This window comes from Kitasatospora sp. NPDC048540, assembly GCF_040651175.1.
Classification (GTDB): Bacteria; Actinomycetota; Actinomycetes; order Streptomycetales; family Streptomycetaceae; genus Kitasatospora.
Window position 1 is genome coordinate 1 of sequence record NZ_JBEZIR010000002.1, and the last position, 178,715, is coordinate 178,715.

Annotated in this window: 168 protein-coding genes and 4 pseudogenes; 98 read left to right on the forward strand and 74 right to left on the reverse strand. The window is 74.0% G+C overall.

Translation table 11 applies throughout. From position 1 onward, the window contains the following. Window positions 1-65: 65 nt before the first annotated feature. Window positions 66-1,601: an amino acid permease gene (locus tag AB0D08_RS01745; RefSeq protein ID WP_033823262.1), complete on the reverse strand. Its 1,536-nt coding sequence runs from the start codon at window positions 1,599-1,601 to the stop codon at window positions 66-68. A gap of 228 nt (window positions 1,602-1,829) precedes the next feature. Here AB0D08_RS01745 and AB0D08_RS01750 point away from each other — a divergent pair, with 228 nt between their 5' ends. Continuing rightward, on the forward strand, window positions 1,830-2,489 hold the full coding sequence (locus tag AB0D08_RS01750) for an RICIN domain-containing protein (protein WP_051813649.1): 660 nt from the start codon (window positions 1,830-1,832) through the stop codon (window positions 2,487-2,489). Between the two features lie 243 nt (window positions 2,490-2,732). Here the strand turns inward: AB0D08_RS01750 and AB0D08_RS01755 are convergent, their stop codons facing one another. Then, entirely contained in the window at window positions 2,733-2,933 is a 201-nt protein-coding gene (locus AB0D08_RS01755; protein ID WP_033823261.1) for a hypothetical protein, read from the reverse strand. A 280-nt stretch (window positions 2,934-3,213) separates the two neighbouring features. On the opposite strand from AB0D08_RS01755, the gene AB0D08_RS01760 reads away from it, so the two are divergent. Beyond that, entirely contained in the window at window positions 3,214-4,293 is a 1,080-nt protein-coding gene (locus AB0D08_RS01760; protein ID WP_033823260.1) for a M4 family metallopeptidase, read from the forward strand. Further along, window positions 4,290-4,664 carry a protealysin inhibitor emfourin gene (locus tag AB0D08_RS01765; protein WP_359885929.1) on the forward strand — a complete coding sequence of 125 codons (375 nt, stop codon included), beginning with the start codon at window positions 4,290-4,292 and terminating at the stop codon, window positions 4,662-4,664. Before AB0D08_RS01760 ends, AB0D08_RS01765 begins: the two co-directional genes overlap by 4 nt. A gap of 18 nt (window positions 4,665-4,682) precedes the next feature. Here the strand turns inward: AB0D08_RS01765 and AB0D08_RS01770 are convergent, their stop codons facing one another. Together AB0D08_RS01770 and AB0D08_RS01775 are read right to left on the reverse strand one after the other, a co-directional pair. Next, window positions 4,683-5,333, reverse strand: a complete 651-nt coding sequence (locus tag AB0D08_RS01770) for a hypothetical protein (protein WP_359885930.1) — start codon at window positions 5,331-5,333, stop codon at window positions 4,683-4,685. Between the two features lie 197 nt (window positions 5,334-5,530). After that, on the reverse strand, window positions 5,531-7,081 hold the full coding sequence (locus AB0D08_RS01775) for a hypothetical protein (RefSeq protein ID WP_359885931.1): 1,551 nt from the start codon (window positions 7,079-7,081) through the stop codon (window positions 5,531-5,533). Between the two features lie 239 nt (window positions 7,082-7,320). Between AB0D08_RS01775 and AB0D08_RS01780 the strand changes: the two genes are divergently transcribed. The 4 genes from AB0D08_RS01780 (at window position 7,321) to AB0D08_RS01795 (ending at window position 9,865) form a co-directional block, all read left to right on the forward strand. After that, window positions 7,321-7,911, forward strand: a complete 591-nt coding sequence (locus AB0D08_RS01780; RefSeq protein ID WP_233289239.1) for a hypothetical protein — start codon at window positions 7,321-7,323, stop codon at window positions 7,909-7,911. Between the two features lie 138 nt (window positions 7,912-8,049). Next, the gene (locus AB0D08_RS01785; protein WP_359885932.1) at window positions 8,050-8,586 is read left to right on the forward strand and encodes a hypothetical protein; all 537 of its coding nucleotides are present in this window, start codon (window positions 8,050-8,052) and stop codon (window positions 8,584-8,586) included. Between the two features lie 81 nt (window positions 8,587-8,667). Next, a complete protein-coding gene (locus AB0D08_RS01790) occupies window positions 8,668-9,411 on the forward strand; it encodes an SOS response-associated peptidase (RefSeq protein WP_033823256.1) in 744 nt (247 codons plus the stop codon). Between the two features lie 79 nt (window positions 9,412-9,490). After that, window positions 9,491-9,865: a hypothetical protein gene (locus AB0D08_RS01795; protein WP_359885933.1), complete on the forward strand. Its 375-nt coding sequence runs from the start codon at window positions 9,491-9,493 to the stop codon at window positions 9,863-9,865. Here the strand turns inward: AB0D08_RS01795 and AB0D08_RS01800 are convergent. Next, a complete protein-coding gene (locus tag AB0D08_RS01800) occupies window positions 9,841-10,593 on the reverse strand; it encodes a TetR/AcrR family transcriptional regulator (protein WP_359885934.1) in 753 nt (250 codons plus the stop codon). The two genes, AB0D08_RS01795 and AB0D08_RS01800, sit on opposite strands and share 25 nt — an antisense overlap. A 157-nt stretch (window positions 10,594-10,750) precedes the next feature. Here AB0D08_RS01800 and AB0D08_RS01805 point away from each other — a divergent pair, with 157 nt between their 5' ends. Together AB0D08_RS01805 and AB0D08_RS01810 are read left to right on the forward strand one after the other, a co-directional pair. After that, the gene (locus AB0D08_RS01805) at window positions 10,751-11,971 is read left to right on the forward strand and encodes a saccharopine dehydrogenase C-terminal domain-containing protein (RefSeq protein WP_033823253.1); all 1,221 of its coding nucleotides are present in this window, start codon (window positions 10,751-10,753) and stop codon (window positions 11,969-11,971) included. 134 nt (window positions 11,972-12,105) lie between these two features. After that, window positions 12,106-12,942, forward strand: a complete 837-nt coding sequence (locus tag AB0D08_RS01810; RefSeq protein WP_033823252.1) for an undecaprenyl-diphosphate phosphatase — start codon at window positions 12,106-12,108, stop codon at window positions 12,940-12,942. A 122-nt stretch (window positions 12,943-13,064) separates the two neighbouring features. Here the strand turns inward: AB0D08_RS01810 and AB0D08_RS01815 are convergent, their stop codons facing one another. Next, on the reverse strand, window positions 13,065-13,910 hold the full coding sequence (locus AB0D08_RS01815) for a GNAT family N-acetyltransferase (protein WP_051813646.1): 846 nt from the start codon (window positions 13,908-13,910) through the stop codon (window positions 13,065-13,067). Window positions 13,911-14,036: 126 nt separating this feature from the next. Here AB0D08_RS01815 and AB0D08_RS01820 point away from each other — a divergent pair, with 126 nt between their 5' ends. The 3 genes from AB0D08_RS01820 to AB0D08_RS01830 all read left to right on the forward strand — a co-directional run bounded on the left by AB0D08_RS01820 (window position 14,037) and on the right by AB0D08_RS01830 (window position 15,693). After that, window positions 14,037-14,483, forward strand: a complete 447-nt coding sequence (locus AB0D08_RS01820) for a nitroreductase family deazaflavin-dependent oxidoreductase (protein ID WP_033823271.1) — start codon at window positions 14,037-14,039, stop codon at window positions 14,481-14,483. Window positions 14,484-14,581: 98 nt separating this feature from the next. Next, complete coding sequence (locus AB0D08_RS01825) at window positions 14,582-14,932, forward strand: hypothetical protein (protein ID WP_033823251.1); 351 nt, start codon at window positions 14,582-14,584, stop codon at window positions 14,930-14,932. A gap of 104 nt (window positions 14,933-15,036) precedes the next feature. After that, window positions 15,037-15,693 carry a response regulator transcription factor gene (locus AB0D08_RS01830; RefSeq protein ID WP_033823250.1) on the forward strand — a complete coding sequence of 219 codons (657 nt, stop codon included), beginning with the start codon at window positions 15,037-15,039 and terminating at the stop codon, window positions 15,691-15,693. 42 nt (window positions 15,694-15,735) lie between these two features. Here AB0D08_RS01830 and AB0D08_RS01835 read toward each other — a convergent pair whose 3' ends face one another. Continuing rightward, the gene (locus AB0D08_RS01835; protein WP_359885935.1) at window positions 15,736-16,947 is read right to left on the reverse strand and encodes a HAMP domain-containing sensor histidine kinase; all 1,212 of its coding nucleotides are present in this window, start codon (window positions 16,945-16,947) and stop codon (window positions 15,736-15,738) included. 344 nt (window positions 16,948-17,291) lie between these two features. Between AB0D08_RS01835 and alr the strand changes: the two genes are divergently transcribed. Together alr and AB0D08_RS01845 are read left to right on the forward strand one after the other, a co-directional pair. Then, complete coding sequence (gene alr / locus AB0D08_RS01840) at window positions 17,292-18,617, forward strand: alanine racemase (protein WP_359885936.1); 1,326 nt, start codon at window positions 17,292-17,294, stop codon at window positions 18,615-18,617. Continuing rightward, on the forward strand, window positions 18,610-19,773 hold the full coding sequence (locus AB0D08_RS01845) for a D-alanine--D-alanine ligase family protein (RefSeq protein ID WP_359885937.1): 1,164 nt from the start codon (window positions 18,610-18,612) through the stop codon (window positions 19,771-19,773). Before alr ends, AB0D08_RS01845 begins: the two co-directional genes overlap by 8 nt. 289 nt (window positions 19,774-20,062) lie before the next feature. Here the strand turns inward: AB0D08_RS01845 and AB0D08_RS01850 are convergent, their stop codons facing one another. Continuing rightward, window positions 20,063-20,470 (reverse strand): DUF3224 domain-containing protein, encoded by a 408-nt coding sequence (locus AB0D08_RS01850; RefSeq protein WP_359885938.1) that lies wholly within the window; start codon window positions 20,468-20,470, stop codon window positions 20,063-20,065. A gap of 220 nt (window positions 20,471-20,690) precedes the next feature. Between AB0D08_RS01850 and AB0D08_RS01855 the strand changes: the two genes are divergently transcribed. Further along, a complete protein-coding gene (locus AB0D08_RS01855; RefSeq protein ID WP_359885939.1) occupies window positions 20,691-21,515 on the forward strand; it encodes a polysaccharide deacetylase family protein in 825 nt (274 codons plus the stop codon). Between the two features lie 149 nt (window positions 21,516-21,664). Further along, window positions 21,665-23,029 (forward strand): hypothetical protein, encoded by a 1,365-nt coding sequence (locus AB0D08_RS01860; protein WP_359885940.1) that lies wholly within the window; start codon window positions 21,665-21,667, stop codon window positions 23,027-23,029. Between the two features lie 368 nt (window positions 23,030-23,397). Here the strand turns inward: AB0D08_RS01860 and AB0D08_RS01865 are convergent, their stop codons facing one another. Together AB0D08_RS01865 and AB0D08_RS01870 are read right to left on the reverse strand one after the other, a co-directional pair. Continuing rightward, complete coding sequence (locus AB0D08_RS01865; protein ID WP_033818987.1) at window positions 23,398-24,027, reverse strand: DUF899 family protein; 630 nt, start codon at window positions 24,025-24,027, stop codon at window positions 23,398-23,400. Between the two features lie 139 nt (window positions 24,028-24,166). After that, complete coding sequence (locus tag AB0D08_RS01870; protein WP_359885941.1) at window positions 24,167-25,546, reverse strand: PLP-dependent aminotransferase family protein; 1,380 nt, start codon at window positions 25,544-25,546, stop codon at window positions 24,167-24,169. Window positions 25,547-25,640: 94 nt separating this feature from the next. Here AB0D08_RS01870 and AB0D08_RS01875 point away from each other — a divergent pair, with 94 nt between their 5' ends. Further along, on the forward strand, window positions 25,641-26,948 hold the full coding sequence (locus tag AB0D08_RS01875; RefSeq protein WP_199520279.1) for an MFS transporter: 1,308 nt from the start codon (window positions 25,641-25,643) through the stop codon (window positions 26,946-26,948). Window positions 26,949-27,359: 411 nt separating this feature from the next. After that, window positions 27,360-29,075 carry a GAF domain-containing protein gene (locus tag AB0D08_RS01880; RefSeq protein WP_359885942.1) on the forward strand — a complete coding sequence of 572 codons (1,716 nt, stop codon included), beginning with the start codon at window positions 27,360-27,362 and terminating at the stop codon, window positions 29,073-29,075. A gap of 35 nt (window positions 29,076-29,110) precedes the next feature. On the opposite strand, the gene AB0D08_RS01885 is transcribed toward AB0D08_RS01880, so the two are convergent. From AB0D08_RS01885 to AB0D08_RS01900, 4 genes are all read right to left on the reverse strand, one after another. After that, window positions 29,111-29,527, reverse strand: a complete 417-nt coding sequence (locus tag AB0D08_RS01885) for a pyridoxamine 5'-phosphate oxidase family protein (RefSeq protein ID WP_051811971.1) — start codon at window positions 29,525-29,527, stop codon at window positions 29,111-29,113. A gap of 118 nt (window positions 29,528-29,645) precedes the next feature. Further along, window positions 29,646-30,347: a response regulator transcription factor gene (locus tag AB0D08_RS01890; protein ID WP_033818990.1), complete on the reverse strand. Its 702-nt coding sequence runs from the start codon at window positions 30,345-30,347 to the stop codon at window positions 29,646-29,648. Between the two features lie 456 nt (window positions 30,348-30,803). Further along, window positions 30,804-31,454, reverse strand: coding sequence for a hypothetical protein (locus tag AB0D08_RS01895; protein WP_359885943.1), 651 nt, complete (start codon window positions 31,452-31,454; stop codon window positions 30,804-30,806). A gap of 64 nt (window positions 31,455-31,518) precedes the next feature. Next, a complete protein-coding gene (locus AB0D08_RS01900; RefSeq protein WP_359885944.1) occupies window positions 31,519-32,403 on the reverse strand; it encodes a universal stress protein in 885 nt (294 codons plus the stop codon). A gap of 339 nt (window positions 32,404-32,742) precedes the next feature. Between AB0D08_RS01900 and AB0D08_RS01905 the strand changes: the two genes are divergently transcribed. The 7 genes and pseudogenes from AB0D08_RS01905 to AB0D08_RS01935 form a co-directional block, all read left to right on the forward strand. After that, window positions 32,743-34,242: an amino acid permease gene (locus AB0D08_RS01905; protein ID WP_359885945.1), complete on the forward strand. Its 1,500-nt coding sequence runs from the start codon at window positions 32,743-32,745 to the stop codon at window positions 34,240-34,242. Window positions 34,243-34,265: 23 nt separating this feature from the next. Then, a complete protein-coding gene (locus AB0D08_RS01910) occupies window positions 34,266-35,489 on the forward strand; it encodes an arginine deiminase (RefSeq protein WP_033823945.1) in 1,224 nt (407 codons plus the stop codon). Window positions 35,490-35,512: 23 nt separating this feature from the next. Further along, window positions 35,513-36,517: an ornithine carbamoyltransferase gene (gene argF, locus AB0D08_RS01915; protein ID WP_359885946.1), complete on the forward strand. Its 1,005-nt coding sequence runs from the start codon at window positions 35,513-35,515 to the stop codon at window positions 36,515-36,517. Window positions 36,518-36,519: 2 nt separating this feature from the next. Further along, a complete protein-coding gene (locus AB0D08_RS01920) occupies window positions 36,520-37,515 on the forward strand; it encodes a carbamate kinase (RefSeq protein WP_063794482.1) in 996 nt (331 codons plus the stop codon). Window positions 37,516-38,062: 547 nt separating this feature from the next. Next, a complete protein-coding gene (locus AB0D08_RS01925; RefSeq protein ID WP_359885947.1) occupies window positions 38,063-39,010 on the forward strand; it encodes an ABC transporter ATP-binding protein in 948 nt (315 codons plus the stop codon). Next, entirely contained in the window at window positions 39,007-39,819 is an 813-nt protein-coding gene (locus tag AB0D08_RS01930) for an ABC transporter permease subunit (RefSeq protein WP_359885948.1), read from the forward strand. Before AB0D08_RS01925 ends, AB0D08_RS01930 begins: the two co-directional genes overlap by 4 nt. 388 nt (window positions 39,820-40,207) lie before the next feature. Beyond that, window positions 40,208-40,585: pseudogene (locus tag AB0D08_RS01935) on the forward strand (SDR family NAD(P)-dependent oxidoreductase); the annotation flags it as partial. 126 nt (window positions 40,586-40,711) lie between these two features. Here the strand turns inward: AB0D08_RS01935 and AB0D08_RS01940 are convergent. Then, window positions 40,712-41,587, reverse strand: coding sequence for a universal stress protein (locus AB0D08_RS01940; protein WP_359885949.1), 876 nt, complete (start codon window positions 41,585-41,587; stop codon window positions 40,712-40,714). 149 nt (window positions 41,588-41,736) lie between these two features. Then, window positions 41,737-43,326, reverse strand: a complete 1,590-nt coding sequence (locus AB0D08_RS01945; RefSeq protein WP_359885950.1) for an oleate hydratase — start codon at window positions 43,324-43,326, stop codon at window positions 41,737-41,739. 306 nt (window positions 43,327-43,632) lie between these two features. Here AB0D08_RS01945 and AB0D08_RS01950 point away from each other — a divergent pair, with 306 nt between their 5' ends. From AB0D08_RS01950 to pflA, 6 genes are all read left to right on the forward strand, one after another. Further along, window positions 43,633-46,014, forward strand: a complete 2,382-nt coding sequence (locus AB0D08_RS01950; protein ID WP_359885951.1) for a phosphoketolase family protein — start codon at window positions 43,633-43,635, stop codon at window positions 46,012-46,014. Between the two features lie 40 nt (window positions 46,015-46,054). Beyond that, window positions 46,055-46,864 (forward strand): universal stress protein, encoded by an 810-nt coding sequence (locus AB0D08_RS01955; RefSeq protein ID WP_359885952.1) that lies wholly within the window; start codon window positions 46,055-46,057, stop codon window positions 46,862-46,864. 144 nt (window positions 46,865-47,008) lie between these two features. Then, window positions 47,009-47,866: a universal stress protein gene (locus AB0D08_RS01960; RefSeq protein WP_359885953.1), complete on the forward strand. Its 858-nt coding sequence runs from the start codon at window positions 47,009-47,011 to the stop codon at window positions 47,864-47,866. A gap of 238 nt (window positions 47,867-48,104) precedes the next feature. Beyond that, on the forward strand, window positions 48,105-50,750 hold the full coding sequence (gene adhE, locus AB0D08_RS01965) for a bifunctional acetaldehyde-CoA/alcohol dehydrogenase (RefSeq protein ID WP_359885954.1): 2,646 nt from the start codon (window positions 48,105-48,107) through the stop codon (window positions 50,748-50,750). Window positions 50,751-50,781: 31 nt separating this feature from the next. Beyond that, on the forward strand, window positions 50,782-53,043 hold the full coding sequence (gene pflB / locus AB0D08_RS01970) for a formate C-acetyltransferase (protein WP_033823937.1): 2,262 nt from the start codon (window positions 50,782-50,784) through the stop codon (window positions 53,041-53,043). Window positions 53,044-53,189: 146 nt separating this feature from the next. After that, window positions 53,190-53,909 (forward strand): pyruvate formate-lyase-activating protein, encoded by a 720-nt coding sequence (gene pflA / locus AB0D08_RS01975; RefSeq protein ID WP_033823965.1) that lies wholly within the window; start codon window positions 53,190-53,192, stop codon window positions 53,907-53,909. A gap of 571 nt (window positions 53,910-54,480) precedes the next feature. On the opposite strand, the gene AB0D08_RS01980 is transcribed toward pflA, so the two are convergent. Next, window positions 54,481-55,302, reverse strand: coding sequence for an ABC transporter permease subunit (locus AB0D08_RS01980; protein ID WP_359885955.1), 822 nt, complete (start codon window positions 55,300-55,302; stop codon window positions 54,481-54,483). Next, a complete protein-coding gene (locus AB0D08_RS01985; RefSeq protein ID WP_033823935.1) occupies window positions 55,299-56,228 on the reverse strand; it encodes an ABC transporter ATP-binding protein in 930 nt (309 codons plus the stop codon). Before AB0D08_RS01985 ends, AB0D08_RS01980 begins: the two co-directional genes overlap by 4 nt. 241 nt (window positions 56,229-56,469) lie before the next feature. Between AB0D08_RS01985 and AB0D08_RS01990 the strand changes: the two genes are divergently transcribed. From AB0D08_RS01990 to AB0D08_RS02000, 3 genes are all read left to right on the forward strand, one after another. Beyond that, window positions 56,470-56,916: a universal stress protein gene (locus AB0D08_RS01990; RefSeq protein ID WP_051813893.1), complete on the forward strand. Its 447-nt coding sequence runs from the start codon at window positions 56,470-56,472 to the stop codon at window positions 56,914-56,916. Between the two features lie 55 nt (window positions 56,917-56,971). Next, window positions 56,972-57,646, forward strand: a complete 675-nt coding sequence (locus AB0D08_RS01995; protein ID WP_359885956.1) for a CBS domain-containing protein — start codon at window positions 56,972-56,974, stop codon at window positions 57,644-57,646. A 204-nt stretch (window positions 57,647-57,850) separates the two neighbouring features. Continuing rightward, on the forward strand, window positions 57,851-58,039 hold the full coding sequence (locus tag AB0D08_RS02000) for a hypothetical protein (RefSeq protein ID WP_359885957.1): 189 nt from the start codon (window positions 57,851-57,853) through the stop codon (window positions 58,037-58,039). Between the two features lie 140 nt (window positions 58,040-58,179). Here AB0D08_RS02000 and AB0D08_RS02005 read toward each other — a convergent pair whose 3' ends face one another. From AB0D08_RS02005 to AB0D08_RS02040, 8 genes are all read right to left on the reverse strand, one after another. Next, window positions 58,180-58,575 (reverse strand): ATP-binding protein, encoded by a 396-nt coding sequence (locus AB0D08_RS02005; RefSeq protein WP_051813892.1) that lies wholly within the window; start codon window positions 58,573-58,575, stop codon window positions 58,180-58,182. A 27-nt stretch (window positions 58,576-58,602) separates the two neighbouring features. Next, window positions 58,603-59,292 (reverse strand): LysR substrate-binding domain-containing protein, encoded by a 690-nt coding sequence (locus tag AB0D08_RS02010; protein ID WP_359885958.1) that lies wholly within the window; start codon window positions 59,290-59,292, stop codon window positions 58,603-58,605. Window positions 59,293-59,294: 2 nt separating this feature from the next. Further along, a complete protein-coding gene (locus AB0D08_RS02015; RefSeq protein ID WP_359885959.1) occupies window positions 59,295-60,263 on the reverse strand; it encodes a universal stress protein in 969 nt (322 codons plus the stop codon). A gap of 14 nt (window positions 60,264-60,277) precedes the next feature. After that, window positions 60,278-60,730, reverse strand: coding sequence for a universal stress protein (locus tag AB0D08_RS02020; RefSeq protein ID WP_033823932.1), 453 nt, complete (start codon window positions 60,728-60,730; stop codon window positions 60,278-60,280). 103 nt (window positions 60,731-60,833) lie between these two features. Continuing rightward, the gene (locus AB0D08_RS02025) at window positions 60,834-61,850 is read right to left on the reverse strand and encodes a hypothetical protein (RefSeq protein WP_051813889.1); all 1,017 of its coding nucleotides are present in this window, start codon (window positions 61,848-61,850) and stop codon (window positions 60,834-60,836) included. Between the two features lie 46 nt (window positions 61,851-61,896). Then, window positions 61,897-62,187 (reverse strand): DUF1876 domain-containing protein, encoded by a 291-nt coding sequence (locus AB0D08_RS02030; RefSeq protein ID WP_051813888.1) that lies wholly within the window; start codon window positions 62,185-62,187, stop codon window positions 61,897-61,899. Between the two features lie 366 nt (window positions 62,188-62,553). After that, window positions 62,554-63,258: a CBS domain-containing protein gene (locus AB0D08_RS02035; protein ID WP_359885960.1), complete on the reverse strand. Its 705-nt coding sequence runs from the start codon at window positions 63,256-63,258 to the stop codon at window positions 62,554-62,556. Between the two features lie 111 nt (window positions 63,259-63,369). After that, entirely contained in the window at window positions 63,370-63,873 is a 504-nt protein-coding gene (locus AB0D08_RS02040) for a hydrogenase maturation protease (protein ID WP_359885961.1), read from the reverse strand. A gap of 170 nt (window positions 63,874-64,043) precedes the next feature. On the opposite strand from AB0D08_RS02040, the gene AB0D08_RS02045 reads away from it, so the two are divergent. From AB0D08_RS02045 to AB0D08_RS02065, 5 genes are read left to right on the forward strand one after another with little or no spacing between them, the layout of a single operon-like run. Then, complete coding sequence (locus AB0D08_RS02045) at window positions 64,044-65,201, forward strand: 4Fe-4S dicluster domain-containing protein (RefSeq protein WP_033823930.1); 1,158 nt, start codon at window positions 64,044-64,046, stop codon at window positions 65,199-65,201. Further along, window positions 65,198-65,668 (forward strand): cyclic nucleotide-binding domain-containing protein, encoded by a 471-nt coding sequence (locus AB0D08_RS02050; protein WP_359885962.1) that lies wholly within the window; start codon window positions 65,198-65,200, stop codon window positions 65,666-65,668. The genes AB0D08_RS02045 and AB0D08_RS02050 overlap by 4 nt, the downstream gene beginning before the upstream one ends. Next, window positions 65,665-66,483, forward strand: a complete 819-nt coding sequence (locus AB0D08_RS02055) for an FAD/NAD(P)-binding protein (RefSeq protein WP_359885963.1) — start codon at window positions 65,665-65,667, stop codon at window positions 66,481-66,483. The genes AB0D08_RS02050 and AB0D08_RS02055 overlap by 4 nt, the downstream gene beginning before the upstream one ends. A gap of 1 nt (window position 66,484) precedes the next feature. Further along, window positions 66,485-67,273, forward strand: coding sequence for an oxidoreductase (locus tag AB0D08_RS02060; RefSeq protein WP_033823927.1), 789 nt, complete (start codon window positions 66,485-66,487; stop codon window positions 67,271-67,273). Then, complete coding sequence (locus tag AB0D08_RS02065) at window positions 67,270-68,649, forward strand: nickel-dependent hydrogenase large subunit (RefSeq protein ID WP_033823926.1); 1,380 nt, start codon at window positions 67,270-67,272, stop codon at window positions 68,647-68,649. Before AB0D08_RS02060 ends, AB0D08_RS02065 begins: the two co-directional genes overlap by 4 nt. A gap of 127 nt (window positions 68,650-68,776) precedes the next feature. On the opposite strand, the gene AB0D08_RS02070 is transcribed toward AB0D08_RS02065, so the two are convergent. Next, on the reverse strand, window positions 68,777-69,655 hold the full coding sequence (locus AB0D08_RS02070; protein WP_033823925.1) for a universal stress protein: 879 nt from the start codon (window positions 69,653-69,655) through the stop codon (window positions 68,777-68,779). A gap of 190 nt (window positions 69,656-69,845) precedes the next feature. Here AB0D08_RS02070 and AB0D08_RS02075 point away from each other — a divergent pair, with 190 nt between their 5' ends. Together AB0D08_RS02075 and AB0D08_RS02080 are read left to right on the forward strand one after the other, a co-directional pair. Further along, entirely contained in the window at window positions 69,846-70,319 is a 474-nt protein-coding gene (locus AB0D08_RS02075; protein WP_359885964.1) for a universal stress protein, read from the forward strand. A 238-nt stretch (window positions 70,320-70,557) separates the two neighbouring features. After that, window positions 70,558-71,067: a flavodoxin domain-containing protein gene (locus AB0D08_RS02080; protein ID WP_033823923.1), complete on the forward strand. Its 510-nt coding sequence runs from the start codon at window positions 70,558-70,560 to the stop codon at window positions 71,065-71,067. Between the two features lie 113 nt (window positions 71,068-71,180). On the opposite strand, the gene AB0D08_RS02085 is transcribed toward AB0D08_RS02080, so the two are convergent. After that, window positions 71,181-73,595: a glycosyl hydrolase family 65 protein gene (locus AB0D08_RS02085; protein ID WP_359885965.1), complete on the reverse strand. Its 2,415-nt coding sequence runs from the start codon at window positions 73,593-73,595 to the stop codon at window positions 71,181-71,183. Then, window positions 73,592-74,296: a pyridoxamine 5'-phosphate oxidase family protein gene (locus tag AB0D08_RS02090; RefSeq protein WP_051813899.1), complete on the reverse strand. Its 705-nt coding sequence runs from the start codon at window positions 74,294-74,296 to the stop codon at window positions 73,592-73,594. The genes AB0D08_RS02085 and AB0D08_RS02090 overlap by 4 nt, the downstream gene beginning before the upstream one ends. A gap of 253 nt (window positions 74,297-74,549) precedes the next feature. Between AB0D08_RS02090 and AB0D08_RS02095 the strand changes: the two genes are divergently transcribed. Together AB0D08_RS02095 and AB0D08_RS02100 are read left to right on the forward strand one after the other, a co-directional pair. Further along, window positions 74,550-77,294 carry a GNAT family N-acetyltransferase gene (locus AB0D08_RS02095; protein ID WP_051813885.1) on the forward strand — a complete coding sequence of 915 codons (2,745 nt, stop codon included), beginning with the start codon at window positions 74,550-74,552 and terminating at the stop codon, window positions 77,292-77,294. Continuing rightward, a complete protein-coding gene (locus AB0D08_RS02100) occupies window positions 77,291-77,986 on the forward strand; it encodes a CBS domain-containing protein (protein WP_051813884.1) in 696 nt (231 codons plus the stop codon). Before AB0D08_RS02095 ends, AB0D08_RS02100 begins: the two co-directional genes overlap by 4 nt. A gap of 21 nt (window positions 77,987-78,007) precedes the next feature. On the opposite strand, the gene AB0D08_RS02105 is transcribed toward AB0D08_RS02100, so the two are convergent. Then, window positions 78,008-78,514, reverse strand: a complete 507-nt coding sequence (locus tag AB0D08_RS02105; protein ID WP_359885966.1) for an MBL fold metallo-hydrolase RNA specificity domain-containing protein — start codon at window positions 78,512-78,514, stop codon at window positions 78,008-78,010. 60 nt (window positions 78,515-78,574) lie between these two features. Continuing rightward, a complete protein-coding gene (locus AB0D08_RS02110; protein WP_233289292.1) occupies window positions 78,575-78,751 on the reverse strand; it encodes a hypothetical protein in 177 nt (58 codons plus the stop codon). A 301-nt stretch (window positions 78,752-79,052) separates the two neighbouring features. Here AB0D08_RS02110 and AB0D08_RS02115 point away from each other — a divergent pair, with 301 nt between their 5' ends. Then, on the forward strand, window positions 79,053-79,748 hold the full coding sequence (locus AB0D08_RS02115; protein ID WP_033823922.1) for a CBS domain-containing protein: 696 nt from the start codon (window positions 79,053-79,055) through the stop codon (window positions 79,746-79,748). 175 nt (window positions 79,749-79,923) lie between these two features. Here AB0D08_RS02115 and ppsA read toward each other — a convergent pair whose 3' ends face one another. Then, window positions 79,924-82,290 carry a phosphoenolpyruvate synthase gene (ppsA, locus tag AB0D08_RS02120; RefSeq protein WP_359885967.1) on the reverse strand — a complete coding sequence of 789 codons (2,367 nt, stop codon included), beginning with the start codon at window positions 82,288-82,290 and terminating at the stop codon, window positions 79,924-79,926. 322 nt (window positions 82,291-82,612) lie between these two features. Between ppsA and AB0D08_RS02125 the strand changes: the two genes are divergently transcribed. Beyond that, on the forward strand, window positions 82,613-83,083 hold the full coding sequence (locus tag AB0D08_RS02125; protein ID WP_359885968.1) for a CBS domain-containing protein: 471 nt from the start codon (window positions 82,613-82,615) through the stop codon (window positions 83,081-83,083). Continuing rightward, a complete protein-coding gene (locus tag AB0D08_RS02130) occupies window positions 83,080-83,682 on the forward strand; it encodes a CBS domain-containing protein (protein ID WP_359885969.1) in 603 nt (200 codons plus the stop codon). The genes AB0D08_RS02125 and AB0D08_RS02130 overlap by 4 nt, the downstream gene beginning before the upstream one ends. A 73-nt stretch (window positions 83,683-83,755) precedes the next feature. Here the strand turns inward: AB0D08_RS02130 and AB0D08_RS02135 are convergent, their stop codons facing one another. Further along, entirely contained in the window at window positions 83,756-84,427 is a 672-nt protein-coding gene (locus AB0D08_RS02135; RefSeq protein ID WP_359885970.1) for a hypothetical protein, read from the reverse strand. Window positions 84,428-84,717: 290 nt separating this feature from the next. Between AB0D08_RS02135 and AB0D08_RS02140 the strand changes: the two genes are divergently transcribed. The 7 genes and pseudogenes from AB0D08_RS02140 to AB0D08_RS02170 all read left to right on the forward strand — a co-directional run bounded on the left by AB0D08_RS02140 (window position 84,718) and on the right by AB0D08_RS02170 (window position 90,207). Next, window positions 84,718-85,410: a response regulator transcription factor gene (locus AB0D08_RS02140; protein ID WP_033823917.1), complete on the forward strand. Its 693-nt coding sequence runs from the start codon at window positions 84,718-84,720 to the stop codon at window positions 85,408-85,410. 109 nt (window positions 85,411-85,519) lie between these two features. Continuing rightward, entirely contained in the window at window positions 85,520-85,801 is a 282-nt protein-coding gene (locus AB0D08_RS02145) for an SHOCT domain-containing protein (protein WP_359885971.1), read from the forward strand. A 24-nt stretch (window positions 85,802-85,825) separates the two neighbouring features. Beyond that, window positions 85,826-86,827, forward strand: coding sequence for a hypothetical protein (locus tag AB0D08_RS02150; RefSeq protein WP_033823915.1), 1,002 nt, complete (start codon window positions 85,826-85,828; stop codon window positions 86,825-86,827). Window positions 86,828-87,009: 182 nt separating this feature from the next. Further along, window positions 87,010-87,678: a DUF4389 domain-containing protein gene (locus tag AB0D08_RS02155; protein ID WP_033823914.1), complete on the forward strand. Its 669-nt coding sequence runs from the start codon at window positions 87,010-87,012 to the stop codon at window positions 87,676-87,678. Between the two features lie 111 nt (window positions 87,679-87,789). Then, a pseudogene (locus AB0D08_RS02160) lies at window positions 87,790-87,903 on the forward strand (cation-transporting P-type ATPase); the annotation flags it as partial. Next, window positions 87,889-88,350 carry an HAD-IC family P-type ATPase gene (locus AB0D08_RS02165; protein ID WP_359886040.1) on the forward strand — a complete coding sequence of 154 codons (462 nt, stop codon included), beginning with the start codon at window positions 87,889-87,891 and terminating at the stop codon, window positions 88,348-88,350. The pseudogene AB0D08_RS02160 and the gene AB0D08_RS02165, both read left to right, overlap by 15 nt. A gap of 126 nt (window positions 88,351-88,476) precedes the next feature. Beyond that, window positions 88,477-90,207 (forward strand): GAF domain-containing sensor histidine kinase, encoded by a 1,731-nt coding sequence (locus tag AB0D08_RS02170; RefSeq protein WP_359885972.1) that lies wholly within the window; start codon window positions 88,477-88,479, stop codon window positions 90,205-90,207. Window positions 90,208-90,268: 61 nt separating this feature from the next. Here AB0D08_RS02170 and AB0D08_RS02175 read toward each other — a convergent pair whose 3' ends face one another. Further along, window positions 90,269-91,300 carry a zinc-dependent alcohol dehydrogenase family protein gene (locus tag AB0D08_RS02175; protein WP_033823912.1) on the reverse strand — a complete coding sequence of 344 codons (1,032 nt, stop codon included), beginning with the start codon at window positions 91,298-91,300 and terminating at the stop codon, window positions 90,269-90,271. A 219-nt stretch (window positions 91,301-91,519) separates the two neighbouring features. Here AB0D08_RS02175 and AB0D08_RS02180 point away from each other — a divergent pair. The 6 genes and pseudogenes from AB0D08_RS02180 to AB0D08_RS02205 form a co-directional block, all read left to right on the forward strand. Then, a pseudogene (locus AB0D08_RS02180) lies at window positions 91,520-91,699 on the forward strand (DUF1918 domain-containing protein); the annotation flags it as partial. A 195-nt stretch (window positions 91,700-91,894) separates the two neighbouring features. Further along, complete coding sequence (locus tag AB0D08_RS02185; RefSeq protein WP_359885973.1) at window positions 91,895-92,794, forward strand: universal stress protein; 900 nt, start codon at window positions 91,895-91,897, stop codon at window positions 92,792-92,794. 129 nt (window positions 92,795-92,923) lie between these two features. Further along, entirely contained in the window at window positions 92,924-93,967 is a 1,044-nt protein-coding gene (locus AB0D08_RS02190; protein ID WP_033823910.1) for an alcohol dehydrogenase catalytic domain-containing protein, read from the forward strand. A 227-nt stretch (window positions 93,968-94,194) separates the two neighbouring features. After that, entirely contained in the window at window positions 94,195-94,647 is a 453-nt protein-coding gene (locus AB0D08_RS02195; RefSeq protein ID WP_051813881.1) for a pyridoxamine 5'-phosphate oxidase family protein, read from the forward strand. A 46-nt stretch (window positions 94,648-94,693) separates the two neighbouring features. Continuing rightward, window positions 94,694-95,347, forward strand: a complete 654-nt coding sequence (locus AB0D08_RS02200; RefSeq protein ID WP_359885974.1) for a hypothetical protein — start codon at window positions 94,694-94,696, stop codon at window positions 95,345-95,347. 91 nt (window positions 95,348-95,438) lie between these two features. Then, window positions 95,439-96,119, forward strand: a complete 681-nt coding sequence (locus AB0D08_RS02205; protein WP_359885975.1) for a pyridoxamine 5'-phosphate oxidase family protein — start codon at window positions 95,439-95,441, stop codon at window positions 96,117-96,119. A 129-nt stretch (window positions 96,120-96,248) separates the two neighbouring features. Here AB0D08_RS02205 and AB0D08_RS02210 read toward each other — a convergent pair whose 3' ends face one another. Continuing rightward, complete coding sequence (locus AB0D08_RS02210; protein ID WP_359885976.1) at window positions 96,249-97,775, reverse strand: HAMP domain-containing sensor histidine kinase; 1,527 nt, start codon at window positions 97,773-97,775, stop codon at window positions 96,249-96,251. Further along, on the reverse strand, window positions 97,772-98,497 hold the full coding sequence (locus AB0D08_RS02215) for a response regulator transcription factor (RefSeq protein WP_033823907.1): 726 nt from the start codon (window positions 98,495-98,497) through the stop codon (window positions 97,772-97,774). The genes AB0D08_RS02210 and AB0D08_RS02215 overlap by 4 nt, the downstream gene beginning before the upstream one ends. 375 nt (window positions 98,498-98,872) lie before the next feature. Here AB0D08_RS02215 and AB0D08_RS02220 point away from each other — a divergent pair, with 375 nt between their 5' ends. From AB0D08_RS02220 to AB0D08_RS02230, 3 genes are read left to right on the forward strand one after another with little or no spacing between them, the layout of a single operon-like run. Beyond that, entirely contained in the window at window positions 98,873-100,078 is a 1,206-nt protein-coding gene (locus AB0D08_RS02220) for a ferredoxin reductase family protein (RefSeq protein ID WP_359885977.1), read from the forward strand. A 44-nt stretch (window positions 100,079-100,122) separates the two neighbouring features. Continuing rightward, window positions 100,123-100,599: an FMN-binding protein gene (locus tag AB0D08_RS02225; protein WP_359885978.1), complete on the forward strand. Its 477-nt coding sequence runs from the start codon at window positions 100,123-100,125 to the stop codon at window positions 100,597-100,599. Window positions 100,600-100,655: 56 nt separating this feature from the next. Further along, window positions 100,656-101,417 carry an FAD:protein FMN transferase gene (locus AB0D08_RS02230; protein WP_359885979.1) on the forward strand — a complete coding sequence of 254 codons (762 nt, stop codon included), beginning with the start codon at window positions 100,656-100,658 and terminating at the stop codon, window positions 101,415-101,417. A 230-nt stretch (window positions 101,418-101,647) separates the two neighbouring features. Here AB0D08_RS02230 and AB0D08_RS02235 read toward each other — a convergent pair whose 3' ends face one another. Continuing rightward, window positions 101,648-101,986, reverse strand: a complete 339-nt coding sequence (locus AB0D08_RS02235; RefSeq protein ID WP_033823904.1) for a hypothetical protein — start codon at window positions 101,984-101,986, stop codon at window positions 101,648-101,650. A gap of 164 nt (window positions 101,987-102,150) precedes the next feature. On the opposite strand from AB0D08_RS02235, the gene AB0D08_RS02240 reads away from it, so the two are divergent. From AB0D08_RS02240 to AB0D08_RS02255, 4 genes are all read left to right on the forward strand, one after another. Then, window positions 102,151-103,005 (forward strand): hypothetical protein, encoded by an 855-nt coding sequence (locus tag AB0D08_RS02240; protein WP_033823903.1) that lies wholly within the window; start codon window positions 102,151-102,153, stop codon window positions 103,003-103,005. Window positions 103,006-103,042: 37 nt separating this feature from the next. Then, window positions 103,043-103,606 (forward strand): DUF1877 family protein, encoded by a 564-nt coding sequence (locus AB0D08_RS02245; protein ID WP_359885980.1) that lies wholly within the window; start codon window positions 103,043-103,045, stop codon window positions 103,604-103,606. 195 nt (window positions 103,607-103,801) lie between these two features. Continuing rightward, entirely contained in the window at window positions 103,802-104,821 is a 1,020-nt protein-coding gene (locus tag AB0D08_RS02250) for a hypothetical protein (protein WP_359885981.1), read from the forward strand. Window positions 104,822-104,906: 85 nt separating this feature from the next. Continuing rightward, the gene (locus tag AB0D08_RS02255; protein ID WP_359885982.1) at window positions 104,907-106,766 is read left to right on the forward strand and encodes an HSP90 family protein; all 1,860 of its coding nucleotides are present in this window, start codon (window positions 104,907-104,909) and stop codon (window positions 106,764-106,766) included. A gap of 2,827 nt (window positions 106,767-109,593) precedes the next feature. On the opposite strand, the gene AB0D08_RS02260 is transcribed toward AB0D08_RS02255, so the two are convergent. Both AB0D08_RS02260 and AB0D08_RS02265 read right to left on the reverse strand, forming a co-directional pair. After that, window positions 109,594-110,397: an SDR family NAD(P)-dependent oxidoreductase gene (locus AB0D08_RS02260; RefSeq protein ID WP_359885983.1), complete on the reverse strand. Its 804-nt coding sequence runs from the start codon at window positions 110,395-110,397 to the stop codon at window positions 109,594-109,596. Between the two features lie 130 nt (window positions 110,398-110,527). Further along, window positions 110,528-111,475, reverse strand: a complete 948-nt coding sequence (locus AB0D08_RS02265) for a DUF5937 family protein (RefSeq protein ID WP_359886041.1) — start codon at window positions 111,473-111,475, stop codon at window positions 110,528-110,530. Window positions 111,476-111,599: 124 nt separating this feature from the next. Between AB0D08_RS02265 and AB0D08_RS02270 the strand changes: the two genes are divergently transcribed. After that, window positions 111,600-112,508: an aldo/keto reductase gene (locus AB0D08_RS02270; RefSeq protein WP_359885984.1), complete on the forward strand. Its 909-nt coding sequence runs from the start codon at window positions 111,600-111,602 to the stop codon at window positions 112,506-112,508. A gap of 46 nt (window positions 112,509-112,554) precedes the next feature. Here the strand turns inward: AB0D08_RS02270 and AB0D08_RS02275 are convergent, their stop codons facing one another. The 5 genes from AB0D08_RS02275 to AB0D08_RS02295 all read right to left on the reverse strand — a co-directional run bounded on the left by AB0D08_RS02275 (window position 112,555) and on the right by AB0D08_RS02295 (window position 118,831). Beyond that, window positions 112,555-114,045, reverse strand: coding sequence for an MFS transporter (locus tag AB0D08_RS02275; protein WP_051813877.1), 1,491 nt, complete (start codon window positions 114,043-114,045; stop codon window positions 112,555-112,557). Window positions 114,046-114,163: 118 nt separating this feature from the next. Then, complete coding sequence (locus AB0D08_RS02280; protein ID WP_033823901.1) at window positions 114,164-114,661, reverse strand: hypothetical protein; 498 nt, start codon at window positions 114,659-114,661, stop codon at window positions 114,164-114,166. 116 nt (window positions 114,662-114,777) lie between these two features. Then, window positions 114,778-115,947, reverse strand: a complete 1,170-nt coding sequence (locus tag AB0D08_RS02285) for a beta-propeller fold lactonase family protein (protein ID WP_359885985.1) — start codon at window positions 115,945-115,947, stop codon at window positions 114,778-114,780. 215 nt (window positions 115,948-116,162) lie between these two features. Next, on the reverse strand, window positions 116,163-117,695 hold the full coding sequence (locus AB0D08_RS02290) for a hypothetical protein (RefSeq protein WP_359885986.1): 1,533 nt from the start codon (window positions 117,693-117,695) through the stop codon (window positions 116,163-116,165). Between the two features lie 197 nt (window positions 117,696-117,892). Further along, complete coding sequence (locus AB0D08_RS02295; protein ID WP_359885987.1) at window positions 117,893-118,831, reverse strand: AraC family transcriptional regulator; 939 nt, start codon at window positions 118,829-118,831, stop codon at window positions 117,893-117,895. Window positions 118,832-119,112: 281 nt separating this feature from the next. On the opposite strand from AB0D08_RS02295, the gene AB0D08_RS02300 reads away from it, so the two are divergent. The 3 genes from AB0D08_RS02300 (at window position 119,113) to AB0D08_RS02310 (ending at window position 121,581) form a co-directional block, all read left to right on the forward strand. After that, the gene (locus AB0D08_RS02300; RefSeq protein WP_359885988.1) at window positions 119,113-120,309 is read left to right on the forward strand and encodes a permease; all 1,197 of its coding nucleotides are present in this window, start codon (window positions 119,113-119,115) and stop codon (window positions 120,307-120,309) included. Between the two features lie 187 nt (window positions 120,310-120,496). After that, on the forward strand, window positions 120,497-121,420 hold the full coding sequence (locus tag AB0D08_RS02305) for an aminoglycoside phosphotransferase family protein (RefSeq protein WP_359885989.1): 924 nt from the start codon (window positions 120,497-120,499) through the stop codon (window positions 121,418-121,420). Continuing rightward, window positions 121,417-121,581, forward strand: coding sequence for a hypothetical protein (locus AB0D08_RS02310; RefSeq protein ID WP_359885990.1), 165 nt, complete (start codon window positions 121,417-121,419; stop codon window positions 121,579-121,581). The genes AB0D08_RS02305 and AB0D08_RS02310 overlap by 4 nt, the downstream gene beginning before the upstream one ends. 142 nt (window positions 121,582-121,723) lie before the next feature. Here the strand turns inward: AB0D08_RS02310 and AB0D08_RS02315 are convergent, their stop codons facing one another. Further along, a complete protein-coding gene (locus AB0D08_RS02315; protein WP_359885991.1) occupies window positions 121,724-122,689 on the reverse strand; it encodes a chlorophyllase in 966 nt (321 codons plus the stop codon). 168 nt (window positions 122,690-122,857) lie between these two features. Here AB0D08_RS02315 and AB0D08_RS02320 point away from each other — a divergent pair, with 168 nt between their 5' ends. The 4 genes from AB0D08_RS02320 (at window position 122,858) to AB0D08_RS02335 (ending at window position 125,798) form a co-directional block, all read left to right on the forward strand. After that, complete coding sequence (locus AB0D08_RS02320) at window positions 122,858-123,451, forward strand: TetR/AcrR family transcriptional regulator (protein WP_033817755.1); 594 nt, start codon at window positions 122,858-122,860, stop codon at window positions 123,449-123,451. An 88-nt stretch (window positions 123,452-123,539) separates the two neighbouring features. Further along, window positions 123,540-124,091 carry a hypothetical protein gene (locus AB0D08_RS02325; RefSeq protein ID WP_359885992.1) on the forward strand — a complete coding sequence of 184 codons (552 nt, stop codon included), beginning with the start codon at window positions 123,540-123,542 and terminating at the stop codon, window positions 124,089-124,091. Next, a complete protein-coding gene (locus AB0D08_RS02330) occupies window positions 124,088-124,345 on the forward strand; it encodes a hypothetical protein (RefSeq protein WP_359885993.1) in 258 nt (85 codons plus the stop codon). The genes AB0D08_RS02325 and AB0D08_RS02330 overlap by 4 nt, the downstream gene beginning before the upstream one ends. 202 nt (window positions 124,346-124,547) lie before the next feature. Further along, window positions 124,548-125,798, forward strand: a complete 1,251-nt coding sequence (locus AB0D08_RS02335) for a family 16 glycosylhydrolase (protein WP_359885994.1) — start codon at window positions 124,548-124,550, stop codon at window positions 125,796-125,798. A gap of 48 nt (window positions 125,799-125,846) precedes the next feature. Here AB0D08_RS02335 and iolD read toward each other — a convergent pair whose 3' ends face one another. The 10 genes from iolD to AB0D08_RS02385 form a co-directional block, all read right to left on the reverse strand. Further along, a complete protein-coding gene (gene iolD, locus AB0D08_RS02340; protein ID WP_359885995.1) occupies window positions 125,847-127,775 on the reverse strand; it encodes a 3D-(3,5/4)-trihydroxycyclohexane-1,2-dione acylhydrolase (decyclizing) in 1,929 nt (642 codons plus the stop codon). Further along, window positions 127,772-128,680 carry a 5-deoxy-glucuronate isomerase gene (gene iolB / locus AB0D08_RS02345; protein ID WP_359886042.1) on the reverse strand — a complete coding sequence of 303 codons (909 nt, stop codon included), beginning with the start codon at window positions 128,678-128,680 and terminating at the stop codon, window positions 127,772-127,774. The genes iolD and iolB overlap by 4 nt, the downstream gene beginning before the upstream one ends. Window positions 128,681-128,774: 94 nt before the next feature. Further along, window positions 128,775-129,689: a deoxyribose-phosphate aldolase gene (locus AB0D08_RS02350; protein ID WP_359885996.1), complete on the reverse strand. Its 915-nt coding sequence runs from the start codon at window positions 129,687-129,689 to the stop codon at window positions 128,775-128,777. Continuing rightward, on the reverse strand, window positions 129,686-130,717 hold the full coding sequence (gene iolC / locus AB0D08_RS02355; protein ID WP_082526157.1) for a 5-dehydro-2-deoxygluconokinase: 1,032 nt from the start codon (window positions 130,715-130,717) through the stop codon (window positions 129,686-129,688). The genes AB0D08_RS02350 and iolC overlap by 4 nt, the downstream gene beginning before the upstream one ends. Further along, window positions 130,714-131,673, reverse strand: coding sequence for a TIM barrel protein (locus AB0D08_RS02360; RefSeq protein ID WP_359885997.1), 960 nt, complete (start codon window positions 131,671-131,673; stop codon window positions 130,714-130,716). Before AB0D08_RS02360 ends, iolC begins: the two co-directional genes overlap by 4 nt. After that, a complete protein-coding gene (locus AB0D08_RS02365; protein WP_359885998.1) occupies window positions 131,670-132,743 on the reverse strand; it encodes a Gfo/Idh/MocA family oxidoreductase in 1,074 nt (357 codons plus the stop codon). The genes AB0D08_RS02360 and AB0D08_RS02365 overlap by 4 nt, the downstream gene beginning before the upstream one ends. Before the next feature lie 73 nt (window positions 132,744-132,816). Then, window positions 132,817-133,650, reverse strand: a complete 834-nt coding sequence (locus AB0D08_RS02370; protein ID WP_051811522.1) for an ATP-binding cassette domain-containing protein — start codon at window positions 133,648-133,650, stop codon at window positions 132,817-132,819. A 32-nt stretch (window positions 133,651-133,682) separates the two neighbouring features. Beyond that, window positions 133,683-134,774: an ABC transporter permease gene (locus AB0D08_RS02375; RefSeq protein WP_359885999.1), complete on the reverse strand. Its 1,092-nt coding sequence runs from the start codon at window positions 134,772-134,774 to the stop codon at window positions 133,683-133,685. Then, window positions 134,771-135,820 (reverse strand): sugar ABC transporter substrate-binding protein, encoded by a 1,050-nt coding sequence (locus tag AB0D08_RS02380; RefSeq protein WP_359886000.1) that lies wholly within the window; start codon window positions 135,818-135,820, stop codon window positions 134,771-134,773. Before AB0D08_RS02380 ends, AB0D08_RS02375 begins: the two co-directional genes overlap by 4 nt. A 388-nt stretch (window positions 135,821-136,208) precedes the next feature. Further along, the gene (locus AB0D08_RS02385; RefSeq protein WP_033826139.1) at window positions 136,209-136,952 is read right to left on the reverse strand and encodes a GntR family transcriptional regulator; all 744 of its coding nucleotides are present in this window, start codon (window positions 136,950-136,952) and stop codon (window positions 136,209-136,211) included. A 263-nt stretch (window positions 136,953-137,215) separates the two neighbouring features. On the opposite strand from AB0D08_RS02385, the gene AB0D08_RS02390 reads away from it, so the two are divergent. Beyond that, entirely contained in the window at window positions 137,216-140,341 is a 3,126-nt protein-coding gene (locus AB0D08_RS02390; protein WP_359886001.1) for an AAA family ATPase, read from the forward strand. Between the two features lie 112 nt (window positions 140,342-140,453). On the opposite strand, the gene AB0D08_RS02395 is transcribed toward AB0D08_RS02390, so the two are convergent. Both AB0D08_RS02395 and AB0D08_RS02400 read right to left on the reverse strand, forming a co-directional pair. Continuing rightward, window positions 140,454-140,987, reverse strand: a complete 534-nt coding sequence (locus tag AB0D08_RS02395) for a gamma carbonic anhydrase family protein (protein ID WP_033825125.1) — start codon at window positions 140,985-140,987, stop codon at window positions 140,454-140,456. A 181-nt stretch (window positions 140,988-141,168) separates the two neighbouring features. Further along, entirely contained in the window at window positions 141,169-142,095 is a 927-nt protein-coding gene (locus tag AB0D08_RS02400; protein WP_359886002.1) for an ADP-ribosylglycohydrolase family protein, read from the reverse strand. Between the two features lie 186 nt (window positions 142,096-142,281). Between AB0D08_RS02400 and AB0D08_RS02405 the strand changes: the two genes are divergently transcribed. From AB0D08_RS02405 to AB0D08_RS02440, 8 genes are all read left to right on the forward strand, one after another. Next, window positions 142,282-142,503 carry a hypothetical protein gene (locus AB0D08_RS02405; RefSeq protein ID WP_359886003.1) on the forward strand — a complete coding sequence of 74 codons (222 nt, stop codon included), beginning with the start codon at window positions 142,282-142,284 and terminating at the stop codon, window positions 142,501-142,503. Window positions 142,504-142,681: 178 nt separating this feature from the next. Then, on the forward strand, window positions 142,682-142,972 hold the full coding sequence (locus tag AB0D08_RS02410) for a DUF3040 domain-containing protein (protein WP_359886004.1): 291 nt from the start codon (window positions 142,682-142,684) through the stop codon (window positions 142,970-142,972). Window positions 142,973-143,065: 93 nt separating this feature from the next. Next, window positions 143,066-143,284, forward strand: a complete 219-nt coding sequence (locus tag AB0D08_RS02415; protein WP_033825121.1) for a hypothetical protein — start codon at window positions 143,066-143,068, stop codon at window positions 143,282-143,284. A 55-nt stretch (window positions 143,285-143,339) separates the two neighbouring features. Further along, complete coding sequence (locus AB0D08_RS02420; RefSeq protein WP_033825120.1) at window positions 143,340-144,341, forward strand: MerR family transcriptional regulator; 1,002 nt, start codon at window positions 143,340-143,342, stop codon at window positions 144,339-144,341. A gap of 131 nt (window positions 144,342-144,472) precedes the next feature. Continuing rightward, the gene (locus tag AB0D08_RS02425; RefSeq protein WP_033825119.1) at window positions 144,473-144,907 is read left to right on the forward strand and encodes an SRPBCC family protein; all 435 of its coding nucleotides are present in this window, start codon (window positions 144,473-144,475) and stop codon (window positions 144,905-144,907) included. Window positions 144,908-145,083: 176 nt separating this feature from the next. Continuing rightward, window positions 145,084-145,944, forward strand: coding sequence for a hypothetical protein (locus AB0D08_RS02430; RefSeq protein WP_359886005.1), 861 nt, complete (start codon window positions 145,084-145,086; stop codon window positions 145,942-145,944). Beyond that, complete coding sequence (locus AB0D08_RS02435) at window positions 145,941-147,287, forward strand: nucleotidyl transferase AbiEii/AbiGii toxin family protein (protein WP_359886006.1); 1,347 nt, start codon at window positions 145,941-145,943, stop codon at window positions 147,285-147,287. Before AB0D08_RS02430 ends, AB0D08_RS02435 begins: the two co-directional genes overlap by 4 nt. 150 nt (window positions 147,288-147,437) lie before the next feature. Continuing rightward, window positions 147,438-148,412, forward strand: coding sequence for a hypothetical protein (locus AB0D08_RS02440; protein WP_051814149.1), 975 nt, complete (start codon window positions 147,438-147,440; stop codon window positions 148,410-148,412). An 83-nt stretch (window positions 148,413-148,495) separates the two neighbouring features. Here the strand turns inward: AB0D08_RS02440 and AB0D08_RS02445 are convergent, their stop codons facing one another. Continuing rightward, window positions 148,496-149,092 (reverse strand): choice-of-anchor C family protein, encoded by a 597-nt coding sequence (locus AB0D08_RS02445; protein WP_033825118.1) that lies wholly within the window; start codon window positions 149,090-149,092, stop codon window positions 148,496-148,498. A 299-nt stretch (window positions 149,093-149,391) separates the two neighbouring features. Further along, window positions 149,392-150,381, reverse strand: coding sequence for an aldo/keto reductase (locus AB0D08_RS02450; RefSeq protein ID WP_033825117.1), 990 nt, complete (start codon window positions 150,379-150,381; stop codon window positions 149,392-149,394). A gap of 358 nt (window positions 150,382-150,739) precedes the next feature. Between AB0D08_RS02450 and AB0D08_RS02455 the strand changes: the two genes are divergently transcribed. From AB0D08_RS02455 to AB0D08_RS02470, 4 genes are all read left to right on the forward strand, one after another. Continuing rightward, a complete protein-coding gene (locus AB0D08_RS02455) occupies window positions 150,740-151,240 on the forward strand; it encodes a VOC family protein (RefSeq protein WP_359886007.1) in 501 nt (166 codons plus the stop codon). 30 nt (window positions 151,241-151,270) lie between these two features. After that, on the forward strand, window positions 151,271-151,441 hold the full coding sequence (locus tag AB0D08_RS02460; RefSeq protein WP_051814147.1) for a hypothetical protein: 171 nt from the start codon (window positions 151,271-151,273) through the stop codon (window positions 151,439-151,441). Window positions 151,442-151,475: 34 nt separating this feature from the next. Further along, window positions 151,476-152,237, forward strand: coding sequence for an SDR family oxidoreductase (locus AB0D08_RS02465; RefSeq protein WP_359886008.1), 762 nt, complete (start codon window positions 151,476-151,478; stop codon window positions 152,235-152,237). A gap of 99 nt (window positions 152,238-152,336) precedes the next feature. Beyond that, window positions 152,337-152,942 carry a GPP34 family phosphoprotein gene (locus tag AB0D08_RS02470; protein WP_359886009.1) on the forward strand — a complete coding sequence of 202 codons (606 nt, stop codon included), beginning with the start codon at window positions 152,337-152,339 and terminating at the stop codon, window positions 152,940-152,942. 34 nt (window positions 152,943-152,976) lie between these two features. On the opposite strand, the gene AB0D08_RS02475 is transcribed toward AB0D08_RS02470, so the two are convergent. Further along, window positions 152,977-154,449 carry a hypothetical protein gene (locus AB0D08_RS02475; protein ID WP_033825141.1) on the reverse strand — a complete coding sequence of 491 codons (1,473 nt, stop codon included), beginning with the start codon at window positions 154,447-154,449 and terminating at the stop codon, window positions 152,977-152,979. An 87-nt stretch (window positions 154,450-154,536) separates the two neighbouring features. Between AB0D08_RS02475 and AB0D08_RS02480 the strand changes: the two genes are divergently transcribed. Continuing rightward, window positions 154,537-154,863 (forward strand): hypothetical protein, encoded by a 327-nt coding sequence (locus AB0D08_RS02480; protein WP_359886010.1) that lies wholly within the window; start codon window positions 154,537-154,539, stop codon window positions 154,861-154,863. On the opposite strand, the gene AB0D08_RS02485 is transcribed toward AB0D08_RS02480, so the two are convergent. The 5 genes from AB0D08_RS02485 to AB0D08_RS02505 all read right to left on the reverse strand — a co-directional run bounded on the left by AB0D08_RS02485 (window position 154,860) and on the right by AB0D08_RS02505 (window position 160,067). Beyond that, complete coding sequence (locus tag AB0D08_RS02485; protein WP_033825112.1) at window positions 154,860-155,144, reverse strand: three-helix bundle dimerization domain-containing protein; 285 nt, start codon at window positions 155,142-155,144, stop codon at window positions 154,860-154,862. The two genes, AB0D08_RS02480 and AB0D08_RS02485, sit on opposite strands and share 4 nt — an antisense overlap. Then, window positions 155,141-155,467 (reverse strand): hypothetical protein, encoded by a 327-nt coding sequence (locus AB0D08_RS02490; protein WP_033825111.1) that lies wholly within the window; start codon window positions 155,465-155,467, stop codon window positions 155,141-155,143. Before AB0D08_RS02490 ends, AB0D08_RS02485 begins: the two co-directional genes overlap by 4 nt. A 252-nt stretch (window positions 155,468-155,719) precedes the next feature. Further along, window positions 155,720-158,848, reverse strand: a complete 3,129-nt coding sequence (locus tag AB0D08_RS02495; protein WP_359886011.1) for a phosphocholine-specific phospholipase C — start codon at window positions 158,846-158,848, stop codon at window positions 155,720-155,722. Between the two features lie 275 nt (window positions 158,849-159,123). Beyond that, a complete protein-coding gene (locus AB0D08_RS02500; RefSeq protein WP_033825110.1) occupies window positions 159,124-159,525 on the reverse strand; it encodes a VOC family protein in 402 nt (133 codons plus the stop codon). After that, window positions 159,522-160,067 (reverse strand): cupin domain-containing protein, encoded by a 546-nt coding sequence (locus AB0D08_RS02505; protein WP_033825109.1) that lies wholly within the window; start codon window positions 160,065-160,067, stop codon window positions 159,522-159,524. The genes AB0D08_RS02500 and AB0D08_RS02505 overlap by 4 nt, the downstream gene beginning before the upstream one ends. 192 nt (window positions 160,068-160,259) lie before the next feature. Here AB0D08_RS02505 and AB0D08_RS02510 point away from each other — a divergent pair, with 192 nt between their 5' ends. Further along, window positions 160,260-160,628 carry a PRC-barrel domain-containing protein gene (locus AB0D08_RS02510; RefSeq protein ID WP_359886012.1) on the forward strand — a complete coding sequence of 123 codons (369 nt, stop codon included), beginning with the start codon at window positions 160,260-160,262 and terminating at the stop codon, window positions 160,626-160,628. Between the two features lie 52 nt (window positions 160,629-160,680). Here the strand turns inward: AB0D08_RS02510 and AB0D08_RS02515 are convergent, their stop codons facing one another. The 4 genes and pseudogenes from AB0D08_RS02515 to AB0D08_RS02530 form a co-directional block, all read right to left on the reverse strand. After that, complete coding sequence (locus AB0D08_RS02515) at window positions 160,681-161,385, reverse strand: SDR family oxidoreductase (RefSeq protein ID WP_359886013.1); 705 nt, start codon at window positions 161,383-161,385, stop codon at window positions 160,681-160,683. Between the two features lie 203 nt (window positions 161,386-161,588). Further along, window positions 161,589-162,374, reverse strand: coding sequence for a maleylpyruvate isomerase family mycothiol-dependent enzyme (locus tag AB0D08_RS02520; RefSeq protein WP_359886014.1), 786 nt, complete (start codon window positions 162,372-162,374; stop codon window positions 161,589-161,591). A gap of 121 nt (window positions 162,375-162,495) precedes the next feature. Further along, window positions 162,496-163,803 carry an aldehyde dehydrogenase family protein gene (locus AB0D08_RS02525; RefSeq protein WP_304441515.1) on the reverse strand — a complete coding sequence of 436 codons (1,308 nt, stop codon included), beginning with the start codon at window positions 163,801-163,803 and terminating at the stop codon, window positions 162,496-162,498. Then, a pseudogene (locus tag AB0D08_RS02530) lies at window positions 163,801-164,493 on the reverse strand (type 1 glutamine amidotransferase domain-containing protein); the annotation flags it as partial. The pseudogene AB0D08_RS02530 and the gene AB0D08_RS02525, both read right to left, overlap by 3 nt. A 149-nt stretch (window positions 164,494-164,642) precedes the next feature. Here AB0D08_RS02530 and AB0D08_RS02535 point away from each other — a divergent pair. Further along, the gene (locus AB0D08_RS02535) at window positions 164,643-165,107 is read left to right on the forward strand and encodes a MarR family transcriptional regulator (RefSeq protein WP_359886015.1); all 465 of its coding nucleotides are present in this window, start codon (window positions 164,643-164,645) and stop codon (window positions 165,105-165,107) included. Here AB0D08_RS02535 and AB0D08_RS02540 read toward each other — a convergent pair. Both AB0D08_RS02540 and AB0D08_RS02545 read right to left on the reverse strand, forming a co-directional pair. Continuing rightward, a complete protein-coding gene (locus tag AB0D08_RS02540) occupies window positions 165,042-165,386 on the reverse strand; it encodes a hypothetical protein (protein WP_359886016.1) in 345 nt (114 codons plus the stop codon). The genes AB0D08_RS02535 and AB0D08_RS02540 overlap by 66 nt on opposite strands. Continuing rightward, entirely contained in the window at window positions 165,383-166,417 is a 1,035-nt protein-coding gene (locus AB0D08_RS02545) for a cyclase family protein (RefSeq protein WP_359886017.1), read from the reverse strand. The genes AB0D08_RS02540 and AB0D08_RS02545 overlap by 4 nt, the downstream gene beginning before the upstream one ends. Window positions 166,418-166,505: 88 nt before the next feature. Between AB0D08_RS02545 and AB0D08_RS02550 the strand changes: the two genes are divergently transcribed. Next, entirely contained in the window at window positions 166,506-167,468 is a 963-nt protein-coding gene (locus tag AB0D08_RS02550) for a LysR family transcriptional regulator (protein WP_359886018.1), read from the forward strand. Between the two features lie 29 nt (window positions 167,469-167,497). On the opposite strand, the gene AB0D08_RS02555 is transcribed toward AB0D08_RS02550, so the two are convergent. Then, entirely contained in the window at window positions 167,498-167,761 is a 264-nt protein-coding gene (locus AB0D08_RS02555; RefSeq protein WP_033825104.1) for a co-chaperone GroES, read from the reverse strand. Between the two features lie 207 nt (window positions 167,762-167,968). Here AB0D08_RS02555 and AB0D08_RS02560 point away from each other — a divergent pair, with 207 nt between their 5' ends. Continuing rightward, window positions 167,969-169,030: a hypothetical protein gene (locus AB0D08_RS02560; RefSeq protein ID WP_033825103.1), complete on the forward strand. Its 1,062-nt coding sequence runs from the start codon at window positions 167,969-167,971 to the stop codon at window positions 169,028-169,030. A 37-nt stretch (window positions 169,031-169,067) separates the two neighbouring features. Here the strand turns inward: AB0D08_RS02560 and AB0D08_RS02565 are convergent, their stop codons facing one another. After that, a complete protein-coding gene (locus AB0D08_RS02565; protein WP_033825102.1) occupies window positions 169,068-170,432 on the reverse strand; it encodes a M64 family metallopeptidase in 1,365 nt (454 codons plus the stop codon). Window positions 170,433-170,564: 132 nt separating this feature from the next. On the opposite strand from AB0D08_RS02565, the gene AB0D08_RS02570 reads away from it, so the two are divergent. Then, the gene (locus AB0D08_RS02570) at window positions 170,565-171,926 is read left to right on the forward strand and encodes a helix-turn-helix transcriptional regulator (RefSeq protein ID WP_033825101.1); all 1,362 of its coding nucleotides are present in this window, start codon (window positions 170,565-170,567) and stop codon (window positions 171,924-171,926) included. Window positions 171,927-171,961: 35 nt separating this feature from the next. Here AB0D08_RS02570 and AB0D08_RS02575 read toward each other — a convergent pair whose 3' ends face one another. After that, complete coding sequence (locus AB0D08_RS02575) at window positions 171,962-172,627, reverse strand: hypothetical protein (RefSeq protein WP_359886019.1); 666 nt, start codon at window positions 172,625-172,627, stop codon at window positions 171,962-171,964. Between the two features lie 875 nt (window positions 172,628-173,502). Between AB0D08_RS02575 and AB0D08_RS02580 the strand changes: the two genes are divergently transcribed. The 5 genes from AB0D08_RS02580 (at window position 173,503) to AB0D08_RS02600 (ending at window position 178,559) form a co-directional block, all read left to right on the forward strand. After that, window positions 173,503-173,973, forward strand: a complete 471-nt coding sequence (locus AB0D08_RS02580; RefSeq protein WP_033825100.1) for a DUF5709 domain-containing protein — start codon at window positions 173,503-173,505, stop codon at window positions 173,971-173,973. Window positions 173,974-174,089: 116 nt separating this feature from the next. Then, a complete protein-coding gene (locus AB0D08_RS02585) occupies window positions 174,090-174,395 on the forward strand; it encodes a DUF6247 family protein (protein ID WP_033825099.1) in 306 nt (101 codons plus the stop codon). A 239-nt stretch (window positions 174,396-174,634) separates the two neighbouring features. Next, window positions 174,635-175,135 (forward strand): tyrosine protein phosphatase, encoded by a 501-nt coding sequence (locus AB0D08_RS02590; protein ID WP_359886020.1) that lies wholly within the window; start codon window positions 174,635-174,637, stop codon window positions 175,133-175,135. A gap of 586 nt (window positions 175,136-175,721) precedes the next feature. Beyond that, on the forward strand, window positions 175,722-178,319 hold the full coding sequence (lanKC, locus tag AB0D08_RS02595) for a class III lanthionine synthetase LanKC (protein WP_359886021.1): 2,598 nt from the start codon (window positions 175,722-175,724) through the stop codon (window positions 178,317-178,319). 102 nt (window positions 178,320-178,421) lie between these two features. Further along, window positions 178,422-178,559, forward strand: a complete 138-nt coding sequence (locus AB0D08_RS02600; protein ID WP_107452462.1) for a SapB/AmfS family lanthipeptide — start codon at window positions 178,422-178,424, stop codon at window positions 178,557-178,559. Window positions 178,560-178,715 lie beyond the last annotated feature (156 nt).

Below are 178,715 nucleotides of genomic sequence, written 5' to 3' on the forward strand. Positions count from 1 at the left end.
GCATCGTGCTGGACCTGCTGTCGCCCGAGGAGTCGGTGGAACTGCTCCGCCGCCCGTCGGCGGGACTACCGGGGGCCGTCGGGCCCGGCCGGCGCCTGCGAGCGGGCCGCCAGGCCGAGCCGGCTGTGGCCGCGCCCGTAGAGGAAGAACACCACCATGCCGATCACCATCCAGATCACGAACCGCAGCCAGGTGTCGACCGGCAGGTTGAGCATCAGCCACAGGCTGGCCAGCACCGAGAGCACCGGCAGCACCGGCACCCCCGGGCAGCGGAAGGAGCGGGGCAGGTCGGGGCGGGTGCGGCGGAGCACGATCACGCCGATCGAGACCACGATGAAGGCGAACAGGGTGCCGATGTTGACCAGCTCGGAGAGCTCCTCCAGCGGGATCAGACCGGCCAGTACGGCGACCACCAGACCGAGCATCAGGACCGCCTTCGCCGGGGTCCCGAAGCGCGGGTGCACGGTGGAGAAGGTGCGCGGCAGCAGGCCGTCGCGGCTCATCGCGAAGAACACCCGGCTCTGCCCGAGCAGCAGGATCATCGTCACCGAGGTGAGACCGGCCACCGCGCCGACGTTGATGATGTCGGCGAAGACGTGCTGGCCGACCGCCTTGAACGCGTCCGACAGCGGCGCGTCGCTGGAGAGCTCGGTGTACTTCTGCATGCCGGTCACCACCAGCGACACCGCCATGTACAGCACGGTGCAGATCAGCAGCGAACCGAGGATGCCGCGGGGCACGTCGCGCTGCGGGTTGCGGGTCTCCTCGGCGGCGGTCGCCACCACGTCGAAGCCGATGAAGGCGAAGAACACCACGGCGGCGGCGGTGAAGATGCCCATCACGCCGAAGTCGGTCGGCGTGTAGCCGAACAGCGCCTGCACCATCGGCGACTGCCCGCCGGACTTGCCCTCGACGGTCTGCGCGGGCGGGATGAACGGCGAGTAGTTGTCGCTCTTGATGAAGAACAGGCCGGCCACGATCACCACCAGCACCACGGTCACCTTGATCGCGACGATCACCCGGGTCACCTCGGCCGAGATCTTCATCCCGAGCACGATCACCCCGGTGAGCAGCAGGACCAGCGCGGTGGCCAGCAGGTTGAAGCTCCAGCCGCCGGTGGTGGAGCCGGAGATGGCGTGCGGCAGGGTGATCCCGCCGCTCTCCAGCAGTGACTGCACGTAGCCCGACCAGCCGACCGCGACCACCGCCGCGCCGAGCGCCAGTTCCAGGATCAGGTCCCAGCCGATGATCCAGGCCGGCAGTTCGCCGATGGTCGAGTACGCGAAGATGTACGCCGATCCGGCCACCGGGACGGTGGAGGCGAGTTCGGCGTAGCAGAGTGCCGCCAGCCCGCAGACGATGCCGGCCGCGGCGAACGAGAGGGCGACCGCCGGTCCGGCGTGGTTCTTGGCGGCGGTGCCGGTGAGGACGAAGATGCCGGTGCCGATGATCACGCCGACCCCGAAGACCGTGAGGTCCAGCGCGGAGAGGGAACGGCGCAGCGCGTGCTCGGGCTCCTGGGTGTCGGCGATCGACTGCTCGACCGGTTTGGTCCGGACGAGTTCGCGCAGCAAGGGGGTGGACTCGGGCGTACTGCTCATTCGGGCCTCCGAAGGGTCGTCCGGGTCACGGCTACCCAGTCGGAGCCGGTGTACGACCTCGGTCGGCCGGTGTTCAGCCGTAAGGCCCTGTGGTCCGTGGGGCCGGAGGGGTCCGGGTGGCCGGGTGTGGTGGGGCGTGCACGGTCGGTGGCCGCGCGCGGGGGCGGTTTGCGGGCGGAGTGGCCCGTTCGGCTGCCGGGCGCACAGGAGCGGACTATCGTCGCGTCCATGACAAAGTCGTTCCGGAGCGGGGCCCTGGGCTCCGTCCTCACCGCGATCGTCCTGTCCCTCGGCGCCCTCGGCGTCATCCCCGCGCAGGCCGCGGCCCCCGGCCCGCCGGGCGCGCCACCCGGACCCGGCGGCCGGGCACCGCTACGGATCGAGTCCACCGTCCGGGCCGGTGTCACCGCGTACGGCCCGTTCCTGATCCGCAACGCCGCCACCGGCTGGTGCGTCAACCTCCCCGGCCAGGGCGCCGGCCGGCCCGGCGGCATCGTCAACCTGTTCACCTGCGACGGCACCGCCGCCGACAACCAGCTCTACTGGTGGGACCACCAGGGCGACGGGCTCTTCACCCTCCGCAACGCCAAGGACAACCTCTGCCTCGACGCGCCGGGCACCGCCGCGGTCGAGGCCGGCACCCGGGTCGGCGAGTCCTACTGCGACAACATCGCCGCCGACAACCAGCTCTACCGCCTGGTCCCGCGCCCGGACCGCACCCTGTGGATCGTCAACGACGCCGCCGGCCTGTGCCTGGGCACCGAGACCACCCGCACCGGCCGCGACGGCGCCCGGATCGCCCTCGTCCCGTGCGGGGACACCGCGGACCGCCGCTGGCAGCTCACCGGATCCGGCGCACCCGCCGTACCCGCCGCTCCCGCTGTCTGACCTCCGTGCCCGGGGGTGCGGCGCACCCTGGGCCGGGGTCCCGGGCGGACGGGACCCCGGCCTGGGGAGGCGTCGGCCGCGCACGGCCGACCTGCGCGGCAGCCCGTCTCTCGGGGGGTGGTGGGACTGCCGTGACCAGGGATGCCAGACCCGTGGCGAGCCGCTCAGAACCCCTCTGACCAGCAGAGTTTCCGGCCGCGGACATGCCAGGGCGGTCGGGGTCGGGACCCCGCCGACGCGCCGTCAGCTGCCGAGCAGACGGGCGAAGTCGTACCCGAGGTTCCCCACAATCAGCAGATCGCCGAGATCGGTGATCGCACCGACCGGGATCGGCTCGTGGTGGTCCCGCAGTGCCGGGCCGTGCGCCTGGGCCGCGGGCGCGGCGGCCAGTGCGAGGACGGCGAACAGGGCGCCGGTGGCGGCGAATCGGATGGCGGTACGCATCAGGGCCTCCGTACGTCAGGGGCGTGCCGCCCTGTTAACCGCCGACACGCGCCCAGGTCACGGGCGGACGGCGGACGACAGCCGGCGGGCGGCGGGCACCCGGGGCAGTTCTACCCCGCCGCCGCTGTCCTTCTGCCCCTTGGAAGCCCGGGGGACGAGGAGAAGAATGTGCCGCGCGAGGGGTGAGAAATGAGCCGGGGGACTCAACCACGAGCGGCCGGGCGCGTGACGCGCACGACCGCGCCCGAACCACGGTGAGTGCCAGACCGAGGAATCCGCCATGACGCACCGCTACCACTCGTTCGTGCCGCCGCACGTGCTAGACCACATCGCCCGGGTCCAGGGCCGCGAGAGCCTGGAACCGTCCGCCGCCCAACGCTCGACGGTCCTGTCCGCACAGTTCCGCCGCGCCCGCCGCAACCAGACCCCCGACGTCCCGGGGACCGCCCCGCTGCTGGCCGCGCAGGCGGCCGTCGGCCTCAAGGGACTCACCGTCCCGCCGACCGCGACCGCCGGCCGGCTGATCTACGACGACGAGACCCAGTCCAGCTACAACATCAAGCTGCTCCGCGGCGAGGGCGACCCCGCCGTGGCCGGGCAGAACGCCGACCAGGCGTACGACAGCCTGGGCGCGGTCCGCGAGTACTACAAGCAGCAGCTGGGCCGGAACTCGATCGACAACGCCGGCCTCAACCTGGTCGCCAACGTCAACTTCGGCGAGAACTTCGACAACGCCTTCTGGGACCCGGACGCGCAGGTCATGGTGTTCGGCAACGGCGACAACCAGATCTTCAAGGACCTGACCGGCGACCTCGACGTCGCCGCGCACGAGCTGACCCACGGGGTCACCCAGTACACCGCGGGCCTCAACTACACCAACGACCAGACCGGCGCGCTCAACGAGTCCTTCAGCGACATGCTGGGCTCCGCCATCGACGCCTTCGTCCACCACCGCGACGCCGACACCCACAACTGGCTGATCGGCGACGAGATCATGGCCGACGACCTGGCCGGCGAGGCACTGCGCTCGATGTCCGAGCCCGGCTCGGCGTTCGACAACCAGATCATGGGCCGCGACCCGCAGCCCCGGGACATGAGCGGCTACTTCGAACCCGCCGACCCGCACCTGATGTCCGGGATCACCAACCGGTGGTTCTACCTGATCTGCAAGGAGATCGGCATCGAGGCGGGCACCCTGATCATGTACCAGACCCTGCAGAACCTCTGGCCGACCGCCGTCTTCACCGACGCCGCCGTGGTGGCCGCCGCACAGGCGCGGATCCTGGCCGAGGGCAAGCAGGTGCCCGCCGAGGCCGCCCAGGTGGTCCGTGCCGCCGCCCGGCAGCAGGGCTTCTGGTGACCGATCGGACGGCTCGGATCGTCGCCGGCCCAGGGGCCGTCGGCCGGGAGAACGGGAGGCCCGACGTGGTGCGGGTGTCGATGGAACGCAGCGGCGGCTTCACCGGCCTGCGGTCGGCCGCCACGCTCGATACCGACGCTCTGCCGTCGGCGCAGGCGGCCGGGGCGCTGGACGGGCTCACCGCCCTCGAGCGCCTGGCCGCCACCACCCCGGCGGCGGCCGGCCGCCCCGGCACCGCGCTCCCGGGCTACCGCCTCACCGTCCACTGGCCGGCCGGCGACCAGCTGGTCCAGCTGACGGAACCGCACATCCCGCCGGAGGTCCGCCCGCTGCTCACCGAGCTGCTGAAACGGGCCCGGCCGCCGGGGTAGCCGGCCCCGGCGCGGGCCTCAGCCCTCGTCCTCCGCCGAGACCGGGTCGGCGGCCGCGCGGTCCCGGCCCTCGGTGAAGAAGGCCAGGACCTCCGCGGCGTCGTCCGGCCGGCGGATCGGACGGGTGGCGCCGAACGAGGCGTTCCAGAACCCGCCGACGCGCCGGGTCCACGGACCGACGTACGCGTAGGGCTCGGGCGAGAAGCCGTCCCCGGGGGAGACCCCGTAGTTCACGGAATCGACCGAGATCCCGAGGTCGAAGTGTTCCGGCCACAGCACCGGCTGCTGGTCGGGGGCGAAGCGGCGCAGCGCCGCGTCGCCCGAGGCGAAGGCACCGACCAGGCGCGCGGCCGCGGTGGGGTCGACGGACAGTTCCTCGTCCATCCCGACCCCCGACCCGTCCTGGTACAGCCCGGCCGGCCCGCCGCCCTCGATGCCGAGCTCCGCGGCGAGCGCCGCACAGGTGGTGCCGTCCAGCGGCAGCCGCCGCCCGCCCGCGACCAGATGGGTGCCCTGGGCCAGGAGTTCGGGCGCGGCGAGGGTGGCGAAACCGTCCGCGTGCACCCGCAGCCGGATGGTGCCGCTCTGCCGGTACTGCGGGCCGGCCAGCAGCAGTTCGGCGACGGCGTGCAGCGAACGGCGGGTGGTCTCGAGTGCGGTGGTGTCCACGGCTCCTCCAAGCGTGGTCGGCGTCGTCGGTGGCCGTCGGCACCGGTGCCGGCCCGCCCGCCGGGGCCCAGCGTACGTCGACGCCCGCACCGGGTCCGCATTTGCCACCGGCGTGGCCGACCTGACGGCCCGAAGGGCCGCACACAGGCCCGTGGCCCCTGCCCGCCGGGGGACGGCGGGCAGGGGCCACGTCGGCGTCAGCGGGCGGCGGGTGCCGAGGGCACCACCGGCGCGGTCGGCGCGGCGGAGGTACCGGCGGACGCCAGCGGCCACTCGCGGTGGAAGACCGGCAGCGGCAGCCGCTTCTCCGCCACCGGGGTGCCGAAGATCTTCAGGTGGGCCAGCAGCGCACCGGTCAGGTCGACGCCGCCGTACAGCGCCCAGTTGCCCTGCACCTTCGGCGCGGCGCCCCCGGTCTCCAGCACGGCCGAGCCGTTCACCTCGCTGCGCAGGTACGGCTCCACGGTCGCCTCCACGCCCACCGCGTCGTACAGGCCCACGGACACGTCGGCGCCGAGACCGGCGCGGACCGAGGCCTGGCCGGCGAAGTGCGCCCGTACCGCGGAGACCTTGGTGTCGGCCGCGTCGGTGACCGGCTTCCAGCCCTTGCCGCCCGCGTAGTCGGCGTGCACGCTCCAGGCGCCGGTGAACTCCTGCTCGGCGTCGACGGTCACCTTGCCGTCGGCGCCGACCTCCAGGAAGCAGGTCAGCCCGAGGTTGACCACGACCGGCAGCCCGGCGACGGTGAGCACCGGGTTGGCGTGCAGCTCCGCGACCGGGATCCGCAGGGGCGTCCCGGTCCCCTTGGCGAGCTCGCCGCTCAGCTTCCACTGGCCCTGGGCGCCGAGGTCGAAGCCGATCGAGGCGGTCCTGGGCTCCCCGGCGCGGGCGCCGTGGTACGCGAAGTGCACGGCCGGGTGCAGCCGGAGCGAGGCCGACGCGGCCGCGGTCGCACCGGCGGGCAGCGGCAGCGGTGCGTTCAGGTCCAGCCCGAGGGTGCCGGAGGCGTCCGCCTTCGCACCGTTGCCGTCCTGGCCGAAGGACAGCTTGAAGTCCTTGACCAGCGGGGTGACGGTGATCGCGTGCGGGTCCACGGCGACCTGGCCGTCGGCCTCGGCGCCGCCGAGCAGTTCGGGCAGGGTCGCCGGACGGGTGGCGACCTCGACCGTCCCCGGGGTGGCGCTCGGGTGGACCTCGGTGACGGCGAGCAGCGCGCCCTTGGGCGCGGCCGGGGTCGGCGGGCTGGCGATCAGCCGGCCCACCTGGACCTGGCCGAGCGAGGCCGCTGCCGACGGCGTCGGCGAGGCCTGCGGGGAGGCGCTCTGCGATGTGGCCGGTGCGGCCGGTGTGGCCGGCGGGGCTGCGGGCGGGGCGCTCTTCGGCGCGGGGCTGCCGGTGGGGGCCGGGGCGGGAGTGGTGGGTGCGGCGGCCGTACCGCTGAGCACGGCCCGGCCGGTGCCGGGGTCGTAGGAGGCGAGCCGGAGGTCCGCCGCGACGGGCGCCACCTCGGGTGCGCCCGCCCCCGGCTTGCCTATCGCCACCTGCTGCGCGCCGGGCTGAGCCGCCGTCACCACCAGGGATCCCGCCGCGGCGCGGGCGGCGGAGGTGGGGGGTGCGAGGGCGGCGGCGTCGCCGCCGGGTGCCTGCGGCGAGGACGGCGGAGTTGCCGGAGCCGCGCAGGAGCAGGCGCCGATCAGCACCGCCGCGGCGAGCGCGGGCAGGCCGAACGTACGTGTGGAGCTGTTCAAAGAGTCCCCTTCGGAGCGGCGGACGAGGACACGACCGCCCGAGATCAGTAGGCGGCAGGACTCCGCATCGGGCCTGCCGTCGGCGCCATGTTACTGACGAGTTGTCATCTTGTCGAAGACATGTCGAACGGCCTCGCGGCCCGCCGGGCTCCACCGATATCCGGCGACTTGCGAGGCAACCACCGATGGGAGGGTTTCGTCCCTGTATATGGGGGTCATATGCGGAGGAGACGGTGGTCATGAGACGTTGGACGGTGATCCCGATGGTGCTCGCTCTCGCCGGGGCCGGTGCGACGGTCGCACCCGTCACGGCTGCGGCCGCACCGCCCCCGGCGGCGGTCGGCACACCGCAGTGCCCGACCGGCTGGGGCAGCCTGCCCAAGGACACCACGGCGTCCGGTACCCGGCCGCTGGTGAACGTCAGGACCGGCGCCCACCCCTGCTACGACCGGCTGGTGCTCGACGTCCCCGGCACCTCGGCCGCGCGGCCGGCCGGCTACCACGTGCACTACGTCGACACCCTGGTCCAGGACGCGTCCGGCAAGCCGGTCCCGGTCCGCGGCGGGGCGATCCTGGAGATCGTGGTGGAGGCCCCCGCCTTCGACCCCGCGACCGGCCGCACCAGCTACCCGGCGCACCCCGGACAGCCCCTGCCCGGCGTCGACCTGGCCGGCTACCGGACCTTCACCGACACCCGCTTCGCGTCCAGCTTCGAGGGCCGGACCCAGATCGGTGTCGGCGTCCGCGCCCGCCTGCCGTTCCGGGTCTTCCAGCTCGACGGCCGCCTCGTCGTCGACGTCGCCCACACCTGGGGCCCGGCGCCGCGCTGAGGCTTGCGGGCGGTCGCCCACGGCTGCCCCGGGCCGCGGCATCGGCCTTCCGGCCGGTCACGGGTCCGACCGTGTTGATCAACATGCGGGCCGCGGATACAGTCGCCGGGTTCTGCACCGACGGCTCGAAGGAAACGGATGCGTCGCATCATCACCGCAACCTGCCTGCTCGTGACCACCGCTGCCCTCGCGGGCTGCACGAGCACCGGCAGCCGGGACGCCGGGGCGGCGGCCAGCGGCGCGGCGGCCACTCCGACGGCCGTCCCCGCGACGCGGGTGGCCACACCGACGGCCGTCCCCGCGACGGGGGCGGCCACCGGGACCACCGGCGCGAGCCCAACGGCAGGTGGCGGCGCGGTGCGGGTCTGGGCCACCAACTCCACGCAGTTCACTGTGGTGACCAGTGCCTTCATCGCGCTGGCCTCGACCATCATGAAGGCACCCGGCGATGACCAGGCCATCGGCAAGGCGTGCACGGCCATGGCTGCCCACGTCGGCGGAGTGCAGCCGGAAGCGGGCGCGCCGGCGGAGTGGGAGCAGGCGCTCGCCGATCTGCAGCGGATCTCGAAGAGCTGTGATGCGGTGACCTCCGGCAATCCCGGCGCACGTGCGCAGCTGGACGCGGACTTCACCAGCGCCACGGTTCACCTGAAGGCGGTCACCGACCACCTCTGACCGGGACCCGCCCCGAGCCGACCGCCACCCGCCTTGGGCGGCCTGCCCCGGGAGGGTGGGGCGGCGTGGGAGGGTGGAGGCATGTGCGGCCGATTCGTCTCCACCGTTGCCCCGGTCGATCTCGTCGACCTCCTGGGCGAAATCCGCTGGGACCCCGACGAGACCCTGGCGCCGAGCTGGAACGTGGCCCCGACCGATCCGGTCCCGGCGGTCATGGAACGCCTCGACAAGGCCACCGGCGAGCTGGTCCGCCGGCTCCGTCCGGTGCGCTGGGGCCTGGTCCCGTCCTGGGCGAAGGACGCGTCCGGCGGCGCGCGGCTGATCAACGCGAGGTCGGAGACGGCCGACCAGAAGCCGTCGTTCCGGAAGGCGTTCGTGTCGAGGCGGTGCGTGATCCCCGCGGACGGCTACTTCGAGTGGCGCCAGGTCCCGGCGGAGAACGGCCGGAAGGCGTTCAAGCAGCCGTACTACCTCACCACCGGCACGACCATGCTGATGGCCGGCCTGTACGAGTTCTGGCGGGACCGGACACTGCCGGACGACGACCCCGCGGCCTGGCTGACCACGGCCTGCATCCTCACCCGCGACGCCACCGACAGCGCCGGCCTGGTGCACGACCGGATGCCGGTCGTCGTCACACCGCAGGACGTCGGCCACTGGCTCGACCCGGAGGTCTCCGACCGCGCCGAACTCCAGCACCTGCTGCACATCCCGGCCGACGGCGACGTGACGGTCAAGGCCGTGTCGACGGCCGTCAACAGCGTGCGCTCGAACGGGGCGCTCCTGCTGGACGAGGTCCCGGACCCGCTCGGGATCGTCGGCTGACGAGGGCACTCCCGCCCGCTGCCGCTGCACCGGACCACCCGCCCGAGGCAGGCGGCGGGCCCGGGTGCATGATTCACCCATGCGATGGACGGGTGGGGCGAACATTCCGGCGCCGATCGGACGGCTGCGCGCGGCGAGGCTCAACGCCACCTGGCCGCTGGCCGAACTGACGGTCGATGAGGGCCGGGTGCGGCTGCGGATCCGGCTGGTCGGCGCGCTCTGGCGCCGGTTCGGCACCGGGCCGCTCGACTGGTCCGCGGCCGAGGTGGCGGAGGTCTTCCCGTGCCGGGGACGGTTCGGCACCGGCGGCGTCGGGATCCGGACCGTCGCGGCGGGCACCAGCTACTTCTGGACCGGTGAGGGCGCCGGCGTGCTGGAGGACTGCCGGCGCGCGGGCTTCACCGTCACCCACCAGGTACGCCCGGCCGACTACAGCGCCCCGCCCGCTGCCTGATCCGGCGGCGCGGACGGCGGACCGGCGTCCTGGCGGGCCCGCTGCAGCGCCGCGCTGTCGAGCAGCATCTCCAGCGCGAGCGGGTACGCGCTGTCGTTCATCCGGGCGGCCAACAGGTCCGCGGTGGCGGCGATGTGAGGGTGCGTCCGGGCGGGCAGCCGGGCGTAGGTGGACGCCCACATCTCCTCGTCGGCGCTGCGGGCCGCGGCCGGCAGGGCGAGCGACGCCGCGTCCAGGGCGGCGAAGGCGAGGCTCTGGTCGATGAAGGCGTGGTAGATCCGGACGGCGGCCGGGTCGGCGAAGCCCGCGGTGCGCAGGATGCCGAGCACCGCCTCGTCGGCGACGATCTCCCGGGCCCGGCCGCTGACCCGGCTCGCGGTGAGGACGGCGGCCTGCGGGTGGGCCAGGTAGGCGCGGTGGATCCGCAGTCCCAGGCCGCGCAGGTCGGCGCGCCAGTCGCCGGTCGGGGCCCAGCCGTCCAGGGCACGGCCGATCAGTTCGTCCCCGATGGCCAGGGTGAGGTCGTCCATCCCCCGGAAGTACCGGTACAGCGTGCTCGGGTCGGCGCCCAGCGCCAGGCCGAGGCGCCGTGCGGTCAGCCCCTCGCCACCGTGCTCGCGCAGCATCCGCAGGGCCGTCTCGACGATCACCTGCTCGGACAGCACCGCGCCCTGCTTGGTCCGCCGCCGCCGCCGTCGGGCGGACTCCGGGACCACCTGCTTGGGCATCGTCCGCTCCTCCGCTCCGGCCGCAGCGACCCTCGGCGGTGACGCCGGCGGCCCTTATGCCAACGCCATTGACCCTACCGGAGGGCCAGGAGTTTCATCACATCCCAGGAGCTCAGAGCCCTGGACGCTCCGAAACCTGCGAGAGAGAGGTCCCCTCATGCGCATCCTGCTCGTGGGCGCCGGCGGTGTCGGTACCGCCGTCACCCGGATCGCGGCCCGCCGCCCGTTCTTCGACCACCTGGCGGTGGCCGACTACGACCTGGCCCGCGCCGAGGCCGCCGTCGACGCACTGGGGGAGGCGGGGACCAGGTTCAGCGCCCACCGGGTCGACGCCTCCGACGAGGCGGCGGTCGCCGCCCTGCTCGCCGAGCAGCGCTGCGACGTGCTGCTGAACGCCACCGACCCGCGGTTCGTGCTGCCGCTGTTCCAGGCCGCCCTGGCGGCCGGCACGCACTACCTCGACATGGCGATGTCGCTGTCCCTGCCGCACCCCGAGCGCCCGTACGAGCTGTGCGGCGTCAAGCTGGGCGACGCGCAGTTCGAGCGTGCCGCGGACTGGGAGAAGGCGGGCCGGCTGGCGCTGGTCGGGATGGGCGTCGAGCCCGGCCTCTCGGACGTCTTCGCCCGGTACGCGGCGGACGAGCTGTTCGACGAGATCGAGGAGATCGGCATCCGCGACGGCGCGGACCTGACCGTGGAGGGCTACGACTTCGCGCCCTCCTTCAACATCTGGACCACCATCGAGGAGTGCCTGAACCCGCCCGTGGTCTACCAGGCCGACCGCGGCTGGTACACCACCGAGCCGTTCAGCGAGCCCGAGGTGTTCGACTTCCCCGAGGGCATCGGCCCGGTCGAGTGCGTCAACGTGGAGCACGAGGAGGTGCTGCTGGTGCCGCGCTGGGTGGACGCCCGACGGGTCACCTTCAAGTACGGCCTCGGCGACGACTTCATCGGCAAGCTCAAGACCCTGCACGCGCTCGGCCTCGACAGCACCACCCCGCTCACCGTCCCGACCGACCTCGGGCCCGCCCGGGTGTCCCCGCGCGACGTGGTCGCGGCCGCCCTGCCGGACCCGGCCACGCTCGGCGACCGGATGACCGGCAAGACCTGCGCCGGCACCTGGGTCAAGGGCAGCAAGGACGGCCGGCCGCGCGAGGTGTACCTGTACCACGTGGTCGACAACCAGTGGTCGATGGGCGAGTACGGTTCCCAGGCCGTGGTCTGGCAGACCGCGATCAACCCGGTCGTCGCCCTCGAGCTGCTCGCCACCGGGGCCTGGAGCGGCGCCGGAGTGCTGGGCCCCGAGGCCTTCCCGCCGCGGCCCTTCCTCGACCTGCTCACCGAGTACGGCAGCCCCTGGGGCCTGCGCGAGCAGTAGCCTGCAACGGGCCCGCGGGACGGGCCGGACGGGCCCGGGGAAGGGGCGAGTGGACTCCGCCATGCGCCGCCGCCTACATTCGCGTAGTCGTATGCGGGCGGGCCCGTCCGCAGAGCAGAACCGGGAAGGTCCACGTGAGCGCCATCAGCATCGGGCAGGCCGTCATCCTCGGAGTCGTGGAAGGAGTGACAGAGTTCCTCCCGATCTCCTCCACCGGCCATCTGAAGATCACCGAAGGGCTGATGGGAATCCAGGTCGACGACAAGTCCGTCGTCGGGTTCACGGCGGTGATCCAGGTGGGGGCCATCGCCGCGGTGCTGCTCTACTTCTTCAAGGACATCGTCCGGATCGTCTCGGCCTGGGGCCGCGGTCTGGCGAACAAGGAGGAGCGCTACCACCACGACTACAAGTTCGCCTGGTGGGTGATCTACGCCACGATCCCGATCGTCGTCGTCGGTCTGGCCGCGAAGCCGCTGATCGAGGGCCCGCTGGCGTCGCTGTGGGTGGTCGCGGGCTCGCTGATCGTCGGCAGCGCCGTGATGTGGGCCGCCGACCAGATGGGCCGGCACAAGCGCGGCGAGGACGACACGGGCCTCAAGGACACCATGATCGTCGGCGCCGCCCAGATCCTCGCCCTGCTCTTCCCCGGCTTCTCCCGCTCCGGCGCCACCATGTCCGCCGGCCTGATCCTCGACCTCGACCGGGTCGCGGCCACCCGCCTGTCCTTCTTCCTCGGCATCCCGGCCCTCACCGGCGCCGGCATCTACGAGCTCAAGGACGCACTCGGCGCCGGCGTGGACCCGGCGCCGCTGCTGGTCGGCACCGCCGTCTCCTTCGTGGTGGCCTACGCCTCGATCGCCTGGCTGCTGAAGTACGTCGCCAAGCACTCCTTCAACGCCTTCGTGGTGTACCGGATCATCGTCGGCGTCCTGCTCTTCGGCCTGCTCGGCACCGGCGTCCTCGCCGCCTGACGGCCACAGCAGCACCACCGCACAACGGGCGGCGTACCGGGCGGGCCAACGGCCTGCCGGGTACGCCGCCCGCCCGCATCCCGGGCCGGCCGCGCGGCGCCGAGGACGGCCTGCGGCCCCCGCTACCGCTGTGCCGAGGAGTGGGCGGGCGCGTCGGGTGCCGGGGTGGCCGGGGCGGCCGTGCTGAAGACGGACTCGGTGAACTCGGTGACGGCGGTGAAGCCGAGGCGGCGGTACAGCTCGACGGCGGTGGTGTTGTCCGTCCGGACGTTCAGACCGATGGTGTCGACGCTCCGGGCCAGCCGCCGGCACAGGGCGGCCACGCACGCGCCGGCCGCCCCCCGGCCGCGCACGGAGGGATGCGTGGTGACGTTGCCGATCGCCGCCACCCCTTGGTCCGGCGCGTACACGTGCACGCCGGCGACGGCGACCAGGCGGCCGTCGAGGCGCGCACCGACGTACTGGCCGGTGTCCAGCATCCGCTCGTCGAACCAGTTGCCCGGGTAGCCCGCCTCGAACAGCGCGAGCAGGTCCGCCAGGTCGCCGCGGTCCAGCGGCTCGGGCCGCCACGGGCCGTCCGGGTGCCGCTCGGTGCGCGCGGGATCGGAGCGGACCATCCGGAGCAGGGTCTGCCGGTGCTCCGGCCGGTAGTGCGGTGCGAGGCACCGGTCCGCGGCGCCGGACAGGTGCGCGAAGAACCGGCGCGGGAGGACCGGGAGCATCGCCCGTACCAGCGACTCCAGCGAGGCCGCGCCGGCCGGCCCGGCCGGGTCCGCGAAGCCGAGCAGGGTCGGGATCTCGCCGACCGTGTACAGCAGCGCGACGGGACCTCCGTCGCCCAGCGTGTACCAGGAGGTGTACGGCCAGAGCAGGTCGTCGAGGTCGCCGAGTTCGAACAGGTGCAGCGCCGGGTCGCGCCGGAAGTGCTCGGACAGGGCGGCGCGGTCGTGCAGGCTGAGCAGAGACATCCGATCAGCCTACGGCGCGCCGCCGCGGCCGGTGCGGTGGGTGACGTCGGACGCCGCGGATGGTAAGCGTGGTCGGGCGGGCGGCCGCAGCCGGCCGCCCACGACCTCCGACGGAACGGGATGACCATGCCTCTTGCGGGTGAGTACCAGCCGAGCCCCGAGCAGTGGGTACGTGACCAGGTCGCGCTGTACGAGGGATCGGGCGGGGTCCAGGGCACCACGATGCGGGGCATGCCGGTCGTGCTGCTCACCTCCCGCGGCGCGAAGAGCGGCCGGCTCCGCAAGACCCCGCTGATGCGGGTCGAGCACGACGGGCAGTACGCGGTGGTGGCCTCCAAGGGCGGCGCACCCGAGCACCCGGTCTGGTACCACAACCTGGTGGCCGACCCGCGGGTCGAGCTCCAGGACGGGCCGGTGCGCCAGGACATGGCGGCCCGTGAGGTGTCCGGCGCGGAGCGGGACCTGTGGTGGGAGCGTGCCGTCGCGGCCTACCCCGACTACGCCGAGTACCAGACCAACACCGACCGGCAGATCCCCGTCTTCGTCCTGACCGCGGTCCCCGGCGGGCACTGAGGCGGCGGCCCGCGCTGCCCGGCCGCCGGGTGCTCCGAACGGCGGACCTTGCGGCCGTGCTGCCCCGCCGCGGCGGCCCGGCGGGGCAGGCTGGGACGATGAGCGAGCAGCCCGGCGAGGAGAACTTCGAACGAGCCTTCGCGCGCGCACGCGCGGCGGCCGACGCCACCGACCCCCGTACCACCGGACCGGACCGGTCCGCCCTCCGCCCGGACGAGCTGCCGTCCCGGCAGGTCACCCGGTGGAACCTGGTCCTGCAGCCCGGTGACGCCCCGTTCGCCCGCTGGGCCGACCGCGAGGGGTACCTGCGCGGCGACGACAGCCTGCGGTTCCTCTCCTACGAGGGCGCCGAGGTGCAGGCGCAGGTCCTCGAGCAGCTGCTGCTCGACATCCCGGGCGGCGGTCTGACCGGCGTCCGGGCGCAGGCCGGGGACGCCCCGCCGGTCTGAGCCCGCGCCGAAGCCGCTCCGGGCCCGCGCCGCGGCGCGCGCAACCGTTCCGGGTGCCCGGTACGTCCGTCCGGTCGAGGGACAGGAACGAGAGCGGGGGCCCGATGCGCGTACTGGTGGTCGAGGACGAGGAGATGCTGGCCCAGGCCATCGCCGAGGGGCTGCGCCAGGAGGCGTTCGCGGTGGACCTGGTGCACGACGGCGAGGCGGCGATGGAGCGGCTGGCCGTCAACAGCTACGACGTCATGGTCCTCGACCGGGACCTGCCCGGCCTGCACGGCGACGAGGTGTGCCGCCGCACCGTGGCCGCGGGCGCCGAGGTCAGGGTGCTGATGCTCACCGTCTCCACCACGCTGGCCGAGCGGGTGGCCGGGCTGAACCTGGGCGCCGACGACTACCTGTCCAAACCGTTCGCCTTCGCCGAACTGACCGCCCGGATCAGGGCGCTGGGCCGCCGATCGAGGCCCGCCACCCCGCCGGTGCTGGAACGGGCGGGCCTCCGGCTCGACCCGCACCACCGCGCGGCCGGCCGCGACGGCCGGCCGCTCGCGCTCTCCCGCAAGGAGTTCGCCGTGCTGGAGGAACTGCTGCGCGCGCAGGGCGCCCCGGTCTCCGCCGAGGAACTGCTGGAGCGGGTCTGGGACGAGAACATCGACCCGTTCACCACCATCGTCCGGGTGACCATCCGCAGCCTGCGCCGCAAGCTCGCCGAGCCGCCGCTGATCGAGACCATCACCGGCACCGGCTACCGGATCGCCTGAGCTGCCCGCCGGGCCCGACGGGCCCGGGCCACCCGGCTCCGTTCAGCGGCCCCGGCAGCCCGGCCCGTCCAGGGGCAGCAGCACCCGGACCGTCAGCCCGCCGCCCCGGCGCGGCAGCGCCGTCGCCTCCCCGCCGTGGGCCTGCGCCACCGCCCGCACGATGGACAGACCGAGGCCGCTGCCGCGGGCCGAGCCCACCCGGTCGGTCAGCCGCCGGAAAGGCGCGAACAGCACCGGCACCTCGTGCGGCGAGATCACCGGACCGGTGTTGGCGACCACGATCTCCGCGTCGGTGCGCCCCATCGAGGTGCGCACGGTCACCGAGCCGCCCCGGACGTTGTACCGGACCGCGTTGTCGACCAGATTGCGCACCACCTGCTCCAGCAGCACCGGATCACCGGTCACCAGCGCCGGTTCGACCCGGTCGTCCAGGGTCACCTCGCGGCGGGCGGCGCCCTCGGCGGCCGAGTCCAGCACCGACTCGGCGAGCTCCGCGAGGTCCAGCGGCACCAGTTCGGTGAGCGAGTCCTCGGCCCGGGCCAGCGTCAGCAGGGCGTCGATCAGCCGCTCGTGGCGGGCGCTGACGGCGAGCAGGTTCTCCCCGAGCTGCCGGATCTCCGGCGGGGCGTCGGGCCGGCTCATCGCGACCTCCACCAGGGTGCGGTTGACCGCGATCGGGGTCTTCAGTTCGTGCGCCGCGTTGGCGATGAACCGCGACTGCCCGGCGAACGCCTGGTCGAGGCGGTCGAGCATGCTGTCGAAGGAGTCCGCCAGGGACTTGACCTCGCCCGGTGGCGCCTCCAGGTCGATCCGGCGGTGCAGGGTCCGTCCGGCGATCCGCTCCGCGGTCGAACTGATCATGCTGAGCGGACGGACCAGCCGCCCGGCCACCAGCCACCCCGCCGTGGTGGTCACCACCCCGACGGCGACCACCGTCAACCCGCCCTTGAACAGCAGGTTGTCCTGCATCGAGTCCAGCATGATCCGCTTGGTCGCCGGTTCGGCCGACTGCTGCTGCGCCAGGTACCGCTGCACCTCCTTGGACATCCCCGGATCCACGCTGTAGCTGCCCGGGAAGGCCAGGTCCAGGCCGTAGCGCATGGAGTTGTCGACCAGCACCACCGTCACCGCGAGCACCGCAGCGGCCGCAACGAAGAACATCACCCCGAACACCACGGTGAGCCGCAGCCGAAGGCTCCCGCCCCAGGTGTGCCGGGCACCGGCGGCCCCCGGGGAGCCGGCCGCCGTCACCACGGCCGCCCGCCGCGCCCGGCGGCGCTGCCCGCCCCGGTCCCGACCCCGGTCATGGGCATCCCCGCACGTCCCGTACGCCCCACTGGTCCCCCTGGTCCACCCGGTACCGGCCACGAGCAGCCCAGTATGCGGGATCCGGTGTGAGTCCCGCGTGAGTGATCGACTCACCGCCCGTTCACCGCCCGCCCGCTGGACTGGGCGTCAGCCGGGGCCGTACCCGGCCGACGCCGCCCAGCAGGTGTCCGGACACCCGAGGCACCTGAACTCCGGGATCCCGAACCCCGGGTGCCCGTACCCCCGGGTGTCCGCATCCCGGCGTCACCTACCAGGAGAGGTGCCCACCCATGCGGAGCACGACGAGCGGACGGCCGGGCGCGATCCGCGACCGCTGCGGGCCGCCCCACCCCGGGCCCGTCCACGCCGGGCCCGTCCACGCCGGGCCCGCCACCGGCCCCGACCGCACGGCAGGTCAGGCCCGGGCCGCCGGTGGCCGGTACGCCGAGGCCGTGGTCGACCTCGCCGCGGTGGCGCACAACACCGCGCTGCTCGCCGCGCACACCCGCGGCGCGCTGATGGCCGTGGTCAAGGCCGACGGATTCGGCCACGGCGCCGTGCCCGTCGCCCGCACCGCGCTCGCCCACGGCGCGAGCTGGCTCGGCGTCACCTCGACCACCGAGGCGCTCGCCCTGCGGGCCGCGGGCATCACCGCCCCCGTGCTGTCCTGGATGCACCTGCCGGACGAGGACTTCACCCCGGCCCTGCTGGCCGGTATCGACCTCGCGGTCTCCTCACCGCTCCACCTGGCCGGCATCGCCGCCTGCGCGGCCCGGGCCGGTACCCCCGCCCGGGTCCACCTCAAGGTCGACACCGGACTGCGCCGCAACGGTGCCGCCCCCGGCGACTGGCCCGCGCTGACCGCGCACGCCCGGGCGCTGGAACTGCGCGGTCTGCTGACGGTCCGGGGCGTCTGGTCGCACCTGGCCGACCCGGACGGCCCGGGACGGGTCACCGACCGGCAGGTGGCGGAGTTCGAACAGGCCGTCGCCGTGGCCAGGGCGGCCGGCCTGCGGCCCGCCCTGCTGCACCTCGCCAACTCGGCGGCCGGCCTGACCGATCCGCGTACCCACTTCGACCTGGTCCGCGCGGGCCTCGGGCTGTACGGCGTCGAGCCGGTGCCCGGCCGGGCCTTCGGCCTGCGGCCCGCGATGACCCTGCGGGCCCGCGCGATCATGGCCCGCCCGGTCGTGGCCGGCCAGGGCGTGTCCTACGGCCACGAGTACACCGCCGAGCGGGCCGGCACCCTGCTGCTGGTCCCGCTCGGGTACGCCGACGGGGTGCCGCGGGCCGCCGCCGGCCGGGCCCGGATGTGGGTCGCCGGCGCCCGGCGGCCGGTGGCCGGGCGGATCGCGATGGACCAGTGCGTCGTGGACGCCGGTTCGCTGCCCGTCCGGATCGGCGAGGACGTGCTGGTGTTCGGGCCCGGGGACCGCGGCGAACCGACCGTCGCCGACTGGGCCCGCTGGGCGGGGACCAACCCGCACGAGGTGCTGACCGGGATCGGCGCCCGGGTGCCCCGCCGCTACCTCCCGGCCCCAGGCCGCGCCGTCCCCGCAGGCGCCGCGCCCCATCCGCAGACCCCGACCGACCCGGAGGACCACCCCCGTGACTGACACCGACACCCTGCCCGTACCGGCTCCCGTGCCCGTACCCGCACCCGCCGCCGGCGGGCGGAGCGACGTGGTCGTGCTGTTCGGCGGCCGCAGCGGTGAGCACGCGGTCTCCTGCGGCTCGGCCGCGGGCATCCTCACCCACCTCGACCGCGCCCGCTACCGGGTCCGGCCGGTCCGGATCACCACCGACGGCGAGTGGATCCCCGGCCCGGCCGACCTGCCCGCCGCCTCCTACGACGCGGCCGCCCTCGCCCGGCTCACCCCCGCCCGCGGCACGTCCGCCTGGGAGAGCCTGCTGGCCGCCGGTCCCGTGCTCGGCGCGGCCGACCTGGTGTTCCCCGCCCTGCACGGCCCGTACGGGGAGGACGGCACGGTGCAGGGGCTGCTGGAACTGCTCGGCGTCCCGTACGTCGGCAACCGGGTGACGGCGAGTGCGGTCGGCATGGACAAGGACGTCACCAAGCGTCTGCTCGCCTCCGCCGGACTGCCCGTGGCCGCCTCCGCGCTGCTGTGCGCACCGGGCTGCGACGGCCTGCCGGAGGGCGAGCGCGAACGGCTGGGGCTGCCGGTGTTCGTCAAGCCCGCCCGGGCCGGGTCCAGCCTCGGGGTGACCAGGGTCGACACCTGGGACGCCCTGGCCGAGGCGGTGGCCGTCGCCCGCCGTTCGGACAGCAAGGTCCTGGTCGAGGAGGCCGTGCTCGGGCGGGAGGTGGACGTGGCGGTCGTCGAGCACCCGGACGGCACGCTGCAGGCCGGACCGCCGCTCGAGATCAGGGTGGGCGGGGGCCGGGTCTTCTTCGACCACGACGCCAAGTACCTGGACCGGGCCACCCGGTTCGAGGTGCCGGCCCGGCTGCCCGAGGAACTCGGCGCCCGGCTGCAGGAGATGGCCCTGGAGGTGTTCGAGGCGCTGGACTGCTCGGGCCTGCTGCGGGTCGACTTCCTGCTGCGCGACGGCCGGCAGCCCGTGGTCAACGAGGTGAACACCTTCCCGGGCTTCACCGCGGCCTCCCAGTACCCGCGGATCTGGGCCGCGGCCGGCCTGCCGTACCGGGAACTGCTGGACCTGCTGATCGCCACCGCCCTCGCCCGTGCCGGGCGCGGCCCGGCGCCGGCCACGGCACAGCCGGGCCGGGTGCCCGCCGCCGCCCGGTGAGCGGCCCCGGACGGGGACGCGGACGGCTGCTCGGGGTGGCCAGCGTGCTGCTCGGGGTGGCCGTCTGCCTCGCGGCCGCCGGCGCGGGTACGGCCGGGACCGGGACCGTGCCCCGACCGCCGGCCTCCGCCGGGCCGGGCGCAGGGGCAGACGGTGCCGAGGCCCCCGCCACCGGGGGCCCGGACCGCTGCCACCGGGCCGGCGGCCGGGCCGCCGGCCAGCGCGCCCACTGCCGGCGGCGCTGACGGACGCAGCCGCCGACGGAAGCAGCCGGGGCCCGGCCGGCCGGTCAGTCGATCCGGTAGTCGAACCAGATCCGGTGGGTGCCGTCCTCCTCCACCGCGATGCCGCCGGTGCCCGAGATCCCCGCCAGCTCGCCGGTGCCGCTGGCCGGGACGATCACGAAGAACTGCGCGCTGCGGTCCGTCCCGGTGGTCGACGCCGAGTGGGCGAAGTTGAAGGCGCCGGACCGGCCGCCCAGCGAGCCCTCGAAGGACTCCATGGCCACGTACGTCCCGGTGCCCGTGGTCTGGTCGAAGGCGGCCGTGAACAGGGTCGCGGACCGGCCCGCCACCTCGCCCTCGAAGCTCTTCTCCATCGTGGCCACGCCCACCGGCAGCCCGGTGGCGACGGCCGGGTCCGGCACCAGCCCGGTGGGGACGAAGGACTTCACGGCGAACGTTCCGTCAGCTCTCATGCGGGCGATGGTAGCGGCGGGCACCGACAGCGGGCCGCCCCGGACACCCGGGCGCCCCCCCGGGCACCGGCCGCCGCGCCGCGGCGGGCCACACCAACGGAGGAGCGCGGGGGCCCGGATGCTGGGCCGGCCGGGTGATGCGCGGGTGGGTACGGGCCCCCGGTGGGAGGGAGGCGGGCTGCGCGGGGAGGGATCAATCATGTTGTCGCATCGTCAGATCATGACCCGTCGGCTCCTACTGGTAGAGGCCGGGTTCACACTGCTCTCCCCGCAGTCCTGGAGCCGCCTGTCGCCGGTCGCCGGCGGCACCGACCGGACGGCGGACACCACGGCCGGCGGCGCACCCGCCGGGCCCGCGCCGCAGGCGCCGTCCGGGTCCCCGCCCGAGGCCGCCGCCGCGCCACCGGTCGCCGCGGCCGCCCCCCAGGCGGCCGGACCGCCCGCGCCGGTCCGGGTCAGGGACCCGCTGTTCTCGCTCTCCACCGACGACCGGCTGATCGCCCTGACCATCGACGACGGACCGGACCCGACCTACACGCCCGCCGTGCTGAAACTCCTCGCGGAGCAGAAGATCTCGGCGACCTTCTTCCTGGTCGGCGAGAACGCCGCGGCCCATCCCGCGCTGGTCCGGGAGATCGCCGCCCAGGGCCACCACATCGCCAACCACACCTGGACCCACCCCGAACTGCGCCAGCTGTCGGACACCAAGGTCGGCGACGAGCTGCGCCGCACCAGCGACTTCCTGCACACCACGACCGGCCGGGCGCCCACCTGGTTCCGGGCCCCCGGCGGCGACTTCACCAAGTCGTCGCTGGCAGCCGGCGCCGAACTGGGGATGCGGCCGATGTCGTGGTCGGTCGACCCGCGGGACTGGAGCCGCCCCGGCACACCCGCCATCACCAGCCGGGTGCTGGAGGGGGTCCGTCCCGGCGCGATCGTGCTCAACCACGACGGCGGCGGCGACCGGTCGCAGACCGTCGCCGCCCTGCGTACGTACCTGCCGATGCTGACCGGCGAGGGGTACCGGTTCACCACACCGCCCTGAGGCTCCGGCCTCACAAGCTGCTCCGTATCCGGACAAAGCGGCGCCCGCGGCGGAATCGGCCCCGGACGAGCCTTGAGACGGCGGCCCGGATGGGTGAGGATCTTGCTGTTCCACCAAGATCAGCAATGTCCTCACGAGGGGAGCACAAGGTGTCCACACGGACATACCGGCAGGGTGACGGCGGATCAGCAGAGCGGACGGCGGACGGGCGCGGGCCGGGGCGGCGCGCGCTGCTCGCCGGCGTCACGGGGATGGGGGCGCTCGCGGGCAGCCTCGCGCTGGGCGGGTCCAGCGCCTCGGCCGCGACGGCCGGCGGCGACCCGTACGTGGTCGACGTCGTCGCCAAGGGCGCCGACCCGACCGGCCAGACGGCGAGCGACGCGGCGTTCCGGGCCGCCGCGGCGGAGCTGCTCGGCTCCTTCCAGCCCGGCCCGATCTCCGGCGCGATACCGAAGAAGACCCTGCTCATCCCGCCCGGCACCTACCTGCTGACGCAGCCGGACTCACTGCTGCCCGGCGAGGACGGCATAGGTCACGGCGGCATCGTCGACGGCATCGCGATCCGCGGGTACGGCAAGCGGCTCTCCCGGATCACCTACGCGCCGACCGCCCGGGACACCACGCTGTGGACCAACCGGCAGCGGTACAAGAACATCCGGATCAGCGGCCTGACCTTCGAGAGCAAGGACGCCACCGCGACCTTCAACTACGCCTACTCCTCCGACGCCGCCGGGGTCCAGGACACCTGGTACGAGGACGTCGAGTGGCGCGGCAGCTGGAAGGTCGGCATCGGCCTCGACGGCCCGGCCGGCACCTCCGACCTGAACAGCGAGATGGGCTGGGACCACTGCCAGATCGGCGGCTCCTACACCGACGCGTTCCTGGTCATCGGGATGACGCCGGCCGAGTCCCAGCAGGACCAGTTCCTCAACTACTGGTTCCGGGACTGCAAGGTCGAGTACAAGTCCGGCTCGTTCGTGCGCAACGAGCGCGGCGGCTCGATGAACTTCACCGGAGGCTCGTACATCCTCACCGACGCCGCCTCCACCGGGACCTTCTTCCAGCTCGGATCGGCGGCCGGCAGCCGGGCGGACTCGGTGATGCGGCTGTACGCGCAGGGCATCCGCTTCGAGCTGCGCGGTCCGGGCCACAAGGTGATCGACTCCTCCTGGTACAAGGGCAACATCACCTTCGTCTCCTGCGACGACACCGCGCTGTCCTTCCAGTCCTGGGCACCCAACGCGGTCACCCACGTGTACCGCTTCGACGCCGTCAACCCGTCCCGCGGCCCGATGGTGCGCTACCAGGACTGCGCGCTGATGGGCTCGCACCAGGTGAGCGCCGCCACCGCGACCACGGCTGGCAAGCTGCTGTACGACGGCTGCCGGTTCATCGACATGACCGCGGGCACCGGGACCACCGGCTTCCTGCGCTGGACCGGCACCGCGCCCTGGTACGAGTTCCGGGACTGCCAGCTCCAGGGCGCCCGGCTGGCCGACGTCAAGGCCCCGTAGCGCGCCGGCCCGGCGGCGTCCGCACCGGGGCAGGCCGAAGCGGAGGACGGCCTGCGCCGGGACGGGCGCCCGGGTCCGACGGGACCGGGCGGGAGGAGGGGTGAAGGCCGGACCGCGCCCGCGATGACCTCGTGGCAGGTCCGGCCTTGCGCCCGCCGGCGGGCCCGAGAGGCCGGCCGCCGGGGCGGGCCGGGACGCTTCCGGTGACCGGAAGGGGTGCGCGCCACGGCCCGTCGAGTCGGGCCGGCCGGTGGGAGCGCCTGCCCTGGGGCATGACGGTAGCGGCGCGCGGTCCCCGTGCGAACCCCAACCCGCCGGTATCTTGCGGGCTGGGACGGCCGCACCGGCTCCGCCGCAGGTGGGAGGGCTCATCCGTAGGTCGGGTGCTGGGGCCAGCCGGCGGGGGAGTCCTCCCAGTCCTCCTGCCGGCCGTACGCGGTGAGGTCGAGGATGCTGTGCAGGAAGACCAGCCGGTCCACGCCGCGCGAGGTGGTGCTGTACGTGCGGTGGACCCGGCCGCCGTCGCGCAGGAAGGCGCTGAGCATGAAACCGCCGCCGGCCCCGCAGTCCGCCGAGAACGACGTCCCGCGCGAGGACACGAACGGCATGGTCCAGCCCTGCCGGGCCTTGGCCTCCTCGATCCGGGCGAGCGGCAGGTCCGACACCGTCGCCCAGGCGACGCCGTGGTCCGCGAGTGCGGCGGGCGCCTTGGCGGGGACGTTGTCGGTGAACTTGGTGCACCCCGGGCAGAGGTGGTCCGGGCCGACGTCCATGAACTGGTAGACCACCAGCTGGTCCTTGCCCTCGAACAGGTCGAGCAGCGTCCTGGGGCCGGTCGGCGACTCGAACACGTAGTCGTCGGCGAACCGCACCATCGGCAGCCGGCGGCGCCGTGCCGCGAGCGCGTCCAGGGCGCGGGTGGCTTCCTTCTCGGCCTCGAGCAGCTCGTCGCGGGCGAGCTGCCACTGTGCGGCCGACACGATCTCGGGCTTCTCCATGCGCCGATTGTGTCCCCGCCCGCGGCCGCCCGGCGCGAGGCCGGGCCGTGACACCCCGGACGGCCGACAGCGCGGCGGGACGGGTCCCTGCCGCCCTCGTCCCAGCGATCTCCGGTGAGGCCTGCGGAGGGTGAACCGCCTACTTGCGGGTCGTCGCCCGGCCGGTCAGGACGGCGACCGCGCGGGTCAGGGTCTCGGGGGTGGCCGTGTAGGGGAGCCGCAGGTAGTGGGTGAGGGTGCGGTCGGCGGAGAAGCCCGGCCCGGGGGAGAGCTTCAGGCCCTCGCGGGCTGCACGGGTGGCCAGGGCGGAGGCGGCCGTGCCGTGCAGCCGCAGCCACAGGCAGAGGCCGCCCGGCGGGAGCGTGAAGCTCCATGCGCCCGCACCCTCCAGCAGGGCCGCCAGGTGGTCGCGTTGGGCGCGGAGCCGCTCACGCCGGTCGCGCAGCAGGTCCTGCGGGTCGGTCAGGAGCTCGCAGGCGATGAGCTGTTCGAGCGGCGGCGGCGACAGCCGTGCCTGGAGCGGATTGTGCAGGAGTTCGCGGATGCGGGCGGCGTCGGCGCGCAGCCAGCCGACGCGCAGGCCGCCCCAGACGAGCTTGCCCAGCGAGCCGATGGCGACGACGGCCTTGCCGCTCAGGTGCGGGACGGGCTCCGGCGGGGTCCGCAGGTCCAGGTCGCGCAGGGTCTCGTCGGCGATGACCGTCAGGCCGTTGCGGGCCGCCAGTTCGGCGACCTGCTCGCGCTGGTCGGCGGGCATGAGGGCGCCGGTGGGGTTGTGGAAGTCGGGTGTCAGGTAGGCCAGTCCCGGTCGTACGGTCCTGACGGCGTGAGCGAGGCGGTCCGGATCCCAGCCCTCCGCGGTGACGGGGGAGGCCGCCAGCCGGGCCCGGCGGCGCCGCAGGACGGCCAGTGCGCCGTGGTAGGTGGGGCTCTCCACCAGGACGGGGCGGGCGCGGTCGTGCAGGTGGTCGGCCAGGAGGGTGAAGGCGGCCCGCGCGCCCGAGGTGACCAGGATCTGGTCCGGGCGGGTCGGCAGGCCGTCGCGGGTGTAGCGGTCGGCCAGCAGTTCCCGCAGCCGGGGCAGCCCCGCGTCGGGCTCGGCCGAGTCCATGAGCAGGGCGGCCGACCGCTCCACCGCCCGCCGGGACGCCTCCAGGTAGACGGCGTGGGGGGCGGCGGGCACCGCGCGGGTGAAGTCGAGGCCGTCCCCGTGGTCCACCGACCAGGGTGCGGTGCGCTCGGTGACCTCCGGCGGGAGCCGGACGTCGCTGCCGCTGCCGTGGTGCGTGCGCAGCCAACCACCGTCGCGGAGCGCGGCCAGCGTGGTGACCACGGTGCCGCGGCTGACCTGGAGGGCCGTGGCGAGGGCGCGCTCGGACGGCAGGCGGGTGCCGACCGGGATCCGTCCGTCGATGACGGCGTCCCGGATCGCCGCGGCGAGTGCCTGCGCGAGCGGCCCCGGCTCCTGCCGCCAGCCGCCGAGGACGGCGGCGATGCCGGGACTGCGGGTCTCGATCATTGGTCCAGTTTGCCAAATGTGGACCAGGACTCCGGCACCGGCGGCCCGTAGCGTCGCAGGCACCGATCCGTGACCTGCCTCGAGGAGCCGACCCTTGCCTTCCCTGCACCCCCTACGGACGAGCGGCTGGTTGCGGCGGACGGCCGGCGGGCTGCCGGCCGCGTTCTGGTACCTGTGGACGGCGTCGCTGATCAACCGGACGGGCGCGGTGGCGCAGATCTACCTCGGCGTGTACCTGCTCTCGGTCCGGCACTTCGAGGTCTCCTACACCGGACTGGTCATCGGTCTGGGCGGCATCGGCACGGCCCTGGGCGGGCTGCCGGGCGGGATCATCGCCGACCGGTGGGGGCGGCGCCCGGCGATGCTCGGCGGCTCCGTCCCGGCGGCGCTGACCATGCTGGCCCTGGGCTGCACCGACGGTCGGGCGGCGGTCCTGGTGCTGGCGTTGCTGCTCGGGGTGTTCCTCGGCATCGTCCGGCCGGCGTTCACCGCGTCGATCATCGACGTGGTCGCCGAGGCCGACCGGGTCCGCGCGCTGAACCTGAACTACTGGGCGTTCAACCTCGGTTCGGGAGCCGCGGCGCTGCTCGCCGGCCTGCTGGCCAGGATCGAGCCCGTGCTGCTTTTCGCGACCAACGCCGGCGTCCTGCTCTGCTCCACGCTGCTGCTGGCGCTGAAGGTCCCGGAGACCCGGCCCGCCGCCACGGCCGTCAGGACCGGCCCGACCGGGCTCGGCCCAGTCCTGCGCGACCGGACCTTCATGGTCTTCGTCGGACTGACCCTGCTCGGCTGGACGATGATCGAGACCAACAAGATGCTGCCGGCCTCCCTCGTCGCCGACGGGCTGGACGTGACGTCGTACGGCCAGGTCATCGTGGTCAACATGGTGCTGATCGTCGCCGGGCAGCTCGTCCTGCCGGGACTCGTGGCCCGGTACCGGCACGAGCACGTCCTGGCCGCCTCGGTCGTGGTCGCCGGGGTCGGCTTCGGGCTGGTCGCGCTCGCCGACTCGCTGTGGGCGTACGCGCTGACGGTCGCCGTCTGGACGCTCGGCGAGATGCTGATGACGCTGGCGAACTCCGCGGTGATCGTCCAGTTGTCGCCCTCCGACGCCCGGGGCCGGTACCAGGGTGTGTTCGGATTCGGTCCGCCCGGCGCGATGTTCCTCGGCCCGGCCCTCGGCGGGCTGGTGGCCGAACACCTCGGCACCGGCACGCTCTGGGCCGGGGTGCTGTGCCTCGGTCTCGTCCTGGCGGTGGCGAACCTGGCGGCCGGTCCCGCCCGGTCGCGCCGGGTGGCGCTCCTGCGGACCGCCGCGGAGCGGGCAGGCCACGGGGTGGGCAAGGAGCTCTCCGGGCCCGGTGACCACCGGAGTGCCGTGCTCCCCCACGCTCCGGCATGACGGCCGGCCGTGGCGCTGCAGATGCCTACGGCGACGCTCCGAGGGCGACCCGCCCGCCGGGGCAGCCTCCAGCGGGGTTGCACACCCACAGATGGGGCGCAGCGCGAAGGAGAGTTGGGACCGGCTGGTGGCTTCGGCGCGAGGACGGTGCCGGTCAGGGTGGAGGCGCTCCTCCTCCGCCAGTGCGCTGCCGGGCCCTGCCCGGCGGCCCTGCACCGCCCGGCTGCACCAGGAAGCCGGGAACAGCCGGATCGCGGGCGTGAGGTACCGGGCACAGGCGCAGCGCGCCGCGGCAAGCAGCGTCGGCGGCCTCGCGTCGTGCTGGGGCCGCCGACGGCGGGCCGGACCTCGGCGGTGTCGCGCGAGGGTCTGCGAGAATCGGTCCCGGGCACCGGACCGGAGGAGGCCGCCGTGGGCGGGGACGATGTGGCACGCTCGCGGATACCGCAGCTGCGGCTCGACGAGTTGCTGGAGGAACTGCAGGCACGGATCGACGCCGCCCGCGGGACCAGGGACCGCGTCCACAGCCTGTTGGAGGCGGTGCTGTCGGTCGGCCGTGAGCTGGACCTGACCCAGGCGCTGCGTCGGATCGTGGAGGCGGCAGCCGTTCTGGTCGACGCCCGCTACGCGGCGCTGGGGGTGATCGGTCCGGACGGCGAGTCGCTCTCCGAGTTCCTGACGGTCGGTATGTCGCAGGAGGAGATCGCGGCGATCGGGCCCTACCCGAAGGGCAAGGGTCTGCTGGGTGAGCTGATCAGCCATCCGGAGGCCTTGCGGTTGGAGGACCTGTCGCAGCACCGGGCCTCGTACGGGTTCCCGGCGAACCACCCGCCGATGCGGACCTTCCTCGGCGTGCCCGTACGGGTACGGGAGGAGGTGTTCGGCAACCTTTACCTGACGGACAAGCGCGGCGGTGAGGAGTTCGACGCCGACGACGAATCGGTGATCGCGACATTGGCGGTGGCCGCCGGAGTGGCGATCGACAATGCGCGGCTGTACGAGGAGGCACAGCGGCAGCAGCGCTGGCTGAGCGCGAGTGCGGAGATCACTCGCAGCCTGCTGTCGGGCAGTTCGCGCGTTCGGGTGGTGGAGCTGATCGCACAGCGGGCACGGGAGATCACCGGGGCTGCGCTGGCGGACGTGGTCGTGCCGGAGGCCGGTGGCGGGACGCTGAAGGTGGAGTTCGCACTCGGCGGGGATGCGGGGCGCAGGACCGGTCTGGTGGTGGCATCGGAGGGCACGCTCTCGGGGGCGGCCTGTACGGGCGGCGCCTCGGTCACCACCTCCGATCTGGCCACCGACGCGCGCCTGGCGGGCGATCCGCGACGGGCGGAGGGGCTCGGCCCGGCTGTCGCGGTGCCGTTGGGGCGTCGTGAGGGGCACATCGACGCTGTCCTGCTGCTCGCCCGCCGGCCGGGGGAGGCCCTGTTCTCCGAGCGGGAGATCGAGCCGCTGCTCGGCTTCGCGGACCAGGCCGCGCTGGGGCTGGAACTGGCCTCACGGCGCCGGGACGCGGAGCAGTTGGCGATGCTGGAGGACCGCGACCGGATCGCCCGGGACCTGCACGACCTGGCGATCCAGCGGCTTTTCGCCACCGGTATGACGCTGCAGAGTGCCGCCCGCTTCATCGAGCACCCGGGGGCGTCGGACCGGGTGCTGCGAGCGGTGGGGGACCTGGACGAGACGATCAAGATCATTCGGTCGACGATCTTCGGACTCCAGGCCCGGGACGACACGGCCGGCAGCGGGCTGCGGGCCCGGGCGGTGAAGGCGGTCGAGACGGCTCAGGCGGCGCTGGGCTTCGCACCGCGCCTGAGCATGGAGGGCCTGCTGGACACCGACGTCCCCACCGCGGTCGCGGATCACGTGGTGGCCGTCCTGGGCGAGGCGTTGAGCAACGCGGCGCGGCACGCCGGAGCCGGGCGGGTCGAGGTTGTGCTGCAGGCGACGGGCACTCAGGTCGTGCTGACGGTGCAGGACGACGGCGTCGGCATCCCGGCGCAGGGCCGGCGCAGCGGCCTGCGCAACCTCGCGGAGCGGGCCGAGGGCCTCGGCGGTGCCCTGGAGTTGTCGAGCCCGCCCGGGGGTGGAGCACGACTGGTGTGGTCCGCGCCGCTGGGCGACTGAGTGTCAGCACCGGCCGGGCCACCGGGTACGGGCCCTCAGCTCCGGCAGGGCCGGGAAGCCGGCAGGGTCCTCCCGGTCACCAGCTCCGCGCGGATCCGGATCGACACCTGACCAGGGCGGCAGGGCAAGGCGGGATCCTGTGGGGCGGGGCCCTCGGCGACGGCGGCGTGGCCGAGCACGGTGACGCTCCAGCCACTGCCGTCCGACTCGTCGACCTCCCCCGCCTCGAAGGCCACCAAGGCGCCGGACACGGCCCGGACCAGCTCGGATCCTGCGGGGGCGCGAAGCAGGACGCTGCCGTCGGGGCCGAGGCGGTAGCGCGTGGGGAGGACGGCCGGAAGCGCGCCGATGGTGTACACGACTCGGCCGACCGTGGTCGCGGCCAAGAGCCGCAGGCACTGCTGCTCGTCCAGCGGCGCGTGATCGACTTGCGGGGTCTGATCTGGCTTCATGGCTTCGATGGTCGCCTCGAACCGGTTCCGGGGAGAGGGGCCGATGGTCCCCCGAGTGCTGTCGAAAGGCTCCGGATGCGCACCGGTCGCCCCGGTCGGCTCCGGACGGCCGGCCCGCTCACCGCCCGGGGCGGCCGGCGGCGTGGTCGCGGGCGGCCGTGGCCTGGGTGGCGATGACGGCGGCCTGGACGCGCCGCTCGACCCCGAGCTTGGCCAGCAGCCGGGAGATGTGGTTCTTGACGGTCTTCTCGGCGAGGTAGAGCCGCTCGCCGATCTGGCGGTTGGTCAGTCCTTCGCCGATCAGGGCGAGGATCTCCCGTTCACGGTCGGTGAGTTCCGGGAAGGCCGGCGCCTGCGGGACGGCGCCGTCGCCGCGCAGCCGGGCCATCAGCCGGGTGGTCGCGCCGGGGTCCAGCATGGACTGTCCGGAGGCGACCGTGCGAACGGCGGAGACCAGGTCGGTCCCGCTGATCTGCTTGAGGACGTACCCGGAGGCACCGGCCATGATGGAGTCGAGCAGGGCCTCCTCGTCGTCGAAGGAGGTGAGGATCAGGCAGGCCAGGTCGGGCATCCGCGAGCGCAGTTCCCGGCAGACCGTCACGCCGTCGCCGTCGGGGAGCCGCATGTCCAGGATCGCGACGTCGGGGCGCAGCGCGGGGACGCGGGCGATCGCCTGCTCGACCGTGCCGGCCTCGCCCACCACGGTCAGGCCGGGCTCGGCGTCGAGCAGGTCGTGCACGCCACGGCGGACCACCTCGTGGTCGTCGAGGAGGAACACCTTCACCGGGCTGCCCACACCGACTGCCGCGCTGTCCACCATCACCGCTCCATGTTCAAGGACCCGCCCGGCGGCGGGCCGCGTCGGACCTGAGCGTAGTTTGCCGGGCACCCGAGGGGTGGCATAGGGCCGAACGGCCCTATGCCACCCCGGACGCATCGTCGGTCCTCGTCGCGCTGTCAGGTGCTCGCCCCCGACAGGTCGGATGCGGCGCCGGCGAGCGGGGGCGGCGGAGCAGCCGGGCTGCCGCCCGCGGCGTTGCGAGGGGTGAGGGGACGGAGTGCCGAAGCTTGGAGCCGATCCGTAGGGTGAGGCGGGGCGCGGCGGCGTGGTGGGCCGGACATGGTTTCTCCCCATCGTCAGGTCCGTGGTGGGAGAACGGTGTTGTGCGATGCGCGTGCCATCGTGGCGGGTGGCCGGCGTGGTCGATCAGGGGCCGGACGTCCCGCCGGCGGGGGCCGAAGCCCTTCCGGGGGAGTCGGGTGGGCGGGGTCGGGGTCAGCCGAGCCGGGGGTCGCCCGTGCCGGGCCGGTGGGTCGCGCGTCCGCTCCATACCGGCTCGGTCTCGGCCCAGGCGCGCTGCCAGGCCGCGTCGGAGCGGCGGTTGAGGGAGCGTAGCCGCAGGCCCAGGCCGCAGACGATGAGCACGAGAAGGAGGCCGAGGACGGACAGGCCGAGGCTGAGGCCGTCGGAGACCAGGTCGGCGGTGCCGGCCGGGGCCGTGGCGAGGCGGCCGGTGTCACCGACCCAGACGCCGACGGTGGAGTTCGCGTCGGCGCGGTGCTCGATCTCCACGGTGCCGGTGTGCGCCTGCTCGCCGGGGTACGTCCAGGTGGCCGTGGCCCGGTAGCTGGCGGCCGCCGAGCCGGCGTTGCCGGCCGTGGAGCGGGTCGGGGTGAGCAGAACGGCCTCGATGTGGTGCAGACGCGATGCCGCCGCGGCGGCGCGGTGCTGGGCGGAGCCGAAGGCGCTCCAGGCGGCCGTGCCGCCCAGCAGGACGGCGAGTCCGGTCGCGACGGCGGCGAGGAGCCAGGTGTGGCTACGGGCCCGGTCCTCGGGCCTGGCCAGCGTGTTGCGTTCGGTGCCGAGCGCCCGGCGCAGGCTTCGGCGCCACGGGCGGGTGGGACGGGTGAGGGGAGTGCCGGTCATGGTCGGGAGGCCCTTCGGCGGTCGGTGCGCGGTCGGTGCGAAGTCGGAACGGGGCGGGGCGGGCTCAGGCGTGCGGGACCACCGCGACCGGGGTGGCGCAGTGGTGGAGTACGGCGTGCGCGACCGGACCGAGCCGCACATCCAGGGAGTGGTGGCGGTCGTGGCGGCCGACGACGACCAGCTCGGCCCGTTCCCCCGCGGCGACGACGGCGTGTGCCGCGCCGCCGCGCCGGATCTCGCTGACCACCGGGACATCCGGGTACTCGGCTCGCGCTGCGGTCAGCGTCTCGGAGAGCCGCCGCCGCAGCGCGGTCTCGCGCGCCGCGATCTCCGACCGGGGCGGTATCCAGCTCGTCGCGGCCCACAGCGGTACCGGGTCCCAACCGTGGACGGCCCGCAGACGCGCGCCACGTCGCGCGGCCTCGGCGAACGCGAAGGCGAGCACGGCACCCGGGGGCTGACGGGGGTCCAGTCCGACGACGATCTCCCCGGGATCCGTCGGGTCGTCCTGGGGCGAGGCCTGACGGTCGGCCCGGACGAGCACCAGTGGGGTTCCGACCCGTGCCGCCACGGCGAGCGAGACCGAGCCGGCCAGCAGACCGGCGAAGCCGCCGAGCCCGCGTGAGCCGAGGACGACGAGTTCCTGCCGTTCGGCGGCCTTGACCAGCGCATCCACCGGGTCGTCGCCGATCACGGCGGTGTCGACCGACAGCGCCGGGTGCTCCCGAAGGATGCGCTCGGTGATGCCGGCCAGCATCTCCAGAGCGGCCGGGCGCAGGTCGCGGGGCCGGGGGTCACCGGTGTCCTCGGTATCCCGCGGGCCGAGCCAGGGCCAGGCGTGCAGCAGCCGCAGCGGGGCCCCGCGGCGGACCGCCTCCCCTGCAGCCCAGTGGGCGGCGGCCTCGCTGCGGGCGGATCCGTCGATCCCTACCAGGACGTGCTTCGCCATCGGTGCTCTCCTCCACGGTTGTCGGCCGGATGCGTGGTCAGGACCTCCGGCGGGCCTTGCGTTCGGGAGAACTCTGTCCCCGGTGTTGCGGGCGGGCACAGGGACCGACCGGGCCGAGGGCGGGGCCACTGGTCCCGGAGGGCATCGGAGCGCCGGCGGGACGTCGCCGCCGAGCCGGTTCGTCGGGACCACCGGGGCGCGGGGGAGGGACCGGTGGCCGCGTGATCAGGGCCCGATGGTCCCTGGGGCGTTGCCGTGCCGCGCGCCGAGGATCGTCACCGTGAGCGACGGGAGCACCGGTCCCGTCGACCTCCCCGAGCACATCCTGAAGGAGTCCCGATGTCCGCACCCGACCGCGAAGGTCCACCGCAGCACCTGGCGTCCGACGGCCCGCGAGGGCGCGGTGGTGGCTTCGGGCTTCCCGCCGCGACCGCTCTGGTGGTCGGCAGCATCATCGGCACGGGAGTGTTCGCGCTGCCCTCCGCGCTCGCTCCCTACGGGCCGATCGCGCTGGTGGCGTTCGTTATGGTGACGATCGGCGCGTTGGCGCTGGCGGCCGTCTTCGGGCGGCTGTCGGAGCGGGTACCGGGCAGTGGCGGACCGTACGTCTACGCCCGGGAGGCGTTCGGCGAATTCGCCGGCTTCCTCACCGCCTGGTCGTACTGGATCACCGCGTGGGCGGGCAACGCCGCGATCGCGGTGGCCTGGGTCGGCTACGTCGAGGTGTTCGTCAACAAGGGTCACCACACCTGGGGTTCGATCGCGATCGCGCTGACCGGCCTGTGGGTGCCGGCGATCGTCAACCTGACCGGGGTGCGCAACATCGGTGCGTTCCAGGTGGTCACCACGGTCCTGAAGTTCCTGCCGCTGGCGTTCATGGCCACCGCCGGGCTGCTGTTCGTGAAGTCCGGGAACTTCGGTGCCTTCAACGCGAGTGGGGGTTCCGCGCTCGGCGCGGTCTCGGCGGCCGGGGCGATCGCCCTGTTCAGCTACATCGGCCTGGAGACCGCCTCGGTGGCCGCCGGCCGGGTCCGGGAGCCGAAGCGGAACGTGCCGCGGGCCACCGTCTACGGCACGCTGGCCTGCGCCGCAATCTACCTGCTCGGTACCTTGTCGGTCTTCGGCACCGTCCCGCACGCCCAACTCGGCTCCTCCACGGCGCCGTTCACCGACGCCATGAACGCGATCGCGGGCGGCCACTGGGCCGGGAACCTGGTAGCGGCCGCGGCGATCGTCTCGGGTCTCGGGGCGCTCAACGGCTGGACCCTGATCTGCGCGGAGATGCCGATGGCGGCCGCCCGCGACGGGCTCTTCCCCGCCGCCTTCACCGGCACCCGCGGGCGCAGCGAGGTACCCGCCTTCGGCATCCTCTCGGCCACCGTCCTGGCCTCGGTACTGACCGTCGTCAGCTACACCAGCTTCACCAAGGTCTTCACCGAGATCGTGCTGCTGAGCGTGCTCACCGCCGTCATCCCGTACCTCGTTTCGGCGGCGGCCCAGCTGTACTGGCTGGTGGTGCGCGGCCGTCAGGAGCTGGAGCGGCCGCGTTTCGCCCGCGACGTCACCGTCGCGCTGCTCGCCCTTGCCTTCTCGTACTGGTCGATCCAGGGCAGCGGCTACCAGACCGTCTACTACGGCCTGTTCACCATCCTGCTCGGCATCCCCGTCTACATCTGGCTGAAGCGTCCGGACGCCGCGGCCCGGACCGCAGCCACGACCGGACCCGCCGAGCCCGCAGTCCCCACCGCCGCGCCCCTGCCGAAGGCGGCCCGCACCGCCCGCCCGGTGAGCCTGCCGACCATCCTGCGCCGCGCACTGACCGCGCGTCACCAGCACTGAACCTCTCCGAAGGAGCACCACCCATGTCCACCCTGCGTGTCGATTCCGAGGCCGGGCGCCTGCGCCAGGTGATCCTGCACCGCCCCGGCCTGGAGCTCTCCCGGCTGACCCCGCGCAACGTCGACGAACTGCTCTTCGACGACATCCTGTGGGCCAAGCGCGCCCGCGAGGAGCACGACGCCTTCGCCCAGGTGCTGCGCGACCACGGCGTGCGCGTCCACCACTACGCCGACCTGCTCGCCGAGACGCTCGACCTCGCTCCGGCCCGGGCCTGGCTGCTCGGCCAGGTCGTCACCCCGGCCACCGTCGGCCCGGCCCTGGTGGAGCCGGTCCACGAGCTGTGCCTGCAACTCGACGGCCGGACCCTGGCCGCGTACCTGATCGGCGGCGTCCTCAAGACCGACCTGCCGTTGCGCCACCCGCACAGTCTGGCCTGGCACACGCTCGGCGAGCAGGACTTCGCGCTGCCGCCCCTGCCCAACCACCTCTTCCCGCGCGACAACTCCTGCTGGATCGGCGGACGCTACAGCCTCAACCCGATGGCGAAGCCCGCCCGCCGCCGCGAGACCCTGCACACCGCCGCGATCTACCGCTTCCACCCGCTGTTCGCGCAAGCCCCGCCCCCGCTGCTCGACGGCACCACCACGCCTCCCGGCCTGAGCCTGGAGGGCGGCGACGTGCATGTCCTCGCCCCGGGCACGGTCATGGTCGGGATGGGGGAGCGCACCACCGCCCAGGCCGTCGAAGCCCTCGCCCAGCAGCTGTTCCTGACCCACACCGCGCATCGGCTCATCGCCGTGCGGCTTCCCGAGAGCCGCGCGTTCATGCACCTGGACACCGTCATGACGATGATCGACCGCGACACCTTCGCCGTCCACCCGGGCCTGGCCGACCGGCTGCGCTCGTGGACCCTCACCCCCGCCCCCGAGCGCCCCGCCGGCTTCGACGTCACCCCCGACGCCGACCTCGCCGCCTCCCTCGCCGAGGCGCTCGGCCTGGACAAGGTCCGCCTCCTGTCCGCCGAGCAGGACGTCCGGGCCGCCGAACGCGAGCAGTGGGACGACGGCAGCAACTTCCTCGCGATCGAGCCGGGCGTGGTCGTCGGCTACGAACGCAACACCGTCACCAACACCTACCTGCGCAAGCAGGGCATCGAGATCGTCACCATCGCCGGCTCCGAACTCGGCCGGGGCCGAGGCGGCCCGCGCTGCATGAGCTGCCCCATCCAGCGTGACCCCGCCAACTAGCCACCCCGCAGGAGGAATCCACCATGACCACCAACCTGTACGGCCGCCACTACCTGCGCGAACTCGACTTCACCACTGCCGACATCCACCACCTGCTCGACCTCGCCGCCGACCTCAAGGCCGCCCGCAAGGCCGGTACCGAGCGCAGGCTCCTCGCCGGCAGGCGCCTCGCGCTGATCTTCGAGAAGAACTCCACCCGCACCCGCTGCGCCTTCGAGGTCGCCGCCGCCGATCAGGGCGCCACCACCACCTACCTCGGGCCCGACAGTTCCCACATAGGCCACAAGGAGTCGGTGGCCGACACCGCCCGGGTACTCGGGCGGATGTACGACGGCATCGAGTACCGCGGGTTCGCCCAGGACACCGTCACCGAACTCGCCGCGCACGCCGGGGTGCCGGTCTACAACGGCCTGACCGACGAGTGCCACCCCACGCAGAGCCTGTGCGACGTGTTCACCATGCGCGAGCACAGCCGCAGGCCACTGGAGCAGATCTCCTTCTGCTACCTCGGCGACGCCCGCAACAACACCGCCAACTCCCTCATGGTGATGGGCAGTCTGCTCGGCATGGACGTGCGGATCGCCGCCCCGCGCGAGCTGTGGCCCGACCCGCTGCTGGTCTCCGAGTGCCTGCTGCTCGGCCAGGACAGCGGCGCCCGCTTCACCCTCACCGACCAGGTCGAGGACGCCGTACGCGGTGCGGACTACCTCTACACCGACGTCTGGGTCTCGATGGGCGAGGACCACGACCGGTGGAAGGAGCGCATCGACCTGCTGCTCCCGTACCAGATCAACGCCAAGACCATGGCCGCCACCGGCAACCCCGACACCGCCTTCCTGCACTGCCTGCCGGCCCTGCACGACCGGCGCACCGACCTCGGCGCCGAACTCGCCGCCGAGCACGGACTGGAGGGCCTGGAGGTCACCGACGAGGTCTTCGAGTCGCCCGCGTCCCTGGTCTTCACCCAGGCCGAGAACCGCATGCACACCATCAAGGCGATCCTCGTCGCCACCCTCGGGAGGGACTGACCATGCGCATCGTCGCAGCCCTCGGCGGAAACGCCCTGCTCCAGCGGGGCGAACACCCCGACGCCGCCGTCCAGCAGCACCACGTCCACGACGCCGCCCGCTCGCTCGCCGAGCTCGTCCTCGCCGGACACGAAGTCGTGATCACCCACGGCAACGGGCCACAGATCGGCCTGCTCGCCGTCGAGAGCGAGAGCGACCCGGCCCTGACCGCCCCCTACCCGCTGGATGTCCTCGGCGCGCAGACCCAGGGCATGATCGGCACCCTGCTCGCCCGCGAACTCGCCGGCCGCCTGCCCGGCCGCGCCGTCACCGCCCTGGTCACCCACACCGAAGTCGACCCCCACGACCCCGCCTTCCGCCACCCCGACAAGTTCATCGGAGGCCAACTCACCGACCACCAGGCCAGGATGATGGAGCTCGACCGCGGCTGGACCACCGGCCGCGACGGTGGCCACCTGCGCCGCACGGTCCCCTCGCCCCTGCCGAAGGCGATCACCGAGGTCCCCGCCATCCGCGCCCTGCTGGCAACCGGAGCCGTCGTGATCGCCGCCGGTGGTGGCGGCATCCCGGTCGTCCACAACCGGGACACCGGCCAGGTGCAGGGCGTGGAGGCCGTGGTCGACAAGGACCGCACCGCCGCCCTGCTCGCCGAACAGCTCGACGCCGACGCCCTGTTGATCCTCACCGACGTCACCCACGTGTTCACCAGCTTCGGCGCGGCCCACCCCGGCCCGCTCACCACCGTCACCCCCAGCCGGCTGCGCGAGCTCGACCTGCCGGCGGGCTCGATGCGCCCCAAGGCCGAGGCCGCCGCGGTGTTCGCCGAACGGACCGGGAACCTCGCCGCCATCGGCCCGCTGGACGACGCCCTCGGTGCGCTCCTCGGCACCACAGGTACCACCGTCCGCGCACTGCCCGCACCAGGTGATCGGGGACCTGTGGCTCTGTCGGCGGGACCTTCGGCCCACGGCCCCGGCGCACCGCAGCCGGCAGTCTGAACCCACCCAGGAAAGGAACTGTGATGAACCGATTGCCGATCGGGCCTGCCACCGATGTCCTGGTACCGGCCGGCCACCACCGACCCGCAGGCCGAACCGGTGCCGGGCCTGCCAGCGAGCCCGCTCGCCGAGCCGCGGCTCGCCGTGGCCGACTCGGTCGCGTGCCTGGACCTGAGCGGCCTTCCGTCGTGTTCTTCACTGACACGGCCACCGGCCGCGGCAACGTGCCCCACCATCGCGACGACGGTCACCGGGGCCTTATCACTCCCGTGCTGTAGAGGCGCGGGCCCGGCCCGGCTGCTGTGGGGGCAAGACCGGGCACCAGAGAGCCGGGGACGGCGTGGGGGCCGTCCCCGGCTCCGGCCTTTCCGCGGCCGCCGACCCGCCCGGCGTTCCCGGCACCGCTTTCCGGGGCATCGTCGCAGGGACTGCGGCGCGTGGAACCCCGGGTTCCGCGCCCGTGCCACGCGACGCCGCCCCCGGCCCCGCCAGAGCTCCGGGCGGGCCGGGGATCCGCGACTGGACGGGAAGAGAGAAGGAAGAGTCGATGACCGACCTCGCCATCGAGGCCACCGGGCTGGTCAAGCGGTACGGCAACGCCCGCACCGGCAGGACCGCCCTGGCCGGCCTCGACCTCGCCGTGGAACGCGGCCAGGTGTTCGGCTTCCTCGGCCCCAACGGCGCCGGGAAGACCACGACGATCCGGCTCCTGCTCGACCTCCTCCGGCCCACCGCCGGCTCGCTGCGCGTCCTGGGTGCCGATCCGCGCGACAGCCCGAAGACGCGCGGCAGGGTCGGCTACCTGGCCGGGGACTTCCGGATCGACGGCCGCCAGACCGGCCACGAGGCGCTGACCTACCTCGGCGACCTGCGCGGCGGTGTCCCGGCCGCCAGGATCACCGAACTCGCCGAGCGCCTGGACCTGGACCTGGGCCGCCGGATCGGAACCCTGTCGAAGGGCAACCGGCAGAAGATCGGCGTCGTCCAGGCGTTCATGCACAGACCCGAGCTGTTGATCCTGGACGAGCCGACCAGCGGTCTGGACCCGTTCCTGCAGCAGCGGTTCGTCGAGCTGGTGCAGGAGGCGGACGGCAACGGCCAGACCGTCTTCATGTCCTCCCACGTGCTGAGCGAGGTGCAGCGGACCTGCCGACGGGTCGGCATCATCCGTGACGGCGAACTGGTCACCGTCGCGGACGTCGAGAAGCTGCGCCGGTCGGCCCACCGGACGATCGAGATCACCTTCGCCTCGGAGATCGACACCGCGGTCTTCGACCGGCTGCCCGGACTGCAGAACGTCACCGTGACCGGGACGCCCGACGGCGGTCGCGTGCTGCGGGCGATCCTCACCGGCAGTCCCGACACCCTGGTGAAGACCGCTGCCCGGTTCGAGGTGACCGGCCTGCTGGCCGAGGAGCCGGAGCTGGAGGAGATCTTCTTCACCTTCTACGGGCACGGTTCTCACACGAACGGAACGAAGGGCCCGGCATCATGAGCGTCACCGTCCTGCGCAAGTACCTGAGGGACAACCGGCGCGGCTTCCTGGGCTGGGCGCTGTCGATCACCGCGGTTGCGGCCATGTACTCCTTGATGTGGCCGGTCATGGGCGGGAACTCGGGCCTGGCCGGCGCGATCGACTCGTTCCCCGAGGCCCTGCGCGAGGCGTTCCACCTACAGGACTACGGCACCGCGGCGGGGTACTTCGGATCGACGGTCTACGGGCTGCTCGTCCCGATCCTGCTCGCCGTCTTCGCCGTCTCGGCCGGCGCCCGAGCGATCGCGGGGGACGAGGAGGCCGGAACGCTCGAGCTGGTGCTGGCCCACCCGGTCGGCCGGGTCCGGCTGGCCGTGTCCCGGTGGCTCGCGGTGCTGTCCGCCATCCTCCTGGCCGGAGCGGTTCTCCTGGTCGTCGAGCTGGCCATCCGGGTGCCAGCGGGGTTCACGGCCCTGAGCACGGCGAACCTGGCCGCGATGACCTTCCAGCTCGTCCTGTTCGGCTGCTGCTTCGCCTCGATCGCCTTCGGCATCGGAGCCTGGACCGGCCGCCGCACGTACGCGACCGTGGGCGGGGCCTACCTGACCGTCGTCTCCTACCTGGGTGACTCCTTCCTCCCGCAGATCAAAGGCCTGCACTGGAGCCAGTACCTCTCCCCGTTCCACTGGTACCTGGGAGGCGAACCTCTCGTCAACGGCATCCGGTGGAGCCACTGCGCCCTGCTGGCCGGGGTCGGTCTGATCTTCGCCGCGATCGGCATCCGGGGCTTCAACCGCCGGGACATCGCGCAGGGCGGTGCGCGCGACTGAGGGACCGACGGCCCTGCAGCCGGGGACGTTGCGGACGGGTACCCGGGCGGCCGGCGGACCACCACGGTGGCGAGGACATCGCCTGGGACGGCTCCCAGGGCCGCCGGTGGCGGGACGCCGTCGACGTGGGCGACTTCATCCAGTGCAACTTCACCCCGTACGAGGGCGACGGCACCTTCCTGGCCGGCGCCGCCGGCAGGACCCTGACGGTCCGGCAGCCTGTCCCGTGCTCCCTACAGCACGCGACTGATGAGGCTCCAGCGGCCGTCGTCGCGGTGGTACAGCACGTTGCCGCAGCCGGTGGCAGTCCGCGTCGGCCACGGCGAACCGCGGCACGTCGAGCGTGCTCACCGCCAGCCCGGGCACCGGCTCGGCCTGCGGGCCGGTGGTGGCCAGCAGTGGGGCGCCGCCGTTCTCGCCGCCCTGTACGACCTGTTCCGCGTCGAGGACGACAAGCTCGTCGAGCACCGGGACGTCCTGGGGACCATCCCGCACCACGAGCCGACCGGCGCAACGACAACGGCAAGTTCTGACGCCGCCCGTACCCACGGCACCGTCACCCCCTCAGCCCGGCCTCCAGGTCGACCTCCGCCCCAGCGAAAGCTTCGCTCCCCAGGACCTCGCCCACATCTACGATGTCAACGTCCTCGGCCCCTGGCGCGTCCTCCGCGCCACCCTCCCGCCCGTGCGCCGCCAGCACAACGGGCTGATCATCACCGTCTCCAGCAGCCTGGCCCGCCTCTCCTCCCCCTTCATGACCGCCTACGCCAGTGCCAAGCGGCCCGGGGGCTGGGATCGCAGCGTCGCCCGGAGGGTCCAGCGGTGTACGCGAACAGGGGGCGGCGGACAACCGGGCATGCCGGAGTCCACCGCCCCCGAGGGGGTGCGCGGGTCAGTCGTGCGGGACGACGGCGACCGGTGCCTGCGCGTGGTGGAGTACGGCGTGGGCGACCGGCCCGAGCCGCATGCCGGCGTGGTGGTGCGGGCGCCGTCGGCGGCCCACCACGAGGAGGTCCGCGTCGGCGCCGGCGTCGATCAGGGCTGCGGCGCCGCTGCCGATCCGGCAATCCTGGACCACCACGACCTCGGGGTGCTTCTCCTGCCAGCCGGTCATCGCCAGCGTGAGGAGTTCGTCCTCGATCGCCCGGAACTGCTCGGCCTCGGGCTGTGGCGTCACCCAGCCGGCGTAGCCCCACACCGGCGGCGGCGTCCAGCCGTGCACGGCGCGCAGCACCGCCCTGCGCCGGGCGGCCTCGCGGAAGGCGAAGTCGAGGACGTCCGCAGCGGGCTCGCGGGTGTCGATGCCGACGACCACCTCGGGTCCGTCGGGCCCGGCGGGGCGGTCGGTCGCGTCGGAGCGGACCAGCACGGTGGGGACTTCGCTGCGGGCGGCGAGGGCCAGACCGATGGAGCCGACCATGAGTGCACCGAAGCCGCCGAGCCCGCGGGAGCCGAGGATCAGCATGCGAGCATCGGCGGCCGCGTCGACCAGGACGTCGACCGGCTCGCCGCCGCCGATCAGCTCGGCGCGGATCTCCAGGCTCGGATGGGTGGTCCGGATCGCCTGCTTGGCGTCGGAGAGCATGCGCGTGGTCAGGGCGCGGACATCGGCCGGTAGGCCGGGGTCGGTGTGGAGGTCGTCGAGCCAGGTCTGGGCGTGGACCAGGCGCAGCGGAAGGCCGTGGCGGGTGGCCTCGTCGGCTGCCCAGCGGGCGGCGGCGATGCTCTGTGCCGAGCCGTCGATCGCGGCGAGCAGGTGGTCGGCCATGGGTGAATCCTCTCCGGAGTGGGGTGCGTGGGACGTGTGGTCGTGTCGGGCCAGTCTTCGTGGGCGGGGGTTGCCGGGCCAGGGCCGGCCGGCGCCCGGCGCAGGGGTCGAAGGTCCCTGTGCTGGGCACCGGCCCGGCTGCGGGGTGTTCACGCGAAGGCGGTCCGCAGGGCCCGCAGGGCCGTGGCGGGTTCGGACAGGGCGTGGTGGACCTGCGGGACGGGAAGCTTGAGGCCGAGCAGCTGGTAGACGGCGTGCATGGCGCCCCGCACGGAGTACTCGACGGTGAAGACGACGTCGTCGGGGATCTCGACGTACTGACCGAGGAAGGCGAAGTTGCGGGCGCCGTGCGGGATCACGCGCGGGCGGTCGTGCACGGTGCGCGGGGCGAACTGGCTGGTGATGTAGGGCATCATCACCGTGGTGACGGTCGTGGTGGCGCTGACCTCCTCGGCGATGTCCTCGAAGCCGAGCTGGCCCAGGAGTTCGGTGAGGATCTCCTGCCCGGTGCACTCGGCCATGGCCTTGCCGGTGTGCTCGCCGGGGGTGTCGGTGAACAGGCCGTAGCCCCACAGGGTGAAGACGTCGTCAGGCTGGCCGTCGAAGTGCGGCGGGCGGGGCACCACGATCGACAGCAGCCAGGGTGAGTCCTTGAAGGTCATCAGGGCGCCCGTGCCCGGGGCGTTGCCGCTGAACTCCTCGATCCGCTTCAGCAGGGCGGGGCTGCGCATGGTGAGGGTGAAGGACTCCCAGGCGGCCTCGGGGATGCTGCCGTTGAAGACGGCGGGCCGGCCGAAGTCCGGTGCCTTGCGGGCCAGGGTCTCCCAGAGCGTCCAGCTGCCGTCGCGCTTGTCGCGGACCAGCTCGGGCGCGATGTGGTCATCGCCGTAGGAGGTGTCGGCGGTCATCGAACCGAGCGTGATGAACGCGAGGTCGAGGTCGGCGAGTTCGACCTCCTCGTGCTGTCCCTCGCGGTCGAGGTGCAGGCGCTCGGCGCGGCGGATGCCGTCGTGCTCGGTGAAGTCGACGTCGGTGACGGTGACGCAGTGCTCGAAACGCACCCCGTGCTCGAGCAGCCACGCGGTGAGCGGCCGCACGATCGAGTCGTACTGGTTGAGACGGGTGCGGCGCACCCCGGCCAGGGTGTGGATGCGCGGGAACTCTTGGAGGAACCGCAGCAGGTAGCGCTTGAGCTCGATGGCACTGTGCCAGTTCTGGAACGCGAAGGTGGTCCGCCACATCGCCCAGAAGTTGGTGGTGAAGAAATGCTCGGAGAAGAACTCGTCGATCCGGCGGGCACCGATCACCGCCTCGGGCAGGACCAGCAGCCGGGTCAGCTCGATGCGGTCGTGCGCAGTGAGGCCGAGGCGGGCGGCGTCGACGATCCGGTGGTCGCGGTCGATCAGCCGGGCTTTGGCGTCGGTCGGCCACGCCCGGTTGAAGTCGACGATCTCCTGGCGGACGGAGACCTTCGGGTCGTCCAGGGTGGGGATCGTCTCCAGCAGGTTCCACAGACAGGTGTACGCCTCGTCCTCCAGCATCCGCCCGCCGCGCGTCACGTACGCCTGATCCGGTGAGCCCGCACCGTCGAGGGAACCGCCCGCGAGCGGAAGCTGCTCCAGGATGTGGATGTTCTCACCGGGGACGTCGCCGTCCCGGATCAGGAAGGCCGCGGCGGCCAGGGCGGCGATCCCGCCGCCGACCAGGTAGGCCTTCGTCTGACGTCCGCTGTCGATCATGTCGTGTTCCGTTCGTTCGCTGAGGGCCGCCTGCGACGATCGGCAGGGCGTGCCGCAAGCCTGTGTCAGCGCCGGCGTCGGCGCGTGGGCCGACCGGCCCCGCTCCAGAGCCATTCGTCCTCGGCATCACGGCCCATCACGCGCCGCCCGCGGTGCGCGGGAGGTTCGGCTGGGCCGCAAGTCCCTCTCCCCGGTGTCGGGCCATGACCCGGTCGGCCCTGTGCCCGGCCGGGTGCGCCGCGTGACGATGGGTGGGCCGCCGTCGGTGGCCAGCGAAGTCGACCGATCCCCGAGGAGACCGCCGCCATGACGGTGACCGCTTCAACGCCCACAGAGCCGACCGAGGCCGAACTGCGGGCGCTCGACGCTCACTGGCGGGCCGCCAATTACCTGGCGGCCGGCCAGATCTACCTGATGGCCAACCCGCTGCTGCGCGAGCCGCTGCGCCCGGAGCACATCAAGCCCCGGCTGCTGGGCCACTGGGGGACCTCGCCGGGCCTGAACCTCGTGTACACGCACCTCAACCGGGTGATCTCCGGGCGTGACCTGGACGCCATCTGCGTCTGGGGCCCCGGCCACGGCGGCCCGGCGGTGCTGGCCGGCTCCTGGCTGGACGGCAGCTACACCGACACCTACCCGTCCGTCACCCGGGACGCCGACGGCATGGCGAAGCTGTTCCGGCAGTTCTCCTTCCCCGGCGGGGTGCCCAGCCACGTCGCGCCCGAGACCCCCGGCTCCATCCACGAGGGCGGCGAACTCGGCTACGCCCTCTCGCACGCCTACGGTGCCGCCTTCGACAACCCCGCCCTGTTGGTCGCCTGCGTGATCGGCGACGGCGAGGCGGAGACCGGCCCGCTCGCCGCCTCCTGGCACAGCGACAAGTTCCTCGACCCGGTGCACGACGGCGCGGTGCTGCCGATCCTGCACCTGAACGGCTACAAGATCGCCAACCCGACGGTGCTCTCCCGCCTGCCCGAGGCGGAACTCGACGCCCTGCTGCGCGGCTACGGTCACGACCCGCTGTACGTCACCGGCACGGACCCGATGGCCGTGCACCACGCGATGGCCGCCGCCATGGACACCGCCCTCGACAAGATCGCCGCCATCCAGTACGAGGCCCGAACCCTCGGCGCCACCCGGCGCCCGCACTGGCCGATGATCGTCCTGCGCACTCCCAAGGGCTGGACCGGCCCGCACGAGGTGGACGGTGTGCCGGTGGAGGGCACCTGGCGCGCCCACCAGGTGCCGCTCGACCAGGTCCGCACCAACCCCGCCCACCTCGCGCAACTGGAAGCCTGGCTGCGCTCCTACCGCCCCGAGGACCTGTTCGACGAGCACGGGAGCCCCACCGAACAGGTGCTCGCCTGCCTTCCCGAGGGCCGTCGCCGTCTCGGTGCCAACCCGCACACCAACGGCGGCCTGCTGCTGCGCGACCTGCCCCTGCCCGAGCTGGAGCGCTACGCCGTCCCGGTCGACAAGCCCGGCGCGAGCGTGCACGAACCCACCCGGGTGCTCGGTGACCTGCTCGAACAGGTCATGGCCGACACCGCGGGGCGCCGGGACTTCCGCCTGGTCGGACCGGACGAGACGGCCTCCAACCGGCTCCAGGCCGTCTACGCCGCCACCGGCAAGGCATGGCAGGCCGACACCCTGCCGGTCGACGAGCACCTGGCCCGCGACGGCCGGGTCATGGAGATCCTCTCCGAACACACCTGCCAGGGCTGGCTGGAGGGCTACCTCCTCACCGGCCGCCACGGCCTGTTCTCCTCGTACGAGGCGTTCGTCCACATCGTCGACTCGATGGTCAACCAGCACATCAAGTGGCTGCGCACCACCCGGCAGATCCCCTGGCGCGCCCCGATCGCCTCGCTCAACTACCTGCTCACCTCACACGTCTGGCGCCAGGACCACAACGGCTTCTCGCACCAGGACCCCGGCTTCGTCGACCACGTCCTCAGCAAGAGCCCCGAGGCCGTGCGCGTCTACTTCCCGCCGGACGCCAACACCCTGCTCGCCACCGCGGACCACGTGCTGCGCAGCCGGGACTACGTCAACGTCGTCGTGGCCGGCAAGCAGCCCTGCTTCGACTGGCTGAGCCTGGAGGAGGCCCGTGCCCACTGCGCGCGCGGTGCCGGGATCTGGGAGTGGGCCGGCAGCGACGACGGCAGCGGCGAGCCGGACGTGGTGCTCGCCTGCGCCGGTGATGTACCGACCCAGGAGGTCATCGCCGCCGCACAGTTGCTGCGCCGTCACCTGCCGGACCTGCGGGTGCGCGTGGTGAACGTGGTCGACCTGGCCCGGCTGATGCCCGCCGAGGAGCACCCGCACGGCATGCCCGACGCCGAGTTCGACGCCCTGTTCACCCGGGACAAGCCGGTGGTCCTCGCCTACCACGGCTATCCCTGGCTGATCCACCGCCTCGCCTACCGCCGTACCGTCCACCCGCACCTGCACGTCCGCGGCTACAAGGAGTCCGGTACCACCACCACACCCTTCGACATGGTCGTGCGCAACGACCTCGACCGCTACCGCCTGGTCATGGACGTCATCGACCGGGTCCCCGGCCTCGCCGTGCGAGCCGCCGGCGTCCGCCAGCAGATGGCCGATCAGCGCAGCCGGCACCACGACTGGATCCGCGAACACGGCACCGACCTGCCCGAGGTCGCCGACTGGCAGCCGGGCAGCTGACCCGGACCGAACGGTGCTCCACCGGAAGGAGAAGATCACCATGGACCTGCCCGTCACTGTCGGCGTCGACGGCTCCGACGCCAGCCTGGTGGCCGCCGAGTGGGCCGCACAGGAGGCGCTGCTGCGCGGCCGCCCGCTGCGCGTGCTGCACGCCCTGCCCCTCATGCCGCACCTGCTCCCCAGCTGGAGTCGGCAGACCCGGCCCGCCGGTGACCTGCTCCACGAGGTCCGGCACGTCCTCGCGGTACGCCACCCGCAGCTGCTGGTCCGCACCGAGGAGGTCCACGATGTCGTCACCTCGGCGCTGGTCGCCGCAGGCGAGGACGCCGAGCTGCTGGTCCTCGGGGCGCGCGGCATCGGCGGCTTCCCGGAGCTTCGCGTCGGCTCCACCGCGCTGCACATCGCCGCCCGGGCCAACAGTCCCACGGTGCTGCTCCCGGCGAACGGCCCGGGCATGCATCCGCGCGAGCAGGTGGTGCTGGGGTTGGACGCCCGCCGTCCCGCCGAGGCGGCGCTGCTCTTCGCCTTCCTGGCCGCTCAGAGTTACGGCTTGCCGCTGCGGGTCGTGCATGCCGGGGCGGATCCGGTGGGGGCATGCGAGGGCCACAGCGGTGAGAGCGCGCTGCTCGACCGGGTCCTGGGGTCCTGGAAGGCGGCTCATCCCGAGGTCGAGGTGATCGCGGACACCGAGGGCGCCGCGCCGGGCCCGGCGCTGGTGGAGGCGTCCGCCAAGGCCCGGTTGCTGGTGCTCGGCCGCCGCCCGGCGGATCGGGTCGGCCCGCTCGGACCGGTGGCCCACGCCGTCCTGCACCACGCCGACTGCCCGGTGGCGGTCGTGCCCGAGGCATGAGCGCGGTCCCTGACCGGGACCTTCGGGACCGGTCAGGGGGCTGCTCGGCCTCTATGGCCGGCCTTCGCCGACGGTGAGGCTGTCCGTCAGACACGAGGTCGCGCACGTCGGTCCGCGACCACAGAAACGAAGGAGGTCGTGATCATGTCTCACGCGGTGGTGGTGGGAGTCGACGGATCGGCGCAGAGCGCGGCGGCGGCCGAGTGGGCGGCCTACCAGGCACACCGGAGCGGCCGGGCGCTGCGGATGATCCACGCCGGTGGAACGGAGCCGGCGTTGTCGGCGGAGCCCGAGGACTTGGCGCAGTCGCTGCCCCGGCCGGTGCTCGAACTGCGGGACCGCCTCGCGGACGTGCTGCCGGACCTGGAGATCTCCTGCGAGCACGTACCCGGCCACCCGGCCCATGCGTTGGCTGCCGCCGGGCACCGGGAGGGTCTGCTGGTGCTCGGTTCGCGCGGGCTCGGCGGGCTTGCCGGAGCGCTGGTCGGATCGGTGGCGCTGCGCGCGGCGGCGCACGCCGCCTGCCCTGTGGTTCTGGTCCGGACGGGCACGGACGGCGACGTGGCGAGGTCGGACGTGGCGGTGGGGGTGGACAGCGCGCGGCCCTGTGCCGAGGTACTCGGCTTCGCCTTCGAGCAGGCTGCCGAACGCGGAGCGAAGCTGCGGGCGCTGGAGAGCCGGAGCCTGCCCACCGGAGGGTACGTGACGGCGGCTCCGATCGACCCCCCTGAGATCACGGAGGCCTTGGCGGCGGAAGCGCTGGTCCGGCTTCAGGACGCGCTGGCGCCCTGGCGGGAGAAGTTCCCCGGGGTGCGCGTCGAGGCCGAGGTGACCGGCCGGCCGGCCGGGAAGGCACTGGTGGAGGCCGCCCGCAGCGCCTCGTTGGTGGTGGTGGGCCGACGGACCCCCAAGATCCGGCCGGCCGTGCCCGGACTGGGCGCCGTGGCCCATGCGGTGCTCCACCACACGCACGGCCCGGTCGCGGTGGTGCCGCACGACTGACCGACAGCGCCATCGTGGCCGTGGCAGGACCGACACCAGGTCCTGCCACGGCCGCCGTCGCGTCCGGCCCCGGGCCCGGTGACCCAGACAGCCGGTGGACGAGGGGACCTTCGGCCCGAAGGCATACCCCAACGGCCGCCTCCGTACGCGGCGCCGCTCGGGAAGGCTGTGGGTGGAAGCGCGAGCGACGTCCGCCAGCGCACGATCCCCGGATGAAGAACCGAAAGGTGGTCCCGCCATGCCCCGCCGCCCGCAGGCCGAGGAACCGAATCCTCCCGCCCCCGCCCCGGCCAGCACCACCGCCGTCGACGCCCTGGTCGCCGACGCGCTGATGGCTCTCCGGGAGTACGCCGACTTCACCCAGGAGCAGGTCGACCACATCGTCAAGAAGGCGTCCCTGGCCGCACTGGCCCAGCACACCGCACTGGCGGCGCTGGCGGTGGAGGAGACCGGGCGCGGCCTGTTCGAGGACAAGGCCGTCAAGAACGTCTTCGCCTGCGAGAACGTCACCCACGTGATGGCCCGGACGAAGACCGTCGGGGTGGTGCGCCGGGACGAGATCGACGGGATCGTGGAGATCGCCGAGCCGGTCGGCGTGGTCGCCGGCATCACCCCGGTCACCAACCCCACCTCCACCACGATCTTCAAGTGCCTGCTGGCGCTGAAGACCCGCAACCCGATCGTGTTCGCCTTCCACCCCGCGGCGCAGCGCTGCTCGGCAGAGGCGGCCCGGATCGTGCGGGACGCCGCGGTGGCGGCCGGAGCACCCGCCTCCTGCATCCAGTGGATCGAGCAACCGTCGATGGCGGCCACCCACGCCCTGATGAACCACCCGGACGTGGCCACCATCCTGGCCACGGGCGGCAATGCGATGGTCCGGGCCGCGTACTCCTGCGGAAAGCCGGCCCTCGGAGTCGGCGCCGGCAACGTCCCCGCCTACGTCGAGAAGAGTGCCGACCTGAAGCGGGCCGTCAACGACATCGTGCTGTCGAAGACCTTCGACAACGGCATGATCTGCGCCTCCGAACAGGCCGTCATCCTGGACGCGGAGATCCGCGACACCACGCTGGCAGAGTTCCGCACGCTGAAGGCGCACCACGCGAGCGCCGAGGAGAAGGTGCTGCTGGAGCGCTACCTGTTCGGCGCAGGCGAGGGGAGTTCCTGCGCGGGGGAGCGGCTGAACGCCGACGTGGTGGGCCGCAGTGCCCCGGAGATCGCGGCCTCGGCCGGGTTCGAGGTACCGGGCGACACCTCGGTGATCCTGGTGGACGTCGAGCGGGTCGGGCCGGCGGAGCCGCTGACCCGGGAGAAGCTGTGCCCGGTGCTGGCCGTGCTGACCGCGGCCTCGCGCCGCGAGGGCCTCGAACTGGCTGCGGCGATGGTGGAGTTCAACGGGCTGGGGCACTCGGCAGCGGTGCACACCGAGGACGCGGCGTTCGTCGAGGAGTTCGGCCACGCCGTCAAGGCGTGCCGGATCATCTGGAACGCCCCCAGTTCGCAGGGCGGCATCGGCGACGTCTACAACGCCTTCACCCCCTCGCTGACCCTGGGCTGCGGCTCCTACGGGCACAACTCCGTGGCCGGGAACGTCTCGGCACCGAACCTGCTGAACATCAAGCGGATCGGGCGGCGCAACACCAACATGCAGTGGTTCAAGGTCCCGCCGAAGATCTACTTCGAGCGCAACAGCATCACGTACCTGGCGAGCATGCCGAACGCCCACCGGATCGTCATCGTGACCGACCGGACCATGGTGGAGATCGGTCACCTGGAACGGGTCCGGGGCATCCTGGACCGCCGCCGCGAACCTGTCGAGGTCCGGGTCGTCGACTTCGTGGAGCCCAACCCGAGCATCGACACCGTCCGGCGGGGCGCCGAGCTGATGCGCGACTTCCGCCCCGACACCATCATCGCGCTCGGCGGCGGCTCGCCGATGGACGCGGCCAAGGTGATGTGGCTGATGTACGAGCACCCGGAGGTCGACTTCGCCGACCTGAAGGAGAAGTTCTTCGACATCCGCAAGCGCGCCTTCACCTTCCCCGACCTGGGCGAGAAGGCGAAACTGGTGTGCATCCCGACCACCTCCGGCACCGGAGCCGAGGTCACCCCGTTCGCGGTGATCACCGACACCGCCACCGGGCAGAAGTACCCGCTCGCGGACTACGCGCTCACCCCGAGCGTCGCCATCGTCGACCCGGCGCTGACCGCCCGCCTGCCCAAGGACGTCACCGCCGACACCGGCTTCGACGCCCTCACCCACTGCATCGAGACCTACGTCTCGGTCTACGCCAACGACTTCACCGACGGCCTGGCCCTGCACGGCATCCGACTGATCTTCGACAACCTGGAGCAGGCCGTCACCGACGGCCCGGCCAACCCCGTCGCCCGGGAGAAGATGCACAACGCCGGCACCATAGCCGGCATGGCCTTCGGCTCCGCCTTCCTCGGCGTCGTGCACGCCATGGCCCACACCCTCGGCGCGACCTTCCACGTCGCCCACGGCCGCACCAACGCGCTGCTGCTGCCCCACGTCATCCGCTACAACGGCACGGCCCCGGGCAAGGTCACCGGCTGGCCCAAGTACCGCAGTTACGTGGCCCCCGAGCGCTACCAGGCCATCGCCCGGATGCTCGGCCTGGCCGCCGGCACCCCCGAGCAGGGCGTCGAGTCCCTGGCCGCCGCGGTCGAGGAACTGCGCGACCGGGTGGGCATCCCGCGCTCCTTCAAGGAAGCCGGAGTCGACGAGACGGCCTTCCTCGCGGCCCTGCCGAAGCAGGCGATGAACGCCTACGAGGACCAGTGCGCCCCGGCCAACCCCCGGATGCCGCTGCTCGCCGACATACAGCAGCTGATGCGCCTGGCCTACTACGGCGACCGGTCCTGACCACCACCCGAGCGAGAAGGACAGACCGACCATGACCACACAGCAGCACGGGACTTCGGCCGCCTGGCACGGATTCCAGGGCGACCGGTGGCGCGAAGCCGTGGACGTGCGCGACTTCATCCAGCACAACTACACCCCCTACGAGGGCGACGGCACCTTCCTGGCCGGGCCCACCGGGCGAACCCTCGCGGTCTGGAAGCAGATCACCGACCGCTTCCCCGAGGAACGGGCGAAGGGGGTGTACGACGTCGCCCACGACGTGCCCGCCGGCATCACCGCGCACGCGCCCGGATACATCGACCGGGAGCGGGAGCTGATCGTCGGGCTGCAGACCGATGCCCCGCTCAAACGCGCGATCATGCCCTACGGCGGCTGGCGGATGGTCGTCGGCGCCTTGAAGACCTACGGCTACCCGGTCTCGCCGGAGCTGGAGAAGGTCTTCACCGAGTACCGCAAGACGCACAACGACGGCGTCTTCGACGCCTACACGCCCGAGATCCTCGCCGCCCGCAAGGCCGGCGTCATCACCGGCCTCCCCGACGCCTACGGCCGCGGCCGGATCATCGGCGACTACCGCCGGGTGCCGCTGTACGGCGTGGACCGGCTGATCGAGGTGAAGCGGGCCGAGAAGGCCGAACTGGACCACCTGCCGCACGATCCGGCGCGGCTGGAGGAGACCATCCGGGAGCGTGAGGAACTCGCCGAACAGATCAAGGCGTTGGGCGAGCTGAAGCAGATGGCCGCGCGCTACGGACACGATGTCTCCGGCCCCGCCGCGACGGCCCGCGAAGCGGTCCAGTGGCTCTACTTCGCCTATCTGGCCGCCGTGAAGGAGCAGAACGGCGCCGCGATGTCGCTCGGCCGCACGTCCACCTTCCTCGACGTCTACCTGCAACGGGACCTCGAAGCAGGCCGGCTGACCGAGGAGCAGGCGCAAGAGCTGATCGACGACTTCGTCATCAAGCTGCGGATCGTGCGCTTCCTGCGCACCCCCGAGTACGACGAGCTGTTCTCCGGCGACCCCACCTGGGTCACCGAGTCCATCGGCGGCATCGGCGAGGACGGCCGCCCGCTGGTGACGCGCACCTCGTTCCGCTACCTCCAGACCCTCTACAACCTCGGCCCGGCTCCGGAGCCGAACCTGACCGTGTTCTGGTCACCGAAACTCCCGGCCGGGTTCAAGGAGTTCTGCGCCAGGGTGTCGATCGACACCTCCAGCATCCAGTACGAGTCGGACGAGCTGATGCGCCCGCGCTTCGGCGACGACACCGCCATCGCCTGCTGCGTCTCCGCGATGCCGGTCGGCAAGCAGATGCAGTTCTTCGGTGCCCGGGTCAACCTCGCCAAGACCCTCCTCTACGCGATCAACGGCGGCCGGGACGAGATCTCCGGTGCCCAGGTCGGCCCCGCCACCGGCGCGCTCAGCGGCGACGTCCTCGACTACGAGGAGGTGCTCGCCAAACTCGACCAGCAGCTCGACTGGCTGGCGGCCACCTACGTCCACGCACTGGACGTCATCCACTACATGCACGACAAGTACGCCTACGAGCGCCTGGAGATGGCCCTCCACGACCGCGACATCCGGCGCACCCTGGCCTGCGGCATCGCCGGCCTCGCGGTGGCGGCGGACTCGCTCTCCGCCATCAAGCACACGACCGTCCACCCGGTGCGGGACGACACCGGACTCGCCGTCGACTACCTCGTCGGGGGCGAGTACCCGGCCTACGGCAACAACGACGACCGCGCCGACGCCATCGCGGTACGGCTGGTCGAGGAGTTCATGGAGAAGGTCCGCAAGCATCCCACCTACCGCGGCGCCGAGCACACCCAGTCCGTACTGACCATCACCTCCAACGTCGTCTACGGCAGGATGACCGGCGCCACCCCCGACGGCCGGCGCGCCGGAGAACCGTTCTCCCCGGGCGCCAACCCGATGAACGGCCGCGACCGCCACGGCTACGTCACCGCTGCCCTGTCCGTGGCCAAGCTCCCCTACGACCAGGCCGAGGACGGCATCTCCCTCACCAACACCGTCACCCCCGACGCGCTCGGTCGCACGGCCGACGAGCGGATCGCCAACCTGGTCGGCGTGCTCGACGGCTACACCACCTGCCGAGGCTTCCACATGAACGTCAACGTCCTCAATCGCGACACCCTGCTCGACGCCATGGAACACCCCGAGAAGTACCCCCAGTTGACCATCCGGGTCAGCGGCTACGCGGTCAACTTCGTCCGCCTCACCCGCAAGCAGCAACTCGACGTGATCGGCCGCACCTTCCACAGCGCGCTGTAGCAGCGCCCACCCGCACGCGGTGCCGACGCCCTCCCTGACCACGGGCGTCGGCCCCGCGCCTCTGTGCAAGGAGAACCGGAATGACCGAAACCACCGTCGCCGCCTCGGCCGGCGAAGCCGCACCCCCGTCCTGCCCGGTGACCGGCATGCTGCACTCCTGGGACCTGTCGACCGGCGTCGACGGCCCGGGGACGCGCTTCGTCGCCTTCCTCGCCGGCTGCCCGCTGCGCTGCCTCTACTGCCACAACCCCGACACGTGGCACCTGCGCGACGGCCGGCGCGCCACTGCCGACGACATCGTCCAGGAGGCCGCCAAGTACACCGCGTTCATCCGCGCCTCTGGTGGCGGAGCGACGATCAGCGGCGGCGAGCCGCTGCTCCAGCCGAATCTGACCGGCGAATTGCTGCACCGCTTCAAGCACGAACTCGGCCTGCACACCGCCCTGGACACCTCCGGCTTCCTCGGTTCCCGCGCCACCGACGCGCTGCTCGCCGACACCGACCTCGTCCTGCTCGACATCAAGTCCTGGGACCGCGCGCTGTACCGGCACCTGACCGGGCAGCGACTCGCTCCCACCCTGGACTTCGCCCGCCGCCTGGCCGGCCTCGGCACCGAGGTCTGGGTCCGCTTCGTGCTCGTCCCGGGGCTCACCGACCTTCCCGAGAACATCGAGGGCGTCGCCGCCTTCGCCGCATCCCTCGGCAACGTCGCCCGGGTCGACGTGCTGCCCTTCCACAGGCTCGGCACCGCCAAATGGCGCGCGCTGGGCCTGGAGTTCACCCTCGCCGACACGCCGACCCCGACCCGCGACCAGGAGGCCGCGGCTCGCGCGGTGTTCGCCGCCCACGGGTTGCACGCCGTCTGATCACGCCTGTCCCGTCTGCTCCCCGGTACGGACGAGCTTCGCGGCTCGTCGACCGACCGGGAAGCTTCGTCGTGCCCGCGCCGCGTGCCACTGACGGATCGGCGACGTGGCGCCGGGCTCCGGACACGTGATTTCGGACGACGACGAGGGCAGTCCGTGACGCGCCTCCCCGGCCGGTTCGGAACCGGGGTCATGGTTGCGGGACAGCGGCCGGGACCCGAGCAACGCAAAACGCCGTGGCCGACGGCGATCGTGTCGCGGCCGACCACGGCGGTGCGGGTGCAGTGGGGGGCAGCGAGCCAGGGGCGGGCACGCACGAGCGGGACGGCGGCCCAGCGGCGGCCCGTCCCCGACGTGCGGGCCGTGCCGGCCCTTGGGGACGGACGGGGGCTGCCGGTCGAGGCCGAGGAGGGAGGAGGACAGAGCCCCACCGGACGGACACGTCCTCGGACTGCCGGTGGACCGGCCGGCGGTTGATCACGATGGGTGAGCAGCCAGGAGGAGCCGGCGATACTTCGGTCGAACACCTCAGGGCGGCCCGAAGCCGTTGCGGCCGCGGGCGGTGTGGTGCTCAGGGAGCCAGGTCCCGGCGCAGCAGCAGAGGGACCGCGGCGGCGATCCCGGCGAACCCGACGGCCACCAGGGCGGCGAACGGGCCCCAGGGGATCGTTCCGTGGGCGAGTGCGTCACCTGGCGTGTAGTAGTGGAACGGGCTCAGGTATCGCAGTGGCGCGGCCGGGTGCCACGCCATGGCGATGAAGTTGACGGCGAAGCCGACGGCGCCGAACGCGATGGTGGCGCCGATCACCTGGGCCCGGTGGCGGGCAGCAGCTGAGACGGCCAGGGCCGGACCGGACAGGCAGAGCGTGAACGCACACCCCGCCAGGCCGGCGGCGAGCACGCCGCGCAGAGGGACCGCGTGGTGGAGGGCGGGGGAGAGGGCCACGCCGCCGGCGACCGCCAGCGTGGCGGCGACGTTGAGTGCCAGTGAGGCCGCGACCACGGCGGCGGCCCGTTCGGCGAGCAGTCGCAGGCGGGAGACCGGGCGGACCATCAGCAGCTCGACGGCGCCGGACTCGACGTCCGCCGCGACTGCCGCCGCCGCGAGCGAGCCGATCGCCGTCAGTTGCATGGCGATCCAGAACGGGTGCACCAGACCGGCCCCGAGCAGACCGGGGTAGCTGGCGATGGAGACGTCACCGGTCGATCCGGAGAACGCCTTCAACGCGTCGGGTCCGGTCGGGCCGGTCCCGGCGAACAGCTGGGTCGGCGGCACCGCCCGGATGACGGCCACGATCAGCGCCTCGAAGACGACCATGCCCGCTGCAAGGAATGCCAGCATCCTGCGGCGCCGGTGCAGAGCCAGCCAGAACAAGGGGAACCGGGCCCTCATGACCGTACCTCCGCTGCTTCGACGTCCTGCCGGTACAGGTCGAGGAACGCCTCGTCCAGCCCGGCCTCCTCCACCGACAGGTCCGCCACCGGCAGCACAGCCAGGACCTCGCGCAGTCCCGCGACCAGCTCCGCCGGCGGGACGAGCAGACGGACCTCGTCCCCGTGCCAGCGCGGTGACCAGTGCTCCGCCAGCCCGAGACCGCGGGCACCCCGGCCGTCGGCCAGGACCAGCCGCACCCGCCTGGCGCGCTCCTCCCGCAGAGTGGACACCGACCGTACTGCGACCAGCCGCCCCGCCCGCACCAGCGCCACCCGGCCGCAGGCCCGCTGTACCTCCGGCAGTACGTGGCTCGACAGCAGGACCGTACGTCCCGCGTGCGTGGCCTCTTCCAGCAGTGCGAAGAAGACCTCCTGGACCAGCGGGTCCAGGCCTTCGGTGGGCTCGTCCAGCACCACCAGTTCGGGATCGTGCTGGAGCGCCTGGACCAGGCCCAGCTTCTGCTTCATACCGCGCGAATACTCCCGAACCGGCCGGGCCAGATCGGCGGACGACAGCCCGAGCCGCTCGCACAGCTCCGCACGCCGGGATGTCGCGGCGCGCTGAAGATCCCCGAGCAGCCGTAGTGTCTGAGCACCGGTCAGCTCCGGGTACAGACGAAGCTCTCCCGGCAGGTACCCGATCCGCGGGGCCAAGCGCCGGTGGTCGGCGACCGGGTCCAGCCCCAGTAGCCGGATCCGTCCGGTGTTCGGCCGCAGCAGACCCACCAGGCAGCGGATGGTCGTGGTCTTCCCGGCGCCGTTGGGGCCCAGGAACCCGAAGATCTCACCCCGCCGCACGGTGAGGTCGAGGTGGTCCACACCCGCCTTGCGGCCGTAGTACTTGCTCAGTCCGGCCAGCTCGATGGCCGGCCCCTCGCGCTCCATGCGTGCCTCCCTGGGCCGCGGCCGCCTCGGTGGAGGCTTGGTCCCGCGCACCAACTGCAGCGCACCGGCCGCAGCGGTGACAGGGACTCATGGCCCCCGTTCGACAGGCCTGTCGGTCCCCGGTGCGGCAGTCGCGCCGCACCGGGGCTGAAGGTCCCGGCACGACGGCCCCCTCGGCCCTTCGCCACCACGTGCCGGCCGACCGATGGTGGAGACGACCACAACGACAGGGAGAAGAATCGTGACTGCGCAGAACGAACCCCAGCGGCGGATCGTCGTCGGCGTGGACGGATCGCCGTCCTCGCTCGACGCGCTGTGCTGGGCCGTCGACCAGGCCCGCACCCGCGGCGCCGTCATCGAGGCGATCACCGCCTGGCAGTACCCGGTGTCCACCGGATGGACAGTGCCGATCGATGCCACCGAGGACATCGCAGGCATCGCCCGCAAGGTGCTCGACGACGCCATCACGCAGGTAACCGGCCCGAACTGTCCGGTCGAGATCCACCCCCGGGTGGTGCTGAGCGGAACCGTGGCCTGCCTGCTGGAGGCAGCTCAGGGCGCCGACCTCCTGGTAGTCGGCAGCCGAGGCCACGGCGGCTTCGTCGGCGCACTGCTGGGCTCCGTCAGCGGCCACTGCGTGCAGCACGCACCGTGCCCCGTCGTCGTGGTCCGCCACTCGACGACCTGAAGACCCGACCACGCGGCCCTGAGGCCGCCGGCACCAGACAAGGAGTGAGCCGACCATGCGACACCGCATCGTGGGACAGCTGATGACCCGGGCCGTCGTGCCCGTCCGGCCCGACACCGGCTTCAAGGAGATCGCCCGCCTGCTCGCCGAACACGACATCACCTCCGTGCCCGTCCTGGACCACGAGGAGCGGCCGATCGGCCTGGTCTCCGAGGCCGACCTGCTGCTCAACGAAGCCGCCCAGGAGGACCCCGCCGGGCTCCTGCTCACCCCGCAGCTGTCCCCCGACCAACACACACGAAGCCGCGCCGCCACCGCCGAAGGCCTCATGACCAGCCCGGCGGTCTGCGCCCGGCCCGAGTGGACCGTGGTCGAGGCCGCCCGCCTGATGCAGCGCGACCGCCTCAAGCGGCTGCCCGTCGTCGACGAGGCCGGACGCCTGGTCGGCATCGTCAGCCGGAGCGACCTGCTGCGCGTCTTCCTCCGCCAGGACCGGGCCATCAACGAGGAGATCACCTACGAGATCCTCGACCGCACCCTGGGGCTCGCCCCGGGCAGCGTCGACGTCCGGGTCGACGAGGGCCGGGTCACCCTGAGCGGCACGGTCGAGAACCGCGCCCTGGTGTCGGTGGTCGAACGGCTGTGCCGGAGCGTGGACGGTGTCATCGACGTGAACAGCCGCCTCGACGTTCCCACGGACGACACCGCCGCCCTGCACCCGGTCCGCTGACCAGGTGGGCGCCACCCCGTGTGTCCGGAAACCCGATGCCGCGTTCGGCGGACATCGGGCCCGGGCGTCGGGGTGCGGCGCGCCAGGTGCGGCAGCTGGGCGGGGATCGGGCCCGCTCCTGCTGCTGCTCGGTGTCCCGTTGTGAAGTGCTCGAGCGTCAGGGGCAGGTGCGCGTGACGGTTCGTCACGCTGCGCGTTGATCGAGTGATCACTCCTCAGCAATGGAAGATCTACGAGGACGCAGGCTTCCGCGGTCATACGTTCCAGGTCGGCGCACTCGGCCGCACCCGGTTCCGCTCGCTGCGACCGGCTCCGAGCCGGACCGGCGACGTGAACTACGGGCCGGAGCAGGGCTTCGACTGGAACGACAGCATCAGCTCCGTGCGAGCCTGACCTCGCGCAGGATGCCGAGGGCGTAGCTGCGAAGGCCCGGTCCGGGGCCGAGGCCCTGTGGCCCGGACGGGTGGGCCGGTACGAGGGAAGGGCCCCGAGGCGGCCGAGCCAGCAGCGGGCGTGGCGCGGGTCGAGGACCGTCAGGTCTCCTTCGAGGTGGACTCGCAGGTGAGGTCGAGGCCCGCCCGGACGGTGCAGCGGCGGCTCGCCGCAGTGGTCTCGACCCAGTCCGCGAGGTGGTGCACGATGGCCAGCCCGCGCCCGTGCTCGCCCTCCTCGCGGGGAGGGCGGCGGCACGCGCGCGCGGGCGGGACGGCGCCGAAGTCCGACACCTCGACGCACAGCGCCCGCTCGCACAGGGACAGGCTCACCGACATCCGCGCCCCGCCGTACGCGGCGGCGTTGGCGGCAAGTTCACCAACGATCAGGACGGCCGCGTCCCGGGCGCCGTCGGCGACGCCCCAGCCCGCCAGTACGGCCGAGACGTAGTGCCGTGCGGTGCACACCAGGTGCTCCTCGGCCGAGAGGACCAGCACGCCATGCTCGGAACGTATCGTCGCAGGTCACAGGTGATGGTCAGCAGACCTGCCCGGCCGGGGTCGGGCCGTGGAGCGGACGTACGCGTAGAACCGCGCCACCACGGCGGCTCGTGGCCCCTGTGCCGGCACCACCACACCGATCGTCCGGTGCGCCCCCGGATCCGCCAGTGGCACCCGCACGGCGCGGCCTTCGTGGGTGGCTTCGTCGCCCGTGCTCGGCACCACGGCCACCCCGAGTCCGGACGCCACCAGCGTGCGCAGCGTGCTGAGTTCGGCCACCAGGTCGTAGCGGTGGCGCGTCAGCCTGCGGGCGATCCCCTGGGCGGCCCCACCGCTGACCAGCATGTCCGCACGGGTGTCGAAGGCCGCCGCGCGGGTGCCCGGCGGGGCCGCCGGGAGCGAGCGGAACCAGGAGCGCAGCCCGGGGCCGGCGTCGGCCTCCGGGCCGGGTGGCTGCGGCTCGCCCTCTCCGGGTACCTCGGCGGCGGCGAACCGGGCCAACCTTCGGCTCGGCCCCGAGCTCATCCCGTACACATGGGTGGGCCCGCCGACCACGAGGAGGTCGGAATCGCCGGTGACGTCCGGCCCCGCCCCGGCCACTGGAACGCAGCTCACCACGGCGTCCGGCCGGGCACCCCGCAGGCCGTCGGCGATCGCCTCGGCCACGGCTCGGGTGTTGCCGTACACGCTCTCGTACACGATCACCGCCTGCACGATCACTCACCTCTCGGGGGTCCGGTCAGGTCCGTCCCCTGCCCGCCCGACACCGCTCTGTCGACAGCGTCAGGGGCTTCCCGGTACGGGACGACGGCGATGGGGCAGGGCGCGTGGTGGATCGCGGCGTGCGCCACCGGTCCGAGGCGCGGGCCGGCCGCCGCGTGCCGGGTGCGGCGGCCGATCACCAGCAACCCGGCCTGCGCGGCCGCCGCCAGGAGCGTGGGGGCGGCGCTGCCCGGGGTCACCTCCTCGACCACGTCCACCAGCGGGAACCGTTCCCGTCCTGGTTCCAGGGCGTCCGCGAGTGACCGGTGTTCGACCGCGGACAGGTCCCTCCCCAGGGAGCGGGCCGCCGCAGCGGCCAGGTACTCGCTGCCGTGCGGCGGAGCCCAGGCGTGCACGACCCGCAGCGGCGCCGACCGCAGTGCGGCGCTCCGGAAGGCGAAGGCCACCAGCCCGTCGCAGCGGTGCCGGAGGTCCAGCCCGAGGACGACCTCCCGCAGCGGGGTCACGGTCGAAGGGCCCCCGCCGGCCGCCGGGAGGTGCTCGGCCGGCGCGGCGTCGTCCGCGCGCACCAGCACCACCGGGCAGCCGGCCCGGCCGAGCACTTCCTGGCTCACCGAGCCGATCAGGAACCCCCGGAACGGGCCGAGGCCGCGCGAGCCGAGAACCAGCATCGCGGCACTCCTCCCGGCGGCCTCCAACACGGCGGGTGCGCTGTCCGGCAGATGGACGGCGCTCACCTCGAGCCCCGGCAGCGCCGTCCGCAGTTCGGCCGCCTTCTCGGCCAGCCGCTGCCGGCCCCACCGCTCCGCCTCCTCGCTCCCGAGGACGTACGGCTGCGTCCACGGCCAGGCCTGCGTCAATTCCAGGGGCAGCCGGCACCGCAGGGCCTCGCGGGCCGCCCAGTCGGCAGCGGCCAGGCTCTCCGGCGATCCGTCGAACCCGACGACGATCGGTCCGTCCACGGTGCCTCCGTCCGTCAGGTGCCGGTGGTGCGCACGACGACCACGGGACAGGGTGCGTGTTCCACGCAGTGGCGGCTCACCGATCCGAGCAGGGTGCCGGTGAAGCCGCCGAGGCCCCTGGTCCCGACCACCAGCAGGTGTGCTCCGCCGGCGGCCTGCAGCAGGACGTCCGCCGGGTGGCCGTACTCGGTCCGTTGCCGGACCGGGACCGGCGGCCCGGGCGCGTCCCCCTCCTGCTCCTGCTCCACGGTGTCGGCCAGCGCCAGGCGGGCCGCCTCCTCGATCTGCGGCCCCGGGATCGTCAGCCCCCAGCCGCTGAGGGGCGGGAAGTCCCAGGCGGTCACGGCCTCGACCGCGGCACCTTCGAGCCTCGCCTGCGCCAGGGCCCAGCGCAGCGCCGCTCGCGAGGAGGGCGAGCCGTCGACGCCGACCACGATGGTCTGTCCACGATCAGCCGTGCCCGCCATGGTGAACCTCCTTGTTCCGGTACGGATCCGGGTGGGTGGCGGACCGGTGCCCGAAGGCGGCCCCGGCCACCGCCGGGCCCACGGCCTGCACCTGGTCCGTGCGTCAGCACGCGGACTCTCCGCGCGCGGCGGGCTGCCGGTAGCCGGTCAGGTCGAGGATCTCCTCGACCGGCCGGCGCGGGGTGACGGGTCCGGGCGGCCCGTAGCCGAGACGCAGGACGAGCTGGACGTGGCCGATGCCGTCATCCGGGTCGCGCAGGCCCCAGCGGGTGTCGGGCCATTCGACGGCCTGGTGCAGCACGGAGACGCGCAGACCGTCGGCCGTCGCCAACAGCCAGACGCGTTGCAGGGCCTGGCCGGCGCGGAGCCAGTCCGCCGGCCGGTCGCCGTGGGTGGTGAGCGTGGCCAGCTGCGGCAGCGCCTCGAAGCGCTGGGACGGTGTGCTGGCCGATGCCCCAGGGGTGAAAGCGCGCACGGGTACGCGGGCGTCGTGGTCCTGGGGACCGAGGGCGGCGACCGGGATCCCGTCCTCGGCCGGCCCGTCCAGACGCAGCCAGCTCCGGGTCTCGGCCATCCGCGCCAGGTCGGCTCCGGTGCGGCGTTCGGCGTCGGCGGTCAGGGCGAGCACCCGGCGCACCCCGTCCTCCTCCAGCGATGAGAGCACCGCGCCTTCGCCGAGGGCCGCCGCCGTCAGCTCACCGATGACCGCCTCGGGAACGTCACGATTGGCGAAGGGCTGGCGGCTGGAGTGGCGCAGCCCGATCGCCTCGTAGAGGTCCGGTCCGTACGGAGACGGCGTGGGAGCGGGTCCGGAGAGGCGGACCGTGGCCGCCAGCCCCGGCTCGTCCGGGTCGGGCAGCAGCCGCACCTGCGGGTCCCGGCCGAGCCGCAGTCCGGCCACGCGCAGGTTGAACAGGGCCGCGCCCACCGAAATGTGCAGCGCCCGGCCGTCCGGATCGATGAGCGGCAGGGCGCGCCCCGGGTCGCTGTGGACACGCAGGCCGAGCGAGTCGGGCATCGGGACGAAGAGCCAGGGCTGGCTGTTGTGCAGGGAGGGCGCCGCGCTCGCCGCGGCGGCCAGGAACCTCAGCTGTTCCAGGGTCAGGGCTTGCTCGGGCATGGCGGACAGCTCCCTCTTCCGGTTCTCCCGTCCTCGGATGGACGGCCTACGCGGTGTCATGCGTGCGGGGCGGGTCGGACGCGGCGGCGTCGGAGGTTCCCGCGCGCAGCAACTGGTGGCCGAGGTCGACCAAGGCGCGTCCGGCCGCGAACTCGTCGCCGATCTCGGGGACGGCAGGGTCGTGCGGGCCGCGCCGTGCGAGGCCGCGGCTGCGAAGGGTGTTGTCACCGGTGTCGAGGACGACGTGCGCCGTGGTGATGTCGTCCTCCTCGAAAAGCTGCAGATGCAGGGTCCACCGCTTGGTCCGGCGCTGCACGGTGATGTCGCTGGCGGTCATGGCCGGTAGGTCCCTTCCGGTCGGGCGCTGCGGACCGCCGCGCGCCTCGGCCCCGTCCCGTTGTTCGATCTTGCCTCCATGCTGCTCCGCGCGGGGCCGCCGGACATGGGCCCACCGGCCCCAATCGTGGGCCGGACGGTCCGGCGTGGCTGCGGGACAGCGCTTGCGCCGGGGTTGCCTACCGTGTCCGCGGAGGGGAGGTCGGCCTCCTGAGCCGGGCTTCACTCTGCGTCGTGGCGGATCACGACGACCGGGCAGGACGCGTGCTGCACGCAGTACTGGCCCGTGCCTCGTTCTCCCGGCCCGCACGGGGGCGCCGGCCGCATGCTCATGTACCGCCATCATGTTTGGCGTCCGGGCCCGCCGTCAGCCGTGACGGGCAGGGGAGCCGAGGCCCTCGTGGGTGCTGGGCCGCTGCGGGGCTCCGATGTCGTCGCGGAGCCGGGCGATGGTCTGGTGGACGGAGACCACACCGTCGATCGAGGCGCAGAGACGTTCGATCACGGGGAGCAGGTCCTGCCGTTCCACTCTCCCGGAAAGGGTGACGACACCCTCATGGACGGCGACCTGCACCGTGCCGGGGGCGAGGTTCAGGGTTCGGTCCAGAACATCACGGCTGATCTCCTCGCGGATGGCCGTGTCATGCCGGAGAAAGAGCCGGAGGAGGTCGGAGCGGCTGACGATGCCGGTGAGCCGTTCGGTCTCGTCGACGACCGGGAGGCGCTTGATCCTCTCGCGGTCCATGGTCCGGGCGGCTTCGACGACGCTCCATCCGGGGCGCGCACAGACGGCCGGGCTGGTCATCAGGCTCTCCGCGGTCTCCGCCCCGGTCAGACTGTCCGGCTGCCCGTGCAGTGGGCCGGTGTGGCCTTGGGGATCGGGGAGGCGGGCCTGCCGGCGGAGCAGGTCCGCCTCCGAGACGACGCCGAGTGGGTGGTTCCGGTCGTCCACGACCGGGACGGCGGTGATGCCGTTGCGATCGAGGAGTTCGGCGATCTCCTTGAACGGCGTGCCGGGCCGTGCGGTGACGACCCGGCGGGTCATCACGTCGCTGACGGTGCGGTGCTGCATGGTCCTCACTCCTCCGCCGAGGTCCTCCTCCTGCCACTGTCCCCCTGCCCCCGGCGGCTGGGACAGGGCCGGTCGGGCCCCATCCGGGCGGCCGTCGCCGCACTCGGAGCCTCACCTGCCGGCGATGCGGCGGTGGTGGTCCGCGATCTGCCCCGCGATCTCGTCGGCGAGGCTGTCCACGGCGGCCCCGACCGGCGCCGACAGGCCCGTGCCGGGGGAGCAGTCGGCTCCCTCCACCGCGTAGACGACCAGGAGGGCCGGCAGGCGGTCCAGCTCACGGGCGAGCTCCACGGCGTCGCCCAGGCCCAGCCCGTGGGAGCTCGTCGCGCCGTCCGCCACCGCGAGCCGCCCGCCGGCCAGCTCCAGGCGGTGCACCCGGCCGGGTCGCCCGGGGTGGGCGTGCGCAGCGTCCACGACGATGGCGAGGTCCGCGCCCTCCCAGTGGGAGATTAGCCGGGCGGGGTCGCCGTCGCACACCACGAGGGCGGCCCGGCCCGGCGAGGGGGCGTTCCGGAGGCGCTCCGCCAGCCGCGTGACGACGGCCCAACCGACCCCGTCGTCACGCCGGTACTCGTTGCCGACACCGATCACGGTGATCCGCGCAGTGGTGTTCACCCGGCCTGCCCTTCCCGGCCGCGGTACCCGCCAAGCTCCCCCAGGAGCCGCTGGGGCTCGTTCGAGTGCAGGGCAGCGCCACTTGGACCACAGCGGCACCGCCGTTCCGTACCCGGCGCCGCCGCACTCCCCATACTGGGCCGCACGGTGGCGTCGATCGAGGAGGTGCGGTGGCGACGGACGGCAGCAGCCCCGTGGTGATCGGCAAGGACGGCCTGGACGCGCTGATCGCGACCCTCACCGGCCGCGGCCGGACCGTCATCGGCCCCACCGTCCGGGACGGGGCGATCGTGCTGGCCGAGATCTCCGGCGGAGGCGAGCTGCCCTACGGCCGGGGGGTCGAGCTGGAGGCCGGAACGTACCGGCTGCGGGAGCGCCAGGACGGCGCCGCGTTCGCACACAGCGCGGGCCCGCAGTCCTGGAAGACCTTCCTGCATCCGCCACGGGTGCGGGAGTGGAGCGCCGAGCGCACGCCCGACGGCGACCTGGTGGTCACCGAGGACGACACCGTGGCCCCCTCGTACGCGTTCCTCGGGGTGCGCCCCTGTGACCTGCGGGCCATCGCGATCCAGGACCGGGTGCTCACCGGCGGCCGGTACACCGATCCCTCCTACCAGGGGCGCCGCGAGCGGGCATTCCTGGTGGCGGTGGAGTGCACCGAGCCCGGCGCCACCTGCTTCTGCGTGTCGATGGGGACCGGGCCGGCCACCGGGCCCGGATACGACCTCGCCCTGACCGAGGTGGTGGACGCCGACGGGCACCGGTTCCTGGTGCGCGCCGGTAGCGAGGAAGGCGCGTCGGTCCTGGCCGAGCTCCCGCAGCGCGCCGCCGACCCCGCGACCGCCACCGCCGCCCGCGAGCGCGTCGCGCAGGCCGCGGACCGGATGGGCCGCAGCATGCCCTTGGTGGACCTGCAGACGCTGATGCGCGAGACCCTCACCGCCGAACGCTGGGACGACGTCGCCGCCCGCTGCCTGACCTGCGGCAACTGCACCATGGTCTGCCCGACCTGCTTCTGCACCAGCACCGAGGACGTCACGGATCTGACCGGCGACCACGCCGAGCGCTGGCGGCACTGGGAGTCCTGCTTCGACCTCGACTTCTCCCACCTGCCGACCGGACCGGTCCGCGAGTCGCCGCGCAGCCGCTACCGGCAGTGGGCCACCCACAAACTCGGCACCTGGTTCGACCAGTTCGGCAGCTCCGGGTGCGTCGGCTGCGGGCGCTGCATCGTGTGGTGTCCGGTCGGCATCGACATCACCGAGGAGGCCCACGCGCTCGACCGGGAGCGTGCGGCCCGCCCGCCCGACGGGACGGGCCCGTCGTGACCCCCCTCCAGCGGGGCTTCCTCGGCGCACTGCCGCCGGGCCACCGGGACCGGCTGGCCGCGTTCGCCCGTGACGTGTCGATCCCCGCAGGCACCCGGATCTTCGAGGAGGGCGGCTCGGCCGACCGGTTCTGGATCATCCGCTCCGGCGGCGCGGCCCTGGACGTCCACGTCCCCGGCCGACGGCCGGCGGTCGTGGAGACCCTCGGTGAAGGAGACCTGCTCGGCTGGTCCTGGCTGTTCGAGCCCTACCGCTGGCACCTGGGCGCCCGGGCCCGCAGCACACTGGTGGCCGCCGAGTTCGATGCCGGGCGGGTCCGCGCCGCGTGTGCGCAGGACCCGGCCTTCGGCCTGGCGGTGACCCACGGGGTCGCGGCGGTGATCGCGCGTAGACTGGCAGCGACCCGTGCCCGGCTGCTGGACCTCTACGCGCCGCCCGGCACCGATACCGGCGGAACAGCGGGATGACGGCGCCCGCTGCCGCACCTCCGCGGTCCTACCGGGTGATCGCACGCGTGCCCGAGGCGCCGGACACCGCCACGATCGTGCTGGAACCCGTTCGGTCGGCTCTGCCACCCTTCGCGCCCGGCCAGTTCGCGATGGTGTACGCGTTCGGCGTCGGTGACATCCCGCTGTCGGTCAGCGGCATCGACGGGGACAGGCTGACGCACACGGTCCGGAACGTCGGCGCGATCTCCGCCGCCCTGCACGGGCTCGAGGCCGGCGCGACGGTCGGGGTGCGCGGCCCGTTCGGCACCGGCTGGGAACTGCCCTCGGCAGCCGGCCGGGACCTGCTGGTCGTCGCCGGCGGCATCGGTCTGGCACCGTTGCGCCCGCTCGTCCGCGCCGCCCTCGCCGCGCCACCGGAGTACGGGCGGCCGAACGTCCTGATCGGCTCCCGCACGCCCCGGGACCTGCTCTACGTCCCGGAGACCCGTGCCTGGGGCCGCTCGGCGCGGGTGCTGGTCACCGTCGACCGCCCCGACGACCGGTGGAACGGGGAAGTCGGTGTCGTCACGACCCTGCTGGACCGCGCCGACTTCGATCCGACCACGGCTGCGGCCTTCATCTGCGGCCCCGAGCCGATGATCCGCGCCACCGCCGCGGAACTCGTGCACCGAGGTACCGACCCCGACCGGATCGCGGTCTCGCTGGAGCGGACCATGCACTGCGCCATCGGCCACTGCGGGCACTGCCAGCTCGGCCCTCTCCTGCTGTGCCGTGACGGCCTGGTGGTGACCTGGACGGCCGCCCGCGCACTCCTCCTGGTCAGGGAGTTGTGAAATGACCGCCGAACCCCGTAGGCGTCCGAAGCTCGCGGTCTGGAAGTTCGCCTCCTGCGACGGCTGCCAGCTCACCCTGCTGGACTGCGAGGACGAACTGCTCGGCCTCGCCGAACAGGTGGAGATCGCACACTTCCTCGAGGCTTCCAGCGCCGACGCGCCCGGTCCGTACGACCTGTCCCTGGTCGAGGGCTCGGTGACCACCCCCCAGGACGTCGAACGGATCCAGCACATCCGCGCCGTCTCCGCGCGCCTGGTCACCATCGGCGCCTGCGCCACCGCCGGCGGCGTCCAGGCGCTGCGCAACTACGCCGACGTCGCCGAGTTCCAGGCCGCCGTCTACGCCCGCCCCGACTACATCGCGACGCTCGCCACCTCCACCCCGATCGGCGCCCACGTCCCCGTCGACTTCGAACTGCGCGGCTGCCCCGTCGACCGTCGCCAGCTCCTGGAGGTCATCACCGCCCACCTGGCCGGACGCCGGCCGGACATCCCCGCGCACAGCGTCTGCTTCGAGTGCAAGCAGCGCGGCACGGTCTGCGTCACGGTCGCCCACGGCACCCCCTGCCTCGGCCCGGTCACCCACGCCGGCTGCGGCGCCATCTGTCCCACCTACGGCCGCGGCTGCTACGGCTGCTTCGGTCCGAGCAACTCCACCAACTTCCCCTCCTTCATCCCACTGCTGCGCCGCGACGGCATGGACACCCTCGACGTCGTGCGGGTGCTGCGGACCTTCAACACCGCTGCCCCCGCGTTCGACGCGGCCTCACGGAAGGAGGAGGAACGGTGACCCATCGCGGCTCCAGGGTGCTGCACGTCGGATCGCTGGCGCGCGTCGAGGGCGAGGGCTCCCTGTACCTTCGGGTCCAGGGTGACGACGTCGCCGAGGCGCGACTCGCCATCTACGAACCCCCGCGCTTCTTCGAGGCGTTCCTGCGCGGACGCTCCTACACCGAACCGCCCGACATCACCTCCCGGATCTGCGGAATCTGCCCGGTCGCCTACCAGCTGAGCGCCTGCCGGGCGATCGAGGACGCCTGCGGTGCGGTGGTGGACGGACAGCTGGCCGCACTGCGGCGGCTGATCTACTGCGGAGAGTGGATCGAGAGCCACACCCTGCACGTCCATCTGCTGCACGCGCCCGACTTCCACGGCTGCGACAACGTCGTCGAACTGGCCCGCTCCAGGCGCGCGGACGTCGAACGCGGGCTGCGACTCAAGCAGGCCGGAAACGCGATCATCGAACTGCTCGGCGGCCGGGCGATCCACCCGGTCAACGTCCGCCTCGGAGGCTTCCACCGGGTGCCGAGCAGGGCCGAACTGCGTCCACTGGAGGAGCAGTTGAGGCGGGCGCGGGAGGACGCCACGCAGACCGTGCGCTGGGTGGCCGGATTCGACTTCCCCGACGCGGGGTGCGACCACGACCTGCTCGCCCTGGCCGAGCCCGGCACCTACGCCATCGAGTCGGGCACCCCGACCGTCATGGCCGCACCCCACACCGCCGGACTTCCCGCCACGACCCGGCGCGCGCTGCCCACCCGCACCTTCGGCGTCCGGGAGTTCGGCGACCACGTCGTGGAGAACCAGGTCCCGCACTCCACCGCCCTGCACGCCCGGCTGGACGGCCGCCGCCACCTGACCGGCCCGCTCGCCCGTTACGCCATCAGCGGACGCCTGCTCTCGCCGGTCGCCGTCCAGGCCGCGCAGGACGCCGGGCTCGGCGACCCCCGGCAGGGCGACGTCTGCCGCAACCCCTACCGCAGCATCATCGTGCGGGCGGTCGAAGTGCTCCACGCCGTCGACGAGGCCCTGCGCCTCATCGAGGCGTACGAGCCTCCGCCACGCCCGTACGTCGAGGTGCCACCACGCGCCGGCACCGGCCACGGGGCGACGGAGGCACCCCGCGGCCTGCTCCACCACCGCTACACCCTCGACGCGCGAGGGACCGTCACCGAGGCCGTGCTGGTGCCGCCGACCGCGCAGAACCAGGACGCGATCGAGGAGGACCTCCGCCGAACGGTGCAGGAACACCTGAGGGCTGGGGAGCCGACCGACGCCGAGCTGACCGCGATCTGCGAACGGGCCATCCGCAACCACGACCCCTGCATCTCCTGCTCCACCCACTTCCTTGACCTCACCGTCGACCGGACCTGCACCGGCGGCTGACCACGCCCGGGCGGACGCCGCGAGGTCAGGGCGTCCGAGTGCGGGTCGTGCTCGATGACGCGAAGAGCGCGCTGGAGCCGGCGCGCGCCGGCCGTGACGATTCGGCACGTGGCGGGACCATCGGGCCTCATGCGCCCGGGTGGTCGGCCGGCAGGGGCACGGTGACGATCGGGCACCGGGCGTGCTGGAGGAGGCCGTGCGGCACGGAGCCGAGGCGCATGCCGGTGAATCCGCCGTGCCCGCGACGCCCGATCACCACGGCGAGGGCGTGTCTCGATGCCTTGGTCAGTTCCTCCACCGGGTGGCCGCGGATCACCTCGTGGGTCAGGTCGACGTCGGGGTACCTGCTGGCGTGCCCGGCGGTGGTTTCGGTCAGAAGCCGCCTCAGCGTCTGGACGGCCATGTGCTCGTCGACGCGCGCGATCAGTTGCGACTGCCACACCCAGATCGCCCGCAGCGCGGCTCCCCGCCGGGCCGCCAGGTCGAAGGCGACGTCGGTGGCGGCGGCCGACGGCGGGCTGCCGTCCACCCCGACCACGAGGTAAGGCGGCTCCTGGGTGATGTGCTCGGGTTCGCGGACGACGATCACCGGGCAGGTGGCCTGGGCGCTCACCGGGACGGCCACCGAGTAGGTGCTGAGGAACTCCTCGGTACGGGAGAGCCGACGCGAGCCGAGCACGACGGCCTCGGCCTGCCGGGACTCCCGGCACAGCACCTGGCCCGGTTCGCCGTCCACGAGGGTGCAGGTCACCTCCAGACCGGGGTGCCGCTCGCCCGCCAACGCCGCCGCCCGGCCGAGCACCTGGCTGCCGTTGCGGTGGAGTTCCTCGTTGTAGCGCGGGTCCACGCCGCACAGGTCCGTGGTCAGCTGGGGAACGGCGTGGACCAGCAACAACGGCAGTCCTCGCCGATCCGCCTCGTCTGCGGCCCAGAATGTCGCGAGCTGCCCGTGGTCCCGGGCGTCGACACCGAGGACGATCGGACGTCGTCTACCGGCGGATGCCATGGCTCCTCCAACGGTGATCATGGGCGGCCCACGCGATGCCGGGCCCTTTTCGTACCGTAGACGCGCACGACACCGGAGCAGCAGGGCCGAGCGGCCCCAAGCACATGGCCGGGAGTGCCCGGGTCCGGTGATCCCCGCCCCGACGGCCTCGGGGGAACTTCGCTGGCGGACCTGGCGGGAGGAGTGCAGCGTGGGAGATGACCGAGACGAAGTGAGGTGGTTCTGGATGGCCGGGAAGGATTCGAGCGCCCGTGTCGTGGTGGGCATCGACGGCTCGCCCTCGTCACAGGCAGCGCTGCGCTGGGCGGTCCGGCAGGCAGCCCTGATGGGCGCGACCGTGGACGTGGTGGGAGCGTGGGAGGGCGTTCCCCTCTTCGCCGGTCCCACCGTGGTCGACCCCACGCTCGAGGCGGAGACGGCACGCCGGCGGTTCGACCAGGAGATCCACGAGGTGCTGGGGGACGATCGGCCGGTCGAGGTGCGCGAACACCTGGTCCAGGGCAACCCGGCAGACGTCCTGCTGGACGCGGCCACCGGTGCCGAACTGCTGGTCGTCGGCAGCCGCGGCCACGGGACCTTCGCCCGCGCCCTGCTCGGCTCGGTGAGCACGCGGTGTGCGATGCACGCCTCCTGCCCCGTGGTGATCGTCCGCCGGCCCGGCTGATCGCGCTCCGATCGCGGCAACGCCCAGCACCGGGGCGTCGGAGCCGTGCGCATCGACGCCCCGGGGTGAGCGACGCGAACACGATCGCGGGGCCCGACAGCATCCCGCCGACCAGTGGCAGCAGGGCCGACCGGCCCGCGGGAGAAGGGCATGCGGCCCTGGCCCGCGTGCCGTGCGCAGTCCACGCTGGAGCTGTCGGCCGGCCGGAAGCCACGACCGCCACCCAGGGAGGAGTCCCATGAAGCAGCAGAAGATCCTCGTGGCTTACGGCAGCAAGCACGGCGCCACCGCAGGCATCGCCGAAGAGATCGGTCGCGCCCTGGAGGAGGACGGGTTCGACGCCGACGTCGTCCCCGCCTCGGACGTCCGGGATGTGACTGGCTTCGACGCCGTCATCCTGGGCAGTGCGCTCTACGCCGGCCACTGGCAGCGCTCCGCCCTGAGCTGCGCCGACCGCAACGCAGAGGCACTGGCCCACCGTCCGGTCTGGCTGTTCAGCAGCGGCCCGGTGGACAGCTCCGCCGAGCAACAGGAGATCCCGCCGGTGCCGGGCGCGGCGAAGGCCGTGGAGCACCTGCACGCCCGCGGCCACGTCACCTTCGGCGGCAGTCTGACCTCCGAGACCCCCGGGTGGATCGCCCGCGGTCTGGTCAAGCACGGCAAGGGCGGCGACTTCCGGAACCCGGAGCAGATCCGGAGCTGGGCCCGCGAGATCGGGAACGAGCTGCGCTCCCAGCAGCCGGCGTGACGCCGGGGCGGACCGGAACGCGTTCGTTCCCGCCGCCGGCGAGGAGCCGTTCGTCGCACTGCCATCGGGTGTCCTCGGCGGCAGAGGCTTCCGGCCGGGCCGAACGCGCGGTTTCAGAGTGAGAACCGCTGGCTCTCGCCCGGCCGGACGGTCGTCGGAGAGCCCCGGAAGCCGACCCTGATGGGGGCCTGGGGACTCTCGCGAAGGCTGACGGTGGCGGTGCGCCGGTCTACGCAGAGGGTGACGCCCCAGTGGCCGCGGTACCGGAGGTCAAGTTCCACCCGGCCGATCGCCGACGGCAGGCGGGGGGCCAGCCAGAGCGTGTCCCGGCGGATTTCCAGGCCGGTGTAGCAGCGCTGCAGCAGATCCACGGTGCCCGCCATGGCACCGAGGTGGATGCCCTCGGCGGTGGTCCCGCCCTGCACGTCGGCCAGGTCGCCGGCGAGAGCGTCGCGGAAGAACCGCCACGAGGCCCGGCGGTCGCTGCGGGTCAGGACCCAGGCGTGCACCACCGCGCTGAGCGTCGAGCCGTGGACGGTGCGCCGCAGGTAGTAGCCGGTCGTGCGGCGCAGCAGCTCGGGGCCGGCCCGATGGCCGAGCCGCCGCAGGAGGTCGCGGACCTCGCGCGCGGAGAACAGGTAGAACAACATGAGGACGTCCGCCTGTTTGGACGCCTTGTAACGGTTGGCCGTGTCGCCCTCGGCCTCCAGGATCCGGTCGAGCCGGCGCAGGTCGGGGTAGCGCCGCCGGTAGGCGGACCAGTCGAGTTCGGCCAGGCGTTCGTAGCCGTCGAACTGGCTCAGCACGCCGTCGTGGAACGGAACGTGCAGTCGGCGGCTCACCTCCTGCCAGCGGTCGAGCTCACCCCGGTCGAGCGCGAGCCGCTCCAGCAGTTCGTCGCGCCGGTAGCCGGGCAGCACGTCGATGGTGTCGAGCGCGCGGGCGAGTACCCAGGAGGCCAGCACGTTGGTGTACGCGTTGTCGTCCAGCCCCGGCCGGTCGGACCAGGGGTAGGCGTCGTGGTACTCGTCCGGCCCGACGACGCCGCGGATCGAGTAACGCCCGCGTCGAGGGTCGTACACCGCCGCCGAGGACCAGAAACGGGCGACCTCCAGGACCATCTCGGCGCCGGTGGTGGCGAGGAAGTCCACGTCGCCGGTGGCCTGGTAGTGCTGCCAGACGTTGTACGCGACGGCGGAGCCGACATGGTGCTGGAGGTGGCTGTGGTCGGGCAGCCAGCGGCCGGACAGCGGGTTCCGGTGGAGCTGCTGGGATTCCTCCCGGCCGTCGGAGGCGCTCTGCCAGGGGTACATCGCGCCGCTCAGGCCGACCGCCCGGGCGGCCTGCCGGGCGGCGTCGAGCCGGCGGTGGCGGTAGCGCAGCACGGCCCGGGCCAGCTCCGGGAAGCGCAGGTTGAGCAACTGGAGGACGAACAGCTCGTCCCAGAAGACGTGGCCGCGGTAGGCCTCGCCGTGCAGACCCCGGGCCGGGATGCCGACATCCAGGTCGACCGAGTGCTCGGAGTAGGTCTGCAGCAGGTGGAACAGGTGCAGCCGCACGGTGCCGATGCCGTCGAAGTCCGCGTCGATCCGGCAACGGCTCCACAGCTCCGTCCACCGCAGGGCGTGGTCGCGGACCAGCCGGGCGAAATCGGGTGCCTGCTCCACCAGCGTCCGGGCGGCGCGCAGGGGAGCGCCGATCGCCGGGTCACGGGAGGTGAACACCGCCACCGTCTTCTCCACGGTCACCGGCGATCCCTGCTCCGCCGCCAGGACGAAGACCTGGGCGGCCAGGCCCTCCCGAACCTCGTCGGTTCGGATTGTGGCGAGGGGAGCGCCGCCGCGGTGCGCGAGGGTGCGGGCGGCGAGTGCGATGCGCAGCGGCGACCCGGCGGCGGCCACCTGGAGCCACAGCGTGCCGTCGGCGTCCGCCCCCTGCCCGTCCGGCACGAGGTGACGGCCGGTCAGGCCCCGGTAGCGGGCGACGCCGGTGTTGGACACGTTCCCGTCGAGCGCCGAGCGGATCTCCAGCCGGCCGGACCAGTTCTCGGGGACCAGCTCCGTCTCCAGGGCGAGCAGGTGCGGCTGGGCCTGGCTGGCGATCCGGCGCTGGGTCAGCCGGGTCCGGCGGCCCTGGTCGTCGACGACCAGGGCGTGCCGGGTCAGTACGCCGCGGCGCAGGTCCAGTTCCAGCTGCTCGGTCGCGGCGGGACCGGTGAACCAGGTGCCTTCCTCCGGGCGGAAGGTGAAGGGCAGCCAGTTCGGGCAGTTGATCAGGTCTTCGTTCTCGACGGTGCGGCCGTCGACGACGGAGACCGCGCGGTCGTAACAGCCGGCCAGGTACGTGCCGGGGTAGTGGATACCGTCGGCGCGGGACTCGGGTGCGGCCGCGCGGCTGACGAGGTAGCCGTTGCCGACCGCGCAGAGCACCTCGCGGATGCCCTCCTCGGCCGGGTCGAAGCCCTCGTAGGCGAGCCTCCAGGGGTGGGAAGGCGCCGGGACCTGGGGGCGGGCGCGGCTGTCGCTCACGGCGTGTCGTCGGAGGGCATCGTCTCGACGGTGCGGATGATGCGTCCGGTGACCTTGTGTGGGCGGATCCGCACCCAGGTGTCGCGCTCACCGCCGACCCAGGGCCGGGGGTCGGCGTGTCTCCCGAACCACTCCACGGCGTCCGCCTCGGTGACCTGGTGCGCCGGGCCGGTGACGAGAACGCTCCAGCCGGTGCCGAGGGCCTCGTCGAGCCGGTCGACCTCGAAGGCGACGCGCTCGCCCACCGCGGCTGCGGCAGTGCTCCGCGCCGTCGTGCGGTAGAGCACCGTGCCGTCCAGGATGCGGTAGTTGACCGGCAGGATCTCCGGACCTTCGGGCGTCGCCAGGGCGACCCGGCCGACGCCTCCCGGCTCCAACTTCGCCCAGCACTCCCAGGGCTGCAGTTCCTCCACCGCCGGGCGGACGGCCGGCGACGCCTGTCCGGGTGGCAGGTCGAGTCCACCGCCGAGCAGGTACCAGACCGAGGTGCCGAGCGTTCCCGCAAGGGCGGTGACGGTCTCCAGGTCGACGGCGGCGGGCCGCGACTCCAGGTACTCGAGGTAGTTGGCAGCCATCCCGGAGCCTGCCGCCACCTGCTCACGGGTGAGGCCCAGCTGCTCACGGCGGTGGGCGATGCGGCGGCCGACATCGCCGGGGTGCGCGGGGCGTCCCTGGGCACGACCGCGATCCGTTGTACTCATGAACATCGTCCCTCTCCTGCCACGGCCCCCGTGTCCGGCCGACAGTCGCCCTCCTCCGCCCTCCCATCGTTGACTCGGCCGGGCACCCGGGACCAGGGCCGTTCGGACCCGAAGACATCGCAAGGGGGTCCACCACAGGCACCCGGGCCCATCGGCGGGCCGACCGGCCCTGGCGTGGTGCCCCGGTGCAGGCGGACGCTGGAACCGACCCGCCACCGGGCGCCTGCCGTGGCCGGAGCGAGGGAGCCGAAAGATGTCCACCGTCGAGCGCTTGCCGTCCGCTGCCGAGGCCCTGCTGGCCGACGGCACCACCGCGATCATCCGGCCGCTCGGACCGGAGGACCGGGCCGCCGCGCTCGACCTGCACGCTGTGCGGATGTCCGAGGCGAGCCGCCGGATGCGCTTCCTCGGCGTCAGCCGCCTGGCACCGCGGCTCGCCGCCGACCGGCTGTGCGGACCGCCCCGGCCCGGCTTCCTGGCGCTGGGAGCCTGGGCCGGGGACGAACTGGTCGGAGAGGCCGACTACGAGGCCGAGGCCGGTCACGAGGACACTGCGGAGCTGGCCCTGTCCGTGGCCGACGCCTGGCAGCACCGAGGCGTGGGGACCCTGCTGATCGAGCACCTGGTCCACGCGGCCCGCGAGCGCGGCATCCACACCATCGAGGCCGACACCCTCGCCGGCAACAGGGCCGTCCACCAGGTCTTCTCCGACCTCGGGCTGCCCGTCCACCGCCACCTCGAGCAGGGCGAGGTCCGGGTCCGGGTGCCGCTCGACGAGGCCGACGAGCACTACCGCGCCGCCGTGGACGAGCGCGGGCGCGCCGCCGACGTGGCCAGCCTCACCGCGCTGCTACGGCCCCGCTCCGCCGCGGTGATCGGCGCCTCCCGGCGGCCCGGGTCGGTCGGCCACGCGGTCCTGCGCAAGATCCGCCAGGGCGGCTTCACCGGCCCGCTGTGGGCCGTCAACCCGCATGCCGAGACGGTCGCCGGCGAGCCGGCCCATCCGTCGGTCGCGGCCCTCCCGGAAGTGCCCGACCTCGCCGTGCTGGCCGTCCCGCCCGCCGCGGTGGCGGGCGTGGCGCAGGAATGCGGCCTGGCCGGTGTCCGTGCCCTGGTGGTCCTCACCTCCGGCCTGGACGCCGCCACTGCCCGGCAGCTGATGCGGGCCTGCCGGAACCACAGCATGCGCCTGGTCGGTCCGAACAGCCTCGGCATCGCGCAGACCGACCCGCAGGTCCGCCTGGACGCCGAGTTCGGCGGCGTGTTCCCGCTGCCGGGCACCGCCGGGGTGGCCGCGCAGTCCGGCGGCGTCGGCATCGCCCTGGTGGAGCGGCTCGCCTGGCTCGGTATCGGCGTCTCCAGCTTCGTCTCGCTCGGGGACAAGTACGACGTCAGCGGCAACGACCTGCTCCAGTGGTGGGAGAGCGACGGAACGACCGACCTCGCCCTGCTCCACCTCGAATCCTTCGGCAACCCCCGCGCCTTCGCCCGCACGGCCCGGCGGGTCACCCGCACGCTCCCCGTGCTCACCGTGGACGCCGGACGCTCCACCGCCGGGCGCCGCGGCGCCGCCTCGCACACGGCCGCCGCCGCAACCCCGACCGTCACCCGGGAGACCCTCTTCCGCCAGGCCGGCATCACCGCCGCCCGCAGCATCGCCGAACTGGTCGAGACCGCCGCCCTCCTGCACAGCCAGCCGCTGCCCGGAACCCGCGGCACCGTCGCCGTGGTCTCCAACGCCGGCGGCATCGGCATCCTGGCCGCCGACGCCTGCGCCGAGGCGGGACTGAGCCTGCCGACGCTGCCCGCCGACCTCGCGGGCGAGCTACTCGGCCTGCTCCCCGCCGGCGCGAGCGCCACCAACCCGGTGGACACCACCGCGGCCGCCGACCCCGCCGAACTACGTCGGTGCGTGGACGTCCTGGTGCGCAGCCGGGCCGTTGACGCCCTGCTGATCTGTCTGGTCCCGACCGCCCTGGCCGTGAACGCCGACCAGGACCCGGTCCGCGCGCTGCTGGACGCACCCGCCCGGAGGAAGATCCCGATGGCCGCCGTCCGGGTCAGCCAGGAGGTGCCGATCCGGTATCTCACCTGCGCGGACGGCGGGCAGCTCCCCGTCTACGCCGACGCCGCTGCCGCCGCCCGGGCCTTCGCCCACGCCCGGGACCGCGCGCGGTGGCTGGCCGAACCGACCGGACCCCTGGCCGAGGCCACCGGGACCGACCCCGAGGCGGCCCGGCGGCTCGCCGACCAGTTCCTCGCGTCCCGGCCCGAAGGCGGCTGGCTCGACCCCGCCGCAACCGCCCGGCTCCTCGAGCACTACGGGCTCCCGCTGACGACCTCCGTGTGGGCCGGGGACGAACACGCCGCCGTCGTCGCCGCGCAGTCCCTGCGTCCGGCCGGCCACGACGGGAAGGTCGCGCTCAAGGCCTACTGGCCGGAGCAGGTCCACAAGAGCGCGGCCGGAGCGGTCCGCACCGACCTGGGACCGGACAGCGAAGTCCGCACGGTCTACCGCGAGTTCGCCGCGAGCTTCGGCGACCGGATGGCCGGCGTCGTCGTGCAGCCGATGGCCGGGCCAGGCCTCGAACTGCTCGCCGGCATCACGAAGGACCAGGTCTTCGGCCCCTTGGTCGTCCTCGGCCTGGGGGGCACCGCCACCGACGTCCTCGACGACCGCTCCACCCGGCTCGCGCCACTGACCGAACGCGACCTCACCACGATGGTCACCGAACTGCGCAGCGCCCCGCTGCTCCTGGGCCGCCCGGGCACGCCACCGGTCGACCTGGCTGCCGTGCAGCGGGTGCTCGCCGCACTGTCCCGGCTGGCCACCGACCTCCCGCAGCTCGCCGAGGCCGACCTCAACCCCCTGATCGCCGGGCCGGACGGACTCGTCTGCGTCGACGCCCGAATCCGCCTGGAGCCCCTGCCCGCCTTCGACCCCTACCTGCGCCGGCTGCGCCGACCGCCGGGCAACGCCGCCCCGGAGGAAAGATGAACCACAGCATGCTCGACGGCAGGTCGGGACAGTCCCTCACCAACCTCGGCACCGCACGGGCCGTCGGCAGCGCCCCGGTCCGCGACTGGATGACACGCCCCACCATCGCCGTCGTCCCGGCCTCCGACTTCGCCACCATGGTCACCGCGATCACCGCGTCCCGGCGCGGTGTGCTGCCCGTGCTCTCGCCCGAAGGAGCGCCGATCGGCGTGGTCTCGGTCTCGGACCTGCTCGCCGCCTACGCGGGCGAGGAGACCGGGCGCGGCCACCGGGCCGAGATCACCGCAGGCGACCTGATGACCTCACCGGCCGTCACCGTGAAGCAGGACCGGACCGTCGGCGAAGCGGTCCGTCTCGCCCGCCGGGCGCGCGTGCACCACCTCCCGGTCGTGGACGGCGACGGGCGGCTGATCGGGATGCTCGCACCGCACGACCTGCTGGACTCGCTGCGAACGGATGACGAGGCGATGCGCATCGAGACACTCGCGCTGGCCCTCACCCCCGGATCCGGGGTGGTGCCCGGCTCACTGCGGGTCCGGTGCGAGCGCGGCCATGTCGTCCTCGCGGGGCGCACCCGTTCGCGCGCCGACGCCGCTGCCCTGTGCCTGCGGGTCGCCGCCATCGACGGCCTGGCCGGTCTCACCGACCATCTCGGATGGGACGTCGACGACGTCGCGGCCGACACCACCTGAGCGGCCCGGCCACACGTTCGTTCAGCAAACGAGCACGTGCTCACCGGGGCGGGGGACCACCGCGGTCCAGCCGAGTTCGTGGTCGATCCGGTCGCGCAGTGCCTGGGAGCCCTCCGGTTCGCCGTGCACCAGGTAGGTGGCGCTCGGCGGCGGGGCGTCCCGCAGCCAGTCGATCACTTCGGCGGCGTCACCCTCGTCCGACACATCGGGGGCGCAGTTCGGGGGACCGGGTGGCGAAGGCGTCGCGATAGATCTGCAGGGCCGCGAGTCGCGGGCTGCGGTCTCCTCGTGGTGGCGGTTGCCGTAGGTGGACTCCATCAGCAGCACGTCGGCACCGCCGAACGGCTCCGGCGGGCGCAGCAGGGGATGGACGGGCCGGCCGAGATCCCCGCTGGCGGCCAGGCTACGCCCGTCCTCCAAGGTCAGGTGGGCCCAGGCGGAGCCGAGGATGTGCCCGGCACGGTGCAGCCGCAGCACTGTGCCCCCGGTGACTTCCACGGCGGCGTCCAACGGGACGGGGTCGAACATCTCAACAGTGCGCTCGACGTCGTCCTCGTCGTACAGCGGCTCGGCCGGCCGGTGCTTCGATCAGCCGTGCTGGTTGGCGTGGTCGGCGTCCTCGCGGAGCAGGTGTTCGCTGTCGCGGAGGACGAGTCCGCCAGGCGGGGCTGTGTTCGAGGTGGTGAGCACCGGACCGCGGAAGCCACCGCGGACCAGGCGCGGAAGGTAGCCGCAGTGGTCCAGGTGAGCGTGGGTGAGGACCACCGCCTGGACGTCCGCCGGGTCGAGCGGCCCGGGCGCCAGTTGCGGCGGCGACGCTCGGCCAGGCCCTGGAACAGGCCGCAGTCCACCATGATCCGGGCGTGGTCGGTCTCCACCAGGAACTTGCTGCCCGTTACGGTGCCGACCCCGCCGAGGAATGTCAGCAGACCGGGGCGGTGACGCTGCACCTGCCCGCTGTCCTGGGCCGCTCCGGGCAGGGTTGCTGGACCGAACGGCCCTGTGCCGGCCGTCCAGCGGAAGCGGACAGTGGGGGTACGGCACGACCTGCGAAGGGGTGAGGACCATGCAGCACCGCAGCGTCCAGGACGTGATGACCCAGGAGGTCGTCACCGCCGGGCCCGACACGCCGTTCAAGGAGATCGCGGCGCTCTTCCACCGCAACGACATCACCGCCATTCCGGTCGTCGACGAGCATCGGCGGCCGATCGGCATGGTCTCGGAGGCCGACCTGATCCGAAAGGAGGCCGTCCTGCCGGACCCCGAGGGAGCTGCCCCCGGCCGCTGGCTGGACGCGCACGACCGTGCCCGGGCGGAGGCGGAGACCGCGGGCGGGCTGATGACCAGCCCGGCCGTGACCGCCCGTCCGGGCTGGACGATCCCGGAGGCGGCGCGAGCGATGGACCGGCACAAGGTGAAGCGGCTGCCGGTGGTCGACGAGGTGGGCCGGCTGGTCGGCATCGTCAGCCGGCGCGACCTGCTCCAGATCTTCCTGCGCCATGACGCCGCCATCCGGGAAGAGATCGGTCACGACGTGTTCGGCCAGACCCTCTGGCTGGCCCCCGGCGAGGTCCAGGTGACGGTGCAGGACGGGGTGGTGACGCTCAGCGGGCGGGTGCCGCGCCGGAGCCTGATCCCGATCGCCGAGCAGTTGTGCCGGGCGGTCGACGGCGTGGTCGCCGTCCACCAGACGCTCGACTGGACCGAGGACGACACCGACGTCCCGGTGGAGCACCCCCACGCCTACCGCGCGGGAAGGTGACCACGGACGGCCATCCGGGTCGGGCCGGCGACCGGTCCGACCCGGGGGCCGGGCACGACGGGATCGAACCGCCGCAGGCCCCGACCCCACTCCTGCCTTCGCGACGGGCGACGACCGTGACCCCGGACGGGCGACCGGCGCCGGAGAGCACCTGTACCAGGCGCGCCGGGGCCGGTCACCGGGCATGGTCCTCGGCCGCCGCGACGTGCTGCTTGACGGCGGCGAAGCTGTCCGGGGTCACCGAGACGGAGTCGATACCGGCGTCGACCAGGAAGCCTGTGAAGTCCGGGTCATTGCTCGGGCGTTGACCGCACAGGCCGACGGTTCGGCCGGCCGCGTGGGCGGTGGCGATCAGGCTCTGGATGCTGCGGGTGACGGCCGGATTGCGTTCGTCGAACAGATGCGCCAACAGCTCCGAGTCGCGGTCGATCCCCAGGGTGAGCTGAGTGAGGTCGTTGCTGCCGATCGAGAAGCCGTCGAAGCGCTCCGCGAACTGCTCGGCCAGCATGATGTTGGCCGGGATCTCCGCCATCACGTGGACCCGTAGCCCGTTCCGGCCACGGGCCAACCCGTCATCGGCCATCACGGCGAGCACGTCGTCGGCCTCCTGCGGCGTCCGGCAGAACGGGATCATCACCACAACGTTGGTGAGTCCCATCGCGTCCCGAACCTTGCGCAGCGCCCGGCATTCCAGGGCGAATCCCTCCCGGTAGCGCTCGTCGTAGTAGCGGCTCGCCCCCCGCCACCCGATCATCGGGTTGGCCTCGACCGGCTCGAACGGCCCGCCGCCGATCAGACGGGCGTACTCGTTGGACTTGAAGTCGCTGGTCCGCACCACCACCGGCTCCGGCCAGCGGGCGGCGGCGATCCGGGCGACGCCCTGCGCCAGCCGGTCGACGAAGTACTCCGTACGGTCGCTGTACCCGCTGCTGATCTCGTCGACGAGGCGGCGGTCCTCGGGGGAGAGGCGGTCGGGGTGCACCAGGACCATCGGGTGTACCCGCACCTGGTGCGCGACCATGAACTCCATCCGGGCCAGTCCGACGCCGTCGGCCGGCAGGCGCCACCACCGGAACGCGGCGGCGGGGTCGGCCAGGTTCAGCATCACCTTCGTCCGGGTCCCCGGCAGCGAGCCCAGATCGATCTCCGACTCCTCGTAGTCGACCCGCCCGGCGTAGACATGTCCTTCGGCGCCCTCGGCACACGAGACGGTGACCTCCTGACGGTCCGCCAGGACGGTGGTGGCCCGGCCCGTGCCCACCAGCGCGGGCACGCCGAGTTCCCGGCTGACGATTGCCGCGTGCGAGGTGCGGCCGCCGTGATCGGTCACGATGGCGGCCGCCCGCTTAATCAGCGGCTCCCAGTCCGGGTCGGTGATCGCCGTGACCAGGACCGAGCCGGTAGGGAACCGATCGAGGTCCGCCGGACTGTCCAGGCTGCACACCGGACCCACGCCCACAGCCTCACCGACGGCGATCCCGTCGATCAGCCGCTCACCGCCGCCGGTCAGCCGGTAGCGGTGAAAGACGGCCCCGTGCTGCCGCGACTGGACGGTCTCCGGCCTGGCCTGCACGATGAACAGCTGTCCGGTCCGGCCGTCCTTGGCCCACTCCAGGTCCATCCTGCACCCGTAGTGCCGTTCCACCGCGACCGCCCACTCGGCCAGCCTACGGACCTCGGCATCATCGAGCACCCGGCCGGCCCGCTCCTCGGGAGACGTCTCCACGGTGCGAGTCAGACCCTCGTCGGCGTACACCGCCTTGCTGCGCTTGGCGCCGAGTGCGGCCTGGACGACCGGGTTCAGCGCGTCGTCACCGAGCAGCGGCTTGAACACCGTGTACTCGTCAGGCTCGACCTGCCCGCTGACCACCGTCTCACCGAGCCCCCAGGCCGCACTCACCACCACCACGTCCGGAAAGCCGGTCTCGGGATCCAGCGTGAACATCACCCCGGCCCCGCCAAGATCCGATCGGACCATCAGCTGGACCCCCACCGACAACGCGACCGACAGGTGGTCGAAACCGAGGCGCTCCCGGTAATCGATCGCCCGGTCGGTGAACAGCGAGGCGAAGCAGCGCCGACAGGCGCCCAGAAGAGCGTCACGGCCCCGGACGTTCAGGAACGTCTCCTGCTGCCCGGCGAAGCTCGCCTCGGGAAGGTCCTCCGCAGTCGCGCTGCTGCGCACCGCCACATCGGGCTCGGTCCGTCCCACCCCGCGCGCCAGTTGCTCATAGCAGGCGCTCAGCTCCCGCTCCAACTCGGCAGGCAGGTCGGTGGCCAGCACGGCAGCGCGTACCGCAGCGCCGACCTCGGGGAGATCCGCGCCCGCGTGCAACCGCTCGAGGTGTGCACGGATCCGTCCGCCGAGGCCGCCGGTGTCCAGGAACTCCCGGTAGGCGTCGGCGGTGGTGGCGAACCCGTCCGGCACCCGGACGCCCGCCGGCGCCAAATGTCCGATCAACTCGCCCAGCGAGGAGTTCTTTCCCCCGACCACGCCGACGTCCTCACGCCGGAGGTCGGCGAACCGGATCACACGGCGCATCGCTGCTCCCAGGGTTCGGAACGAGGCGGACGGCCGGCCCGGAACGCGACCCGACTCCGGGCCGTGACGGCATCGTCGAGACCTCGGGGCCATGACACGGCGCGTCGCCCGTGGCCCCAGGACATCACCGGCGGGGGCCCACCCGCCAGGGCCGACCGGCCCACCTGCCCGGTACCGGCCTGCCCTGGCCTCAACCTGGCACCGGACGTTCTCCTGAAGACACAACCAGCCGCACGGGCGTGCCGAGGCACTGCACGGTCCTCACGACCACCGGCACCCGTGCGAGGTGCCGAACGCCCGCGATCACCCTGGAGCAGGAGCGATGCGAGTCGCCGACCTGATGATCACCCCGCCGATCGCCGTGCTGCCGACCGCCACCGTGCGGCAGGCAGCCCGCCGCATGGACGAGGAAGCGGTCGGCTGCGTGCTCGTCGCCGAGGACGCCACCCTGCACGGCGTCCTCACCGACCGTGACCTGGTGGTCCGGGCGCTGGCCCCGGGCGCCGACCCGGAGACTCCGGTGTTCGAGTTCATGTCGGCTCCCGCCGTCACGGTGGACGTGACCGACGACCTGGAGACCGCCTACCGGGTTCTCCGCCGGACCGGGGTGCGGCGACTGCCCGTGCTGGACGGGGCCCGGCTCGTCAGGCTCCTGGCCGTCGACGACCTCTTCCTGGACGTCCTGCAACGCCTCTCCGACCTGCTGGGACCGCTGTCCTTCAGTGCTCTCCGGGAAGGCAGCGCCGGCCCCGGCCCCGCAGCACACCCCGATCCCCTCGGGAGCACACCATGACACCCCAGTGGAACAGCGTCGGTGAGGTGATGACGCACGCCGTCGTCGCCGTCGGCCGCGGTGCGACGTTCCGAGAGATCCTGGACGCGCTCCGGCAGTGGAAGGTCAGCGCGGTGCCCGTCCTCGCCGGCGACGGCCGCGTGGTCGGAGTCGTCTCCGAGGCCGACCTGCTGACGACCCAGGACCGCGAGCCCGAACGAGCCGAGGCGTTCACCGCCAACCAGGTGATGTCGGAGCCGGCCGTCACCGTGCATGCGCAGAGCCCGACGGCGGAAGCCGCCCGGGCCATGGCCCGCGGCCACCTGAAACGTCTTCCCGTGGTCGACGAGGAAGGCTTCCTGGTCGGCATCGTCAGCCGGGGTGACCTGCTCAAGATCCACCTTCGGACCGACGAGGATCTCGCCGGCCAGGTGAGACTCGAACTCCTCGCAGCGCTCCACCCCACGCTAGCCGCGGCAGTCGAGGTCCGGGCGGAGGAGGGCAGGATCACCTTGGCCGGCACCCTGCCCGACACCTCGACCCCCGCCGTCCTGGAGTCTCTGGTCCGGGCCGTCCCCGGCGTCGTGGACGTCGATGTCAGGGCCGTCGCCCCTGCGTGACCTCCCCGGCGCCCGGCGTGATCAGCCCTCGCCGCGGTCGGCGCGCCGGCGCGGCACGTACCGCATGCCGAGGTCACCGCGCCGCGCGGACGCGTGCGCGAAGGTTATGGAACTGTCTGGTCTGCATGACGAGATGGGCGGGCTCCCAGAACAGCAGGTCCAAGGGGCCGGTGAGCAGGCGCGGACGGCTTCGCCCGCGGGTACGGACGACCAGACGGGTGCCAGCGTCGGCCGGTTCGAGGTGGAAGCTCCAGATCGACGAGACGAACGCCCGGGGTGCCGGCCCCTCGGCCGGATCGAACGGGCGGCCGGAGGGCAGCCGCAGGTCGGCACGCAGCACCAGAGTCCGTTCCGGTACGAGCTCCGCAACCGTGAACCAGCTGCGGCCGCCGGACGTCGAGTTCAGCCGCTGCCCCACGGCCGGGTGCTGCCACCACGGGACGAGGCGGTCCGCACTGGGCCGTCCGCCGTTGTCCAGCCAGTCCCAGCTGTACCAGCCCGCGCGGTCGTGGCCCATCTGCGCCAGCCACGGCCACACCTTCGCCGGTGGCCCGGGAAGGGTTGAGGCCATCGTCGACATGCTGTTCGCATCCGGGACCAGCTCGTCCCCCGGGTACGCGCGTTCGGCCTCGCCGCGGGTCGCTCCCCAGGTCAGCAGGTGAGGCCGGAGGAGGAGGCCGTGGACGGCGATGGCGACCGCCGACCCGAGGATGACCCGTCCGACCGCGGTCCGGTGTCCGTTCACACTCCGAGCATCGCCCAGGATGCAGGTCAGCGCGGTGGTGACCAGAGCCGGGAAGAACGAACGGCCCTCACCTTCGGCATCCGGTCGACGCAACACCCACCGCCGCGCGGGACCCTCCCTACCACCGCCCGGCCGTCCCCTCGGCCTGCACCGACCGCGTCGTTCGCCGGGGCCCACCGGGCCACCCTGTTGACCACCCGGGTCCGTACGTCCCCGGCGTCCTCTGCGGCCTGGCCGCGCCCCGGGGACAATCGAGGCAGGTGTCCGCCGTCCGGTTCAGGAGACGATCGATGGACGAGACCGAGGCCGGCGAGTCCCGGCAGCCCCTGCGCGTGTTCCTGCTCGACGACCACGAGGTGGTGCGGCGCGGAGTGCGGGACCTGCTGGAGGCCGAACCCGACATCGAGGTCGTCGGTGAGGGCGGCACTTGCGCGCAGGCACTGGCCAGGGTGCCCGCCCTGCGGCCCCAGGTCGCGGTGCTGGACGTACGGCTGCCGGACGGCAACGGCGTGACCGTCTGCCGCGAGCTGCGCGATCGGATGCCCGGGCTGGTGTGCCTGATGCTGACCTCGTTCGACGACGACGAGGCCCTGCTCGACGCGATCATGGCCGGCGCCGCCGGATACGTCCTGAAGCAGGTCAAGGGCGCCGACCTGGTCAGCGCAGTGCGCACGGTGGCATCGGGGCAGTCGATGCTGGACCCGGCCACCACCCGGAAACTGATGGAGAGCCTGCGCCACCACGACGAGTCCGACGCCGAGGCCGCGCTGTCCCAGTTGACCCCGCGGGAGCGGGAGATCCTCGCGCTGGTGGGGGAGGGGAGGACCAACCGGGAGATCGGCCAGGAGCTCTACCTCGCCGAGAAGACGGTGAAGAACCACGTGTCGCGGCTGCTCGCCAAACTCGGTGTCGAACGACGGCTCCAGGCGGCCGTGATCGCCGCGCACGCCGACACCGAGCAGCACCCGCCCCGGCCGCGGTGAGCCCGACCGGTCCGGAAGTCCGGGCCGGTCGGCCCAAGCCGGACTCCCTCGACGGGGCGCACCGTGGGGAGTGAGGCAACAGCCTCGTCGGCACGACCGGGAGCCCGCGATGAGGTACTGGAACGACCATGAGATGGGTGGCTGGGGCTTCGGCTTCATGATCATCAGCATCCTGCTGCTCCTGGGACTGCTGATCGTCGTCACAATCGCCCTGACCCGTTACCTCGGCCACCTGCCCCGGCAAGGCCCGCCCGACACCCAGGCGGCCCCGCCGCCGTCGCCGGAACGGCTGCTCGCCGAACGCTTCGCCCGGGGCGAGATCGACGCCGACGAGTACCGCCACCGCCTGGACACCCTGAGATCCGGCTCCGCCGGGCCGGTATCCGGCTGAACCCGCCGAACCAGGGAGCATCCCATGGACACCTTGGCCCTCGACGCAGCCGCGTTGGAGAAACTGATCTCCGCCGCGGTCGCCGCGCCGTCCATCCACAACACCCAGCCCTGGCGCTTCCGGCTGGACCCGGACACCTCGACCCTCCAGGTACGCGCGCTCCAGGAACGCTCGCTGCCGGTCACCGACCCGGACCGGCGCGCGCTGCACATCTCCGTGGGAGCCGCGATTCTCAACCTCCGCATCGCCGCCCGCCGGATGGGCTGGGCGCCGCTGCTCCGTCTGCTGCCCGATTCCGCCGAACCCGACCTGCTGGCCGCGATCGAACTGGACGAGCTCTCCCGCGTCCAGCTCGCCAGTACCACCGAGCTCTACGACGCGATCTGGCGGCGGCACACCGTCCGGACCCCGTTCACCGGGCCGCCGATCCCTGCCGCAGTGCTCGACCGGCTTGCCGAGACCGCGTCGGCGGAGGAGGCCCAGCTGCGCTTCCCGGCCGGTGAGGAGCGAACCCGGCTGCTGGAACTGACCGCGGAGGCCGAGCGCCGCAACACCACGGACCCCATGCGCGGTGCTGAGAGCCGCAGCTGGATCCAGGGGCCCGATGCGCCCGCCTACGGGATTCCCCGCAGCGCGCTCGGTCCACAGGACAGCGCAGGCCGGATGCCGATGCGGGACTTCTCCGCCATCCACCCCGTCGAGCCACTGCCACCGGCCGCGTTCGAGGCTGAGCCGTGCATCGCCGTCCTCGCCACCCGGGGCGACACGCCCGCGGACTGGCTCCGCGCCGGCATCGCGCTGGAGCACGTCCTGCTGGTCGCGACCCTGCACCAGATCCGGGCATCACTCCTGCACCAGGCCATGGAGTGGCCGGAACTGCGCTGGGTCGCCCGCGACCCGAGGGAAGGCCCGGGCTTCGCGCAGGTGCTGATCCGCCTCGGTTACGGGCCGGAAGGCTCGCCCACTCCCCGCCTCGCCGTATCCGACGTCCTGGACCCCGAGAACCCCGGCCTCGGACGGCCGTGAGCGGGGTGCACCGGATGAGCCACCCGGCGGCGGGGGACTCCGTCCCGTTCCACGACCTGACCGGTCCCGGTCCGCTGGGCGAAGCGGGGCCCACCGCCGGTCCTCGGCCACCGAGGGCACCGTGAGACACAGAACCGCCGTGAAAGCCACGGCCACGGCGGCTTCCGAAGGAGCTGATCCCCATGGCCTTGCCGGTGACCGAGCAGCCGGTGCGCGTCGATGCCCGGCTCGACCTGCCGCTGTCCCGCTGGTTGTGGCTGGTGAAGTGGATCCTGGCGATCCCGCACTGGATCGTCCTGTTCCTCCTCTGGATCGTCTTCGCCGTCCTCAGCGTGGGCGCCTTCTTCGCGATTCTCCTCACCGGCCGCTACCCGCGCCCGATCTTCGACTTCAACCTCGGGGTGCTGCGCTGGTCCTGGCGGGTGTCCTACTACGCCTACGGAGCGCTGGGCACCGACAGGTACCCCCCGTTCACCCTCGCCGAGGCACCCGACTACCCCGCGCACCTGGACGTCGCCTACCCCGAGCAACTTTCCCGAGGACTGGTATTGGTCAAGTGGTGGCTGCTGGCGCTTCCGCAGTACGCCCTCCTGGCACTCTTCGTCGGGGAGGGCCGGGAAGGCTGGGCCGGCGGGGGTCTCGTCGGCCTGCTGGTCCTGTTCGCCGGGGTCTCCCTGGCCGTGACCGGCCGCTACCCGCTCGGGATCTTCGATCTCGTCGTCGGCCTGGACCGCTGGGTGCTGCGGGTCGCCGCCTACGCCGCCCTGATGACCGACACCTACCCGCCGTTCCGCCTGGATCAGGGCGGTTCCGAACCGGCCGGCACGCTCGACACGGCAGGACCGCGGTGAGCGCGGGACCCCGTTCCGGCCGGCACCGGAGCCCAGGATGACCGCGTCCCCTCCCGGCACCGCCCCGCCGTCCGAGCTGCGGCCCCGGGGGGCTGGAGGGACACCGAGGCCGCCCGGCGGCCGGCACGGTACGGGCCGAACGAGATCCGCTCCGAGCGCCGGGCGTCGTCGTGGTCGAGAGCGGCCGTCCAACTGCGCGACCCGCTGATCATGGTCCTGCTGGCAGCCGTCGCGCTCACCCTGGCGATCGGGGACCATCCGGACGCCGTCGTCATCGCCCTGGTGATCGCGGTCAACACCACGGTCGGGGTGATCCAGGAGACCCGCGCCGACCGCGCCGTCGCGGCACTGTCGGCCATGACCGCTCCGACGGTGCGGGTCCTGTGCGCCGGAACGGAACGTGTTGTGTCCTCCGTCGACATCGTGCCGGGCGACGTGCTGCTGCTGGCCGAGGGCGACATCGTCCCGGCGGACGCGGTGCTCGACCGGGCAGACGCGCTACTCGTCGACGAGTCGATGCTGACCGGCGAGTCCGTTCCGGTCGACAAGGAGGTCCGCAGCGGGTGCCCGGACACCCTGCAGATCCGGGCGGGGGTGGCAGCGCCCGTCGGCCTCGCGGCAGCCCGCCTGATCACCCGATCCGGGCGGCGCGCCGGACACGCCGGTGACTGAGCGGTTCCGCCCAGCGCACGTCCACGATTCGGCCTGATGCCCTGGCCGGAGGGACAGCGCAGGGCAGCGGCCCTAGTCTGGGTTCCGGGGTGGTGAAGCCGTGACACCTGCGAACGGAGCGATGCGGTGGGCTCGTCCTCGGAGCGGGGCCCCACCGACTCGGCGCAGCCGGGGCTGGACGATCTCCTGCGGGGGCTCCAGTCACGTCTGGAAACCGCGCACGGCACCGCGAATCGGATCCACAGCCTCCTGGAGGCGGTTCTCGTCGTCGGCCACGACCTCGACCTCAGCCAGGTGCTCCAGCACATCGTGGAGGCCGCAGTCGCTCTGGTGGATGCGGAGTACGGCGCGCTCGGCGTCATCGGCGAGGACCAGCGGCTGTCCCGGTTCATCCCCGTCGGCATGGACCGGGAACGGGCCGAGCGCATCGGAGCGCTACCGAGCGGGCACGGCCTGCTGGGCGAGCTGATCCGCCGTCCCGAGCCGCTCCGGCTGACGGAGATCTCCGAGCACCCGTCCTCCTACGGCGTCCCCGAGCACCATCCGCCGATGCACAGCTTCCTGGGCGTGCCGATCCGGGTCCGCGACACGGTCTACGGCAACCTCTACCTCACCGAGAAGCGCGGGGGAGCACAGTTCGACGAGGAGGACGAATCCGTCCTCGAGACCCTGGCGGTCGCGGCCGGCGTGGCGATCGACAACGCCCGGCTGTACACGCAGGCGAGGCTGGGCGAGCGCTGGCTGGCGGCGAGCGCGGAGGTCACCAAGATCCTGTTGTCGGGCAGCTCGCAACAGGAGGTGTTCGACCTTCTGATCGCGCGCGCCGCCGACATCGCCGGCGCGGACCTCACGGTGGTGGCCCTGCCCTCCCCCGACGGCAGGAGCCTCGAAGTGAGTGTCGCCGTCGGACTGGACGCGGAGGTGCACCGCGGGCTCGTCCTGCCGAAGGAAGGGTCCTTCGTCGGTGCAGCCGTCACGACCGGTGGGCTGGTCACCACCGGCGACGTGCGCAAGGACCCGAGGATCACGGCCGGACCGCCGCGATGGGCCGGACTCGGACCGGCCGCCGCCGTGCCGATCGGCACGGCGGAAGGAGGGGTGCGCGGTGTACTGATGCTGGCCCGGGCGGAGGGCAAACCACCCTTCGGACCGGAGGAGTCCACCCCACTGGCGGGCTTCGCCGCGCAGGCCGCCGTGGCGATGGAGCTGGCCGAGCGCCGCCGCGACTCCGAACAGGTCGCACTCCTCGAAGAGCGCGACCGGATCGCCCGGGACCTGCACGACCTGGCGATCCAGCGCCTGTTCGCCACCGGGATGACCCTCCAGGGTGCCACCCGCTTCATCGAGCACCCCGAGGCCTCGGACCGGGTACTACGGGCCATCGACGACCTCGACGAGACGGTGCGGACGATCCGCTCCAGCATCTTCGGACTACGCGCCGGAACCCGCGGATCGGCCGCTCACGGGCTGCGCGCGAGGGTGGTCGCGACAATCGACCGGGCAGCCGCCGGACTCGGCTTCGCCCCCGGGCTGAGGATGGACGGCCTGTTGGACCTCCGGGTGCCCCCGCCGGTCGCCGATGCGCTGGTCGCCGTCCTGGAGGAAGCCCTCTCGAACGCCGTCCGCCACGCGCACGCCCACCAGGTCCAGGTGGACCTGACCGCCGACAGCGAGCTCAACCTGACGGTCACCGACGACGGAGTCGGCCTTCCACCGGACGGTCCCCGGAGCGGGCTGGCCAACCTCGCGGAGCGGGCGCGGCGTCTCGGCGGGTGCTTCCAGGCCGGCCCGGGACCCGACAGTGGGACCAGACTCGTGTGGCGGGTCCCGCTTCCCCCGCCGGAGCGGCGCTCGTGAGCCGAACAGATCCGCACGGAGGACCGCTCCGCCGCGAACTCACGCAGAGTCAGTCCACAGGTCAGTCCGCCATCAGGACGGCGACCCCGGTGACCCGATCGGCCGCCAGGTCCGCCAGCGCCTGGTCGGCCCGGTCCATGGCGTACCGACGGACACGGACGACCGGGCGGTGGAGCGTGGCCTCGGCCAGGTAGGCGCGGCCGTCCGCACGGGTGTTGGCGGTCACGCTGCGAAGGGTCCGCTCCTGGAAGAGGTGCCGCTGGTAGTCGAGCACGGGGACGTCGGAGAGGTGGATGCCGGCCACCGCCAGCGTGCCGCCCCGGTCCAACGCCGCCAGCGCCACCGGCACCAGGTCGCCGACGGGCGCGAAGAGGATCGCCGCGTCGAGCGGCTCCGGCGGCGAGCCGTACGCGTCCCCGGCGGAGGCCGCGCCCAGCTCCAACGCCAGCCGCCGGGCCTCCTCGGCCCGCGTCAGGACGTGCACGGTCGCGCCCCGGCCGAGGGCCAGCTGCGCCGTCAGATGCGCGGAAGCGCCGAAGCCGTAGATCCCCAGCCTGCCGCCCGGCGGCAGCTCGGCCCGTTCCAGGGCCCGGTAGCCAATGATCCCGGCGCACAGCAGCGGTGCCAGCTCCTCGTCGGGCGGCCCCTCCGGTAGCCCGTAGACGAAGCGGGCGTCGGCCACCGTGTACCCGGCGTACCCGCCGTGCACGTCCCAGCCCGTGTACCGGGACTCCGGGCAGAGGTTCTCGCGGCCGGCCCGGCAGTACAGGCACCCGCCGCAGGTGCCGGCCAGCCAGGCCACCCCGACCCGGTCGCCGGGGGAGAAGCCGTGCACCTCCGGACCGCAGTGGAGGACCCGACCCACGACCTCATGACCAGGCGTGCACCGGGGGCTGCGAGGTTCGAGGTCGCCCTCGACGAGGTGGAGATCGGTCCGGCACACGCCGCAGGCGGCCACCTCGATGAGCAGTTCCCCCGGACCGGGTCCCGCGACCGTCCGCTCCGTACGTCTCAGCGGAGTCGACGCGATCGGGCCCGGCTGCTCCACCCTCCACGCCATCGTGCGGATGGCGTCGCCGTCGGACGTCGACATCGCCCGCTCCTTTCCCGTGCTACCCGGTGCTCCGGACCCCCGCGAGAGGAGTCGCCACCCACTCCATCGTCCACCACCCTCGGCCCGACCGGATCAGGGCCGGACGGCCCTCGATCGGGCCTGAACGACCCAGGCCTCGGTCCGGCGCCACGAGGCAGCGTGGGACAGGCTTGGGCAGGTCCGACGGGCCGCCTGCACAAGGAGGAGGTTCGAACCGGCATGAAGGCAGCAGTGGGGGACCGGCTGATCATCGAAAGCCCGGTCCTGGGAACCCCCAGTCGTGACGGCGAGGTCATCGCCCTCCACCACGCCGACGGCACCCCGCCCTACGATGTTCGCTGGTCGGACACAGGCCGGGTCACCCTGGTCTTTCCCGGGCCCGGCGCCCATCTCCACCACTTCGGGCACACCCGCGATTCCCACGCGAGGCCTGCCGGTGCCACTGGTCCGGGCGACCGGGCGACCGGCAACTGACATCGCCGGTTGCCGGTGCCGGATCGCCGTCCGAGGATCGACAGCAGGGCAGCGCTCCCGGTCCCGGTGAGCGTTCCGGGCGGCCCGGCGCCTCGCCTGCACGGAGCGAAGGAGCATGTCATGGCACGTCCAGTGATCGTCGGGGTCGACGATCCCGAGAGCGCAGGCGCGGCCGTCGACTGGGCCGCGGACGAAGCCCGGTCCCGGGGGATGCGCCTGCATCTCGTCCACGCGTGGCTGTGGGAACCGGACCAGGCGCCGGAGTCGCTGGACGCCCGGGCGGCCAGACACAAGGGCGAGGAAGCGCTGCGGGTGGTCGCCGAACGTGCTGCGGCACGGCACCCTGGCCTGGAGGTCAGCAGCGGGGTCGTGGACGCGAGCCCGCGCGAGGCGCTCGTCGCCCTCAGCGCCGAGGCAGGCGTGCTCGTCCTGGGCTCCCGGGGGTCGGGCGGGTTCCAGGGGCTGCTCGTCGGGTCCACCAGCCTGCACGTCACCGCGCACGCCGCCTGCCCGGTCGTCGTCGTCCGGGCCACGGCCGCCGAGGCGGTGGACGGCATCGCGGTCGGCGTGGAGGGACGCGAACCGTCCGACGACATCCTCGCGTTCGCCTTCGACAGCGCCCGCCGCCGCGGCCTGCCACTGCGGGCGATCCACGCCTGGAGCTACCCTCTGGTCCTCGGTCCTGGCCACGCGCTTCCACCGGTCTACGAGTCCGGCCACGTGGTGGCCGAGGAGCAGCGGCTCCTCGCCGAGGTCATGGCCGGGTGGCAGGAGAAGTACCCCGACGTCCCGGTCGAGGAGGACGCCGTACGGGCCGGCCCCGCCAGACACCTGGTGGCCCTGTCGAAGACGCACCAGCTGGTCGTGGTCGGCCGCCACGGTACGCCCGAGGGTCCGTTCAGCCGCCTCGGCTCGGTCAGCCAGGCCGTCGTCCACCACGCCCACTGCCCGGTCGCCGTCGTTCCCCCGCCGGGTCCCCGGCCGCAGAACGTGCACTTCGGACCGGCGGACGCCACGTGAGCGTCGAACCCGGCGCGCGCCCGGCCCAGGTGGCCCCGATGCCCGGACCGACCGGCCCTACGGCGTGGTGCCGGGGGCCGCGCACCATCGGAGGAGAGCCACCTTCGATGACGCGGAGAGTGATCGGGCATGAAGGCACTCACCTACCACGGCCCCGGCCGTCGCACCTGGGGCGAGGTACCCGACCCGGCCGTCCTCGATCCGGAGGACGCCGTGGTACGGGTGGACGCGGTGACCATCTGCGGAACCGATCTGCACATCCTCAAGGGTGACGTCCCCGAGGTCGCCGACGGGCGGATCCTCGGCCACGAGGCCGTCGGCACCGTCACCGGGACCGGACCGGGCGTGCGGACGGTGACGCCCGGTGACCGCGTCCTGGTCTCCTGCATCTCGGCCTGCGGACGCTGCGCGTACTGCCGTAAGGGGACCTACGGCCAGTGCACCGGCGGAGGTGGCTGGATCCTCGGCCACCTCGTCGACGGCACCCAGGCCGAGTACGTCCGCACCCCCTTCGCGGACAACTCCCTCCACAAGCTGCCCGACGAGGTCACGGACGAGACGGCACTCCTGCTCGCCGACGTCCTGCCCACCTCCTACGAGGTCGGCGTCCGCAAGGGAGAGGTCGGCCCCGGCGACATCGTCGTGATCGTCGGCGCGGGTCCGATCGGGCTGGCCGCGATCACGACCGCCCGGCTCCTCAGCCCCGCCCGGATCATCGCCGTGGACCTCGCCGCCGGCCGCCTCGAAGCGGCAGAACGAGCCGGCGCGGACGACACGCTCGGAGTCGCGGACGACACCGATACGGCGATCCGCGCCCTGAGCCCGGACGGCCTCGGCGCAGACGTGGCCGTCGAAGCCGTCGGCGTCCCCGAATCCTTCGAGCTCTGCACCCGTGTCGTACGCCCCGGCGGCCGGGTCGCCAACGTCGGCGTCCACGGCAGGCCCGCCACACTCCACCTCGAAACCCTGTGGATCAAGAACATCACGGTCACCACCGGCCTGGTCGACACCAGCAGCACCCCGCTGCTCCTGCGCATGGTCGCCGGCGGGCAGTTGGACGTCTCCGCCCTGGTGACCCACAGGTTCGGCCTGGACGAGATGCCTGACGCCTACGACGTGTTCGCCGACGCGGGCGGGAACAACGCCCTCAAGGTGGCCCTGTTCAGGACCTGACTGGCGCCGGCCGGCCGGCCGCGTCCGGTGGAGGTTCCGGCGGGCCCGCCGGATCGGGCCGGATCCGCCTTCCGCGGCCGCCGCCCGTACCGGGCAGGGAGCTGCGAGGTCCGGCCCGTTGAAGTCACCGAAGGAGACCGGCGTCATGTGCATCAGTTCTCACGGCGACCCGTCGTCCGAGCCGTCGAGGTCCGCCGCTGCGGCTGCGCAGCTCGGAGGTGAGCCCGATGGCTCCCGATGACACCCCGCCGAACGGCGATGCCCCGAACGCGCGATCGGAGGATCGCCCCGGTGACCAGGAGTGCGGGCGCGAGGAGAGTCTTGACCTGCTCCGGCTGACGGCGATCGGGCGCCTCATCCACACCCATGACGCGATGCCGGCGGTGACTCCCGCCTGCTTCACCCTGTACGGCCGCGGCGAGGTGGTCGTTCCCCTGCCGGCGAGCTGGCGGGCGGACCTGATGGACGGGGAGGTGGTCGGCTTTCAGGCGGACGACTTCGACCAGCGGACGCTCCGAGGGTGGACCGTCCTCATCGTCGGCCGCTCCTACCTGGTGACCGACCCCGTCACGGTCGAGGACCTGCGCCACCGGGGCCCGCGCCAGTGGGGACACCGGCCGGCCAGCGGCTACCTGACCGTCCACCCGGAGTTCGTCGTCGGCCGACGGTTCGGATCATGATCCGACCGGCACACCTCGGACCCACGCCCGCGGAGAGGAGAGCACCATGGCACCCGCAACGCCCAGGACCACGGGCGACGCCCTCAGGAGCACCCTCCGGCGGCACATCCGGAGAGCGGCCGGCCGGGAGGCGAATCCCCTGAGCCGCCACAGCGATGTTCGACGCAGCCGTATCGCCATCGCCCTGACCCTCGCTCTGGTCGTCGCCCTCGCCCTCGCGATGCTGACGGCCCTCGACGTCCTACGGATCGACCAGCGACAGGCACGGTACGAGGGGCAGCACCGGCACCGGACCATCGCGACCACCGTCGAAGCGGCAGTGCCGGACGCGCCCGGTGCGCGCACCGGGACGGGGGGCTTCCACGCGCAGGCGGTGTGGCAGTTCCCGCCGGCCACGCGCGGCGGTGGGCCGGTCGCGGTCGCTGCGGCCGCCGCCGCGGGAACCGAGGTCGCCGTCTGGGTCGACGATCACGGGCATCCGGCGTCGGCGCCGCTGCCGGCAACGGAGGTCGTCACGAGGGCCGTCCTGGCCGGGGCGGGGGTCATGGCCGTGCTTTCCGGCGCGGCGTTCACGGTTTACCTGTTCGGGCGCCGCGTGATCGACCGGGCGGCGTCGGCGGCCTGGGAGAAGGAGTGGGGGAGCGTGGAACCCCGGTGGTCCGGCCGTCCAAGGCACCATCCGGGGCTCGGCGACCGGTGATCGCCCGCGCCGCGAGTTCCATTGCGCGGAGCAATCGGCGGCGCCGTCCCGCGCCACCGGTGGCATGCTCGATCGCAGGAGGAAGATCGCCATGAACGACAGAAGTGCCCGGCCCGGGAAACCGGACGGAAGCCCGGTCGCTCCGGAGGACATCGCCCGGCGCATCGCGCTGCGGTCCCGGCAGCTCGGCCTCACCCGTGAGGAGCTGGCGAACCGAGCCGGAATGTCACTCCGCTACCTCCAGCACCTCGAGGAACTGGGCGAAGGTTTCGACCAGGCCTCCGTCCTCCGGCTGGCCGCAGCGTTGCAGATGCCCTACGGCGAGCTTCTGGAGGGGCGGACCGATCTGCCGCCGGGCCAGCCTCCCCCGGGACCACATCCCGCGCTGATGAAGCTCACCCAGCAGGAGTGCTGGGACCGACTGTCGGACCACGGCATCGGGCGCGTGGCCGTGTCGTCGGGGTCGAGCCCCGCCATCCTCCCCGTCAACTACCTCGTCGATGCGCACTCGATCGTCTACCGGACCTCCCGAACGGGGGCCGCCGCGGCCGTCGAGGGCACGGAGGTGGCCTTCGAGGCGGACCACGTGGACGAATCCGACAGTGAGGGCTGGAGCGTGCTCGTGGTCGGCACGGTCGAGCACATCGACGACAACTCCGCTGCGCGGCTCGCGGCTCAGCCCGGCGCGGAGCCCTGGGCGGCCGGTATCCGCGACCTGTGGGTGCGGATCGTCCCGACCCGGGTGACCGGCCGCCTGATCAGCACAGCGTGACCCGGCATCGCCAGCCGTAGGGAACCCGCAGGGGCGCCGCGACGGGACATCGGCCCGATCCGAGCCGGGCCCGGACAGGGCGGCCCGTCCGAGACGGTCAGGCGTGCCGCAATCCTCGCGTGGGCCGCATCAGGCGGTGCCGACCGGCGACTCCAGAGGGAGGGCCACGGTGAAAGCGGTGCGACCGGGGCGGCTGGAGAGCGTCACGGTGCCGCTGTGGGCGGCCACGACGGCGTGCACGATCGCGAGCCCCAGCCCGGTGCTCCCGTGCGTTCTCGATCGGGCCCGGTCGCCCCGCACGAAGCGTTCGAAGATCCGGGGCGCGATCTCGGGGTCGATCCCGGGGCCGGTGTCGGTGACGGTGAGCAGCGCCCGGCCGCCGCCGAGCTCGAGCGTCAGCGTCACCTCGGTGCCGTGGGGGGTGTGGGTGCGGGCGTTGGCGAGCAGGTTGGCCACCACCTGGCGGAGCCGGTCAGTGTCCCCCGGGACCACGACCGGCTCCTCGGACAGGTCGAGCCGCCAGTGGTGGTGCGGTCCGGCGGCGCGGGCGTCGTCGGTGCCGTCCAGGGCCAACCGTGTCAGGTCGACGCTGCCGAGGGCGAGTGGCCGCCCCGCGTCGAGCCGGGCCAGCAGGAGCAGGTCCTCGACGATGGTGCCCATCCGCCGGGACTCGGCGTCGATGCGGGTGAGCGAGTGGCGTACGGGATCGGCGGTCGGTCCGGGGTGCCGCAGGGCCAGTTCTGCGTGGCCCCGGACGGTGGCCACCGGGGTGCGCAGTTCGTGGCTGGCGTCCGCGGCGAACGCCCGCAACCGCTCCTCGACGGCCTGGCGCTGGGCGAGGGCGTCCTCGACGTGGCCGAGCATCCGGTTGAGGGCCGCACCGACCCTGCCGACCTCGGTCCGGATGTCGTCCTCCCCTACCCGGATGGTGAGTTCGACCTCCCCACTGGCCAGTGGCAGGCTCCCGACGCGTTCGGCCGCTGCCACGACGCGGTCGAGCGGGCGCAGGGAGAGGCGGATCCAGAAGGCGCCGGCGGCCGTGGCGGCGGCCAGCGCGACCGCGAACAGCACCAGTTCCACGGTGACGAGTCGGTGGGTCGTCGCCTCCAGCGGGCGCAGCGGTAGCCCGGTCACCAGGACATCGCCGTCCTGGCCGGCGAAGGCGCGCACCCGGTAGCCCCCGAGCCCGGACAGACGGACGCTCCGTGCCAGGCCGCCGACCGGCAGCGCGGCCAGTGCCCGCTGGTCGGCGGCGGTCAGCTGCACCTGGTCGTCGGTGTCGGCCGGAGTGTTCCCGGCGGCGACGCCGGCATCGTCGGCGTCGCCGTCGACCACGCCGGCGTCCGTGACGCTGCCGTCGAGCAGCCGGGCACCGAAGGTACCGGGTGCCTGGGCGCGGGTGTCGCTCCGGCCGCCCGTGGTTCCCGGGCCCCGGGTGTCCCGGTGCTCCAGACTGGCGGCATAGCGGCCGGAGGTGTCGGAGAGCTGCTGGTCGAGGCGGTCGACCAGGAAGTGGCGCAACGCCTCGGTGGTGGCCAGGGCGACCCCTCCGCAGGTCAGCAGGAGCAGGGCGAGCAGGCCGGAGACCAGACGGGCCCGCAGGGTGCGTGGCAGGGGAAGGCGAGCGGTGGCGCGCCGGGCCGCCGGGCCGATCACTGCGGCACCTTGATCAGGTAGCCGGCTCCACGAACGGTGTGGATCATCGGTGGCCGGCCGGCGTCGATCTTCTTGCGGAGATAACTGATGTAGAGCTCGACCACGTGGGCCTGGCCGCCGAAGTCGTACGACCAGACCGCATCCAGGATCTGCGCCTTGCTCAGTACCTGCCGTGGGTGGCTCATCAGGAGGTGCAGCAGGGCGAACTCGGTGGGGCTCAGGTCGACGGTGTCACCGGCGCGGGTGACCTCGCGGGCCTGCTCGTCCAGCACCAGGTCCCCCAGGACCAAGGCGTGCGCCGGGGGCGCGACACGCTCCGGCCCCGACGGGGTGGCCCGCCGCAGCAGACCGCGAAGGCGTACCACCACCTCGGCGAGGCTGAACGGTTTGGTGACGTAGTCGTCCCCGCCGGCCGCCAGTGCGGCGATCCGGTCCTCCACGGCGTCCCTGGCGGTCAGGAACAGCACGCGGACCTCCGGCCCGGTGGCGTGGATCCGTTCCAGCACCTGCATGCCGTCGAGGCTGGGAAGCATCATGTCCAGGACCACGGCGTGCGGGCGCCACTCGGCGGCGATCGCCACGGCGCTCGGGCCGTCCTCCGCGCCTCGCGCCAGCCAGCCCTCGTACCTGAGCGCGCCGCAGACCACCTCGACCAGGTCGGGTTCGTCGTCCACGACCAGGATCCGCCAGGGTGACGGCTGAGCAGGGGAGAGGGTGTCCATGCGGATCCAAGGGGCTCTGGGGCGGCGGCTGGACCCATTGTCACCTTCCACATGAGAAGGCCATGAGATCCACTTCTGCCCCTCGTCCCGGCCGAACGTCATTGACCTGCGAGAACGTGCCGACCGATGGGGATCGGAGGCATCGCGTTCAGAGGGAACTGAGAGCTTGCGGTGCCAGGGTTGCCGACAGCGAACGGAGAGGAGGCCGGGATGGGCGCACCGCCACGGCCACGCGGTATCCGACCGGCGACGACAGCCCGTCACGGCTCGGTCCGGCGGCCCTTGCCGCCCGGAACGGTGGCGCGCGTTGCGCAGGCACTGATCGCCGCGGGAGCCGCCGGAGTTCTGGCCGTCTGGTGGCGGGGGACGGCCGAAGTGAGCAGCGCCGCGGACTGGCTCACCGGTGCAGGGCGGATCACCGGCCTGCTGGCCGGGTACACCGCGCCGGTGTTGCTGTTCCTGATGGCCCGGATCCCCCTGCTGGAGCGTGAGGTCGGCGCGGACCGCCTGGCGCGCTGGCATGCGGGCGGCGGTCGCTGGCTGGTCGGCCTGGTCGCCGTGCACGTTCTGACCATCACCTGGGGCTACGCACTGACCGACGGGCGCGGTCCGGTCGGCGAAGGGGTGCGTCTGGTGTTCCACTACCCCGAAATGATCAAGGCGGCACTGGCCACCGTGATCATGTTCGGGACCGGCGCGGTGAGCGCGCGGGCGGCGCGCCGCCGGATGAGCTACGAGGCCTGGTACTACCTGCACCTGGCGACGTACCTGGCCATCGCACTCGGCTTCGGCCATCAGCTGGCCGACGGCGCGGACCTGGGCGGCGGGCCCGAGCGCGGCGCCTGGTGGGTGCTGTACCTCGGCACCGCCGCCCTGCTCGGCTGGTACCGCCTCCTCGTGCCCTTCGCGCGCGACCGCCGCCATCGGATGCGGGTGGCCGAAGTCCGGCCGGAGGGACCGGGCGTGGTCTCGCTGTTCGTCACCGGCGAGCGCCTGGACCGGCTCGGCGCCGAGGCAGGCCAGTTTTTCCGTCTCCAGTTCCGGACCCGCGAACTGCGCTGGGCCGCCAACCCCTACTCACTCTCCGCCCCGCCCCACCCGCACTTCCTGCGCTTCACCGTGAAGGACGTCGGCGGCCACAGCGCCGCCGTCGCCCGCCTCGAGCCCGGTACCCGCCTACGAGCCGAGGGTCCGTACGGGGCATTCACCGCCGGCCGCCGCAGGGAGCACAGGGTGCTGCTGCTCGGCGCCGGAGTCGGGATCACCCCGCTTCGTGCCCTGTTCGAGACACTTCCGGGCCGGGTGACCCTCGTCCAGCGCGCCCGCCGGCCGCAGGACGTCCTCTTCCGGGGCGAACTGGCGACCGTCGCGACCGCCCGCGGCGCCCAGGTGCACGAGCTGCTCGGCACCCGTGCCCAGATCGGCGACCTCGGTGCCGCACTCCGCGGCCTTGTCCCGGACCTCGCCGCACACGAGGTCTACCTGTGCGGACCGCCGGCCTTCACGGACGAGGCCGGACGAGTTCTGCGGGCCGCCGGGGTCCGGCGCTCGCGCATCCACTGCGAATCCTTCGAACTCTGACCCGTCGACCGTCACCGACCACCCGACCGTTGAGGAGAACTCCCTTGCGTAGAGCCGTCATCACCAGTACCGCCACCGTGGCAGGGGTGATCCTGCTGCTCTCGCTGAAACCGCACGACGTGGGCCCGGGCGGTGGCGTCATCAGCTCCGGTGACCCCGAGGCGCCGGCCCCGACGACCACCTCCGCGCCCGCCGCCGCCGATCCGGCCCCGCCGGCGACGTCCGCCCCGGCAGCCGGCGGGGCCTCGCGATCGGTGACCGGTGACGCGGCCAACACCCGCTACGGGGCCGTCCAGGTCAGAGTCACCCTGGACGGCAGGAGGATCGCGAAGATCGAGGTGATCCGCTACCCCAGTCACGACCGCCGTGACCAGGAGATCAACAGCTTCGCCCTGCCACAGCTCGGCCAGGAGGCGATCGCCGCCCAGAGCGCGCACATCGATGCCGTGTCCGGCGCGACGTACACCAGCGACGGCTACACCCGCTCACTGCAGAGCGCCCTCGACCAGGCGGGGCTGTAGGGGTGGCCGCCGGTCCTTCGGCCCAGCGGGCGACCCTGCGGCACGCCGAACATGTCATGGGTACGGTGTTCTCCTTCACCGTCCGCGATCCCACCGCCGCGACAGGCCCTGCGCTGCGCCGGATCGTCCAACGGCTGCACCGGATCGACGAGGTGTTCTCCACCTACCGGCCGACCTCCGACATCAGCAGGCTCGGACGCGGCGAACTGACGCTCGCCCAGTGCGATCCCGACGTCGCCGAGGTGCTGGAGAGCTGCCGTGAGGTTGCCATCGAGACCGACGGCTGGTTCACGGACCACCCCGGAGGTCGGCTCGACCCGAGCGGCTGGGTGAAGGGCTGGGCCGTGGAGGAGGCATCCCGACACCTGCGAGCGGCCGGATCCACCTGGCACAGTGTGGGCGGCGGCGGAGACGTTCAGACCTGCGGCGGCCCCTGGCGGATCGGGATCGCCGACCCGGTGCGCCCGGGCGGACTCGCCGCCGTCGTCACCGGCCACGACCTCGCGGTCGCCACCTCCGGCGTCGCGGAACGCGGAGCCCACATTCTCGACCCGCACACCGATCGTCCGGTCACAGGCATGCTCTCCGTCACCCTGATCGGCCGGTGCCTGGCCCGCACGGACGCCTGGACCACTGCCGCCTTCGCCATGGGTTCCGCACGCGCACTCGACTGGGCCGAGCAACTCCCCGGGACGGAAGCCCTTGCGGTCCTGGAGGACGGCACGCGGTGCTGGACCTCAGGCTTTCCGCAGCACCTCGCCCCTGCGCCGCCGGCGGCCACCGGACCGGCGCAGTGGAGCCTTCCGGGCACCGGCTGACGGTCCGCTGTTCCTGTTCCTGTTCCTGTTCCTGTTCCGGGACCGGATCCGGGTCCGGGGAGGCGCCTCCGACGGAACCGCCCGGAGCGGGCCGTCCGCGGCACGGGGGTGCTGTCGACGCCCCGCGTAGAGGTCGTCGCATCGGTCGGTGACGCCGGCGCGGACCGTACCACCGGCTGCTCGTACCGGACCGGCGGTCTCCGGAAGGCCGCAGGGCGCCGGGCCCGGTGCTAGCCCTCCTCGAACGGCTCCTCGCTCCAGCGGAACCACGCGCGGCCGTCCTCGATGTGGAGCAGGAACTCGGCCACCGGCCCGGACGGGGAGACCAGCGCGAGGCGCCCGGTGATCTCCTCGTACGCGTCGTCGAACGCCTCCCACTCCTCGGCCTCGCACAGCGCCCGCGCCCGGGCGAACAGCGGCTCCACGGCGGGGAACCCCGGGCCCGGGACGAAGCGGCCGTGCAGCCACGGGAAGTCGGCGTCGTCGACGACGATCTCGCCCACGCCGCCCTCCTCGCCCGCCGGGCCCTCCCGCCGCACCAGCCGCCAGACCTCGCCGTCGAACGCCATCGCCAGCCGCCCCTCCCGGTCGGCGCCCGCCGACCCTCCTGCCGGGGAGCATCGCAGACGGGTCCGACACCGCTGCTGGAGGCTTGGGGCGGCATCCGGGGGATCGGTGGAGACACGGACCTGGCCACCCGCCCCTGACCGCCCCGCGCGGTTACGCTCGCCCGATGGGCCGACCCGAGGAGCGCGCCGAGGGCGCGGGACCGTTCACCACCCGGCTGACCCGGCGCCCGGCCCAGGGCGGGACGGCGATCTGGGAGTCGCGACTGGCCCGAAAGCGCGGCGCGCTGCGGGTACGCACCCACGACGGCGGCGAGCGCCGCGCCCGCCGCGCCGACGACGTCGCGCTGCGCCGCCTGGCCAGGCTCAACCTGATCGCGGCCGGCGCGTTCACGGTGGGCGGCGCGCTGTTCGCCGCCGGCGCGGCGCTCGCCCAGCTCGGGTCCGCCGGTGCGACCACGATCGCCACCGTCTACTTCGTGGGCGGCCTGTTCTTCAACACCGGCGGCTACACCTCGCTGCTCCAGGCGGTGAACTCGCCGCGCCGCGGGACCGACGCGGCCGGCGGCTGGTCCGGGTCGCTGGTGACCGGCCGGTGGCGGTGGTGGAGCTACGAGCCGCTACGGATCGACTGGCTGAGCACCTTCATCCTGTTCGTCGGCACGCTGGTGTTCGGCATCAACCTGCTCGACTCCTTCCTGACCGGCCTGACGGCCCAGCAGGTGAACCGGCTGATCTGGACGCCCGACCTGATCGGCTGCGCGCTGTTCCTGATCTCCGGCCACCTGGCGATCGTCGAGGTCTGCCACGGCCGGCCGTGCTGGCGCTCACGCAGCCTGGCCTGGTGGATCGTGATGGTCAACCAGCTCGGCTCGGTGCTGTTCCTGGTCTCCGCCCTGGCCGCGTTCACCCGGCCCGAGACCGACAGCCTGGTGAACGTGGACATCGCCAACTGGGGGACCTTCGCCGGAGCGCTGTGCTTCTCCGTCGGCGGCGTGCTGCAGTTCTTCGAACGGCCCTGACCGCGGCAGCCGCCCCGGCGGGCGTCACCGGTCGACGGTGAGGACCACCGCCCGGCCCGCGCCGGCCGCGCTCGAGGAGGAGTGGGAACGTGACTGGCTGGCCCAGCTCGACAGGGCCTGGGACCGGCTGCACCGCTGCCTCACCGACGGCTCCCTGACGTTCGGCTCCGGGGCGCACGGCAGCCCGCACTACCCGCTGTCCCACGCCGTCCTGGGCGGGCTGCCGCTGTACCAGGGCGCGGGTCACCTGGCCGCCCTGACCGAGGTGCAGGAGGTCCGGGAGGTCGCGGCCGCGCTCGAGCCCTTGGACGCGGCCTGGCTGCGGGCCGTTTCGTCCGCCTGGAGTCGGCGGCCGAGCCCGCGGGGCCGTTCGGCGGGGGTCCGTTCGGTGAGGAGGACTTCGGCCACCTGTGGTCGAACTTCCTCGACCTGCGCGCGCTCTACCGCCGCGGCGAGCAGGCGCAGCACCTCGCGGTCGTCCCGGGCACCGGCCAGCCGCGCGGCCCGGTCGGCGGTGAGCGCGAACAGCGCCCCTCGACCCGTCATGTCGTCCCCTCTCCCACGGTCTCGCCCTCGCCTCCCACGTGCGGTCCGACGCTAGCGGCCGGTACCGACAGTGCGGAGGCGGCCGGACGGCCCGCCGGGGGCCCGAACCGCCGCCGAGCAGGGGCTCTCGGCACACGAACGCCCGGGGGGTGGACTCGGCGGCCTGGGCCGGTCCGTGATATGTACTCCGTTCGAGTGGCCGTCACCAAGGCCAGTTGACGTGGATGTCCATGCGAGGGGGCCGCACACCATGCCGCTTTTCAGACGCCGTACCGGCAGCGACACCGAAGGCGGCCCGACCGGCCTGTGGAACCGGGTCACCGGCCGCGGCGCCGGCCGCGCCCCGGGCGCCGTGCACGAGGTCGACCCGGCCCTCGGCGACCAGGAACTCGCCGTGCTGCGCACCCGGGCCGCCGCCGGCGACTGGGCCGCCGTGCGGGACGGCCTGACGGCCGCCGCCGACCCCGCCGAGCTGACCTGGCTGCTGGCCATGGTGTCCGAGGTGGGCGGCATCGAACGGTGGCTCCCGGAGGCCGTCGCCGCCGAGCCGGACTCCGCGCTGCCGCTGCTGCTCTCCGGCGCCCGCCAGGTCGCCTGGGCGTGGGAGGCCCGCACCCGGGCCAGCGCCAAGTACGTCTCGCAGGAGCAGTGGCGGACCTTCCACGAACGCCTGGAGGTCGCCGAGGAGCAGCTCTACGAGGTCGCCGAGCGGGAACCCGGATGGCTCGGCCCCTGGTACTTCCTGCAGATCAGCGGCCGCGGCGCCTCGCTCGGCGCCGACACCGTCCGGTACCGCTTCGAGGCGGCCACCCGCCGCCACCCCGGACACCTCGGCTCGCACCGCCAGCAGCTCCAGCAGAGCTGCGCCAAGTGGAGCGGCTCCCACGAGGAGATGCACCACTTCGCCCGCACCGCGATGCTCGCCGCCCCGGAAGGCAGCCCGCTGGGCGAACTGGTCGCGCTCGCCCACATCGAGCACTGGCTCGCACTCGACTCCGGCCACGACCGCGCGCACATGCGCAGCGAGACGGTCCGGGAGCAACTGCACGAGGCCGCCGACCGCTCGGTGTTCCACCCGGAGTACCGGCGGCGCCGCGACTGGCGGGTCGCGCACAACACCTTCGCCATGGCGTTCCACCTGGCCGACCGGCCGAAGACTGCCGACCTGCTCTTCCGCGACCTCGACGGGGCCGTCACCGCGTCACCGTGGCACTTCCTCGACGGAGATCCGGCGAAGGCCTACCGCACCGCCCGCGCCGCCTGCGCCTGACCCGGCGCCGCCCGCACCCGCACCGGCATCCCGCGCCGCCCGCACCCGCGCGGCCCGCACCCATCCGTACCCGAAAGAGCCCACGGTGTCCGAGACCGACCGCACGACGAGCGCCCACACCTTCCAGGTCGACCTGCGCGGCCTGGTGGACCTGCTCTCCCACCACCTCTACTCCAGCCCCCGGGTCTACCTGCGGGAACTCCTGCAGAACGCGGTCGACGCGATCTCCGCCCGGCAGGCGCTCGACCCCGCCGCCACCGGCGCCATCACCGTCCACGCCGGCGACGAGCTGACCGTCACCGACACCGGGATCGGCCTCACCGAGGCCGACGTGCACACCTTCCTCGCCACCATCGGCCGCAGCTCCAAGCGCGACGCCGACGGCCGGCTCGACGGCACCGGCCTGGCCGCCGCCCGGGGCGACTTCATCGGACAGTTCGGCATCGGGCTGCTCGCCTGCTTCGTGGTCGCCGACGAGATCACCGTGGTCACCCGCTCCGCCCGCACCCCCGACGCGCCGGTCATCGAGTGGCGCGGCAGCTCCGACGGCCGGTACACCATCAGGACCCTGCCCGACGCGGCCAAGCCCGAGCCCGGCACCACCGTCAGCCTCACCCCGCGCCCCGACGCCGGCCAGTGGACCCGCGCCGACCAGGTCCTCGAACTGGCCCGCAACTACGGCAGCCTGCTGCGCCACGAGGTCACCGTGGTCGACCCCCGCGGCACCCGCACCCCGGTCAACGCCACCCCGCCGTGGGCCGCCCGGCACGGCTCCCCGCAGGCCCGCCGCGACGCCCTCGCCGCGTACTGCCGCACCACCTTCGACTTCACCCCGCTGGACAGCATCGACCTCGACCTGCCGCTGGTCGGCCTGCGCGGCGTCGCCTACGTCCTGCCCGACGCCGCCCCGCCGGCGCGCCGCTCCGGGCACCGGGTGCACCTCAAGGGCATGCTGCTCTCCGAGCAGGCCGACGAACTGCTGCCCGAGTGGGCGTTCTTCGTCCGCTGCGTGGTCGACACCGACGGCCTGCGCCCCACCGCCTCCCGCGAGGGCCTGTACGCGGACGAGACCCTCGCCGCGGTGCGCGACGCCCTCGGCGCCCGGATCCGCGACTGGCTCACCGGCCTGTCCGCCAGCGACCCGGCCCTGCTGCACCGCTTCCTCGGCGTGCACCACCTGGCCGTCAAGGCACTGGCCCGCTACGACGACGAGCTGCTGCGGATGCTGCTGCCGTGGCTGCCGTTCGAGACCACCGACGGCAACGTCACGCTCGACGAGTTCGCCCGCTCGCACCCGGTGATCCTGGTCGCCCGGACCGTCGAGGAGTTCCGCCAGGTCGCGCCGATCGCCGGCGCGGCAGGCCTCGGTGTCGTCAACGGCGGCTACACCTACGACCGGGACCTGGTCCACCGGCTGCCCGAGATCCGCCCCGGCAGCTCCGTCGCCGACCTCGACCCCGGCACCGTCACCGCCCACCTCGACGCGGTCGACCCCGCCGCGGAACTCGCCGCCGCCGCCTTCCTCACCATCGCCCGCGAGGTGGTCGGCCGCTTCGACTGCGACGTCGCCCTGCGCAGCTTCCACCCCACCAGCGCCCCCGCCCTGCTGCTCGACAACCGCGAGGCACGGCACGAACGCACCCGCGCCCAGCTCGCCGACGAGGCCGACGGCCTGTGGGCCGACATCCTCGGCTCGCTGCGCGCCGAGGTGCCGCGCGCCCAGCTGGTCCTCAACCACCTCAACCCGCTGGTCCGGCGCGCCGCGTCGATCACCCACCGGGAGCTGGCGGTCACCGCCGTCGAGGCCCTGTACGGCCAGGCCGTGCTGCTCACCCGCCGCCCGCTGCGGGCCAGCGAGAGCGCCCTGCTCAACCGGTCGTTCATCGGCCTGCTCGACCACGCCATGCTAGGCCACGAGGGCGCCAGCCCGCGGAAGGACTCGTAAATGCTGGACACCAAGGACGCCGTCGCCCGGGCCCTGCGCGACAACGACGCCCGGCCCTATGGCCGGCAGCGCACCGTCACCGCCGAGGAACTCGTCGACGCCGCCGAGCAGTTCGACGACCCCGGCCTGTCCGCCTCGGCACTGCTCGAACTGATGGAGGCGTACGAGTACGACGGCGAGGCGCGCAAGGAGCCCGTCGTCTTCGCCCGCATCCTCAAACTGTGGGACACCCACCGGGACTCCTTCGACGACTGGTCCGGCCAGCAGGTCTTCTGGCGGTTCAAGTGGGTCGCCGCCGCCCTGCGCAGCACCCCCGAGGTGCCGCTGGCGGCGATCCACCGCTGGCACACCGAGATGCGCGACCGCTACCGCGGCGCCGGGATCGACCTGCAGCCGTACTACGCCCAGCGCCACCACCTGGCCGCGCACACCGGCCTCGACACCGACAACGCCTTCGACCTGTGGGCGACCCGGCCGCGCAGCCGCTACAGCGACTGCACCGCCTGCGAGATCCGCGCCCGCGCCCTGCACCACGTGCGCGCCGGCGACGACGAGCGGGCCCTCGCCGTCTGGCAGCCCGTCCTCGACGGCACCAGCTCCTGCAGCGAGGAGCCGTACACCAGCCACGCCCACGCACTGCTCCCGCTGCTGCGCCAGGGCCGCACCGACCAGGCCCGCTCAGGCCACCTGGTCGGCTACCGCTGGGCCCGGGGCAAGAGCAGCACCGCCACCCAGATCGGACTGCACCTGGAGTTCTGCGCGCTGTCCGGCAACGAACCGCGCGGCCTGGAGATCCTCGCCGAGAACCGCGACCTGTTCGACGGCCACGGCGACCCGCTGGCACGCCTGCAGTTCCTGACCGGCGTCGAGATCCTGGCCGCCAGGCTGGCCGGACTCGGCCACGGCGAACTCCCCGTCGCCGGACCGCCCGGCGGCACCTGGACCGCCGGATCGCTGCTCGGCCACGTCCGGACCGAGGCGCAGGACCTGGCCGGCCGTTTCGACGCCCGCAACGGCACCGACGCGCTCGGCGCGCGCCGCCTGGCCCGCCTCGCCCAGCAGCCGCTGCTCACCGAACCGCTCGCCCTCGGCGTACGCGCCGCGGCGGCCCACACCCCCGTGGACGCCGGCGAAGGCGCGGGGACGGGCACCGGGGCGGGCCCGGGCATCGTCCCCGTCGCGTCGGTGGCACCGCGGGCCGACGCGGAGCCGGTCCCGGAGGAGTTCACCGCCCTGGTCGAACGGGCCCGCGAACTGGCCCGCCAGGGCCACCCCGAAGGCGTGGCGCTCTGGCGCAAGGTCGCCGAGCGGGTCGAGGCCGGCCACCACACCGACGCTGCGGCCGCCGCGCCCGGCAGCGAACGGCTGCTGCGGGCCGAGCTCGCCGAACGGGCCGCCCTGGACGCCGTCGACGGCGCGGACACGGCGGCCGAGCGGGCCGACCACCTCACCGCGGCCGCCCTGTTCGAGGAGGAGGGGCTGCCCGGCCGTGCGCTGTGCGCGCGGACCCGGGCGGCCGTGGTCCACCTCGCCGACCGCTCGCGTACGGCCGCCGCCGAGGAGGGCGGCGAGGGCGGCGAGGGCGGCGAGGGCGGCCAGGGCGATAGGGGCGATCGGGGTGCGGCGGTCGACTGGGCGGTGCTGGACGCGTTCCTGCAGCAGGCCGGGGAGTTGCTCGCGGCGGACCGGCTCGAGACCGAGGACCACCTGACCATCCTGCACTGCCGCGCCTACGCCGCCCACCACGAGGCGGTCGCCGCCCCGGGCGGGACCGCGGACGGGGCCCCGGACGGCACACCGGAGCGGTTCGAGGCCGAAGTCGGGGCGTTCGAACGGGCCGCCGACGGCTACGGGAACGCGGCCCGGGTCGCCGGCGCCCTGCAGATGCGCGCCGATCTGGCGGCCCGGCGAGGGGACTTCGAACAGGCCGAGGCCGGGCTGCTGCGCGCGCTGGACCTGCTGGAGACCGCCGGACGTCCGTGGCGGGCACCTCGTGCGCTCGGACTCCTCGGCCAGGTGAAGCTGGTGCAGGGCAAGCCGGCCGACGCCGTGCCGCTCCTCCACCGGGCCCTCGCCGAGACCGCCCGCTGGGGCGACGAGGCCTTCCCGGTCGCGCCGACGTACGCCATGCTCGGCCACGCCTGCGCCCACACCGGCGACCACACCGGTGCGGTGCGGGCGCTGTCCGAGGCGGCGGCCCGGTACGACCGCGCCGGCGCCGTCCAGGACGCGGCCGAGACGCGGCTGCAACTCGCCGGCATCCTCGACGACACCGGACAGGAGGCGGACGCCGTCGCGGTGCTGGAGTCCGTGCTGCGCGGTGGCGACACCGCCGCGATCGACGAGCGGCTGGTGGCGCAGGTCCGGATGAACCTCGGCCGCGGGCTCGCAGCGCTCGGCGAACACCGTGAGGCGGCCGAGGAGTTCCTGCACCTCGCCGACACCGTCGCCGACTGGGAGGACCAGGACATCCACACCACGGTGGCCTGCGAGGCGACCACCGCGCTGGCCGCGGCAGGCCACTGGGAGGCCGTCGACGCGGCCCGGCTCCGGGCCCTGGCCTCGCACGAGCGGGCGCCGCGCCCGGACCAGGTCGCCGCGATGCTGCGGGACGTCGCCCGGCTCACCGTCGAGGCCGAGGGCGCGGCGGGCCTGGACGCGGCTCTGGAGCGGTTGGCCGAGGCCGAGGCGGTCCGTGACCGGGCCGAGGCCGACGGCCACCCGGTGGTCTCCTGGTACGTGACCGGCGCTGTCCACTACGAACGCTCCCGGGCGCTCGCCATCGCCGAGCGGTCGGAGGAGGCGCTGGCCGCGGCGGAACTCGCGATCAGCGGGTACGAGGCGGGCGGCCCCGCGGGCGAACGCCCGCGGGCCGAGGCCGTCCGGATCGCCGCCCTGCTGGAAGGACAGACGCTCGGCCGGACCGACGCCGCCCGGGAACGGCTGGCCGCCGCCGTCCAGCGCTGCGCCGGCCCCGACCTGGCCGACGTCCGGGAGATCCTCGGCTCGCTGCGGGAGCGCCTCGCGGCGCCGCCGCGGGCCTGACGGCGGTGATCCCGCGGCCGCCGAGTTCCCGGGCGAGCGCCTTGGTGAGCCCGGCCAGGGCCGCCTTGCTGGTCGCGTAGAGCGTCGCACCGGCGAACGGCACCCGGTCGTTCATGCAGCTGCCGATGGTGATGATCCGTCCGCCGGCCGGCAGGTGGACCGCCGCCGCCTGGGCCATCAGGAACGGCCCGCGCACGTTGACGTCCAGCACCGCGTCGACCTCGTCCGCGGCCAGGTCGGCGAGCGGGGCGATCGTGCCCAGGCCCGCGTTGTTGACCAAGATGTCCAGCCGTCCGAGGCGGGCCACCGTGCCGTCCACGGCCGTCCGTACCGCCGCCGGGTCGCCGCTGTCCGCCCGTACCGCCCAGGCGCGGCGGCCGAGGGCCTCGACCGTGGCGGCCACCGCGGCCGCCTGCTGCCCGTCACCGCGGTAGGTGAGGGCGATGTCGGCGCCTTCCTCGGCCAGCCGCAGCGCGACCGCCGCGCCGATGCCCCGGCTGCCGCCGGTCACCAGCGCCACCTTGCCGGCCAGCCTCGCCGTCCGGCCGTCCACCGCGCCGGTGCGCTCCGTCGTCGTCGTGGTCATGAGAGGGGAACTCCTTCTGTGCTCGCGGGACATGGCTCGATCCTCGGTCGGCACGGCGTGGAACTCCGGCGGTATTCGGACGTGGCGTTCAACCTTCAATAACCCGGGGGGCCGAGGCCCGCCCCGGACGCTACGAGGCCGCCGCCAGCAGGAGCGACTCGCCGACCGCGGTCCGCGCGTACAGCACCGAGCGGCCGGCCCGGTGGGCGCTGACCAGGCCCGCGTCGCGCAGCGCCGTCAGGTACTGCGACACCCCGGCCGCCGACAGCCCGGTGCGCCGGGCCAGTTCGGTGGTCGAGGCCGGGGAGTCCAACTCGGCCAGCAGCAGGGCCCGCGAACGCCCCAGCACGGCGGCGAGGGCGGCCGTGCCGGCCACCGGCCGCCGCACCCACAGGGCGCCGACACCGCGGGCCGGATAGGCGAGTTGCGGCGGCCCGGGCGGCGTCACCCGGGCGAACGGATGCGGCCCGGTGAACGCCGACGGCACCAGCAGCAGCCCCGGACCCGCCGACGGACGGGACAGCGGCGGCTTGCGGCGCACCAGCCGCAGCACGTCGTCCTCCCAACTGACGGACGAGTGCAGGTCGTTGAGGACGTGACCGGCGCCGTGCTCGGCGACCTGCCGGGCCCGGTGGAACACCTCCGCGTCGAGTACCGCGCGGATCCGCTCCCAGTACGGGGCGAGCGCCAGCTCCCAGTACGTCCCGATCTCCTCCACCACCCTGGGCAGCCGCGCCCGCGGATCCGCGTACAGGGCCCGCAGCCGCGGACCGAGACGCCCCGCCTGCTCGCCCAGCCGGTCGAGGTCGCGGCGCACCCGGTCCTCCGGCGTGGCCAGGATCCCGGCCAGCTCCGTGGCCAGGTCCGGCGCCGGGCCGGCGGGCGCGGGGTTCAGGAAGTCCGCCACGTAGCCCGCGGGCGGGACCAGTTCGGCGAGCCAGCCGCGGTCCAGCCCGGCCGCCGCCAGCCGCGGCCGGACCTGCTCCACCCACGGCCGGTGCACCGGATTCGCGGCGCCGCCGGTCAGCGCCCGGAAGCTGGTCCCCACCTCCCACATCGGTGAGACGGCGAACCGCATCAGCGCCAGGTCACCCGCCGAGAACGCCAACTCCGTCAGGACGGTGACCACCCCTCGGATCGCAGGGATTCAGGAATGTGTGAATCAATGGCAGCCGGCACCCTACCGCAGCGATCATTCCGGCATGACCTCACAGACCATCACGGCAGCCGCATCCGGCACCTGTACCCTCGGCGACCTGGCAGTCAACCGGATCGGCTTCGGCGCGATGCGCCTGGCCCAGGACGGCAAGGCGCTCATCCCCGACGCGGTGCCCGGCGACCGCGGCCGGGGGATCACCGTGCTGCGCCGCGCCGTCGAACTCGGCGTCAACCACATCGACACCGCCGCCTTCTACTTCTCCCCGCTGCGCTCCGCCAACGAGCTGATCAACCGGGCGCTCGCCCCCTACCCGGACGACCTGGTCATCACCACCAAGGTTGGACCCGGCCGCAACCGGTCGGGGGAGTGGGAGACCCACGCCACGCCCGGCCAACTGCGCGGACAGGTCGAGGAGAACCTGCGCCAGCTCGGCCGCGACCACCTCGACGTGGTGAACCTGCGGATCCTCGGCGCCGGCTCGATCGCCGAGCGCTTCGGCGCCCTCGCCGACCTGCGGACCGCCGGGCTGATCCGCCACCTCGGCATCTCCAACGTCCAGCCGCACCACCTCGAGGAGGCCCTGGCCATCGCACCGGTGGTCTGCGTCCAGAACCCCTACGGCATCGGCATGCGGCCCGAGCACGACGCGTTCGTCCGCAGCTGCGGCGAGCAGGGCGTCGCCTTCGTGCCGTTCTACGCCATCGCCGGCACCGGCCGGGAGGCCGGCGCGAGCGGCGCCGACAGCCCGGCGGTGCTCGCCGTCGCCCGCGCCCACGGCGCCACCCCGGCCCAGGTACGGATCGCATGGACGCTGCAGCGCGGCCCCCACGTGCTCGCCATCCCCGGCACCGGCAACCCCGACCACCTCGCCGCCAACGTCGCCGCCGGGGCGCTGCGCCTGACCGAGGACGACCTCACCACCCTGGAAGCCGTCCACCGGGCCGGCGCTTGAACCCCGCGGTGATCCTGCGGCAGGCATGAGGCCCGCCGGCGGCGGGTCAGCGGGGGGCCGGTTCGGGTTCGTCGACGGCGCTGAGAGGTTGGGCCAGCGACTCGAGGCTGCGGCGTTCGGCGCGGACGCCGATCGCCGCCTCGACCCCGCCGGCCAGTGTCATCAGGGCCGCGCCGATGCAGAAGGCGAGTGTGGTGTCGGCGGGTTTGCCGCTGCTGACCAGGCCGTTGAAGAGCAGCGGCCCGGTGATGCCGCCGATCGCGGTGCCCACCGCGTAGAAGAACGCGATGCACAGCGCCCGGGTCTCCAGCGGGAAGATCTCGCTGACCGTCAGGTAGGCGGCGCTCGCACCCGCGGAGGCCAGGAACAGCACGGCCGTCCAGCAGGCCGTCATGGTGGTCGCGTTCAGCAGGCCCTGCTGGAACAGGAAAGCGGTGGCGAACAGCAGCACCCCCGAGCCGATGTACGTCCCGGCGATCATGGGCTTCCGGCCGACCGAGTCGAAGAGGTGGCCGAGCAGCAGCGGCCCGAGGAAGTTGCCCACCGCGATCACCGCGAAGTAGTAGCCGGTGTTCCCGGTCGGGACGTCGAAGAAGGTCGACAGGATCACCGCGAAGCCGAAGGTGACCGAGTTGTACAGGAAGGCCTGGCCGATGAAGAGCGCGAGCCCGAGGACGGTCCGCCGCGGGTAGCTCCGGGTCACCGTGCGGGCGATCGTCACGAAGCCGAGGGGGCCGCGCGGGCGGATCACGATGGTGCCGGAGGCCGCGGGCAGCGGCTTCCCGGTCTCCCGCTCGACGAGCCGCTCGGCCTCGGCGACCACCTGGTCCGCCTCCTCGCCCCGCCCCTGGGTGTACAGCCAGCGGGGGCTCTCCGGCACGTGACGGCGCACCAGCAGGATCACCAGGCCGAGCACCACGCCGATCCCGAACGCCAGCCGCCAGCCGAGGCCGGTGGCGAACAGCGAGGTGTTCAGCAGCGCGATGGAGGCGAAGGCGCCGATCGCCGCGCCGATCCAGAAGCTGCCGTTGATGACGAGGTCGATCCGGCCCCGCACCCGGGCCGGGATCAGCTCGTCGATGGCCGAGTTGATCGCCGCGTACTCGCCGCCGATGCCGAAGCCGGTGAAGAACCGGCACAGGAAGAAGAACCAGGCCGACCAGGAGAACGCCGTCACGGCCGTCGCCGCCAGGTAGACGGCCAACGTGATCATGAAGAGCCGCTTCCGGCCGAGCCGGTCGGTCAGCCAGCCGAAGAACAGCGCGCCGCTGCAGGCACCCGCCACGTAGACGGCCGCGGCGACGGTGGTGACCTGGGCGGTGCTGATGGTGATCCCGCTGCCGGACTCGGCCAGCCGGGCGGCGATGTTGCCGACGACGGTCACCTCCAGGCCGTCGAGGATCCACACCGTGCCCAGGCCGATCACGATCCGCCAGTGCCAGCGGGACCACGGCAGGCGGTCCAGCCGGGCCGGTACATCGGTACGGATCGGCGCGTCGGCCCCGGAGCCGACGGTCGACGGTAGCTGGCCGGTCATGACAGCCTCCCCGGGCTCACCGCCGGGCGGGACCGCCCGGCGCTGCCCCGCGTCTGCCCCGGCCACGCCCCGGCACACCGCGGGCTCCGGAATCCCCGGCGCCCGGGCCGGCCGCGCGCTACACGCAGATCCAGCAGTAGAGCCGCTCATCGGCCCCGCGCGCCCGCCGGGCGAGCCGGATCAGCTCCTCGGCCACGGGCCGGACCTCCTCCGCGCTCGCGGGCTGCAACTCCTCGGCGAGCGCCCAGCGGGCGACGACTGCGGGGATCTCCGCGTCGGGCAGCGCCGCCAGGGAGTCCCGCACCGCGTCGTCGAGCTGCATCACCCAGGGGCCCGTCACCCAGGGGTCGTCCTCCTCGCCCTCGGGGCCGTCCGGGCCGGGCGGCGCGGTCGTCGGCCAGACCGGCTGCTCCCGGACCAGACCGGCCTCCCACGGCACCCGGCGGACGGCGGCGACCAACTGCCCCAGGACCACCACCGGATCGATCCCCTTGGCCTCGAGGCCGTCGAACGCCGGGCGCGGCCCGACGGCCGGTGATCCGCCGTCCGCCCGGGCCAGGGCACGGACGACCGCGGCGGCGCCGGTCGCGCGGAAGTAGTCGGTCAGCACGCCCATGGCAGCCCCCGGGGTAGTTGTCGGTCTGCGAGAAGTGGACCGGACGCCACTGACACCGGGGACGGTGGGCGGACCGCCCGGGCCCGGACGGTGTCCCGGCCCGGGCGGACGGTGGCTCAGAAGGCGACGATGCCCTCGCCGCCGACGGCACCGGGGACCACGTGCGAGCCGAGGGCGGTCAGCGAGCCGTCGCCGTTGACCCGGAACTCGTCGAGGATGCCGTTGATCCCGGTCTGCACGTAGAGGTAGCGGCCGTCCCGGGAGGCGGCGGAGTCGACGGTGCCGGGGTCGGTGGTGGTGTTGCCGAGGGCGGTGAGCGAGCCGTCCGGGTTGAGCCGGTACCCGCTGACGGAGGCGCTGCCGGCGTTGGAGGCGTACCGGAAGTCGCCGGCGGCGGTGATCCAGCAGGTGGCGATCTGGCCGGTGGGCGCGGCGGCGGTCTGCATCACCGTGCCGTCGTCGTGGATGTGGACGGTGGCGACCGCGTTCGGGCCGGCCTGGGTGAGGAGCAGCCCGTTGGCGCCGTTGGTGACGAAGCCGAACGGCACCGCGCCGGGCTGGACGGTGACCACGGGATGCCGGGCGGGTGCGCCGGAGTGCTCGAGGTCGAAGACGTCGATGCTGTTGCCGTTGGCCTTGGTGGTGACGACCAGCTTGGAGCCGTCGCCGGTGAAACCGACCTGGCCGGGGGTGTTGACGAACTGCGGTGTGGCGTCGGGGTCGAGGCCCAGGCAGCGGTTCCAGTCGGCGTGCTGCTCCAGGTGACCGTGTTCTACGGTGAAGCCCTGGACGGAGCCGCCGTCCAGGGCGTTCAGTACGTAGACCACGTCCCCGTGCACGGCGACGCTGACCGGGAACCGGCCGCCGGAGGGGACGACCTGGCGGCGCTCCAGGCGGTCACCGTCGACGGCGAAGACGGTCACGGTGTCGCTGCCCGCGTTCACGGCGTACAGCAGGGCGTGCCCGGGGTCGTAGGTGAGCGATCCCTGCGAGGCGAGGTGGTCGGCGACCGCGCCGTCCAGCACCCCGCCGAGGCCGCCGGTGTCGTAGACCCCGGCCTGCGTCAGGCGGCCGTCCTCGCCCCGGTGGTAGGCGACGACCTGGTTGCCCGCGGTGTTGTCGGTCTGCGCGAACACCGCGTGGCGGCCGCCCTGGCCCTGTTCGTGGCCGTGGGCGTGCCCGTGGTCCGCGGGGGCGGCCGGGGAGGCCGACACGGCGGGGGCGGACACGGCGGCGGCTGCGAGCGCGGTCGCGACGGCGACACCGAGACGGGTGAGTTTCTGCACGATGCACGTCCTCCTGGACGACGGAAACAGTGTCCTGACCGGATGTGCGTGCCCTGGACGGAATGCTTCGATCGGCTCGACGTCACATCCGGGCGGGCACCGGTCCGACGCCCGCAGGCGCACCCTATGTGACGCTATGTCCGAATGTCCGGAGGCAGACGTGCGAGCCGTACGGGGGGCCACCACCCACCCCCGTACGGCTCATCACCCGCTCATCACCCGCCGTACGGACCGCCCTCCCACCTGGCCGGCGCCGGTTCCCCGCGGCCGTACGCCCCCTCGGCCTCCTCCTCGGGCGGCCCGGCGGGCCCGTCCGGGCGGTGGCCCTGCGGCTGCGCCACGCCCTCCCGGACCGGGCCGCCGGCCGGCTGGGCCGGCTCCGGGCCCTGGTGACGCCCGAGGCCGGGCCGGCCGTACGCCCCCGGATCGGGCGCACCGGCCGGCGGCGCGAGCGGCGCGCGGCCGGGGACGGCCGGTTCCGGCGCGGGATGGCCGCCGAGGTGGCCGGCCCCGGCCCGGGTCGCGCCCTGGCCACCGCCCTGGCCACCCTGGCCGCCCTGGTGGCCGAAGGCTCCGGGGTGCGGCTCGGCGGCCGGCGCCGGCTTCGGCTGCGCCGCGGTGGCGGCCGTACCGCGGTCGCTCTGCGCGGTGCGCTGGTCCGGCACGAAAGGCCCGGAGGACCGGCCGGCCCGCGGGCCGCGCGCGGTCGGGGCATCGGCCGCACCGGACGCGCGGGCCACACCGGCGAGGAACCCGCCGCCGCCCGCCCCGCCGCCGGCGGCCACCAGGTCCGGCCCGTCGTCCGCACGGTGGCCCACGCGGTGCGCGCCGCCCCCGCCGGTGACCCCGCCCGCCAGCTTCAGCAGACCCGACCCGGACGAGGCGGTCGGCGAAGTGAGGATGCCCTGCATCTCACGGCTGTGCGCGTCCTCGTTCTCGGTGAGATTGCGCGCCACCTGGTCCATCCGGTCGGCGGTGCCCCGGAACGCGCCGAGCAGCCGCTTCAGCACCTCCGTACCGACGGTGGTGGCGATCTGCTCGACGGCGGCGAGCAGCAACCGGCCCAGGGCGTCGCCGGGCCGGCCCACGTCCAGCCCCTCGATGATCCGCCGGAACGAGCCACCGTGGGCGTCGATCCCGTCCGCGTGCCGCCGCAGGTGCAGCGCGCAGGAGGCCAACTGCTCCAGGTCCACCCCGAACCCGCTGCCCTGCGACGAACCCGACCCGCCGCCGCCCGTCAGGCCGCCCACCACGGCCTCCACCAGATCGCCCACCGGCTGCGCCAGCGCCTGGCCCAGCGCGGACACCGCCTCCTCCAGGATGGTGGAGGCGATCTGCCTGGCGGCCGCGACGATGGCCGCCGTGCCCCACGGCCCGGTTGCCGACGCCACCGCCAACTCACCCTGCGTGGTCACCAGTTGGACGAGCGTCGCGGCCTTGCAGCCCTCCACGACCAGCGCCGCCGCATTGAGCGCCGTCGCGGCGGCCCCACAGCCGTCGACCACCAGGCGCGAGTACGTCGACACGGTGCCCCACATCTCGGCCAGCCGGTCCGCGGACGCGCCGTGGTACGCCCCCTGCAGTGCGGTGAGCGCCCTGTCGGCGTCCATCTGGACGGAGTCGAGGGTAGAGGCGAGCTTCCTGAGCTCGTCCGCGAGCCTGACCACGTCGTCCTCGTTCACCTGGGGCCACTCCAGCCCGAGCAGGCCGAGTACGGACCCGAGTTCCGGCGGTAGTTCCAGTGCCACGGTTTCCCCCCTGGCCCGTGCTGCGCGCCGTCGGGCGCACGGGCGGATCGGACGCTCCGAACGCTGCCGCCGTCGCTGTCCGCCCGACGACCGGGTGCGCGGCGGGCCCGGACGCGCGCGGCGTGAGCGCGCGCCCGGGCCTCCAGGAGGCTAGCCAGCGTCCGCCGGGGCGGGCTTGGACAAATTTGCGCCCCGCCCTACTGGGCGAGCGCGCCCTCCACCCGGCGGGCGGCCACCAGCTGTCCGGGGGTGGCGTCGGCCAGCGCGCGGAACTCCCGGTTCAGGTGCGCCTGGTCGTAGTAGCCGCAGGCCGCCGCCACGGCGGCCGGGCCGGCGTCCCCGCGCGCCAGCAGGGCGACCGCGCGGTGGAAACGCAGCACCCGCGCGGACGCCTTGGGCGTCAGGCCGACCTGATCGGTGAACCGGCGGATCAGGTGCCCCTGGCTCCACCCGACCTCCTCGGCGACCCTGGCGATCTGGACGGTCCCACCGGAGCCGGCCAGCAACTGCCAGGCCCGGCCCACCTCGGGGGCGGGCGCCGGGCCGTGCCCGAGCCGGGCCAGCAGGACGGCGTCCAGCAGGTCGAACCTGGCCGCCCAGTCCCGGGTGGCCGCCAGCCGCTCGACCAGTTCCCCGGCCCCCGGACCCAGCACGTCCGACAGCTCGACCGCATGGTTGGTCAGGGCCCGCATCGGGACGGCGAACAGCCGGTAGGCGCCCAACGGCGTCAGCTCCAGCCGGATCGCCTCCTGCCCGCCCGGGTGCTCGCACAGCGCCGGCCGGTCCTCCAGGCCGACCACCAGCGAGCCGATCCGCCCGCTGCCGGGACCGGGAACGCCCAGCCGGCTGACCTGGGTGAAGGGCTCCGCCAGGTTGATCACCACGACGGCCCGCCCGGTCGGGACCACCCGCACCCGGTACGGCGAGGACCCGGCCTCCCAGTACCCGGCATAGCCGCGCAGATACGGCCGCAGCCCGGGGTGCCAGGGCCGGCTCACCCGCCAGCGGCCACCGAGCCGCTCGACCGCGACACCCGCACCGGTCGTCCCGGCAGCCCGGCTCACCCGGACGCCCGCCGGGCGGGCCGGGGCGGTAGCGGCGGCGGGCCCGCGGCCGGACGGCGTTCTGTCGCGCATGCTGTCAGCTCCATCGGCGAGGGTGGCGAACGGTTGGAGCGTACGGAACCTGACGGCGTGTCCGAGGTGCCGCCCCGACACCGTACCCGTCACTGCGGGACGGTTCGAGGGCGTCCGGGATCCGATGGCCGAAAGCCCACGCCCCCGGGAACGGCAGGACGGCCGCACCGACCGATGACCTGGCTCGGGCAGGTTTCAGCCGGGCGGCCCCGTCTCGGGCGCCGGTGCCGGGGAACGGATCCGACACCCCACCGCTCGTACCAGGAGAGGACGCCGCACCCATGGGCGCCGTGCTGCACGCACTGAAGATCACCGGTTCGATGACCTGGGAGATCACCTGGGCCCTCATCCTGGGCTTCGCGCTGTCCGCGGTGGTGCAGGCGGTGGTCCGCCACTCCACCGTGGTCCGGCTGCTCGGTGACGCCCGCCCCCGGACCCTGGCGGTGGCGACCGGGCTGGGCGCGGCCTCCTCCTCCTGCTCGTACGCGGCGGTGGCGCTCGCCCGGTCGCTGTTCCGCAAGGGCGCGGACTTCACCGCGGCGATGGCGTTCGAGATCGCCTCCACCAACCTGGTGATCGAACTCGGCGTGATCCTGGCTCTGCTGATGGGCTGGCAGTTCACTGCCGCCGAGTTCACCGGCGGCCCGCTGATGATCGTCGTGCTGGCCGTGCTGTTCCGGCTGTTCCTGCGGGAGCGGCTGCTCGCGCAGGCGCGGCGGCAGGCCGACCGCGGGCTGGCCGGCTCGATGGAGGGGCACGCGGCGATGGACATGACCGTCCGGCGCCCGGGCGGCTTCGCCCGGCGGCTGTGCTCCGCCGAGGGGTTCACCGCGGTGTCGCACGTGTTCGTGATGGAGTGGGCCGCGATCATCCGGGACCTGGCCGTCGGGCTGCTGATCGCCGGGGCGGTCGCGGCCTGGGTCCCGGACAGCTTCTGGCAGGCGTTCTTCTTCAGCGGGCACCCGGTGGCCGCCAAGATCTGGGGCCCGCTGATCGGGCCGGTCGTCGCGATCGCCTCGTTCGTCTGCTCGATCGGCAACGTGCCGCTCGCCGTGGTGCTGTGGAAGGGCGGCATCAGCTTCGGCGGGGTCGTCGCGTTCCTCTTCGCCGACCTGCTGATCCTGCCCATCCTGAACATCTACCGGAAGTACTACGGCCCCCGGATGGCCCTGTTCATCCTCTCCACCTTCTACACCGCCATGGTGCTCGCCGGGTACGCCGTCGAACTGGTCTTCGGTGGACTCGGCCTGATCCCGGACCAGGCCGACGCCCAGGTCCCCGCCGACGGCGTCTCCTGGAACTACACGACCTGGCTGAACATCGTCTTCCTGCTGCTCGCCCTGGTCCTGGTGGTCCGCTTCTTCCGGACCGGCGGCGCGCGGATGCTCCGGGCGATGGGCGGCGGCCCGCCGCGGCGGGCGCCCGGCGACACGCCCGACCCGGCGGCACCCGGACGGCCCGTCCAGGAACCGCGCTGACCGGTACGGCGGCGCCCGGCCGGAGGGGACGCGGGTGGCCCGGAAACCGGTTGACCGCGGGCGCCGGGAGGCGTTTTGCTTCGTGGTCGGCCCGCGACGCGGTGACGGTGTGTCGCCCGGGCCGCGGGCCGGCCGCCCGTACACCGGCCCGGGAGAAGTAGCCAGGAGAGTAGCCAGGAGAGCAGTCATGAGCACCGGCAGGATGCACGCCGACGAGGCCGAGACCGGCCGCACCCTGGTACGGCGCCTGCTCGCCGCCCAGTTCCCGCAGTGGGCGCACCACCCGCTCGAGCCGGTCCGGCCGGCCGGAACCTCCAACGCGATGTACCGGCTCGGCGAGGACCTGGTGGTGCGGCTGCCCCGGATCGCGGGCGCCGCCGCCGACGTCGCCCGGGAACACCACTGGCTGCCCCGGCTCGCGCCCGAACTGCCCGTCGCCGTCCCCGTCCCGCTCGGCCTCGGGACGCCCGCCTTCGGCTACCCCTGGCCCTGGTCGGTGTACCGCTGGCTCGACGGCGAGACCCCGGCCGTCGGCGCAGGCGGGCTCCCCGACCCCGCCCGGCTGGCCGGGGACCTGGCGGACCTGCTGCACGCCCTGCGCCGGATCGACCCCGCCGACGGCCCGGCCTCGTACCGCAGCGAGCCGCTGGCCGCCCGCGACACCGCGACCCGCTCCGCCCTGGCCGCGCTGCGCGCCACCGGTGACACCGAGGACGCCGAGGACGCCGACGCCGCGGCCGAGGTCTGGGAGACGTCGCTGCGGACCGCCGGGCACCCCGGCCCGGCCGGCTGGATCCACGCGGACCTGCAGCCGGGCAACGTGCTGCTGGTCGACGGACGGCTCGGCGCCGTCATCGACTTCGGCTGCGCGGGGACCGGCGACCCCGCGGTCGACCTGATCGCCGCCTGGTACCTGCTGCCCGCCGCCGCCAGAGCAGGCTTCCGCGCGAAGGTCGGTGACGACGACGCCGTCTGGTCCCGCGGCCGCGCCTGGGCGCTGTCGATCGCCCTGATGGAGGCCTCGTACTACCGGACCACCAACCCGGCGATGGCGGCCACCGCACGGCACGTGATCGGAGAGGTCGTGGCGGACCACCGGCAGGGCCGGTGAGGCAGTCCAGGGGCCCCCGGCGTGCTCGCTCCGCCCATCTTGGTCTCGGCCTGGTGGCCGCCGCCGCGGTGCTGGCCGTCACCTTCGGACGTGGTGTCCGAGGCAGGGACCTGGTGCGCCGCAGCCACCTGCTGACCTTCGGCTGGGCGCACTGGCTGTGACCCCGCGTCCGGGCGCCCCGGTGGTGGCCGGGGCGCCCGGGCGGAGCTCAGCGCGCCGAGCGCGCGGGAGCCGATCCGCACCGCGGTGCGGCTCGAACCGCGCTACCGCGTGGCGGTGTTCCGCCGTGACGGCCGTGCGGGGTCACTTGGACTCGACCCGTCCGAGCGGGTCGGGTCCGGCGGCGAGCTGCTCGACCGCCGCGTGCCAGGTCCCGTCCCCGGGGAAGAGCACGCTGCGGAGGTAGGCGGTGGTGAGCCGCTGGACCGCCTCGACCCGCTCGGGGTTCTCGTCCGTGGTCTCGGCGACGTCGTACCCGGAGATCCCGCCGAGACCGTGCTCCGCGCCGAACAGCGTGAGCAGGGACTTGGGGCCCGGGGACAGGACGTACGGGTCGGTGTGCCAGGCCGGGCCGGCCACGGTCATGTGGGGGGAGTGGTCGTTGTCACCGGCCACCACCAGGGTGGGTGTGGTCATCCGGGAGAAGTCCGTGGTCAGGAAGAAGGGGTAGTTCTCGGCGATGGGCCCGGTGAGTGCATCACCCCCTCGGCCCGGTGCGGCGAGCAGCAGGCCCGCGGTGATCCGGGGCTCGGACAGGTCGACCTCGGTGCCGGTGTCGGGGTCGGTGAGCCGGGCGCCCAGCAGCAGGCTCGCGGTGTGCCCGCCCATCGAGTGCCCGGCCACGGCCACCTTGCCGTGGTCCAGGCGTCCGCGGAGCTGGGGGACGGCGGCCTCGATCAGGTCGAGGCGGTCGAGGATGTGCGTCATGTCCTCGGCCCGCGACCGCCAGTACAGCGGCGCCCCGGGGGTGGCGGGGTCCAGGTGCAGCGTCCGCGAGCTCAGGTGGGTCGGCTGGACGACGGTGAAGCCGTGCGCCGCCCAGTAGTTGGCGAGCGGGGCGTAGCCGTTGGAGGAGGAGAGGTGGTTGGAGGGCCCCTGGCCGTGCGAGAGGAGGATGACCGGCAGTCCGCTCCCGGTCACCGGAGCGGTGACGCGCAGGTGCAGGTCGACGGGTCGGCCGGGTACCGGCAGGACGACCGGGTCGACCGACAGGACGGGGGTGGAGGTGGGGGTGCCGACGGTGTCAGCCATCTGGGCCGGTGAAGTCATGGGAGAGCCTTTCCGTTCCCGCGGCAGCGGTGCCGGTAGTGACCGGCCGGCGGCGGGGTGAGGCGGACGGGAGGGCGCGCTTCGGCTAAGCTCAAAGCGGAACCTTGTTCCAGATACGATACGGAACGGCGTTCCGTTTAGTCAATCACCGTCCGGACGGAGAACGCGGTGTCCATCGAAGGTCAGTCGGCGCAGGGGTCGAGCCGCAGCAAGCGGGCCGACGCGCAGCGCAACCAGCAGGCGCTCCTCGCCGCGGCCGCCGAGGTGTTCGCCACCTCCGGCATCGACGCGCCGATCCGCGCGATCGCGGCCAGGGCCGGCGTCGGCGTCGGGACGATCTACCGCCACTTCCCCGCCAGGGCGGACCTCGTCGTCGCGGTCTACCGCCACCAGGTCGAGGCCTGCGCCGAGGCCGGACCGACCCTGCTCGCCGCCGATGCCTCCCCGCTCGCCGCGCTCCGCCAGTGGGTCGACCTGTTCGTCGACTTCCTGGTCACCAAACACGGCCTCGCCAACACCATGCAGGCGGACAGCGGCTTCGACGCGCTGCACTCCTACTTCCTCGACCGCCTGGTGCCCGTCTGCTCCGACCTGCTCGCCGCCGCCGTCGACGCCGGCGAGATCAGGCCCGGCACACACGCCTACGAGCTGATGCGCGGCATCGGCAACCTCTGCATCGGCCGCGACAGCGACCCGCGCTACGACCCCCGCCGCCTGATCGACCTGCTGCTCCAGGGGCTGCGGCAACCACCGTCCCCCTGACACCGCCCATTGATGCCGCCGATTTGGCAGTTCGCCCGGAGCTTCGATAGGACAGGGCGACGTCGGGGAGACCATAGGGGGAGCTGTCGTGTCGGGTGTTCAGATCGCGGTGGAGTACGTGTTCGCCTGGCTGGTCCGCCAGGCCGGTTCGGCCGACGGGCGGGCGGAAGAGCCGGCCGACACCGAGCAGGACCCGGAACTCGCCGCCGGGACAAGCCGGTTGTACGAGGCGGTCGCGCGCGGGCTCGGGTCGGATCCGGCACTGGAGCGGGCCCGCGAAGAGGCCTCGGCGCCCGACCCGCAGCTGTCGGAGCGCACCCGGAGGCGGCTGGCGGACTCGCTGGCCGACGCCACCGAACGCGACCCCGGCTTCGCCGAGGAACTGCGGCGACTCGCTGCCCGGCTGCCCGTCTCCGACCGGCTGCGCCGGCTCGACCAGGCCGACGCGGTGGCGGGCGCGGTGTACAATACCATCAGCGGCGGGTCCCAGCTCGGGCACGTGGTGCAGGCGGGCGTCATCGCCGTACCCTCCTTCGGCGCCGCGCCCCGCGACCCGCGCCCCGGCGGGATCCCGAACCCGTCGCCGGCCCCGGAGGACCGCACCCCGACGGAGGACCGCACCCCGACGGAGGGCCGGTGACCGCCCCGGCCGGCCCCCACCCCACCGGCGGCGCGACGGTCGCCAACACGGTCTCCGGCGGGATCTTCCTCAACACCGTGGTGCAGGGCCGGAACCTCACCGTGCAGCTGCCCGCCGAGATCGCCGCCGCACTGTCCGGGCTGCCGGCCTCCTCCACCGCCTTCACCGGCCGCGACGACCAGGTCGAGACTCCCGGGCCGTCGAGGGCCGCCGCGGTGCGGGGGCGCGCCCTGAGGGACCCTGACGGCCGCTGACGGACCGTCGGGCGCCGCGCCGAACGGGCCGGTGTGTCCAAGTCATTGACAGGGTTTCGTCAGGAGAGTTCACTTCGTGAAGAAAGGTCCCGGCCGGGCCACCCATCCACCCGGCCGGCGGGCCTTTGGCCGGGGTGCCCCCATTCGGTCGACGCCACGGGCGGGCCGACACCCACCAACCCGCATTCAAGGCGGTCTTCGCATGCCTTCATCGATACATCGACACTCGCTCGCGGCCACTCTCGGGGTGGTCCTGGCTCTGCTCGCCGCCCTCAGCTGGGCCCCGGCGCCGGTGTCGGCGGCGCCGCTCCCTGTTCAAGCAGTGAACTTCGAGGACAACTTCGACGGCCCGGCCGGGGCCGGCGTCGACTCCGGCCGGTGGCAGACCGAGACCGGGGACAACGTCAACAACCACGAGCGCCAGTACTACACCGCGGGCAACGCCAACGCCGCGCTGGACGGTCAGGGCCACCTGGTGATCACCGCCCGCCGCGAGAATCCGGCCAACTACCAGTGCTGGTACGGCAGCTGCCAGTACACCTCGGCGCGGCTGAACACCTCGGGCCGGTTCGCCCAGGCCTACGGGCACGTCGAGACCCGGATGAAGATCCCGCGCGGACAGGGCATGTGGCCCGCGTTCTGGATGCTGGGCGACGACATCGGCCAGGTGGGCTGGCCGAACAGCGGCGAGATCGACGTGATGGAGAACGTCGGCTTCGAGCCCGGCGCCGTGCACGGCACCATCCACGGACCCGGGTACTCCGGCAGCGGCGGCATCGGCGCGGGCTACAACCTCCCCGCCGGCCAGGCGTTCGCCGACGCGTTCCACACCTTCGCGGTCGACTGGGCCCCCGACTCGATCAGCTGGTCGGTCGACGGCAACGTCTACCAGCGCCGCACCCCGGCCGATCTCGGCGGCCGCAGCTGGGTGTTCAACAAGCCGTTCTTCATCATCCTCAACCTGGCCGTCGGCGGCTACTGGCCCGGCGACCCGGACGGCTCCACCGCCTTCCCGCAGCAACTGGTGGTGGACTACGTCCGGGTGACCACCGGCTCCACCGCACCGGCCGGCGGCTCCCTCACCGGCCTGGCCGGCAAGTGCCTGGACGTGGCCGCCGCCAACACCGCCAACGGCACCCCGGTCCAGCTCTACACCTGCAACGGCACCCCCGCCCAGCGCTGGACGGTCGGCGGGGACGGCACCATCCGGGCGCTCGGCAAGTGCCTGGACGTCTCGGGCGGCAACACCGCCGACGGCACCAAGGTGCAGCTGTGGGACTGCAACGGCACCGGCGCCCAGCGCTGGTCGTACAACGCGACCAGCCACGACGTGGTCAACGTGCCCGCCGACAAGTGCCTGGACGTCACCGGCAACAACCCCGCCGACTCGACCCCCACCCAGATCTGGACCTGCACCGGCGGCGGCAACCAGAAGTGGACGCTCAACCCCTGACCCCGCCCCACGCCACCTGTGACCCCGCCCGCCCCCCGGCGGGCGGGGTCACAGGTGCCGCCGCTGCCGCCGCTTCCCGTCGTCGTAGGCCCGGCGGGCCTGCGCGGTGGACTCGAGGGTGGAGACCTCCGCGACCGGGACCTCCCACCAGGCCGGGGCGCCGTCGGGCGCCGGGGCGGCGGCCGGCGCGGTCTCGACGTACACCGCGGTGGGACGGTCGGCGGCACGCGCGGCCCGCAGGGCGGCGCGGAGCTGTTCGACCGTGTCGGCCCGCAGGACGTCCAGGCCGAGGCTGGCCATGTTGGCCGCCAGGTCGACCGGCAGCGGGTCGCCGGTGTAGCCGCCGTCCGGGGCCCGGTAGCGGTACGCCGTGCCGTAGCGCTCCGCGCCGACCGCCTCGGAGAGAGCGCCGATCGAGGCGTAGCCGTGGTTCTGCACCAGCACCGGGATGATCTTGATGTGCTCCTGGACGGCGGTGACCAGCTCCGTCGGCATCATCAGGTACGTGCCGTCGCCGACCAGCGCGAACACCTCCCGGTCGGGGTCCGCCAGCCGGACACCGAGCGCCGCCGGGATCTCGTACCCCATGCAGGAGTAGCCGTACTCGACGTGGTACTGCCGCGGATCGCGGGCCCGCCACAGCCGGTGCAGGTCACCGGGGAGCGAACCGGCCGCGTTGACCAGCACGTCGCGTTCGCCGAGGGTCTCCTGGAGCACGCCGAGCAGCTGGGTCTGGGTGGGCCGGGCCGCCGGGTCCGGGGCGTGGTACGCCCGGTCGACCAGGCGCTGCCAGGCCCGCGCCGAGGCCGCGCACAGCTCCCGGTGCTCCCGGTCGACCCGGTGGCCGGCCAGCTGTGCGGTCAGCTGTTCCAACCCGCTGCGGGCGTCGGCCACCAGCGGCTCGCCGGCCAGCTTGTGGGCGTCCGGTGCGGCGATGTTGAGGTTGACGAAGCGCACGCCCGGCGCGCCGAACAGGGTGGCGGACGCGGTGCTGAAGTCGGTCCAGCGGGTGCCGACACCGATCACCAGGTCGGCCCGCCCGGCGGCGTCGTTGGCCGCGGTGGTGCCGGTGTGGCCGACCGCACCGAGCTGCGCGGGGTGGTCCCAGGGCAGCGAGCCCTTGCCGGCCTGCGTCTCGGCGACCGGCAGTCCGGTCGCCTCGACCAGCGCGGCCAGCGCCCGCTCGGCCCCGCTGTGGTGGACACCGCCGCCCGCCACCAGCAGCGGCCGGCGGGCACCCCTGATCAGCTCGGCGGCACGGGCCAGCTCCCCGGCGTCCGGCTGCGGCCGGCGCGGCCGCCAGACCCGGTCGGCGAAGAACTCGGCCGGCCAGTCGTACGCCTCGGCCTGGACGTCCTGCGGGACGGCGAGCGTCACCGCGCCCGTGTCCACCGGGTCGGTCAGCACCCGTACGGCGTGCAGCGCCGCGTCGATCAGCATCTCCGGCCGCCAGATCCGGTCGAAGTAACGGGACACCGGACGCAGCGCGTCATTGACCGTCAGATCGCCCGAGGACGGCGACTCCAGCTGCTGCAGCACCGGGTCCGCGGGGCGGGTCGCGAAGACGTCGCCGGGCAGCAGCAGGACCGGCAGCCGGTTGACGGTGGCCAGGGCGGCGCCGGTGACCAGGTTGGTCGCGCCGGGCCCGATCGAGGTGGTGACGGCGTGGGTGGCGGCCCGGCCGCGCTGGCGGGCGAAACCGACGGCGGCGTGCACCATCGCCTGCTCGTTGCGGCCCTGCAGGAACGGCATGCCGTCCGGGCCGTCCTGCCCGGCCTGCCGCAGCGCCTGCCCGAGGCCCGCCACGTTGCCGTGGCCGAAGATGCCCCAGCAGGCCGCGATCAGCCGCTGCCGGTGGCCGTCGCGTTCGGTGAACTGGTGGGCGAGGAAGCGCACCAGCGCCTGGGCGGTGGTCAGCCGGACGGTGGCGCCGGGCGCCGCGGGCGGCTCGGGTGCCTCGGGACTGGCGGCGGTCATCGCTCGGGGCCTTCCGTCGGTGCGGGTGCGGGTGCGGGTGCGGGTGCGGGTGCGGTGCACATCGGCAGCCGCGGGTCCGGGGCCTGTCCGGGCCAGGTCCGCCGGACCCAGGCGTGCGCCGGGTCGTCGCAGATCAGCCAGGCCCGGGCGGCGCCGGGACCGGCCATCGCGTTGAGGTAGTACATGTCGTAGCCGGGGGCCGCCATCGACGGCCCGTGGTAGCCGTCGGGGACCAGGACCGCGTCGCCGGTGCGGACCTCGGCGAGCACCTCCGAACGGGTGCGCTCCCCGGACGGGTAGACCCGGTGGTAGCCGGTGCCGGGCGCACCGGCGGGGGAGTCGGCGATGGTGAACCAGTAGATCTCCTCCAACCGGCTCTCCTCGCCCGGGCGTTCCCGGTCGTGCCGGTGCGGCGGGTACGAGGACCAGTTCCCGGCCGGGGTGAGCACCTCGACCGCGATCAGCCGGTCGGTGGCGAAGGCGTCCACCCCGGCGAAGTTGTTGACCTGCCGGGTGCTGCTCCCGGCGCCGCGGATCTCCACCGGGACCCGGTCGGCCGGTCCGTGACGGAAGGCCAGCCGCCGCTCGCACCGGGCCCCGGTGAGGGCGAACCGTCCACCGGCCGCACTGGCGACGGTGGCCCGGCCGTCGCGCGGCAGGTAGGCGAAGTCGCTGACCGCGGAGAACACGTCGGGCCGCCCGTGCAGCTCCAGCGTCCGGCCGTCGCAGGTGACGTGGGCCGAGCCGGACAGCGGCAGCACGATCCACTCGCTGTCCCCGGTGTCGAAGGTCCGGGAGGCGCCGGGCGCCAGGTCGAGGATCCGCAGCGAGGTGTAGGTCCAGCCGGCCGTCGCCGGGTCGATCCGGCAGCGGTAGCCGTCGCGGGCGGCGGACCCGTCGGGCAGGTGCAGCCGTACGGGGGCGGGGCCGGGCGGGTCCGCGGGCACGGGGTCTCCTCGGGGGTGTCGGGGGTGTCGGGAGTGGCGGGGTGGGTGCCGGTCAGCGCTCCAGCAGCGAGACGGCGGTGTCGATGGCGCCCGCGACGTCGCCGTCCGGCGGGTAGAGCAGGGTGCGGCCGATCATCAGACCGCGGATCTGGGGGATCCGCAGGGCCCGTCGCCACGATGCGAACAGCGCGTCGCGGTCGCCGCCGCCCTCGCCGCCGAGCAGCATCGCGGGCAGGGTGGTCGAGGCCATCATCCGCTCCATGTCCTCGACCACCGGCACCTTGAGCCAGGTGTGGGCGGTGGTGCGGCCGAGGCCCTGGGCGATGTTGTTGGCCCACATCTGGTCGTCCGCGGTGAGCCGGTTGACCACCCGGTCGCCCTCCCGGCGGGAGCTGAACGGCTCGACCATGGCGATCAGCCCGCGCTCGTTCAGCTGGTCGACGGCGTGCGCCGCGCTCTCCAGGGTGGCGGCGGTGCCGTGGTCGCCGGGGTCCAGGCGCAGCAGCAGCTTGCCGCCGTCCAGGCCCGCCTCGGCGATGCCGCGGGCGTCGTAGCCGGTGAAGCGGTCGTCGAGCTCGAAGGCGGCGCCGGGCAGCCCGCCGCGGTTCATCGAGCCGAGCACCAGCTTGCCGTCGAGCGCGCCGAGCAGGGCGAGGTCCTCCACCAGGTCGGCGGTGCCGAGGAACCCGTCCACGCCCGGGCGGGCGAGCGCCTCGACGCAGCGGCCGAGCAGTTCGTGGCGGTCGCCCATCGCGGTCGGGTGGCCGCCGGCGGCCAGCGCCCCGCGCGCCGGATGGTCGGCGGCCAGCACGAACAGCGGCCGGGCCAGCGCCGCCCGGTCGAAGCGCGGGCGTAGCAGCAGCGCCTCGGCGACGGCGCCCGGGTTGGTCGCCCGGAGCTCCGTCAGCCGGGCCAGGTCGGGGCGGTGGCGGGCGGCCAGGGCGAGCGGGCCGGGGTCGGCGGTCACAGGCTCACGTCCCGGGGGCGGTGGGCGGCCAGGGTGAAGGCGCGCGGCGGTACGGACAGCGGCGGGTCCTCGGGGTGGCGCCGGGCGTTGCGCCAGAGCAGCTCGGTCACCTCGTGCGGCTCGGGCATGTCGTCGGCGCAGGCGAGCCGCCCGGCTACCAGCGCGCCGGCGGCGTTGGCGGTCTCGATCACCTCCCGCAGCGGCCGGCCGGCGAGCAGCCCGGCGGCCAGCGCGCCGCCGAAGGCGTCGCCCGCGCCGAGACCGTTGACCACCCGGACGGTGACCGGCTCGACCACCACCTCCTCGGTGGGGGTGCGGGCCAGCACGCCGTTCGGGCCCTGCTTGATGACGGCCAGCCGGACCCCGCGCGCCAGCAGCAGGTCGGCGGCCTTGTCGGGGTCGCAGGTTCCGACGGCGACCTTGGCCTCGTCCAGGTTCCCGACGGCGACGGTGGACAGCTCCAGCGCCCGCGCGTACCAGTGCCTGGCGTCCTCGGGCCGGGCCCAGAACGAGGGCCGCCAGTCCAGGTCGAGCACGGTGTCGGCGTCGGGCGCGCGCAGCGCCGCCGCCTCCAGGGTGGTGGTCCGGGACGGTTCGACGGCCAGGCCGCCGCCGGTGATCCAGATCATCCGGGCCCGGGCGAAGGCCGCGAGGTCGAGGTCCTCGCAGGTCAGGCACTGGTCGGGGGCGATCGGCGAGCGGTAGAACAGGATCGGGAAGTCGTCCGGGGGGTGGATCTCGCAGAACACCACCGGGGTCTGCCGGCCGGGCACCGTCACCACCTGGCTGTCGTCGACGCCGAAGCGCCGCAGCGCGGTGCGCACGTACGGGGCGAAGCGGTCGTCGCCGACGCCGGTGGCGACCGCCGTGCGCAGGCCGTGGCGGGCGGCGGCGACGGCCACGTTGGTCGCGGTGCCGCCGAGCGAGCGGGCGAAGGTCTCCACCTCGGCGAGCGGCACCCCGGTCTGCTGGGGGTAGAGGTCGACGCCGACCCGGCCCAGCGTGATCAGGTCGTGGGGGCGGTTCATCCGGCCGGTGTCCCCTCGGGTTCCAGGGCGAGCAGGTAGTCCAGGCCCGTCCGGACGTCCGCGACCGGGCCGGTACCGGGGGCGGGCTCGCCGGTGAGCACGGTGTCCTGCTCCATCACGTACCAGCCGCGGTAGCCGGACCGCTCCAGGAGCGGGACCAGCACGGCGATGTCCACGTCGCCCTGCCCGAGCGGCCGGTACAGCCCGGCGGCGACGGCAGCGGCGTAGCCGACCTCGCCGGACCTGACCCGGGCGGCGGCCCCGGCGTCGACGTCCTTGAGGTGGACGTGGGCGATCCGGTCGGCGGCGCGGCGGGCCAGGTCGACCGGGTCGGTACCGCCGGCCAGCAGGTGGCCGGTGTCCAGGCAGAGCGGTGCGTCACCGCCGTCCAGGACGCGCCGGACCTCCTCGGGGCGCTCGACCATGGTCCCGATGTGCGGGTGGAGGGCGGCGGTGACGCCCTCCGCGGCGGCCAGCGCGACGATCCCGGCGAGGTTGGCGAGCAGGGTGTGCCAGCCGGCGGCGTCCAGGGCGGGCCGCTGCTCGTAGCCGTCCCGGCCGGTGGCTGCGGCCAGCACCAGGGTGCGGGCGCCGCAGCCGGCCAGCGCGCGGAGCGCGGTCCGCACGGCAGGCAGCGGGTCGTGTCCGGGCTCGTGCAGGACGACCGGGACGAAGCCGCCCACCGCGGCCAGCCCGTACGAGCGCAGGGTGGCGGCCCGTTCGGGCGGGTCGGCGGGCAGGAAGCCGTCCGGGCCGAACTCGGTGGCGGCCAGGCCGAGTCCGGCCATCTCGGCGAGGACCCGCCCGGCGGACAGCTGGTGGCCCCAGCCGGGGACCTCGCACACGCCCCAGGAGATCGGCGCGGCCGCGATCCGGGCGCGCAGTCGAGTGGGGGCCGGCTGCCCGGGCGTCGGCTGCACGGCCGTCGGCTGTCCGGCCGTCGGCTGTCCGGTCATCGGGCGGCCTCCTGCGCGGGCAGGGCCCGCAGGGCCGCGGCCGAGCGGACGCTGTCGACGGCGACCGGCGAGCCGAGCGCCCGGGACAGCTCGCAGGCCTCGGCGGCGAGCAGCGCCTCCAGCGCGTCGTGGCCGGTGCAGGGGCTCGGTCGGCGGCCGCGGGCGACGTCCAGGAAGACGTCGAGTTCGGCGAGGTAGGCGTCGTGGAAGCGGCTGAGGAAGTCGGGCCACGGCTGCTCGGGCGCGGCGGGCCCGGCGGGTTCGGCCGAGGTGAGCGGGGTGCGCCCGTCCAGGCCGGCGGTGATCTGGCCCAGGCTGCCGCTGACCTCCATCCGGACGTCGTACCCGGCGCCGTTGTATCGGGTGCCGGTGCAGCTGACCAGGGTGCCGTCGTCGAGGGTGAGCAGCGCGGCGGCGGTGTCGACGTCGCCCGCGTCGGAGAAGAACGGCTCGCCGCGGTTGGAGCCGGTCGCGTACACCTGGAGGATCTCCCGGCCGGTCACCCAGCGGACGGCGTCGAAGTCGTGCACCAGGCAGTCCCGGTAGAGGCCGCCGGAGGTGGGCAGGTAGCCGGCCGGCGGGGGCGCCGGGTCGGCGGTCACCGTCCGCAGGGTGTGCACGAAGCCGAGCTCGCCGGAGCGGTAGGCGGCGCGGGCGGCGGTGTAACCGGCGTCAAAGCGGCGCTGGAACCCCATCTGCAGCGCGGTGCCGTTGCGGTCCACCTCCCGCAGGGCCCGGATGGTGCCCGCCAGGTCGGCGGCGATCGGCTTCTCGCAGTACGTCGGCAGCCCGGCGCGGGAGGTCCGGACGATCAGGTCGGCGTGGGCGTCGGTGGCGGTGGCGACGACCACCGCGTCCGGGCGGGCGGCGAGCACCGCCTCGACGGTGGCGAGCGCGGTGACCTCGGCGGCACCGGTGCGGGCGGCGCCGCCGGTGAGCCGGGCGGCCGCGTCCCGGGCGCGGGCCGGGTCGGCGTCGGCGAGCAGCAGTTCGGTGACGGCCGGGTGGTGGGCGAGGGTCGAGGCGTGGAAGAGGCCGATGCGGCCTGTACCGAGGAGACCGACACGCATGGGTGGGCCTTTCGTCGGGATGTGCAGGGAGGACCGGAGGGAGCCGGGTGGAGCGGGCGGGCGGGCCCGGCGGTCAGCCGGGGTCTGCGGCGTCGGTGCGCAACTCGTGCGCGAGGGCGTCGAGTTCGGCGCCGCCGGCCATCTGCCGGGTGAGCTCGGCGAGCGAGATGTCGGCCTTCTCGAAGCAGCCCAGGCTGCGGCCCCGCTGGAGCAGCAGGAACCGGTCGCCGACCGGGTGGGCGTGGTGCGGGTTGTGGGTGATCAGGACGACGCCCAGGCCCCGGTCCCTGGCCTGGGCGACGTAGCGCAGCACCACCCCGGCCTGCCGGACGCCGAGCGCGGCTGTCGGTTCGTCCAGGATCAGCACCCGGGCGCCGAAGTGGACCGCCCGGGCGATGGCCACGCACTGGCGCTGCCCGCCCGACAGGGTGCCGACCGGCTGTTCGACGTCGGCCAGTTCGATGCCCATCTCGGCCAGCGCGCTGCGGGCGGTCTCCCGCGCGGTGCGCCGGTCCAGCAGCCGTACCGGCCCGTACCGGCGCACCGGCTCGGAGCCCAGGAAGAAGTTGCGCCAGACGCTCATCAGGGGGACGACGGCCAGGTCCTGGTAGACCGTGGCGATGCCGCGGTCCAGCGCCTGGCGCGGCGAGCCGAAGCGGACCGGCCGCCCGTCCAGCAGCAGTTCGCCGCTGGTGTGCTGGTGCGCGCCGGAGAGGATCTTGATCAGGGTGGACTTGCCGGCCCCGTTGTCGCCCAGCACGCAGGTGACCTGACCGGCGTTCACGGCGACGCTCACCCCGTCGAGGGCGCTGACGCTGCCGTACGTCCGGCCGACGGATCTGGCCTCCAGCAGGGGCGTCCGCGCGGACACCGGGTTCTCCGCGGGCACCGGCTGGTCGTCGGTCATCGGCGTCTGCCTGCTCATCGGAGTCTCCCCGGTCATCGGCGGGCCCGTTCGGCGCGGCGGCGGAAGGTGTTGTTGACCAGCACGGCCGAGATCAGCATCAGGCCGAGGAAGAGCATGAACCAGTCGCTGTTCCAGCGGGCGAAGACGATGCCCTGGCGGGCCATGCCGAAGATCAGCGCGCCGATCGCCGCCCCGGCCGCCGAGCCGAAGCCGCCGGTCATCAGGCAGCCGCCGATCACCGCGGCGATGATGTACTGGAACTCCAGCCCCACCCCCTGGTTGGCCTGCACGGTGGTGTACCGCAGCAGGTTGATGCTGCCGACCAGCCAGGCCGCGGCCGAGGTGGTCATGAACAGCAGGATCTTGGTGCGCTGCACCGGGACGCCGACCTGGCGGGCGCTGGGCGCCGAACCGCCGACCGCGAAGATCCAGTTGCCGAGGCGGGTGCGGACCAGCACCACCGAGGCGACCGCCGTGACGCCGAGCCACCAGACGATCGAGGTCGGGAAGACGGTCCCGCCCAGGTCCATGGTGGAGGCGAACAGTGAACCGGCCGAGGTGTAGCCGTCCGTCGCCCGCATACCGCTGACCTGCACGGTGCCGGTGACGGCCCGGGTCACCCCGAGGTTGAGGCCCTGCAGTGCCAGGAACGAGCCGAGCGTGACGATGAAGCTCGGCAGCCCGGTGCGCATCACCAGCCAGCCGTTCAGGGCGCCGACCGCGAGGGCGAGCAGCAGCGAGACCAGCAGCGCGGCCCAGACGTTCCAGCCGAGCCGGACCGCGAGCAGCGAGGTGACCAGCGCCGTGGAGGCCGTCATCACCCCGGCCGACAGGTCGAACTCGCCGCCGATCATGAGCAGTGCGACCGCGACGGCCACGATCCCGAGGGTCGCCGAGTCGTCCAGCCAGGTCGCCGCGCCGAGCGGGCTGAGGAACTGCCCGGTGATGGTGGAGAAGAACCCGAACACCAGCAGGGCGCCCAGCGCCGCGCCCAACTCCGGCCGGACCACCAGGCGGTGGAGCATCCCGGCCCCGACCCGCCGTCCCGGACCGGTCGCGGCGGCGCCCGGCGGGCCGGCCGGGGCGGCGGCCACGGCGGCCGCCGCCTCGGGCGGCCGGCTCACCGGGTGCCCCGGGCCGCGTACGCGGTCACCTGGTCGACGTTGGACTTGTCGACGAAGGCCGGGCCGGTGAGCACCGGGTGGCCGCCGCCGAGGGTGTTGCCGTTGTCGTGGTACAGCTTCAGCATCACGACCGGCAGATATCCCTGCTGGTACTGCTGCTGGTCGACCGCGAAGGAGACGGTGCCGGCCTTGATGGCCGCCAGGACGTCCGGGTTGACGTCGAAGGTCGCCACCTGGGCCTTGGAGCCGACCGCCTTGACCGCGTCCACGGCCTGCGCGGCGACCTGCGCGTTGAGGGTGAGCACCCCGTCGACGGCGGGGTCGGCCTGGAGCGCGCCGCGGATCCGGGAGAGCGTGTCGGTGGGGTTGTTGGCGTCCACCTGGAGGTTGACCACGTCGGAGCCGAAGCCCTGCTTCGCGCCGTCGCACCGCTGGGTGAGGCCGATGTTCCCGGCCTCGTGGATGACGCAGAGCACCTTGTGCAGCCCCTGGCCCTTCAGCTTCCCGCCGGCGCCCTGCCCGGCCACCGTCTCCTCCTGGCCGACGTGGCCGACGGCGCCGAACTCCACGCTGCGGGCCGAACCGGAGTTGACCGTGACCACCGGGATCCCCGCCGCGACGGCGGCCTTGACGGCGGTCTGCAGCGCGTCCGGGTTGGCCATCGACACCACCAGGCCGCCGACGTGCTGGGCGACGGCGTTGTCGATGAGCTTGGCCTGGCCCGCCGGATCGGGGTCGGAGGCGTAGTCGACCTGGACGCCCAGCTGCTTGCCGGCGTCGGTCGCGCCGTTCTTGACCACGCTCCAGAACGCGTCGCCCGGACCGGCGTGGGTGATGACGGTGACGTGCAGCGGGCCGGAGCCGGAGGCGGGCACCGGCGCGGGCGCGCTGCCGGAGGCGGTACTGCTCCCGCCGGCCGGCCCGCTGCACGCGGCGGCCAGCAGCAGGACGGCGGCCGCGGCCGCGGCGGTGAGCAACGGCCCGGTACGGGTACGCCTGCGGCGGGTGGGGGAGCGGTCGGCGTCGGGGGTCCGCGGGTGGGTCATGGCACTGCCTCCGAGGGTGGGATACGGCGCGCGGCTGGGCGCGGGCCGGTGAAGGAGGGTTCGACGGAGCGGCGTCCGGGGATGGCTCGAACGTGGGTCGGTCGGGCCGGGACGGTCCCGGGCGGTCAGGGTTCCAGCGGTGGTCCAGCGGTGGTCCGGGCGGTGGTCCAGCGGTGGTGCGTGGTCGGCCTGATGGTGCGTCGGCGCCGCGAGGGTCGGGCGGCGCTACGGATGGGGCGCTCGAGTGCCACAAGATTGGTATTGGTAGGTCAGTATGTCAAGACATACTGACCGGTCATATTGAGGCGCTTTTGCGTCGATTTCGCACTGCGCACGGAGCACCCGCCGCCCGTCTACGGGCAACGGGGACAGCACTGGTGACAGTCGGTCAGCGAGCCAGCAGGGTGCACTCGAACGAGTAGAGCGTGGGCCGGTACAGATGGCTCCCGTGCTCCACCGGACGGCCCTGCACGTCGTACGCCGTACGCCGCATGGTCAGCAGCGGCGCCCCCCGGCTCTCGCCCAGCAGCCGCGCCTCGGCCGCGGACGCCCGCCGGGCGCCGATCGACTGCTCGGCCGCGCCCAGCCGCACCCCCGCCGCGCGCAACTCCTCGTACAGCCCGCTGCGCGACAGCGTCTCCTCGCTCAGCGGGCACAGGCCGACCGGCAGGTGGTTGCGCAGCAGGGCCAGCGGCTCCCCGTCCGCGAAGCGCAGCCGCTCCAGCTCCCACACCGGCGCACCCGGGGCCACCTGCAGCGCGGCCGCCACCTCCTCGGCGGCCTCCACCCGGGCCAGCCGCAGCACCTCGGTGCGCGGTCTGCGGTGGTCGCGGACCAGGTCGTCGTGCAGGCTGGTCAGCTCGACCTGCCGGCGCACCCGGGTGTGCACCACCTGGGTGCCGACCCCGCGCTTGCGGACCAGCAGCCCCTTGTCCACCAGGTGCTGGATCGCCTGCCGCATGGTCGGCCGGGACAGGCCCAGCTCCCCGGCCAGCGAGACCTCGTTGTCCAGCCGCGCCCCGGCGGGCAGCTCGCCCGAGGTGATCAGCGCCTCCAGCCGCTCGGCGACCTGGAAGTAGAGCGGGATCGGGCTGGACCGGTCGACTCTGATCAGCTCGGCGAGGGGCGGCATCGCGACTCCGCATCGGCAGGGGCGGCAGGGTGGGGATCCAGTATCGCGCACCCGCCCGCCCGCGGTCCTGATGTCAGGACGACAGGAGGAATGGCCCTCGCGGAAATGAAGGGTGTTCGAGGGTGCGTTCATCTCAGCTGGGTATTGGTCGGGGGACGGCCGCTGGATCCCGCCGACGGGCCCGACGGAGAATCTGACATAGCGTCAAGTCGGCAATGAATCACTACATTTGGGCTGATCGTAGCGGACCGCTGGGGGCGTGGATGGACACATCGGACTGGTCCCGGACCGGCCGGGAACGCGAGGGCGTACCGTGCCACGGCCACGTCGGAGGCAGACGCTTCGCCCTGCGCCTCCCCGCCACCGTCGAGCCGCCGTCCTGGACCCGGCCCGACCCGGACTTCACCGGCCGGGACGGCGAGCTCGCCGCCGCCCGGGCCGCCCTGGCGGAGCCCACCGCACCGCCGCTCACCCTCACCGGCCCGGCCGGTACCGGAAAGACCGAGCTGGCCCGGCGGCTCTGCCACGCCCCGGACACCGCCGACCACTTCCCGGGCGGGATCCTCGCCACCCGCCTGCACGGCTCCTCGGACCGCCACCGCGTCGAACCCGCCCGGGCGCTCGACACCCTGCTGCGCACCCTCGGCCTGCCACCCGCCCTGATCCCCGCCGGCCACGGCGAACGCGCCGCCCTGCTGCACACCGCCCTCGCCGCGTACGCCGCGCACGGCCGCCGCCTGCTGCTCCTGCTGGACGACGCGACGGCCGACCAGCTCACACCGCTGCTCCCCGCCCGGGGCACCGCCGGCGTCCTGGTCACGGCCCGCAGCGCCACCGGCCACCCCGGCACCGCGTACCCGCTGGACGCCCTCCCGATCGGGGACGCGAGCGAGCTCGTCCGGCGGATCCTGCACCGCCACCCACACCCCGCCGGGCCCGCGTCCGCAGCGTCCGCGCCAGTGTCCGTGTCCGTGTCCGCGCCCGTGTCCGACGATCCGGCCGCCCGGCGGCTCGCCGAGGTCTGCCGGCGCCTCCCGTCCGCCGTGCGGCTCGCCGCGATTACCGCGGCCCGGACCGGCCGGCCCCTCGCGGAGACCGCCCGCGAACTCTGCCCGGCCACCCGCGGCGCCACCGGGGTCGCCAGCGCCACCAGCGCCACCAGCGCCACCGGGGTCACCGGGGTCACCGGGGTCACCGGGGTCACCGGCGCGGACACCGCCCGACAGCACCGCGACGCCGTCCACCGCCTCGCCCTCGCCGGACTGACCGACCGGCAGGCCCGGCTGCTGCGGCTGCTCGACCTCAACCCCGGCCCCGACCTGTCCACCGAGGCGGCCGCCCGCCTCGCCGACACCCCCGACGCCGCCACCGCGGCCGACCTCGACGCCCTCCACCGGGCCGCCCTGGTCCACCGGACCGGTCCCGCACCCCGCTGGAGCCCCGCCGTCCCCGCCGACCCGTCGGAGACGCAGGAGCCGGAGGCCCTTGGCCGCCTGGCCGACCACTACCTGGCCACCGCCCGCGCGGCCTGCGCCCGCCTGCGCCCCGACACCGGTCCCGACGGCACCGGCGCCGGCGCCTTCGTCTTCGCCGACCGGGCGCAGGCGCTGGCCTGGCTGGACGCCGAGCACCGCAACCTGATGGCCCTGCTGCGCCGGGCACCCGGGCCCGGCCGCCCGGCGACCGCCGCCGATCGCCCGATCGACCTTGCGGCCGTCGTCGACCTCGCGACGGCCATCGAACCGTTCCTCGCACACGGCCACCACCTCGACGACCTGGTCCAGGCGGCCGAGACCACCCTCGCCGTCGCCCGCGAACACGGCGACCGCCCCGCGGAGATGGCCGCGCTCTGCAGGCTCGGGCGGGCCCGCTGCGCCCAGGGCCGCTACCAGGACGCGATGACGGCCCACCACGAGGCGGCCCTGGAGGCCCGCCGGACCAGGAACTGGGCCCTGGCGATGACCGCGCTGACCGGACTCTGCCCGGCCTGGACCGGCCTCGGCCGGTACGGCGTCGCCGTCCGGGAGGGCCGGCGCGCCTCCGCGTTCGCCCGCCGGCTCGGCGACCGGCAGACCGAGTACACCGCCGTCCTGCACACCGGGCTGGCGCTGGCCGCGCGGGGGAGCGGACCGGCCGCCGCCAAGGAGCTCGGGCGGGCCCGGCAGCTCGCGGAGGCCGACGGCGACCAGCAGCGCAGCGCCGTCGCCCTGCGCCACCTCGGCCTGGTCGGCCTCGATCTGCTGGGGCGGCCGACCGAGGCGGCCGCCGTCCTCGGCATCGCCTTCGACGCCTTCCGCAGCCTCGACGACCAGCACGAGCACGCGGTCACGCTCGGCCTCACCGCCAGGGCGCTGCACCACGGCGACGCGTCGCAGGACGCGCTGGAGTTCTTCCGCGACGCCGCCGAACGGCTGCTCGACCTGGGGGACGAGCTCGCCGGGTACGGGGTGCTCGGCGAAGCCGCCGAAGCCCTGCGCACCCTCGACCGGCCGGCCCAGCAGGTCGCCGCGCTCGAACCGGTGGCGGCCTTCCACACCCGCAGCCACGACCAGGCGGAGCTGTCCCGGACGCTGACCGACCTCGGGGCGGCGCTGACCTCGCTGGAGCGTCGCGAGGAGGCCGTCGACGTCCTCACCCGGGCGGTGCAGGCCGCCCGCGACACGGACGAGGCGTCCGCGCTCGGCGCCGCACTGGGTAGCCTCGGCCGGGCCCTGCCCGCCGAACAGCACCGCGAGGCCCTCGCGGCCCGCCACGAGTCCGTGACGATCGCCCGGCGGAACGGGGACCGCGCCGCCGAGGTGCGGGCCCTCGTCCAGCTCAGCTCCACCCTGTACGCCCTCAAACGCCCCGCCGAGGGCGCGGCGGCCCTGCGGCGGTCGCGCGCCGCGCTGCGCGGCATGCCCCGGCGGGGCCCGACGCCGCGCACGGCGGTCCACCCGGCCGGGCCGGCGGCGGCCACCCCGCAGCAGGCCACCCGGTACCGGGCGGCGGCTCGGGCGTACACCGAGGCGGGCGTGCTGCTGGCGGTGGCCGCGGTCGCGGCCGTCCTGGTGGGCGGACCGTGGAGCACGGCCGGCGCCGTGGCCGCCGGCGTCAGTGCGCCGCTGTGCGGGCTCGCGGCGCTCGGCTTCCGGCGGGCCGTCGGCGCCCCCGGCCCGCCGGGGGCGGCCAGCGCGGTCTCCGCGCTGCTCCAACTCGGCTGGACGGTCCTCGCGTTGCTGCTGGTCGTGCTCGCCGTGGTCTCCCTGGTCCGCGGCGAGTACCCGCTGCCCGGGCTCGCCCCGACCGCGGGCGCGCTGCTCTGCTACCTGGTGCTGGCCTCGCGGGTCCGCCGCGCGGGCCGCCGGGCGGGGGAGGCGATGGGCCCGGGCCGCCCGCAGGAGTCCTGACCGGTACGGGCGCTGCCACCGGCGGGAGCGCGTACGGGGCGCTGCCACCGGTGGCCGGCCGCTGCCGGTGCGACGTCAGCCGTCCTGCGGGGCGTCGGCCGTCCAGTGGGGTTCAGCCGTTCTGCGGGGCGATGTCGGCGTGCGCGCGGGCGAGCAGCAGGTAGCCCTCGCCGTTGGCCTTGATACCGGCCCGCTCCTCCTCGGTGACCTCGCGCCGCACCTTCGCCGGGACCCCCGCCACCAGCGAACCGGGCGGCACCTGCATGCCCTGCGGCACCACCGCACCCGCCGCCACCAGCGAACCGGCGCCGATCCGGGCCCCGTTCAGCACGGTGGCGCTCATCCCGATCAGCACGTCGTCCTCCACCGTGCAGCCGTGCAGGACCGCGTTGTGGCCCACCGTGATCCGCTCGCCGAGTACGGCCGGGAACGCGGGGTCGCTGTGCACGGTGCAGTTGTCCTGGATGTTGGTGCCGGCGCCCACCGTGATGGCCTCGGCGTCGCCGCGCAGCACCGCGCCGTACCAGACGCTCACCCCCGCCGCGAGGCTGACCGACCCCGCCACCACCGCGTTGGGGGCCACGAAGGCGGTCGGGTCGACCTCCGGCGTCCGGCCGGCGACCGCGACGATCAGGGGCTCTGCCATGACTCTGTTCTCCTCTGCCTGAATACTGCGGGCATAGTGCCGGGTCCTCGCCCCTACCGTCGCGCCGGGCACCGAGTGCTGGTCGCCCGGCGGTGGTGCGTGCCCGGCGGTGGTGCGTGCCCGGTACGGGTTCGCTGCGCAGGTTACCCGCGGCCCGGTGAGCGCCGGTCGGGTGCCCGGGTCAAGCCTGCTCGACCCAGTCCGGCAGCGGCTCGCGCCGGGTCAGCCACGCCGTGGGGACCCCGGCCAGACCGGTGCGGGCGGCGACCGTGCCACCGGTGATCGCGCAGGTGGTGTCGACATCACCGAGCCCCTCCGCCGTGGTCCACAGCGCATCGGTGAGGCTGTCCAGATGCCACGCCGCCGACCAGAGCGCGAAGGGCACGGTGTCACCCGCCCGGATCCGACTGCCGTTGCCCAGGACGTCGGCGGCCCGCCACGGCTCGGTGTCCGCGGGCAGCCCGGCCGCCGTCCGCAGGCCGTCCCGGACCGGCCCGGCGGGCGTCCGACCCGCCACCTCGGCCAGCAGCTCCGCCCCGGACGGCGCCGGCCGGTTGCGGCTGCGGGCCGCGAGCGCCGCCGCCACCGCGACGGCCACCGCGCCCGCGACACCCTCCGGACGGGCGTGCGTGACCTCCGCCGAGAACACGGCCTGCTCGGCGGCCTCCTCCAGGTCCTCGCAGAACCAGGCGCCCAACGGCGCCACCCGCATCGCCGCCCCGTTGCCGAGACTGCCCTCACCCCCGAACAGACCGCGGGCCTCGGTCCGCCACCCGGCGGGCCGCTCGGCCAGCCGGGGCAGCAGCCGGTGCATGCCGTGCCCGTACCCCCGGCCGACGTCCGCCAGGTAGGTCACCCCGAACGCCTCCGCCAACAGCTCCTGGTGCACCGCGCCGTGCGCCGTCAGCACCCCGTACACCGACAACGCCATGGCGGTGTCGTCCGTCCAGTGCCACGGCGACTCGGCGGGCGTCCGGCGCTCCCGGATCGACTCGAACGCCTCCTGCGGCGAACGGAACAGCGGGAACCACCGCTCCCCGAACGCATCGCCGAGGGCCAGGCCTTGCAGGGCATCACGAGCAACATCGGACGAGGTCATGGCCCGCATGCTGCCAGCGCCGCGCACCCCGTGCACCCGAATTCGGCCGACTCCGGCCGGACTCCGCCCGCCCGTAACGCCGTTCGGCGAAGCGCCTCCCGGCGGATCCCGGTGCGACGGACCGCCGACCGGGATCGACCCCGAACCGGGGTGCCCCGCGCCCGGAGGCGAGCGGAGCATGTCACACTGGCGATCATGACCCCTGACCGCCGCAGCCTCGGGCTGCCCGCCTTCTCCGAATCCGCCACGGACGCCCCGCTCCCCGCCCAGGCCACCGCAGCCCGGCTGCTCCCGGTCGAGCAGGGCGCCGACTTCCGGCAGCCGCCCGGCGTGGAGGACTCGCAGCTGTGGGCCGCCGCCGAGCGGCCCGCCGCCGTGGGCGGCCTCACCTTCTCCGACCCCGACCGGCAGATCTGACCCGGGTACCCCACCCGGCGGCCCCCGGCGCACGGCACGCGGCCGCGCCGGGGGCCGCCGCATCACCACCCCCTCGGCCCTTCGCGCCGGGGCTGATGCACAAACGCTGCGAGCAGCCCTCCGCGGCACGCCCGGGCGATGCTGGAACCGGACCGCCACCCGAGGAGGTGCGAACGCCGTGACCACGCCGCTGATCACGCCGCTGACCACCGAGGAACGACGAGTCCTGGACCGCCTCGAAGCGGGGCTGCGCCGTGCGGACCCGAGACCCGACCGCCTGCTCGCCCGGCCGGCGGGCCCGCTGCGGCGGCTCGCCGAACGGCCCCGGGCGCCGGCCCTCGCCGCGGCCGTCCTCGCCGCGTCCACCGGCGCCGGCGCCCTCTGCATGGCCGCCGGGATACCGGCCTCCGCAGCGGCCCTCACACTCACCGTGACCATGCGGCGCCTCGCCCGGCTCCAACACCGCTGACACCCCCCGCTGACACCTCCGCCGGGGCCCGCCCCGGGCCGGCACCCCCGCCGAAGACGACCCCCGCGCCACGGAAGCCACCTGGAGGAGACCATGGCCGCCACCGTTCCCCCGTCCGTGCCGGTCCTGCCCGCCGCGCGGCCCGTACCCACCGAGACCCCGGAGTGCGAGGCCTCCACCTGCGCCGGGATCTCCACCCCGGAGTCCGTCGAACTCCACACCGCCTGGCCGGGCTGGATCCCGCTGCTGGTCATCGCCGTGCTGGTGGTCAGCTGCCTCGGCTTCGCGGTCGGCCGCATCGCGGGATGGTGATCCCGTGGGCGCGCCGGTCGCGGCACCGGGCCGTACCGGACGTAGGCTCCCGTCCGTGTCCGAACCCGCAGCTGCCCCACCGCTCGCCGAGGCCGGTCTCAGCACCGGTGGCGTGGCCCGCCGGCTCGGCGTCTCACCCACCACCATCCGCTCGTGGGAACGCCGTTACGGCATCGGCCCGGCCCGGCGCGAGGAGGGCCACCACCGCCGCTGGAGCCCGCAGGACGTCTCCGTGCTGGAGGCGATGTGCCGCCTCACCGCACGCGGGGTCCCGCCGGGCGAGGCCGCCCGGCTGGCCCGCAGCGGCCAGGCCGGTGACCCGGACGCCGCCGCCCGGGCCGCCGACGACGCCGACGGGACGACGGGCGCCGCGAGCCATCCCCCCGGCGGCGGCAACACCCTGCCGGTCGGCCCGGTCCGACCCGAGTGCCGGGGACTGGCCCGGGCCGCCGTCCGCCTCGACGCCCCGCAGATGGCACTGATCCTGCGCCAGGCCGTGGACGACCTGGGCCCGGTGGCCGCCTGGACCGAGGTGATGATGCCGGCCCTGCGGGCGGCGGGCCGCAAGTGGTCCGTCGAGGGCGAACGGTACGTCGAGGTCGAGCACCTGCTGTCCTGGCACGTCTCCACCGCCCTGCGCAGGATCGCCGACCGCCCCGGTGCCACCCCCGCCCGCACCGGTCCGCCCGTCATGCTCGCGGGCATGCCCGCCGAACTGCACGCCCTCCCGCTGGAAGCGGTCGCCGCCGGGCTCGCCGACCGGGGGCTGCCGTTCCGGATGTTCGGGCCTGCGGTGCCGCCCGAGGCGCTGCTGGAGGCGGTCCGCCGCACCGGCCCGTCCGCGGTCCTGCTCTGGTCGCAGGCCCGGCAGACCGCCGACCGGGCCCTGGCCGCCCGGGTCGCCGGGACGGCCTGGGGCGGCCGCGGATCCCGGACCCGGCCGGTCGTGCTGGCCGCCGGACCGGGCTGGGCGGGCACGCGCCGCCCTCCCGGCACGCTGCGCCCCCGCGACCTGGCCGAAGCACTCGACCGGATCGAGCAGTTGCTCGCTGACTGACCCCGCCGCGGTCCCGGCTGCCCCCGGCCGGTCGCGGCGGCTCCCCGTTCCGGGCCATCCGGACGGGCCGCGGCTCCGAACCCCGTGGGGGCGGTCGGCGCCCCCCCATGCCCGCCCGGAAGGAGCACCCGATGGTCACCGTCGAACGCAGCATCACCGTCACCCGGCCGGCCGACCAAGTCCTGCGGTACCTCGCGGACTTCGGCAACACACCCCACTGGGACCCCGGCACCGAGAGCTGTGTGCGGCTGGACGACGGCCCACTGGCCGAGGGCGCCCGCTGGCTCAACGTCTCCCGGTTCCGGGGACGTCGCACCCGGCTCGCCTACCGCCTCGCCCGGTACCAGCCGGACCGGCTGGTGTTCGTCGGCGAGAACCGAACGGTCACCGCGACCGACGACATCCGCATCCGCGCCTGGAACGGCCGGACCGTCATCGTCTACCGCGCCCAGCTACGGCTCCACGGCCTCGCCAGGGCCGCCGCCCCGCTGCTGCAACCGGCCTTCGAACGGCTCGCCGACCAGGTCGCCGAGCGGCTGCCCGCGGTCCTGGAAGCGTCCGCCTGATCCACGGGTGGGCGCACCGGAGCTGCCCGCCGGGCCGCGCGCGCAGGACGGCCGTTCAGCACTGCGCCGTACCGGCCGGGCCGACGTACACGGAGGAGCCGCTCCGGCAGGCCACCGACGGGGCCGCGCCAAGAGCCCGCCGAGGGACTGTCGGTGGGGTCTGCCACCATGCTCGCATGCTCGTCACCCATCCTGACCTGGGCCGCACCACCGCACCCGGACCGACAGCCGCCGCGCCCGACCGGCCCGCGGACGCCGAGGCGCACGCCGAGGCGCATGCCGGTCCGCACCCCGGTCCGCACGGCGGCCCCGACCTGCACGGCGACTTCGAGGTCCACCTGACCGTGGCCCCGCAGGCCGCCGACGCACTGGCCGACTGGGCCTCGGCCAACGGCGTGAAGTTCACCCACATCCTGCTGGCCCGCGGCGCCGCCGTCTCCCAGCCGATGCTCACGCTGCGCGGCTCCGGCTCGTACCAGGAGGTCGCCACACAGACCCGCCGGACCTCGGAACGGCTGGCGGACGCCGGGTTCACCGTGCTGCGGATCAAGATCGAGGCCACCCCCTGGGCCCGCGGCGTCCCGCAGTCGGACGCCGCCGCCGAGGCCCTCGGCCCGCACCGCTACTTCGAACACCACATCAAACTGCTGCTCCCCGCCGACGAGCGCACCGACGGCCTCGCCGACCTGGCCGTCCGGCACAGCGCCCACCTGTCCGCCAACGCCCGCCGGGTGCGCGCCGACGGCGTCCGGGAACAGTTCGTGACGCAGCGCTGCCGCCTGGTCGGGCTGGACACGGCGGGCCGCCGGCTCGACGCGCTGCTCGCCGACCTCACCGCCGACGGTCGCGCCATCGCCTCGGCGGAACGCGAGTTCGTCGCCCTCGACACCGACGAGACACTCGACGCGGGCTGGATAACCGAGACCGCAGGAACCGCAGGGACACCCGGCACCACCGCCGTACCCGGCACCACCGCCGTACGCGGGACACCCGCGCCCGGCCGCACCACCGACCACCGAGGGGGAGCCTCACGATGACCACCGAAGCCACCGGACCGACCACCCACCCCGCCGACGGCGACAACGGCTGGGCCGACTTCGAGTACGGACCGTGGGAGGAGGTCGTCCTGCCCCGGCACGCCCCGTCCGAGGCCCTGCGCGAGGAACTCGACCTGCCGCGCGGCATCCGGCCGATCGACGACGACACCGTCACCCAGCAGCCCGTCTTCGACCCCGCGCTCGCCGGGTACGCCCGGGCCCTGCGCCCCAGCGAACCCGCGTTCGCGGACCCCGAGGTCGCCGCCCGCTGGCTGACGGCCCGCCGGGAGGCGCTGAACACCGTCCTGTCTGCGGTGGCCCGCTCCGCCTGGGCCGAGCACCTCGTCCTGCGCGGCAGCATCCTGCTGCGCGGCTGGTACGGCGAGGCCGCCCGCGAGCCGGGCGACCTGGACTTCGTCGTCGTCCCCACGGACTGGGAGCTCGAGGACGACCGGACCGAGCGCATGATCCACGAGATCGCCGCCGCCGCAGACCGCCTCTCCGCCGACCACCCGTCCGCCGACCACCCGTCCGCGGACCACCCGTCCGCCACCGCGGCCGACACCGGCTTGCGGCTGCACGCGGACCAGGCCGTCGCGGACGAGATCTGGACCTACAGCCGGGTGCCCGGCCGCCGGCTGGTGCTGCCCTGGACCGCCCCCGGCGTGCCCGGCGGCACGGTACAGCTCGACTTCGTCTTCACCGAGCACCTCCCGCTCGCCCCGCGCTCCGGCGAACTGCCCGGCGTCTCGGCCCCGCTGCTCACCGCGACCCCCGAGCTGTCGCTCGCCTGGAAGATCCTCTGGCTGCTGACCGACAACCACCCGCAGGGCAAGGACCTGTACGACGCCGTCCTGCTCGCCCAGGACACCCAGGTCTCCTACGAGCTGCTGCACGACGTGTTCGCGGGCTCCGCGGAGGGCGGCCACCACTGGCCCGTCCTGCCCTCCGGGATCTCCGACCTCGAGGTCGACTGGGACGAGTTCCGCAAGGACTACCCGACGCTCGCCGAACCCTGGGAGGAGTACCCGTCCCGGCTGCTCACCGCCCTCACCCCGGCCTTCGGCGGCCGGACCGAGTACGAGCTGCGCGCGGCCTGGCTGGCGCCGTTCGTCGAGGAACTGCGGCCGCTGCTGGCAACGGACGGGATGGCGGCGGTCCGGAGCCGGATCGCCGAGCGCTACCTCGGGCTCCCCGACCGGCTGGTGGTCACCCGCGAGTTGCTGTCCTGCGACTTCGCCGAGGCCGTCCGCGTCGCCGCGGGCGACTCCGACGCCGACTGGCGGGTCCAGCGGCTGCGCGAGGCCGCCGACCGCTTCGCGGCCGAGAGCGACACGCCGTAGGGCTGCGCCGAAGCGCCGCGGGCGGGTCCCCCGGTCGGGAACGACCGACCGGGGGACCCGGCCACGGCGTCGGGCCCGTCGTAGGGGTGACGGGCCGTCAGGCATGGTCCTCTTGAGCCACCCGTTTGTGTGCTCACCGGAGGAGAGACCTTGTCCCGCCCATCCCGCATCACCGGCCTGCTCGGCGCGGCCGCCGCCGGCCTGTCCCTGCTGGCGGCCAACCCGGCCGTGGCGGTCGCGCCGCCGCTGTCCGCGCCCCGGATCCTCGCCCACTTCGACCTCGCGCAGGGCCGCCAGCCCGAGAACATCGCGCTGGAACCGGACGGCTCCGCCGACCTCACCTTCTCCTTCGCCCGCCAGATCGGCCGGGTCGCCCCGGACGGCACCCAGACCATCCTGGCCACCCTCCCCGCACCGGCACACCCGGCCACCCCCCTCCTCGGGGCCGCGATCGTGACCGGCATCGCCCGCGCCCACGACGGCACCCTCTACTTCGGCTACGCCACCGGAACGGACGACCTCACCGGCATCTGGCGGCTGTGCCCCGGCGGCAACCCCGAGCGGCTCGCCGCCCTGCCCGCGACCGGCCTCCCCAACGGCCTCGCCCTCGACGAGCACGCCGGCCTGCTCTACACCGCCGACTCGGCACTCGGCGTCGTCCACGCCGTCCCCCTGGACGGCGGCCCCGCGACCGTGTGGTCGGCCGCACCCGAGCTCAGCCCCACCGGCGGCTTCGGCGCCAACGGACTCAAGGTGCACCACCACGCCGTCTGGGTCACGAACACCGACACCGGCACCCTGCTGCGCATCCCGATCCGTCAGGACGGCACCGCCGGGCCGGTGGAGACCCGCGCCACCGGACTCGCCGGGATCGACGACTTCGCCTTCACCGGGCACGGCGACAGCCTCGTCGCCGCCCTCAACTCCCCGAACGAGGCCGCCTTCGTCGCCGGGGACGGCAGCCACCACACCGTCCTGACCGGCCAGGACGGCCTGTCCAACCCCACCTCGGTCGCGGTCCGGGGCGACACCGTCTACGTACCGAGCGCGGCCTACTTCACCCAGGTCGACCCCAACCTGCTGCTCGCCACGCTCGACCGCCCGCGGCGCCCGCACGGGCGGTAGCGGCGTCAGCGGTGTCAGGCGCGTCAGAGGCGTCAGGAGCGGTGATCCGGGACCTCGCTCCCGACGCCACCGGCCGGGGCCGGTCACCCGCAGCAGGGCTTGCACTCCGTCACCCGGACGTTGTCGATGACCGGTCCGTACGCCCCGGCGACGGTGCTGGTGAAGCCGAGCGTGGTGGACGTGTTCTGCGCGACGAAGCTGAACTGGTGCCCCACGTAGCCCATGGCGGCCCTGGTCCGGCCGGAGACGTCGAAGGAGAAGTCCTGGAAGTTCTGGCCGTCGACCAGCACCCGGCCGGTCCGGAGGGCGACTCCGCCCTCCGGGTTGCCGGCCAGCGCGTAGGTGACGGAGTAGGTGGCGCCCGGCACGGTGGTGAAACTCTGGGCGACGGTGCCGCTGTTGGAGCCGTTGAGATCGAGCGACTGATCTCCCTCGGCGGCCTGCCAGAACCCGGCGCCGATCAGGTCGACACTGCCGGCGGTGACGCTCCAGGGGCCGATGGTCTGACCGGCGGTCAGACCGGCGAAGGTGTTCGCCGCGACCTTGGGCGTCTCGAAACTGCCGTCGTCGAAGTGGCTGAGGGCGCGGTGACCGCCCGCGGCCTGGGCCGGTGCGGCCAGGGCCGCGGCACCGGCGACGAGCAGGGCGGTGACGGCGGTACGGGTGCGCGAGAACGGCATGCGGGGCCCTCCAGAGGCTCGGCGGACGGGACCGATCGGCGATCGGCCGTGCACAGAGCTTCTGTTGCCGCGCCGACCCGTGCCAAGACCCGCCGGCCGGCGGCAGGGGGTGCGCACCACCCGCCGACCAGCTCCCGCACGCCGGTTTCGCCGTCCCCGGCCCCGCCGCGCCGGGGCCGGGGACCGTTCCGGGACGGTCGCCCCAGTCGTACCGGCGTCGGACGAGCGGCCCTCCCGGGTGTGAGCCGGTTCGTGTGCGCCCCTGCCGCGCGGCGCGCTCCGCCCCGGGCCAGGTCCGGTCAGCGGTTCACGGCCCGCATGCCCGCCTCGTCGTAGCGTTCGCCCGCCGCCGCGGGCAGCTCGGCGTCGATCCGGGCCAGGTCGTCGGCGGTGAGCACGACGTCGACGGCGCCCGCGTTCTGCTCCAGGTAGCTGCGGCGCTTGGTGCCCGGGATCGGCACGAAGTCCTCGCCGCGGGCCAGTACCCAGGCGATCGCCAGCTGGGCCGGGGTGACGTCCTTCTCCGCGGCGATCTCCTTGACCTTCTCCGCGAGCCGGAGGTTGGCCCGCAGGTTGGCCTCGGTGAAGCGCGGGTTGCCGCGGCGGAAGTCGTTCTCGTCCAGTTCGTCGGGGGAGCTGAAGCGGCCGGCGAGAAAGCCGCGGCCGAGCGGGGAGTACGGGACGAAGCCGATGCCGAGCTCACGGCAGGTGGGCAGCACCTCGGCCTCCACGTCCCGGCTCCAGAGCGAGTACTCGCTCTGGACGGCGGTCACCGGATGGACGGCGTGGGCGCGGCGGATGGTCGCGGCGCTCGCCTCGCTGAGCCCGATGTGCCGGACCTTGCCCGCGGCGACCAGTTCGCCCAGCGCGCCGACGGTCTCCTCGATGGGCACGGCCGGGTCGACGCGGTGCTGGTAGTACAGGTCGATGCGGTCCGTGCCGAGCCGTTCGAGCGAGCCGTCGACGGAGCTGCGGACGTGCTCGGCGGACCCGTCCTGGCGCCCCACCGTCGACATGTCACCCGGCACGGCGTGGTCCATCCGGTAGTTGAACTTGGTGGCGATGACGTACTCGTCGCGGTGTCCCCGGATCGCCTCGCCGACCAGCGACTCGTTGGTGAGCGGCCCGTACACCTGGGCGGTGTCGAGGAAGGTGACACCGAGTTCCAGGGCACGCCGGATGGTCGCGACGCCCTCGTCCTGGTCGGTGGTGCCGTAGAACGCGGACATGCCCATGCACCCGAGGCCGATGGCCGACACCCGGAGGTCCCGCAGACTGCGCTGTCGCATGTGAACTCCCAGCCCTTGCTCTCGTGTTCGTTCCCGCACTCGGCCCCCGCTTCCATCTAGCAACGGGTCCCGGCGCCCGGCATCCCGGGCCGACGGCGGTGACGCCGGCCGCCCGCGCCCGGCGCCCCCGCGGGTCCCGCCTTGACGGTGCTGTGCCCGCGGCGCACGGTGGAAGTGGAGGTCCCGGCGGGCCCGGTGACCGGCCCGGGAGACTCGTGGAAGCACCTGGCCGCGCGTCCGCCCGCGGTGACCGAGCGACCATGCGGGGCGTCCGGGGTGTCCGACGGCGGTCGGGCCGCAGTCGCGCGCGGACATCGTCATCGCAGTGTCACAGCGCCACCCACCGATGGAGGCGGGGATGAGCAGCGTCCAGGAGAGCAACAGCAGTGCGGCCGCGAGCCCGCCGGTGCGGCCGGGGGAGGTACGGCTGGAGGTGGTCGTCGTGCCGGTCTCGGACGTCGACCGGGCGAAGGGCTTCTACCAGGGACTCGGCTGGCGGCTCGACGCCGACCTCCCGGTCGAGGACGGCTACCGGGTGGTGCAGCTGACGCCGCCCGGCTCCGGCTGCTCGATCATCTTCGGCGAGGGCGTCACCTCGTCCCCGCCCGGCTCCCTCCAAGGCCTGCACCTCGTGGTCCACGACCTGGACGCGGCCCGCGCCGAGCTCATCGGGCGCGGCGTCGACGTCGGTGAGCCGTTCCACGAGGCCTCGGGGGTCTTCCACCGGGCCGGGACGGCCGGGCGGGTGGGCGGCCCCGCGCCGGACCACGCCGACTACGGCTCCTTCGCCGCCTTCAGCGATCCGGACGGCAACGGCTGGGTGCTCCAGGAGATCAGGACGCGGCTTCCGGGCCGCTGAGACAAGCCGCTGAGACAAGGAGTGTGCCCCATGAGCGGGACGACGTACGAGACGGTGGAGGACCTCGCCCAGGCCCTGCGGCGCGCGGCCGCGGCCCACGGGAAGCACGAGGAACGGATCGGCGCTGAGGATCCGAACTGGCCGGACTGGTACGCGCTGTACATGGTCCGCGAACGCGCCGGCGAGGAGCTGCCGACATGACCGGCGGGTCCGCCGCGGACGCCACGGGGACCTGGTGACCGGCGCACCGCAGGCCCCGGCCGCCACCCGCGCACCGGCGCTGGCCGGGCAGACCGTCGTCCTGATCGGCGGCAGCGCCGGGATCGGACTGGCGACGGCGAGGCACGCCCGGGCCGAGGGCGCCGACACCATCCTCACCGGCCGGGATCCCGCCCGACTCGACAAGGCGGCGGCCGAGGTCGGTGCCGTCGGCACCGCGGCCTTCGACGCGACCGACCCGGCCGCCCTGGAACGGTTCTTCACGGACCTCGCCGTGCCGGTCGACCACGTGCTGGTGACCGCCGGCGGTCCCTACTACGCCACCCTGGCCGAGATGGACTTCGACGAGGCGCGCCGCGCGCTCCAGGAGCACCCGATGGCCATGCTGGGCGTCGCCCGCCACGGTGCGCCCAGGGTCCGCCCCGGCGGCACGCTGCTCTTCATGGGTGGCACCGGGGCCCGCCGCCCCGCCGTCGGCCTCGCGGTCACCTCGGCGATGACGGCGGCCCTGCCCGCCCTGACGGCCGGCCTGGCGCTGGAGGTGGCCCCGGTCCGGGTCAACCTGATCGCCGCCGGTTTCGTCGACACCCCGCTGTCGGCGTCGCTGCTCGGCGAGGGGCTCGAGGCGCGGCGCGAGCAGCTGCGCGCGACGCTCCCGGTCGGGCGGGTGGTCGGGCCTGACGACGTCGCCGCGCTGGCGGTGCACATCATGGCCAACACCGCGCTGACCGGGGCGACGTACGACATCGACGGCGGGCAGCAGCTCCTGCCGGGGTGACCGGGCGGGCCGTGGCCGCGGTTCGGACCGCGGCCGGGACGCCGGCGGGCTACAGTCGGCGACGTATCGCCCGCCGGTGCCTGAGATGCGGAGCCGCTCATGACCACAGCCCGGGACCTGTTCATCGTCTCCATGGACGTGGCGTCCAGCCGTCCCGTGGATCCAGGCGACCTGTCGCTCGCCCTCGCCGGGGCCGAGGTGATCGACCTCCTCGGGTCCGAGGCACTCGCCCTGGACGGTGAGCGGATCGTGCCGGGCGGCCGCTGGGAGCAGGCCGACAAGCTGCTGGACCGGGCGGCGGAGTCGCTGGTCCGGCAGCCGCCGTACGAGACGGTCGAGGACTGGCTGTGGCGCCGGGGCCGGGGGCTGTCGTCCGCGTACCTGGCCGCGCTGGAGATGGAGGGCCGGGTCACCCGGGAACGCGGCCGGTGGATCCCCGTCCGGACCAGCCGGACGGCGGTCGCCGACTCGCCCGAACGCCGCCGGGCGGCCGAGCGCTGGGTGTCGGGCGACCCCGTCCTCGCGATCCTCGCCACCACCGCCGGGATCCACGACCGGCCGACCGAGGAGGCCGACGAGATCGAGGACGAGGCGGTCGTGACGGTGCTCGCCGCCGTCGGCGACGCGGTCGCGGAACTGGAGGCCGTTCGGCAGCGGCGGACCATCGAGGAGGCGGCCTTCGACAACATCTGGCGCGGCCCCTGACAGCGCCCTCGCCGACTGCCCGACTGCCCGGCGGCTACAGGCCCACCAGGTCCAGCAGCCGTTCCATGCTCTCCACGGGAAGGTGCGGCGAGGCCGCCGCGGCCCGGGCGACGCGGTCCGAGGGGTCCGCGAGGAGGCGGAGCAGGGCGGGGAGCGGGAGCCTGCGGTGGCCGGCCACCGCGTGGCGGACGCGCTCCTCGGGGTCGGCGGCCAGCTGCTCGGCGAGTTCCGCCGGGAGCTGCGGATCACGCGGCGCGAAGGAGCGGAGCCGGGGCTCGGGGTCGGTGGCGAACCGGTGCAGGGTCTCCGGGGCGAAGGCCAGGACCTCCTTGGTGTCCCACCAGAAGGTGAACTTGTCCCGTCGGCGGTAGCGCCGTTCGATGCTCTCGGCGGTCCGGGGATCGACCAGGTGCGGGGCATTGGCCGCCATGGTGAGCCGGACCATCTCCTCCTCGTCGTCCAGCAGCCGGGCCACCGCGTCGGCGGGCAGCTCCTTGCCGAGGGCCGCCGAGACGCGGAAGGAGACATAGGGCGAGTCGATGTGCGGCAGCGGATCGGCCGCGACCCACTCCAGGCGCAGGATGCGCAGCGCGGTGGTCGCGAACATGTTCTCGTACCAGAGGTCGAGTGCTTCCTCGTCGGCCTCGGGTTCCGGGTCCTTCCACGTGGGGGAGAGCTCGTGGACGGCGGCGTGGATCCGCGCCCGCAGCGGCTCCGGCGTGTCGGCCCGGGCGAACACCTTCACCCGGACCGCCAGCGCCGGATCGACGGCCAGGACGTCGCGGACCGGCGGCGGCAGGTCGGGATGCCGGGCGACCTCGGCGCGCACCTCACTGTCCGGATCCTCGGCGAGCCGCCGGAAGGCCTCCTCGTCCAGGACGGCGTGGACCACCGCGCCCGCCCGGGTCACCGGATCCGCCAGCAGCGCCGGCAGCAGGTCCGAGGGCGGTACCGGGTGGGGCAGCCGGGCGAAGTAGGTCGCACAGGCCGCGGCGCGGACCTGGGGCTCGGGGTCGGTCAGCAGGGTCCGGCGGACCTCCTCCGGTGCCTGGGTCCAGTGCTTGGCCAGCGTGGCCCGGATCGCGGGATCGGGGTCGGCGGCGAGGCGGGCCCGGAGATCGGGGGGTGTGTCGTCGTCCTCGGCGAGGCAGGCGCGGACCCGCGGCACCGGGTCGTCGACGAGTCGTTCCAGCATCTCCCTCGGCGCGCTCTCGGCGCGCACGACGAGCGCGGACCGCACCGCCTCGTCCGGGTGGGCGGCCAGTCGGATGCGGAAGCCGTCCGGCAGGTGCTTGTTGAGCGCCAAGCTGTGCAGCAGCCAGTGGTCGTCGGTCGCGATGATCTCGGCGATCAGCTCCTCGGTGAGGTCCGGACGTCCCGCAACCTCGCCCCGTCCCGGCCGCCAGGCGAACAGCCGTCGGATCATGGGGCCCGGCAGGGCGGGGTTCGTCGCCAGCCCGTCGATGACGGCGGGGAGATGGACCGGGAGCGGGAGGTCGGCAGCCATGCGGGCCAGCATGCCAGGCGGACTCCGCCGGGCCGTGCCCGACTGCTGGCCCTTGAATCGAACGACTGTGCGATTCATGATGGAGGGGTGACCATCTGCCCCGGAGTGGACGACCGGCGCCGGCCGGATGCGGTGCCGGCGCCGGGGGAGTTGCTGGTCGGGCCGGGGCGCAGCTGGGTGGCCGAGGAGTGCTGGCGGCGGGTGGAGATCAGGGTCGGGGGGTGCTGGCGGCCGGGCCGGGTGGAGCGGTGGCGGCTGCGGCAGGGGGTCACCGACTGGGTGGCGCTGATCCGGTGGGGTCGCGGTGCCGCCGACCTGGGCTGGTACCTGTACCGGCAGGCGGCCGTCCGGCCGTCCCCGGGGGCGGGTCGGGTGTCCGGGGCGGCCGTCCGCCGGTGGAGCGGCCGGGGCTAGAGGGCCGGCGGCGGGGTGGTCAGCAGGGTCAGGGCGCGGCGCTCGACCAGGATGGGGATGAAGGTCCGCACCCTGGCGTCGCTGAGTTCGCCGTAGGCGGTCGCGACGACCGCGTCGACGCGGGACGGGTCGGCGGTGGGGTGGGCGCGCTTGAGGCGGGTGGCGACCAGCTGGACGGCGTCGCGCTCCTCGGGGGTGGCGCCGGCGGCCTCGGCGGGCCCGGCGGCCCCGCCGTCGCCGGGGAGGGACGGGCGGGCGGCGGCGGGCTGCTGGGCGGTCACGGCCTGGTCCTCCGGGTCTCTACGGGTTCCGGGACGGTCAGCGTGACCACGGCGACCTCGCCTTCGGGGGCGCCCAGGTCGTGGCAGATCCAGGTGAGCAGTCCGGCGTCGGACAGGTCCGTCAGGGCCGCCCGCAGGAGGTCCGGCGCGATGCGCAGGGCGGCGGCCGCGGCGGTGACCGGGAAGGCGGCGGTACGGGCGAGGTGCTGCCGCGGATCTGCCACGAGGTCGATCAGCAGCCCGGCGGCGACCTGCCCGCGCGGGATCCCCCGGGCCTGCCGGGCCCAGTCCGTGGCCCAGCTCTCGAACGGTGCTGACTGCATCGGCCTCTGCCTCCGCACCTGGTCGTCCGGGGGTGGCCGTCCGGTCCTCGGCCACTCGATTCCCCGGCTTTGCAGCATTGTCCGGCGGCCGGGGGGCCGGCGCCCGTCGGACGGGGATGCGGCCGCCCCCGCGGCCCGTTGTTGGCCGGGAAGGGGCGAGGGTGGCGTGTTCATGACATTCAAGCGGCGGAAGGGGGCGCGCCGCAGGGCGGGCCCCCCGGGGGCTCCCGCCCTGCGGCGCGCGGGTGCGGATCAGGCCGTGATCGGCTTGCTGTCCAGGCGGATGTGGTCCACCGCCCAGTACCAGTTGTTGCCGGCGTCGAACATCCGGAACTTCAGGGTCACCGCGGTGGCGCCGGCCGGTACGGCGAACTGCCGGGTGACGAAGGCGTTCTGGACGTCGGCACCGGCGTTGTCGTTGCCGGTGGCGTCGCTGCTGTACGAGAGCAGCCGGGTCTCGGCGCCGGTGTCGAACACCGCCGTGACGGTGGCCTTCTGCGGTGCCTCCTGCCGGTAGTGCGAGTCGAACGCCAGGTACAGCGTGCCGGTGCCGGCCGGGACGGGGACGGCGGGGGAGACCAGGGTCGAGTCGAAGCGGCCCTTGGCGGACGGCGCGCCGGTGTCGTCCCAGTCGTCCCAGTCGTCCGGGTCGGCGACGGCGAGGATGCCCAGGCCCCGGGTGAAGTTGCCGCGGTCCTGCCCGGCCGGGGTGGACCAGGCGCGCTTGGTGTGGAAGGTCCAGCCCTGGAGGCGGGCGGTGCCCTGCGGCATGCCGGGGGCGTTGACCACCGACCAGCCGGCCGGCGCCTGTGCCGTCCAGCCGAGCACCTGGCCGACCGGTTGAAGCGCACCCGCCAGCGACTCGAAGTCCTCGCCGAGCAGGTGGCCGGCCATCGACGGGGCGGTCCGGGCCGCCACCTCGCCGTCGGCGACCACGTACCGCTCGCCGGCCACCGCGCGGGCGGTGACCAGGATCCGGTACGGACCGGCGCCCGGCAGTGCGGTGGGCGGGGTGACCTCCCACTCGGCGGTCGCGGTGGCGCCGGCCGCGAGCGCGGTGGGCGGCGCGGTGACCGGTACGACGGTCCAGCCGGCCGGGACGACGGGCGCGGCCTCCAGGCCGGCCAGCGCGTCGGCGGCGGTGAACACGGCGGCGACCCGGGCGGCCCGGCCGGGCACCAGTACGGCCTCGTCGATGGTGGTCGACGCGGACTTCAGCGCCACGTCCAGGGTGAGCGCGTCGGGCAGGCCCATCGCCGGGTCGGTGACGTTCTGGCTGCCGCCGGAGAGCCGGCCGGCGTAGCGGCGGCGGAAGAACAGGTCGCCCTGGACCCCGACGGTGATGTCGTACCAGCTCTCGCGGTTGACCGTGACGTCGACCGAGGCGCTGGAACGGGCCTCGACCCGCACCTCCCGGCGGCCGCCGCCGTACGCCAGGTCGGCGATCACGAAGACCTGGGCGGTACGGGTGCGGTTGGTCAGGCCGACCTCCAGCACCCGGCCGGTCAGGTCCTCGGCGACGTGTGCCTCGAAGCTGGCGGCCGCGTCGCCGCGGAAGTGCCACAGGTAGCCGTTGGGGCCGTGCACCCGCAGGTCGTACCCGGCGTCGCCGGCCGTCCAGGTGTCACGGATCAGGTCCTTGGCGGCGACGGTGTAGTGGCGCGGCGCGGTGCCGGGCTCGGGGTAGACGGCCAGCACGCCGGCCTGCCGGCCGTGGTTGATCATCTCGAGGGTGACCACGCCCTTGTTGACCAGCGGCGTGACGCGCAGCGCGTACGGGGTCGGGCGGGCGGTGCGGGTGCCGCGCTGCTGGCAGGGCAGCGACTGCGGGCTCGGGACGGTCGGGGCGGGCAGCTTGCCGGTGTCGTCGACCTTCTTGCGGTTGCCTCTGGTGTCGGGCAGCTGCGGCCACGCCGGGTCCTGCCCGGAGAAGTCGAAGACGGAGGTCAGGTCGCCGGTGACGGCCCGCCGCCAGGCGCTGATGTTGGGCTCCTGCACGCCGAAGCGCTTCTCCAGGAACTTGATCACCGAGGTGTGGTCGTAGACGGTGGAGTCGACCACGCCGCCGCGGGTCCACGGCGAGACCACGATCATCGGCACCCGCACGCCCAGGCCCATCGGGTACGGCCCGGAGACCACCTTCTCCCCGGCCGGCAGGCTCGCGGCCCAGCCGAGGGTGCCGTCGGCGTTGCGGATCCGGTAGCGGCCGTCCTGGTCCACCACCCGGTGGTACGTGCTGGTGCCCTTGGAGACCCGGACCACCACCTCGCCGTCGACCGGGACGGAGGACTTGCCGCGGCCGGTGGCCAGCGGCGGCACCGGGGGCAGCAGGTGGTCGAAGAAGCCGCCGTGCTCGTCGTAGTTGAGGATGAAGACGGTCTTCGCCCACACCTCCGGCTCGGCCGCCAGCGCGGCCAGCAGCCGGGCGGTCAGGTGCTCGCCGTTCGGCGGGGCGTAGTTGGCGTGCTCGGAGAGCGCGGCCGGGGCGACCAGGAAGGACACCTGGGGGAGCCGGTCGGCCTTGATGTCGGCGGTGAAGGCGTCCACCAGCGCGTCGCCCATCGCGAACGGGTCGCCCTTCTTCGCCGGGTCGCCGACCTGCTTGAGGCCGCGCTCGTACAGCGGCTCGCCCGGCTCGGCCCGGTGGAAGGCGGTGAACCAGGCCAGCGCGTTGTCGTCGAAGTTGTCCAGCGCCTGGTAGGTGCGCCAGCTGACGCCGGCCTGCTCCAGCCGCTCCGCGTAGGTGGTCCACTCGAAGCCCGCCGCGGGCTCCGAGTTGTCGGTCACCGGGGTGTCGCGGACGGTGCCGCCGCTGGTGCCCGTCATCAGGTGCTCGCGGTTGGTGTTGGTGTTGCACTGCACCGAGGCGTGGTAGGCGTCGCAGGTGGTGAAGACCGAGGCCAGCGCGTTGTAGAACGGCATGTCGGCGGGCTCGTAGTAGCCCTGGCCGAGCCAGCCGGAGGAGCGGCGGGTCACCGAGCCGTCGGCGAGACCGTCGTTCCAGGCGCTCATCGAGGCGATGAAGTCGAAGGACGGCGCGCCCTGCTGGTACGCGTTGGTGTGCGCGGCGTTCATGGGGAACGGCAGCAGGTGGCCCTCCTTGCGGGAGGGGTCGGGCTGGTGGAAGACCGAACGGCCGTTGACGCCGCGGACCGCCGCCCGGTCGCCGAAGCCGCGCACGCCCGGCAGGGTGCCGAAGTAGTGGTCGAACGCGCGGTTCTCCTGCATGAAGATGACGACGTGTTCGATGTCCGCCAGGGTGCCCGGCTTGGCCGGCGCGGCCAGGGCCTGCTGCACGGTCAGCGGGAGGGCGGAGAGCACTGCGGCGGCGGCCGCACCACCCAGCAGGGTGCGGCGGGAGAGCTCGGGGCTCGGCTTCATCGGGGTGACTCCTCGTTCACTGGCGGGGCGTCGGTCTTTTCAGTCCAGACCCGTTATGTCTAGGGGGCCGACATGGCGGTCAGTGAGGCGGGAGGTGGCCGGTGAATGACGAGGTGTGGTCCCCGACCTGTCTGGACATCTGGCGGTGCCGGACCCTGGCCGGGGGGCGGCTGAGCTGGGGCGGAGCGCGGCGGCGGGAAGCTCCGTTGACGTACCGACAGGTAACCTGACAGGTGGCCTGCCGCCGCCGCGCGGGCCGGTGGGCCCGCCCCGGCTCAGGGGTTCCAGGTGCGCGAGCAGAGCACCATGCGGTAGCCGTCCGGATCGGCGACGGTCACGCCGTACTCGTCCCAGTACGGGTTGTGGGCCGGGGTGCGGGTGCCGCCGCAGGCGACCAGCCGCTCCACCAGCGCCTCCTCGGCCGGCGCGCCGAGGTAGACCACGAACAGGTCGTCGACCGTGGGGGTGGGCTCGAGCGGGCGCTCCGGGTCACGGGTGAGCTCGAAGTGCCAGGCACCGCCGGGCGGACCGACCATCAGCAGGTCGTGCTCGCCCGGCACCCGCTCGGTGGTCCGCCACAGCACCTTCAGCCCGAGGCCGTCGACGTAGAAGCGTTCGGCGGCGGCCAGGTCCCGCGAAGGGCGGGCCACCCGGACCGGCGCGGCGGGGTCGATCATGCGGACGCCTCCAGTGCGGCCCGCCACGCCGGGCTGTCGACGTAGTGGTTGTCGAAGCGCTCCGCCGACTCGGCGATCTCCTTCGGGTCCGCCTCCCCGCGCATCACCCGGCCGAGCAGCCGCAGGTAGTCGAACCGGGCCATCCCCGGCGTGAACACGAACAGCACGTCGGCCTCGCAGCCGGGCGCGGCCGCGAAGGCGTGCGGCGTGTGCGGCGGCACCGCCAGGAAGTCGCCCTCGTGCAGCACCGTCACCTCCTCGCCGAGCAGCACCTGCAGCGACCCCCCGAGCACGAAGAACAACTCCCAGGCCCGGGTGTGGAAGTGCGCGGGCGCGCCGACGGCACCCTTGGCGAAGCTCGACCGGTAGCTGGTGAAGGCGCCGCCGGTGCCGGCCGAGTCGGCCAGCAGGGACATCACACTGCTCGGGTCGGCACAGGTCTCGGCCTCGGCCCGACGGGTCAGGACCGGCTGAGCGGGCTGGGCGGGCTGGGCGGGCTGGACGGACTGGGTCTCGGGGTTCTCCGTGGTCTTCATGATCATGACTCTATCGGGTCGAATGGCCCGCCGCACGGGACATTCGGACCGTCAATTCCTGGGCCAATCACGGGACTAGTGCCCGCGGCGGCCCCGGTGGGGACCGGCAGGCATGAACCTCGGGTTCCGGGGCAGCCGAGCCCTGCGCGGCGCACCGCCGACGATCCGGCACCGCGCCCCCGACGGGAGGAGCAGTCCATGAGCAGCGACACCGGGATCTGGGAGTTCCGCTCGACCTCCGGCCACATCTCCGGGACCGACCTGGTCGGCTACCACGTCGAGGCCACCGACGGCCACCTCGGCAAGGTGGACCGGCTCTCCGAGGAGGTCGGCGCCCGCTACCTGGTGGTCGACACCGGGCCGTGGATCCTCGGCCGGCTGGTCCTGCTGCCGGCCGGCGTCGTCCTGCGGGTCGACGAGGACGAGCGGAAGGTCCACGTCGACCGCACCAAGGACGAGATCAAGCACGGGCCGGAGTTCGACCCGTTCCAGCTCGAGGCGGACCTCGGCTACCAGGAGAAGTACGCCGGCTACTACAGCCCCTTCTACGGCGGCCCGGTGATGTGACCCCGCCACGGACCGCGACCGCGACTGCGCCGGACCGCCCGCGCGGTGGCGGTCACCAGGGCAGCGGGCGGCCGTCGCGGAAGAAGCCGCCGGTGGGACCGGAGTCCGGCAGGGTCGCCGCCCGGACCACGCCGGCGGCGCCCTGTTCGACCGGCCCGCCGCCCGGGCCGCCCATGTCGGTGGCGAGCCAGCCCGGACAGACCGCGTTGACGAGGATCCGCTCCCCGCGCAGCTCGTCGGCGAGCTTGCGGGTGAGTGCGTTGAGGGCCGCCTTGGAGATGCCGTAGGCCGGTGTCCCGCCCGACATCGAGGCCAGCGACCCCGACTCGCTGGAGACGTTGACCACCCGCGCGGCCGGGGAGCGGCGCAGCAGCGGCAGGAACGCCTGGACCATCGCCCAGGCGCCGAACAGGTTGGTCTCCAGCGTCCGGCGGACCTCGTCCAGGTCGACGTCGCAGGCCCGCTCGGCAGTGTCGTAGTTGATGGCCGCGTTGTTGACGAGGACGTCCAGCCGGCCCGGTTCCGTCTCCACCGACCTGGCGAGCGCGCGGATGCCGTCGAGGTCGTCCACGTCCAGCCGGCGGGGCAGCACCACGCCCGGCAGCCCGGCGAGGCCCTCGGCGGCCCGCTCGGCGTCCTCCGGGCGCCGCGCGCACAGCAGGACGGTGTGGCCGAGTTCGGCGAGCCGGCGGGCGGTGGCCAGGCCGAGGCCGCGGTTGGCGCCCGTGACCAGCGCAACCGGCGCGAGGGTGGTCATGTTCTCTCCAGGTCGGTGGTCGGCGGTGCCCGGTCGGGTGCGCCCGGCCGCCTCCGTCGGCGGCACAGGGGCACATGGGTACAGGGGACCACTCAACACCGAACCCGGGCGCACCGCACCTCACCGGCACGCCCGGACCCCGACCCGCCGCGCGGCCGGGCAGGCCGCCCCCGGCCGTGCGGCGGACCGCCCGAAGCGCCTTCTCAGAACGCGGAGTTGGCGAACCAGTGCGCCAGCAGCTCCTGGTCCCCGGCCAGTTCGAAGCCGCCCGCGGTGCGGTCGAGGCGGCCGTAGAGGAGCAGCAGCAGGTCGGCGGCGGTGCCGAGGACCGTGGCGTCGGCGGCGGCCCCGGCCCCGTCGGGGTCGACCCCGAAGCCGTCCGGCCGCAGACGGACCAGCCACTCGTCCCCGCCGTCGGTGCAGCCGAAACGGATGGTCCGGTCCGCGCCGCGCAGCTGCGCCGTGCCTGGTGCGAAGACCGCGGCGAACGGCAGGTTGACCAGGAACTCGTCCACGCCGTCGACCGCGAGGTCATGGTCGACGGTGGCGGGCAGGCCCAGGGCGAGTTCGGCGTCGACCCGGTGCACGAGCGTCTCGAACAGCATCCGCCGTACCCAGAAGCGGGCGTGCTGGTCGGCGCCCCAGGCCCACATCGGCTCGTCCGGGTCCCCGGCTGCGAAGGCGTCGGCGGCCTCGGCCGCGCTGTCGAGAAGCCAGTCCGGATAGCCGGACGCCTCCTCCGGCAGCCGGAGGTCGACCTCGCGGCTGGTGGGCGGCTGCTGGACCCGCTGCCGCAGCAGCACGGCGAACCAGCGCTGCACGCTGCCGGCGTGCCGGACCAGGTCGGCCAGCGTCCAGCCGGGGCAGGTCGGGACCGGGGTGGCCGGGTCGGCGTCGCGTACCGCGGCGGCGAACCGCTCGGTCTGGGCCGCGACGGCCGCCCGGTGGTCGACCCGGCCCGGTCCGGCGGGGCGGGTTGCTGAAGTCATGGTGGTGCCTTCCGGGGGTGCGCTCCCCGGCCCGCGGTCTGAGCCGGGGCCGGGGACGGTGGTGTCGGTGATACGTCGGTGATTCGTCGGTGATGCAGGGGGCGGTGCGGCCGGTTCGGCTTCAGCCGAGCGGCTTGTCGAGGACGGCCTTGGCGTGGCTGAAGGTGTCGAGGGAGTACTCGCCGTGGTAGCGGCCCATGCCGCTCTCACCCACGCCGCCGAACGGCAGCTCGGGCACGGCCAGGTGGGACAGCAGCAGGCCGAAGACCAGGCCGCCGGAGGAGGTCTCGCGGGCGAGCCGCTGCTTGGTCCGCTCCGACCCGGTGAAGGCGTACAGCGCCAGCGGCTTGTCGCGCTCGTTGATGAAGGCGATGGCCGCGTCGAGGTCGGGGACCTGGATGATCGGGAGCACCGGGCCGAAGATCTCCTCGCGCATCACCGGCGCCTCGGGGGAGACGTCGGCGAGGACGGTGGGTGCGAGGTAGCGCCGGTCGCGGTCGCCCTCGCCGCCGGTGACCAGCCGGCCGTCGCCGAGCAGCGCGGTGAGGCGGTCGTGGTGGCGCTCGTTGACGACCCGTCCGTAGACCGGGCTGGCCGCGGGGTCCTCGCCGTACAGCTCGTGGACGGCGGTCACCAGTTCGGGCTCCAGTGCGGCCGCGGTGTCGCCGATGGCGAGCACGTAGTCCGGGGCGACGCAGGTCTGGCCGGCGTTCTGGAACTTGCCGCGGGCGATCAGCCGGGCGGTGTGGGCCAGGTCGACGCCGGGCTCGACCACGACCGGGCTCTTGCCGCCGAGCTCCAGGGTGACGGGCGTGAGGTGCTTGGCGGCGGCCGCCATGACGATCCGGCCGACCGTGCCGTTGCCGGTGTAGAAGATGTGGTCGAAGCGCTGCCCCAGTAGGGCGGTGGTCTCCTCGACGGCGCCCTCCAGCACGGCGACGCTCTCGCGGTCGAGGTAACGGGGGATCAGCCGGGCCAGCGCCGCGGAGGTGGCGGGCGCGAGCTCGCTGGGCTTGACCAGGACGGTGTTCCCCGCGGCGAGCGCCCCCACCACCGGGGCGAGCGCGAGCTGCAGCGGGTAGTTCCACGGCGCGATGACCAGGACGACGCCGAGCGGGTCGCGGACCACCCGTGCCTCGGCGGGGAGGAAGGGCGCGGGGACGGCGGCGGGCCTCGGCGTCAGCCACTCCTCCAGGTTCGCGACGGTGTGGTCGAGCTCGTTCAGGGTGAAGCCGACCTCGGCGCGGTAGGCCTCCTTGGCGTTCTTCCCGAGGTCGGCGTGGAGAGCGGCCAGGAACACCTCGGACTGCTCGGTGAGCAGGGCCCGCAGCGCCTGCAGCTGGGCCAGCCGCCAGGCGAGCGGCCTGGTGCGGCCGGTGTCGAAGGAGCCCCGCAGCCGGGCGACCACGGTGGCCGGGTCGGTCGACACCGCCCGGACCAGGGTGTGTGCCAACTCGGCCGAGGATCCCGGGTTCTGGCCGGTGTAGAGGTTGCGGTCGACCACGGTGTGCGGGGTGAACGGCTCGGCCTCGGCGAAGTCGGCGCCCAGCTCGGTCAGCCGGTCCTGGACCAGCCAGCGGGCGCCCGCGGCGAGACCGACGGCGTGCTCCTCGGCGTTGGTGAAGGCGGTCATCCGGTATCCGGCGAACGGCCACTCGCCGTCCTCCCGGCGGGCGGCCAGCAGGGCGGCGGGCGCGTGGCACACCACGCCCAGGGGCCGGCCCGAGTCCAGCGTGCGGGTCAGGATCCGGCCGGAGTCGGCGTCGACGGCCAGGTCCTCCATCGGGCCGTGGCCGCCGGGGTAGAAGACCAGGTCGAACGCGTCGGGGTCGACGGCCGCGAGGTCCGCCGGGTGGTCGAGTTCGGCGCCGATCGAGTCGAGGTACGCGGCGATCCGGCCGGCCTGCTCGGCACCGCCGTTGGCCTCGGGGGCGAGACTGGCCCGGTCGACGGTGGCGGGCACGCCGCCCGGGGTCGCAACGGTGATCTCGAAGCCCGCCGCGCGGAAGATCCGGTGGGGCTCGGCGAGCTCCTCCGCCCAGTAGCCGGTGGGGTGGGCGGTGCCGTCGGCCAGGGTCCAGTGGGTGGCGCCGGTGACGACGAACAGGGCGGCGGTCATGGTGGGGCTCCAGCCGGGATCGGGGCCCTGCCGCGGTGGACGGTCCGGACCTGGGGTCCGAGGGCCTGGATGGTTGAGGTCTTCAACTAATTTATGAAGGTAGTCCTCGATCGTTGAGGATGTCAAGTAATCTCGCCTACACTCGACCCATGACCCAGTCTGCGCCCCGGCCGGCCGCCGCCCCCACGCCCGTCGAGCTCATGGACCAGCTCGCCCGGGCCGCGGCCGCCTACTACCGCTGCTTCGCCACGGTGGCCGCCGAACGCGGACTCACCCTGATGCAGGGCAAGATGCTCAGCCTGCTCCGCACCCCGATGCCCATGCGCACCCTCGCCGACCTGCTGGCCTGCGACGCCTCCAACGTCACCGGGATCGTCGACCGCCTGGAGGCCCGCGGCCTGGTCCGCCGCGAGGTGGCCGCCGCCGACCGGCGGGTCAAGAACGTCCTGCTGACCGAGCAGGGCGAGCAGACCGTCCGCCTGATCCGCGCCGAACTGATCTCCGGCCTCGCCGGCCTCGACCAGCTGGACGCCGAGGACCGCTCGGCCCTACGGCGCCTGCTCGGCCAGGTCTTCCCGGAGCCCGGCACCACCACTGCCGCTGCCACCCGCTGACCGGCTCCGGCGGGAGCGGGGGTGGCGGCGGAGGCGGGTCCCGGCGGAGGACATCCCCGCGAGCGCGGCCACGCCGATCAGGATCCAGACCGCGTTGAGGGCGACCGACGGCCAGGCCCGGTGGGCGGCCGAGTTCAGCGTCAGCCCCGCCGCCCCGGCCAGGTTCAGCAGCTGGAACGCCCGGCCCGACCCGTCGAGGCGGCCCGCGGAGACCAGGGCGTACGCCGCCAGCAGGGCCGCCGCGGCGGCCCACCCGACCAGCGCCACAGCCAGGTTCACCGGGCGCCGCCCCCATCCGCCGGGGCGGTGGTCACCGCGAACGCCCGCACCGGGAAGGTCCCCAGCCCGGCGATCCGCGGCGGCGCCGCGTGAAAGCGGAAACCGTCCGCCGGGAGCTGCTCCAGGCCGCGCAGGTGCTCCACCACCGGGATACCGGCCTCCAGCAGCAGGGTGTGCGCCGGACGCGTGCCGTCGGCCGTGTCGTCGATGTTGAGCGAATCGATGCCGACCAGCGCGGGCCGCTGCGCGACCAGCCACTCGGCGGCCTCCCGGGTCAGGAACGGGTTCCCGCTCCCGTACTGCCCGGTGCCCCAGTGCCGGTCCCAGCCCGTGTGCACCAGGACCGCACGGCCGGTGACCCGGTACGGCGCGAACACCAGCGGCCCGATGGCCCGGCCGGGGTCGTCCGGGCCCACCCCTTCGTGGCCCACCCGGACCACCAGCCCGTCCAGGTCCACCAGCCGCTCCAGACCGATGCCCGACAGGTCGGGCCCGTCGGCGAACCGGTGGAACGGGGTGTCCAGGTAGGTACCGGTGTTGGCGACCATGCTGATCCGGCCGATCTGGAACTCGGTTCCCTCGGCGTAGTGGTCGTGCGAGGCCTCACGCGACAGATGGTCACTCAGTTCCGGTCCCGGCAGGCCCGGGTAGGTGACCATGCCGTGGTGGATCGGGTGGCTGAGCTCCACCAGCCGGCGGGCACCGTCCGACACCGGCGCCTGCGCCTGTGCATCGCCGCGCGGCCCCTTGTGCTGCTCCCGGATCACGGTGATCCGGTCCAGCGTCACCCGGTCGACCATGAGCAGGCCCAGCTCACGGACGAACCGCGCGGCCAGCGCCGGCTCGTCCACCTCCGGGCGGTCGAGGTCCGGGCGGTCGAGGTCCGGGCGGTCGAGGTCCAGGCGGTCGAGGTCCAGGCGGAAGCCCTGGACCTGGAGGCCGCCGCCGTTGCGGAAGGTGACCTCCGCATCGAACTGGACCCGGAGGTCGGGGCCGGTGGACCGGGCGGCGGAAGTCTGGCTGGAAGTCATGACCCCACCTTCGATGAAGGAAAACTGAAGTTCAAGCGATAGTTTCTTAAGCGATGCGACAGTCACGGTGAAGCGGAAGGCGCCCCGGATGGAGATCGACCCCCGCAGGCTGCGGGTCCTGCACGCCGTGGCCGTGCGCGGCGGCGTGATGGAGGGCGCCCGGCTGCTCCACCTCACGCCGTCCGCGGTCTCGCAGCAGATCGCCCAACTGGAACGCGAGACCGGGGTCAAGCTCCTCGACCGGACCCACCGCCGGGTCGAACTCACCGCGGCCGGCCGCCTGCTGGCCGCCCGCGCGGAGCGGATCGAACGTGAACTCGCCGATGCTCGGCGGGAGTTGGCCGCACTGTCCGGCCGGGCGGTCGGCCGGGTGGTGGTCGCCGCGTTCCCCACGGCGGTACGGCACCTGGTGGTCCCCGCCATCGGCCGGCTCGCCGTCGACCACCCGGACATCGAGCTGAGCGTGGTCGACACCGAGGGGCAGGCCGCACTGCGCGAACTGCGGACCGGCGCCGTCGACGTGGTCATCGCCGAACAGGACGCCGCACTCGCCTCCGCCGCCACCGCCCCGGCCGGGACCGGTGACCGGGAACGGCGTACGGGGATCGCGGTCCGCACGGTGCTGGAGGACGAGTACCGGATCGTGGTGCCGCCGGGCTGGGCTGCCCGGATCCGGACGGTCGCCGACCTGGCCGCGGTGCCCTGGATCGCCGCACCGCCGGAGTCCGCCTGCGGCCAGGCACTGGCCCGGCTCGCCGCCGAACACGCGCTGACCCCGCGCCGCGCCCACGTCTGCATGGAGTTCCCCGCCGTGCTCGCCCTGGTCGAGGCCGGGCTCGGCGCGGCCGTCGTCCCGCTGCTCGCCCTGGCCGGCGTCCCGCAGGGCCGGGTGGCCGCCGCGGCCCTGCCGGGCGTCGGACACCGGGTGGTGTCGGTCCACCACCGGGCCGGGACGGCCGGGCCCGAACCGGTGGTCGCGGCGGTGGTCGGCGCTTTGGCCGACGCGGCCGCCGCAGCAGCGGGGGCGGGAGCCGGGGATGCGGGCGGCTGACCGCGCGGCGGGGCGGGCCTGCAGGCGCGCTACTCCGCGGACACCGACAGGATCTCGTCCTCCGGCAGTTCCACGTAAACCTCTCCCTCCACCTCGATCTCCGAGCCGGAGAAGCCGGGGAACACGATCCGCTCGCCGACCTTGACGTCCACCGGGTGCGGCTTGCCACCCTCCAGGGACCGGCCGGGTCCCACCGCCACCACCTCGCCCTGCCGGGTGTCCGTGGCCGACCGGGCCGCCTCCCCGATCGGCTTGACGATCACACGGTCCTGCGTCGGGCGGAAGTCGGGCATGGGATGGTCCTCTCGCTCGGTGACTCGGTGACTCGGTGACTCGGTGGCGCTGTGATCAGGTCGATTCTGGCCGGAGTCACCCGCCCGGCCCGGCAGCGCGCGGCGGCGCCCCCGGCGTTCGCCCTCCTGGGTGTACGCCCGCCCCGGCCCCCGGATCCCGGCCCCTGGCTCCGGGAACGTCGGTGGGAGCGTCTAGAGTCCTGCGCCATGGCTGAGACATTGATGCTGGGTGAGGTCACCTGTCCCTCGGGTGAGCTGCTGGTCGTGGACGGCGGCTACCTCGGGCTCTGGCGCGGCGACGCGTCCCCGGGCGCCGTGGATCCCGACCCGGAGCTCGACCACGGACCGGTGGTCGACCTCGCCGTGACCGGCCCCGACGCCGAAGCCGCGGCCCGCTCCATCGACGGGGAGCCCGGCCCGGTGCTGTACGACGTCCCGGTGGACGAGGTGGCGGACCTGACCGCCCGGTTCATCGCGCACTGCGGAGCCGCCGGGCTCGACGCCCGCCTGGAGGAGCTGCCGGACGGGGTGCCGCACCGCGACCGTGCCCGCCGCTGCGTCGCTCGGGGCGGCGGGAGCTTCTCCGTCTCCGGCGTCCCGTTCGTCGCGCTGGGCGGACTGCCGAAGGACGTCGCGCTGCCCGTACTCGCCACCCGGGCGGCGTACGACGGGGACGGCGGGGACGACGACGGCGGCGACTGGGAGGAGGGGGACGGCTGGGCGCGGTTCCGGGTCCTGGTACGGGACGCGCCGGTCGCCCGGTCCGTCCCGCTCGGGGTGATCGGTGTGGACTGGGCCCGGCTGGCGTTCGCGGACGCCGACGCGCTGGCGGCCTGGCAGCACGACGAACCGGTGGACGGCCTCGCGGACGTGGCGTTCTGGGGCCTCCACCAGGACGAGGCGGCCGCCGCGTTCGGCGCGCCCCGGCTGGGGGAGCCCGGCGAGGAGGACTCGTACGGCTGGACGGGCCTCCCGCCCGCCGAGGCCCTCGAACGGGCGGAGGCCCTCGCGGAGTGGAAGGAGGCGAACCCGCGGCGCGGCCTGGCCTTCGACCTGCGGCCGCACTCCCACCACTGGCAGGTCATGCGCCAGGTCCGGGGCTCCGCCACCGGATCCGGCGCAGTGCGGGTGGGCGGCGCGCAGGTGCTGTTCGCGATGACCGGGTGCGGCGACGGCTGGTTCCCCGCCTTCGCGGACTTCGACGCCGACGGCGGGCTCGTCGCCGTCCGGGTGGAACTCGGGGACGAGGACGGCCCGGACGGCGACTGAGCCCGCACCGGCGAGGGCTGCCGGTGCCCCACGGAGGTCAGCGGGTGACCTGCCAGGTCACGGCGTCGGTGAGCGCGGTGCGCAGCTCGGGGTCGATGACGGCGTCGGTCGGGTCGGTCGCCACCGCGGTCAGGCAGTGGTGCAGGAAGCGCGGCCCCGCCAGGTCGAGGTCGGCGATCCGGACGGTGGCGCGGTCGCGCAGGCCCCGCACCTCGCGCCCGTCGAGGTACCAGCGCAGCCGAGTGCCGGGCGCGGGGAGCTGGACGGTGAGCCGGTCGCCGCGGTGCAGGACCGTTCCGGCCGGGGTGTCGCTCGCCAGCGGGGAGGCGTACCGGTAGAAGCCCGCGATCATGGCCTCGCGCCCGGGGAGGTTGAACTCCCGTCCCAGCGACCGCATGATCGAGTTGTCGGTCGGCCGGTAGAGCCCCGACGGGTAGTAGCCGGCACCCTCGTAGGTGCCGACCGTGCCGCCGTCGGGGGAGGGGCGGCCGAGCCAGCGGTACCACTTGGTGCGGGTGCGGCGCAGGTCGGCGGCGGTCAGCGTGGTGGTGTTGGCCTCGGCTGGCTCGTCCCCCTGGTAGGTGCCGCCGCCGTCGTAGAAGTACTCGTCGGCGAGCTTGCCCAGCGAGTGACCCGTCTCGTGCACGGCAATCTGGCCGGAGCGGTCGTTGCCGCCGGCGACGGTCGCTATCCCCGAGTAGCCGAGCGGGGAGACGATGTCGTTGTAGCCGGCGCCGCCGTACTTGGCGGTGTTGGCGACCACGATGACCAGGTCCGCCTGCGGCGCCTTGGCCGCGTACCGGTCGACCGCGTCGGTGTCGACGCACAGCAGCCGCTCGATGTCCTCGCACCAGAAGTACGAGCCGAGCGCGGTGTTGCGGACAGTGGTGCGGTCCGGGTCGCCGGAGGCGCCGGACTCGGCCGAGACGGCGTCCACCGTCCAGACGTTGAACAGCGCGCGGTAGGTCCGGTACGGCTCGACCGCGGTGATCTCCTGCCACTTGGTGGCGGCGTCCGCGTGGAACTTGTCCTGCTCGGCGGCGGTGTAGCCGTCGCCGATGACGACGACGTCGAGCTTGGCGGCGGTGCTGCCGTTGTGGACCACCGGGGTGACGGTGCCGTCCCCGGCCGCGCGCGGGGCCGCGAGCTTCGGGGCGGCGAACGGGGAGGACCCGGGGACCCGGGCCCGGCTGATGCTGCCGTCCTCGCCGAACGCCTCCACCTCGTGCGAACGCGCCGCAGCGGTACCTGCCGCAGCGGCGCCTGCGGGGGCGGCACCTGCGGCGGCGGACGGGCCGGGGGAGCTGGGGCCTGGGGCGGCCGCGGCGGTGGTGGTGGCACTGAGTGCGGCGACGGCGGTGACGCCGGCCAGGGCGAGGGCGGTGAGTCGGGCTCTGCGCACGGGATTGACCTCCGGACTGATGTTAAGTTGACGGATAATCAGGCTTAAGTGCTGAGTTAATGTAGGGCCGCCCCTACGCCCGGGGCAACGCCCGGCGCAACAATGGCCGGTGATCGACGTGAAGAGGCAGCCATGACCGAACGCAGCGACCCCGCCGACATCGGCCGACGGATCCAACACCTGCGCCGCGAAAAGGGCCTGACCCAGCGCAGACTCGCCGAACCCGCCTACACCGCCGCCTACGTCTCCACCCTGGAGGCCGGCCGCGTCCGCCCCTCCGAGGCCGCCCTGCGCCACCTCGCCGAACGCCTCGGCGTCACCTACGACGAACTCGCCACCGGCCGCCCGGCCCACCTCGACACCGAACTGCGCCTCGCCCTCACCGAGGCCCACGGCGCCCTCGCCGCCGGCGACACCGCCGACGCGGCCGAACGCTTCGCCGCCTGCCTGGACACCGCCCGCCGCCACGGCGCCGACGCGCTACGCCCCGCCGCCCTGCTCGGCCTCGGCGACTGCGCCCTCGAAGCCGGACACCTCACCGAGGCCCGCGAACACTTCGAGACCGCCGAACGCCTGCAGGCCGACCAGCCCCTGCCCCGGCGCGCCGCCGCCATCCGCGGCCGCGCCGTCGCCCACCTGCTCGCCGGCGAACTGCGCTACGCCTGCTACCTGCTCGAGACCACCATCGACCGGCTCAACGCCGGCGGACTGCACGACCCCGACGCGCTGCTGCTGCTCTACTCCGCCGCTATCGGCCCGTACATGGACATGGGCGCCCACGCCCGCGCCGCGCAGGCCGCCGAACTCGCCCTCGCCCTCGCACCCGGCGCCACCGACCCCGCCCTGGTCGCCGGAATGCACCGCAGCGTCGCCCGCACCCTGATCGCCGAAGGCCGCACCGCCGAGGCCGACGCCTCCCTCGCCAAGGCCCAGGAGCTCTACCAGCGGCTGCGCCTCACCACCGACCTCGCCAAATGCCACTGGATGCGCGGGTACGTCCACGCCCAGTCCGGCGACCTCGACGCCGCCGAACGCGAACTGCGCACCGCCCGCGACATGCTGGCGTCCCGGCAGGCCGCCCTCTTCACCGACCAGGTCGACGTCGAACTCGCCGACGTCCTGCGCCGCCGCGGCCGCGCCGCCGACGCCGCCGACCTGCTCGAACGGCTCCTCGACCGGATCGGACCGGACCGGGGCGCCGTCCACGCCGCGGGAGCGCACCGCCTGCTCGGCCTGATCGCCGACGACCGCGGCGACCCCGAGCGCGCCGAGGAACACTACGTCCGGGCCCTCTCACTGCTCGAACGCGCGGGCGCCGCAGGCGACCTCGCCGACCTCTGCCGCCTCCTCGGGGACCTGCTGCGCCGCACCGGCCGGACCGAGGCGGCCCTGGACGTCTACCGCACGGGCCTCGGTCACCGCTCGGCCCCGGGCACCACCACCCTCGGCCCCGCCCCGGCCGCACCGCCGCTGTCCGTTCCGCCCGGCACCTGACATGCCGTCCGGCACCTGACCGGCGTCCTGCGCTGCTACCGGGTCACGCGGGCCGGGGCGTGGCGGGTGAGCCAGGCGGTGAGCGTGGCCAGCAGGCTGTCCCGGTCGTGCCAGGTGTACCAAGGGAGTTCTTGCGCGAGGAGGTCGTCCTCCCAGAGTTCGACCGCCTCCGCCAAGGCCCGGTCGGCCACCGGATGGTCCAGCGCCGCCCAGGCGTCGAGCCAGGGCGCCAGCTCGCCGGAAGCCTCGACACAGAGCACGAGGGTCGTGCCGGCGTGCGACACCCGCTCGGGTGCGACCAGGCCGAGCGCCCAGAAGGCGTGCAGGAACTCCCTTACGGTCGCGGCCTGTTGCGGCGGCCACCCCTGCCAGTCGCCGCGGTGGAGCGACAGCCCGATCTCCGCCCGGTAGCGGAAGGACTCGGAGCCGGGGTCGGCGAGCGCCGTGGCGAGTTGCGGGAGGATCCGTCGCAGCACCGCGGCGTGATCGTCCCAGTCGGGAGCCTGCCAGGTCCGCCGCAGCAGGTCCGGATCCAGCTCCGCCCCGGGCACCTTCAACAGGGCGAGCTCCTCGGCACTGCCCCAGTGGCACGCGCAGTTGTGCTCCTCCGGGCGCGCCACCGCGGTCCGGAACGCGGCGGTCAGGCGCTCGAGGGCGGCGTCGAGGCGCAGCTCGGCAGCTCTCACAGCAGGGTCGGTCATCGGCGTCCGCCTTCGGGACTCCACCGGGCCCGGGCCCGGCGAAGATCGCTACGCTACCGGTCCCAGGGAGCCGATGCCACGGAGAATCAGGGCCCGGCCGCTCGCCGATACGGGCGTCCGGGGGATGGCTTCGCGGTGGCGCCCTAGCGCCGGGCCGCGTCCCCGGGCTTGCGGACTGTGGCCCCGGGGTGGATCGCCGGTGTGCCGAGTCCTGGAGCAGGCGTGTTCAGTGAGTCGCTGGCGGAGTGCTTCGCTGTCGTGCTGGAGTCTGGAGTGCGGCCATGGCGCCGGTGGGCTCGGCCTTGCCGGCCAGGTCCTGCCAAGGACGGCGATGTGGGCGCCCCGTGCGGGCGGGCCACGGTGGGATGCCTCCGCAGGCGCCTCGCGGGCAGCTCCGTGCCTCATCCGGAGGGTGACCGACCCGCGATGCCGTGCGGCTGACGCCGGCCCGGGGAGCAGGCCGTCGGCCGGTGTCCGGCCCTTCCGTGGCGCCTCTCGCGGGCCGGGGGAGCGGTGGGCGGCGGGGCGCCGGACCGGTTGAGTGACCATGGCGGGGCGCGGGCCCTTAATCTGGAGACGTGCCACGCGTCCGCGAGTGCCGCCGCGATCTCGGCAGGCGGCGGCGCACGGAAGCGGCGGTGTGCGGGGCAGTGACGGGCGACCCGCCCGTGACCGCCCGGCCACGTACCGCCGTGACCGCGGTCGCGACCGGTACCGGGCTGCCGCGCGTCCCACGCCCGGCAGGCCGCGCCGGTGGCGGAGTGCGCTCCGCCCGGTACGGGTCGGCGGGCGCCGCCGTACGTCGGCGGACGTTCCCGCCGACGCGGACAGCAGCGGCGACGCGGGCGCCGGAGTCGCACGAGAGGACGTACGCCATGGCCGGGACGGAGAACGCGAGGGGCGACGACGTCTATCAGCCCGAGGCGGGCGACGTCGTCGACGACGCGGGGGTGCTGGACACCGAGGACACCCTCAGCCAGCGGGAGGCCGACCCGTACGACGAGGGTTGGACACCGCCCGAGCGGCCCCTCGCGGTCGAGCGCCGGGGAACCACGGTCGAGGAGCAGCGCCGGGGCGAGACCCTGGACCAGCGGCTCGCCCAGGAGAACCCCGACGACGGACCGCAGTCGCTGGACCGGGACGGGGACGGCATCGGGGACACCTCCGACACGGACGGTGAGCCGTGGGACCGTGAGGTCGGCGTGGTCCGGGCCGGCCGGCTGGCGGCCACCGACGCGCCCGGGCCCAACACCTTCGCGGCGGACGTGGGCATCGACGGCGCCGCCGCCTCGGCCGAGGAGGCCGCCGTCCACGTCATCCCGGACGACGAGGACGAGCCGTTCTGACGCTCCTCCCCTCCGGACCCGGCGGGGCGTACGGCGGCGCCGGGATCCCCGGACCCCCTCCGGCCGCCGCCCGGGTGGCGTACCGTGACCACGGACACCCTTGTGCGGAGGACCCGATGAGTGCTCAGCCCGACCACGTGCCGGCCCTGCCGCCGGTGCCGGCTCCCGCCGCGGCCGCCCGGTTGGTCGCCCGGATCCGGGCCGACCGGCGTGCGGAGCGGTGGCTGCCCGCCTTCGAACGGGACTGGGCCGAGGCGCTGGAGGACTCCCGCCAGTCGTATGATCTGACTCCGCTGCATGTGGTGGTGCGCACCTGGCAGGGGCGACTGGACACGGCCCCGGCCGTCGACGCCTTCGTGGCGGGCGGCCCGGACGACGAGGACGGGCTCGACCTGGAGCAGGTGCTCGGCGCCGGCCGCTGAGCGAAGGCCGCCGAGCGGCGGCCGTCGGGGCCAGGCCGTTGAGCGCAGGCCGTTGGGCGTGGGCCGTTGGGCGTGGGCCGTTGAGCGCAGGCCGTTGAGCGCGGGCCGTTGAGCATGGGGCGTTGAGTGCCCGGCCGTTGATGCGCGCGTTTCTCAGGTGTCCGGCAGCGCCGTTACCGTCTGCCGTTGCTTTCACATGTGACTGTCCGTCAGTTCCCGATCGGAAGGATGCTGCCCGTATGCGACCTGCCCTCTTCACCGTCGACCTGCCCCTCCCGGGACGGCTGAGCACCATGGCCAGGCCCCGGGGCCACGACTGGCTGTCGGACGAGATGACCGCGCTCAGGCGGGCCGGCGTCGACGTCCTGGTCTGCGCGCTCACGGGCCCCGAGTCGGAGGAGCTCGGACTCGCCGAAGAGGCACGCGAGGCGGTGGCCGCCGGGCTGGACTTCGTCCCGATACCCATTCCCGACCGGACCGTGCCCGACCGGCCCGCGGTGCTGCCCGCGTTGCGGGACCTCGCCCGACGGCTGCGCGCGGGGGCCCATGTGGTCACCCACTGCCGCGCCGGGATCGGACGCTCCTCGCTGCTCGCCGCATCGGTGCTGATTCTGGAGGGCGTCGACCCCGGCACCGCCTGGGACGCGATCGGGCGCGCCCGTGGGCTGGCCGTCCCCGACACGGCGGAGCAGCGCAGCTGGACGGACGGGCTGGCGGTGAACTCGCCCGGCCGGGTGTGAGTTCGGCGGGCACCCGGGTCCGGGTTCGGATCCGGGCTTGGATTCGGGGGAGCAGATCCAGCCTTGGTCACGTCGAAGAAATCCGATCTTAATTAGAACGTTAAAGCGATCAAAGGTCATTCGTTCACGCCGATTCGATTAATGCGCAAGCCCGGCCCGGTGTCGGATCGTTGGCGGAGCGGTGAACTCCGCCCATACGTGCGCCGGTGTCCGCCCGTGCGCGCTCCCGCCGGCCGGTGCCGTGGTGAGTTGCCCGCGCAGTCAGTATCCATGCAGGTGGAGCGGGGTATGGCGAAGCGGGTCGGGTGGGGGTGCAACGGGTGCCCGGTGCCGGCCGGTGGCCCGGTGGATCGGTTCGCGGGCGGAGGGCGCACTTTTTCGCACCCCGGCTCGTTCCGGGCGCGGCGTCTGCGCCAGGGGTGAAAATTCATCCGGAATACCTGCGTCCGCGCCGTTGCGCAGGAAACTCCGGGCACCCAACACTTCGGATAGTCGCATCGCGGCGGGGCTCAAATCGGCCCCCGGGCGGTGCGCCGGCGTCTCCGCAGTCCCACCTGTGCCGCATCCCGCACCGAGGAGGGTTCCGTTGGACAACCGGTACGAGGCCTATGCCTATGCCGACCCGCTCTTCTACGACTCGCCCCGCCGCTGGGGCGCCCACGAGGAGTTCGCCGCCGTCGGCCGGCCGCTGCCCGCGGGGTGGGAGCGCGGGGACCAGGAGATCTGGGCCGTGGTCCGGCCGGTGGACGTCCATTTGCCCACGCAGGGCTGGAAGATCCACGTGTCCTCGTGCGCCGAGGACGCCGAGCAGGTCCTCGAGCAGGTCCACGCGTTCTGTCTGAGCGAGCGCATCACCTTCAAGTTCCTGCGCGGTCTGCCCATCCTCCACGTCCAGAACTCCAAGTACGCACCGCGCGGCGCCAGCGGGAAGTTCTGCACCCTCTACCCCGTGGACGACGCCGAGCTGGAGCGATGTCTCGACGGCCTCGGCCCGCTGCTGGCCGGCCGCCGCGGCCCCTACATCCTCAGCGACCTGCGCTGGGGCGAGGGCCCGCTCTACCTGAGGTACGGCGGCTTCGCCGAGCGCCACTGCCGCAACGACGCGGGGGAGCGGGTCCTCGCCCTCGCCGAGCCGGACGGCCGGCTGGTGCCCGACGTCCGCGGCGCCGGGTTCGCCGTCCCCGCCTGGGCGCCGGTCCCCGCCCGCCTCGCCCCGGCCATCGCCGAACGGGCGGCGCAGCGCGACACCGGACTGCCGTACACCATCGAGCGGGTCCTGCACTTCTCCAACGCCGGCGGCGTCTACCTGGCCCGCGACGGCGAGGGCGGCACCAAGGTCGTACTGAAGGAGGCCCGGCCGTTCGCGGGCCTGGACCAGCGCGGCGTCGACGCGATCACCCGGCTGCGCAACGAGCACGCCATCCTGGACCGGCTGGCCGGGGTCCCCGGCGTCCCCGCCCAGTACGGACTGCTGACGGCCTGGGAACACGAGTTCCTGGTCCAGGAGTTCGTCGAGGGACGCTCCCTCAGCGAGTGGCTGACCAGCCGCTACCCGCTGATCCACCCCGGCACCGACGAGGCCGCCGTCGCCGAGTACACCCGCGACGCACTCGACATCGTGGACCGGCTCGAGCGCACGCTCGCCGGGATCCACGACCGCGGCGTGGTCTTCGGCGACCTCCACCCGCGCAACCTGATCATCCGGCCGAACGGCAGCCTCTGCTTCATCGACTTCGAACTCGCCAGCACGGTCGATGAGTTCCTGCGGCCGGCGCTCGGCGCCGCCGGATTCACCGCGCCCCCGGGGTACACCGGCCCGCAGATCGACCGGTACGGGTTGGCCGCGATCCGGCTCTGGCTGTTCCTGCCGCTGGCCCAACTCCCCGCCCTCGACCCGGGGAAGGCGGACGAACTCGCCGACGCGATCGAGCGGCGCTTCCCGGTGCCACCCGGCTACACCGACGACATCCGCCGCCTGCTCGCCGCCGCACCCGGCGACGGCCGCACCGCCCGCCCCGAGCTCGGACAGCGCCGCGCCGAGGCCAACGCGCTGCTCGCCGCCGCCGAACCCGACTGGCCCGCGATCAGGGACTCGCTCGCCGCCGGAATCGCCGCGATGGCCACCCCCGACCGTACGGACCGGCTGTTCCCCGGCGACGTCGCCCAGTTCACCCAGCGCGGCCCCGGCCTCGCCCACGGTGCGGCCGGCGTGCTCTACGCCCTGCACGCCACCGGCGCCGCCGTCGACCCCGACCACGTGCGCTGGCTGGCCGACGCCGCCAGGACCCGCCCCACCACCCCCGGCCTGTACTCCGGCGGGCACGGTGTGGCGTACGTCCTGGACCTGCTCGGCGAACGCGAGAGCGCGCTCGGCCTGCTGCACCGCCTGGCCGCCGCCCCCGACGACGAACCCGGCCCCGACCTGGCCACCGGCGCACCCGGCATCGCCCTGACCCTGCTGCACTTCGCCGAGGCCACCGGCGACCGGCGGCTGCTCGACGACGCCCTGAGCCTCACCCGCTCCGCCGCCGGGACCCTGGAGAAGGCCGGGCGCAGCGACCCCGCGCGCCGGGCCGGCCTGCTGGCCGGGGCCTCCGGCACGGTACTCGCCCTGGTCCGGCTGTACGAGTACACCGGCGACCCGGCCCTGCTCGACCAGGCGCAGACCCTGCTCCAACTCGACCTGGACCGCTGCACCGCCGTCACCGACGGCACCCTCCAAGTCGTCGACGGCCGCCGGGTCCTGCCCTACGTCGAGACCGGCAGCGCGGGCATCGGCCTCGCGCTGGACGCCCTGCTCGCCCACCGCCCCGACAGCCCGGCGGCCGAGCACGAGCAGGCGATCCGCCGCGCCGCGGAACCCGAGTTCATCATCCAGCCGGGCCTGTTCAACGGCAGGGCCGGACTGCTCGGCTACCTCGCGCTCACCCGCGCCCGCGCCGCCGAACCCGCCGCCACCGCTCTGCTGCAACGCCAGCGCACCCTGCTGACCCTGCACCAGGTCACCTACCGCGGGCAGCTCGCCTTCCCCGGCGACCAACTGCTGCGGCTCTCCGCGGACCTGGCCACCGGCTCGGCCGGAGTGCTGCTCGCCCTCGGCACCGCACTGGCCGGCACCCCCTTCCTCCCCTGGACCGGCAGGCCCGGCGCGGCGACACCGCCGCCCGCTGCCACCACCGGCTGACGGGCCCACCCCGCCCGTACGCCACCCCCGGGCGCACCCGCGCCCCCACAGGCCCCGGCCGTCGGCCGGGTTGTACACCCTCCGCAGAAGAAGGAGAAAGTCATGGCGATCCTCGACCTCCAGACCATGGAGCTGCCCGAGACCGAGGCGGCCCCGATCGACGACACCCTGGCGAGCACCAGCTCGCTGAGCGTCCTCAACTGCGGCACCAGCACCGTCTCCACGCTGATCTGCCTCTGACCGTGCGCCCCGCGCACCCACGGCCCCCGGCCGTCGGCCGGGTTGTTCACCCTCAGTAGATGAAGGAGAAAGTCATGGCGATCCTCGACCTCCAGACCATGGAGCTGCCCGAGACCGAGGCGGCCCCGATCGACGACACCCTGGCGAGCACCAGCT

What these genes read in the sequence shown, in the direction of transcription:
- AB0D08_RS01745 (WP_033823262.1), bottom strand. Translation starts at nt 1,601, where the DNA reads ATGAGCAGTACGCCCGAGTCCACCCCCTTGCTGCGCGAACTCGTCCGG.
- AB0D08_RS01750 (WP_051813649.1), top strand. Translation starts at nt 1,830, where the DNA reads ATGACAAAGTCGTTCCGGAGCGGGGCCCTGGGCTCCGTCCTCACCGCG.
- AB0D08_RS01755 (WP_033823261.1), bottom strand. Translation starts at nt 2,933, where the DNA reads ATGCGTACCGCCATCCGATTCGCCGCCACCGGCGCCCTGTTCGCCGTC.
- AB0D08_RS01760 (WP_033823260.1), top strand. Translation starts at nt 3,214, where the DNA reads ATGACGCACCGCTACCACTCGTTCGTGCCGCCGCACGTGCTAGACCAC.
- AB0D08_RS01780 (WP_233289239.1), top strand. Translation starts at nt 7,321, where the DNA reads ATGAGACGTTGGACGGTGATCCCGATGGTGCTCGCTCTCGCCGGGGCC.
- AB0D08_RS01785 (WP_359885932.1), top strand. Translation starts at nt 8,050, where the DNA reads ATGCGTCGCATCATCACCGCAACCTGCCTGCTCGTGACCACCGCTGCC.
- AB0D08_RS01790 (WP_033823256.1), top strand. Translation starts at nt 8,668, where the DNA reads ATGTGCGGCCGATTCGTCTCCACCGTTGCCCCGGTCGATCTCGTCGAC.
- AB0D08_RS01795 (WP_359885933.1), top strand. Translation starts at nt 9,491, where the DNA reads ATGCGATGGACGGGTGGGGCGAACATTCCGGCGCCGATCGGACGGCTG.
- AB0D08_RS01800 (WP_359885934.1), bottom strand. Translation starts at nt 10,593, where the DNA reads ATGCCCAAGCAGGTGGTCCCGGAGTCCGCCCGACGGCGGCGGCGGCGG.
- AB0D08_RS01805 (WP_033823253.1), top strand. Translation starts at nt 10,751, where the DNA reads ATGCGCATCCTGCTCGTGGGCGCCGGCGGTGTCGGTACCGCCGTCACC.
- AB0D08_RS01815 (WP_051813646.1), bottom strand. Translation starts at nt 13,910, where the DNA reads ATGTCTCTGCTCAGCCTGCACGACCGCGCCGCCCTGTCCGAGCACTTC.
- AB0D08_RS01820 (WP_033823271.1), top strand. Translation starts at nt 14,037, where the DNA reads ATGCCTCTTGCGGGTGAGTACCAGCCGAGCCCCGAGCAGTGGGTACGT.
- AB0D08_RS01825 (WP_033823251.1), top strand. Translation starts at nt 14,582, where the DNA reads ATGAGCGAGCAGCCCGGCGAGGAGAACTTCGAACGAGCCTTCGCGCGC.
- AB0D08_RS01830 (WP_033823250.1), top strand. Translation starts at nt 15,037, where the DNA reads ATGCGCGTACTGGTGGTCGAGGACGAGGAGATGCTGGCCCAGGCCATC.
- alr (WP_359885936.1), top strand. Translation starts at nt 17,292, where the DNA reads ATGCGGAGCACGACGAGCGGACGGCCGGGCGCGATCCGCGACCGCTGC.
- AB0D08_RS01850 (WP_359885938.1), bottom strand. Translation starts at nt 20,470, where the DNA reads ATGAGAGCTGACGGAACGTTCGCCGTGAAGTCCTTCGTCCCCACCGGG.
- AB0D08_RS01855 (WP_359885939.1), top strand. Translation starts at nt 20,691, where the DNA reads ATGACCCGTCGGCTCCTACTGGTAGAGGCCGGGTTCACACTGCTCTCC.
- AB0D08_RS01865 (WP_033818987.1), bottom strand. Translation starts at nt 24,027, where the DNA reads ATGGAGAAGCCCGAGATCGTGTCGGCCGCACAGTGGCAGCTCGCCCGC.
- AB0D08_RS01870 (WP_359885941.1), bottom strand. Translation starts at nt 25,546, where the DNA reads ATGATCGAGACCCGCAGTCCCGGCATCGCCGCCGTCCTCGGCGGCTGG.
- AB0D08_RS01885 (WP_051811971.1), bottom strand. Translation starts at nt 29,527, where the DNA reads ATGAAGCCAGATCAGACCCCGCAAGTCGATCACGCGCCGCTGGACGAG.
- AB0D08_RS01890 (WP_033818990.1), bottom strand. Translation starts at nt 30,347, where the DNA reads ATGGTGGACAGCGCGGCAGTCGGTGTGGGCAGCCCGGTGAAGGTGTTC.
- AB0D08_RS01895 (WP_359885943.1), bottom strand. Translation starts at nt 31,454, where the DNA reads ATGACCGGCACTCCCCTCACCCGTCCCACCCGCCCGTGGCGCCGAAGC.
- AB0D08_RS01900 (WP_359885944.1), bottom strand. Translation starts at nt 32,403, where the DNA reads ATGGCGAAGCACGTCCTGGTAGGGATCGACGGATCCGCCCGCAGCGAG.
- AB0D08_RS01905 (WP_359885945.1), top strand. Translation starts at nt 32,743, where the DNA reads ATGTCCGCACCCGACCGCGAAGGTCCACCGCAGCACCTGGCGTCCGAC.
- AB0D08_RS01910 (WP_033823945.1), top strand. Translation starts at nt 34,266, where the DNA reads ATGTCCACCCTGCGTGTCGATTCCGAGGCCGGGCGCCTGCGCCAGGTG.
- argF (WP_359885946.1), top strand. Translation starts at nt 35,513, where the DNA reads ATGACCACCAACCTGTACGGCCGCCACTACCTGCGCGAACTCGACTTC.
- AB0D08_RS01920 (WP_063794482.1), top strand. Translation starts at nt 36,520, where the DNA reads ATGCGCATCGTCGCAGCCCTCGGCGGAAACGCCCTGCTCCAGCGGGGC.
- AB0D08_RS01925 (WP_359885947.1), top strand. Translation starts at nt 38,063, where the DNA reads ATGACCGACCTCGCCATCGAGGCCACCGGGCTGGTCAAGCGGTACGGC.
- AB0D08_RS01930 (WP_359885948.1), top strand. Translation starts at nt 39,007, where the DNA reads ATGAGCGTCACCGTCCTGCGCAAGTACCTGAGGGACAACCGGCGCGGC.
- AB0D08_RS01940 (WP_359885949.1), bottom strand. Translation starts at nt 41,587, where the DNA reads ATGGCCGACCACCTGCTCGCCGCGATCGACGGCTCGGCACAGAGCATC.
- AB0D08_RS01945 (WP_359885950.1), bottom strand. Translation starts at nt 43,326, where the DNA reads ATGATCGACAGCGGACGTCAGACGAAGGCCTACCTGGTCGGCGGCGGG.
- AB0D08_RS01950 (WP_359885951.1), top strand. Translation starts at nt 43,633, where the DNA reads ATGACGGTGACCGCTTCAACGCCCACAGAGCCGACCGAGGCCGAACTG.
- AB0D08_RS01955 (WP_359885952.1), top strand. Translation starts at nt 46,055, where the DNA reads ATGGACCTGCCCGTCACTGTCGGCGTCGACGGCTCCGACGCCAGCCTG.
- AB0D08_RS01960 (WP_359885953.1), top strand. Translation starts at nt 47,009, where the DNA reads ATGTCTCACGCGGTGGTGGTGGGAGTCGACGGATCGGCGCAGAGCGCG.
- adhE (WP_359885954.1), top strand. Translation starts at nt 48,105, where the DNA reads ATGCCCCGCCGCCCGCAGGCCGAGGAACCGAATCCTCCCGCCCCCGCC.
- pflB (WP_033823937.1), top strand. Translation starts at nt 50,782, where the DNA reads ATGACCACACAGCAGCACGGGACTTCGGCCGCCTGGCACGGATTCCAG.
- pflA (WP_033823965.1), top strand. Translation starts at nt 53,190, where the DNA reads ATGCTGCACTCCTGGGACCTGTCGACCGGCGTCGACGGCCCGGGGACG.
- AB0D08_RS01980 (WP_359885955.1), bottom strand. Translation starts at nt 55,302, where the DNA reads ATGAGGGCCCGGTTCCCCTTGTTCTGGCTGGCTCTGCACCGGCGCCGC.
- AB0D08_RS01985 (WP_033823935.1), bottom strand. Translation starts at nt 56,228, where the DNA reads ATGGAGCGCGAGGGGCCGGCCATCGAGCTGGCCGGACTGAGCAAGTAC.
- AB0D08_RS01995 (WP_359885956.1), top strand. Translation starts at nt 56,972, where the DNA reads ATGCGACACCGCATCGTGGGACAGCTGATGACCCGGGCCGTCGTGCCC.
- AB0D08_RS02020 (WP_033823932.1), bottom strand. Translation starts at nt 60,730, where the DNA reads ATGGCGGGCACGGCTGATCGTGGACAGACCATCGTGGTCGGCGTCGAC.
- AB0D08_RS02025 (WP_051813889.1), bottom strand. Translation starts at nt 61,850, where the DNA reads ATGCCCGAGCAAGCCCTGACCCTGGAACAGCTGAGGTTCCTGGCCGCC.
- AB0D08_RS02030 (WP_051813888.1), bottom strand. Translation starts at nt 62,187, where the DNA reads ATGACCGCCAGCGACATCACCGTGCAGCGCCGGACCAAGCGGTGGACC.
- AB0D08_RS02035 (WP_359885960.1), bottom strand. Translation starts at nt 63,258, where the DNA reads ATGCAGCACCGCACCGTCAGCGACGTGATGACCCGCCGGGTCGTCACC.
- AB0D08_RS02055 (WP_359885963.1), top strand. Translation starts at nt 65,665, where the DNA reads ATGACGGCGCCCGCTGCCGCACCTCCGCGGTCCTACCGGGTGATCGCA.
- AB0D08_RS02060 (WP_033823927.1), top strand. Translation starts at nt 66,485, where the DNA reads ATGACCGCCGAACCCCGTAGGCGTCCGAAGCTCGCGGTCTGGAAGTTC.
- AB0D08_RS02070 (WP_033823925.1), bottom strand. Translation starts at nt 69,655, where the DNA reads ATGGCATCCGCCGGTAGACGACGTCCGATCGTCCTCGGTGTCGACGCC.
- AB0D08_RS02080 (WP_033823923.1), top strand. Translation starts at nt 70,558, where the DNA reads ATGAAGCAGCAGAAGATCCTCGTGGCTTACGGCAGCAAGCACGGCGCC.
- AB0D08_RS02090 (WP_051813899.1), bottom strand. Translation starts at nt 74,296, where the DNA reads ATGAGTACAACGGATCGCGGTCGTGCCCAGGGACGCCCCGCGCACCCC.
- AB0D08_RS02095 (WP_051813885.1), top strand. Translation starts at nt 74,550, where the DNA reads ATGTCCACCGTCGAGCGCTTGCCGTCCGCTGCCGAGGCCCTGCTGGCC.
- AB0D08_RS02100 (WP_051813884.1), top strand. Translation starts at nt 77,291, where the DNA reads ATGAACCACAGCATGCTCGACGGCAGGTCGGGACAGTCCCTCACCAAC.
- AB0D08_RS02105 (WP_359885966.1), bottom strand. Translation starts at nt 78,514, where the DNA reads ATGTTCGACCCCGTCCCGTTGGACGCCGCCGTGGAAGTCACCGGGGGC.
- AB0D08_RS02115 (WP_033823922.1), top strand. Translation starts at nt 79,053, where the DNA reads ATGCAGCACCGCAGCGTCCAGGACGTGATGACCCAGGAGGTCGTCACC.
- ppsA (WP_359885967.1), bottom strand. Translation starts at nt 82,290, where the DNA reads ATGCGCCGTGTGATCCGGTTCGCCGACCTCCGGCGTGAGGACGTCGGC.
- AB0D08_RS02125 (WP_359885968.1), top strand. Translation starts at nt 82,613, where the DNA reads ATGCGAGTCGCCGACCTGATGATCACCCCGCCGATCGCCGTGCTGCCG.
- AB0D08_RS02130 (WP_359885969.1), top strand. Translation starts at nt 83,080, where the DNA reads ATGACACCCCAGTGGAACAGCGTCGGTGAGGTGATGACGCACGCCGTC.
- AB0D08_RS02140 (WP_033823917.1), top strand. Translation starts at nt 84,718, where the DNA reads ATGGACGAGACCGAGGCCGGCGAGTCCCGGCAGCCCCTGCGCGTGTTC.
- AB0D08_RS02145 (WP_359885971.1), top strand. Translation starts at nt 85,520, where the DNA reads ATGAGGTACTGGAACGACCATGAGATGGGTGGCTGGGGCTTCGGCTTC.
- AB0D08_RS02150 (WP_033823915.1), top strand. Translation starts at nt 85,826, where the DNA reads ATGGACACCTTGGCCCTCGACGCAGCCGCGTTGGAGAAACTGATCTCC.
- AB0D08_RS02155 (WP_033823914.1), top strand. Translation starts at nt 87,010, where the DNA reads ATGGCCTTGCCGGTGACCGAGCAGCCGGTGCGCGTCGATGCCCGGCTC.
- AB0D08_RS02165 (WP_359886040.1), top strand. Translation starts at nt 87,889, where the DNA reads ATGGTCCTGCTGGCAGCCGTCGCGCTCACCCTGGCGATCGGGGACCAT.
- AB0D08_RS02175 (WP_033823912.1), bottom strand. Translation starts at nt 91,300, where the DNA reads ATGTCGACGTCCGACGGCGACGCCATCCGCACGATGGCGTGGAGGGTG.
- AB0D08_RS02185 (WP_359885973.1), top strand. Translation starts at nt 91,895, where the DNA reads ATGGCACGTCCAGTGATCGTCGGGGTCGACGATCCCGAGAGCGCAGGC.
- AB0D08_RS02190 (WP_033823910.1), top strand. Translation starts at nt 92,924, where the DNA reads ATGAAGGCACTCACCTACCACGGCCCCGGCCGTCGCACCTGGGGCGAG.
- AB0D08_RS02195 (WP_051813881.1), top strand. Translation starts at nt 94,195, where the DNA reads ATGGCTCCCGATGACACCCCGCCGAACGGCGATGCCCCGAACGCGCGA.
- AB0D08_RS02200 (WP_359885974.1), top strand. Translation starts at nt 94,694, where the DNA reads ATGGCACCCGCAACGCCCAGGACCACGGGCGACGCCCTCAGGAGCACC.
- AB0D08_RS02205 (WP_359885975.1), top strand. Translation starts at nt 95,439, where the DNA reads ATGAACGACAGAAGTGCCCGGCCCGGGAAACCGGACGGAAGCCCGGTC.
- AB0D08_RS02215 (WP_033823907.1), bottom strand. Translation starts at nt 98,497, where the DNA reads ATGGACACCCTCTCCCCTGCTCAGCCGTCACCCTGGCGGATCCTGGTC.
- AB0D08_RS02230 (WP_359885979.1), top strand. Translation starts at nt 100,656, where the DNA reads ATGGGTACGGTGTTCTCCTTCACCGTCCGCGATCCCACCGCCGCGACA.
- AB0D08_RS02235 (WP_033823904.1), bottom strand. Translation starts at nt 101,986, where the DNA reads ATGGCGTTCGACGGCGAGGTCTGGCGGCTGGTGCGGCGGGAGGGCCCG.
- AB0D08_RS02240 (WP_033823903.1), top strand. Translation starts at nt 102,151, where the DNA reads ATGGGCCGACCCGAGGAGCGCGCCGAGGGCGCGGGACCGTTCACCACC.
- AB0D08_RS02250 (WP_359885981.1), top strand. Translation starts at nt 103,802, where the DNA reads ATGCCGCTTTTCAGACGCCGTACCGGCAGCGACACCGAAGGCGGCCCG.
- AB0D08_RS02260 (WP_359885983.1), bottom strand. Translation starts at nt 110,397, where the DNA reads ATGACCACGACGACGACGGAGCGCACCGGCGCGGTGGACGGCCGGACG.
- AB0D08_RS02265 (WP_359886041.1), bottom strand. Translation starts at nt 111,475, where the DNA reads ATGCGGTTCGCCGTCTCACCGATGTGGGAGGTGGGGACCAGCTTCCGG.
- AB0D08_RS02270 (WP_359885984.1), top strand. Translation starts at nt 111,600, where the DNA reads ATGACCTCACAGACCATCACGGCAGCCGCATCCGGCACCTGTACCCTC.
- AB0D08_RS02275 (WP_051813877.1), bottom strand. Translation starts at nt 114,045, where the DNA reads ATGACCGGCCAGCTACCGTCGACCGTCGGCTCCGGGGCCGACGCGCCG.
- AB0D08_RS02280 (WP_033823901.1), bottom strand. Translation starts at nt 114,661, where the DNA reads ATGGGCGTGCTGACCGACTACTTCCGCGCGACCGGCGCCGCCGCGGTC.
- AB0D08_RS02295 (WP_359885987.1), bottom strand. Translation starts at nt 118,831, where the DNA reads ATGCGCGACAGAACGCCGTCCGGCCGCGGGCCCGCCGCCGCTACCGCC.
- AB0D08_RS02300 (WP_359885988.1), top strand. Translation starts at nt 119,113, where the DNA reads ATGGGCGCCGTGCTGCACGCACTGAAGATCACCGGTTCGATGACCTGG.
- AB0D08_RS02305 (WP_359885989.1), top strand. Translation starts at nt 120,497, where the DNA reads ATGAGCACCGGCAGGATGCACGCCGACGAGGCCGAGACCGGCCGCACC.
- AB0D08_RS02315 (WP_359885991.1), bottom strand. Translation starts at nt 122,689, where the DNA reads ATGACTTCACCGGCCCAGATGGCTGACACCGTCGGCACCCCCACCTCC.
- AB0D08_RS02335 (WP_359885994.1), top strand. Translation starts at nt 124,548, where the DNA reads ATGCCTTCATCGATACATCGACACTCGCTCGCGGCCACTCTCGGGGTG.
- iolD (WP_359885995.1), bottom strand. Translation starts at nt 127,775, where the DNA reads ATGACCGCCGCCAGTCCCGAGGCACCCGAGCCGCCCGCGGCGCCCGGC.
- iolC (WP_082526157.1), bottom strand. Translation starts at nt 130,717, where the DNA reads ATGAACCGCCCCCACGACCTGATCACGCTGGGCCGGGTCGGCGTCGAC.
- AB0D08_RS02360 (WP_359885997.1), bottom strand. Translation starts at nt 131,673, where the DNA reads ATGACCGGACAGCCGACGGCCGGACAGCCGACGGCCGTGCAGCCGACG.
- AB0D08_RS02365 (WP_359885998.1), bottom strand. Translation starts at nt 132,743, where the DNA reads ATGCGTGTCGGTCTCCTCGGTACAGGCCGCATCGGCCTCTTCCACGCC.
- AB0D08_RS02370 (WP_051811522.1), bottom strand. Translation starts at nt 133,650, where the DNA reads ATGACCGACGACCAGCCGGTGCCCGCGGAGAACCCGGTGTCCGCGCGG.
- AB0D08_RS02380 (WP_359886000.1), bottom strand. Translation starts at nt 135,820, where the DNA reads ATGACCCACCCGCGGACCCCCGACGCCGACCGCTCCCCCACCCGCCGC.
- AB0D08_RS02385 (WP_033826139.1), bottom strand. Translation starts at nt 136,952, where the DNA reads ATGCCGCCCCTCGCCGAGCTGATCAGAGTCGACCGGTCCAGCCCGATC.
- AB0D08_RS02390 (WP_359886001.1), top strand. Translation starts at nt 137,216, where the DNA reads ATGGACACATCGGACTGGTCCCGGACCGGCCGGGAACGCGAGGGCGTA.
- AB0D08_RS02395 (WP_033825125.1), bottom strand. Translation starts at nt 140,987, where the DNA reads ATGGCAGAGCCCCTGATCGTCGCGGTCGCCGGCCGGACGCCGGAGGTC.
- AB0D08_RS02400 (WP_359886002.1), bottom strand. Translation starts at nt 142,095, where the DNA reads ATGCGGGCCATGACCTCGTCCGATGTTGCTCGTGATGCCCTGCAAGGC.
- AB0D08_RS02405 (WP_359886003.1), top strand. Translation starts at nt 142,282, where the DNA reads ATGACCCCTGACCGCCGCAGCCTCGGGCTGCCCGCCTTCTCCGAATCC.
- AB0D08_RS02415 (WP_033825121.1), top strand. Translation starts at nt 143,066, where the DNA reads ATGGCCGCCACCGTTCCCCCGTCCGTGCCGGTCCTGCCCGCCGCGCGG.
- AB0D08_RS02425 (WP_033825119.1), top strand. Translation starts at nt 144,473, where the DNA reads ATGGTCACCGTCGAACGCAGCATCACCGTCACCCGGCCGGCCGACCAA.
- AB0D08_RS02430 (WP_359886005.1), top strand. Translation starts at nt 145,084, where the DNA reads ATGCTCGTCACCCATCCTGACCTGGGCCGCACCACCGCACCCGGACCG.
- AB0D08_RS02435 (WP_359886006.1), top strand. Translation starts at nt 145,941, where the DNA reads ATGACCACCGAAGCCACCGGACCGACCACCCACCCCGCCGACGGCGAC.
- AB0D08_RS02445 (WP_033825118.1), bottom strand. Translation starts at nt 149,092, where the DNA reads ATGCCGTTCTCGCGCACCCGTACCGCCGTCACCGCCCTGCTCGTCGCC.
- AB0D08_RS02450 (WP_033825117.1), bottom strand. Translation starts at nt 150,381, where the DNA reads ATGCGACAGCGCAGTCTGCGGGACCTCCGGGTGTCGGCCATCGGCCTC.
- AB0D08_RS02455 (WP_359886007.1), top strand. Translation starts at nt 150,740, where the DNA reads ATGAGCAGCGTCCAGGAGAGCAACAGCAGTGCGGCCGCGAGCCCGCCG.
- AB0D08_RS02460 (WP_051814147.1), top strand. Translation starts at nt 151,271, where the DNA reads ATGAGCGGGACGACGTACGAGACGGTGGAGGACCTCGCCCAGGCCCTG.
- AB0D08_RS02470 (WP_359886009.1), top strand. Translation starts at nt 152,337, where the DNA reads ATGACCACAGCCCGGGACCTGTTCATCGTCTCCATGGACGTGGCGTCC.
- AB0D08_RS02475 (WP_033825141.1), bottom strand. Translation starts at nt 154,449, where the DNA reads ATGGCTGCCGACCTCCCGCTCCCGGTCCATCTCCCCGCCGTCATCGAC.
- AB0D08_RS02490 (WP_033825111.1), bottom strand. Translation starts at nt 155,467, where the DNA reads ATGCAGTCAGCACCGTTCGAGAGCTGGGCCACGGACTGGGCCCGGCAG.
- AB0D08_RS02495 (WP_359886011.1), bottom strand. Translation starts at nt 158,848, where the DNA reads ATGAAGCCGAGCCCCGAGCTCTCCCGCCGCACCCTGCTGGGTGGTGCG.
- AB0D08_RS02500 (WP_033825110.1), bottom strand. Translation starts at nt 159,525, where the DNA reads ATGATCGACCCCGCCGCGCCGGTCCGGGTGGCCCGCCCTTCGCGGGAC.
- AB0D08_RS02505 (WP_033825109.1), bottom strand. Translation starts at nt 160,067, where the DNA reads ATGATCATGAAGACCACGGAGAACCCCGAGACCCAGTCCGTCCAGCCC.
- AB0D08_RS02510 (WP_359886012.1), top strand. Translation starts at nt 160,260, where the DNA reads ATGAGCAGCGACACCGGGATCTGGGAGTTCCGCTCGACCTCCGGCCAC.
- AB0D08_RS02515 (WP_359886013.1), bottom strand. Translation starts at nt 161,385, where the DNA reads ATGACCACCCTCGCGCCGGTTGCGCTGGTCACGGGCGCCAACCGCGGC.
- AB0D08_RS02520 (WP_359886014.1), bottom strand. Translation starts at nt 162,374, where the DNA reads ATGACTTCAGCAACCCGCCCCGCCGGACCGGGCCGGGTCGACCACCGG.
- AB0D08_RS02535 (WP_359886015.1), top strand. Translation starts at nt 164,643, where the DNA reads ATGACCCAGTCTGCGCCCCGGCCGGCCGCCGCCCCCACGCCCGTCGAG.
- AB0D08_RS02545 (WP_359886017.1), bottom strand. Translation starts at nt 166,417, where the DNA reads ATGACTTCCAGCCAGACTTCCGCCGCCCGGTCCACCGGCCCCGACCTC.
- AB0D08_RS02550 (WP_359886018.1), top strand. Translation starts at nt 166,506, where the DNA reads ATGGAGATCGACCCCCGCAGGCTGCGGGTCCTGCACGCCGTGGCCGTG.
- AB0D08_RS02555 (WP_033825104.1), bottom strand. Translation starts at nt 167,761, where the DNA reads ATGCCCGACTTCCGCCCGACGCAGGACCGTGTGATCGTCAAGCCGATC.
- AB0D08_RS02560 (WP_033825103.1), top strand. Translation starts at nt 167,969, where the DNA reads ATGGCTGAGACATTGATGCTGGGTGAGGTCACCTGTCCCTCGGGTGAG.
- AB0D08_RS02570 (WP_033825101.1), top strand. Translation starts at nt 170,565, where the DNA reads ATGACCGAACGCAGCGACCCCGCCGACATCGGCCGACGGATCCAACAC.
- AB0D08_RS02575 (WP_359886019.1), bottom strand. Translation starts at nt 172,627, where the DNA reads ATGACCGACCCTGCTGTGAGAGCTGCCGAGCTGCGCCTCGACGCCGCC.
- AB0D08_RS02580 (WP_033825100.1), top strand. Translation starts at nt 173,503, where the DNA reads ATGGCCGGGACGGAGAACGCGAGGGGCGACGACGTCTATCAGCCCGAG.
- AB0D08_RS02585 (WP_033825099.1), top strand. Translation starts at nt 174,090, where the DNA reads ATGAGTGCTCAGCCCGACCACGTGCCGGCCCTGCCGCCGGTGCCGGCT.
- AB0D08_RS02590 (WP_359886020.1), top strand. Translation starts at nt 174,635, where the DNA reads ATGCGACCTGCCCTCTTCACCGTCGACCTGCCCCTCCCGGGACGGCTG.
- AB0D08_RS02600 (WP_107452462.1), top strand. Translation starts at nt 178,422, where the DNA reads ATGGCGATCCTCGACCTCCAGACCATGGAGCTGCCCGAGACCGAGGCG.